The sequence below is a fragment of the Aureimonas sp. OT7 genome (assembly GCF_014844055.1).
Lineage (GTDB): Bacteria > Pseudomonadota > Alphaproteobacteria > Rhizobiales > Rhizobiaceae > Aureimonas > Aureimonas altamirensis_A.
In genome coordinates, this window is record NZ_CP062167.1 from 3,593,003 (window position 1) to 3,810,000 (window position 216,998).

At 64.5% G+C, this 216,998-nt stretch carries 209 protein-coding genes, 1 tRNA gene, 2 rRNA genes and 4 pseudogenes (2 of these 216 running past the window's edge); 94 read left to right on the forward strand and 122 right to left on the reverse strand.

What is annotated here, in order from left to right:
* From IGS74_RS17175 to nikR, 6 genes are all read right to left on the reverse strand, one after another.
* Positions 1–402, reverse strand: the 5' portion of a protein-coding gene (locus tag IGS74_RS17175; RefSeq protein ID WP_192387706.1) for an ABC transporter permease. The gene continues 354 nt to the left of window position 1, outside the view; only the first 402 of its 756 coding nucleotides appear in the window; the start codon lies at positions 400–402; its stop codon lies beyond the left edge, outside the window.
* On the reverse strand, positions 399–1,337 hold the full coding sequence (locus IGS74_RS17180) for an ABC transporter ATP-binding protein (protein WP_192387708.1): 939 nt from the start codon (positions 1,335–1,337) through the stop codon (positions 399–401). The genes IGS74_RS17175 and IGS74_RS17180 overlap by 4 nt, the downstream gene beginning before the upstream one ends.
* Entirely contained in the window at positions 1,334–2,455 is a 1,122-nt protein-coding gene (locus tag IGS74_RS17185; protein WP_192391865.1) for an ABC transporter permease, read from the reverse strand. The genes IGS74_RS17180 and IGS74_RS17185 overlap by 4 nt, the downstream gene beginning before the upstream one ends.
* A 60-nt stretch (positions 2,456–2,515) precedes the next feature.
* Positions 2,516–3,427 (reverse strand): ABC transporter substrate-binding protein, encoded by a 912-nt coding sequence (locus IGS74_RS17190; RefSeq protein WP_192387710.1) that lies wholly within the window; start codon positions 3,425–3,427, stop codon positions 2,516–2,518.
* A gap of 74 nt (positions 3,428–3,501) precedes the next feature.
* A complete protein-coding gene (locus IGS74_RS17195; RefSeq protein ID WP_192387712.1) occupies positions 3,502–3,987 on the reverse strand; it encodes an NUDIX hydrolase in 486 nt (161 codons plus the stop codon).
* Entirely contained in the window at positions 3,980–4,405 is a 426-nt protein-coding gene (nikR, locus tag IGS74_RS17200; RefSeq protein WP_192387714.1) for a nickel-responsive transcriptional regulator NikR, read from the reverse strand. Before nikR ends, IGS74_RS17195 begins: the two co-directional genes overlap by 8 nt.
* Positions 4,406–4,505: 100 nt before the next feature.
* Between nikR and IGS74_RS17205 the strand changes: the two genes are divergently transcribed.
* Genes IGS74_RS17205 through IGS74_RS17225 form a run of 5 tightly spaced genes read left to right on the forward strand, consistent with a single transcriptional unit; the run spans position 4,506 to position 9,219 of the window.
* Complete coding sequence (locus tag IGS74_RS17205; protein ID WP_192387716.1) at positions 4,506–6,074, forward strand: ABC transporter substrate-binding protein; 1,569 nt, start codon at positions 4,506–4,508, stop codon at positions 6,072–6,074.
* The gene (locus IGS74_RS17210; protein ID WP_246722657.1) at positions 6,071–7,057 is read left to right on the forward strand and encodes an ABC transporter permease; all 987 of its coding nucleotides are present in this window, start codon (positions 6,071–6,073) and stop codon (positions 7,055–7,057) included. Before IGS74_RS17205 ends, IGS74_RS17210 begins: the two co-directional genes overlap by 4 nt.
* The gene (locus tag IGS74_RS17215) at positions 7,054–7,860 is read left to right on the forward strand and encodes an ABC transporter permease (protein ID WP_192387720.1); all 807 of its coding nucleotides are present in this window, start codon (positions 7,054–7,056) and stop codon (positions 7,858–7,860) included. Before IGS74_RS17210 ends, IGS74_RS17215 begins: the two co-directional genes overlap by 4 nt.
* Entirely contained in the window at positions 7,857–8,621 is a 765-nt protein-coding gene (locus IGS74_RS17220; protein ID WP_192387722.1) for an ATP-binding cassette domain-containing protein, read from the forward strand. The genes IGS74_RS17215 and IGS74_RS17220 overlap by 4 nt, the downstream gene beginning before the upstream one ends.
* Positions 8,614–9,219: an ATP-binding cassette domain-containing protein gene (locus IGS74_RS17225; RefSeq protein ID WP_192387724.1), complete on the forward strand. Its 606-nt coding sequence runs from the start codon at positions 8,614–8,616 to the stop codon at positions 9,217–9,219. The genes IGS74_RS17220 and IGS74_RS17225 overlap by 8 nt, the downstream gene beginning before the upstream one ends.
* On the opposite strand, the gene IGS74_RS17230 is transcribed toward IGS74_RS17225, so the two are convergent.
* From IGS74_RS17230 to IGS74_RS17240, 3 genes are read right to left on the reverse strand one after another with little or no spacing between them, the layout of a single operon-like run.
* Entirely contained in the window at positions 9,146–9,835 is a 690-nt protein-coding gene (locus IGS74_RS17230; protein ID WP_082016098.1) for a response regulator transcription factor, read from the reverse strand. The genes IGS74_RS17225 and IGS74_RS17230 overlap by 74 nt on opposite strands.
* Complete coding sequence (locus IGS74_RS17235) at positions 9,832–11,280, reverse strand: histidine kinase (protein WP_192387726.1); 1,449 nt, start codon at positions 11,278–11,280, stop codon at positions 9,832–9,834. Before IGS74_RS17235 ends, IGS74_RS17230 begins: the two co-directional genes overlap by 4 nt.
* Positions 11,277–11,765, reverse strand: a complete 489-nt coding sequence (locus tag IGS74_RS17240) for a hypothetical protein (protein WP_192387728.1) — start codon at positions 11,763–11,765, stop codon at positions 11,277–11,279. Before IGS74_RS17240 ends, IGS74_RS17235 begins: the two co-directional genes overlap by 4 nt.
* Positions 11,766–12,122: 357 nt before the next feature.
* Between IGS74_RS17240 and IGS74_RS17245 the strand changes: the two genes are divergently transcribed.
* The 16 genes from IGS74_RS17245 (at position 12,123) to tdh (ending at position 27,322) form a co-directional block, all read left to right on the forward strand.
* On the forward strand, positions 12,123–14,069 hold the full coding sequence (locus IGS74_RS17245; protein ID WP_192387730.1) for a methanol/ethanol family PQQ-dependent dehydrogenase: 1,947 nt from the start codon (positions 12,123–12,125) through the stop codon (positions 14,067–14,069).
* 62 nt (positions 14,070–14,131) lie between these two features.
* Positions 14,132–15,031 (forward strand): methanol oxidation system protein MoxJ, encoded by a 900-nt coding sequence (gene moxJ / locus IGS74_RS17250; protein ID WP_192387732.1) that lies wholly within the window; start codon positions 14,132–14,134, stop codon positions 15,029–15,031.
* Positions 15,032–15,125: 94 nt separating this feature from the next.
* Positions 15,126–15,644, forward strand: a complete 519-nt coding sequence (gene moxG, locus IGS74_RS17255) for a cytochrome c(L), periplasmic (protein ID WP_052194736.1) — start codon at positions 15,126–15,128, stop codon at positions 15,642–15,644.
* A gap of 31 nt (positions 15,645–15,675) precedes the next feature.
* Positions 15,676–16,020, forward strand: a complete 345-nt coding sequence (locus IGS74_RS17260) for a methanol dehydrogenase [cytochrome c] subunit (protein WP_192387734.1) — start codon at positions 15,676–15,678, stop codon at positions 16,018–16,020.
* A 168-nt stretch (positions 16,021–16,188) separates the two neighbouring features.
* On the forward strand, positions 16,189–17,169 hold the full coding sequence (locus IGS74_RS17265; protein WP_246723167.1) for a MoxR family ATPase: 981 nt from the start codon (positions 16,189–16,191) through the stop codon (positions 17,167–17,169).
* The gene (locus IGS74_RS17270) at positions 17,166–18,065 is read left to right on the forward strand and encodes a DUF58 domain-containing protein (protein WP_192387738.1); all 900 of its coding nucleotides are present in this window, start codon (positions 17,166–17,168) and stop codon (positions 18,063–18,065) included. The genes IGS74_RS17265 and IGS74_RS17270 overlap by 4 nt, the downstream gene beginning before the upstream one ends.
* Positions 18,062–18,967, forward strand: a complete 906-nt coding sequence (locus IGS74_RS17275) for a nonribosomal peptide synthetase MxaA (protein ID WP_192387739.1) — start codon at positions 18,062–18,064, stop codon at positions 18,965–18,967. The genes IGS74_RS17270 and IGS74_RS17275 overlap by 4 nt, the downstream gene beginning before the upstream one ends.
* Entirely contained in the window at positions 18,964–19,992 is a 1,029-nt protein-coding gene (locus tag IGS74_RS17280) for a vWA domain-containing protein (protein ID WP_192387741.1), read from the forward strand. The genes IGS74_RS17275 and IGS74_RS17280 overlap by 4 nt, the downstream gene beginning before the upstream one ends.
* Positions 19,989–20,561, forward strand: coding sequence for a hypothetical protein (locus IGS74_RS17285; protein ID WP_192387743.1), 573 nt, complete (start codon positions 19,989–19,991; stop codon positions 20,559–20,561). The genes IGS74_RS17280 and IGS74_RS17285 overlap by 4 nt, the downstream gene beginning before the upstream one ends.
* Complete coding sequence (locus IGS74_RS17290; RefSeq protein ID WP_206688185.1) at positions 20,558–21,478, forward strand: vWA domain-containing protein; 921 nt, start codon at positions 20,558–20,560, stop codon at positions 21,476–21,478. The genes IGS74_RS17285 and IGS74_RS17290 overlap by 4 nt, the downstream gene beginning before the upstream one ends.
* Entirely contained in the window at positions 21,475–22,005 is a 531-nt protein-coding gene (locus IGS74_RS17295) for an SRPBCC family protein (protein WP_192387747.1), read from the forward strand. Before IGS74_RS17290 ends, IGS74_RS17295 begins: the two co-directional genes overlap by 4 nt.
* Positions 22,006–22,069: 64 nt before the next feature.
* Positions 22,070–23,161 (forward strand): siderophore-interacting protein, encoded by a 1,092-nt coding sequence (locus IGS74_RS17300; RefSeq protein WP_192387749.1) that lies wholly within the window; start codon positions 22,070–22,072, stop codon positions 23,159–23,161.
* Positions 23,162–23,228: 67 nt separating this feature from the next.
* Positions 23,229–24,413, forward strand: a complete 1,185-nt coding sequence (locus IGS74_RS17305; protein WP_192387750.1) for a M20 family metallopeptidase — start codon at positions 23,229–23,231, stop codon at positions 24,411–24,413.
* Between the two features lie 13 nt (positions 24,414–24,426).
* Positions 24,427–24,990, forward strand: a complete 564-nt coding sequence (locus IGS74_RS17310) for an XRE family transcriptional regulator (RefSeq protein ID WP_192387751.1) — start codon at positions 24,427–24,429, stop codon at positions 24,988–24,990.
* A gap of 87 nt (positions 24,991–25,077) precedes the next feature.
* Positions 25,078–26,280, forward strand: a complete 1,203-nt coding sequence (locus IGS74_RS17315; protein ID WP_192387752.1) for a glycine C-acetyltransferase — start codon at positions 25,078–25,080, stop codon at positions 26,278–26,280.
* Positions 26,281–26,290: 10 nt separating this feature from the next.
* Complete coding sequence (gene tdh, locus IGS74_RS17320) at positions 26,291–27,322, forward strand: L-threonine 3-dehydrogenase (protein ID WP_192387753.1); 1,032 nt, start codon at positions 26,291–26,293, stop codon at positions 27,320–27,322.
* Positions 27,323–27,432: 110 nt separating this feature from the next.
* Here the strand turns inward: tdh and nadC are convergent, their stop codons facing one another.
* From nadC to IGS74_RS17340, 4 genes are all read right to left on the reverse strand, one after another.
* Positions 27,433–28,281, reverse strand: coding sequence for a carboxylating nicotinate-nucleotide diphosphorylase (gene nadC, locus IGS74_RS17325; protein ID WP_192387755.1), 849 nt, complete (start codon positions 28,279–28,281; stop codon positions 27,433–27,435).
* Between the two features lie 16 nt (positions 28,282–28,297).
* The gene (locus IGS74_RS17330) at positions 28,298–29,797 is read right to left on the reverse strand and encodes an L-aspartate oxidase (protein ID WP_192387757.1); all 1,500 of its coding nucleotides are present in this window, start codon (positions 29,795–29,797) and stop codon (positions 28,298–28,300) included.
* On the reverse strand, positions 29,794–30,771 hold the full coding sequence (nadA, locus tag IGS74_RS17335; RefSeq protein WP_192391866.1) for a quinolinate synthase NadA: 978 nt from the start codon (positions 30,769–30,771) through the stop codon (positions 29,794–29,796). Before nadA ends, IGS74_RS17330 begins: the two co-directional genes overlap by 4 nt.
* Before the next feature lie 63 nt (positions 30,772–30,834).
* Positions 30,835–31,755 (reverse strand): hypothetical protein, encoded by a 921-nt coding sequence (locus tag IGS74_RS17340; protein ID WP_246722660.1) that lies wholly within the window; start codon positions 31,753–31,755, stop codon positions 30,835–30,837.
* A 147-nt stretch (positions 31,756–31,902) separates the two neighbouring features.
* Between IGS74_RS17340 and IGS74_RS17345 the strand changes: the two genes are divergently transcribed.
* The 4 genes from IGS74_RS17345 to IGS74_RS17360 all read left to right on the forward strand — a co-directional run bounded on the left by IGS74_RS17345 (position 31,903) and on the right by IGS74_RS17360 (position 36,689).
* Complete coding sequence (locus IGS74_RS17345) at positions 31,903–32,670, forward strand: SDR family oxidoreductase (protein ID WP_192387761.1); 768 nt, start codon at positions 31,903–31,905, stop codon at positions 32,668–32,670.
* 84 nt (positions 32,671–32,754) lie between these two features.
* Positions 32,755–33,825, forward strand: a complete 1,071-nt coding sequence (locus IGS74_RS17350) for an ABC transporter ATP-binding protein (protein WP_246723169.1) — start codon at positions 32,755–32,757, stop codon at positions 33,823–33,825.
* Positions 33,826–33,908: 83 nt separating this feature from the next.
* The gene (locus tag IGS74_RS17355) at positions 33,909–34,943 is read left to right on the forward strand and encodes a Fe(3+) ABC transporter substrate-binding protein (RefSeq protein ID WP_206688261.1); all 1,035 of its coding nucleotides are present in this window, start codon (positions 33,909–33,911) and stop codon (positions 34,941–34,943) included.
* A 135-nt stretch (positions 34,944–35,078) separates the two neighbouring features.
* A complete protein-coding gene (locus IGS74_RS17360; protein WP_246723170.1) occupies positions 35,079–36,689 on the forward strand; it encodes an iron ABC transporter permease in 1,611 nt (536 codons plus the stop codon).
* On the opposite strand, the gene IGS74_RS17365 is transcribed toward IGS74_RS17360, so the two are convergent.
* Both IGS74_RS17365 and IGS74_RS17370 read right to left on the reverse strand, forming a co-directional pair.
* On the reverse strand, positions 36,686–37,945 hold the full coding sequence (locus tag IGS74_RS17365; RefSeq protein ID WP_192387768.1) for an ATP-binding protein: 1,260 nt from the start codon (positions 37,943–37,945) through the stop codon (positions 36,686–36,688). The genes IGS74_RS17360 and IGS74_RS17365 overlap by 4 nt on opposite strands.
* On the reverse strand, positions 37,945–38,664 hold the full coding sequence (locus IGS74_RS17370) for a response regulator transcription factor (RefSeq protein WP_039191492.1): 720 nt from the start codon (positions 38,662–38,664) through the stop codon (positions 37,945–37,947). Before IGS74_RS17370 ends, IGS74_RS17365 begins: the two co-directional genes overlap by 1 nt.
* A gap of 216 nt (positions 38,665–38,880) precedes the next feature.
* Here IGS74_RS17370 and IGS74_RS17375 point away from each other — a divergent pair, with 216 nt between their 5' ends.
* Positions 38,881–39,558 carry a hypothetical protein gene (locus IGS74_RS17375; protein ID WP_192387770.1) on the forward strand — a complete coding sequence of 226 codons (678 nt, stop codon included), beginning with the start codon at positions 38,881–38,883 and terminating at the stop codon, positions 39,556–39,558.
* Between the two features lie 98 nt (positions 39,559–39,656).
* Entirely contained in the window at positions 39,657–40,397 is a 741-nt protein-coding gene (locus tag IGS74_RS17380) for an HAD family hydrolase (protein WP_192387772.1), read from the forward strand.
* On the opposite strand, the gene IGS74_RS17385 is transcribed toward IGS74_RS17380, so the two are convergent.
* Complete coding sequence (locus IGS74_RS17385; protein ID WP_192387774.1) at positions 40,367–40,771, reverse strand: DoxX family protein; 405 nt, start codon at positions 40,769–40,771, stop codon at positions 40,367–40,369. The genes IGS74_RS17380 and IGS74_RS17385 overlap by 31 nt on opposite strands.
* Before the next feature lie 105 nt (positions 40,772–40,876).
* On the opposite strand from IGS74_RS17385, the gene IGS74_RS17390 reads away from it, so the two are divergent.
* From IGS74_RS17390 to IGS74_RS17400, 3 genes are all read left to right on the forward strand, one after another.
* Positions 40,877–41,800, forward strand: a complete 924-nt coding sequence (locus tag IGS74_RS17390; RefSeq protein ID WP_192387776.1) for a LysR family transcriptional regulator — start codon at positions 40,877–40,879, stop codon at positions 41,798–41,800.
* 101 nt (positions 41,801–41,901) lie between these two features.
* Positions 41,902–42,711 carry a VOC family protein gene (locus IGS74_RS17395; RefSeq protein ID WP_192387778.1) on the forward strand — a complete coding sequence of 270 codons (810 nt, stop codon included), beginning with the start codon at positions 41,902–41,904 and terminating at the stop codon, positions 42,709–42,711.
* A gap of 16 nt (positions 42,712–42,727) precedes the next feature.
* Entirely contained in the window at positions 42,728–43,120 is a 393-nt protein-coding gene (locus tag IGS74_RS17400; RefSeq protein ID WP_192387780.1) for a GFA family protein, read from the forward strand.
* Here the strand turns inward: IGS74_RS17400 and IGS74_RS17405 are convergent, their stop codons facing one another.
* The 7 genes from IGS74_RS17405 to IGS74_RS17435 form a co-directional block, all read right to left on the reverse strand.
* On the reverse strand, positions 43,121–44,143 hold the full coding sequence (locus IGS74_RS17405) for a sulfate/molybdate ABC transporter ATP-binding protein (protein ID WP_192387782.1): 1,023 nt from the start codon (positions 44,141–44,143) through the stop codon (positions 43,121–43,123).
* Positions 44,140–45,024 (reverse strand): sulfate ABC transporter permease subunit CysW, encoded by an 885-nt coding sequence (gene cysW, locus IGS74_RS17410; protein WP_192387784.1) that lies wholly within the window; start codon positions 45,022–45,024, stop codon positions 44,140–44,142. The genes IGS74_RS17405 and cysW overlap by 4 nt, the downstream gene beginning before the upstream one ends.
* A gap of 1 nt (position 45,025) precedes the next feature.
* A complete protein-coding gene (gene cysT, locus IGS74_RS17415; RefSeq protein ID WP_192387785.1) occupies positions 45,026–45,847 on the reverse strand; it encodes a sulfate ABC transporter permease subunit CysT in 822 nt (273 codons plus the stop codon).
* Positions 45,848–45,922: 75 nt separating this feature from the next.
* Entirely contained in the window at positions 45,923–46,924 is a 1,002-nt protein-coding gene (locus IGS74_RS17420) for a sulfate ABC transporter substrate-binding protein (RefSeq protein WP_039191467.1), read from the reverse strand.
* Between the two features lie 149 nt (positions 46,925–47,073).
* Complete coding sequence (locus IGS74_RS17425) at positions 47,074–48,072, reverse strand: metal ABC transporter substrate-binding protein (protein ID WP_192387787.1); 999 nt, start codon at positions 48,070–48,072, stop codon at positions 47,074–47,076.
* A 9-nt stretch (positions 48,073–48,081) separates the two neighbouring features.
* Positions 48,082–48,945 (reverse strand): metal ABC transporter permease, encoded by an 864-nt coding sequence (locus IGS74_RS17430; RefSeq protein ID WP_192387789.1) that lies wholly within the window; start codon positions 48,943–48,945, stop codon positions 48,082–48,084.
* Positions 48,942–49,688, reverse strand: coding sequence for an ABC transporter ATP-binding protein (locus tag IGS74_RS17435; RefSeq protein WP_039191457.1), 747 nt, complete (start codon positions 49,686–49,688; stop codon positions 48,942–48,944). The genes IGS74_RS17430 and IGS74_RS17435 overlap by 4 nt, the downstream gene beginning before the upstream one ends.
* Before the next feature lie 69 nt (positions 49,689–49,757).
* On the opposite strand from IGS74_RS17435, the gene IGS74_RS20110 reads away from it, so the two are divergent.
* Positions 49,758–50,426, forward strand: coding sequence for a hypothetical protein (locus IGS74_RS20110; RefSeq protein ID WP_206688186.1), 669 nt, complete (start codon positions 49,758–49,760; stop codon positions 50,424–50,426).
* Positions 50,427–50,436: 10 nt separating this feature from the next.
* Here the strand turns inward: IGS74_RS20110 and hisD are convergent, their stop codons facing one another.
* Positions 50,437–51,726, reverse strand: a complete 1,290-nt coding sequence (gene hisD, locus IGS74_RS17450) for a histidinol dehydrogenase (RefSeq protein ID WP_192387793.1) — start codon at positions 51,724–51,726, stop codon at positions 50,437–50,439.
* A 181-nt stretch (positions 51,727–51,907) separates the two neighbouring features.
* On the opposite strand from hisD, the gene IGS74_RS17455 reads away from it, so the two are divergent.
* The 6 genes from IGS74_RS17455 (at position 51,908) to IGS74_RS17480 (ending at position 58,149) form a co-directional block, all read left to right on the forward strand.
* The gene (locus IGS74_RS17455; RefSeq protein ID WP_192387795.1) at positions 51,908–52,456 is read left to right on the forward strand and encodes a cupin domain-containing protein; all 549 of its coding nucleotides are present in this window, start codon (positions 51,908–51,910) and stop codon (positions 52,454–52,456) included.
* A 131-nt stretch (positions 52,457–52,587) separates the two neighbouring features.
* On the forward strand, positions 52,588–53,634 hold the full coding sequence (locus IGS74_RS17460; protein WP_192387797.1) for an ABC transporter substrate-binding protein: 1,047 nt from the start codon (positions 52,588–52,590) through the stop codon (positions 53,632–53,634).
* Between the two features lie 12 nt (positions 53,635–53,646).
* Entirely contained in the window at positions 53,647–54,717 is a 1,071-nt protein-coding gene (locus tag IGS74_RS17465; protein WP_192387800.1) for an ABC transporter ATP-binding protein, read from the forward strand.
* Positions 54,714–55,898 carry an ABC transporter permease gene (locus IGS74_RS17470; protein WP_192387802.1) on the forward strand — a complete coding sequence of 395 codons (1,185 nt, stop codon included), beginning with the start codon at positions 54,714–54,716 and terminating at the stop codon, positions 55,896–55,898. Before IGS74_RS17465 ends, IGS74_RS17470 begins: the two co-directional genes overlap by 4 nt.
* Before the next feature lies 1 nt (position 55,899).
* A complete protein-coding gene (locus tag IGS74_RS17475) occupies positions 55,900–56,685 on the forward strand; it encodes an ABC transporter permease (protein WP_039191437.1) in 786 nt (261 codons plus the stop codon).
* A gap of 75 nt (positions 56,686–56,760) precedes the next feature.
* Complete coding sequence (locus IGS74_RS17480) at positions 56,761–58,149, forward strand: aspartate aminotransferase family protein (RefSeq protein WP_192387804.1); 1,389 nt, start codon at positions 56,761–56,763, stop codon at positions 58,147–58,149.
* Between the two features lie 73 nt (positions 58,150–58,222).
* On the opposite strand, the gene IGS74_RS17485 is transcribed toward IGS74_RS17480, so the two are convergent.
* From IGS74_RS17485 to IGS74_RS17540, 12 genes are all read right to left on the reverse strand, one after another.
* A complete protein-coding gene (locus IGS74_RS17485) occupies positions 58,223–60,853 on the reverse strand; it encodes a response regulator (protein ID WP_192387806.1) in 2,631 nt (876 codons plus the stop codon).
* Between the two features lie 51 nt (positions 60,854–60,904).
* On the reverse strand, positions 60,905–61,804 hold the full coding sequence (gene folD, locus IGS74_RS17490) for a bifunctional methylenetetrahydrofolate dehydrogenase/methenyltetrahydrofolate cyclohydrolase FolD (RefSeq protein WP_192387808.1): 900 nt from the start codon (positions 61,802–61,804) through the stop codon (positions 60,905–60,907).
* 10 nt (positions 61,805–61,814) lie between these two features.
* Positions 61,815–62,675 carry a formyltetrahydrofolate deformylase gene (gene purU, locus IGS74_RS17495; protein WP_192387810.1) on the reverse strand — a complete coding sequence of 287 codons (861 nt, stop codon included), beginning with the start codon at positions 62,673–62,675 and terminating at the stop codon, positions 61,815–61,817.
* Positions 62,676–62,748: 73 nt separating this feature from the next.
* Positions 62,749–63,936, reverse strand: a complete 1,188-nt coding sequence (gene mmsB, locus IGS74_RS17500; protein ID WP_039191425.1) for a multiple monosaccharide ABC transporter permease — start codon at positions 63,934–63,936, stop codon at positions 62,749–62,751.
* Positions 63,933–65,465 carry a multiple monosaccharide ABC transporter ATP-binding protein gene (mmsA, locus tag IGS74_RS17505; protein ID WP_192387812.1) on the reverse strand — a complete coding sequence of 511 codons (1,533 nt, stop codon included), beginning with the start codon at positions 65,463–65,465 and terminating at the stop codon, positions 63,933–63,935. Before mmsA ends, mmsB begins: the two co-directional genes overlap by 4 nt.
* A gap of 68 nt (positions 65,466–65,533) precedes the next feature.
* Complete coding sequence (chvE, locus tag IGS74_RS17510; protein ID WP_039191419.1) at positions 65,534–66,595, reverse strand: multiple monosaccharide ABC transporter substrate-binding protein; 1,062 nt, start codon at positions 66,593–66,595, stop codon at positions 65,534–65,536.
* 199 nt (positions 66,596–66,794) lie between these two features.
* Positions 66,795–67,439 carry a 2-dehydro-3-deoxy-6-phosphogalactonate aldolase gene (locus IGS74_RS17515; protein WP_039191416.1) on the reverse strand — a complete coding sequence of 215 codons (645 nt, stop codon included), beginning with the start codon at positions 67,437–67,439 and terminating at the stop codon, positions 66,795–66,797.
* Entirely contained in the window at positions 67,436–68,347 is a 912-nt protein-coding gene (locus IGS74_RS17520; protein ID WP_192387814.1) for a 2-dehydro-3-deoxygalactonokinase, read from the reverse strand. Before IGS74_RS17520 ends, IGS74_RS17515 begins: the two co-directional genes overlap by 4 nt.
* Positions 68,348–68,358: 11 nt before the next feature.
* Positions 68,359–69,237 carry an SMP-30/gluconolactonase/LRE family protein gene (locus IGS74_RS17525; protein WP_192387816.1) on the reverse strand — a complete coding sequence of 293 codons (879 nt, stop codon included), beginning with the start codon at positions 69,235–69,237 and terminating at the stop codon, positions 68,359–68,361.
* Between the two features lie 21 nt (positions 69,238–69,258).
* Entirely contained in the window at positions 69,259–71,067 is a 1,809-nt protein-coding gene (locus IGS74_RS17530) for an IlvD/Edd family dehydratase (RefSeq protein WP_039191410.1), read from the reverse strand.
* A 31-nt stretch (positions 71,068–71,098) separates the two neighbouring features.
* Positions 71,099–72,154 (reverse strand): aldose epimerase family protein, encoded by a 1,056-nt coding sequence (locus tag IGS74_RS17535; RefSeq protein ID WP_192387818.1) that lies wholly within the window; start codon positions 72,152–72,154, stop codon positions 71,099–71,101.
* On the reverse strand, positions 72,151–73,089 hold the full coding sequence (locus IGS74_RS17540; RefSeq protein WP_192387820.1) for a Gfo/Idh/MocA family oxidoreductase: 939 nt from the start codon (positions 73,087–73,089) through the stop codon (positions 72,151–72,153). The genes IGS74_RS17535 and IGS74_RS17540 overlap by 4 nt, the downstream gene beginning before the upstream one ends.
* Positions 73,090–73,251: 162 nt before the next feature.
* Here IGS74_RS17540 and IGS74_RS17545 point away from each other — a divergent pair, with 162 nt between their 5' ends.
* From IGS74_RS17545 to IGS74_RS17575, 7 genes are all read left to right on the forward strand, one after another.
* Positions 73,252–74,010: a FadR/GntR family transcriptional regulator gene (locus tag IGS74_RS17545; protein WP_192387823.1), complete on the forward strand. Its 759-nt coding sequence runs from the start codon at positions 73,252–73,254 to the stop codon at positions 74,008–74,010.
* Positions 74,011–74,123: 113 nt separating this feature from the next.
* Positions 74,124–75,107, forward strand: coding sequence for a tripartite tricarboxylate transporter substrate-binding protein (locus IGS74_RS17550; protein WP_192387825.1), 984 nt, complete (start codon positions 74,124–74,126; stop codon positions 75,105–75,107).
* 58 nt (positions 75,108–75,165) lie between these two features.
* Positions 75,166–75,636 (forward strand): tripartite tricarboxylate transporter TctB family protein, encoded by a 471-nt coding sequence (locus IGS74_RS17555; RefSeq protein ID WP_192387827.1) that lies wholly within the window; start codon positions 75,166–75,168, stop codon positions 75,634–75,636.
* Positions 75,637–75,652: 16 nt separating this feature from the next.
* Positions 75,653–77,158: a tripartite tricarboxylate transporter permease gene (locus IGS74_RS17560; RefSeq protein WP_039191395.1), complete on the forward strand. Its 1,506-nt coding sequence runs from the start codon at positions 75,653–75,655 to the stop codon at positions 77,156–77,158.
* A gap of 56 nt (positions 77,159–77,214) precedes the next feature.
* Positions 77,215–78,033, forward strand: coding sequence for a pseudouridine synthase (locus IGS74_RS17565; protein WP_192387830.1), 819 nt, complete (start codon positions 77,215–77,217; stop codon positions 78,031–78,033).
* Positions 78,034–78,073: 40 nt separating this feature from the next.
* Complete coding sequence (locus IGS74_RS17570; protein WP_192387832.1) at positions 78,074–78,418, forward strand: PepSY domain-containing protein; 345 nt, start codon at positions 78,074–78,076, stop codon at positions 78,416–78,418.
* Between the two features lie 110 nt (positions 78,419–78,528).
* A complete protein-coding gene (locus IGS74_RS17575) occupies positions 78,529–78,708 on the forward strand; it encodes a DUF1059 domain-containing protein (protein ID WP_052194725.1) in 180 nt (59 codons plus the stop codon).
* A gap of 70 nt (positions 78,709–78,778) precedes the next feature.
* Here IGS74_RS17575 and IGS74_RS17580 read toward each other — a convergent pair whose 3' ends face one another.
* The 3 genes from IGS74_RS17580 to IGS74_RS17590 are packed head-to-tail and all read right to left on the reverse strand — an operon-like array spanning position 78,779 to position 81,188.
* Positions 78,779–80,035, reverse strand: a complete 1,257-nt coding sequence (locus IGS74_RS17580; RefSeq protein WP_192387834.1) for a CCA tRNA nucleotidyltransferase — start codon at positions 80,033–80,035, stop codon at positions 78,779–78,781.
* On the reverse strand, positions 80,032–80,643 hold the full coding sequence (locus tag IGS74_RS17585; RefSeq protein WP_246722663.1) for a CoA pyrophosphatase: 612 nt from the start codon (positions 80,641–80,643) through the stop codon (positions 80,032–80,034). The genes IGS74_RS17580 and IGS74_RS17585 overlap by 4 nt, the downstream gene beginning before the upstream one ends.
* Positions 80,644–80,666: 23 nt before the next feature.
* Complete coding sequence (locus tag IGS74_RS17590) at positions 80,667–81,188, reverse strand: DUF1285 domain-containing protein (RefSeq protein WP_192391868.1); 522 nt, start codon at positions 81,186–81,188, stop codon at positions 80,667–80,669.
* A gap of 190 nt (positions 81,189–81,378) precedes the next feature.
* On the opposite strand from IGS74_RS17590, the gene IGS74_RS17595 reads away from it, so the two are divergent.
* Genes IGS74_RS17595 through IGS74_RS17615 form a run of 5 tightly spaced genes read left to right on the forward strand, consistent with a single transcriptional unit; the run spans position 81,379 to position 89,322 of the window.
* Positions 81,379–82,389 (forward strand): MoxR family ATPase, encoded by a 1,011-nt coding sequence (locus IGS74_RS17595; protein ID WP_192387836.1) that lies wholly within the window; start codon positions 81,379–81,381, stop codon positions 82,387–82,389.
* A gap of 34 nt (positions 82,390–82,423) precedes the next feature.
* Positions 82,424–83,335 (forward strand): DUF58 domain-containing protein, encoded by a 912-nt coding sequence (locus tag IGS74_RS17600; RefSeq protein WP_192387838.1) that lies wholly within the window; start codon positions 82,424–82,426, stop codon positions 83,333–83,335.
* Entirely contained in the window at positions 83,336–86,182 is a 2,847-nt protein-coding gene (locus tag IGS74_RS17605) for a DUF4159 domain-containing protein (protein WP_192387840.1), read from the forward strand. It begins immediately after the preceding gene.
* A complete protein-coding gene (locus IGS74_RS17610; protein WP_192387842.1) occupies positions 86,179–88,260 on the forward strand; it encodes a hypothetical protein in 2,082 nt (693 codons plus the stop codon). The genes IGS74_RS17605 and IGS74_RS17610 overlap by 4 nt, the downstream gene beginning before the upstream one ends.
* A gap of 33 nt (positions 88,261–88,293) precedes the next feature.
* Positions 88,294–89,322: a patatin-like phospholipase family protein gene (locus IGS74_RS17615; protein ID WP_192387844.1), complete on the forward strand. Its 1,029-nt coding sequence runs from the start codon at positions 88,294–88,296 to the stop codon at positions 89,320–89,322.
* On the opposite strand, the gene IGS74_RS17620 is transcribed toward IGS74_RS17615, so the two are convergent.
* A complete protein-coding gene (locus tag IGS74_RS17620) occupies positions 89,315–89,830 on the reverse strand; it encodes an N-acetyltransferase (protein ID WP_192387846.1) in 516 nt (171 codons plus the stop codon). The two genes, IGS74_RS17615 and IGS74_RS17620, sit on opposite strands and share 8 nt — an antisense overlap.
* A gap of 220 nt (positions 89,831–90,050) precedes the next feature.
* On the opposite strand from IGS74_RS17620, the gene IGS74_RS17625 reads away from it, so the two are divergent.
* On the forward strand, positions 90,051–91,052 hold the full coding sequence (locus IGS74_RS17625) for a glutathione S-transferase family protein (RefSeq protein ID WP_039191374.1): 1,002 nt from the start codon (positions 90,051–90,053) through the stop codon (positions 91,050–91,052).
* On the opposite strand, the gene IGS74_RS17630 is transcribed toward IGS74_RS17625, so the two are convergent.
* Entirely contained in the window at positions 91,035–91,487 is a 453-nt protein-coding gene (locus IGS74_RS17630; protein WP_246722665.1) for an NUDIX domain-containing protein, read from the reverse strand. The genes IGS74_RS17625 and IGS74_RS17630 overlap by 18 nt on opposite strands.
* A 56-nt stretch (positions 91,488–91,543) precedes the next feature.
* Here IGS74_RS17630 and IGS74_RS17635 point away from each other — a divergent pair, with 56 nt between their 5' ends.
* A complete protein-coding gene (locus IGS74_RS17635; protein ID WP_192387848.1) occupies positions 91,544–92,488 on the forward strand; it encodes a metallophosphoesterase in 945 nt (314 codons plus the stop codon).
* A gap of 84 nt (positions 92,489–92,572) precedes the next feature.
* Positions 92,573–93,769: a benzoate/H(+) symporter BenE family transporter gene (locus tag IGS74_RS17640; RefSeq protein ID WP_192387850.1), complete on the forward strand. Its 1,197-nt coding sequence runs from the start codon at positions 92,573–92,575 to the stop codon at positions 93,767–93,769.
* Here IGS74_RS17640 and IGS74_RS17645 read toward each other — a convergent pair.
* The 5 genes from IGS74_RS17645 to IGS74_RS17665 all read right to left on the reverse strand — a co-directional run bounded on the left by IGS74_RS17645 (position 93,745) and on the right by IGS74_RS17665 (position 101,512).
* Positions 93,745–94,359 carry a hypothetical protein gene (locus IGS74_RS17645; RefSeq protein WP_192387852.1) on the reverse strand — a complete coding sequence of 205 codons (615 nt, stop codon included), beginning with the start codon at positions 94,357–94,359 and terminating at the stop codon, positions 93,745–93,747. The genes IGS74_RS17640 and IGS74_RS17645 overlap by 25 nt on opposite strands.
* Positions 94,360–94,461: 102 nt before the next feature.
* Positions 94,462–96,150, reverse strand: coding sequence for a 2-isopropylmalate synthase (gene leuA, locus IGS74_RS17650; RefSeq protein WP_192387854.1), 1,689 nt, complete (start codon positions 96,148–96,150; stop codon positions 94,462–94,464).
* A gap of 336 nt (positions 96,151–96,486) precedes the next feature.
* The gene (locus IGS74_RS17655; protein WP_052194722.1) at positions 96,487–97,350 is read right to left on the reverse strand and encodes a cation diffusion facilitator family transporter; all 864 of its coding nucleotides are present in this window, start codon (positions 97,348–97,350) and stop codon (positions 96,487–96,489) included.
* 49 nt (positions 97,351–97,399) lie between these two features.
* The gene (locus IGS74_RS17660; protein WP_192387856.1) at positions 97,400–99,589 is read right to left on the reverse strand and encodes an anthranilate synthase; all 2,190 of its coding nucleotides are present in this window, start codon (positions 99,587–99,589) and stop codon (positions 97,400–97,402) included.
* Between the two features lie 243 nt (positions 99,590–99,832).
* Positions 99,833–101,512: a formate--tetrahydrofolate ligase gene (locus tag IGS74_RS17665; protein ID WP_192387858.1), complete on the reverse strand. Its 1,680-nt coding sequence runs from the start codon at positions 101,510–101,512 to the stop codon at positions 99,833–99,835.
* 142 nt (positions 101,513–101,654) lie between these two features.
* Between IGS74_RS17665 and choW the strand changes: the two genes are divergently transcribed.
* Together choW and choV are read left to right on the forward strand one after the other, a co-directional pair.
* Complete coding sequence (choW, locus tag IGS74_RS17670; protein ID WP_192387860.1) at positions 101,655–102,497, forward strand: choline ABC transporter permease subunit; 843 nt, start codon at positions 101,655–101,657, stop codon at positions 102,495–102,497.
* Positions 102,494–103,558 carry a choline ABC transporter ATP-binding protein gene (gene choV, locus IGS74_RS17675; RefSeq protein WP_192387862.1) on the forward strand — a complete coding sequence of 355 codons (1,065 nt, stop codon included), beginning with the start codon at positions 102,494–102,496 and terminating at the stop codon, positions 103,556–103,558. Before choW ends, choV begins: the two co-directional genes overlap by 4 nt.
* Here choV and IGS74_RS17680 read toward each other — a convergent pair.
* The 3 genes from IGS74_RS17680 to IGS74_RS17690 are packed head-to-tail and all read right to left on the reverse strand — an operon-like array spanning position 103,532 to position 106,916.
* Positions 103,532–104,395, reverse strand: coding sequence for an NlpC/P60 family protein (locus tag IGS74_RS17680; RefSeq protein ID WP_192387864.1), 864 nt, complete (start codon positions 104,393–104,395; stop codon positions 103,532–103,534). The genes choV and IGS74_RS17680 overlap by 27 nt on opposite strands.
* A complete protein-coding gene (locus tag IGS74_RS17685) occupies positions 104,392–105,750 on the reverse strand; it encodes a leucyl aminopeptidase family protein (RefSeq protein ID WP_192387866.1) in 1,359 nt (452 codons plus the stop codon). Before IGS74_RS17685 ends, IGS74_RS17680 begins: the two co-directional genes overlap by 4 nt.
* A 17-nt stretch (positions 105,751–105,767) precedes the next feature.
* Complete coding sequence (locus tag IGS74_RS17690; protein ID WP_192387868.1) at positions 105,768–106,916, reverse strand: CtpF protein; 1,149 nt, start codon at positions 106,914–106,916, stop codon at positions 105,768–105,770.
* A gap of 150 nt (positions 106,917–107,066) precedes the next feature.
* Between IGS74_RS17690 and IGS74_RS17695 the strand changes: the two genes are divergently transcribed.
* Together IGS74_RS17695 and upp are read left to right on the forward strand one after the other, a co-directional pair.
* Positions 107,067–108,260: a phosphopentomutase gene (locus tag IGS74_RS17695; protein WP_192387870.1), complete on the forward strand. Its 1,194-nt coding sequence runs from the start codon at positions 107,067–107,069 to the stop codon at positions 108,258–108,260.
* A gap of 95 nt (positions 108,261–108,355) precedes the next feature.
* Positions 108,356–108,985 (forward strand): uracil phosphoribosyltransferase, encoded by a 630-nt coding sequence (upp, locus tag IGS74_RS17700; protein ID WP_192387872.1) that lies wholly within the window; start codon positions 108,356–108,358, stop codon positions 108,983–108,985.
* 6 nt (positions 108,986–108,991) lie between these two features.
* Here the strand turns inward: upp and deoA are convergent, their stop codons facing one another.
* The 4 genes from deoA to IGS74_RS17720 are packed head-to-tail and all read right to left on the reverse strand — an operon-like array spanning position 108,992 to position 112,208.
* Entirely contained in the window at positions 108,992–110,305 is a 1,314-nt protein-coding gene (gene deoA, locus IGS74_RS17705) for a thymidine phosphorylase (protein WP_192387874.1), read from the reverse strand.
* Complete coding sequence (gene deoC, locus IGS74_RS17710; RefSeq protein WP_192387876.1) at positions 110,305–111,036, reverse strand: deoxyribose-phosphate aldolase; 732 nt, start codon at positions 111,034–111,036, stop codon at positions 110,305–110,307. The genes deoA and deoC overlap by 1 nt, the downstream gene beginning before the upstream one ends.
* A 6-nt stretch (positions 111,037–111,042) precedes the next feature.
* Entirely contained in the window at positions 111,043–111,819 is a 777-nt protein-coding gene (locus IGS74_RS17715) for a purine-nucleoside phosphorylase (protein WP_192387878.1), read from the reverse strand.
* Positions 111,816–112,208, reverse strand: coding sequence for a cytidine deaminase (locus IGS74_RS17720; protein ID WP_039191331.1), 393 nt, complete (start codon positions 112,206–112,208; stop codon positions 111,816–111,818). The genes IGS74_RS17715 and IGS74_RS17720 overlap by 4 nt, the downstream gene beginning before the upstream one ends.
* 99 nt (positions 112,209–112,307) lie before the next feature.
* Here IGS74_RS17720 and IGS74_RS17725 point away from each other — a divergent pair, with 99 nt between their 5' ends.
* Both IGS74_RS17725 and IGS74_RS17730 read left to right on the forward strand, forming a co-directional pair.
* Complete coding sequence (locus IGS74_RS17725; RefSeq protein ID WP_039191327.1) at positions 112,308–112,748, forward strand: thioesterase family protein; 441 nt, start codon at positions 112,308–112,310, stop codon at positions 112,746–112,748.
* Complete coding sequence (locus IGS74_RS17730) at positions 112,745–112,945, forward strand: SlyX family protein (RefSeq protein ID WP_039191325.1); 201 nt, start codon at positions 112,745–112,747, stop codon at positions 112,943–112,945. Before IGS74_RS17725 ends, IGS74_RS17730 begins: the two co-directional genes overlap by 4 nt.
* Positions 112,946–112,955: 10 nt before the next feature.
* Here the strand turns inward: IGS74_RS17730 and msrA are convergent, their stop codons facing one another.
* A complete protein-coding gene (gene msrA, locus IGS74_RS17735) occupies positions 112,956–113,627 on the reverse strand; it encodes a peptide-methionine (S)-S-oxide reductase MsrA (RefSeq protein ID WP_192387880.1) in 672 nt (223 codons plus the stop codon).
* Positions 113,628–113,696: 69 nt separating this feature from the next.
* Positions 113,697–114,017, reverse strand: a complete 321-nt coding sequence (locus IGS74_RS17740) for a hypothetical protein (RefSeq protein WP_192387882.1) — start codon at positions 114,015–114,017, stop codon at positions 113,697–113,699.
* Between the two features lie 256 nt (positions 114,018–114,273).
* Here IGS74_RS17740 and IGS74_RS17745 point away from each other — a divergent pair.
* Both IGS74_RS17745 and IGS74_RS20330 read left to right on the forward strand, forming a co-directional pair.
* Positions 114,274–114,363 (forward strand) — tRNA-Ser (locus IGS74_RS17745).
* Positions 114,364–114,408: 45 nt separating this feature from the next.
* Positions 114,409–114,777 carry a hypothetical protein gene (locus IGS74_RS20330; protein WP_246722668.1) on the forward strand — a complete coding sequence of 123 codons (369 nt, stop codon included), beginning with the start codon at positions 114,409–114,411 and terminating at the stop codon, positions 114,775–114,777.
* Positions 114,778–114,939: 162 nt separating this feature from the next.
* On the opposite strand, the pseudogene IGS74_RS20335 reads toward IGS74_RS20330, so the two are convergent.
* The 25 genes and pseudogenes from IGS74_RS20335 to IGS74_RS17870 all read right to left on the reverse strand — a co-directional run.
* Positions 114,940–115,983: pseudogene (locus IGS74_RS20335) on the reverse strand (recombinase family protein); the annotation flags it as partial.
* On the reverse strand, positions 115,980–116,366 hold the full coding sequence (locus IGS74_RS17755; protein ID WP_192387884.1) for a MarR family transcriptional regulator: 387 nt from the start codon (positions 116,364–116,366) through the stop codon (positions 115,980–115,982). The gene IGS74_RS17755 and the pseudogene IGS74_RS20335, both read right to left, overlap by 4 nt.
* Positions 116,367–116,384: 18 nt before the next feature.
* Positions 116,385–116,687, reverse strand: coding sequence for a hypothetical protein (locus IGS74_RS17760; RefSeq protein ID WP_192391906.1), 303 nt, complete (start codon positions 116,685–116,687; stop codon positions 116,385–116,387).
* A gap of 143 nt (positions 116,688–116,830) precedes the next feature.
* Positions 116,831–117,052 carry a DUF2274 domain-containing protein gene (locus IGS74_RS17765; RefSeq protein ID WP_192387886.1) on the reverse strand — a complete coding sequence of 74 codons (222 nt, stop codon included), beginning with the start codon at positions 117,050–117,052 and terminating at the stop codon, positions 116,831–116,833.
* Positions 117,053–117,056: 4 nt separating this feature from the next.
* Positions 117,057–118,196, reverse strand: coding sequence for a TrbI/VirB10 family protein (locus tag IGS74_RS17770; protein WP_192387888.1), 1,140 nt, complete (start codon positions 118,194–118,196; stop codon positions 117,057–117,059).
* Complete coding sequence (gene trbG, locus IGS74_RS17775; protein ID WP_192387891.1) at positions 118,193–119,182, reverse strand: P-type conjugative transfer protein TrbG; 990 nt, start codon at positions 119,180–119,182, stop codon at positions 118,193–118,195. The genes IGS74_RS17770 and trbG overlap by 4 nt, the downstream gene beginning before the upstream one ends.
* Positions 119,179–119,868: a conjugal transfer protein TrbF gene (gene trbF / locus IGS74_RS17780; protein WP_192387894.1), complete on the reverse strand. Its 690-nt coding sequence runs from the start codon at positions 119,866–119,868 to the stop codon at positions 119,179–119,181. Before trbF ends, trbG begins: the two co-directional genes overlap by 4 nt.
* Positions 119,865–121,235: a P-type conjugative transfer protein TrbL gene (trbL, locus tag IGS74_RS17785; protein WP_192387896.1), complete on the reverse strand. Its 1,371-nt coding sequence runs from the start codon at positions 121,233–121,235 to the stop codon at positions 119,865–119,867. Before trbL ends, trbF begins: the two co-directional genes overlap by 4 nt.
* A 2-nt stretch (positions 121,236–121,237) precedes the next feature.
* Positions 121,238–121,525 (reverse strand): putative entry exclusion protein TrbK-alt, encoded by a 288-nt coding sequence (gene trbK-alt, locus IGS74_RS17790; protein WP_192387898.1) that lies wholly within the window; start codon positions 121,523–121,525, stop codon positions 121,238–121,240.
* Between the two features lie 14 nt (positions 121,526–121,539).
* The gene (gene trbJ, locus IGS74_RS17795) at positions 121,540–122,316 is read right to left on the reverse strand and encodes a P-type conjugative transfer protein TrbJ (RefSeq protein ID WP_192387901.1); all 777 of its coding nucleotides are present in this window, start codon (positions 122,314–122,316) and stop codon (positions 121,540–121,542) included.
* Between the two features lie 15 nt (positions 122,317–122,331).
* Positions 122,332–124,824 (reverse strand): conjugal transfer protein TrbE, encoded by a 2,493-nt coding sequence (gene trbE / locus IGS74_RS17800; RefSeq protein ID WP_192387903.1) that lies wholly within the window; start codon positions 124,822–124,824, stop codon positions 122,332–122,334.
* A 10-nt stretch (positions 124,825–124,834) separates the two neighbouring features.
* The gene (locus IGS74_RS17805) at positions 124,835–125,116 is read right to left on the reverse strand and encodes a VirB3 family type IV secretion system protein (RefSeq protein WP_192387904.1); all 282 of its coding nucleotides are present in this window, start codon (positions 125,114–125,116) and stop codon (positions 124,835–124,837) included.
* The gene (locus IGS74_RS17810) at positions 125,116–125,448 is read right to left on the reverse strand and encodes a TrbC/VirB2 family protein (RefSeq protein ID WP_192387905.1); all 333 of its coding nucleotides are present in this window, start codon (positions 125,446–125,448) and stop codon (positions 125,116–125,118) included. Before IGS74_RS17810 ends, IGS74_RS17805 begins: the two co-directional genes overlap by 1 nt.
* Positions 125,445–126,440, reverse strand: coding sequence for a P-type conjugative transfer ATPase TrbB (gene trbB / locus IGS74_RS17815; RefSeq protein WP_192387906.1), 996 nt, complete (start codon positions 126,438–126,440; stop codon positions 125,445–125,447). Before trbB ends, IGS74_RS17810 begins: the two co-directional genes overlap by 4 nt.
* A 293-nt stretch (positions 126,441–126,733) precedes the next feature.
* Positions 126,734–127,207: a CopG family transcriptional regulator gene (locus tag IGS74_RS17820; protein ID WP_192387907.1), complete on the reverse strand. Its 474-nt coding sequence runs from the start codon at positions 127,205–127,207 to the stop codon at positions 126,734–126,736.
* A 10-nt stretch (positions 127,208–127,217) separates the two neighbouring features.
* Positions 127,218–129,206, reverse strand: coding sequence for a conjugal transfer protein TraG (locus tag IGS74_RS17825; protein ID WP_192387908.1), 1,989 nt, complete (start codon positions 129,204–129,206; stop codon positions 127,218–127,220).
* A gap of 145 nt (positions 129,207–129,351) precedes the next feature.
* Positions 129,352–130,317, reverse strand: coding sequence for a LysR family transcriptional regulator (locus IGS74_RS17830; RefSeq protein WP_192387909.1), 966 nt, complete (start codon positions 130,315–130,317; stop codon positions 129,352–129,354).
* Positions 130,318–130,344: 27 nt separating this feature from the next.
* Positions 130,345–130,965, reverse strand: a complete 621-nt coding sequence (locus IGS74_RS17835) for a flavin reductase family protein (RefSeq protein WP_192387910.1) — start codon at positions 130,963–130,965, stop codon at positions 130,345–130,347.
* A gap of 64 nt (positions 130,966–131,029) precedes the next feature.
* Positions 131,030–131,449: a MarR family transcriptional regulator gene (locus tag IGS74_RS17840; RefSeq protein WP_192387924.1), complete on the reverse strand. Its 420-nt coding sequence runs from the start codon at positions 131,447–131,449 to the stop codon at positions 131,030–131,032.
* Between the two features lie 86 nt (positions 131,450–131,535).
* Entirely contained in the window at positions 131,536–132,021 is a 486-nt protein-coding gene (locus IGS74_RS17845) for a nucleoside deaminase (protein WP_206688187.1), read from the reverse strand.
* Between the two features lie 38 nt (positions 132,022–132,059).
* Positions 132,060–132,485, reverse strand: a complete 426-nt coding sequence (locus IGS74_RS17850) for a multidrug efflux SMR transporter (protein WP_246722671.1) — start codon at positions 132,483–132,485, stop codon at positions 132,060–132,062.
* Positions 132,482–132,802, reverse strand: coding sequence for an SMR family transporter (locus IGS74_RS17855; RefSeq protein ID WP_192387926.1), 321 nt, complete (start codon positions 132,800–132,802; stop codon positions 132,482–132,484). Before IGS74_RS17855 ends, IGS74_RS17850 begins: the two co-directional genes overlap by 4 nt.
* Positions 132,803–132,804: 2 nt before the next feature.
* Positions 132,805–133,440: a DsbA family oxidoreductase gene (locus IGS74_RS17860; protein WP_192387928.1), complete on the reverse strand. Its 636-nt coding sequence runs from the start codon at positions 133,438–133,440 to the stop codon at positions 132,805–132,807.
* A gap of 128 nt (positions 133,441–133,568) precedes the next feature.
* Positions 133,569–134,528, reverse strand: coding sequence for a LysR family transcriptional regulator (locus IGS74_RS17865; RefSeq protein ID WP_192387930.1), 960 nt, complete (start codon positions 134,526–134,528; stop codon positions 133,569–133,571).
* A 46-nt stretch (positions 134,529–134,574) separates the two neighbouring features.
* Positions 134,575–136,026 (reverse strand): MFS transporter, encoded by a 1,452-nt coding sequence (locus IGS74_RS17870; protein ID WP_192387932.1) that lies wholly within the window; start codon positions 136,024–136,026, stop codon positions 134,575–134,577.
* A gap of 97 nt (positions 136,027–136,123) precedes the next feature.
* Here IGS74_RS17870 and IGS74_RS17875 point away from each other — a divergent pair, with 97 nt between their 5' ends.
* On the forward strand, positions 136,124–136,915 hold the full coding sequence (locus tag IGS74_RS17875; protein WP_192387934.1) for a helix-turn-helix transcriptional regulator: 792 nt from the start codon (positions 136,124–136,126) through the stop codon (positions 136,913–136,915).
* 104 nt (positions 136,916–137,019) lie between these two features.
* On the opposite strand, the gene IGS74_RS17880 is transcribed toward IGS74_RS17875, so the two are convergent.
* Positions 137,020–138,252: an MFS transporter gene (locus IGS74_RS17880; RefSeq protein ID WP_192387936.1), complete on the reverse strand. Its 1,233-nt coding sequence runs from the start codon at positions 138,250–138,252 to the stop codon at positions 137,020–137,022.
* Positions 138,253–138,436: 184 nt separating this feature from the next.
* Between IGS74_RS17880 and IGS74_RS17885 the strand changes: the two genes are divergently transcribed.
* Complete coding sequence (locus IGS74_RS17885) at positions 138,437–139,306, forward strand: LysR family transcriptional regulator (protein WP_246722680.1); 870 nt, start codon at positions 138,437–138,439, stop codon at positions 139,304–139,306.
* Between the two features lie 6 nt (positions 139,307–139,312).
* Here the strand turns inward: IGS74_RS17885 and IGS74_RS17890 are convergent, their stop codons facing one another.
* From IGS74_RS17890 to IGS74_RS17925, 8 genes are all read right to left on the reverse strand, one after another.
* The gene (locus IGS74_RS17890; protein WP_348641897.1) at positions 139,313–140,818 is read right to left on the reverse strand and encodes a DUF3363 domain-containing protein; all 1,506 of its coding nucleotides are present in this window, start codon (positions 140,816–140,818) and stop codon (positions 139,313–139,315) included.
* A 545-nt stretch (positions 140,819–141,363) separates the two neighbouring features.
* A complete protein-coding gene (locus IGS74_RS17895) occupies positions 141,364–141,684 on the reverse strand; it encodes a hypothetical protein (RefSeq protein WP_192387940.1) in 321 nt (106 codons plus the stop codon).
* Complete coding sequence (locus IGS74_RS17900) at positions 141,681–142,604, reverse strand: lytic transglycosylase domain-containing protein (RefSeq protein ID WP_192387942.1); 924 nt, start codon at positions 142,602–142,604, stop codon at positions 141,681–141,683. Before IGS74_RS17900 ends, IGS74_RS17895 begins: the two co-directional genes overlap by 4 nt.
* Positions 142,605–142,608: 4 nt before the next feature.
* A complete protein-coding gene (locus IGS74_RS17905) occupies positions 142,609–142,956 on the reverse strand; it encodes a DUF736 domain-containing protein (RefSeq protein WP_192391873.1) in 348 nt (115 codons plus the stop codon).
* Between the two features lie 71 nt (positions 142,957–143,027).
* Positions 143,028–143,573, reverse strand: coding sequence for a S26 family signal peptidase (locus IGS74_RS17910; RefSeq protein ID WP_192387944.1), 546 nt, complete (start codon positions 143,571–143,573; stop codon positions 143,028–143,030).
* Positions 143,570–144,088 (reverse strand): DUF2840 domain-containing protein, encoded by a 519-nt coding sequence (locus tag IGS74_RS17915; RefSeq protein WP_192387946.1) that lies wholly within the window; start codon positions 144,086–144,088, stop codon positions 143,570–143,572. Before IGS74_RS17915 ends, IGS74_RS17910 begins: the two co-directional genes overlap by 4 nt.
* Positions 144,085–145,113, reverse strand: coding sequence for a replication initiator protein A (locus tag IGS74_RS17920; protein ID WP_192387948.1), 1,029 nt, complete (start codon positions 145,111–145,113; stop codon positions 144,085–144,087). Before IGS74_RS17920 ends, IGS74_RS17915 begins: the two co-directional genes overlap by 4 nt.
* Before the next feature lies 1 nt (position 145,114).
* A complete protein-coding gene (locus tag IGS74_RS17925; protein WP_192387950.1) occupies positions 145,115–145,384 on the reverse strand; it encodes a helix-turn-helix domain-containing protein in 270 nt (89 codons plus the stop codon).
* A 461-nt stretch (positions 145,385–145,845) separates the two neighbouring features.
* On the opposite strand from IGS74_RS17925, the gene IGS74_RS17930 reads away from it, so the two are divergent.
* Entirely contained in the window at positions 145,846–146,133 is a 288-nt protein-coding gene (locus IGS74_RS17930; protein ID WP_192387952.1) for a DUF2285 domain-containing protein, read from the forward strand.
* Between the two features lie 12 nt (positions 146,134–146,145).
* On the opposite strand, the gene IGS74_RS17935 is transcribed toward IGS74_RS17930, so the two are convergent.
* From IGS74_RS17935 to IGS74_RS17945, 4 genes are all read right to left on the reverse strand, one after another.
* Positions 146,146–146,667 carry a DUF2285 domain-containing protein gene (locus IGS74_RS17935; RefSeq protein WP_246723178.1) on the reverse strand — a complete coding sequence of 174 codons (522 nt, stop codon included), beginning with the start codon at positions 146,665–146,667 and terminating at the stop codon, positions 146,146–146,148.
* 46 nt (positions 146,668–146,713) lie between these two features.
* Positions 146,714–146,929, reverse strand: coding sequence for a DUF6499 domain-containing protein (locus IGS74_RS20340; RefSeq protein WP_246722682.1), 216 nt, complete (start codon positions 146,927–146,929; stop codon positions 146,714–146,716).
* A 307-nt stretch (positions 146,930–147,236) separates the two neighbouring features.
* Complete coding sequence (locus IGS74_RS17940) at positions 147,237–148,082, reverse strand: DUF932 domain-containing protein (RefSeq protein WP_192387955.1); 846 nt, start codon at positions 148,080–148,082, stop codon at positions 147,237–147,239.
* A gap of 341 nt (positions 148,083–148,423) precedes the next feature.
* A complete protein-coding gene (locus tag IGS74_RS17945; RefSeq protein ID WP_192387957.1) occupies positions 148,424–148,741 on the reverse strand; it encodes a DUF736 domain-containing protein in 318 nt (105 codons plus the stop codon).
* Between the two features lie 252 nt (positions 148,742–148,993).
* On the opposite strand from IGS74_RS17945, the gene IGS74_RS17950 reads away from it, so the two are divergent.
* On the forward strand, positions 148,994–149,302 hold the full coding sequence (locus tag IGS74_RS17950) for a hypothetical protein (protein ID WP_192387959.1): 309 nt from the start codon (positions 148,994–148,996) through the stop codon (positions 149,300–149,302).
* A 160-nt stretch (positions 149,303–149,462) separates the two neighbouring features.
* On the opposite strand, the gene IGS74_RS17955 is transcribed toward IGS74_RS17950, so the two are convergent.
* From IGS74_RS17955 to IGS74_RS17970, 4 genes are all read right to left on the reverse strand, one after another.
* Positions 149,463–149,885 (reverse strand): type II toxin-antitoxin system VapC family toxin, encoded by a 423-nt coding sequence (locus tag IGS74_RS17955; protein WP_192387961.1) that lies wholly within the window; start codon positions 149,883–149,885, stop codon positions 149,463–149,465.
* On the reverse strand, positions 149,882–150,136 hold the full coding sequence (locus IGS74_RS17960) for a plasmid stabilization protein (RefSeq protein WP_192387963.1): 255 nt from the start codon (positions 150,134–150,136) through the stop codon (positions 149,882–149,884). Before IGS74_RS17960 ends, IGS74_RS17955 begins: the two co-directional genes overlap by 4 nt.
* Positions 150,137–150,212: 76 nt before the next feature.
* A complete protein-coding gene (locus tag IGS74_RS17965; RefSeq protein ID WP_192387965.1) occupies positions 150,213–150,629 on the reverse strand; it encodes a hypothetical protein in 417 nt (138 codons plus the stop codon).
* A gap of 215 nt (positions 150,630–150,844) precedes the next feature.
* Complete coding sequence (locus IGS74_RS17970; protein WP_192387967.1) at positions 150,845–152,953, reverse strand: ParB/RepB/Spo0J family partition protein; 2,109 nt, start codon at positions 152,951–152,953, stop codon at positions 150,845–150,847.
* Between the two features lie 628 nt (positions 152,954–153,581).
* Between IGS74_RS17970 and IGS74_RS17975 the strand changes: the two genes are divergently transcribed.
* The 4 genes from IGS74_RS17975 to IGS74_RS17990 all read left to right on the forward strand — a co-directional run bounded on the left by IGS74_RS17975 (position 153,582) and on the right by IGS74_RS17990 (position 158,939).
* Complete coding sequence (locus tag IGS74_RS17975; RefSeq protein ID WP_192387970.1) at positions 153,582–155,588, forward strand: ATP-binding protein; 2,007 nt, start codon at positions 153,582–153,584, stop codon at positions 155,586–155,588.
* 31 nt (positions 155,589–155,619) lie between these two features.
* Entirely contained in the window at positions 155,620–156,810 is a 1,191-nt protein-coding gene (locus tag IGS74_RS17980) for a hypothetical protein (protein ID WP_192387972.1), read from the forward strand.
* Positions 156,811–156,890: 80 nt separating this feature from the next.
* Positions 156,891–158,045: a hypothetical protein gene (locus IGS74_RS17985; protein WP_192387974.1), complete on the forward strand. Its 1,155-nt coding sequence runs from the start codon at positions 156,891–156,893 to the stop codon at positions 158,043–158,045.
* 267 nt (positions 158,046–158,312) lie between these two features.
* Positions 158,313–158,939, forward strand: coding sequence for an ATP-binding protein (locus tag IGS74_RS17990; protein WP_192387976.1), 627 nt, complete (start codon positions 158,313–158,315; stop codon positions 158,937–158,939).
* Here IGS74_RS17990 and IGS74_RS17995 read toward each other — a convergent pair.
* Positions 158,909–160,098 (reverse strand): IS3 family transposase gene (locus IGS74_RS17995; protein ID WP_165906610.1). Its coding sequence is split into 2 segments (ribosomal slippage): positions 158,909–159,840 and positions 159,840–160,098, totalling 1,191 coding nucleotides; the frame shifts between segments, so codons are not numbered across the junction. The two genes, IGS74_RS17990 and IGS74_RS17995, sit on opposite strands and share 31 nt — an antisense overlap.
* A 149-nt stretch (positions 160,099–160,247) precedes the next feature.
* Between IGS74_RS17995 and IGS74_RS18000 the strand changes: the two genes are divergently transcribed.
* From IGS74_RS18000 to IGS74_RS18040, 8 genes are all read left to right on the forward strand, one after another.
* Positions 160,248–160,442 (forward strand): hypothetical protein, encoded by a 195-nt coding sequence (locus IGS74_RS18000; protein ID WP_192387978.1) that lies wholly within the window; start codon positions 160,248–160,250, stop codon positions 160,440–160,442.
* 269 nt (positions 160,443–160,711) lie between these two features.
* Complete coding sequence (locus IGS74_RS18005; protein WP_192387980.1) at positions 160,712–161,290, forward strand: hypothetical protein; 579 nt, start codon at positions 160,712–160,714, stop codon at positions 161,288–161,290.
* Entirely contained in the window at positions 161,287–162,597 is a 1,311-nt protein-coding gene (locus IGS74_RS18010) for a hypothetical protein (RefSeq protein ID WP_192387982.1), read from the forward strand. Before IGS74_RS18005 ends, IGS74_RS18010 begins: the two co-directional genes overlap by 4 nt.
* A 603-nt stretch (positions 162,598–163,200) precedes the next feature.
* Positions 163,201–163,920: a hypothetical protein gene (locus IGS74_RS18015; RefSeq protein ID WP_192387984.1), complete on the forward strand. Its 720-nt coding sequence runs from the start codon at positions 163,201–163,203 to the stop codon at positions 163,918–163,920.
* A gap of 284 nt (positions 163,921–164,204) precedes the next feature.
* Positions 164,205–164,705 carry a hypothetical protein gene (locus IGS74_RS18025; protein ID WP_192387987.1) on the forward strand — a complete coding sequence of 167 codons (501 nt, stop codon included), beginning with the start codon at positions 164,205–164,207 and terminating at the stop codon, positions 164,703–164,705.
* 57 nt (positions 164,706–164,762) lie between these two features.
* Positions 164,763–165,038: a hypothetical protein gene (locus tag IGS74_RS18030; protein ID WP_192387988.1), complete on the forward strand. Its 276-nt coding sequence runs from the start codon at positions 164,763–164,765 to the stop codon at positions 165,036–165,038.
* A gap of 490 nt (positions 165,039–165,528) precedes the next feature.
* Positions 165,529–168,006, forward strand: a complete 2,478-nt coding sequence (locus tag IGS74_RS18035; RefSeq protein WP_192387989.1) for a DUF3987 domain-containing protein — start codon at positions 165,529–165,531, stop codon at positions 168,004–168,006.
* A gap of 873 nt (positions 168,007–168,879) precedes the next feature.
* Complete coding sequence (locus IGS74_RS18040; protein ID WP_192387990.1) at positions 168,880–169,170, forward strand: hypothetical protein; 291 nt, start codon at positions 168,880–168,882, stop codon at positions 169,168–169,170.
* Here the strand turns inward: IGS74_RS18040 and IGS74_RS18045 are convergent.
* Positions 169,167–169,739, reverse strand: a complete 573-nt coding sequence (locus IGS74_RS18045) for a recombinase family protein (protein WP_192387991.1) — start codon at positions 169,737–169,739, stop codon at positions 169,167–169,169. The genes IGS74_RS18040 and IGS74_RS18045 overlap by 4 nt on opposite strands.
* Positions 169,740–170,448: 709 nt before the next feature.
* Between IGS74_RS18045 and IGS74_RS18050 the strand changes: the two genes are divergently transcribed.
* The 5 genes from IGS74_RS18050 (at position 170,449) to IGS74_RS18070 (ending at position 173,432) form a co-directional block, all read left to right on the forward strand.
* A complete protein-coding gene (locus IGS74_RS18050; RefSeq protein ID WP_192387992.1) occupies positions 170,449–170,835 on the forward strand; it encodes a hypothetical protein in 387 nt (128 codons plus the stop codon).
* Complete coding sequence (locus IGS74_RS18055; protein WP_192387993.1) at positions 170,832–171,407, forward strand: hypothetical protein; 576 nt, start codon at positions 170,832–170,834, stop codon at positions 171,405–171,407. The genes IGS74_RS18050 and IGS74_RS18055 overlap by 4 nt, the downstream gene beginning before the upstream one ends.
* A 10-nt stretch (positions 171,408–171,417) precedes the next feature.
* Positions 171,418–172,365 (forward strand): hypothetical protein, encoded by a 948-nt coding sequence (locus tag IGS74_RS18060; RefSeq protein WP_192387994.1) that lies wholly within the window; start codon positions 171,418–171,420, stop codon positions 172,363–172,365.
* Positions 172,366–172,433: 68 nt separating this feature from the next.
* Positions 172,434–173,063: a hypothetical protein gene (locus IGS74_RS18065; protein ID WP_192387996.1), complete on the forward strand. Its 630-nt coding sequence runs from the start codon at positions 172,434–172,436 to the stop codon at positions 173,061–173,063.
* Between the two features lie 198 nt (positions 173,064–173,261).
* Entirely contained in the window at positions 173,262–173,432 is a 171-nt protein-coding gene (locus tag IGS74_RS18070; RefSeq protein WP_192387998.1) for a hypothetical protein, read from the forward strand.
* 232 nt (positions 173,433–173,664) lie between these two features.
* Here the strand turns inward: IGS74_RS18070 and IGS74_RS18075 are convergent, their stop codons facing one another.
* Together IGS74_RS18075 and IGS74_RS18085 are read right to left on the reverse strand one after the other, a co-directional pair.
* Positions 173,665–175,020 (reverse strand): hypothetical protein, encoded by a 1,356-nt coding sequence (locus tag IGS74_RS18075; protein WP_192388000.1) that lies wholly within the window; start codon positions 175,018–175,020, stop codon positions 173,665–173,667.
* 1,083 nt (positions 175,021–176,103) lie between these two features.
* The gene (locus IGS74_RS18085; protein WP_192388003.1) at positions 176,104–177,966 is read right to left on the reverse strand and encodes a hypothetical protein; all 1,863 of its coding nucleotides are present in this window, start codon (positions 177,964–177,966) and stop codon (positions 176,104–176,106) included.
* 486 nt (positions 177,967–178,452) lie between these two features.
* On the opposite strand from IGS74_RS18085, the gene IGS74_RS18090 reads away from it, so the two are divergent.
* A complete protein-coding gene (locus IGS74_RS18090) occupies positions 178,453–179,802 on the forward strand; it encodes a hypothetical protein (RefSeq protein WP_192388005.1) in 1,350 nt (449 codons plus the stop codon).
* Position 179,803: 1 nt separating this feature from the next.
* Here IGS74_RS18090 and IGS74_RS20345 read toward each other — a convergent pair whose 3' ends face one another.
* Entirely contained in the window at positions 179,804–180,523 is a 720-nt protein-coding gene (locus IGS74_RS20345; protein ID WP_246723227.1) for a hypothetical protein, read from the reverse strand.
* A gap of 120 nt (positions 180,524–180,643) precedes the next feature.
* Positions 180,644–181,318, reverse strand: a pseudogene (locus IGS74_RS20495) (YARHG domain-containing protein); the annotation flags it as partial.
* Here IGS74_RS20495 and IGS74_RS18100 point away from each other — a divergent pair.
* A complete protein-coding gene (locus IGS74_RS18100; RefSeq protein WP_192388008.1) occupies positions 181,317–181,997 on the forward strand; it encodes an SOS response-associated peptidase in 681 nt (226 codons plus the stop codon). The pseudogene IGS74_RS20495 and the gene IGS74_RS18100 sit on opposite strands and share 2 nt — an antisense overlap.
* Before the next feature lie 155 nt (positions 181,998–182,152).
* Positions 182,153–183,865 (forward strand): hypothetical protein, encoded by a 1,713-nt coding sequence (locus IGS74_RS18105; protein ID WP_192388010.1) that lies wholly within the window; start codon positions 182,153–182,155, stop codon positions 183,863–183,865.
* A 53-nt stretch (positions 183,866–183,918) separates the two neighbouring features.
* On the opposite strand, the gene IGS74_RS18110 is transcribed toward IGS74_RS18105, so the two are convergent.
* Positions 183,919–185,088, reverse strand: a complete 1,170-nt coding sequence (locus IGS74_RS18110) for a site-specific integrase (protein WP_192388012.1) — start codon at positions 185,086–185,088, stop codon at positions 183,919–183,921.
* Positions 185,089–185,612: 524 nt separating this feature from the next.
* Here IGS74_RS18110 and IGS74_RS18115 point away from each other — a divergent pair.
* From IGS74_RS18115 to IGS74_RS18125, 3 genes are read left to right on the forward strand one after another with little or no spacing between them, the layout of a single operon-like run.
* Positions 185,613–186,794: a Fic family protein gene (locus IGS74_RS18115; protein WP_192388014.1), complete on the forward strand. Its 1,182-nt coding sequence runs from the start codon at positions 185,613–185,615 to the stop codon at positions 186,792–186,794.
* A gap of 13 nt (positions 186,795–186,807) precedes the next feature.
* Positions 186,808–188,790: an AAA family ATPase gene (locus tag IGS74_RS18120; protein WP_192388016.1), complete on the forward strand. Its 1,983-nt coding sequence runs from the start codon at positions 186,808–186,810 to the stop codon at positions 188,788–188,790.
* A gap of 2 nt (positions 188,791–188,792) precedes the next feature.
* Positions 188,793–190,697 (forward strand): ATP-dependent helicase, encoded by a 1,905-nt coding sequence (locus tag IGS74_RS18125; RefSeq protein WP_192388018.1) that lies wholly within the window; start codon positions 188,793–188,795, stop codon positions 190,695–190,697.
* A 38-nt stretch (positions 190,698–190,735) separates the two neighbouring features.
* Here the strand turns inward: IGS74_RS18125 and IGS74_RS18130 are convergent, their stop codons facing one another.
* From IGS74_RS18130 to IGS74_RS18170, 9 genes are all read right to left on the reverse strand, one after another.
* Positions 190,736–191,224 carry a hypothetical protein gene (locus IGS74_RS18130; protein ID WP_192388020.1) on the reverse strand — a complete coding sequence of 163 codons (489 nt, stop codon included), beginning with the start codon at positions 191,222–191,224 and terminating at the stop codon, positions 190,736–190,738.
* A 20-nt stretch (positions 191,225–191,244) separates the two neighbouring features.
* Positions 191,245–192,372 (reverse strand): helix-turn-helix domain-containing protein, encoded by a 1,128-nt coding sequence (locus tag IGS74_RS18135; RefSeq protein WP_192388027.1) that lies wholly within the window; start codon positions 192,370–192,372, stop codon positions 191,245–191,247.
* 682 nt (positions 192,373–193,054) lie between these two features.
* Positions 193,055–194,215, reverse strand: a complete 1,161-nt coding sequence (gene solA / locus IGS74_RS18140; protein WP_192388028.1) for an N-methyl-L-tryptophan oxidase — start codon at positions 194,213–194,215, stop codon at positions 193,055–193,057.
* Between the two features lie 24 nt (positions 194,216–194,239).
* A complete protein-coding gene (locus IGS74_RS18145; protein WP_192388029.1) occupies positions 194,240–195,571 on the reverse strand; it encodes an FAD-binding oxidoreductase in 1,332 nt (443 codons plus the stop codon).
* A gap of 28 nt (positions 195,572–195,599) precedes the next feature.
* Entirely contained in the window at positions 195,600–196,349 is a 750-nt protein-coding gene (locus IGS74_RS18150; RefSeq protein ID WP_192388030.1) for an amino acid ABC transporter ATP-binding protein, read from the reverse strand.
* The gene (locus IGS74_RS18155) at positions 196,346–197,155 is read right to left on the reverse strand and encodes an ABC transporter permease subunit (protein ID WP_192388031.1); all 810 of its coding nucleotides are present in this window, start codon (positions 197,153–197,155) and stop codon (positions 196,346–196,348) included. The genes IGS74_RS18150 and IGS74_RS18155 overlap by 4 nt, the downstream gene beginning before the upstream one ends.
* A complete protein-coding gene (locus IGS74_RS18160) occupies positions 197,156–197,872 on the reverse strand; it encodes an amino acid ABC transporter permease (protein ID WP_192388032.1) in 717 nt (238 codons plus the stop codon).
* 21 nt (positions 197,873–197,893) lie between these two features.
* Entirely contained in the window at positions 197,894–198,718 is an 825-nt protein-coding gene (locus IGS74_RS18165; RefSeq protein WP_192388033.1) for a transporter substrate-binding domain-containing protein, read from the reverse strand.
* Entirely contained in the window at positions 198,715–200,835 is a 2,121-nt protein-coding gene (locus tag IGS74_RS18170; RefSeq protein ID WP_192388035.1) for an NADH:flavin oxidoreductase, read from the reverse strand. Before IGS74_RS18170 ends, IGS74_RS18165 begins: the two co-directional genes overlap by 4 nt.
* 127 nt (positions 200,836–200,962) lie before the next feature.
* Here IGS74_RS18170 and IGS74_RS18175 point away from each other — a divergent pair, with 127 nt between their 5' ends.
* Entirely contained in the window at positions 200,963–201,778 is an 816-nt protein-coding gene (locus tag IGS74_RS18175; protein WP_192388037.1) for an IclR family transcriptional regulator, read from the forward strand.
* A gap of 53 nt (positions 201,779–201,831) precedes the next feature.
* The gene (locus IGS74_RS18180; protein WP_192388039.1) at positions 201,832–203,160 is read left to right on the forward strand and encodes an FAD-binding oxidoreductase; all 1,329 of its coding nucleotides are present in this window, start codon (positions 201,832–201,834) and stop codon (positions 203,158–203,160) included.
* A gap of 166 nt (positions 203,161–203,326) precedes the next feature.
* On the opposite strand, the gene IGS74_RS18185 is transcribed toward IGS74_RS18180, so the two are convergent.
* Positions 203,327–204,163 carry a LysR family transcriptional regulator gene (locus IGS74_RS18185; RefSeq protein WP_192388041.1) on the reverse strand — a complete coding sequence of 279 codons (837 nt, stop codon included), beginning with the start codon at positions 204,161–204,163 and terminating at the stop codon, positions 203,327–203,329.
* A 106-nt stretch (positions 204,164–204,269) separates the two neighbouring features.
* Here IGS74_RS18185 and IGS74_RS18190 point away from each other — a divergent pair, with 106 nt between their 5' ends.
* Positions 204,270–205,586 carry an aspartate aminotransferase family protein gene (locus IGS74_RS18190; protein WP_192388043.1) on the forward strand — a complete coding sequence of 439 codons (1,317 nt, stop codon included), beginning with the start codon at positions 204,270–204,272 and terminating at the stop codon, positions 205,584–205,586.
* Positions 205,587–205,611: 25 nt separating this feature from the next.
* Here IGS74_RS18190 and IGS74_RS18195 read toward each other — a convergent pair whose 3' ends face one another.
* Positions 205,612–206,754: a serine hydrolase domain-containing protein gene (locus tag IGS74_RS18195; protein WP_192388045.1), complete on the reverse strand. Its 1,143-nt coding sequence runs from the start codon at positions 206,752–206,754 to the stop codon at positions 205,612–205,614.
* A 54-nt stretch (positions 206,755–206,808) separates the two neighbouring features.
* On the opposite strand from IGS74_RS18195, the gene IGS74_RS18200 reads away from it, so the two are divergent.
* Entirely contained in the window at positions 206,809–207,450 is a 642-nt protein-coding gene (locus IGS74_RS18200) for a TetR/AcrR family transcriptional regulator (RefSeq protein ID WP_192388047.1), read from the forward strand.
* Positions 207,451–207,533: 83 nt separating this feature from the next.
* Here IGS74_RS18200 and IGS74_RS18205 read toward each other — a convergent pair whose 3' ends face one another.
* From IGS74_RS18205 to IGS74_RS18220, 4 genes are all read right to left on the reverse strand, one after another.
* A complete protein-coding gene (locus IGS74_RS18205) occupies positions 207,534–208,679 on the reverse strand; it encodes a glycosyltransferase 61 family protein (RefSeq protein WP_192388049.1) in 1,146 nt (381 codons plus the stop codon).
* A gap of 106 nt (positions 208,680–208,785) precedes the next feature.
* Entirely contained in the window at positions 208,786–209,109 is a 324-nt protein-coding gene (locus tag IGS74_RS18210) for a YnfA family protein (RefSeq protein ID WP_192388051.1), read from the reverse strand.
* Between the two features lie 213 nt (positions 209,110–209,322).
* On the reverse strand, positions 209,323–209,640 hold the full coding sequence (locus IGS74_RS18215) for a hypothetical protein (RefSeq protein WP_192388053.1): 318 nt from the start codon (positions 209,638–209,640) through the stop codon (positions 209,323–209,325).
* Positions 209,641–209,731: 91 nt separating this feature from the next.
* Complete coding sequence (locus IGS74_RS18220; protein ID WP_082016088.1) at positions 209,732–209,908, reverse strand: DUF1508 domain-containing protein; 177 nt, start codon at positions 209,906–209,908, stop codon at positions 209,732–209,734.
* 152 nt (positions 209,909–210,060) lie between these two features.
* Between IGS74_RS18220 and IGS74_RS18225 the strand changes: the two genes are divergently transcribed.
* On the forward strand, positions 210,061–210,747 hold the full coding sequence (locus IGS74_RS18225; protein ID WP_192388055.1) for a FadR/GntR family transcriptional regulator: 687 nt from the start codon (positions 210,061–210,063) through the stop codon (positions 210,745–210,747).
* A gap of 17 nt (positions 210,748–210,764) precedes the next feature.
* On the opposite strand, the gene IGS74_RS18230 is transcribed toward IGS74_RS18225, so the two are convergent.
* Complete coding sequence (locus tag IGS74_RS18230; RefSeq protein WP_206688188.1) at positions 210,765–211,007, reverse strand: hypothetical protein; 243 nt, start codon at positions 211,005–211,007, stop codon at positions 210,765–210,767.
* Positions 211,008–211,201: 194 nt separating this feature from the next.
* Between IGS74_RS18230 and IGS74_RS18235 the strand changes: the two are divergent.
* Positions 211,202–211,803, forward strand: a pseudogene (locus IGS74_RS18235) (FAD-dependent oxidoreductase); the annotation flags it as partial.
* Between the two features lie 273 nt (positions 211,804–212,076).
* Positions 212,077–213,265, forward strand: a pseudogene (locus tag IGS74_RS18240) (IS3 family transposase).
* Positions 213,266–214,070: 805 nt separating this feature from the next.
* Here IGS74_RS18240 and rrf read toward each other — a convergent pair.
* Both rrf and IGS74_RS18250 read right to left on the reverse strand, forming a co-directional pair.
* A 5S ribosomal RNA gene (gene rrf, locus IGS74_RS18245) occupies positions 214,071–214,185 on the reverse strand.
* A 56-nt stretch (positions 214,186–214,241) separates the two neighbouring features.
* Positions 214,242–216,998, reverse strand: a 23S ribosomal RNA gene (locus tag IGS74_RS18250); it runs 62 nt beyond the window's last position.

Consider the following 216,998-nt stretch of genomic DNA (forward strand, 5'->3'; position numbering starts at 1 on the left):
ATTCTCGAAGATGGGCAGGAGCCCGTAGAGAAACAACGCGATCAACGTCGGCGCTTCGCCGAAGCCCACTGCCGGCACTGCCAGCGCCAGCACCGCGACAGGCGGAAAGGTCTGGCCGATATTCACGACGCTGCGCGACAGCGGCAGAAATTCCCGGCCGCCCGGCCGTGTCACCAGGATGGCCAGCGACAGTGCCACCACGGTTGCCGCCAGGGTGGCGAGGGCGACGGTGCGCAGGTGCAGGAACGTGAGCTGCAGGAGGCTGCCTTGCGCATAGATCGCCGGCGCGCCGTTCTGCGTCAGCGGTCGCAGCAGCGGTGCGAACATCTCCGGCCGCAGCAGGAAAGCGAGGAGCAATCCCAGCAGGCAGACACGCCAGAAAAGGAGGGCAAGCCGCCTCATGCCGGACGCGCCGCCTCCGCAATCAGCCGCGCGCGGCGGATGATGCCCAGCGTCGTGCCCCCGCTGTCGGCCACCGGCGCAGTGTCACGCCCCGACCACAGAAGCTCGGCCAGCGCATCCCTGCGGCTGGCGTCGCGGGCGATGGGCGCACCGCTGGCTTCCCCCTGCTCCAAAAGATCGCCGACGCCCCTGAGCGACAGATATCGAAAGGGCCTGTCGCCGGTGCCGATGAGCCTGTCGACGAACATGTTCGCCGGCCTCGACAGGATTTCCTCGGGCGGCGCGTACTGGATCACCTTGCCGCCATCCATCACGGCGATCCGGTCGCCCAGGTGGATCGCCTCTTCCATGTCGTGGGTCACGAAGACGATCGTGGTTCCAAAGCGTTTCTGGATGGCCATCAGGTCGGCCTGGGCCTTGGTGCGGATGATGGGATCGAGCGCCCCGAAGGGCTCGTCCATCAGCAGGATATTGGGTTCCGCGGCCAGCGCCCGTGCCACGCCGACACGCTGCTGCTGTCCGCCGGACAGCTCATGCGGGTAGCGGCCGGCGAACTCCGAAGGATCGAGCTGGAACAGCTCCAGCAGTTCGGCAACGCGCGCCGCGATGCGCTCCTTGTCCCAGCCGATCAGATTGGGCACCGTCGCGATGTTTTCGGCAACCGTGCGATGCGGGAACAGGCCGTGATTCTGGATCACGTAGCCGATGCGACGACGCAGCTCGTGCGGCGGCAGGGAGCGGTTGTCCTCGCCATCGATGAGCACGGCCCCGTCCGTCGGCTCCGTCATGCGGTTGATCATCCGCATCAGGGTCGTCTTGCCGGAACCGGACGTGCCGACGATGGCCGTCACGCTGCGCGGCTGCATTGTAAAGGAAACGTCGTCCACCACGGCGACGTCGCCATAGCGCTTGGTGAGGCTGCGAAGCTCGATCATGCCCGTATTCCCGATCTTCGGTGGCTGGATGCCTCCACGGCGGCATCCAGGAGGATGGCTGCGCTGAAGGCCATGACGACGGTGGGCAGGGCACCCAGCAGGACCAGATCCATGGCGGTCTGGCCGATGCCCTGGAAAACGAAGACGCCGAGCCCGCCGCCGCCGATCAGGGCGGCGATGGTGGCCAGGCCGATATTCTGGACCAGCACGATGCGGATGCCCGTCAGGATGACAGGGAATGCCAATGGCAGTTCCACCCCGAACAGGCGCTGCCTGTCCGTCATTCCCACCCCGCGGGCGGCGTCATCCGCGTCGGCCGGTATGCTGGCAAGGCCCACCACTGTATTGGCGACGACGGGCAGCAGCGAATACAGAAACAGGGCCACGAAGGCCGGCGCCACGCCGATGCCGCGAATGCCGATGGCGTGGGCCAGCGGAACATTGGCCGCCAGCCAGCCGAGCGGCGCGATGAGAAGCCCGAACAGCGCTATGGACGGAATGGTCTGGACGATATTCAGGCCGTTCAGGATCGGCGCGCGGATGGCACCGATGCGATGGCAGAGGACACCGAGCGGAACGCCGACGATGACGGATGCGACCAGCGAGCCCAGCGCCAGCACCAGATGACGCCCGACCTCGCGCCAGAACGAATCGGCGCGGCTTCCATATTCGCGCATGAGGGAGAGCCCGTCCCACCGCCCGGACCACAGCACCAGCGCCAGCACGCCGAGCGCGCCGACAAGGATCATTAGGCGGACCACAGGGGGCGGCTTCAGGCGCGCGAGCGCGTCGGTGGCCAGCAGGGCGTAGGCGAACAGCAGCACCCAGAACCCCGACGCAGGCGACACCCGTGCGAACGTGTTTTCCGGGGGCGTCAGGTGGGCGGGGGCCATGCCGACAGCCAGGACGAGGGCAAGAAGGGCGATCAAGCTACCCGCCAGCCGCGGGACCGGGCCGGTGCGCAGCAGCGCCAATGCGCCGACGCCCACAAGGATGGCCAGCGCCACGGCGGCCGGTGCCGGCGACAGGGCATCGAGCAGCGTGCGGCCCTCGCCGGCAACGATGCGGTTGGCCCGGAAGGTGGCAAAGGGCAACGCGAACAGCGCTGCCGATACCATGCCGGCAATGACGAGACCGAGCTTGTCGAGCCTGTGCACCAAGGGCCCCGCCCCGTCCGTTTACTTCATCAGTCCCTTGGACGTCAGATACTCTTCAGCCACGGCGCGTGCGGGCTCGCCGCCCAGTTGGACGCGCCCGTTCAACTCCTGCAGCGTCGTCAGGTCGAGGCTGGCAAAAATCGGCTGCAGGATTTCGGCGAGGTTCGGATGCTCCTGCAACACCGCCTCGCGGACGATCGGCGCCGGCTGGTAAACCGGCTGCACGGCCTTGTCGTCTTCCATCACCTTCAGGCCGGACGCTGCGATACCGCCATCGGTACCGTAGACCATGGCTGCATTGACGCCGTTGGTGCCCTGCGCGGCGGCGGCGATGGTGGCGGCCGTATCGCCGCCCGAAAGGGTCAGCAGTTGATCGGGCGTCAGGGCGAACCCGTAGGTCGACTGGAAGGCCGGCAGGGCCGCCGCCGAGTTGACGAACTCGGACGATGCCGCAAGCTTGACGTCGCCGCCCCCGGCGACCCACGCGCCGAATTCGGTCAGCGTGTTGAGCGAATTCTCTTCGGCAACCGGGCCCGCCACGGCGATGCCCCATGTGTTGTTGGCCGGCGACGGGGCCAGCCAGACGATCTTGTTGGCGTCGTAGTCGAGCTGCCTGGCGGCCTCATAGGCTTTTGCGGCGTTCTTCCACGTGTCGGCCTCGCCTTCCTTGTTGAAGAAGAAGGCGGCGTTGCCCGTATACTCCGGATAGATGTCGATCTCGCCGGCGATGATCGCCTGCCGCACCACCGGCGTCCCGCCGAGCTGGAGGCGATCCGTCGTCTCGATGCCGGCATTCTGCAACGCCAGAAGGATCATGTTGCCGAGCACGCCGCCTTCGGTGTCGATCTTGGACGATACGACGACGGGCGCGGCAAGGGCCGGGCCGGCCGCCACGCTTGCGGCCAAGGCCGCTGCCATAAGAATTGAACGCATGTTTTCTGACCCTCTTGCGGCTTGCCTTGTCGGGAAACTAGGACCGTGGCCGCGATAGGGAATGGCTTCAGCCTTCAGGCCGGTTCGGGAAAGTTTTCGCGGATCTGCCGCGCAACGACGTCGTCCGCGTCCAGCCGCTGCAGCAAGGTCTGGAGTTCCGGCTCCAACACCATCAGCGCCGCCTGGGACGGCGTCACCCACACCTGCCTGCGCTGTCCCTTTTCCTTCCAGGTCGGACGCCGCCCGGCAACGATGAGCAGGTACACGTCGACGACCGCGAAGGCGAAGGCGCGCTTGCCGCGCTTCCAGTACTGGAAGCTGTCATAGGGCTTCTTGATCGTCTTGCCGACGACGCCCGCCTCTTCGATCGCCTCGATGGCGGCGGCGCGCGCCGGCGTCTTGCCCTTCATCAGATTGCCCTTGGGCAGCACCCAGCGCCGCGTCTCCCGGGACGTGATCAGGAGGACGAGCAGATTGCCGTCTTCGTCCACCCGTACGGGCAGTGCCGCAACCTGCCGCTTATCTCCCTTGCGTGCACCGCGTGATTTTTTGTCACCCATCGCTGCCGTCTTTCCCGGCCTCGACCGGAATGATCATCAACTCGCCATGGCGCACGCTGCGCTCGGCGATGACATGGTCCGCGAAATGGCGCACGGCCCGTGCCTCGCCCCTGAGGACCGACAGTTCCATGCAGGTATCGTGGTCCAGATGCACATGCATGGACGCGACCGACAGCTCGTGATGGTCGTGATAGGCATTGGTGAGCCGGCGTGACAGCTCGCGCGCATTGTGATCGTAGACATACACGAGGGCGCCCATGCACATGCCGGTTTGCGGACCCTCCACCTTGGCATCGCGCAGCCCGGCGCGCACCAGGTCGCGCACCGCCTCGGACCGGTTCTGGTAGTTCCGCTCTTCCATGATGCGGTCCAGCTCGACCATCAGATCGTCGTCGAGGGTCACCGTAACGCGCTGCATCTCCACTCCCTGCGCATCCGCGCGTATGATGTTTTTAAATAGACCTCATACATACTCAATTCTATCATCCCGGCGATTCGGGCAGTTCGGAGCATGGTTCATGCGTTTTGCCGCTTTTGTGGGGTTGGTTGCAATCTGTTGCGGGTTCTTTGCCGCTCCATCGGGCGCCGCGCCCCGCGAGGATCTGGTCCTTGCCATTGGCGGCGAGCCGGAAACCGGCTTCGACCCCGTGCTCGGATGGGGCGCGTACGGACACCCGCTGTTCCAGTCCACATTGCTGCGCCGCGATGCCGGGCTTGCCAGCCAGCCCGACCTGGCGACGCGCTGGTCCTTGTCCGAAGACAGGCTGACCTGGACGGTCACGATCCGGCCGGACGCCCGCTTCTCGGACGATACGCCGCTGACTGCCGAGGACGTCGCCTTCACCTTCAATACGGCACGGGACGCCGCCGGCGCCATCGACCTCTCCATGCTGGAGGCGGCGACGGCGGTGGATGCCGAAACGGTCACCTTCCGCCTGCGCGAGCCGGCCATCTCCTTCACCGAGTTCTTCCACACGCTCGGCATCGTACCGGCCGCATCCTACGGTCCGGGCTATGCGCGGCAACCCGTAGGATCGGGGCCGTACCGGCTCGTCTCGTGGAGCGAGGGCGAGCAGCTCATCGTCGAGCGGAACCCGCTCTATTACGGCCCGGCGCCGGCCTTCCGCCAACTGACCTTCCTGTTCACCGGCGAGGATGGTGCGCTTGCCGCCGCCCGTGCGGGGGCGGTGGACATGGCATCCGTGCCCGGCATGCTCGCCGGTGTCGTGCCGGAAGGCTTCCGTCGGCAGGAAGTCCGTTCGGTGGACAACCGGGGCATCAGCTTGCCGATGCAGGCGCCCGGCAAGACAACGCCGGACGGCCTGCCCATCGGCAATGCGGTGACGGTGGATGACGCCATCCGTCATGCGATCGACATGGGCATCGACAGGCAGGTTCTCGTCGAGGTTGCTTTGGGCGGTTTCGGCAGCCCGGCGACCGGCCCCGCCGACGGCCTGCCCTGGGGTAATGCCGACGAAGCGGTCGCCTACGATGCGCAGGCCGCCGCGCGTCTGCTGGATGAGGCCGGCTGGCTGGCCGGCACGGACGGCATACGGGTCAAGGATGGCCTGCGCGCCAGCATTCCCCTGTATTATCCCGCCGGCGACAGCACCCGGCAGATCCTGTCCGAAACGGTGGCCACCCTGGTCCGGCCACTGGGCATCGAGATGCGTCCGCAGGGCGCGCCCTGGTCGGCGATCCGCCGTGTCATGCACTCGGAGCCGGTGATGTTCGGCTTCGGCAGCCATTCGCCCTTCGAAGTCTACAGCCTGTACCACTCCTCGCTGGCCGGGCGCGGCTACATGAACCCCACCTTCTACGCCAACGCCACCGTCGACGGGCATCTCGATGCGGCCCAGGCCGCCCCCGGCATGGAGGCATCCTACCCGCACTGGCGCGCCGCGGCCTTCGACGGCGACACCGGCTACGGCTCGCGCGGGGATGCCGCCTACGCCTGGCTTGTCAACCTGACCCATGTCTATCTCGTCGGCGCATGCCTCGACATCGGCAAGGCGCAGATCGAGCCGCATGGTCATGGCTGGCCGATCACGGCAGGCATCGCGGGGTGGCGCTGGACGTGCGATTGATCGGACGGTTCGCATCGGCGTTCGCAAGGCTGATCGCGCTTCTGGCCTTTGTGGCCCTCTGCGCCTTCCTGCTGGCCAAGCTGTCGCCGATCGACCCGGTGGACGCCTATCTCGGACCCGCGATCGGCCGCGTCGGCGAGGCGCAGCGGGCCGCCATCGCAGCGGCATGGGGGTTGGACCGCCCCTGGCCCACACAGTTCCTGCTCTGGCTCGGCAATCTCCTGTCGGGCGATGCCGGCTACAGCCTGTCCTACAACGCGCCGGTCGCGGAGGTCATCGCCGCCCGGGCCGGGCCCAGCCTCGCCCTCGCCGGGACGAGCTGGCTGCTTTCCAGCCTCATCGGCTTCATGCTCGGCATCCTGGCGGGTGTCTACGAGGATACGGCGCTGGACCGCATCGTACGCGGCTGGAGTTTCGTCCTCGCCTCCACGCCCACCTTCTGGCTGGCGATCCTGATGCTGACCGTCTTTTCGGTCGGCCTCGGCTGGGCGCCTTTGTGTTGCGCCGGGCCCATCGGCGTGCGTCCGCAGGATGTGTCGCTGTCGCAGGCCCTGGCCCATCTGGCCCTGCCGCTTCTGACGCTCACCCTGTTCGGCGTTGCGCAGATCGCCCTTCATACGCGCGCCAAGGCCATCGTCATCATGCGGTCCGATCATGTCCGCTTCGCCTTCGCGCAGGGCGCGGGGCGGGTCGACATCGCAATACGCCACGTAGCCCGCAACGCGGCCCTGCCCGGGATCGCGCTCATGCTGGCATCCATCGGGGAATTGTTCGGCGGCGCGATGCTGGCCGAGCAGGTCTTCGCCTATCCGGGCCTCGGCCGGGCGGCGGTGGACGCCGGGCTGCAGGGCGACGTTCCGCTGCTGCTGGCGATCACGCTTCTGACCGCATTTGTCGTCGGCTTAGGCGGCATGGCCGCGCGCCTCGTGGCGAAGACGGTGGACCCGCGCCTTCGCAATGCGGATCTGGCAGTCGCCCCATGAACGGATCATGGATAGCCCGCTACTGGCCGCTGGCGGCACTCGTGCTGGCGGTCGCCGCACTTGCGGCGTTCGGCGGCGCCGGCCCGCTACCCGATTTCACGCGGCGCCTGATGCCCCCCTCCGTGGACGCGCCCTTCGGCACCGATGCGCTCGGCCGCGACATGCTGGCCCGCAGCCTGGCCGGGCTGTCCCTCAGCCTGCGCATCGGGCTTGCCGCGTCCCTCGCCTCCACGGCCATCGCCCTCTGCCTGACCATGGTTGCCAGCCTGCACAGGGCGGCGGGCGGGCTGGTCTCCTTCGTCACCGACGCCGTGCTGAGCCTTCCGCACCTCGTGCTGCTGGTGCTGATCGCCTTCGCATTGGGCGGTGGCGCCGACGCCGTCGTCGCCGCCGTGGCCCTGTCCCATTGGCCAAGGCTCACCCGGCTGCTGCGCCTGGAACTGGAGCAACTTCTGGCATCCGACTTCGTCGCCGCATCGAGGGCGTTCGGCCGGTCGCCGCTCCACGTGGCGGCGCGGCACGTTCTGCCGCATCTGTTGCCGCAACTGGCCGTGGGCGCCGTCCTGATGCTGCCGCATGCCATTCTGCACGAGGCCGCCCTCACCTTTCTCGGCTTCGGGCTGGAGCCGACGCGCCCTGCCATCGGCATCCTCCTGTCGGAGGCGATGCGCACCCTGAGCGCCGGCTACTGGTGGCTCGGTCTGTTTCCGGGCCTCGTGCTGGTTGCCACAGTGCTGCTTGTGGAAAGTATCGGAACCCATCTGCGGCGCCGGCTGACACCCTTGCCGGAAGCTGCCCGATGATAGAGGCGCAGGATCTGGCGATCCACATGGACGGGCGCCGCCTCGTATCCGGCGTCTCGTTTACCGTCGACCCGGGTCGGGTCCTGGCGCTGGCGGGAGAGTCCGGCATCGGCAAGTCGCTGGTCGCCGCGGCCCTCGTCGGCATGCTGCCCGGAGGCGCGCAACGCGGCGGGACGCTGTTCCTGGACGGCCAGGCGATGACCGACGCTTGCCTGCGCGCCGTCCGCGGACGGCGCATCGCCCTTGCGCCGCAACCCCTGTCGAGCCTCGACCCCTCCGCCCGGGTCGACGACCAGTTCCGCTGGGCGGCGCGCCGTGCCGGCCTGCCGCGGATGGCCCGCAAGGCGGCCGCTGCCACGTCGCTTGCGCGCCTTGGCCTGGCAGCGGAAACCTGTGATCTCTACCCGCACCATCTGTCCGGCGGCATGGCCCGCCGCGTCCTTGTCGGCATCGCCACTGTCGGCCGGCCGCAAGTCCTGATCGTGGACGAGCCGACCAGTGGCCTCGACGGGGCCTGCATCGCCCTTGTCGCCGGCGACCTCAGGCGTCTGGCATCGGATGGCTGCGCGGTCATCGTCATCACCCACGATCTCGTCTTCGCAAGCCGCGTCGCCGATGCGGTAGCCGTGCTGTCGCCGGGCGGGTTCGCCGCGCCGATGCCGGCCCTGGCCTTTACGGCGGATGGTGCGGATATTCCCGATGCACACGCGCGCCGCCTGTGGCGGGCGACCCCGGCAAACGGGATGACCGTCGATGCTTGAGGCGCACTCCATCACGGCGTCGCGCGGGGGCAGAACGCTTTTCGAGGGTATCGACCTCACTGTGCGGCCCGGCGAGATCGTCGGCCTGGCCGGTCCGTCCGGCTGTGGCAAGTCCACCCTGGGCCGCATTCTTGCCGGATTGCTGCGCCCGGTCGGGGGCGCCGTCCATATCGATGGCCGCCCCTCGCCTGTGCGCGGCCTTCGCCCCATCCAGTATGTGGCCCAGCACGCGCTGGGTGCGGTCAATCCGGCCTGGCCCATCCAGCGCATCCTGACCGAGGCGCATCGGCCATCTCCGCAGATGCTGTGCCGCTTCCGGGTCGATCCGGCCTGGGCCGGCCGGTATCCGCAATCGCTGTCCGGCGGAGAACTGCAGCGGGTGGTGCTGGTGCGCGCCCTGGCCCCCGAAGTCCGTTTTCTGGTGCTGGACGAGGCGACGGCCTCGCTGGACCCCATCACGCAGGCAGACGTGTGGCGCGCTCTGCAATCATTTTGTGCCGAGCGTGGAACCGGCATCCTTGCGATCAGCCATGACGAAGCCCTTCTGGGTCATGTCGCGGCGCGTACGGTGCACCTGCCGCTCCGGCACTTCCGGTGATGCGCACCGCCTTGGCGACCAGGTCGGGAAGCGTCTTGGCGGCAAGCTTGACCTTGAGCGAAGAGCAGGCGTTGGCCACGGTCTTGTAGCTGATGCTCAGCCCCTCCGCGATTTCGGCGTAGGAGCGGCCGGCTGCCAGAAGGCCCAGGATCTCGAGTTCGCGGTCGGTCAACCTGTCGCGGTCGGGACTGTCGGACGGTCGGTTCAGGAAGGCCACGCGCGCCGCTATGTCCGGGGGCAGATAGGGCTTTCCCTGCCGCACCGTATCGAAGGCCTCGCCGATCGTATCCGGGCTGGCGTCTTTCTGCACATAGCCCGTCGCGCCCAGGGCGAGCGCGCGCCGGACGATGACGGGATCGTCATGCATGGAAAAGATCAGGATGGGCGTGCGCCCGTCGCGCGAGCGGAAGCGTTTGATGAAGGCGAACCCGCCGAACATGTTGGGCCCGAAGGAGAGATCGAGCAGGATCACATCCGGGTTCAGCCGTCGATAGGCGCGAAACCCCTCCAGCGGCGACGACGCGCCGAACACTTCGCTGGCGCCGTAATCGGAGATGGTCTGCCGGCACCCCTGGAAAACGACGGGATGATCGTCGATGACGAGTGCCCGCGTCATGGCCGTGCACCCTTGGCGCCGCTGGTGCCGCCCGCGCGCACGGGAATGGCGATCCGGCAGATCGTCCGTCCTCCTGCTACGGCCGGCGCCGTCGCGAAGCCGCCCAGGGCTTCCACCCGTTCCGCAATTCCGATCAATCCGTACCCCTCCCTGTTCGATGCGATGGGCATCGTCCCGTCATTGGCGACGGTCGCTTCCAGCACCGCGTCGCAGGACGCGTCGCCCGGCCGCAATGCGATCGCCACGTCCACCTGCCTGGCCTTGCCGTGCTTGAGCGCGTTGAGAATGCTTTCCTGCACGAAGCGATAGACGGTCAGGTCCACCACCTCGCCAAAGGTGGCGTCTGCCGTTTCCGTCCGGCACACGAATTGCGTAGCGGGCGAGGACCGGCGAAACGAGTCCACCGCGCCCTCCACCGTGTCGCGCAGGGGCACGCCGCCCACCGACATCGGCCGCAGTCCCGCCAGAAGCCGACGTGTGGCCGATTGCAGGGTCGCGACCTCCTCGTCCAGCATGTGCAGCGGCGTCTCCAGCCCATCGCCGCCATCGGCGCGGGCGGCCTTGCGCTTCAGCATGGCAACGGCGGACCGCAGGCTGAAAAGGTGCGGGCCCAGTTCGTCATGGAGATCGTTGGCCAGGGCCCGTCGCTCGGCCTCGTGGGCGTCCAGGAGGCGGCGGGCCAGGTTGCGGTTGAGGCGCTTTTCTTCCGACAGGTGGCTCGCGAGATCGTTGAAGCCCCCCGTGACCTGGCCGAACTCGGCAAAGTCGGCGTCCTCCAGCCGCGTGTCCAGGGCCCCTTCGCGCAAGCGGTCCAGCGCGTGCTCGATGCGCCGCAGCCGCGCAAAGACAAGGTTGACCAGCAGCATCGACAGAAGCGACAGGATGGCGCCATAGAGGATGGTGACGGGCAGGATGAAGCTGAAATCCTGCCAGACCTCCGCTATCTCGTCCGCATCGTTTGCCGCCAGCGTCAAGGTGGCCGTCGATCCATCGTCCAGCGTCAGGGTGAACAAGCTGTCGATCGGCTCGATCTCGATCAGCGCGGCGAACCAGCCCGGCGCCTCTTCTTCATCGTCGCCGGCGGCGGCGGCGGCGTCGTCCGGCCCCGCAAGCGGATGCGACAGCGCGGCGCTGACATGGCGCATCTCGCCCAGTTCGCCCACCAGCCGGCGGTACGCCTCCAGCGTCCCGGCCGGGCCGATGGAGGCGATGCGCGCCTCGGCGAAGCGTTCCGCGATGGCGAAAGAAGCAGAGACCTCGGCGCGTGTCGCAAGCCGCGCGTTGACGACCATGCCGAAGGCGAGCAGCAGCCAGAGCGCGGCGCTCAACCCCACGACGCCCAGCATGATGCGGCTGCGCAACTGCGGCAGCCGCCGCACGGCGGCGTGCGTTGCGGAGGATATCGTGGGCGACAGGCTCAGCCCGCCTCCTTCGCGGACGGTCATTGTGCCACCCCGCCGGGGCCGGTGCGCCGCAGCTTCGCGACGGCCGCGCGATGGCCGAGGCCCTGACGCCTCAGGTTCAGGTAATGATGGAGGATGGTCGCGAAGGACAGGTCTCCGTCCGCGGGCGCCAGTGTCAGGAAATCGCTCAGCAGCTTGTCCATCCCATGCGCCTCGCCCATCTCCTGCAAGGTGTCCTGCGCCTGAACGAGGCGATTGGCAATCATGCGCGGAGATTCGGAGAAGCGGCCTGCCGCATGGGCCAGCAGCGCGTCGTAATCGCGGACGCGTGCGTCCTGCGGGCCGGCCTCGCGGCCGGTTTCCAGCACGGCAAGCCACTCGCCGGCGGGCCGGTCGGCGCCATAGGCCTGCCAATGGGCCTGAGCCTGCCGCTGCACAGGAGCCGTTTCCGCCACCGGTGGCTCGTCACAGGCGGCGAGCCCGCCCGAAATCAGTGCCAGCATGGCGCAGGAGACGCCATGGCTCATCCGCACACTCCAAACCTGGGCGCCCACCCGTCACAACAATTCGCAAGGACAAGCTTAAGCGCTGCATGCAAGGCGGGTAAAGCCTTCCCGCCGGATGGGACCGCCTTCCCGCTGCGATCGGGAATATTTCCCGATGACTTCATCCATCCGTATCGGGAAGTACTTCCCGGCCCGTCTGCGCAAATAGCCTAGAGACGTTCCCGGGTGCCTGTGTAACTCTTCTTTCCAACAGCACGTCCCCCGGAGTATCTAGGCATCCGTCTCGACACTTAAATCCTCCGGAAAGGGCGGCACTTGGGTAAATCCCAAGGAACGACTTGGTGGGCCTTGGCAACACGAAGTTGATGGGGAGGCACAATGAACAGACTCTGGGCTTCGGCGTCAGGCGCCGCGCTTTCATGCGCATTGATACTGGGGGCTCAGGGCGGCGCGCAGGCCAACGACGCGTTGGTCGAGCTTGCGAAGAGCCCTGAAAACTGGGTGATGACCGGGCGCGACTACAACGCGCAGAATTTCTCCCCCAGCACGCAGATCACCAAGGAGAATGTCGGCAAGCTGCGGCCCGCCTGGTCGTTCTCCACCGGCGTGCTGCACGGCCACGAGGGAACGCCGCTCGTGGTGGACGGCAAGATGTTCGTGCACACCCCCTTCCCCAACACGACGTTTGCGCTCGACCTCGACGAGCCGGGCAGGATCCTGTGGCAGAACAAGCCGCGCCAGGACCCTACGGCCCGCGCCGTGGCCTGCTGCGACGTGGTCAACCGCGGCCTCGCCTACTGGCCGGGCGACGATGAGGTGGACCCGCTGATCTTCCGAACCCAGCTCGACGGGCGCATCGTGGCGCTGGACGCGGAAACGGGCCAGACGCGGTGGGAAATGGAAAATTCCGACATTCGCGTCGGCTCAACCCTCACCATCGCGCCCTACGTCATCAAGGATACGGTCCTGGTCGGATCGTCCGGCGCGGAGTTGGGCGTGCGGGGCTATGTCACGAGCTACGACGTGAAGACGGGCGAACAGCTCTGGCGCGCCTATGCCACCGGTCCGGACGAGGAAGTGCTGTTGGCGGCCGACTTCAACGATGCCAATCCGCATTACGGCCAGACGGGCCTCGGCACCCGCACCTGGGAGGGAGACGCCTGGAAGATCGGCGGCGGCACCAACTGGGGTTGGTATGCCTACGATCCGGAGGAGGACCTGTTCTATTACGGCTCCGGCAACCCCGCGCCGTGGAACGAGACGATGCGGCCTGGTGACAACAAGTGGACCATGGCGATCTGGGGCCGCGACGCCGACACCGGCGAGGCGCGCTTCGCCTACCAGAAGACGCCGCATGACGAATGGGACTATGCCGGCGTCAACGTGATGATGCTGTCGGAACAGGAAGACAAGGAAGGCCGGACGCGCAAGCTTCTGACCCACCCGGACCGGAACGGCATCGTCTATACGCTGGACCGCACCAATGGCGACCTGATCTCGGCCGACAAGATCGACGATACGGTCAACTGGGTGACGCAGGTCGACCTGGAGACCGGCATTCCGCAGCGCGACCCCGAGTTCGGCACCCGCATGGACCACCAGGCCCGCGATATCTGCCCCTCGGCGATGGGCTATCACAATCAGGGTCACGATTCCTACGATCCGGAGCGCAAGCTCTTCTACATGGGCATCAACCACATCTGCATGGACTGGGAACCGTTCATGCTGCCCTACAGAGCCGGCCAGTTCTTCGTCGGGGCGACGCTGACCATGTATCCGGGGCCCAAGGGCGACCGCCAGAACGGTCTCGGGCTCGGGCAGGTAAAGGCCTATGACGCCATCACCGGCGACTTCAAATGGGAGGTCATGGAGCGCTTCGCCGCCTGGGGCGGGACGCTGGCGACGGCCGGCGGCGTCATGTTCTACGGCACGCTGGATGGCTTCATCAAGGCGCGCGATTCCGACACGGGCGACCTCCTGTGGAAGTTCAAGATGCCCTCCGGCGCCATTGGCCATCCGATGACCTACGAGCATGACGGCGTCCAGTATGTCGCCATCTACTACGGTGTCGGCGGCTGGCCGGGTGTCGGCCTCGTCTTCGACCTGAACGACCCGACGGCCGGCCTTGGCTCGGTCGGCGCCTTCCGCCAGTTGCAGAACTACACGCAGATGGGCGGCGGCGTGATGGTCTTCTCGCTGGATGGCGAAGGTCCGTACAGCGACCTCGAGAAGGGCGAGTACCAGCCCCGCGTCAACGAGCCGCCCGCCCCCGTGGGCCGGGACGCCTCGCTGCAGGGCGGCGCTTCCGGACAGACGGTCAACTGAACAGGCCTGGCGCGGAATGCCGGCAGGCCGGCATTCCGCCCACCGATGGAAGGATGAGAGCCATGGTCGCAAAACTTCTCCTGACGGCAGCCGCTCTGGCCCTGACCGCCGCAGCCGGCCCGGCCGGCGCCGAGTCCGTCGGCGTCATACCCCAGGTGCACGAGCCGACGGCCGAAGAGAGGGGCCCCAGCCCGACCTCGATGAGCGACAGGCTGATGGTATGCGCCTCCGCCAAGGACGCTCCCTACTCCACCGCGGCGAAGGACGGTTTCGAGAACCGGATCGCCGAGGCGCTGGCGCAGGCCATGGACCGCGATGTCGAGTTCGTCTTTTCGCAGCGCGCGTCGATCTACAATGTCCGCGACCTGCTGGAACCGAAGGCGTGCGACGTGGTCTTCGGCATCGATCCGGGAGATCCGCGGGTCGAGACTTCGGAGCCCTATTTCCGCACGGCCTATGCCTTCGTCAGCCGGGCGGATTCCGGTTTCGACGGCCACCGCTGGCAGGATGCCGGCCGCGACGGGCTGAAGCGCTTCGCGACGCGCATCCACTCTCCGGCCCAGACCATGCTGAAATATGCCGGCAAGTACGAGGACAACCTCGCCTATCTCTACGGGCTGGTGAACTTCAAGTCCAACCGCAACGCCTTCACCGAGGTCGCCGCCGACAGGCTGGCGAGCGAGGTGCGCAACGGCGAGGCCGACCTCGCCATCGCCTTCGCACCCGATGTCGCCCGTTACGTCGCGGCATCGAACGGAGAGCTGAGGCTGACCCTGATCGAGAACAGCCTGGAGCGACAGGACGGCGTGACCATCCCCCTGCAGTACGGCCAGACCGTCGGGGTGCGAAAGGGCGACGATGCGCTCCTGAAAGAGATCAACGAGGGCCTCGCCAAGGCGCAGGACCGGATCCGCACGATCCTCGAGGAGGAAGGCATACCGCTGCTGCCGCTGTCCAGCTAAGGGCGGCCGCTGTCCTTGTGAAGTTGCCGGAGCCGCCCTTGTTGAGGCTCCGGTTCCCGGTGGGCAATTTCGGGTTCACAGGAACGACAGGCTCATGACGCTCAAGACGATCTTTCTTGCCGGCGGGGCCGCACTGGCCTTCACCTTCGCGGCGGCGGCACAGATGCAGTTCAGCCATACGGTCGAGGGTACGCCGCTCGACCTCTCCTTCGCCCCCGAGGACGGGCGCGACACGGAGGCCGTGAAAGCCTTCCTGCAAACCGGTGTCAACCAGTACAACGAGCAACCGGAGGCGCTGAAGGAGGGGGAGGAACTCTACCTGACCGCCTGCTCGGGCTGCCATGGCCATGTGGGGGAAGGCAAGCTCGGGCCGGGCCTCAACGACTCCTACTGGACCTATCCGAAGAACGAGACCGACAAGGGTCTGTTCGAAACCATCTACGGCGGCGCACAGGGGATGATGGGTCCGCAATACGGCCATCTCAACCTCGACGAGATGCTGAAGGTGATGGCCTGGACGCGGCACCTCTTTACCGGGGACCCGAGCGAGGCCGTGTGGCTGACGCGCGAGCAGCGCCAGTCTTTCAAGCCCTACGGAAGCGAAGGCGGTTGAACCGCCGCACTCAGAACGGGAGGATACCGACATGCACGCAAGGACACGCAAGCTGGCCCTGGCCATTGTTGCCGCGATCGGCTTCGGCGCCGCCCCGGCGCTGGCCTATGACGGCACCAACTGCAAGGAGCCCGGCAATTGCTGGGAGCCGAAGCCCGGCTATCCGGAAAAGGTCGAGGGGTCGGAATACGATCCCCAGCACGACCCGGCGGAGCTGAACAAGCAGATGGAATCCATCGCCGCCATGGAAGAGCGCAACGCCAAGCGCCTCCAGCATTTCAAGGATACGGGCGAATTCGTCTTCGACGTGAAGCGGATCGAGGAGGCGTCCGCGGAAGGCGCATCCCCGACGCCGGAGGGCGGCACGGCCAACTGAGCCCCGTCCGGCAGGGCGCCGCGCGGCGAGGTCCGGGGGCAGCACGGCCCGGACCGGCCCCGCGGCGCCCTTGTAGCCAAGCCTTCCAGCCATGCGATTTCGAACGGTCGGGACATGCAGATTGCGATGAGGCCGGATGCGACGCCGCTCGTCATCCGCGACGAGGCCATGGAATTCCAGCGGGCGCTGGCGAGCGTCGTCATCGGGCAGGACGCGGCCATTCGCATGATGACGATCGCCGTACTGGCGCGCGGCCACGTGCTGCTCGAGGGCGATGTCGGCGTCGGCAAGACGACCCTTCTGCGCGCCGTCGCCCGCGCGCTCGGCGGACCGTACCAGCGCATCGAGGGCACGATAGACCTGATGCCCGGCGACATGCTCTACAGCGCCTTCGTGGGCGAGGATGGCCGCCCCCGGATGGAACCCGGCCCTCTGCTGGCGCGGGGGGAAGACCTTGCGGTCTTCTTCTTCAACGAGATCAACCGTGCACGGCCGCAGGTCCACTCGCTGCTGCTGCGCCTGATGGCCGAGCGCAGCACCACCGCCTTCCAACGCGAGTTCGCCTTTCCGCACCTGCAGGTCTTCGCCGATCGCAACAAGGTGGAGCGTGACGAGACGTTCGAACTGCCGGCCGCCGCGCGCGACCGCTTCTTCATGGAGATCCCGGTGGAGGCTCCCGACGATCGTGGATTGCGCCGCGCGCTGGCCTTCGATACCCGCTACCACGACGCCGACACGCTGATCGGAGAAATCCAGCCCGGCATCCTGCCCTATCGCGACCTCAATCGGCGGGCCGAAACGATCCAGGCGCATGTGCGCAGCAGCCGCGCGGTAGAGGACTACGTCGTCTCGCTCTGGGATGCCGTCCGACACCCGGCGCGGCACGGCCTGGCCCTGCCCGGCGTCGACATGGAGCGGCTGGTGGATGGAGGCGTCAGCCCGCGCGGCGTATCGGCGCTGGTGCGGGCCGCACGCGTCCATGCCTTCCTGGAGGGGCGCGACGCGCTCGTGCCGGAGGACGTTCGCGCCGTGTTCCCCTGCGTCATGGGCCACCGTATATTCCTGGCGCCGATGTACGAAATCCGGCGGGATACGATCGTCCCGGCGCTGATCGACGCACTGTTCGGCCAGGTGGCCGCCCCCGCATGAACGGCGCCGGGCCTGCTTCCGACGGCCCCCTGCCCGCGGGGATCGAGCGTTTCGGTGAGCTCGCCTACCGGCTGCGGGTCCTGGCGCGCGGACTTCGCCCAGGCGGTCACCGGGGCCGCCTGCCGGGCGCACAGGGCCTCTTCGATATCCATGTGCCCCTGACGGAGCGGCCCGATCCGCGCCGCATCGATCTTCGCGCCTCGCTTCGCGACCCGTTCGAAACGCTTCTCGTGCGCCGCGATCGCATGCTGGCCGAAACCGATGTCCATGTCATCGTCGACAGCTCCGCCTCCATGGCCGCCATCGGCCGCGTCGACCGATGGCAGATTGCCTGCCATCTGGCCGCCGGCCTGGCCCATATGGCGCGCCGCTCCGGCGACCGCGTTTCGCTGACGGCGGGCAGCGACGGCGCACCGCTGCACCTTGCCTTGAACCGGCGGCGCTCCATTGCCGGGGAAGTGCTGGGCGCGCTGGGCGGGATGACGCCAGGGGGCCATCGGCTGGACGGCCTTCTGGCGGGCATCGCGGCGCTGCCGACACGGCCGGGCATGGTGTTCCTGATCTCCGATTTCGCCTTCCCGCCGGCCGTGACGGACCGGCTGGCCAGTGCGCTCTCACGGCACGACCTGCGGCCCTTCATGCTGGCCGACAGCCTTCTCGATGCACCGCCGCCCCGCTTGGGGCTGGCGCAATTGCGCGATGCCGAAACCGGCCGGCGCTCTACCGTGCTGATGCGCCCCGCGCTGGCCGCGCAATGGCGCCGGGCGGCGGAGGCACATGCACACGGGCTTGGACGGGTGTTCTCCGCGCACGGCGTCTCGCCTGTCGTCATCCGCGACCAGATCGACGTCGAGCAGGTGCTGGAGGCCCTTATTGCCGAAGGGCCTGCGCCATGACGCGGCGTCGGCTTGCGCCCATCCTGGCGATGCTGCTTGCAACGATGCCCTGCGCGGCCGGGGGGCAGGACGCGGCCCCGATGGTCGAGACGCGCCTGCCGCGCGCTTTCGGGTATTTCGTCGGCGACACGCTGGACTATCGGGCCATCATCGTACCGCCGCCGGGTTACGGACTGGACGGCGCCTCGCTGCCGCAGGTCGGCGCGCTCGATTACTGGCTGGACCTCGTTTCGATGAACGTCGCCGAGACGGACGGCGTCGTGACGGTCGATCTTCGATATCAGACCTTCTATGTGCCGCTCGAACCGTCCGAGCGGGCCTTGCCGCCGCAACGGCTGCGCTTCGTTGCCCACGAAGGCGACGGCGCTCCGGTCGAGGCGACGTTGCCTTCCTTCATCTTTGTGATGTCGCCGCTGCGCCCCATCATGCAGCGTTCCCGGCCCGAAGCGATGCAGCCGGACATCCTGTCCAGCGCCATCGATACGCGTCCGCGCCAGTGGCAGGTCGCCGGGGCCTGGGCGCTTGTGGCGGTCGCGCTCCTGGCATTGCTGCGATATCGCGGCATCACCCCCTTTTCAAATCGCCGGCCGCGCCCGCTGCACCTTGCGGCCCACCGACTGCGGGCGCTGCCCCGCAGCCCACAGGCCTATGGCCAGTCGCTCGCGGTCCTGCATCGGGCGCTGGACGCCACCCATGGACGGCGCCTGTTCGCCGACGACCTCCCGGCCTTCGCTGCGCATGCGCCCCGCTACGACGAAGCGCGCGCCGACCTCGAGCGGTTCTTCGAGGCGTCCCGCCTGTTCCACTTTTCCGAGCGGCCCGACGAGGCGGCCCGGCTGATGCCGCCAAAGGAACTGCTGCCCCTGGCCCGTCGCCTTTCGGCGCTGGAGCGGGCGCCATGATCCCCCTGACATTCGACCGCCCCGAGGTGCTGCTGGCGCTGCCGATGATGCTGCTGCCCTTCTTCCTGCCCCTGCTGCATGCCATTGCCGTACCCCAGGCGGCCATGGTGCCGGCCGATACCCTGTCGCGTATCGTCGCGGCGGCGCTGCGCATCCTCGCGGCGCTGGCCATCGCCGCGCTGCTTCTCGGGCTCGCCGGGCTGAAGCGGACGGACATGCAGGAGGAGAGAACAGGCCTCGGAGCGCATCTGGTTCTGCTGCTGGACCGGTCCAGCTCCATGGACAATACCTTCGCCAACCGCCGGCCGGATGGCGCGGAAGAATCCAAGGCGACGGCGGCAAAGCGGCTGTTGAGCGCGTTTGTCGGTGGGCGCGCGCAGGACAAGGTGGGCGTCGTGGCCTTTTCCACTGCGCCGATGCTGGCCGTGCCGCTGACCGACAGGATGGATGTGGTGCACGCCGCAATCGCAACGATGGACGAGCCCGGCCTCACGCAGACCAATGTCGGCCGCGGCTTGGCCATGGCGCTGTCCCTGTTCGAGGAGGAGCCGGCCACGGCATCGCGCGCCGTGGTGCTGGTGTCAGACGGGGCCGGGGTCATCAGCCGCGACGTGCAGGAGGAACTGACGAACATGGTCGCCCGCCAGCCGGTGAACCTGTATTGGCTCTTCCTGCGGACCGAAGGCTCCAAGGGGATATTCGAGCCGCCCGCAAGAGGAGAGATGGATACGCCGCAGGTGCGCCCGGAGCGCCATCTCAATCTGTTCCTGCAGCGGCTGGGCGTGCCCTACCGCGCCTTCGAGGCTGAAAACCCCGATGCCGTCGCGGCGGCCATTGCCGAAATCGATCGGCTGGAAGCCCGCCCGCTGACCTACCTGGCCACCATTCCGCAGAAAGGGCTGGCGCCGTTCGCCTATGGCATTGCCGCGCTATCGCTTGCCCTGCTGGCGCTGGCCAAGGCCATCGAGCGCTCGCCCTTTCCCGGCCGCCCGCTGCCGCCTTTTCCGGCAAAGGAGGTCGGATGACCGCTCTTTCGCATCGTCTCCGCGACCGGATCGCCACTGCAGGCCTCCTTGCCGCGCTTCTCGCCAGCCTGGCCCTTGCCCTCTGGGCCAGCCTGCAACTGATGGCCGAACGGCGCGACAACCGCACCATAGCCGCCCTCGCCTCCGGCATGCAGGTCGAGACCACCAGCCAGCGTGCCGAGGTGCTGTTCGCCCGGTCCCGCCATCTCCTGCGGCGGGGCCGCCCGGACGAGGCGGAAGCCCTGTCGCCGGCCCTCGCCATGGCCGGCGATGCCGGCCTTGCGGCGGCCCACGCCTACAATCTCGGCAATGGTCGGTTGCGGCAGGCCTTCACGATGGTGGAAGACAATCGCATCGACGCGGCCATCCCGGTGGTGCGTGTGGCGCAGGAAGATTATCGCCGCGCCCTGCGCCAGAATCCGGCGGATTTCGACGCCAAGTGGAATCTCGATCTGGCCAGCCGCCTGGTCCGCGCCTTTCCCCGTGCCGCGCCGGATGAAGAGGAAGACGGCGCCCGCCCGCGCAACATATGGACGGACCTGCCCGGCCTGCCGCGTGGCCTGCCATGAAGACCGGCCTGGCACTGCTGGCGCTGGGCGCCGGGCTGGCCGCCCTTGCGGCGGCTACACCGTCGGTGCCGGCGCGGACGTCGGTGCGCAACATCCTCTTCACGGTCGACATCACCGGCAGCATGAACGTTCGGGATTATGGTCCGTCGCAGGCGCCGCATAGCCGGCTCGACGAGGTGCGTCGCAGATTGCCTGCCCTCATTCGGGAGCTGCCTTGCGGCTCCCGCGCCGGGCTTGCCGTGTTTGCCGAGCGGCAGAGCTTCACCTTCTTCCGGCCGGTGGAAGTCTGCGCCAACTACACGCCGCTCGCCGAAGCCATCGGAAGGCTCGACTGGCGGATGGGTTGGGACGGAGACAGCCGGATTTCGTCCGGCGTCAACAGCGCGCTGCGCTTCGCGGCGGCCGACGACACCGACCTCGTATTCCTGACCGATGGTCACGAGGCGCCGCCCCTGCCCCATGGCGGCCGCCGGCCGATGCGGAACGCAGGCGAAGTCAGCGGGCTCATCGTCGGCGTCGGCGCCGACAGGCCATCTCCCATCCCCCGCCATGACGAGCGCGGGCGCGAAATCGGCTTCTATCGCATGGAAGACATGGTGCACGGCGCGCGCATCGGTGCGCCCGCGCCGACGGCCTCGTCCGAACCCGGCTTCCATCCGCGCAACAACCCATATGGCGAAGCGGACCTCAGCGGGTCGGAGCATCTGTCGGCGCTGCGTGCCGGATATCTGGAGGCCATGGCGTCCGAAGCGGGCCTCGGCTTTGCGCGGCTCGACGATCCGTCGCTGTCCACGCGCCTGATGGCCGACACGCGCGCCATTCCGCTGGCCGGCCGCCGCGACCTGTCGCCCTTCTTCGCGATCGCATCGCTGGCCGCCGCCGTTTCAACCCTGCTCGTCAACCGGAGAGCCCGATGATACGCACGATCCTCCTACCCGTCCTTGTCGTCTTCGGCACCATGGCCGCGCCCGCCCTGGCCCACGGGCCGACACCGCAAAAAGTGGACGAGACCGTCGTCATCGACGCCCCGGCCGAGAAGGTCTGGTCGGTCATGGGCGATTTCGGCTCCATCGCGGACTGGAACCCGGCCGTCACCGGCGCAACCGTCTCCAACGGCAACGAGCGGGGCTCGCACCGCACGCTCACCTTGCCGACCGGCACGGTGACGGAAGGGCTGGATGCGCACCGCCCGGACTCGATGCGGTATCGCTATCGCCTGCAGGGGGAAACCGAAGCCCTGCCGGTCAGCTCCTATACCGCCGAGATGAAGCTCGAGCCGGATGGACAGGCGACGAAAGTCACGTGGCTCGGCCGCTTCTACCGTGCCGACACGAACAATGAGCCGGCGGAAGGCAAGACCGACGAGGATGCCGTTCGCGCCATGACCCATTTCATCCGCGCCGGTCTGGATGGCCTGAAGCGGAAAGTCGAGGCCGGCGGCTAAAACTTGACATTGAATCTCTAGTTTAATAGCCCATCGGACCGTTACCCGGTCCGGAGGTCGAACGATGGTACTGCACGCCTGGTCGCGCATCGAGGTGGCCGAAGCCCAGCGGCTTCTGAACGCGTTGTGCGACCATTATTCCGAGCATGGCGCGGTGACGCATGTCGACGGGACGGCGCGCATCGTCGTCAGCTTTGGCGAGGCCCGGCTGAGTGTGGTGGACGGGGCGCTTCACGCCATCACGGAATCGCGCGACCAGACCGGGCTCGCCTACATGAAGATGGGCGTGACCAGCCATGTGCTGGAATTCGCGCCGCAGCCCGCCCCGACCGTGCGTTGGCAGGGCGACGGGGTCAGCGGGGTGCAGCCGCCGTTCTTCCGCGTCATGCAGGTGGTGTCCAGCCGCCGCATCACGCCGCACATGCAGCGCCTGACCCTCTCGGGGCAGGATATCGGTCGGTTCGCGGCCGGCGGCCTTCATATCCGTCTCGTCTTTCCGCCCAAGGGGCGCGCCCCGGTCTGGCCCATCATGGGAGAGGACGGCATGCCGGTCTGGCCGCAGGGCGAAGACCGGCTTGTCCTGCGCGTCTACACCATCCGCTCGATCGACGTTGCGGCCGGCACGCTCGACGTGGACATGGTGCTGCATCCCGGCGCCGATACGCCGGGCGCGAGCTTCGCCGAAACGGCGAGGCCGGGCGATGTCGTCGGCATCACGGGGCCGGGCGGCGGCTTCCTGCCGGACGCGCGGCGTCTCCTGCTCCTGGGCGACGAGACCGCCCTGCCCGCCATGGCCCGTATTCTGGAGAACGCCGCGCCGGACGCCACGGCCACCGCCTTCATCGAGGTCGACGGCCCGGCGGAAGAACAATCGATCGCCGCGTCCTGCAAGGCCGACATCCGCTATCTTCACCGCAGCGGCGCACCCGCGGGCACGACCCGGCTGCTGCAGGATGCGCTGGAAAGCGTCGTGGCCGCCGGCATCGCCGAGGATCTCTTTATCTGGGCGGGCTGCGAGTTTGATGCCTTCAAGGACATTCGCCGCAGCGTCCGGAAGGATCTGAAGGTGGCCAAGGACCGTCATCTGGTAGCTGCCTATTGGCGGCGCGGAGCGGCGGGAGACGAGGCGCGCAGGGGCGCACGCGGCGAAGACTGAGCGCCTGCTGGCTTCCAGCACGGCGGCGTGCGGCCTATAAGGACGGTCCCGAAGGAAGGAGCCGTCCATGAATCGCATGGTCAACGATCTCGGATCGCGCATCGAATCCCTCGTTGCCGAAGACGAGGCGCGGCTGATCGCCATCCGGCGCGATCTGCATGCCCATCCGGAAACGGGTTTCGACACGGTGCGCACGGCATCGATCGTGGCGGACGAACTGCGTGCGCTGGGCCTCAACCCGCAAACGGGCGTCGGCCAGACCGGGGTCGTGGCCGAAATCTCCGGCGGGCGGCCGGGCCCGGTCCTGGTGCTGCGCGCCGACATGGATGCGCTGCCCATCCTTGAGGAAACCGGGCTGCCCTTCGCCAGCTCGGTGCCGGGCAGGATGCATGCCTGCGGGCACGATCTGCACACGGCAACGCTGCTCGGCACCGCCCGCGTCCTGCGCGACATCGCGCCCGGCCTCGCCGGCACGGTCCGGCTGATGTTCCAGCCGGCGGAAGAGACCCCCGTCAGCGGTGCGGCGGCGATGATCCGCGATGGCGTGCTGGACGGAGCGGACATGGCGCTCGGCTTCCACAACTATCCGGAGGTGCCCGTCGGCCGCTTCTGTTACGTCCACGGGGTGGCGAACGGTTCGTCCGACGATTTCGACATCGTTCTGCAGGGTCGGTCCGGCCATGCCGCAAGCCCGCACCAGACCAGCGATCCGATTATCGCGGCGGCAATGCTCGTGCTGCAGATCCAGACCATCGTTTCACGCGAGGTCGATCCGATGCTGCCGGCGGTTGTCACCGTAGGGGCGCTGCAGGCCGGCGATACCCATAACATCATCCCCGAACGCGCGGTTCTACGTGGCACGGCCCGGACACAATCCGCCGCGGCGCGCGCAACCATCGAGGCGGCCCTGCGCCGGCTGTGTACCGGAATCGAGGCTTCCATGCGGGTACATGCGACGCTGGACTGGCAGCCCGGCACGCCCTGCCTCACCAGCGACGCCGGCATCCTGGCGGCAACGGTCGGCGCGGTGGAAGCCCATTACGGCGCGGTCGCCGACGAAAAGCCGGCCGACCTCGGCGCCGAGGACTTCGCCTTCGTTTCGCAGATCGTGCCGACCTTCCAGCTCGGCATCGGCTCCGGCCAGCCCGGCCGCCAGGACAGGCTGCACAATGCCGACTACCAGCCCGACGAGGGCTGCATCCGCCATGGGGTCGTCGCGCTGTCGCTGGCGGCGGCCCGGCTGCTTTCGTGATCGGGCGGTGACCATGGAAACACCCCGCATCGGCCCGATCCTCCAGCGCGAACGCAAGGCGCGCCGCTTGTCGCTGGAGCAGTTGTCGGCACTCTCGGGCGTGTCCCGCTCCATGCTGTCGCAGATCGAACGCGGCAGTGCCAACCCCACCTTCGCCGTCCTCTGGAGCCTGACACGCGCGCTCAAGATCGACTTTTCCGATCTCGTCGGGGGGGCGCGCGCCGCGCCGGTGGAAGAGCCGGCCGTCGAGCTGGTGTCCGCCTTCAACACGCCCGAAATCCGCAGCCCGGACGGTTCATGCCGGCTGCGCATCCTGAGCCCGCCACGCCTGGCCGGCCTGACCGAATGGTACGAGGTGGAGATCGCGCCGCGCGGGCGGCTGGACAGTGCGCCGCACGCACCCGGCGCATTCGAACATCTCACCGCGCTCACCGACGGTCTCAGCGTCACCAGCGGCGGTGTCACCCGCCTGTTGGCGTCGGGCGAAACCGCCCGCTACAAGGCCGACATCCCGCATGCCATCGACAATCTGTCCGATACCCCGGCGCGCGCATTGATGGTGCTGCATTACGGCTAGGGTGCATGTGAATTCAACCGATGCTGCCTTGTGATATTTCCGATATACTGTAATTTCCAATATCGTGGAATTCTAGGAGAAGCGATCATGGCAACCGGCTTCGAAGACCATCTGAAGGCAACGCTCGCCGGAATCGAGGCCGATGGCCTGACCAAGCGCGAGCGCCTGATCGCCGGCCCGCAAGGCGGACGCATCACCATCGAGGGCAAGGATGGCCCCCGCTCGGTCATCAATCTCTGCGCCAACAACTATCTGGGCCTCGCCGACCACCCGGACGTCATCGCCGCCGCCCATGCGGGGCTGGACGCGTTCGGCTTCGGCATGGCCTCGGTCCGGTTCATCTGCGGCGCGCAGGCCCTGCACCGTGAGCTGGAGCGATCCATCGCCCGGTATCTCGGCAAGGACGACGCCATCCTGTTCGCCGCCTGCTTCGATGCCAATGGCGGCGTGTTCGAGCCGCTCCTCGGCGCCGAGGACGCGATCATCTCGGATTCGCTCAATCACGCCTCCATCATCGACGGCGTCCGCCTGTGCAAGGCGGCGCGTTATCGCTTTGCCAACGGCGACATGGACGAGCTCGAAACGCGCCTCAAGGAGGCCGACGCCGCCGGCGCGCGCTTCAAGCTCATCGTCACCGACGGCGTCTTCTCCATGGACGGCTATGTGGCCGACCTGCCGTCGATCTGCGCCCTTGCCCAACGGTACGACGCCCTGGTGATGGTGGATGACTGCCATGCCACCGGCCATCTCGGTGACGAGGGACGCGGCACGCCGACATTGACGGGTGTCGGCGACAAGGTGGACATCATCACCGGCACCCTCGGCAAAAGCCTTGGCGGTGCAATGGGCGGGTTCGTCGCGGCCTCGCAACCGGTGATCGACCTCTTGCGCCAGCGGGCCCGCCCCTATCTGTTTTCCAACAGCCTCGCACCGTCCGTCGCGGCGGGCTCCCTGAAGGCGCTCGAGATCGCGCAACAGGCGGACGACCGGCGGGCGCTGCTGAGCCGGCATACAGAACGGTTCCGCAACGGCCTGGCCGAGGCCGGCTTCGAGCTTCTGCCCGGCTCGACGCCCATCATACCGGTCATGCTGCACGACGCCCGCAAGGCACAGGACATGGCAGTCGCCCTCGACGCGCGCGGCGTCTACGTTGCCGGCTTCTTCTTTCCCGTCGTGCCCAAGGGCAAGGCGCGCATCCGCACCCAGATGTCGGCGGCGCTGACGCCGGACGACGTCTCATTCGCCATCGACGCATTCAAGGATGCCGGCAAGTCGCTCGGCATCATCTGAGGTATCACCCATGAAAGCCCTCGTGAAATCCCGGCCCGAGCCGGGCCTTTGGCTGGAAGAGCAGCCGGTGCCGACCATCGGCGCCGACGAAGTCCTGATCAAGGTCAACAAGACCGGGATCTGCGGCACCGACATCCACATCTACGCATGGGACGACTGGGCCAGCCGCACGGTGCCGGTGCCCATGGTGGTCGGCCACGAATATGCCGGCGAGATCGTCGAGACGGGCGCCTCCGTCCGCAGCCTCAGGGTCGGGCAACGCGTTTCCGGCGAGGGACACGTCATCGGCATGCAAAGCCGGGCGGCCCGTGGCGGCCGGTTCCACCTCGATCCCGAAACACGCGGCATCGGCGTGAACATTCCCGGCGCCTTCGCGCAATATCTCAAGCTGCCGGCCTTCAACGTGGTGCCGCTTCCCGACGATATCGACGACGAGCTGGGCGCGATTCTCGATCCGCTCGGCAACGCGGTGCATACGGCCCTCTCCTTCGACCTCGTCGGCGAGGACGTGCTCATTACCGGCGCCGGCCCGATCGGGATCATGAGCGCGGCGGTGGCCCGCCATGTCGGCGCGCGCCACGTCGTGATCACGGACGTCAATCCGGCGCGGCTGGAACTGGCCGGACGCGTCGCCGACGTGACGCCGGTCAATGTGGCGGAAGAGGACCTGCGCTCGGTCAAGTCGCGGCTGGGCCTCAAGGAGGGGTTCGACGTGGGACTGGAGATGAGCGGCTCGCCCGCCGCCTTCGAGCAGATGGTCGACCAGCTCTTGATGGGCGGCAAGATCGCGATGCTCGGCATTCCGCCCCGCCCCGCCCCGGTGGACTGGACCAAGATCGTCTTCAAGATGCTGACGATCAAAGGCGTTTACGGCCGCGAGATGTTCGAGACGTGGCACAAGATGCTGGCCATGCTGCAAAGCGGCCTCGATGTGCGGGGCGTCATCACCCATCGCATGGATGTCGCCGACTACCGGGCGGCCTTCGACACCATGATGAAGGGCGAAAGCGGCAAGATCGTCCTGGACTGGACCAGGGCCTGACGCTCCGGTCCCGCTGACAGTGCAGCGGCCTCGCCGCTGCAATCACCGGGGGCGTCCGCATGGCCACGCAGGCAAGCGCGGCCGTGCACCCTCCATTGGCGGTCCATCGCTCAATCCAGATGGTCGAAGCCGATGTCCAGGATCGCGGCCGAATGGGTGATCCATCCGCATGAGATCAGGTCCACCCCGCTGGCCGCGATGGCGCCGGCGGTTTCCGGCGTGATCCGCCCCGACGCTTCGCTGATCGCGCGCCCCGCAATAATCTCGACGCCTTCCGCCAGCATCTCCGGGCCCATATTGTCCAGAAGCACCGCGTCGACCCCGATCTCCATGGCCTCGCGGAGCTGATCGAGGCTGTCGACCTCGAGTTCGATCTTCACCATATGGCCGGCATGGTCGTGGGCGCGCTGCAAGGCCGGGCGGATGCCACCCGCGATGGCTACGTGATTGTCCTTGATGAGGATCGCATCATCGAGGCCGAAGCGGTGGTTGCCGCCGCCGCCGGCGCGCACCGCGTATTTCTCCAGCGCGCGCAGGCCGGGCGTCGTCTTGCGGGTGCAGACGATGCTGGCGCGGTATCCCCTGACGGCTTCCACCAGCCCGGCCGTCGCCGTCGCAATCCCGGACAGGCGGCACAGGAGGTTCAGTGCCGTCCGCTCGGCCGTCAGCAGGCCACGCGTCGGCCCGTGCAGCGTCGCGATCGCCTCGCCTGCCCGCACACGCGCGCCATCCGGCCGATGCACCGTCATCTCGATCTCCGGGTCCATGAGCCGGAAGGCGATGCGGGCAAGGTCGAGCCCGGCCACGACGCCGTCCTGCCGCGCGCCCAGGGCAAGGCGCGAACGGTGATCGGGCGGCACGATGGCGTCGGTGGTGATGTCGCCGGCGCGTCCGAGGTCTTCCAGCAGCGTGGCGCGCACCACCGGTTCCAGCATGATGTCGGGCAAGGGTGTCAGCATGGTCTCTACGGCGTTGTCAGGCGGTCAGGAGGAGCGGCCGGGCGACATGCTCCGCCGCTGTGCGGATGGCTGAAATGCCGAGGCACGTATGACGCGCCTCGGCGACGGGTGCCGGATAGTCCGAACGCCAGTGCGCGCCACGGCTTTCGCGGCGGCCGAATGCCGCAACGGCCATGGCGAGGCCGACAAGAGCGGGATCGCTGGTTTCGACGAGCGGCAGCAATTGGGTGACGGCGCGCGTCAGCCCGGCTTCGTCGCGGATGAGGGCAAGGTCGCGCCCCACGATCCGGCGCACCTGTTCCAGCGCGGCGTCTCCGGTGTCCACGGCTGGCGCGGCGTCACCGGCCGGACCGCGGGCCGGCGCGCCGGCAACGCTGTCGGCAACGCGCGGCGCCATGACTGCCGCTTCCAGCAGCGAATTGCTGGCCAGCCGGTTGGCGCCGTGGAGCCCGGTCGAGGCCACCTCGCCCACCGCCCACAGACCCGGAACCGTCGTCCGGCCGGACAGGTCCGTGAGGAGACCGCCCATATGGTAATGCACGGCCGGGCGAACCGGGATCGGATCGCGCGAGGGGTCGATCGCGAAGGTGCTGCAGATCGCGGCGATGGCCGGGAAACGTTCCGCGAAAGACCCGTTGCAGAGCCCGCGCGCATCCAGATACACCTTTCGTCCACATGCGATCTCGGCATGGATGGCGCGCGCCACGACGTCGCGCGGGGCAAGTTCGGCCCCCGGCACATCGGCCATGAAGCGCCGCCCGCCCCCATCCACGAGGATGGCGCCCTCGCCGCGCACGGCTTCCGAAATCAGCGGCAGCGGAAAGCGTCCACAATCGAGCGCGGTCGGATGAAACTGCACGAACTCCGGGTCCTGGATCTGCGCACCGGCCCTAAGGCCGAGGGCAAGCCCGCCACCAGTGCTTGCCGCCGGGTTGGTCGTCGCCAGGAACAGCCCGCCGACGCCCCCCGTCGCCAGCACGATGCGTGCCGTCGGCACGAATGTATCGTCAAGCCAGAGGCCCGCGATCCGCCCGTCTTGTGTCCGCAGCTGCCGCACCCGGCAACCTTCGGCAAGGCGGATATGCGGTGCTTGCCGTACGGCCCCGGCGAGCGCGCGGTGGATTTCCGCGCCCGTGCCGTCACCGAAGGCATGCACGATGCGCCGCCGCGCGTGGGCGGCCTCCAGGCCCAGCGCCGGCGCACCGTCCGCGTCGCGGTCGAAGCGAACGCCGAAGCCTGCAAGACGCTCGATGGCCGCCGCCGCGCCCGCGAGAATTGCTCCGGCGGCATCGACATCCACCAGGCCGTCGCCCGCCGCGAGCGTATCGGCCAGATGCACCGTGGCGTCGTCGCCGGCACCGATGGCCGCGGCGACACCGCCCTGCGCCAGGCCGGTGGACGACTGCGCGGCCTTCAGCGACGGGCATACGAGGATGCAGGGCTCGGCCAGCGACAGCGCCGTCAGCATGCCGGCAAGCCCTGCCCCGACGATCACGACAGGCTGTCGGGCCGTCATATCGCCAGCATCCGCTCGACGGCCAGGCGGGCCCGGTCGGCCACCGCCGGGTCCACCGTCACTTCGTGACGCCCGAACTCCAGCGCCTCCCGGATATTGCCCAGCGTGATCCGCTTCATGTGGGGGCAAAGGTTGCACGGACGGATGAAGTCCACCTTGGGATGGTGCACGGCGATATTGTCGCTCATCGAGCATTCGGTCAGAAGCACCACGCGCGCCGGCTGCCTCTTTTCCACGTAATCCGACAGCATGGCCGTCGAGCCGGAGAAATCCGCCGCTTCGACTACTTCGGGCGGGCATTCCGGATGGGCCAGCACGATCACGCCGGGATGGCTGGCCCGCAATTCGGCGATATCGCCGGGCGTGAACTGCTCGTGCACCTCGCAATGTCCCGCCCAGGTGATCATCTCCACATGGGTCTCGCGCGCGATGTTCCGGGCCAGATATTCGTCGGGCAGCATGATGACCCGTGGCACCCCGAGCGACTCGACCACCTTGCGGGCATTGCCCGAGGTGCAGCAGATGTCGGACTCTGCCTTCACGTCGGCGCTGGTGTTGACATAGGTCACCACCGGCACGCCCGGATAACGCTGCCGCAGCAGGCGGATATCCGCCGCCGTGATGCTGTCGGCCAGCGAGCAGCCCGCGCCCATGTCCGGGATCAGGACCGTCTTGCCTGGGTTCAGCAGTTTCGCGGTTTCCGCCATGAAGTGGACGCCGGCCAGAACGATGATGTCGGCATCCACGTTCATCGCCTCGCGCGCCAGAGCCAGGCTGTCGCCCACGACGTCTGCCACGCAGTGGAAGATTTCCGGCGATTGGTAGTTGTGCGCCAGGATGATGGCGTTCTTCTCGCGCTTCAACCGCAGGATGGCGTCCACGTCGCCGGCCATGGCTGGCCATTCGATCCTTGGGATCACGCGGGACACGCGGTCGTAGAGCGGCGCGGTGCGTTCGAGGACATCTGCGTTCATGGCCATAATAATGCTCATAGTGAGTATATATTGGCCATATGCTTACTATGAGTATAAGCGTTGTCAAGAGCGCGTGAGCGGCAGCTTCGTTCCCACGGCATCGCGTTCGGCAACCACGGCACGGCGAAACCGGAACAGTTTTGCCGGCCGGCCACCCGTATCGCCCGCCATCGCGCCGGTTTCCTCGACCAGTTCCTGCTGCTCGATCAGCCGGCGAAAATTCTGCTTGTGCACCAGCCGTCCCGACAGGGCTTCAACGCTGCGCTGCAACTGCAGAAGCGTGAAGTCCGGCGGCATCAGCTCGAAAACCACCGGGCGGTATTTGATCTTGGCGCGCAGCCGCGCAATGCCCGTCGCCAGGATGCGCCGATGGTCGGCAGCCATGGCGCAGCCGGTCGGCAAGTCCGATGTCCGGTTTTCGCCCCGGTCCCGCCACGCCTCGTCCACGAGGCCCGCTTCATAGAGAAGTTCGTAGCGCTGCAGGGTCAGTTCCTCGTTCCAGGCCTGCCCTTCCATGGCGAAGGCCGTTGCCGCGCGCTGGCGAAAGGCGTCGTTGCCCTGTGTATCTGCCAGGGCATGCCGGATACGGGCAAGGATCGCCGGCACACCGGTTCTATGATCCTCCCACGGAAAGTACCGATACCAGTCCGTCCAGCCGGCGCCGCCGTCCAGCGTCGTGGTGCCCTGTCGCGTGAGGCCCAGATAGCTGATCGATATGACCCGGCCGCCTGCCACGTCGCGATCGCGGTCGGCGAACGTGTAGAGCTGTTCGAGATAGCCCAGCGGATGGTGGGTCTGCTCTTCCACCCAGGCGCGCAGGCCAAGCTGTAGCGAGCGGTGCCCCGATTCGAATGGGCCGGATGGCAGGGACCGGCCGTCATCCGTCGTCAGGACGGCCGGCGCGCCATCGGTGACCGCGGCCAGCACGGCGATCAGATCCGCGGTTACGGCGTTGGACGCGGCCAGGACTGGCGATTCGGGCATGCGCATTCCGTCTGTGAACAGTGCCGCCTGACATAGCGCACAAGCGTTGCCGAATGAACCGGCCATTGCGCTGCGACGGCGACCGGAGCATACAGGAAGAAAAATGGCAGCGCTGCCAAAACAGAATCAGTCCCTGGGAGTTTTCCAATGTCCTTGTCCCTGTTCGACCTTGCGGGCCGCCGTGCCCTGATTACCGGCTCAAGCCAGGGCATAGGCCTGGCATTGGCAGAGGGCCTTGCGGCCGCCGGCGCGGCGATCGTGCTCAACGGGCGCGATGCGGCCCGTGTCGAGGCGGCGGCGCAGGCCATGCGCGGGCGCGGGTTCCGCGCCACGGCGGCCGCCTTCGACGTCACCGACGCAGCCGCGGTGCAAGCCGGCGTCGACCGGATCGAGGCGGAGACCGGCCCCATCGACATCCTCGTCAACAATGCCGGTATCCAGCGCCGCGCGCCGCTGGAGGATTTCGCGGTCGACACCTGGCGCGAGATCGTCAGCGCCAATCTGGACAGCGTCTTCTTCGTAGGGCAGGCGGTGGCCCGCCACATGATCGCGCGCAAACGCGGCAAGATCATCAATATCGCCAGCCTGCAAAGCGAGGCGGCCCGCTATTCGATCGCACCGTACACGGCGACGAAGGGCGCGGTGAAGAACCTGACCAAGGGCATGTGCACGGATTGGGCGCGGCACGGACTTCAGGTCAATGCGATCGGCCCCGGCTATTTCGATACGCCGCTGAACAAGGCCCTGGTGGACGATCCGAAATTCGACGCCTGGCTCCGCGCCCGTACCCCCGCCGGCCGGTGGGGAGACGTGAAGGAGTTGCAGGGCGCGGCCATCTTCCTGGCTTCGTCCGCCTCCGATTTCGTCAACGGGCAGACCATCTATGTGGACGGCGGCGTACTGGCGACGCTGTGACGGGCGCCGCCCCGCCGTGGAGTTGAAGTCGGCACGCCATATTGTGTAGGAGAAGGCTCCAGTTTACGGGGGGCGCTCTTGGCGGTGTTGCAGACGACGACCGAAGCGGCGGCGATACCGGTATCGGTGGCCGGCCTGTCGCGCCGCATCGGCGCGCTGGATATCCTCTCCGATATCGACCTCGACGTCGCAGCGGGGGAAATCCTCTGCCTCGTCGGCCATTCGGGGTGCGGCAAGTCCACGCTCCTGCGTCTGCTGGCGGGAATCGACGCACCCAGCGCCGGGCGGATCGCCTTCGGCGGTGAGGTCGTGGCCGGCCCCGGCCGCTTCGTCGAGCCGGAAAAACGTGGCGTCGGGCTGATGTTCCAGGACTATGCGCTGTTCCCGCATCTGACGGTGCAGCAGAACATCGCTTTCGGCCTGCGTGGCCGGTCCCGGGGCGACATCGCGGCACGCGTGCAATCCACCCTGCAACGACTGGGTATCGCGCATTTCGGCACACGGTACCCGCACATGCTGTCGGGCGGCGAGCAGCAGCGCGTGGCCCTCGCCCGCGCCATCGCACCACGCCCGGGCGTGCTGCTGATGGACGAGCCCTTCTCAAACCTCGACAGCCGCCTGCGCGAGGCTGTGCGCATGGAGACGCTGGCGCTCGTGCGCCAGGTCGGCGCGACGGTCGTGCTGGTGACGCACGATCCGCAGGAAGCCCTGATGGTCAGCGACAGGATTGCCCTGATGCACAATGGGCGCATCATCCAGACGGGCACCGGCCGCGACCTCTATTACAGGCCGCAGACCCCTTTCGTGGCGCGTTTCTTCAGCGATTTCAACGAAGTGCGCGGCACGGTCCGCCATGGCGCCGTCGATACGCCCTTTGGCCGCGTGGGGGCTGGCCATGGCGCCGCCGAGGGAGCCGAGATGCTGGTGCTCGTCCGTCCCGGCGGATTGCGCCCGGGCAGTGGCGACGGCAGCATAGAAGCTCAGGTTGTTCATCGACGTTTCTGCGGTGAAGTCGAAGAACTCGACCTGAAACTGGATGCACACCCGCAACTTGTAACCATTCGAAGAAACATCGGAGACTTTGCTTCCGAAGCGGACCGTATCCGCATCGTGTTGGACCGTAAGGATACCTTTGTATTTCCCGTATCCTCGTGACAATTTCGCGAGCAGCCGATTTAAACTTGACTAGACCAGTCATGTTGGGTTTCTAGCGGGCCATGAAGGTCATCGTAGGAGACATGGTCATGCGCGCGGTCAACTCAACTCTCGGCAGGGCACTCTTGTGCGGCGCCTGCCTTTCGGCGGGCGTCGGCTCGGCACTCGCAGCCGAGGTCAATCTCTACACCACCCGCGAGCCGGGACTGATCCAGCCGTTGATCGCAGCCTTCGAGGCAGAGACGGGCAACACGGTCAACACCATCTTCCTCAAGGACGGGCTTGCGGAACGCGTCGCCAGCGAGGGTGAAAGCTCGCCCGCAGACCTGCTGATGACGGTCGATTTCGGCAACCTTGTCGACCTCGTCGACAAGGGCCTGACACAGCCGGTCGAGTCGGAGACGCTGGAAAGCGCCATCCCGGAAAACCTGCGGGATGCGAACGGCAACTGGTTCGGCCTCTCGGCCAGAGCCCGTGTCCTCTATGCCGCCAAGGATCTCGACATCGACAGCTTCACCTATGAAGAACTGGCCGATCCCGAGTGGCGCGGCAAGGTGTGCATCCGCTCTGGACAGCACCCCTACAACACGGCGTTGTTCGCGGCCTATGATGCCCATCACGGCAGCGAGGCCACGCAAACCTGGCTGGAGGGCGTCAAGGCCAACCTCGCCCGCAAGGCTGGCGGCGGAGACCGGGACGTCGCCCGCGACATCATGGGCGGCATCTGCGACATCGGCATCGCCAATTCCTATTATGTCGGCCTGATGCGCAGCGGCGCCGGAGGGCCCGAACAGGAAGAGTGGGCCAAGGCCATCAAGGTCATCCTGCCCACCTTCGAGGGCGGCGGCACGCAGGTGAACATCTCGGGCGCGGCCATCGCCGCGCATGCGCCGAACAAGGATGTCGCCGTCGACTTCCTGGAATTCCTCGTCTCGGAAGAGGCCCAGGAAATCTACGCCCGCGCCAACTACGAATACCCGGTGCGCGCCGGTGTCGAGGTCGATCCGATCATCGCCGAATTCGGCACGCTTGAAATCGACCCGACGCCGCTGGCCACCATCGCCACGCGCCGCGCCGATGCGACCGGCCTTGCGGAAAAGGTCGGCTTCGACGATTAAGCGGGCTCGAACCTGCACCGCCGCCGGATGGTCCCGGCGGCGGTGCGTATCCGCGCACTGGAAGCGAGCATGACGACGCCGACATCTCCGGCACGGGCCATATCCGGCGCCCGCCCATGGCGTCGTGGCCGCGCCATGTGGATCGCCGCCGCGGGCATCGTCGCCGCGATGGCGACGATGCCGATCTTGGCCCTGACCGTGCTGGCGCTGGGCGGCTCGCTCGACGTCTGGCCGCATCTCCTGTCCAATGTCCTGCCGCGCGCAACGTGGAACACGCTGCTGCTGCTTGGCGGTGTCGGCGCCCTTACCGGCATCGTCGGCTGCGGCACCGCATGGCTGGTGACGGCCTACGACTTCCCGCTGCGGCGCCAGATGGAATGGGCCCTGCTTCTGCCGCTGGCGGTGCCGACCTACATCGTCGCCTATGCCTATCTGGATCTCCTGCATCCCGTCGGGGCCGTCCAATCCACCATCCGGCTGATCCTCGGCTATGACAGCCCGCGGGATTTCCGGCTGCCGGACGTGCGCTCGATGGCAGGCTGCATCCTGATCGTTTCCTCGGTCCTCTACCCTTACGTCTACATCACCACCCGCGCGATGTTCATGACGCAGGCCGCCAACCTGATCGACGTATCGCGGACACTCGGCTGCAGCTACCGCGCCGCCTTTTTCCGGGTGGCGCTGCCGCAGGCGCGGCCCGCCATCGCCGTCGGCATCAGCCTTGCCTTGATGGAAACGCTCAACGACATCGGTGCCTCCGAGTTTCTGGGTATCCGCACGCTGACCGTCTCGATCTATTCGCAATGGGTCAACCGGACGGACCTTGCCGGCGCCGCGCAGATCGCGCTTGCCCTCCTGCTGCTCGTGGTCCTTGTCGTGGCGGCGGAGCGCTGGGCACGCCGGCATCAGGCTTATGCCGCCTCGGCCCAGCGCCCCCGCCGGCTGGAGCCGAAGCGCCTGCCCGGAGCGGCGGGCTTCCTTGCCCTGCTCGCCACGCTCGTCCCGGTGTCCTTCGGCTTCCTGTTTCCGGCGTCCTATCTGGCGGATGCCGCCACCCGGCGCATCGCCTTCAGCGGCGTATCGCCGGCCATCCTGAACGAAGTGATCAATACGGTGTCCATCGCCACGGCCGGGACTCTGGCGGCGCTTGCCTTCGGCCTCGTCATCGCCTTCGCCGCGCGTCTTGCGCCAGGGGGCGTGTCGCGCCTGTTCACGCGCGCCGCCCTGGTGGGCTATGCCATACCGGGCACGGTGCTCGCCATCGGTGTCCTCTATCCCGTCACGCTGGCGGACCGCTGGATGGACGGGCTCTGGCGGAGCTATTTCGGAACCGGTCTCGGCCTCGTCCTTCTGGGCTCCGGCAGCGCGCTGGTGCTGGCCTACACGCTGCGCTTCCTGGCCATATCCACCGGCGGCATAGAAGCCGGCCTGTCACGCATTCCATCGTCGCTGGACGGCGCGGCGCGCACGCTGGGTGCGACACCGCTCAGACTGCTCGCCACCATCCACATCCCCTTGTCGCGCGCCGCCATCGCGGCGGCGGCCATCCTGATCTTCGTCGACTGCATGAAGGAGTTGCCGGCAACGTTGCTGCTGCGGCCGCTGAATTTCGAGACGCTGGCGACGCATCTGTATGGCGAGGCCGCGCGCGGAACCTACGAGGATGCGTCCGTCGCCGCCCTGCTCATCGTCCTGGTTGGCATGGTCCCTGTCGCCGTCCTTTCACGGATCGGTCGCGAGCGTTAGCCGGATCGGGCTGCCGGCAGCGATACCACCTGTTCGAGCCCACCGGACGGCCGGTTGGCGATCGTCAGGGTGCCGCCTTCCTGCTCGATGATCTCCCGCGCTATGGCAAGCCCGAGGCCGGCTCCGGGCGCCGACTTGCGGCGCGCCGGATCGACGCGGAAGAACGGCTCGAAGACCCTGTCGAGTAACTCCGCCGGTATGCCGGGGCCCTCGTCGCCGATGACCACGCGCAGGCGCGGCCCGTCGGCCTGCAACGATACGGTTCCGCCGCCGCCATGGATGCAGGCATTCTCGATCAGGTTGCGCAGGGCGCGCTTGATCGCCAGTGGCCGCGCGTGCACCACCGCCTCCGTCGCAATGCCGCGCCGTGTGACGGTCAGGCCGATCTCGTCCAGTTCGTCCACGATCTCGCCGGTCAACGCGGCAAGGTCGACATGCTCCCGCCCTTCCGGGCCCGCTACCTCCTCGCGAACCAGGCGGATGGCGCTGTCGGCGATCCTGTCGAGCTCCGAAAGGTCGCGCAGCCACACCTCACGGTCCTCGTCGGGCAGGAACTCGGCGCGCAGACGCATGCGCGTCATCGGCGTGCGCAGGTCGTGGCCGGCCGCGGCCACCAGCCGCATCCGGCTCTCCATGGCATTGCGCAGCCGGGTGGACAGGCGGTTCAGGGCGGCGGCGGTTTCACGCACCTCGGCCGGGCCGCGCTCCTCGACATGCGGAAGCAGCCCATCCGGGCCGATCGCGCCGACCGCCTCGTCAAGCATGCGCAGCGGGCGGGTCATCATGGTTGCCGCGATCAGGGCGATGGCCAGCGCGCCCAGGACGACCAGCCCGAGGTAGAATACCAGCGGCGCGCGCGCCGATGGCGGCGGTGCCGGGTAGGTCAGGTAGGCCCACTGCCCCGGCTCGTATTCGAGCGCAAGCCGGCGCGCGCCATCGGCATCCTGCAGAACCAGCACCTGCATCGGGTTGCCCTGGAGGGCCAATATCCTTTGCACGCCATGCGCCTCGCGGGCCAGTTCGCCATCGTTTTCGCCGCCGGGTGGCGGGCCGGTGCGTATGCCATGGCGCGCCGCGGCGGACGGATCCTGCCGCAGCACGCTTGCCACGATCCGCACCTCTTCCGCAAAGGCGGCGGCAAAGCTGTGGCGGTCGGGGCGCTCCAGCACGCGCCAGCTGACCAGTGCCGCAAGCACGACGACGCCGACAATGGAAACCACCAGAAGGAGAGCCAGCCGGGAGCGGATCGAACCCATCAGGACACTCTCTCCACCTGTGTCGAAAACTGGTAGCCGCCATTGCGGACGGTCTTGAACAGGCGGAACACGCCGCCATCCCCGAACTTGCGGCGCAGGCGGCTCATCGTCACGTCGATGGTGCGGTCGAACGGGTCGGTGAAGCTGCGCCCGTGCAGGAGATCCAGAAGCGTATCGCGCGACAGGACACGGCCCGGCCGATCCAGGAAGATGACCAGCAGGTCGAATTCGGCACCCGTCAGGTCGAGGTCCTGGCCGGCCTCGTCCGTTACGCGCCGCGCCGTCTTGTCTGCGGTGAAGCCCGAAAAGCGATAGACGCCGGTTTCCGGCTCCTCGGAACCGCGCTCGGCGCCGCGCCGCATGACCGCGCGTATGCGCGCCGCCAGCTCGCGCGGGTTGAAAGGCTTGCCGAGATAATCGTCGGCCCCGAGTTCCAGCCCGACGATCCGGTCGACATCCTCCTTCAGCGCGGTCAGGAGGATGATGGCCAGATCCGGCCGACGGTCCTTCAATTCCCGGCACAGGTCCAGCCCGGAGCCATCGGGCAGCATCACGTCGAGAACGACGAGATCGATACCCCCGGCCGCCACCTTCTGTTCCGCTTCCGCGCGGTTGGCGGCCAGATCGGTACTGAATCCTTGTCCTTCCAGGTAGCGACTCAAAAGATTGCGGATATCCGCATCGTCGTCGACCACCAGCACGCGGGTTCGACCGTCCATCTCCGCTTCCTTCGCTTGCCGTCCAGTGTCTTCATTTAGGCGGCGTCGCACCGCATTTCCTGCGGAAATTTGTTGCGAAACCTTGCAGCGCACCCCGCTCCCCGGTCCCGACCGAGCCAGGGCGACACTTTGCAACATATCGAAACACGCCGGGCGCGGTCCGGCCGCGAAGCGAGCCTATATGGTCGTTCATCGCAAGCCAAAGGAGCGAAACGGATGAAGACTTCGTCGAAACTACTGGCCGGCCTGTTGGCCACCGGCATCGCGCTTCCGGCACTGGCGCAGACGGCGCAGCCGGCACCCCCGCCTCCGCCGCCGGCGGCTGCAGGACAGGATGCCAAGGGCCCGCCGCACGGCCCCGGCGGACCGGGCGGCCCAGGCCGGATGATGCGGGGCGAAAGGCCGGACCGCCCGTCGATGCTGTGGGATGTCGCCTCGCGGCTGACCGCGGCCGAAACGGCGCTGGGAATAACAGCCGAGCAGCAGGATAGCTGGAACGCCTTCACCCGCGCGGCGATCGGTTTCGTGGAAGCCGGGCGCCCGGCGCGCGGCGGCCCGGATGTGGCCGCGCAGGACGATGAAGACGAGGCCGGCCCGGCATCGGACGACGCCGCCGCGACCGAGACGGACGATGCCGACGAGGCGGCCCCGACGCTACCCGACAGCCGCCCCTTCGCGCGGGTGGACAGAATGCTGGAACGCAGCATTGCCCGTGGGCAGGCGGCCGAAACGCTGCGTACCGCGATGGCGCAGCTGGCCGGCGAGTTGACACCGGAGCAGACCGCGACGGCCGAGCGCCTGCTGCGTGAGCTGCCGCGCCCCGGCCGCCATGGCAAGGGCCCGCATCACCACCGCCCGCACGGGCCGGGTCAGGAGCGCGGCGACCGTCGATAGAACGTAAGAGCCAGCACGAGGCCGGGGCGCGACGCTCCGGCCTTGACGCTGCCCGGCCCGCCTGCAATGCCGGTCCTGCACATCGGAAGGGACCGGGCATGGCGGAACTGCGGGGCATACTCTTCGACAAGGATGGCACGCTGCTGGATTTCGACGCCACATGGGCGCCGGCGACGATGCAGGTCCTGAATGCGCTGGCGGATGGACGCCGGGACATCGCCGACCGCATGGCCATGGCCTGCGGCCTCGACATCGCACGCATGACATTCCGGCCGGGCTCTCCCATCATCGCAGGCGATACGGCGGACTATGCCCCCGTCTGGGCCGAACTTGTCAGCGTGCCCTTCGACAAGGCCTTCGAGACGCGGGTCAACGATCTGTACCGCGCCGCCAGCCTGTCGACCTTGCGCGGCTATGACGACGTCGCCAGGGGCATCGACCATCTCATCGCCCAGGGCTATCGCATCGGCCTGGCCACCAACGACGCCGAAGCCACGGCACGTGCGCATCTGTCCGCGCTCGGCGTCTTGGACCGGTTCGACTATGTCGCCGGGTACGATTCCGGCCATGGGGCCAAGCCCGGTCCCGGCATGGTCGAGGCTTTCGCCAGGGAGACCGGGCTTCACCCGGCAGCCGTCGCCCTGATCGGCGACTCCCCCCACGACATGGACGCCGCCAGGGCCGCCGGCGCGCACCCTGTCGGCATCGCGCGGACGCCGGCGGCGCAGGATGCGCTCGCCAGCCATGCTGAAGTGATCGTGACCGATCTGGCCGGCCTGATCGAATGGCTCGACAGCAAGGCCGCGCCTCAGGCCCGGACGGACGGGCGTAGCGCGTAGGCACCATCGCCAAGCAGCGACAGCGCGACCAGGCCGGCGATCCACAGTCCGAGAAACTCCCAGCCGCCGCCTTCATTGGTGAAGAAGAACCCGGCCGGCCCGTGCACGGTCACGATGGCACCGAGCAGAATGGGGATGAGGGCAACGGCAACGATCCGGGCCTTGAAACCAAGGATCAATGCGACGCCGCCGAGCACCTCCGCCAGGATCACGATATAGGCGAGAAAGCCCGGAAGGCCGAGGCTTGCAAAGAACTGCGCCGTCCCCGCCGGCGTGAAGACGAAGATCTTCAGCCCGGCATGGGCCAGGAACAGGAGCCCCAGGACGAGGCGAAGAAGGAGCACCGCGTAAGGTGCGGTTCTGGTGTCGATCATGATGTTCACTTCCAACGGTTCATGGTTTTCGAAGCGCATATTGCCTCTATCGAAAAATTGGAGAAGACTGTCGTTCAGGATATAAGCTCACACCCGGGGGAATAGATGCCCGATCAACTGCGCTCCATGGAGGTGTTCGCCCGGGTCGTCAGCGCCGGAAGCTTCTCTGCAGCCGGACGGGCGATGGATATGTCGCAGACCATGGTGACCAAGCACGTCGCTGCACTGGAGCGCCGCCTCGGCGTGCAGCTTCTGCGACGCACGACGCAGCGCGTGACGCCGACGGAGGCGGGACGGCGTTTTGCCGAATCCGCGGAGCGTATCCTGGAGGAAATCCGCGAAGCGGAAGCCCTCGCCGCGGCCGAGACGGTCGAGCCGCAGGGCACGTTGCGGATCAGCGCGCCCTTGTCCTTCGGCCTGCGCGAATTCTCACGGGTCGTGCCGGCCTATCTGTCGCGCCACGACAAGGTGCGCCTCGACGTCGACTTCAACGACCGGCTCGTCGATATCCTGTCGGATGGGTTCGACATGGCGATCCGCATCGGACGGCTGAAGGATTCCAGCCTGACGGCCAGGCGCCTGGCCCCCTGCAACGTCCTCGTCTGCGCCGCACCGTCCTATATCGAGCGACACGGTGCCCCCCGGTCGGTCGCGCAACTGGCCGACCACAACTGCCTTGGCTATACGCTTTCCACCCTGACCCGCGCGGGGCTGTGGACCTTCGGCGACGATGGCGACGTGCCGGTCAAGGTAACGGGAAATCTCACCGCCAGCAGTGGCGACGCCCTCGTGCTGGCGGCCGTCGCGGGCCTCGGCATCGTCTACGAGCCAAGTTTCATCGTGGGAGACGCGGTGCGGCAGGGCCAGCTCGTCCCGATCGCCCTTGATCATCCGCCGGTTCGCCTCGGCGGGGTCCATGCCGTATGGCCCGCCACACGGCATCCTTCCGCCAAGATGCGCGCCATGATCGACCATCTGGCCTCGGCCTGGAGCGGGACGCCGCCATGGGACCGCGATTTGCCGGTTTAATGCATGAGGGTGTGAGTGTTGATGCATTCCAAGGCAATTGCTCACACGGCAGGGAATAGACATCTTCACGGTAACGCAATTGCCAACCAAGGATCGCCGACATGGACATCGTAACGCATCCCTCCCTCGCCCCGCTCAGCATCGGTCGCGTCGCGCTGGCCGTCCGCGACCCGGAGACGGTCGGCGCCTTCTATCGCGATGTCGTTGGCCTCGTGCCACTGGGTCGGGGTGCGGAAGGCGCCGTGTACGGCACGCCGGAGACCCCACTTCTCGAACTCGTCCACAGGCCGGATGCCCAGCCGGACGACCCGCGTGAAGCCGGGTTGTTTCATACGGCCTTCCTGCTGCCGGACCGCGAGTCCCTGGCCGAATGGGCCGCTGAAATCGGCGTCCGCCGACAGGTGCCGCTGGAAGGCGCATCCGACCACATCGTCAGCGAGGCGTTCTATCTGTCCGATCCGGAAGGCAACGGCGTGGAGATCTATGCCGACAGGCCGTCCTCGGGCTGGACCTGGCGCGACGGCGCGGTGCAAATGGCGACGAAGCCCCTCGACACCAACAGCCTGTTCGGCGAGATCGACCTCTCGGAGCCAGATTGGGACGGCGCCCCGGAAGGCACCACCGTCGGGCATATCCATCTGAGGGTCGGCGACCTCAAGGAAAGCGACGGCTTCTATCTGGGCGAGGCCGGGTTCGAGCTGGCCACGACCTATCCGGGTGCGCATTTCCTGTCGACCGGGCATTATCACCACCATATCGGCACCAATGTCTGGCGCAGCGCCGGGTCGGGCCGACGGGGCAATCGGACGGGGTTGCTGTGGATCGAGGTGCTGGACCGCCGCGCCAACGCCAAGGCAGGCGTCTTGACGGATCCGTGGGGCACCGAGCTACGATACTCCCCGGTGTCGTGACGAAAGGGAGCCTGCCATGCAGGAGGTCGAAGGCGGATGCCTGTGCGGAGCTGTCCGCCTGAAGGCGGTCGGCATGCCGTATCGCGTCGGCATCTGCCATTGCCTGGATTGCCGCAAGCATCATGGCGCGCTGTTCCATGCGTCGGCGATCTTCCCGCAGGAGGCGGTGGCCGTTTCCGGCGAGACGCAGGACTACGCAGGGCGCAATTTCTGCCCGCGTTGCGGCTCGTCCGTCTTCGGCAGGTCGGGCGACGAGGTGGAAGTCAACCTGGGTACGCTGGACGAAATCGACCGCTTCGTCCCGACCTACGAACTCTGGACGGTGCGCCGGGAGGGCTGGCTTCCGGCCTTCCCCCTGGCACGGCATCACCGGCGCGACCGGCCGGAAGCAAGCCGGACGGAAGGCTGATCAGTCCACGAAGACGCGGCCGTCCCGAATGGCGATCGATCCACGGTCGCCCGAATTGACGGCGACATCGGACCGGACGTCGAACTCCAGCATCTCGCCGCCATCGGTGGCCGCAACCAGACGGCGGCTGTCGGGGCGGTCCAGCACCTGCCGGACCGTCACCGGCAGGCCTTTGCCGGCGGGGACGTAATCCACATCGCGCGGCCGCACGAAGAGGCCGGCCTTGCCGTCGCCCACCCCGGGCGCCGGAATGGCGATGTCACCCAGCCGGGCAACCCCGTCCCGCACATCGACGGACAGCCGGTTCGAATCTCCCAGAAACTGCATCACGAAGGCATTGGCCGGTGCGCGCGTCACCTCGCGCGGGGTGCCCCGCTGCACGATGCGCCCTTCGTTCAGGATCACGACTTCGTCGGCAAGGTCGAGCGCCTCTTCCTGATCATGCGTGACGAACAGCGTCGTGATGCCGAGTTCGCCGTGGATTTCCCGCAGCCAGCGCCTCAGGTCGCGCCGGACGGCAGCGTCGAGCGCGCCGAAGGGCTCGTCCAGCAGTAGGACGCGCGGGTCCACCGCCAGCGCCCGGGCCAGCGCCACCCGCTGGCGCTGCCCGCCGGAGATCTGGTTGGGAAACCGGTCTTCCAGCCCGTCCAGCCGCACCAGGCCGAGAAGCTCGCTGACGCGCGCGCCGATCTCGGCCTTGGTGCGCTTGCGCCCCTTGCCGCCCTGCATGCCGAAGGCGACATTTTCGGCCACCGTCATGTGCGGAAACAGCGCGTAGTGCTGGAACACGAAACCCACCCCGCGATCCTGGATCGGGATGCCCGTCGCATCCTCGTCGCCGAACAGGATACGGCCGGAATCCGGATATTCGAGCCCCGCGACCATGCGCAGGATGGTCGTCTTGCCCGAGCCGGAAGGGCCAAGCAGCGCCACCAGCCGGCCACTTTCGATGTCCAGCGATACGCCGTGCACCGCGCGAAAGGTGCGAAAGGTCTTGACGACCGTGTCGAGGCTGATCTTCATCGCGCAAATCCTCCGGGCGGGGCAATGGGCGTCTGGGCGGTAGCGGGGCGCTTGCGTCGCCCGGCGCCGCGCGCTTCCAGCGCAACCTTCACCGCCAGCGTCACCAGCGCCAGGACTGTCAGGATCGACGCCGCGGCGAAGGCCCCGACCGTGTTGTAGTCGTGGTACAGAAGTTCGATGTGCAGGGGCAGCGTGTTGGTCTGGCCCCTGATATTTCCGGAAACTACCGAGACCGCCCCGAACTCGCCCATCACGCGGGCATTGCACAGGACGATGCCGTACAGCAGCGCCCAGCGGATGTTGGGCAGCGTGACGCGCAGGAACGTGCGCAGACCGCCGGCGCCCAGCGATACGGCCGCTTCCTCAAGGTCGCGGCCCTGCGCCTGCATCAGCGGGATCAGTTCCCGCGCCACGAAGGGCGCAGTCACGAACATGGAGGCCAGCACGATGCCCGGCAGCGCAAACAGAATCTGCAGGTTGGCATCCATCAGATAGCTGCCGAACATTCCCTGCAGGCCGTAGACGAAGAGGTAGGAGATGCCGGCGACGATGGGCGATATCGAAAAGGGAATCTCGATCAGCACGATCAGCGCACGGCGTCCGGGAAAGTCGAACTTCGTGACCGCCCAGGCGGCGGCGACACCGAATGCAGTGTTCAGCGGAACGGCGATCAGGGCGGTCGCCACCGTCAGGCCGATGGCGTGCAGCGTGTCCGCCTGGCGGATCGTTTCGGCGAAGTAGGCGAACCCTTGCGAAAAGGCCGCCGCGAAGATCATGCCCAGCGGCGCGACGATCAGCACCAGTGCAACCACCAGGACGAAGCCGATCAGGCCGAGACGGAACAGGCGGCCCTCGCCTATGCGAGCCTTGTGCATCTCCATGTCAGCCCCTTTCCGTATAGCGCAACGCCCGGGCCTGCAGGACGTTCGTAACTGCAAGCATCACGAAGGCGGCGAACAGCATGACGGAGGCGATGGCCGCGGTGGCCGGGTAGTCGTATTCCTCCAGCCGGATGAAGGCCAGCAGCGCCGTGATCTCGCTGTAGAAGGGTTGATTGCCGGCGATGAAGATGATGGCGCCGAACTCGCCGAGCGAGCGCGCGAACGACAAGGAGGTGCCGGCCAGCAGTGCCGGAGCCAGAAGCGGCAGGATCACCTTGCGGAAGACGCGCCCCTCGCCGGCGCCCAGCGACAGGGCCGCCTCCTCGAGCGCCGGGTCCAGATCCTCCAGCACCGGCTGCACCGTCCGCACCACGAAGGGCACGCTGGTAAAGGTCATGGCGACGATGATCCCGAGCGGCGTGTAGACCACGTTGATGCCAAGATCGGCCAGGGCGCCGCCCAGCCAGCCATTGGCCGCGAAAAGCGTCGTCAGTGCGATGCCCGCCACCGCCGTCGGCAAGGCGAAGGGCAGGTCGACGATGGCATCGAGCAGCCGCCGCCCCGGAAAGCGATAGCGTGTCAGCACCCAGGCAAGCGCCAGACCGAAGACGACGTTGAAAGCCGTCGCCGCCAGCGCCGTCAGGATCGTCACCTGGTAGCTGGCGACAGCGCGCGGCGCCGATATGATCCGCCAATAGGCTTCCGGTCCAAGGCTGGCGGCCTTGAAGACGAGCGCACCGAGCGGCAGGCACACGATGACCGTGATGTAGAACAGGGTGAAGCCGAGGCTCAGCCCGAACCCCGGCAGGACACGACGCGACACGTTTCGGGCGCCCCCTCGACTTTGGCGCAAACAGGAGTAGGCCGGCGCTGCCGCCGGCCTTCGGATGCACCCCTCTTAGCGGCTGCCGTAGAGCTGGTCGAGCGTCCCGCCCGAAGCGAAATGCTCTTCCTGCACCGTGTCCCAGCCACCGAAGACATCGTCCACCGTCAGGAGGCGGACCTGCGGAAACTCGCCGGCGTACTTTTCCGCCACCCCTTCGTCATGCACCCGGTTGCCGTTTTCGGCCAGTATCTCCTGGCCTGCGGGGGTGTAGAGGAAATCGAGATAGGCCTTGGCAAGCTCCACCGTCCCGCGCCGCTCCGCGACGCGGTCGACCACCGCGACCGGAAATTCGGCCAGGAGGCTTACCGAAGGAACCACCGTATCGAATTTGTCGGTGCCGAATTCGCGTTCGATCCCGCGCGTTTCCGCTTCGAAGGTGATGAGCACGTCGCCGATCTGGCGCTCGACGAATGTGGTTGTGGCGGCACGCCCCCCGGTATCGAATACGGGCACGTTGTCGAACAGCTTGGATATGAAGGCGCTTACCTTCTCCTGATCGCCGCCGAAGGCTTCGAGCGCATAGGCCGTCGCCGCCAGATAGGTGTAGCGGGCATTGCCGGAGGTCTTCGGGTTGGGGAAGATCACCTGGACGTCGTCACGGACGAGATCGCCCCAATCCTTGATGTTCTTCGGGTTGCCCTCGCGGACAAGGAAGGCCGGCAGGGAATAGTAGGGTGACGCCTGGTTGGGGAATTCCTGCTGCCAGTCGGCGCTGACGAAGCCATTGCCGGCCAGGATATCCACGTCCGTCACCTGGTTGAAGGTGACGACATCGGCTTCCAACCCCTCAAGGATGGAACGGGCCTGCCGCGACGATCCGCCATGCGACTGATCGATGGTCACGTCTCGACCGGTCTTTTCCTTGTAATCGGCGATGAAGGCCGGGTTGATCGCAGCGAACAATTCCCGGGAGATATCGTAGGACGCGTTCAGAAGCTTGCTCGCCTCCTGCGCCTGAGCGCCTCCGGCTGTGGAAAGCGCAATCGCAAGGCTGAGCAGAAGGGTTTTCTTCATCGGGCGTCTCTCGGCATTTTGAGTCTGGAACGAAGACCCTTTATCCCCCGTCGCGCGCCGCGCGACGAGGTCGAAGCCGGTTGCATCGGGCGGTCGGGCGGAACCAATCTTCCGCCCCTGTGCCCATCCGTGGAAAATTCTTCGGCCGCTCAGCCGAGCTTCAACGCATCCAGGATCTTGCGCGTGTTGTTGCGGAACATGTCGAGATAGGTCGGCGCCGGCCCGGACGCATCCGAAAGCGCATCGGAATACAGCGTTCCACCGACATGGGCGTCCGTCTCGCGCGCGATCTGCTCGATCAGCCGGCTGTTGGTGATGCTTTCGACGAAGACACCCGTGATATTCTCGGCCTTGATCTGCGATATGATCGCGGCGACATCGGCGGCCGAAGCCTCGGACTCGGTGGAGACGCCCTCCGGCGCAATGAACTCCACCCCATAGGCACGCGCGAAATAGCCGAATGCGTCATGCGACGTGACCACCTTCCGGCGTTCCTGCGGGATCGTTGCAAGCTCCGCCTTCACTTCGGCGTCCAGTGCCTGCATCTGCGCGATGTAGGCAGCCGCCCGCTGGCGATAACCATCGGCATTGGCCGGATCGGCCTCAGCCAGGCTATCGGCGATGTTGCGCGCATAGACCACACCATTCGACAGATCCTGCCAGGCATGCGGATCTATCGGCCCGTGGTCGTGCCCTTCGTGGCCATGCTCATGCTCGTGCTCATGCCCGTGCTCGTGCGCGGCCTCGTGGTCATGGTCGTGCCCGGCTTCATGGTCGTGCGCTTCGTGCTCCTCGTGCTCCGGGCTCTTCAGCTCCGTCACGCCCGTCGATGCCACGACCGTCCTGCCTTTATAGCCGGACGCCTCGACGAGGCGCGGCATCCAGCCCTCGAAGCCGAGGCCGTTCATGACGACCAGGTCGGCATCGGCGATCTTGCGCGTATCGGCCGGCGACGGCTGGAACACATGCGCGTCGCCATCCGGGCCGACGAGCGGCTGAACCTCGACGGTGTCGCCACCGATCTCACGCGTCATGTCGGCCAGGATGGAGAAGCTGGCAACGACCTTGACGGGCTCGGCCGCCGCCATGCCGGGCGCCGAAAGAAGCGCGATCGTCGAGACGACGCCGATGGAAAGAGACTTCAACATGCGAACCCCTCAATGGTGGATATGGCGGAACTGGATGGACCGGGCCAGCACGCTGTCGAAGCGCCCGGCAAGGACGGAGACCGCGTAGACGGCCGAGGCCGACAGGATGATCGCCGGAGATGCCGGCGCGCCGTAGTGGTAGGAAACCAGCAGGCCACACACCGAAGACGCGAATCCGACGAGAATGGAGACAAGCATCTGGCCGGGCACGGTTTCCGCCCAGAAACGGCTTGCGGCAGCCGGAAGCATCATGATGCCGACGACCATCAAGGTGCCGAGCGCCTGGAAGCCGCCGACGAGATTCAGCACGACGAGGCTCATGAACAGCATATGTGCCAACCCTCCCGCTCCGCCGACGGAGCGCAGGAAGCCGGGGTCGAGGCACTCGGCCACGATGGCGCGATAGAAGACGGCCAGGAGCACGAGCGTCAGCGTCGCGATGCAGGCAGTCAGCAGGATCGCCGCGTCGTCCAGCCCGAGCACCGTGCCGAACAGCACGTTGAGCAGGTCGATATTGGAGCCGTAGAGCGAGACGATCAGAACGCCGAGGCCCAGCGATGCCAGGTAGAATGCGGCAAAGCTGGCGTCTTCGCGCAGGGCCGTGAACCGCGAGACGACGCCCGCCAGAAGCGCCACGGCAAGGCCCGAGACGAGGCCCCCGACCGTCATGGCGACCAGTGAAAAGCCCGCAACCATGAAACCGATGGCGGCGCCGGGCAGGATCGCGTGGCTCATCGCATCCCCGACGAGGCTCATGCGGCGAAGCACCAGAAGAACGCCAAGCGGGCAAGCCCCCAGCGACAGGGCGAGACAGCCGGTCAGCGCCCGCAGCATGAAGGCATAGTCGACGAATGGAGACAGCAGCGCGCTCATGCCGCCGACCTCGAATAGGGATCCTCGATCCAGTTTTCGCTCAAGGTCCGCGCCTCGCGGAGCTTTTCCGGCGTCAGCACCCGCGCCGTCGCACCCCAGTCCACGACCTCGCGGGCGATCAGCAACGTATCCGGGAAGTGCTCGCGCACCAGTTCCAGGTCGTGCAGGACCGCGATTATGGTTCTTCCCTCCCCGTGCCAGCGCCGCACGACTGCCAGCAGGTCGAGGGTGGTGCGCATGTCGATGGCAGTGAACGGCTCGTCCAGCAGCAGAACGCGCGCGTCCTGCACCAGCATCCGCGCAAACAGCGCGCGCTGCAGTTGCCCGCCGGACAGGGTATGGATGGCGCGGCGTTCGAAGCCGCGCAGGCCGACGGCGGCGATCGCCTCGTCCACCCGGCCGAGATCGGCCGGTGCGACGGCGCGGAACCAGCCGGATTTGCGCGCGGCGCCCAGGGAGACGAGATCCGCGACATCCATGGGGAAACTGCGGTCCAGGTCACCGGCCTGCGGCAGGTAGGCGACGTCGTGACGCTTCAGGCCGTTCAGGCGGATGCTGCCCGTGGACGGGTCTATCAAACCCATGATGCCCTTGAGCAAGGTGGACTTGCCGGCACCGTTGGGCCCGATGATCGCTGTCAGCGATCCCTCCGTGAAGGCCCCCGTCGCATGATGCACGGCCGGCTGCCGACGATAGGCGAGCGTCAGATCCTCGAGCGCGATGACGGGCGCACCGGCACTCATCGCACCATCACCAGAAGGACGGCTGCCCACAGCAGCAGAAGCGGCGCCGCAACGATGCCGAGGCGTTGAATGGCCGACATCTGCATGACGGAGCGCGGTCTGCGGACCGTATCGGTCGATTGGGTCTTGCTGTTCGTGAGCATCGGGCCGCCGGGGTGTTCCAGTTGGCGGCTTGTTATAACATTACAGGAAACCCGGCAAGGGCTGGGCGCGAAGGACAGTGTTAACCATTCCGGCAGATTTGCGGCAAAAATCGACTTTCGGCTGACGCAGCCCGCAACCCAACGTCAATTGAATCGTTTAAACGTGCTTCCAGGGGTCAAGGTGGTGCACGACGTCATGAGCATATTGCGAAACAGATACGGCCAGATCGGCCTTCTCGCGGCAGTCGGAATCGCGGTGACGCAACTTCCTGTCGACGAGGTCCAGGCCTGGGCAATGCCACACAGCCAGACATTCGTCTTCGACGCCATCGCCAAAGAGGCGCAGGGCCTCCAGCGCGAGGTCCTGCCCGGCGTGCGTCTGACGGATATCAGGCAGGAAGGCGACACGGTCGTCTACGCCTTCGCCGCGGACGGGCCGGTGGACGCACGCGCAGAGAAGTCGGCAATGGCCGGGCAACGCTGCGCCACCTGGAAGCCCGCCCTGCTGCGCGGAGACCTGGCGGCCGTCGAACATCGCTACGAGGGCGACGGCCAGGTCCAGACCTTCTATATCCGCCGGGCCGACTGCCGATAGCCCCAGGGGCTCAGTCGAGCCCCAGCCTCAGCGCGGCGGCACGCCGATGGCCTTCGAGACCTTCGCGGGCGCTCTGGCGCACGGCATGCGGCGCAACGGCCGCGACGCCTGCGTCTTCGAGCCACTGATGCGTCGCGACCTTGAGATAGGACCCGACCCACAGGCCGCCGGTATAGCGCCCCGCCCCCATGGTCGGCAGCGTATGGTTGGTCCCGCAGCATTTATCCGAATAGACGACGCTCGCCTTCGTGCCGATGAAGAGGGAGCCATAGTTGGACAGGCGCTTGGCGAATGCTGCCGCGTCGCGCGTGTGGACCTGCAGATGCTCCGCGGCGATCCGATCGGAATAGGCCACCATCGCATCCTCGTCGGGTACGACGGCGATCTCACCATAGGTCCGCCACGCCGCGCCGGCCACCGCCGCCGTCGACAGGCTTGCCAGTTGCGCCTCGACTTCGGCCGACACCGCGCGGCCGAGGGCTTCCGACGTGGTGATCAGGCCGACGCGCGTCCGGATGTCGTGCTCGGCCTGGGCCAGGAGGTCCGTGGCGATCATCGCGGCATCGCCGGTCTCGTCAGCCAGGATATAGATTTCGCTCGGACCGGCCAACTGGTCGATGCCGACCCGACCGAACACCTGCCGCTTCGCTTCGTTGACATAGGCGTTGCCGGGTCCGACGATCTTGTCGACAGCCGGTACGCTGTCGGTGCCGTAGGCCATGGCCGCGATGGCCTGTGCGCCGCCGATCCGGAAGATGCGCGTCGCGCCCGAGAGATGGCAGCCGGCGATCATGGCAGGATGGGCATTGGGCGGCAGGCACGCGACGATCTCGGAACAGCCGGCGACGACCGCTGGAACGATCGTCATCACCGGGGCGGACAACAGCGGATAGCGCCCTCCGGGCACATAGGCGCCGACGCGGCGGATCGGGATGATCCGATGGCCGAGATGCAGCCCCGGCAGCGTCTCGATCTCCAGCGGCAGCATGGTCTGCCGCTGCGCCTCGGCGAAATGGCGCACCTGCTCGATGGCGAACTGCATGTCCTCGAGCGCTTCCGGCTCCAGGGCGGTGACCGCCTCCTGCTTCTGCGCGTCGGAAACCTCGAATCGCTCCGGCGCCGTCCCGTCGAAAGTCTGGCTGTAGTGGCGCACAGCGTCGTCACCGTCGCGGGCCACGCGGCCCAGGATGTCGCGGACCGTGGATTCGATCTCCGTCCCGTCGATTTCGGCGCTGGCCGAGGGAGCCTTGACATGGAACAGGCCGGGCGCGGCAGTCTGGGACGGCGTCGAAAGGGTCATCGGGCATTCCTGCGGATGTGAGTGAGGAGATCTTTGCGCCGAAAGCTCTCATTCGGCGCGGCCCCTGCCAATCCGCCCATTCAAGGGTGTTGAAAATACCAACCACTCGTAGGATGGTGGTGACCGGAAATTGTGCGGTGCGTTGATAGCCCGCCCGGACGGGATCACACGGGAGCATCGGATGCCTGCGATCGGACAGGGCCTGAGGGAGTTGCGCAGGCGGCGGCAACTATCGACCCGGCAGTTGGCCGTCCGTTCGGGAATCTCCCACTCCACCATTTCGCTCATCGAACGCGACAGGCTGAGCCCTTCGGTGGACACGCTGGGCGCCATACTGGAGGCCATGGGCTCCACCATGAGCGGCTTCTTTTCGCAGCTCGCATCCAGCGCACCCTACTCTCCCTTCTACCGCGCCGAAGACCTGCCGGAAGCCGGCCGGCCATCCAGCATCTCCTATCGCATCGTCGGAATCGACCACCCCAATCGAACGCTTCTGATGCTCCACGAAACCTACGCGGCGGGGGCCGACACGGGGGAAGCGATATCGCACGCGGCGCAGGAGGCCGGCATCGTGGTGGAAGGTGCCGTCGAGGTGACCGTCGGCGCGGAAGCGCGCGTGCTGGAAGCCGGCGACGCCTATTATTTCGACAGCCAGATCCCGCACCGCTTCCGCAACCTTTCAGCGCAGTCGGCGCGCATCGTCAGTGCCATCACGCCGCCCACTTACTGAGCCTTCGACGACCGTTCCAGTGCAGCCGCGAAGGCCCTGGCGGACAGAATATTCAACAGCCGCTTTTCCCTGCTGCGGACCATGGCGTGTTGTGTTTGACTTTCGCCGGACTTCCAGAGGAGACGATTTCAATGAAGAAACTCATTTCGACGACGGTGGGCCTGGTGGCGTTGGGCTTCGCCCTGTCCGCCGGCACCGCCTCGGCCCGCGATCTGACGGTGGTGTCCTGGGGCGGGAACTACCAGGACGCGCAGCGTGAAATCTACTTCAAGCCTTTCGCCGAAAAGACGGGCAAGCCCGTGCTGGAAGAGTCCTGGGATGGCGGTTACGGCGTCATCGCCGCCAAGATGGAAACCGTTCCCGCCAACTGGGACGTGGTCCAGGTGGAAGCCGAGGAACTCGCCCTCGGCTGTGCCGACGGCCTCTACGAACAGGTGGACTGGTCGGCCCTGGGCGGCGAGGACAAGTTCATCCCCTCCGCGGTCAACGAATGCGGCGTCGGCGCCATCGTCTGGACGACCGGCCTCAGCTATGACGGCGACAAGCTGAAGGAAGCGCCCCAGAGCTGGGCCGACTTCTGGGACACGGAAAAGTTTCCGGGCAAGCGCGGCTTCCGCCGCGGCCCGAAATACGCGCTGGAATTCGCACTCATGGCCGACGGCGTGAAGCCGGAGGAAGTCTATGAGGTTCTCGGCACCGACGAGGGCATCGACAGGGCCTTCGCCAAGCTCGATGCCCTGAAGTCCGATATCGTCTGGTGGGAAGCCGGCGCCCAGCCGATCCAGCTCCTGGCCTCGGGCGAGGTCGTCATGACGACCGCCTACAACGGCCGCCTGTCGGGGATCAACAAGACCGAGAACCGGAACCTGAAGATCGTCTGGCCCGGCAGCATCTATGCCGTGGACAGCTGGGTCGTGCTCAAGGATTCGCCCAACAAGGATGCCGCCTTCGAGTTCATCGCCTTTGCAAGCGAGCCGGAGAACCAGGCCAAGCTGCCGAACTACATCGCCTATGGCTTGCCCAACATCGAGGCCGGCAAGCTGGTGCCGGCGGCGGAAGCCGCGCAGCTCCCCACCTTTCCGGAAAACATGGAGGGCGCCATCTCGCTCGATACCGATTTCTGGATCGACCATATCGAGGAACTGAGCGCGCGCTTCAACGCATGGCTTGCCCAGTAAGGCTGTATACGCATGAATGAACGCGCCTTCATCCACCTCCACGACGTGTCCAAAAGCTATGGGCCGATGCGCGTCGTGGAGGGCCTGAACCTCGAAGTGGCGAAAGGCGAGTTCCTGAGCCTGCTGGGGCCATCCGGATCCGGCAAGACAACCATCCTGATGATGCTGGCGGGCTTCGAGCGCGCCAGCGCCGGGACCATCTGGCTCGATGGGCAGAAGCTCAACGATCTGCCGCCGCACAAGCGGGGCATGGGTGTCGTGTTCCAGAACTATGCGCTGTTCCCGCATATGACCGTTGCGGAAAACGTCGCCTTCCCGCTCGATATGCGGGGAGTCGGCAAGGCGCAATCGCGCAAGGCCGTGGCGGCTGCCCTCGACAGGGTGCGCCTCGGCCATCTCGCCGACCGCAAGCCTTCCCAGCTTTCCGGTGGCCAGCAGCAGCGCGTGGCGCTGACGCGGGCGCTGGTGTTCGAGCCGAAGGTCATCCTGATGGACGAGCCGCTCGGCGCTCTCGACAAGCAGCTCCGCGAGGAAATGCAGCTCGAGATCCGTGCCCTGCATCGCCGCCTGGGCCTGACCATCGTCTTCGTGACGCACGACCAGTCCGAGGCGCTCACGATGTCGGACAGGATCGCCATCTTCGACAAGGGCCGCATCGCGCAGATCGGCTCTCCGGACGCGGTCTACGACCGGCCGGAAAACCGCTTCGTCGCGCAGTTCATCGGCGAGACGAACCTTATCGAGTGCGCGCTCGCCGGCCGCCAGGGTGCCTTCGTCGCGGTGGACCTTCCGGGCGGGCATCGCATCATGGCCACCGCCCCGCAGGATGCCGCGGCGTCCGGGGCCGCGACGCTGTCGATCCGGCCGGAGCGGCTGGCGCTCGACCGCACCCCGCCTTTGGCCAACAGTTTCGCCGTCACGGTGGATGACGCCGTCTACCAGGGCGACCATATCCGCCTGCACCTCAACGCAGGCGAGCTGGCGTTCGTGGCGCGGCTGGAACGCAGCGCACGCACCTTCAGCCCGGGCGAGCGGGTCAACATGTCCTTCGATCCAGCGGATTGCTCGGTGTTTCCGGCATGAGCGACGTGACCATGCCCACCCGCCTGCGCGCCGGGCTGCTCGTCCTGCCGCTGGCGTTATTTCTGGCCGTCTTCTTCATCTGGCCACTCTGGACCATGATCTCCGTGGCGGTACGCGACGACGCCATGGCCGGTGCGCTGCCCGAGACGGCCGCCGTCATCGGCGGATGGGATGGCGAGGCGCCACCCTCCCTGGATATCCAGCAGGCCTTCATGAAGGACCTGCGCGAGGTGGACAATGCGACGCTGGGGCCCGCCGTCCGCCGCCTCAACAGCGCCGTTTCAGGCTTCCGCACGCTGGTGGGGAAAACCCAGCGCGCCGCCCGCGACATGGCCGACGGCGACCCGGTCGACATGGTGGCCATCGACGACCGCTGGGGCGAACCTGCCTTCTGGGCCGCCATCCAGAACGCAGCCAGCCCCTATACGGACCGAAATCTTCTGGCCGCGGTGGACCTGGAGCGCAACGATGCCGGCGACATCGAGGCACGCCCGGCCGGCAGCTCGGCCAACCGGCTCATCATCTGGCGCACCTTTTCCATCGCCGCCGTCATAACGCTCTTCTGCATCGCCATCGGCCTGCCCTACGCCATGCTGGCGGCGTCGGTCACCGGCTGGAAGCGCAATGTCCTGCTGCTCGCGGTGCTGCTGCCGTTGTGGACATCGCTGCTGGTCCGCACGGCCGCATGGTTCATCCTCCTGCAGGACCAGGGGCTCATCAACCGCACGCTGATGGATCTGGGCCTGATATCGGGGCCGCTGCCGCTGATCTTCAACCGGGCCGGCGTCATCGTCGCCATGACGCATGTGCTGCTGCCCTTCATGGTGTTGCCGATCTACTCGGTCATCACCGCCATCCCGAAGAACCTGATGCCGGCCGCGGCCTCCATGGGCGCATCGCCGCTCCGCGCCTTCTGGCGGGTGCTGCTGCCGCTCAGCCTGCCCGGCGTCCTGTCCGGCTCCCTGCTCGTCTTCATGGTCGCGATCGGCTATTACATCACGCCTGCGCTGGTGGGTGGCCCCAACGACCAGATGATCTCGTCGATCATCGCCTTCTATGCGCTGCAGACGGCCAATTGGGGCATGGCCGGCGCGCTCGGCATCATCCTGCTCGTCGTCACCACCCTGCTCTACGTCGTCTACAACAGGCTGTCGCGCAACGGCGCGCCGCTGGGGGCCTGACATGCGCGCGCTCAAGATCATCTTCGGTATCGCGGCGGTGGCGTTCCTGCTGCTGCCCATCGTCGCCATCCTGCCGCTGGCCTTCACGGATTCGGTATTCCTGAACTACCCGATCCCCGGCTTCTCGCTGCGCTGGTTCGACCAGTTGGCCAGCGGGGCATGGCAGCGCTCCATCATCAACAGCCTCATCATCGGCGGCGGCGCAACGGTGGTCTCCGTCGTCCTTGGAACGCTCGCGGCACTGGGGCTGGCGGGCAGCGCACTGCCATTCGCCGGCCTGTTCCGCACGGTCTTCCTGCTGCCGATGGTCGTGCCGGCGGTGGTTCTCGGCGTCGGACTGCAGATCTCGCTGGCGCGGATCGGCCTGTCATCCACCTATGTCGGCGTCATCGTCTCGCACTCGGTGCTGTGTATCCCCTTCGTCATCGTCAGCGTGTCCACCGCACTGGCCGGCATCGACCGCACATCCCTCCGGGCAGCGGCCAGCCTCGGCGCCAATCCATTCACCGTCTTCCGCCGCGTCACCATGCCGCTGGCGGCGCCCGGCATCGTCACCGGCGCCGTCTTCGCCTTCGCCACGTCGCTGGACGAGGTGGTGCTGACGCTGTTCGTGGCCGGCCCGAACCAGCGTACGCTGGCCCGCCAGATGTTCTCCTCTATCCGCGAGAATATCAGCCCGGCCGTGGCGGCCGCCGCGTTCCTGCTCATCCTCGGAACGCTGCTCCTGGCCGGGCTCGCCGCCCTGCTTCGGTGGCGGCAGGAAAGATCGCTGGCGGCCAAGGTCTGAAGCGCCGTATGACGCAAAGCTTATCCGTCATGCAACCTTATGGTTTGACGGCTCACTGGGAAAGGAACTGCCATCATGTCCGCGGCACTGCCGAATTCCGTCTATGCGAGGGATGTGGAATATATCCTCCATCCCGTCACCAATGCCCGCAGGCATGAGGAGACCGGCCCCATCGTGATCGACCGGGGCGAAGGCATCTATGTCTTCGACGATCAGGGCAAGCAGTATATCGAGGCCATGGCCGGCCTGTGGAGCGTGGCCGTCGGCTTCGGCGAAAAGCGCATCGCGGATGCCGCCTACGCCCAGCTTCAGAAGCTGCCCTACTACCACACCTTCAGCCACAAGACGAACGAGCCGTCGGTGGACCTGGCCGAGACGCTGGTCAAGATGACGCCGGCCAGCGTCAACCGCGTCTTCTTCACCAATTCCGGCTCGGAAGCCAACGACACCGTCGTCAAGCTGATCTGGTATTACAATAATGCGCGCGGCCGCCCGGAAAAGAAGAAGTTCCTGTCGCGCCAGAATGCCTATCACGGCATTACCATGGTGTCCGGGTCGCTGACGGGGCTGCCCGTCAACCACCGCGATTTCGACCTGCCGATCATTCCGGTGCGGCACCTCACCTGCCCGCATTACTGGCGCTTCGGCCAGCCGGGAGAAACGGAATCCCAGTTCACCGAGCGGCTCGCGCAGGAGCTGGAAGACACGATCGCGGCCGAAGGTGCGGACACCATCGCCGCCTTCATCGGTGAACCGCTGATGGGCGCCGGCGGCGTCCTGCCTCCGCCGGAAGGCTATTGGGCGCGTGTGCAGGAGATCTGCCGCAAGCACGATATACTGATCGTCGCGGACGAGGTCATCAACGGCTTCGGGCGTCTCGGAACCACCTTCGCCTGCGAATATTACGGCATCGAGCCCGACGTGCTGGTGACGTCCAAGCAGATCGCCTCATCCTACGCGCCCTTGGCGGCGGTGCTGATCTCCGATGCGATCTACCAGGGCATCGCCGACAACACCGCCAAGATCGGCACGCTCGGCCACGGCTTCACCACGACGGGGCATCCCGTATCCTGCGCCATCGCCAACGAAAACCTCGCCATCATCCGCGAGCGTAATCTTGTCGAGAATGCCGCGCGCTCCGGTGCTGTCCTGCAGGAAGAACTGAAGCGCTTCCGCGACCATCCCCTCGTCGGCGACGTCCGTGGCGTAGGCCTGATCGCAGCAGTGGAACTGGTGGCGGACAAGGCCACGAAGGCGCGCTTCGATCCCGTGGGCAGGGCCGGCGGCACGCTCTTCGTGAAGGGGCACGAGCATGGTGTGATCATCCGCGCCATCGGCGACCAGATCGCCTTCTGCCCGCCGCTCATCATCACCGAAAGCGAGGTCCGGGAGATGGTCGACCGCTTCGGCAAGGCGCTCGACGATACCTACGCCACCCTCAAGGCGGACGGCGTTATCGCCTGATCCTCGATCTTCATCGACGACCTTGAAGGGCCGGAGCATACGCTTCGGCCCTTTTTTCCGCCCCGTCTCAGGATCAGTTGTCGGCTTTGTCCAGCGGCGCCAGTCTCGCCTGGGCGGCCAGCCCTCCGAACACGCTGGAGATCGCATTTTCCAGGCCGCGCATGTCATAGGGCTTGGTCAGGATCGTGGTGCGCGCCGGGTCGAAAGCCTCGATGCCGTCCACATGCCGGTCGCCCGTCGCGAAGACGATGCCGAGGTCCGGACGAAGCTCCAGCGCGCGGCGCGCAAGCTCCGGCCCGGAAATGCCGGGCAGGTTCACGTCCGTCACCAGCACCGCCACCGGCATGGTCTGGAGCGCCGTCGTTGCCTCTTCCGCACTGCCGGCCTCGACCACGAGATGCCCCATCTCTTTCAGGAGTTCGGCCGTATTCATGCGGATCAGCACGTCGTCTTCGACCAGCATGACCGAGATGCCGACCACATTGGCCTTCTTGCCGTCGCTGTCCGCCGCCGAGGCATCGGCCATGGGCAGCGGCGCCGCACCCGAATTGGCCTGCGCCTGGTTCGCCAGCACATGGCGCACCTTTCGCGCCAGCGCTTCGCGCGTGTACGGCTTGGACAAAAGGTTGACGCCGGCATCCAGGCGGCCACCGTGCACGATGGAATTTTCGGTGTAGCCCGAGGTGAACAGAACCGCGACGCCCGGCAGGCGCTCCCGCGTCTTGCGGGCCAGCTCCGGGCTTTTCAGGGCGCCGGGCATGACGACGTCGGTAAACAGCAGATCGATCGGGATGCCGCTTTCCACAACACTCAGCGCGGATGTCGCATCCACCGCCTTCAGCACGCGATAGCCGAGCTCGCCCAGCATCTCGACGACGGTGGCGCGCACCTCGTCGTCATCCTCCACCACAAGCACGGTTTCCGTGCCTCCGGACACCGGGCCGTTGTCGACGTCGACTTCCATGTCCTCGGCCTCCACCGCGCGGGGCAGATAAAGCCGGATCGTGGTTCCGTGCCCGGGTTCGGAATAAATCTTGACGTGTCCCCCCGACTGCTTGACGAAGCCGTAGACCATCGACAGGCCAAGGCCCGAGCCCTTGCCTTCGCTTTTGGTCGAGAAGAAGGGCTCGAAGACGCGCTCCATCACCTCCGGCGCCATTCCGCAGCCGGTATCCGACACCGCCAGCATCACATACTGGCCGGGCGTCACCTCTTCGTGCAGGCGCGCATACGCGTCGTCCAGGCTCGCATTGCCGAGTTCGATCGTCAGCCGCCCCTGCCCGTCCATCGCGTCGCGGGCGTTGATTGCCAGGTTCAACAGGGCGTTCTCGATCTGCGTCGGGTCGATGAAGGTGTTCCACAGGCCGCCGCCGACCACGGTCTCGACCTCGATCCCCTCGCCGATGGCGCGGCGCAGCATATCATCCATGCCGCGCACGAAACGCGTCACATTCACGACCTTGGGTTCCAGCGCCTGCCGGCGCCCGAACGCCAGCAGTTGCGCCGCCAGCTTCGACCCGCGGGATACGCCGGCCATGGCATTGGCCACGCGGCGCTCTGCCCGTTCATTGCCGGCGATGTCGCCGGCCAGCAATTGCAGATTGCCGGATACCACCTGCAACAGATTGTTGAAATCGTGCGCGACGCCGCCGGTCAACTTGCCGATGCTCTCCATCTTCTGCGCCTGCGCCAGGGCGATCTCGGCCTGGCGCCTTTCGGCGATGGCTTCGACAATGCGGGTCTCGAGCGTCTCGTTCAGATGGCGGAGCTGGTCTTCGGCACGCTGGCGATGACGGATCTGGCGTTCGAGTTGCTCGGCATGCTCGCGCAGGGCGATCTCCTGCCGATGCTTGTCCGTGACATCTGTGTGGACGCCGACCCATTCGCGGATGCCGCCATCGTCGCTGAAGCTCGGAACGGCGCGGATGGAGAACCAGCGCCATTCGCCATCCTTGCGGCGCACGCGATGCTGGAACAAAAAGGTCTTCCGCCCGGCCACCGCCTCGTTCCAGGCGGCGACGCTCGCCGCGCGGTCATCCGGGTGGACGGCCTCGGACCAGCCGAAGCCCGCGCATTCCTCCTGCGTCTGGCCGGTCAGCGCCTGCCAGCCGGGCTGCGGGCCCGACATGCGCCCCTCGGGATCGTTGGTCCAGACGATCCCGTCCACGGCCGCCACGGCCGCCTCGAAGCGCCTGGTGCTGTGCATCAGCTCGCGGCGCATACGGACCCGGTCGGTATTCTCCACCACGGTGCACAGCACGCCGCCGACGGTGTCCTCGTCGATATAGATCGGCGTGTAGAAGAGGTCGAAATACACCTCCTCCATCACGCCGCTGCGGTTCAACACCATCAGCTGGTCGTGAAAGGCCTGCACCTCGCCGCGCATGCCGGTTTCCAGCACCTGGCGATTAAAGTCCCAGATCTCGGGCCATACCGCGTCTACGCGTCCACCGAAGGCGTGCGGATGGTGGCGCCCGGCAATGGCGATATAGCCGTCATTGTAGATCATCCGGTGCTGCGGGCCCCACATGAGGACCTTCGGCACCGGGGAGTCGATCATCACATCCACGGTCACTCGCAGATTCGGGCTCCAGCTCTCCAGCGGGCCCAATTCCGTCGAGTGCCAGTCATAGGCGCGCAGGCGCGCGCCCGTATCACCGCCGCGCGGAGGTTTGGACCCGAGGGATATGGCCTGATCGGTCATCTTGGTTCTCGATGGTGGAACGCAGCCTGTATGTCTGTTTCCGCCTGAAAATCAAAACGGATTCTGCGGGTATTGTGTGACAATTGACCGCCGCTCGGCCGCGGTCAACGTATTCTGCAGGAGAAAGGCGATCGTCATCGGCCCGACACCGCCCGGAACCGGCGTGATGGCGCCCGCCACCGCAACCGCTTCGTCGAAGGCGACGTCGCCCACGAGGCGGCCCTTTGCCTGGCCTTCTGCCGGCGGCAGGCGGTTGATGCCCACATCGATGACGGTCGCGCCCGGCTTGATCCAGTTGCCCCTCACCATTTCCGGCCGGCCGACGGCGGCAACGAGGATATCCGCGGTGCGGCACAGCCCGGCAAGGTCCTGTGTCCGCGAATGGGCCATCGTCACCGTGGCATTGGCATCGAGCAGCAGTTGCGCCACGGGCTTGCCGACAAGATTGGAGCGTCCGATGACGACCGCGTTGAGGCCGTCCATGCGGGCGCGCACGGTGCGCGCCAGGTGCATCGCCCCCATCGGCGTGCACGGCACGAGGCCGGGCAGTCCGGCGACGAGCCGGCCGGCATTTTCCGGGTGGAGCCCATCCACGTCCTTGGCCGGGTCGATCGCCAGGATAACCGGCCCCGCATCAAGCGGCGCGGGCAATGGCAGCTGCACGAGGATACCATCAACGCCATCATCCGCGTTCAGAGCGCGCACCAGTGCCAGGAGATCGTCCTGCGCCGTATCGGCGGGCAGGCGATGCTCGAAGCTCTCCATGCCGGCCTCACACGTCAGCCGCACCTTGGACGCGACATAGACTTCGCTGGCGGGGTCGTTGCCCACCAGCACAACCGCCAGGCCCGGCTTGCGGCCGTGACGCTCGGTGAAGGCCGCGGCCCGGGCCGCCACCGCCGCGCGGACGTTCGCGGCCTCGGCCTTGCCATCGATCAGTTTCGCCTGCATGGGAAATTCCTCAATCCCGGAATACGACGGTCTTGGCACCGTTCGGTATGACGCGGCCCTCCAGATGCCAGGCGATCGCGCGCGCCAGGACGCGGCGTTCGATATCGCGCCCCTTGCGGACGAGGTCGTCCGGCGTGTCGTGGTGGGCGATGCGCTCCACGTCCTGCTCGATGATCGGCCCCTCGTCGAGGTCGGCCGTCACGTAGTGCGCCGTCGCGCCGATCAGCTTGACCCCGCGATGGTGCGCCTGGTGGTAGGGCCGTGCTCCCTTGAACCCCGGCAGGAAGGAGTGGTGGATGTTGATGCAGCGGCCGGCCAGCTTCGCGGCGAGCCCGTCGGACAGGATCTGCATGTAGCGCGCCAGCACGACGAGGTCGGCACCGGTCTGCTGGACGACGCGCCAGACGTCCGCCTCCTGCTCCAGCTTGGTCTGCCTGGTTACCGGCAGATAATGGAACGGGATATCCGCAAGGTCGAGGTGGGCATAGGTCTCGCGCGGGTAGTTGGCGACGATGCCGACGATATCCATGGCCAGCTCGCCGATGCGCCAGCGATACAGGAGATCGGCGAGGCAATGATCGAAGCGCGACACCAGGATCAGCACCTTCTGGCGCCGGGCCGCGCAATTGAGGCTCCAGTCCATGTCGTGGCGCTGCGCCACCGCGTCGAATTCGGCGCGCAGCGCCTCGCTGTCGCCGCCGGCCTCGACGAAATTAAAGCGCACCCGCATGAAGAAGCGGCCGGTTTCCTCGTCGTCGAACTGGTGCGCCTCGCGGATGTCGGCGCCATGCTCGTAAAGATGGCGCGACACCGAGGCCACGATGCCTGGCTTGTTCGGGCACGACAGCGATAGGACGTACTGGTCGGGCATGGCGGCGACTCCATGGAAGGAATGTTGCACCGCCTATAAATCATCCCGGCCCTTGCGCAAACCGCGTTACGCTTCAACGGCGCTGGTTGTAGACGTCGATGCAGACCGCCCCCAGAAGCACGATGCCCTTGATGACCTGCTGGTAATCGATACCGATGCCCAGGATCGACATGCCGTTGTTCATGACGCCCATGATGAACGCGCCGATCACCGCGCCGACAACCTTGCCGACGCCGCCATAGGCCGACGCACCGCCGATGAAGCAGGCGGCGATGACGTCCAGCTCGAAGCCCAGGCCGGCCTTCGGGGTCGCCGTGTTCAACCGCGCGGCGAAGATGAGCCCGGCCAGCGCCGCCAGGACACCCATGTTGACGAATGTCAGGAAGGTCAGGCGCTCGGTCATGACGCCCGAAAGCTTGGCCGCCTTCTCGTTGCCGCCGACCGCATAGATCTGCCGGCCGATGGTGGTCCGGTTGGCGATGAAGGCATAGAGCGCGATCAGCGCCACCATGATGATGAGCACGTTGGGAAGCCCGCGCAGCGATGCGAGCAGGTAGGTGAAGTAGGTGACGACGGAGAAGAGCACGATATTCTTCAGGACGAAGAAGCCATAGGGCTCCGTTTCGGTCTGGTGACGCTGCTGGCGGGCCCTGTTGCGGAAGTTGAGGTAAACGAGCCCGAGCGCCAGCACCGTGCCGAGGATCAGCGATGTCAGTTTCAGCCCCGGCGTCGCGAAGGCGTCCGGGATGAAGCCGGACGACAGGCGCTGGAAAGTGGTGGGAAACGGCCCGACGGAGGCGCCGCCGAGAACGGCGAGGCTGAGCCCCTTGAACACCAGCATGCCTGCCAGCGTGACGATGAAGGAGGGGATGCGCAGATAGGCGACGAACCAGCCCTGCGCCGCACCGATGGCGGCGCCGATGGCGAGGCAGATGGCGACGGCGGCGATGGCCGGCACGCCGAGCTTGACCATCAGCACGGCTGCGACCGCGCCGACGAAGCCCGCGACGGAGCCGACCGACAGGTCGATGTGGCCCGATACGATCACCAGAAGCATGCCGAGCGCCATGATGACGATATAGCTGTTCTGCAGGATCAGGTTGGTCAGGTTCAGCGGCCGCATCAGCGTGCCGTCGGTCATGACCTGGAAGAAGATCATGATCGCCAGCAGCGACAGCAGCATTCCGTATTCGCGCAGGTTGTTCTTCAGGAAGCCGCTATAGCTGCGCGTTTCCCCGATGGTTGCCGGATTGTCGCTCATTTCAGGGTCTCCTTGCGCATGATGGCGCGCATGATCTTTTCCTGGCTCGCCTCTTCGCGGGTGAAGGCGCCGACGAAACTACCCTCGTTCATCACGAGGATGCGGTCGCAGATACCCAGCAGTTCCGGCATCTCGGACGAGATCACGATCACTCCCTTGCCGCTGTCGGCAAGGCTGTTGATGATGGAATAGATTTCATACTTTGCCCCGACGTCGATGCCGCGCGTCGGCTCGTCGAGGATGAGGACCTCCGGCTCCGAAAAGAGCCATTTCGACAGGACGACCTTCTGCTGGTTGCCGCCCGACAGCTTGCCGGTTTCCTGGTATACGCTGGAAGACCGGATACGCATCTTCTGGCGATAGGTATTGGCGACCTGCAGCTCCTGGATGTCGTCCAGCACGCCGCGGCGCGACACGCCGGCAAGATGGGCAAGTGAAATGTTCTTGCGGATATCCTCGTCCAGAAGCAGGCCAAGCTGCTTGCGGTCTTCCGTCACATAGGCAAGCCCTGCCCGGATGGCCGCAGGCACGGTGGACAGGTCCACCGGCTTGCCGTGCATGGTGACGGTGCCCCGGATGTTGCGCCCCCACGAGCGGCCGAAGACGCTCATGGCGAATTCCGTGCGCCCTGCCCCCATCAGACCCGCAATGCCGAGGATTTCGCCGGCGCGCAGGTCGAGGCTGAGGCTCTTCACGGCCTGCCGCCCCGGGTGGAGCGGGTCCTCCACCGACCAGTCGCGGATGGAGAGGATGGTCTCGCCGATCTTCGGTTCGCGCTTGGGAAAGCGGCTTTCCAGGTCGCGATCCACCATCTTGCGGATGATCTCGTCTTCCTCGACGGGGCCGGCATGGCAATCCATGGTGGCAACGGTCCTGCCGTCCCGCAGCACGGTGATGCGGTCGGCCACCTTGGATATCTCGTTCAGCTTGTGCGAGATCAGGATGGACGATATCCCCTGCCGCCGGAACTCCGTCAGAAGCGCAAGCAGCGCATCGGAATCGGCTTCGTTGAGGCTGGCCGTCGGCTCGTCGAGGATGAGCAGCTTCACTTCCTTCGACAGCGCCTTGGCGATCTCGACCAGTTGCTGCTTGCCGACTCCGAGATCGGCGATCTTCGTGTCGGGATTTTCCTTCAGGCCGACCTTGCGCAGCAGTTCGCGGGAACGCTCGAAGACGGCCGACCGGTCGATCACGCCCATCCGCGTCGGCGCATTGCCGAGGAATATGTTTTCGGCAATCGACATCAGGGGAATGAGGGCAAGCTCCTGGTGGATGATGATGATGCCGAGCGCCTCGGAATCGTTCACCGTGCGGAAGCTGCGTTCCTCGCCCTCGAAGAGGATCTGTCCATCGTAGCTGCCATGCGGATAGACGCCGGACAGCACTTTCATCAAGGTGGACTTGCCGGCGCCGTTCTCGCCGACGACGGCATGAATTTCGGCAGGCTGCACCGCAAGGTTCACCTCCGAGAGGGCCTTGACCCCGGTGAAGGACTTGGAGATGCCCCGCATTTCCAGAATGGCGTTCATGTGCGCCTCCAACGGCCGTGTCGATACCGTGGACGAAGGGGGCGCCGTCGCCGTCGCCCCCTTTGTTCCTACTTCAGCTGGTCTTCTGTGTAGTAGCCGCTGTCGACCAGTATTTCCTTCCAGTTGTCCTTGGTCACGACGACCGGCTTCAACAGGTAGGACGGAACGACCTTGACGCCGTTGTTGTAGGTCTCGGTATCGTTGACCTGCGGCTCGGTGCCGTTGCTGACCGCGTCGACCATGTCGGCCGTCACGCGGGCCAGTTCGCGCGTGTCCTTGAAGATGGTCGAGGTCTGTTCGCCCGCCAGGATCGACTTGATCGACTGCACCTCGGCGTCCTGCCCGGTCACGATCGGCATCTTCATGTCGGCCGATCCGTAGCCGACGCCCTTCAGCGAAGACAGGATGCCGATCGACAGGCCGTCATAGGGCGACAGCACGGCATCGACGCGCTTGTCCGTGTAGAAGGCGGACAGGATGTTATCCATGCGGGCCTGTGCCACGGCCGGGTCCCAGCGCAGCGTGGAAACCTTGTCCATGCCCATCTGGCCCGAGGCGACGACGAGTTTGCCGCTGTCGATATAGGGCTGCAGCACGCTCATCGCGCCGTCGTAGAAGAAGTAGGCGTTGTTATCGTCGGGCGAGCCGCCGAACAGCTCGATGTTGAACGGTCCCGCCTGGTTGGCGAGGTCCAGGCTGTCGACGATGGACGTGGCCTGCAGGACGCCGACCTGGAAATTGTCGAACGTGGCATAGTAGTCGACATTCGGCGTATCGCGGATCAGCCGGTCGTAGGCGATCGTCTTGACGTCCATGTCGGCGGCCTGCTGCAGCACGTCGGAAAGCGTGGTGCCGTCGATCGAGGCGATCACCAGCACCTTGGCGCCCTTCACCACCATGTTCTCGACCTGCGAGAGCTGGTTGGGGATATCGTCCTCGGCGTACTGCATGTCGGTCTCGTAACCGCGCTCCTGCAGTATCTTCGACATGTTGTTGCCGTCGTCGATCCACCGTGCCGACGACTTCGTCGGCATGGCAATGCCGACGAGGCCCTTGTCTTGCGCGCTGGCCGGCAGCACCATCGCCGCCCCGAGGGCAAGCGCGGCGGCCCATTTCATGAAAGTCCTCATTGCCAATCCTCCCCAGGCGGCCGCACCATGCGGACCGCAAGTCGTTCGGCACGGCTCCCTGCCATGCTGATCATTCGGCATGGCTCCCCGCCATGCTAAGTCGTTCGGCATGGCTCCCCGCCATGCAAAGTCTTTCAGCGTGGCCTCCCCGCCACGCCAGACCATTCGACATGGCTCCCCGCCATGCCAGGACACCCGCCTAGCCGGTGCCGAATACCGCGTCGTAGGCGGCGATGGCCGCCCTGGCCCGAGCCGCGACCTCGGCGGTCGACAGGCCGGGCTTGTAAAGGCTGGAGCCGAGGCCGAACGCCTTGATGCCGTAGCCGGCATAAGCCGCAAAATCGCCGTCCGAGACACCCCCGACCGCCCCCAGCACCGCCTCCTTCGGCAACACGGCCGAAATCGCCGCGATACCGGAGGGGCCAAGCACGCTGGCCGGAAAGAACTTCAGCGCCACGGCCCCTGCATGCCAGGCTGCCAGCGCCTCGGTCGGTGTGAAGACACCGGGCATCGTCACCATGCCCTGCTCTGCCGCCCGTGCGATGACGGCCGGATCCACATTGGGACTGACCATCAGCCGCCCGCCCACATGCGCCAGCCGGTCGACATCCTCGACGCTGAGGACGGTGCCGGCGCCCACATAGTGGGTCTGCGGGGCAAGACGCACCGCCGCCTCGATGGAGCGGAAGGGAGCGGGCGAATTCAATGGGATCTCGATGGCCTCGAAGCCGGCTTCCACGAGCGCGCCGACGACCGGCTCCACCTCGTCTATCGTGATGCCGCGCAGGATCGCCACCAGCGAACGGCGGAAGGAAGGCCAGGCGACACGCTCGGAACCATTCATGAAGGAAACTCCTGCAATAGGATATCGGCCGCCCGCGACAACCCGGCGCGCACGCAGCCATCGGCGTCGACCGGCGGTGCATGGGCGATGTCCAGCGCGGCGAGCGCATCCAGATAAGCCTGCGCGCCGGGCCCGGCGCCCAGCGGAACGACCCCGTCGAGGTCTGCGTACAGCGTGCGCGCACCGGCGATCTCGGCCCCGATCAGCAGCCCCGACAGACGTGCAAGTCCATCCGCGGCCGAGGTGCCGTCGATAAGCCAGCCGGCGCGCACGCCGAAGGCGGCGTTGGCCAGACGCTCGGGCGCCTCGAAACCCGCCCGCACGGCATCGGCGAAGACCGGGCCGGATGTCTCAGCAAGCGGCGCGTCGCCCACCGCCTGCCGCAGCACCGATGTCGGTGCGCCGCGTAAGTGTGCGAATATCTCGCCCGTCATGAAGGTGGAAAAGACGGACAGGAACCCGCCCTCCAGCCGCGCCCATTTGGTGTGCGTGCCGGGCATCAGCACCAGCCCGTCATCGCGCCCGAGGCCGAGAAGTTTTGTTTCCTCGCCGCGCATGACGTCCGGGGCGGGAGCCCGTTGTGAAACACCGGGCAGGATGAACACGGCGCGGCTGGCGGCCTTGACGCGGGTTGCCAGCCCCGCGACGTCGCTCAACTGAACCGGCGCATCGAGATAGGGCGCTTCCAGCCAGCCGGTGCGTGCGCCGACCATGCCGCACAGGATGGCCGGCACGTCGATGCCGACGCCCAGCGCCGCCGCATGGGATTCCAGCACGGCATCGAAATCGCCGGTGCTGGTCAGGCCCTCGCCGCTGCGCCGCTCGGCCAGGATGGCGCCATCGGCATCGACCGCCCACAGGCGGAAGCTCGTCGTACCCCAATCCACGAGAAGCGTTCGGGCCCGCATCGCCTGCACCCTCACGCGAAGGGCCTGGCGGCCGGCCAGGGCAGGCCGCGCACGCCGGGATCGAACAGGAACGTGTTGCCATGGGCAGGCTCGGCGGCCTTCCGCGCATCGCCCATGCCCTGCCAGGCACTCGTTGCCACCATCCTGTCGAGCCTGTCGCCGACGAAGCCCGGGCAGGAGATATTGGTGGCCGGCAGTGACACCCGTTTGACGATGTCGCCGGCCGGGCTGTAGGCCTCCACGCAGGCACCGCCCCAATGGGCAACCCAGATCGCCCCGTCGGTATCGACCACCGCCCCGTCGAGCGCCCCCTGCCCCCCGTGACGCCGCAGGACGGCGGGTGCGCCCACCGGCAGGCCGGTGTCCGGGTTGACGGCCACGCGCATCAGTTCGCCGACATCGCTGTCGACGAAATAGGCGGTGCCGCCATCCGGCGAGAAACAGATGGCGTTGGGTATGGTGATGTCTGCGAAGAGCCGTACCGCGCGTCCGCCGGCATACCAGTAGACGGCGCCGGCGCCCTTCTCGGCGTTGCGGCCCATCGTGCCGATCCACAACGCGCCGCTCTGGTGCACGCGACCGTCATTGGAGCGGTTGGCGGGCTTGTCCGCTTCGAGCGGCAGAAGCCGCTCGAAGGCGCCGTCCGCCGAACTGCGGACGAACAGCCCTTCATCGGCGGCGACCAACTGACGCTCGCCGTCAATCTCGGCGATCACCGAGGCCATGAAGGGCAGGCTGTGCCGGACCGTTCGTCCATCGTCCAGCCGATGCTCGAAAAGCGCCTTCTCGACGATGTCGAACCAGCAGACGCGCTGCGCCTGCGGCAGCCACGCCACCCCTTCACCGAGATGGCAATGGACATCCGACAGGATGGTGACGCTGGACTCCATGGACGGCCTTTCCGGTATGGGTCAGTGGTTGTCGCGGGGCAGCCCCTGGGTCTGCGCGATACGCTGGTAGCGTACGGCAGGCTCCAGCACCGCACCGCTTTCCATCTGGCCGACGATACCGCGCTGGATCTCCTGCCACGGCGTCTGATGGCCGGGGAAGTGGAAGCCGCCATCCGCTGCCAGCGCCTTGAACCGCTCGGCCAGCTCGGCATCGTCGATCAGGATGTCGGCCGTGCCCTTGTCGAGATCGATGCGCACGCGGTCGCCCGTCTTCAGCACCGCCAGGCCGCCCCCGGCCGCCGCCTCGGGAGACGCGTTGAGGATCGAAGGCGAGCCGGACGTGCCCGACTGGCGTCCATCGCCGACGCAGGCGAGAGAGGTGATGCCCTTTTTGATCAGGTAGTCCGGGGCACGCATGTTCACCACCTCGGCCGCGCCGGGATAGCCGATCGGACCCGCCCCGCGCATGAACAGCACGGTGTGCTCGTCGATGCCGAGGGACGGATCGTCGATGCGGTGGTGGTAATCCTCCGGTCCGTCGAATACGACCGCACGCCCCTCGAAGGCGTTGGGATCTTCTGGGTCCGAAAGATAACGGTCGCGGAACTCGGGCGAGATGACGCTCGTCTTCATGATGGCCGAGGAGAACAGGTTGCCCTTCAGCACGATGAAGCCGGCCTCCTGCTTCAGCGGCTGGCCGTAGGGGCGGATCACCTTCTCGTCCTCGATGATGGCGCCGCGGCAATTGTCGCCGATGGTGCGCCCGTTGACCGTCATCGCATCCTCGTGGATCAGCCCCTGCTCCATCAGCTGGTTGACGACGGCCGGCACGCCGCCGGCATGGTAATAATCTTCGCCGAGGTACTCGCCGGCCGGCTGCAGGTTCACCAGCAGCGGAATCTCGTGGCCGTATGTCTGCCAGTCATCGATGGTCAGTTCCACGCCCATGTGCCGCGCCAGGGCGTTCAGGTGGATCGGCGCGTTGGTCGAGCCGCCGATGGCCGAGTTGACCCGGATGGCGTTGATGAAGGCCTCACGCGTCAGGATGTCGGACGGCTTCATGTCCTCGCGCACCATGTCCACGATGCGCAGGCCGGTGCGGTAGGAAACTTCCTGCCGATCGCGGTAGGGCGCCGGGATGGCCGCCGAGCCGGGCAACTGCATCCCCAGCGCCTCGGCCAGCGAGTTCATGGTGGAGGCGGTGCCCATCGTGTTGCAATAGCCCGTCGACGGCGCAGACGAGGCCACCAGCTTGACGAAGCCCTGGTAGTCGATCTCGCCCTTCGCCATAAGCTCGCGGGCACGCCAGACGATGGTGCCGGAGCCGGTGCGCTCGCCACGGAACCAGCCATTCAGCATCGGACCGACCGAAAGGGCGATGGCGGGGATGTTCACCGTCGCCGCCGCCATCAGGCAGGCCGGCGTGGTCTTGTCGCAACCGATGGTCAGCACCACGCCGTCGAGCGGATAGCCATAGAGGATTTCGACGAGGCCGAGATAGGCCAGGTTGCGGTCCAGCCCGGCCGTCGGACGCTTGCCGGTTTCCTGGATGGGATGCACCGGAAATTCGATGGCGATGCCGCCCGCCTCGCGGATGCCCTCGCGCACCCGCTGGGCCAGCTCGATATGGTGGCGGTTGCAGGGCGACAGGTCCGAGCCCGTCTGCGCGATCCCGATGATTGGCTTGCCGGACTGCAGCTCTTCCTGGCTGAGGCCGAAATTCATGTAGCGCTCCAGATAGAGCGCCGTCATGTCGGCATTCATCGGGTTGTCGAACCAGGCACGCGAGCGCAGCTTGTTCGGGGCGGAGGGCGTCAGTTCCTTGCTCATCTCGTGTCCAGCTTTTCGTTCTTCTGTTCTGTCATTGTACGCCGAAGGCGTAGCGGATCGTATGTCGGTATGTGGCGCGGGCGGGCAGCATGACCCCCGGGAAGCCGGCATGGTTGGGGCTGTCGGGCCAGGATTGCGGCTCCAGGCAAAGTCCGGCATGACGGCCGTATCGGACCCCGCCCTTGCCGTGTGCGCTGCCGTCCAGGAACTGCCCGGTATAGAATTGGAGGCCGGGCGCGTCGGAATAGATCGACAGCGTCCGCCCGCTGGACGGCGCATGAAGCTGCGCCAGCAGCCGCGACTCGCCCGTGTCGGAAAAGCAGAAATTATGGTCGTAGCCGCCCGTCAGGGCGATCTGCGGATCGGCAGGGTCCATCGTCTCGCCGATGACGCCGCCACCCCGGAAATCGAAGACGGTCCCGGCGACATCCACGGGCGCACCCAGGGGTATCGACCCCTCATCGATGGGAAGCACCGCTTCGGCGCCGACGCGCAGGACATGACCGAGGATCGTCTCCGGGCTCCCCGCGCCGTCGAGATTGAAGTAGCTGTGCCCGCTGAGGTTGACGGGCGATGGCTCCGACACCGTCGCGGACAGGTCCAGCACCAGTTCGCCGGCAGCCGGTATCGAATAGCGGGCCCGTGCGGAAACGGCGCCCGGAAAGCCGTCGAGACCATCGCCGAGGTCGAGCGACAGTTCGACGAAGGGGCCACCATCCTCGCCGAACTCGGCGAGCGACCAGACATGCGTATCGAACCCGGCCGGCCCGCCATGCAGGCAGTTCTGCCCGTCATTGAGGGGCAGCGCCACGAAGGCTCCGGAGGCATCGACATAGCCCTTGCGAATGCGGTTGGCGTAGCGCCCCACGACGGCGCCGAAGAAGCGGCGCTCGTCCAGATAGGCGTCGATCGTGTCGCCACCCAGCACCACGTCGTCCAGCGCGCCGTCGCGCCCCGGCGCGAACAGGGATTGCAGCGATGCACCGTAGGAAATGACCGCAGCCGACAGGCCATTCCCATCCAGCAGGAAGCGGTCCACCGCACGCCCGTCGGGCATGTGCCCGAAGTCTTCGCGGCGCACGCTCACGCCGCGTCCTCGAAGGGCTCGACCTGCATTCGCCGGCCCAGCATGAAGGCATCCGCCACATGGACCAGGGGCGACAGGTCGACATCGCTTTCGCCCGCTTCGATCAACTGGGCGAAACGTTCGTAGATGCCGGCATATTCTGCATCCTCGTCGGCAACGAGCGGCCGCCCGTCCAGCGACAGCGTCTTGCCCCCCTCGCCCATCAAGAGCCGGCCTTCGTCGGTGTCGACGTCGATATCCCAGCTTTGCGGACCCGTCTGCCGCCAGTCGAGGTCGAACCGGACAGGAGCGCCCGCGTCATCGGAAAATTCCAGTTCCGCCGCGATCGGGGCAGCCCGGTTGGCCGGGAAGGACAAGGTTGCCTGCGTCAGGAATATAGGCTTCGGAAGAATACGCGTCACGATGGACAAGGCATTGATGCCCGGATCGAACACGCCGAGTCCGCCCGGCTCCCAAATCCATTGCTGGCCGGGATGCCAGTGGCGCACATCCTCTTTCCACGTCACCTGGACCGAGCGTATCCGCGCGCCGGCAAGAAAGGCCCGGGCCGGCTCCACCGCCGCCGCAAAACGCGAATGCCAGGTGGCGAACAGCGTAACGCCGTTCTGCCGGGCAAGATCGATGAGCGGCCCCATCTCGGCCACGGTGGCGCCGGGCGGCTTCTCCAGCAGGACGTGCTGTCCTGCCTCAAGCGCGGCCCGCGCCTGCGCCTGCCGCCCCTGCGGGGGCGTGCACAGCGACACGGCGGCGATATCGGGCGCGTTGCGAAGCATCTCGCCGATATCGTTGAAATGACGTATGGATGGCAGTGACGCGTTCCGGCTGGCCACCCCGGCCAGCTCGAATGCCGGATTGCCGTTGATGGCGGGAACATGCTGATCGCGCGCGATCTTGCCGAGGCCGACAATGGCGACGCTGATAGGGTGCGCGGGCATTTTTGACCGTTTCCAATCCTTATTACGTGTGACTAATACTCTTGGAGATTCCAGCGTCAAGCCCCTTAGAAGGCGATACCGGCGCCTGTCTTGCCTCTATTAATAATACAAATCAATGTTATTGTGCCATCAGGTGGCGCCTTGGGTTGGAGAGACCACGAAATGAGTTTGTTGCAATCGACCATCGCGGGCCGGTCTCTGCGCACGAGCCATGCCCAGGTCGTCATGGTTCTCGGCCGCGAGATCGTCACCGGCGCCAGGCCGGAGGGCTCCATCCTGCCGGGCGACGCCGAACTGAGCGCCCGTTTCGGCGTATCGCGCACCGTCCTGCGTGAAGCGATGAAGACCCTGGCCGCCAAGCGGCTCGTGGAGCCGAAGGCCAAGGTGGGGACGCGGGTGCTCAACCGGTCGCAATGGAACTTCTTCGATGCGGACGTTCTGGGATGGCGCTTCGAATCCGGCGTCGACGACACGCTGATCGCCGACCTGGCCGAGATGCGGCTGGCGCTCGAGCCGGCCGCCGCAGCCATGGCCGCACGGCGCGCCAGCACCGAGGAGATCGTGGAACTCTACGAGATCGCGGGCCGGCTGGATAATCCGGCCCACACGCGCGAGAGCATCGCCAAGGTGGACCTGGAATTTCACCTTGCGGTGGCCCGCGTCTCGCGCAACCCGTTCATGCGCTCGATCAGCGCCCTGATCGAGGCTGCGCTGGCAGCCTCCTTCCAGCTGTCCTCGCCGGCGTCGAGCACCGAGAAGATTGCCGAATGCGCGGCAAACCACCTGCGCATCGTGCGTGCGATCGCCGCCCGCGACGAGCCTGCCGCCCGGCTTGCCATGGAAAACGTCATCCATGTCGGGGTCGATCGCACGATGACCGCCTTGCGCGCGGATGCGCCCTTGGCGAACGTTCAGGCATAACAATTCCCTATCCCGCCCATAGACCTGGCTGCTGGACAATGTGCCGTGATTCGTGATGGATGAACGGATCGTGGCCTTATCGGCCCTGCCGTTCACGCATTCGGGAGGATTGCATGAAATTCAGCCTTGCGACGCTAGCCGTATCCGCCGCGCTCGCCTTCACGGCGCCGGTGGCCGCCATGGCGCAGACCGACTACCCCACCCAGCCGGTCACGATCATCGTGCCTTTCTCGGCCGGCGGACCAACGGATACCGTCGCCCGGCTCGTCGCCCAGGTCATGACGAAGGAACTGGGGCAGCAGGTACTGATCCAGAATGTCGGCGGGGCCGGCGGCACGCTCGGCGCCGGACAGGTCGCCAATGCCTCCAATGACGGCTACACGCTGTTGCTGCACCATATCGGCATGTCCACCGCGCCGACCCTCTACCGCAATCTCGGCTTCGATCCCCTCACCGACTTCACGCCCGTCGGGCTCATCACGTCGGTCCCCATGACGATCGTCGCCCGCAAGGATTTCGAACCGGCCGACATGGCGGGCCTCGTCTCCTACCTCAAGGAGAACGGGCAGGACGTCACCTACGCCAATGCCGGCATCGGCTCGGCATCGCATCTGTGCGGTATGCTGTTGATGGACTCCCTGGAAGTCCAGATGATCACCGTGCCCTACCAGGGTGCCGGCCCTGCGATGACGGACATCGTCGGCGGACAGGTCGACATGATCTGCGACCAGACCACCAACACCACCAACCAGATCAAGGCCGGCGAAGTGAAGGCCTATGCCGTCACCTCGCCCGCGCGCGTCGACTCCCTCCCGGACCTGCCGACGACGGCCGAATCCAACCTGCCACGCCTGCAGATCGGCGTCTGGCACGGGCTCTACGGCCCGAAGGGCATGGACCCCGCCATCGTCGAGAAGCTTGAAACCGCGCTGCAGGCGGCGCTCAAGGACGAGACCGTCATCCAGCGCTTCGCCGAACTCGGCACCGCACCCGTATCGCAGGACCAGGCGACGCCGGCAGCCCTGACCCAGGAACTCACTTCGCAGATCGCCCAGTGGAAGCCGATCATCGAGGAAGCCGGCGTCTACGCCGACTGATGTGCGTTCGAAAGCCGGCTGCGGGGTACGCGGCCGGCTTTTCCGTTACGGGGGAAACATGACGGACATTACACGCTCTAGAGCCTGGCGCGACGTTTTCGCAGGTCTCATCTTCATCGCCATCGCCGCCGGTTTCGCGATCGAGGCGATGAACTACCAAATGGGGACGGCGCTGCGCATGGGGCCCGGCTTCATGCCCCTGTTTCTGTCCGCTCTTCTGGCCGGGTTCGGCCTTCTGATCGCGGTGCAGGGCTTCGGCCGGCACCAGGAGGTCCAGGCCGAGCCCATCGCCTGGCGGGGCATCTTCCTGGTCTGCCTGTCGCTGGCGATCTTCGGCTATGCCGCGCGCTCGCTCGGCCTGGTGCCCATCGTGGTGCTCTGCACCTTCCTGGCCGCGATGGCTTCGCGGAACAACAGCATCGTATCGGCGCTCATCATGGCCGCCTGCATGTCGGCGCTCTGCTACCTGATCTTCAAGGTCGGACTCGGCATCACCCTGCCCACCTTCGGGCCGGCCCTCTCGTTCTGACGCGCGGAGACGATTCATGGACCTTATCGCGAATCTTGCGCTCGGCTTCGAAACGGCGCTCACTCCCATCAACATCTTCTGGTGCTTCATCGGCGTGCTCCTCGGCACCCTGGTCGGCGTACTGCCCGGCATCGGGCCCACGGCAACGATCGCCATGCTGCTGCCGATCACCTTCACCTTCTCACCGGTCACCGCGCTCATCATGCTGTCGGGCATCTATTACGGTGCGCAGTACGGCGGCTCCACCACGGCCATCCTGATCAACCTGCCGGGCGAGAGTTCGTCGGCGGTAACGGCCATCGACGGCTACCAGATGGCCCGGAAAGGCAGGGCGGGCGCCGCGCTCGCCACGGCGGCACTCGGCTCCTTCTTCGCCGGTTCCGTGGCGACCCTGCTTCTGGCCATCGCCGCGCCGCCGCTGGCGCGCATCGCGCTCAATTTCGGCGCGCCCGAATATTTCGCGCTCATCGTACTCGGCCTTCTGGTGTCCATCTCGCTTGCGCACGGTTCGGTTACCAAGGCGCTCGGGATGATCATCCTGGGCCTGCTCCTGGGCACGGTGGGGCAGGACATCTACACCGGCACGCCGCGCTTTACCTTCGGCTTCCTCGAACTCTATCAGGGCCTCAACTTCGTCTCGGTGGCGGTCGGCGTCTTCGGCGTGGCGGAAATCTTCCGCAACCTCGAAAATGAGCGCAACCGCGAGGTCATGGTCAAGAAGGTCAGCAACCTCTGGCTGACGAAGGACGAGTTCAAGCGCATCATTGCGCCCGTCATTCGCGGCACGGTGCTCGGATCGCTTCTGGGCGTCCTGCCGGGCGGCGGCCACGTTCTGTCTTCCTTTGCCTCCTATTCGGCCGAGAAGAACCTGTCGAAGCACAAGGAGGAGTTCGGCCACGGCGCCATCGAGGGTGTCGCCGGCCCCGAAAGCGCCAACAACGCAGCCGCGCAGACCTCCTTCATACCGCTGCTGACGCTCGGCATCCCGGCGCATCCGGTGATGGCGCTCATCGTCGGCGCGTTCATCCTGCAGGGTATCACCCCCGGCCCGAACGTCATCAACTCGCAGCCGGCGTTGTTCTGGGGCATCATCGCCTCGATGTGGATCGGCAACATCCTCCTCGTCATCCTCAACCTGCCGCTCATCGGCCTGTGGGTGAAGATGCTGACGATTCCCTACCGGGTTCTGTTTCCCGCCATCGTCCTGTTTGCATCCATCGGGTGCTACTCGATCAACAACAACCCGTTCGACGTCTACGCCATCATCCTCTTCGGCGTCCTCGGTTACGTGCTGATACGGCTGGGCTGCGAGCCGGCGCCGCTGCTGCTGGGCTTCGTGCTAGGCCCGCTTCTGGAAGAGCATCTGCGCCGGGCCATGATCATCTCGCGCGGCGATCCGATGATCTTCCTGCAGCGTCCCATATCCGCAACGCTGCTGGCGGTCGGCCTCGCCTGCGTGATCTTCGCGGTGCTGCCCTCGATCCGCAACAAGCGGAAGGAAGTCTTCGTCGAGGACGATTGATAGACGGGCGCGGGGCCGCTATCACGGCCCCGCGTCCTAGTTTCAAGGCCACCGCGATGCGCAAAACGGTCAAACCGGCAGGATCCGGCGCTTCGGCGCACCGTCCGCCCAAGCCCGGCGGTGTCAGCCTGAACCGCGTGTTCTCCAAGCTCGGCATCGCCTCGCGCGGGGCGGCGGACGATCTCATCCGGGCCGGGCGTGTCCGCGTCGACGGCAGGATCGTGCAACAGCCGGACCTGCGCATCGACATGGACAGGGCGCAGATCCTTCTCGACGGCCACCCCGTCGCCGCCCAGGCGCCGATCTATCTCATGGTCAACAAGCCGCGCGGACTGGTCACGACCCTGTCGGACCCGGAAGGCCGCGACACGATCTATCGTTGCCTCGATGGCCTTGGCCTGCCGCACGTCTCGCCTGTCGGCCGGCTCGACAAGGCCAGCGAAGGTCTGATCCTCATGACCAACGACACGCGGTTTTCGCAATGGCTGCTCGATCCCGAGACAGGTCCGGAGAAAACCTATCACGTGCAGGTCGACCGGCTGCCGGCCCCCGACCTGTTCGAGCGCCTGGCCCAGGGCATCGTCGACAAGGGCGAGGTGCTGCGCACCACCGGTGCACGGCTTCTGCGGAGCGGCACCCGCAACGCCTGGCTCGAGATCGTGCTGGACGAAGGCCGCAACCGGCATATCCGCCGGCTCCTGGCCGCATTCGACATGGGTGTGCTGCGGCTGGTGCGTGTGGCAATCGGCCCGCTGGCCCTGGGCGATCTTCCCAAGGGCACGGCACGCCGGCTGACGCCGCTGGAGCTGTCGTCGTTGACGGGCGGCAATTCGTCCCACCTGTCGCAGGAACCAGCCAAACCTGCTTCCGGTTAACACTCCGATCAAAACCATGGCATCGATCGGAGGATTTGAGATGCTCAAGACACTTCTAGCAGCCGCGCTCGTCGCCGGCGTCGTCGGCGGAGCCGCGCTCCCTGCTCAGGCGCAGGGTATCATGATCGGTCCCGATGGCGTTCGGGTCGTCAATCCAAACGAAAACGAAGGCCGACAGCGTGACGGCGATATGCGCCGCGACATGCCCCGCGGCGAGATCAGCGAGCGCGAAGCGGTCCGTATCGCCCGTGGCGAAGGCCTCCGCGAGGTCGACGACGTCAGCCGCACGCGGTCGGCCTACCGGGTGGAAGGCATCGACCGACGCGGCGACGATATCCGCGTGGATGTCGACCGCCGAGATGGATCCGTTATCGGCGTTCGCTGACACCCGCCGAAACCACCTCTGTAAAGATTAATTTCTGGTAAAGGTCTTCAACTTTCGATTGACATTCACGAAATATAACAAACATTAATATCAGTCGAAGGGAGGCGCAAATGTACGAACTCAACTGTTCAGGTGTCATACCCGGGTGCAATCGCGTCATTCGAGCCGAGAGCCAGGCGGAGGTGATCCGCCGGGCGGTCGTGCAGGCCAAGCGGCTTGGCGTCGATACGATCACGCCGAAGATGATGGACGCATTTCGCACGAACGTGCACGAGATGCCGCTTCACTGATCGGCTCAGGCCCTGAGGTGGGGCCATAGCCTACACGAAAGTCGAAACGGGCCCTCGCGGCCCGTTTTTGTTATTCGGTTTGTGTCCCGTGCGATCCGTCCTGCTTCAAACTCTGCAGGAGGGTCTCGCGGTCGGCCGTCAGGCCGCTGTCCAGCCATGTCCGACGCAGACGCGCCAAGGCCTGCCCCACGGCTTTGCCGGCCGGCACGCCGGCCGCCTGCACGTCGTCGCCATCGACCGGAAAGTCCGCGGGCTCGAAGGTTTCCAGGGCATGCAGCAGTCGCAGCCGTGCGGCGGCAACGTCACCGGAGGGCTCGCGGCTCGCTACCGCGATATCCAGGCGCAGTCGGTCGGCCAGCGCCTGCCGGTCGCCGTCCTGCAGCGTCGCCCTCCAGATACCGTCCGCGATGTCGGGGGCGACCGTCGAGGTCATTGCAAAGGCCTGGAGGCGCTTGCGCTCCGCATTGGACAGGCGTAGGCGCCGCGCCATGTCCGTCACGCGGGCGCCATCCGGCGGTATCATGGCCATCAAGCGCACCATCGGGTCCGCATCCCAGACGTTGTCGCGCTCGGCCTGCACCAGCGGATGGATCGTGTCGATGCCCCATTTCTCCGTTTCCGGCAGAACCGCCGTCAGCACCCCGGCCTGCCGCATCCAGAGCAGAGCGCGGGACGGATCGGGAGCAGACAGGAGCTTCTTCATCTCGCCCCAGACGCGCTCCGCCGACAGGCTCTTGAGGCCGTCGCGCAGCCGCGCGGTGGCCCGCAGGGCCTCGGCATCCGGCCGCCCCTTTCCGTACCAGGCAAAGAACCGGAAGAAACGCAGGCTGCGCAGATAGTCCTCCCGGATCCTCAGTTCCGCGTCGCCGATGAAGCGCAGCGATTGGGCTTCCAGGTCGGCAAGGCCGCCGACGTAATCGTAGACCTTTCCTTCCGCATCCGCGTAGAGCGCATTGATGGTGAAGTCGCGGCGCTCGGCATCGACCTTCCAGTCGCGTCCGAAGGCAACCTTGGCGTGGCGGCCATCGCTTTCGGTATCATGGCGCAGCGTCGTCACCTCCAGGGCGCGCCCGTCGCGGACCAGCGTCACGGTGCCATGGTCGACGCCTGTCGGCACGGGCTTGAAGCCGGCTTGCGCGCCAAGGCGCATCGTCTCGCGCGGGAGGGTCGTCGTGGCGATGTCGACGTCCGTGATCGGATATCCAAGATAGTGATTCCGGATCGCGCCCCCGACGACGCGGGCCTCCTCATCTCCTTGCGAAAGCGTGTGCAGCAGCGTCTGGACGGCGGGGTCCCGCAGCCAGGCGGCGTCGGTCATGCTCGTCATGCGTAGTACCTTTCATAGAGCGACCGGAGGATGCCCGCCGTAACGCCCCAAATGTATCGATCCCCGAAGGGCATGGTGTAGAAGGTGCGGGCCGCCCCACGCCACTCTCGGCTTTCCAGCCGATGATTGGCGGCATCCATCAGGAATGCCAGGGGCACTTCGAAAGCGTCGTCGACCTCGTCCGGATTGAGCTTCAGGCCGAAACCCGGACTGACGATGGAAAGCACCGGTACGATGCGGTAACCGGTACTGGACAGATAGGATGGCAGCCGGCCGAGCGTTTCGACAAAATTCGGCGTCAGCCCGATCTCCTCCTCGGCTTCGCGCAGCGCCGCGGCTTCGGGCGATCCATCGCCCGGATCCACCGCGCCGCCCGGAAAGGCGATCTGCCCCGAATGCTTCCGCAAGGCGGCCGAACGCGTCGTCAGCAGGATGCTCGCCTCTTCCGCCCGCGCGACGATCGGCACGAGGACGGCGGCTTCGCGCATGGCGGCCGCGCCCACCATCGCCTCGGTTCCGGGGTTCAGCACATGATCACCCGCAAGGGATGGCGCATCGCCGTTCGCACCACGGCTGGCGACACGCCGGCGAAAATCATCGGCGGTCAAAGGATGGCATTGCACCGCGCCTCTCACGATGCGGCCGGTGCGGGTTGGAAACGCACGCCGCCCGACATCAGATAGGGCCCCGTCTCGTCCTCGTGCAGCAACCCCGCCAGTTCGAACGCCACCGGCCGCGTCAGCCGCGCTTCCAGCCGGCCGCGCACGGTGACATAGGGCACGAAGCCGTCCGGCCCAGCGCCGAAGCGGATCGGATGCTCGGCTCCGGCGCGGACGACGTCGCCCATATTGGTGCGGAAGGTCAGCACCGGGCGACCATCGCCGTCTTCGACGGCCATTTCCACGGCCAGGAACGGGGCGTCCTCGACGGTTATGCGCAACCGTTCGGCAGGGGTGACCAGATAGGTCTCGCCGTCCTCGTCCTTGCGCAGAACGGTCGAGAACAGGCGCACAAGTTCGGGCCGGCCGATGACCGCCCCTTCATGGACCCAGCTTCCGTCGGCGCGGATCACGATGTCGATATCGCCGCAATGCGCCGGATGCCACCGCTCGACAGGCGCCGGGGATGCATCCGCCCGCTCGGCGCGGGCCATCAGCGCCGCAAGTCCCGCCACCGTTCCTGAACCGTCCTCGCCCACTCAGCCTCCTCGATCATGCCAGTTCGGCCCGGTCTTATTTTGGCCGGGCTTGCCCGTCACCACATAGTTCCGAAGCGCCGGGCTTGCCAGATGGCGCGCAGCCCGTTTTCATGGGCTGGTCGATCCCCGCAACGGAGACTGTCCGATGACCCTTCTGGAGCCGCAGAACCCCGTTGCCGACATGAAGGCGGTCGAGGCCATGGCCGAATCGGCGCTCGCTGACATTGCCGGCGTCCGCGCTTCGGTCGGGCGGGCGATCTTCGGCCAGGAGCAGGTCGTGGAGCAGACTTTGGTGGCGATCCTGGCTGGAGGCCACGCGCTTCTGGTCGGTGTTCCAGGCCTGGCCAAGACCAAGCTGGTCGAAACCCTGGGCGTCGCGCTGGGCCTCGACGGCAAGCGTATCCAGTTCACACCCGATTTGATGCCCTCCGACATCGTCGGCTCCGAAGTGCTGGATCAGGACGAAACGGGGCGCCGCAGCTTCCGCTTCATCCACGGACCGGTGTTCGCGCAGCTGTTGATGGCCGACGAAATCAACCGCGCCAGCCCCCGGACGCAGTCGGCGTTGCTGCAGGCCATGCAGGAGTATCACGTCACCGTTGCGGGCGAGCGGCACGACCTGCCCGCTCCCTTCCACGTTCTGGCCACCCAGAACCCGCTGGAGCAGGAAGGCACTTATCCGCTGCCGGAAGCCCAGTTGGACCGGTTCCTGATGCAGGTGGACGTGCACTATCCCGATCTCGCCGCCGAACGGCGGATCCTGCTGGCCACCACGGGCGTCAGCGAGGACAAGGCCGAGCCGGTGATCGCCGCCGAGCGTCTGCGCGAAATCCAGAGGCTGGTGCGCCAGATGCCGGTGCCGGAAAGCGTCGTCGAGGCCATCCTGTCGCTGGTCCGTTCCGCGCGCCCCGGCCACGGGAGCTCCGAGGCGGATTCGCATATCGCGTGGGGCCCCGGCCCGCGCGCCAGCCAGGCACTGATGACCTGCGTGCGGGCCCGTGCGCTGTACGAAGGCCGCTTCGCACCCTCGGTCGACGATGTGCGCGCACTGGCCGAGCCTATCCTGCAACATCGCATGGCGCTGAACTTCGCCGCCCGCGCCGAAGGGATGGGCGTCAAGGACGTGATCGTCGCCCTCAAGCGCAGCATCGCCTGACCGGGCGTCCCGCAACCGTTTCGAAAGGCAGCGCATGGCGGCCATCGGCAAAGCGCACCCCCTGACGGACAGCCAGTCCGCGCTGCTGCGCGCTCGCCAGCGTGCCGCCCTCATGCCGGATCTCCTGGTGGAGGCCCGCCGCATCGTCGCCACCGTCACCGCCGGCTGGCACGGGCGTCGGCGGCGCGGTGCGGGCGAAAACTTCTGGCAGTTCCGTCCCTTCGTGGAGGGCGAGCCGGTGTCGCGCATCGATTGGCGCCGTTCTGCCCGTGACGATCATGTCTATCTGCGGGACCGGGAATGGGAGGCGGCGCACACCGTCTGGCTCTGGGCCGATCCATCCCCATCGATGATGTACCAATCCCGCGCTGCCGCCGTCTCCAAGGAATCGCGCGCGCTCGTGCTCGTGCTCGCGGTGGCCGAGCTTCTGGCCCGCGCCGGCGAGCGGATCGGCTATCCGGGCGTCCTGCAGCCCGTATCGGCACGCAACGCCGCGGAGCGGATCGCGGCTGCATTGATGACGCATCGCCCGCAAGACAGCTTTCCGGACGCGCATTTCCGCCGCTTCAGCGAGGTCGTCATGGCAAGCGACTTCCTGGACCCGCTCCCGGATCTCCTGGATCGGATCGACCTGCTGGCGCGGCGGGGCGTGCGGGGACATCTGATCGAAATCTACGATCCGGCGGAAGAGGATTTCCCTTACGCCGGCCGTACCGAGTTCCGCGATCCCGAAAGCGGCCAGCGCCTGACGGCGGGACGTGCGGAGGTGCTGAAGGAAGAGTACGGGCGGCTGTACGCGGCCCGCCGCAGCACCCTGACCGACCATTGCCGGCGCCTGGGCTGGAGTTACGTTTCGCACCGCACCGACCGGCTTGCCTCGGAGGCGCTGGTGGCCATTCATGGCCGTCTCGGCGGTCTGCCGCAGACTCAACGATCGGCAGTCTAGATGGGCGGCCTCGCACTCTCATTCGGCGCCCCTCTCGTGCTGTTCGGGCTGGTCGCGCTGCCGATCATCTGGTGGCTGCTGCGGCTGACGCCGCCGCAGCCGGAAACAGAGGCTTTTCCGCCGTTCCGCATTCTGCAGCGCGTTCTCAAAACGGAAGAGACGCCGGCGCGCAGTCCGTGGTGGCTGACCCTTCTGCGGCTGCTGCTGGCGGGCCTCGTCATCCTTGCGCTTGCCGCTCCGGTACTGAACCCCCGCGAAGCGCTGCTGCGTGGCGAAGGGCCGCTTGGCGTGATGCTGGACAATGGCTGGGCGAGCGCCACCCGCTTCGATGCCATGCGCGATAATGCCGCCGCGCTGGTGCGGGAGGCCGGAGAGGCTGGCCGCCCCGTCTCGCTGGTCCTGACCGCCGAGGATGCCTCCGACGACGCCGCCCCGATGGAGGCGGCCACTGCCCTGGAACGCCTGGGCGCCGCCGAAGCCCGCCCCGTTCCGGTGCAGCGGCTGGCCCCGGCCCAACGCCTGGCCACCGCGTTGCAGGGACAGACGGGCGTGACGCTGGCGCTTCTGACCGACGGGCTCGAAAGCACGGATCGGGCCGATGCGATGGCGGCGCTGTCCGGTATCGGAGCGGCACAGGTGCTGGCGTTCCAGGCCGAAACGAGTGGCCTCGTCGGGCTTACGGCGGCCGACAACGCCACCGATGCGCTGACCGTCGCGGCCGTCCGCCCGACGGGCGACGCCGTGCCGGCGCGTACGCTTAGGGCGCTGGACCGCCAATCGCGGGAGATCGGGCGCGCGCCGCTTGCCTTCGATGCCGGCGCTACCGCTACCGTTGCCCGCTTCGACATACCGGTGGAGCTTCGCAACGACGTGGCCCGTATCGAACTGGCCGGCACGGTCGATGCCGGCTCGGTCCGGCTGGTGGACGACAGCTTCCAGCGGCGGCGCGTGGGCCTGATATCCGGCGAGCCGCTCGACCTCGCCCAGCCGCTTCTGTCCCCGCTTTACTACATCACCCGCGCACTCGAGCCGTTTGCGGATCTGGTACAGGCCGAGAGCGCCGACCTGGCAACCTCGGTGCCCGCCATGGTGCGCAGCAACCCTTCGGCCATCGTACTGGCCGACATCGGGGTTCTGCCCGCCGCCGCCGAAACGGCGCTGACCTCCTATGTCGAGGCCGGCGGAACGCTGCTGCGCTTTGCTGGCCCACGCCTTGCAGCCTCCACCGCGGACGACCAGCTCGTTCCGGTACGCCTGCGCAGCGGCGAGCGCCAGCTTGGCGGAGCGCTGTCCTGGTCCGAGCCGCAGGCGCTCGCTCCCATGGCGGGAGACAGCCCCTTCGCCGACATCGCCATTCCGAGCGATGTCACCGTGACGCGGCAGATCCTGGCGGAACCCTCGGTGGAACTGGCCGACCGTACCTGGGCCAGCCTCGCGGACGGGACTCCCATCGTCACGGCCGCCACGCGCGGAGCGGGTCGCATCATCCTGTTCCACACGACGGCCGAAGCCACCTGGTCGAACCTGCCCATATCGGGGGCTTTCGTCGATATGCTCCGCCGCATCGTCATGCTGTCCCGCGCCGGGACAACGGCAGCCGCTTCCGATGCCCGCGAGGCCACCTATCCTCCCTATCTCATGCTCGACGCGGACGGCCTTCTGGTCCAGCCGGACAATACCGCCCGCCCGCTGACCGTGTCCGCCGAGGGGCTGCCTGCCGTCACGCGGGAGCATCCGCCCGGGCTCTATGGCTCCGAAGAAGGCTACGTGGCGTTGAACCTGCTACCGCGCGAGGCGACGCTGTCGCCCATCGGCGACCTTGCCGCCGCCGGCCCGGTCGAGGCGCGCGCCTATGGCGGCGCCGAAAGCACCAGCCTGACGCCCTGGCTGTTCGCCGCGGCGCTGCTGCTGTTCGCGCTCGACGCGCTGGCACTGATCTGGCTCCAGGGGGGCTTGCGCCGCCTGTTCGCGCCCGGGCGCTGGCGCCGCCAGGCGACGCTGCCGCTGATCCTTGCCGGGGCGATCCTGCTGCTGCCCGCCCTCGGCCACGCACAAGAGGCCGACGATCCGGCGCGTGCCGGGCTCGATGGCTACGACGCCGAGGCCGCCATCGCCGCCACGGCAACGACCCACCTTGCCTATGTGCGTACCGGCGACGCGGCGCAGGACGAGATATCGCGACAAGGCCTGTTCGGCCTGTCGCAGTTCATCGGCGCCAAGACGGCGCTGGAGCCGGGCGAACCGGTCGAGGTGGATATCGCGACCGACGAGCTTTCCTTCTATCCCATCCTGTACTGGCCCGTTTCCGCCTCGGCGCCGATGCCGGCGGAGGAAGCGATCAGCCGGGTCGACGCCTATATGAAGCAGGGCGGCACCGTGCTGTTCGACGTCGAGGACAGCGGCATGACCGGCCTTTCGGGCACTGCCGTTTCCGATGGGCAGCGCCGCCTGCGCGCCATCCTGGCAGACCTCGACATACCGCCGCTTGAGCCCGTCCCGGCCGACCATGTGCTGACCAAATCCTTCTACATCATGGACAGCTTCCCCGGCCGCTACACCGCGTCCGACCTGTGGGTGGAGGCGCTGGCCCGCTCTGCCGACGCCGAGACGCGCCCCGCCACGGCCGGCGACGGCGTCTCGTCCATCATGATCACGTCCAACGATTTCGCCAGCGCCTGGGCGGTGGATGATACCGGCCTGTTCGTCTATCCGACCGACACGCCCGATCCGGCGCAACGCGACTATGCCTACAGGGCCGGCGTCAACATCGTCATGTATGTGCTGACCGGCAACTACAAGGCCGACCAGGTCCATGTGCCGGCGCTTCTGGAAAGGCTCGGACAATGACCTGGTCGCTGAGCTTCTCGCCCTTCTTCTCCTGGACCGTGCTGGCCCTGATCGCGGCGCCGGCCGTGCTGATCGCCCTTCTGCTCATCGCCGGGCGGCTGCGCGGTGCGCTTCTGCGTGTTGCCGCCATCGCGGCGCTGCTGCTGGCGCTCGCCAACCCGGTGCTGCTGCGCGAGGAGCGGGAGCCCCTGCAGAGCGTCGTATCGCTGGTAGTGGATCGCAGCCAGAGCCAATCGATCGGCACGCGCATGCGCGAAACCGACGATGCCGTCGCGCAACTGCGCGCTCGATTGGCAGAGTATCCCGAATTCGATGTGCGCGTCGTAGAGGCCAGCCGCACGGCGGAAAGCAACCAGGATGCCACCACGGCGCTGTTTTCGGCGCTGTCGTCCGGCCTTGCCGACGTTTCGCCGGGGCGGGTCGCCGGCGCGATCCTGGTGACCGACGGGCAGGTCCACGACATTCCGGCCAATGCCGGTCAGCTTGGCTTCGACGCGCCGGTGCACGGCCTCGTCACCGGCCGGCCGGACGAGTTCGACCGCCGCATAGAGATCGTCTCGGCGCCGCGCTTCGGCATCGTCGAGCAGCAGCAGACGCTGACCTATCGCGTCGTCGAGGAGGGCGAGAACGCGCCGAGCGCGCCGGTCGACGTACGAGCCTATCTGAACGGCGATCTGGTCGCCCGGCAGAACGCGGTGCCTGGCCAGGAGACGCAGTTGCCATTCCAGCTTCCACGCGCCGGGCACAACATCGTGGAGCTCGTCGCGGCGGAGCGGCCGGGCGAGATAACCTCCATCAACAACAAGGCCATCGCCGTTGTGGACGGCATCCGGGAAAACCTGCGGGTGCTTCTGGTCTCGGGCGAGCCGCATGCCGGCGAGCGCACCTGGCGCAATCTCCTGAAATCCGATGCGGCGGTCGACCTCGTCCATTTCACCATCCTGCGGCCTCCGGAAAAGCAGGACGGGACGCCGATCGACGAGTTGTCGCTGATCGCCTTCCCGACGCGCGAGCTTTTCGTGGAGCGGATCGACGATTTCGACCTCATCATCTTCGACCGCTACCAGCGGCGCGGTGTCCTGCCGACGCTCTACTACGATTACATCGCGCAGTATGTGCGCAACGGCGGCGCCATGCTGATCGCCTCCGGCCCGGAATATGCCGGGCTCGATTCCATCGCCAACTCGCCCCTGGCCAGCGTCCTGCCCGCGCTTCCGGAGGGCTCGGTCGAGACCGAGGCGTTCCGCCCCGTCCTGTCCGAGCTCGGCCGCAAACACCCCGTCACACGGGATCTGCCCGGCGCCTCGCAGACGCCCCCGGCCTGGAGCCCCTGGTTCCGCATCGTCGATGTGGGCGAGGTCTCGGGGGAGACGGTCATGAACGGTCCGGAGGGCAAGCCGCTGCTGGTGCTCGACCGCGTGGGCGAAGGGCGCGTCGCGCTGCTTCTCTCCGACCAGGGTTGGCTATGGTCGCGCGGGTTCGAGGGCGGTGGCCCGCATGTGCCCCTGTTCCGGCGGCTCGCGCATTGGCTGATGAAGGAGCCGGAGCTGGAAGAGGAGTCTCTCGACGCCGTCGCCGAAGGCAGCACGCTGACCATCACCCGCAATACGATCGGCGACGATCCGGGCCCGGCAACGCTGATAACGCCGTCCGGCGAAGCGCGGACGCTGACGCTTGCGCAGACGGGCGACGGCATATGGACGGCCGCTGTACCGGTGGACGAACTCGGCCTGTACCAGGTGGCGAACGGCGACTTGCGCGCGCTCGTCAATGTCGGCCCCGCCAATCCGCGCGAGTTCCGCGAGGCCATTTCCACCACGGCCAAGCTGCAACCCGTGGCCGAAGCGTCGCGCGGCGGCGTGCGGCGCATAGCCGACGCGGATGGCAACGTCGCGGTGCCGCGCATCGTGCCGATCACCGGGCGGGCCGACGGCGACGGCCGGGACTGGATCGGCCTGAAGACCACCGACGAAACGGTGCTGCGCGGCGTGGAGCGGACGCCGCTTTTCGCCGGGTTCCTGGGCCTCGCCGTCCTGCTTATGGTCTTGTCCGCCACATGGTATCGTGAGGGACGCTAGCCGGTCCGCCCCTGCCACGGGAGAACGCCACTAATGGTCGACGCTTCCTCTCTCCCCATATCGCTGGCGCTTCAGGGCGGCGGCGCGCATGGCGCCTTTACCTGGGGGGTGCTGGACCATCTTCTGAAAGACGGGCGCTTTCGCTTCACCGCCGTCAGCGGCACCAGCGCCGGGGCGTTGAACGCGGCCAGCCTTGTCACCGGCCTCGCCACAGGCGGCGCGCAAGCGGCGCGCGAAAACCTCGAACGGCTCTGGCGGAGCGTCTCCGGCTCATCGCCGCTGGGCGCGGTGGAGCGCTCGATGCCCTTCCTGCCACTGCCCACAACCGTGGTGCACGGCATGCTGGAACGGGTCAAGGTACTGGGGCAGATGGTTTCGCCCTACGATCCGACCATGCCGAGCGGCAATCCGCTTCGCCCGGTGCTGGAACGCACCATCGATTTTCCCCTGCTCCAGGGCCCCGACGTCATCCCCACCTTCGTTTCCGCGACGCGCGTGGACACCGGGTCGGCCCGTGTCTTCACCGGGGCGGAACTGACGGCCGACGCCCTGCTCGCCTCGGCCTGCCTGCCCAACCTGTTCCGCGCGGTCGAGATCGACGGGATTTCCTATTGGGATGGCGGCTACATGGGAAACCCGACGCTGACACCGTTGTTCTCGGAAGCGTTCGCGGCCGACATCCTGATCGTGCAGGTTACCCCGTTCCAGCGGCAGGAGGTTCCGCAGGGGGTGGCCGATATCCTGTCGCGGGTGACGGAGATCACCTTCAACTCCAGCCTGCTGCGGGACCTGCGGACGCTGACCGAAATCCAGAAGCTGTTGCGCGGCGCGGACGAGGCCAATCCGGCCCTGCGTCGCATCGCACGCCTGCGGCTGCACATGATCGCCGCCAGCCAGGACGTGGCAGAGCGCTCCACCGCCGCCAAGCTGGACACGCGCTGGTCCGAACTGTCGGGCCTTGCCGAGGCCGGCAGGCGGGCGGCCCGCGCCTGGCTCATCGCCCATGGCGACGACATCGGACACCGGTCCACCGTGGGCCCGATGCTGGAGCCCTTCATCTGAAGCGGGCCGTCACCTTACCGTCGAGCCTGTCCACGCCGCCGCCATCGAGCGGCAGGGCCAGTACCCGCAAAGGATCGACAGGCCCAGGCATGACGATGCTGCCGGGCCTGGTCGGCTCGTAGCCGAGCGGCATGTAATATCCCCTGTCACCCACCAGGAATATGAACGCCTCGCCCGCATCGCGGGCGGCATCCGCCGCCATCTGCATCAGGGATTTGCCGACGCCCATGCCCTTGTAGGCCGGGCGGACGGCGAGCGGGCCCAGCATGAGCGCCTGTGTCGCGCCAACCAGCACCGGGGTCTGACGGACCGATCCGATGACCTGCCCATGCAGGCAGGCGACGAAGGAAAGGCTCGGGGTGTGGGACGCCATCTCCCGCACGCGCGCTGCGGCGCGGGCAAAGCGCCCGGGCCCGAAGGCCTCGGCCGAAATGTCCTCTATGCAGGCGGCATGCAGGGGAAGCTCGTTGCCGAACGTCAGCCCGGCGGCAGAAAGACGGGAAAGCATGGTGATCCAAAACATCTGGCGTGGCCGTACACGCCAGAAGCCAGGGCAGGCCTTCCGGCGCGGTCAGTGTGCGGTCTTGGCCGCTTCCAGGCTTCGTCGTCGCAGCAAACGGACCACCAATTGTCGGTCATTCGGTTGACGGTGCTTATCATGGTGCCGGGACTGGCGTCTACCGCAATCCGGCTCATATCCCTTGTGCTGAACACGGGAGCGCACGAGCATGGGCATGCTGGTTGACGGCGTCTGGCAGGACGTCTGGTACGACACCAAGAAAACGGGTGGAAGCTTCAAGCGGGAGGCAAGCGTCTTTCGAGACTGGATCACGCCCGATGGCGGGCCGGGGCCGCAAGGCCAGCGCGGCTACCCGGCGGAAGCGGGGCGATACCATCTTTATGTATCGCTCGCCTGCCCGTGGGCGCACCGGACATTGATCTTCCGCAAGCTCAAGAAGCTCGAGGACGTCATATCCCTCTCCGTCGTCGATTGGCTGATGGCGGAGAACGGTTGGGAGTTTTCGCAAAGACCGGGCGCCATACCGGATGACGTCAATGGCGCCGACAAGCTCTATCAGGTCTATCTCAAAGCCGACCCGGAGTTTACCGGCCGCGTCACCGTGCCCGTCCTGTGGGACAAGCAGACCGGAACGATCGTCAGCAACGAATCGTCCGAGATCATCCGCATGTTCAACGACAGCTTCGACGCCTTCGGCGATGCCGGGCTGGATTTCTATCCGCCGGCCCTGCGGGCCGAAATCGATGCCACCAACGATCTCGTCTACGAATCCGTCAATAACGGCGTCTACAAATGCGGCTTCGCCACGACGCAGGAAGCTTATGAGGCTCCCTTCCAGAAGCTGTTCGAGGTGCTGGACGCGTTGGAAGACCGCCTTGGACGACAGCGCTATCTTGTTGGCGATCGGCCGACGGAAGCGGACTGGCGGCTCTTCACCACGCTGATCCGCTTCGATCCCGTCTATGTCGGGCACTTCAAGTGCAATCGCCGGCGCATCGCCGACTATCCCAATCTCTACAATTACATGCTTGAGCTCTATCAATGGCCCGGCGTCGCCGAGACGGTCGATTTCAGGCACATCAAGGGCCACTATTACGAGAGCCACAAGACCATCAACCCGACCGGGATCGTGCCCCTCGGGCCCGAGCAGCACCTCGATACCCCGCACGATCGGGGCCGCCTTCCGGGCGTTTCACCAGTGCGGGGCTGAAGGCACGGATCCGGCAAGCTCCGACAGGCGCGCCCGGGTCGCGGGCGTGACCCCATCGGGCAAGTCCGCCAGGGCAAAGAAGCCGCATTCGGCGATCTCGCGGTCGGCGCTGCGTTGCGCTGTCTGCCGCACGCCGTCCGCGCGGTAGAAGGCGACATGGTCCCTGCGCGAGGCCCGGCGGTTGAAGTGCAGCGACACGAGACGCAAGCCGTGCGGACAATCGAGGTTGCCTTCCTCGGCAAGTTCGCGGCGCGCCGCGGCTTCGCAGGTTTCGCCCGGGTCCACGCCCCCGCCGGGAAGGTGCCAGCCGGCGATATAGGTGTGCCGCACGAGGAAAACGCGCCCGTCCGCATCGAAGGCCGCAACCCGCGTGCCCAGGGTCATCGGCCGCCGCAGCAGGAAAAACAGATGGAAGAGCCGATCGCGAAGTCTCAAGCGCCCGTTACCCCACGGCTCTTTCCAAAATCGGCCGCCGGTTTACATTGCCGCTGATGTTCCGACTCGCCCATCTTTCCGACATTCATCTCGGCCCCCTGCCCGAAGTCTCGTACCGCGAGCTCGTGTCCAAGCGCATTACCGGTTACATCAACTGGCAGCGCAACCGAAAGCGCGCCATGTTCGGCGATACGCTGCTGAACCTCGTTGCCGACATGCGCCAGCAGAAGCCCGATCATGTGGCCGTGACCGGCGATCTCGTCAATCTTGCGACCAAGACCGAAGTGGATGGCGCCCGCCTCTGGCTGGAGGATCTCGGCAAGCCCGACTGGGTTTCCGTGGTGCCGGGCAATCACGATGCCTACGTGCCGGGCGCGCTCAACCGCGCCTGCCGCGAATGGGACGGCTACATGACCGGCGACGACGGCCTGTCCTTCGACGATCGCCGCTTTCCCTATATGCGCGTGCGCGGCCCCGTCGCAGTCATCGGTACATCGAGCGCCGAGGCGACCGCCCCCTTCTTTGCCACCGGCAGCTTCAAACGCCGGCAGGCCCTGCAAACCGCGCGCTTGCTGACGCAGGCCCACGGCCTGGGGTTGTTCCGCGTCGTGCTGATTCATCATCCGCCGGTGCCGGGCGCGGCCGCATGGTCGAAACGATTGATCGGCAAACAGTTCTTCTCCCGCGTGATCCATGATGCCGGGGCAGAGCTCGTTCTGCACGGGCACACGCATCTCGATACGCTTTACTGGCTCACCGGTCCGGGCGGGGAAAGGGTTCCGGTATGCGGCGTTCCCTCGGCAAGCCAAAGCGCCGGCCACGACAAGCCCGCCGCCCGCTACAGCCTCTTCGAGATCGATGGCGGCCCGGGCGAATGGTCGCTCACGCAGCGGGAACGCGGCTACACACCGCATGGCGATGCCATCGACTGGGTGCGGCAGCGCCGCCTGCTCGCAGATGGCACGACGGCCGATGCGGAGGCTGCCTCCGTCCGAGCGTAACCGTGGGGACGGTTTTGTGTTGCGGCGTCCGATAATGCCGTTCTATGAAGGTTACAGCATCAATCCTCGAGGCCGGCGCCGGGCATGTCCACCCCATCCGCAAACAAGATCCTGCCGCTGGCCGCGGGGCTGCTGACGGCCGTCATCGCCTTCTCGTCCAGCTTTTCGGTCATTGTCCAGGGGCTTCGCGGCGTCGGCGCGACACCGGCGCAGGCAGCCTCCGGACTGCTTGCGCTGTCGGTCGCCATGGGGCTGTGCAGCATCGTCTATTCCTGGCGCACGCGCATGCCGGTCTCCATTGCCTGGTCGACACCCGGCGCGGCCTTCCTGGCCATCGCCGGAGTGCCCGAGGGCGGTTTCGCGGCGGCCGTCGGCGCTTTCCTGATCACCGGCGCGCTCATCATCCTCACCGGGCTCATACGCCCTCTCGGCCGCTGGATCACCGCCATCCCCCGTTCGCTGGCCAGCGCCATGCTGGCGGGCATCCTGTTCGACCTGTGCGTCGCCCCCGTTCGGGCCCTGGCCGGGATGCCGCTCCAGGCCGGCCTCATCATCGCGACATTCGTCCTGGTCGGCCTGTGGCGCAGGATCGCGGCCGTCCCCATCGCGGCGCTGGTCACGATCCTTCTGGTCGTTCTCGGGCCGGGAGCGGCAAGCCTGCCGGGCGCCGCGGACATCGCCGGGGCGGTCTTCACCATGCCGCAGTTCCATCTTTCGGCGATCATCGGCATCGCCCTGCCGCTCTATGTCATCACCATGGCATCGCAGAACGTGCCGGGCCTGGCGATCATAAAGCTCAACGGCTACGACCCCGCACCCGGCCCGATCTTCGTCACCACCGGTGCCGCAACCATGATGACGGCGCCGTTCGGCGGCTGCGCCATCAACCTGGCGGCGATCACCGCTGCGCTGTGCGCCGGGCCCGAGGCAGGGCCCAACAAGGCTTTGCGCTATCTGTCCGGCATTTCCTCCGGTGTCGCCTATATCGTCTTCGGCCTCGCGGCAGGCTGGATCGTCGCCTTTGCCGAGCATGCGCCTCTGCTGATCGGCGCGATTGCCGGGCTGGCCCTCCTGGGCGCTTTCGCGGCCTCCGTGCAGGGTGCGATGGAGGATGCCGGCGAGCGGGAGGCCGCCGCCATCTGCTTTGTCGTCGCAGCGTCCGGCAACGCCTTCTTCGGCGTCAGCGCCGCCTTCTGGGGCCTTGTCGCCGGGGCGGCGATCCTGTTGCTGAAGCGTGCCGTCTCCGGCCGGCCGCGTTACAGCACCGGCGCGGACAGATAGGTCGATAGTCCGACGAGCGCACCTGCGCCCAGCACGGAACCGATCAACAGCCAGGCCGCTGCCATCATGAGGCCGGTGCGGTCCTTGGGGGCGGGCGTCGCCGCTTCATCCTGGAAATCGGATGCGGCGATGACGAGCTTTCCGCCCTCGCCGCGCGCGGCGACCCTGTCGGACAGCGCCATGGCGCGATCCCGCTCGACCATGCGCTCGGCCACATATTCGGTGACCGCATCCACCATGCGCTGCACATCGGTGGATTCGGCCAGTGTCACCCGGCCAAGCCGCGTTTCCCGCATGAAGCGATAGGTTGTGCGGTCTCGCGCCATGGAGATATGCGCGGTGCCGTCCACCCAGTAGCGGGGCTGCGGCCCTTCCGACAGGGTGAAGTCGAAGAGATCGTCCGTCGGTGGCACCGCGTCGGCCACTTCGCGCATCTCGTCGGCCAGGCTGCCGAGCCGCGCCTTTTCGGCCTCGCGGATATCGACGACGATGTCGGACCGCTGCGCCGCGGCGATCTTGGCCGCCCGTACGGCGTCCGCAAGTCTGCGCGAGCCCTTGGCAACCGCGATATCGTGTTTCAGCTCGGCCATGTCGCAACTCCGATGCATTCCGCATTTCGGAGGGCATTAGACACCGACGCTCGTTAAAAAAGTGCGACGGCGCACCTGTCGGGCGCGCCGTCGCCATGCGGATCAGGCTGCCTTCGCTGCCTCCAGCGCGACGATGGCGCGGTTTGCGGCGGCCACGATGGCCTTCAGGGATGCGGCAACGATGTTATGGTCGATGCCCGCGCCGAAGACGCGTCCGCCGGGATACTCGATCTCCATGTAGGAGATTGCCGTCGCGTTGGAGCCACGCTGCAACGAGTGTTCCGAATAGTCGGCGACGGACATGTCGATGCCCGTATGGCGCGACAGGGCATCGATGAAGCCGTCGATCGGCCCGGTGCCGCGCCCTTCGATGCGGACTTCCTTGTTGCCGTCGCGGATCACCGCCTCGACCAGCCGGTCGGTTCGCGAGCCGCCATCGGACCGGGTCATGTGCTCGACGAAGGACAGGGGTGCGCCCGGCTGGTCGACATAGGTCTCGAGGAACTGTTCGTAGATGCGGCGCACGGGCAGTTCCTTGCCCTCCATGTCCGTGATGCGCTGGATCTCCTCGCGGAACTCGATCTGCAGGTTGCGCGGCAGGTTGAGGCCGTAATCCGCCTGCAGGACATAGGCGATGCCGCCCTTGCCCGACTGGCTGTTGATCCGGATGATGGCCTCGTAGCTGCGGCCGACATCCTTGGGATCGATCGGCAGATAGGGCACTTCCCACAGCGGCGTGTTGGCCGCCTTCGCCGCCTTCATTCCCTTGTTGATGGCGTCCTGGTGCGAGCCGGAGAAGGCCGTGTAGACCAGTTCGCCGACATAGGGATGCCGCTCGGGAATGCGAAGCTGGTTGCAGTATTCGTAGACATCCTTGATGCGGTTGATGTCCGATACGTCCAGTTCCGGGTCGACGCCCTGCGTGAACATGTTCAGCGCCAGCGTGACGATGTCCACATTGCCCGTGCGCTCGCCATTGCCGAACAGGGTTCCCTCGACGCGGTCGGCGCCGGCCATCAGGCCCAGCTCGGTGGCGGCGATGGCGGTGCCGCGGTCGTTGTGCGGATGCAGCGACAGGATGATCGCCTCGCGATTGTCGAGGTTCCGGCTCATCCATTCGATCTGGTCGGCATGAATATTGGGCGTCGACATTTCGACCGTTGCCGGCAGGTTGAGGATCAACCGGTTCTCGGGCGTCGGCTGCAGGATCTCGGTGACGGCGTTGCAGATCTCCAGCGCGAATTCCAGCTCCGTCCCGGTAAAGCTTTCCGGCGAGTACTGGAAGCGGAAGCCGCCGCCGGCCTTGTCCGCCATCTCGCCGATCATCCTGGCGGCATCGACGGCGATCTGCTTGATGCCGGCCCTGTCCTTCTGGAACACGACGCGGCGCTGCAACTCGCTGGTGGAGTTGTAGAAGTGGACGATGGGATGACGCGCGCCCTCGAGCGCCTCGAAGGTGCGGGCGATCAGTTCGGGCCGGCATTGCACCAGCACCTGCAGCGATACGTCGTCGCCCACGCCGCCCTCTTCCACCGCCCAGCGGGTAAAGTCGAAATCGGTCTGCGACGCGGACGGGAAACCGATCTCGATTTCCTTGAAGTTCATGTCCTTGAGCAGCGCGAACATGCGCGCCTTGCGGTCGTGGCCCATGGGGTCGACGAGCGCCTGGTTGCCGTCGCGCAGGTCCACCGAGCACCAGATGGGTGCGGTCTCTATGCGCCGCGACGGCCACTGCCGATCGCGCAGGTCGACAGGCGGATAGGGCTGATATTTCTCGGCGGCACGGGTCATGACTGGCCGGCTCGTGCGGGCGGTATGTGACATGTTTCTTGCCTCTTCAATGGCTGCCGGGCCGGCGATCCTCCGTGCCGGCGGGAGCCTGTCGGATTGATGTTCCAGATTTTCCGAGGGGGACGTCTACGTCCATCGAACGCCGGCTCCGACCGCCGGGCGTCCCTCTCAACGGGCCCGACGACCGCTGCTAAGGAGAAGAAGAAGGCCAAGACGGGCAGACGCGAAAATGCCGGCGTTGCCGCCAGAGCTTTCCATTCCGTGTGCCGCGTGAATCGTCATGGCTGCAAATTGCTTCGCCTCCGGCGCAAAAGCAAGCCCCTTGTGGTTATGCTTTCACAGGACGGGCACGCCGGTCTGCTTCGCCTCTTCCTCGGGCTCGACATGGATCAGCACGCGCGCCGCCGGGAAGCCTTCCTGCAGTGCATCCTCGATCCGGTCGCAGATCGCATGGGACACGCCCACCGTCATCGTGCTGGGCACCACCATGTGGAATTCGATGAAGAAGGCAGGCCCTGCGTGGCGCGTCTTGAGGTCGTGGACCTCCAGGGCGCCGTCGGCCTGCTGCGAGATGATATCGCGAACCAGGTCCAGTTCCTGCGGGTCCATGGCCTGGTCCATCAGGCCCGACAGGGACGAGGTGACGACCTTTACGCCTTCGCGCAGGATGTTCAACGCCACCAGCGCGGCCATCAGCGGGTCGAGGACGTGCCAGCCCGTCGTCACCGCCAGGAGAAGGCCCCCGAGCACGCCCACCGAGGTGAACACGTCGGCCATGATGTGCCGCCCGTCGGCCAGAAGCGCGGGTGACCGGCGCGCCTTGCCCTGCCGCAGCAGGAAAAGGGCCCAGAAGCCGTTGATCGCCGTCGCGACCGCGTTGATGGCCATGCCCTTGAACGGCGTATCCAGCGTCCGCGGCTCCAGATAGGCGCCCCATGCCTCGCGCAGGATCAGCAGCGCGGCGACGGTGATGAGAACACCTTCGAGGACCGCCGAGAAATATTCAGCCTTGTGGTGTCCGAAGGGATGGTCGGCGTCGGCCGGGCGCGCGGAGACGTTGATGGCCCACAGCGCCGCCAGGCTGGCCACCACGTTGACGACCGATTCCAGCGCGTCCGAATACAGCGCGACGGAGCCGGTCACCAGAAAGGCGATATATTTCAACCCCAACACCACCACGGCGACGACGATCGTCGCCATCGCGATGTGGTTGGCGGTTCTCAGTTGCACCACGCCGACGCCCTCCCGCTTACGCAGCCTTGACCCTGACCTTGCGCGGCAGGTTGGCGACGATATTCTCGATCATGCGCATCCCGGCTTCGCCGCCGAGGCTCATGATGCTTTCGGGATGGAACTGCACCGCCGCCACCGGCTCGCTGCGATGCTCGAACGCCATGACGACGCCGTCGTCCGTTTCTGCCGTCACGTCGAAATCGCGCGGCAGGCGCACCGGGTCCGCGAAGATCGAGTGATAGCGCCCCACCGTCACTTCCGAAGGCAGCCCCTCGAAAATCACGCCCGGCCGGTTGACGCGAATGCGCGAGGGCTTGCCATGGACGGGAACGTGAAGGGTGCGCAGCGTACCGCCATAGGCTTCCGCAAGGGCCTGCAGCCCGAGGCAGACTCCGAAGATCGGCAGGCCGCGCCGGCGCGACGCGTCGATGGTGGCGCGGCAATCGAAATCGGCCGGGTTGCCCGGCCCGGGCGAAAGCACCACGAGGTCGGGTTGCACCCGGTCGAAGATCTCGGCGGGCACGGGCGTGCGCACGGTCGTCACCTCCGCGCCCGTCTGCCTGATGTAGTTTGCCAGCGTGTGGACGAAGCTGTCCTCGTGGTCCACCAGAAGGACGCGGACGCCCTTGCCCACCGGTTCGCGTACCGCCTCTTCGGGGTGCACCGCGTCGGCCCCGGCCTCGCGGATCGCCGCCAGGAAGGCGGATGCCTTCAACTCGGTCTCGGCCTCTTCCTCTTCCGGGTTGGAATCGTAGAGAAGGGTGGCTCCGGCGCGCACCTCGGCAATGCCGTTGCGCAGGCGGATGGTGCGCAGCGTCAGTCCGGTGTTCATGTCGCCATTGAAGTGCATCATGCCCACCGCGCCGCCATACCAGGCGCGCGGGCTCTTCTCGTGGCTTTCGATGAAGCGCATGGCCCACAGCTTGGGGGCGCCCGTCACCGTCACGGCCCAGGCGTGCGACAGGAAAGCGTCCATCGCGTCCATGCCGTCGCGCAGGCGCCCTTCGATGTGGTCAACCGTATGGATCAGCCGCGAATACATCTCGATCTGCCGCCGCCCGATGACGCGGACCGAACCCGGCTCGCAGACGCGGCTCTTGTCGTTGCGGTCGACATCGGAACACATGGTGAGTTCCGACTCGTCCTTGCGCGAATTGAGCAGTTTGAGGATCTGCTCGGAATCGGAGATCGCATCCTCGCCGCGGCGGATCGTGCCCGAGATCGGGCACGTCTCCACCCTGCGCCCGCTGACGCGCACGAACATTTCCGGGCTGGCGCCGATCAGGAACTCGTTGTCGCCGAGATTGATGAAGAACGAGTAGGGCGACGGGTTGATCGCCTTCAGCCGGCGCGACACGGCGGATGGCGCCGTCCTGCACTCTTCGTAGAAGGTCTGGCCCGGCACGACCTCGAAGAGGTCGCCGCGCATGAACTTCTCCTTGGCGCGGCGCACCAGCCGCGCATACTCGCCGGGCTCGTGGTCGCCGCGCGCGGGCGCCGCTTCGGCGGCGCGGTAGGGCGCCTCGGGGCCGCCGCCGGGCAGGCCTTCCGTGGTCAGGCCGTCCCTGGAGAACTCGAAACTGTCGATATAGGCCGTCGCGGAGTAATGGTCCGCCGTGTGCACCTCGTCCGGCAGGAACAGCACAAGGTCGCGCTGGTCGTCCGGCCGGGCCAGATGCTGCGTCACCGGGTCGAACTGGAAGGCGAGATCGTAGCCGAAGGCCCCGTAGAGCCCGAGGTCGCCGTTCTCGTGCGACTTGAAAAGCTGCACGATCAGCCGCAGCACCGAAAAGACGGTCGGCATGCGCGAACGCTCTTCCTCGGTGAAGGCGCGGTCGGGTTCCTTGACCGTCAGGCTCACGCGTCCGCCGTCACGCGTCATGGCGGCGATATCGGCATTGCCGTCGATCGCCTGGTGGATCAGGCTCACCAGCACCTCGCCGCGCGGGTTCAGCGCCTCGATCAGCATCCGGCGGCCGCTGGCCGTGATGACGACCGGCGGATCCACGATCGCCGTGTCCCAGCGCGTATAGCGGCCGGGATACTCATAGTTGGACGAGAAGACGGCGCCGCGCCGTGTATCCAGCCGGTCGATCACCGGGTCGATCGCGCCGGCATACTCGATCGGCCGGCGCCTGCGGGTGATGGTGACGCCGCCTTCCGTCACGTAGCTCTCAGTACCGTCGGACTGACTATCCAGGCTCATCCTCGCCTTCCCTTCGCAATAAGCCTCGGCGGCGGCACAAACGAAAAAGGCCGCCGGTTTCCCGAGGCGGCCCATCTGATCGAACACACGAATGGTCGTCGGCCGCCGTTAGCGAGCCTGCCACCAAAGCCTGTCGTTCGTGCACATCATGGTCATGGGCAAAGCGTTAGCGCCTGCCGGCCCGGCGCGCAAACGAAAAACGATGCGCGCCCGAACTTGCCTTTGCTTTGCAACTCCAGGTCTTCAGGAGAGGCCTTCTATAAGGCCGTCCAGGCCCAGCGAGATATGTTCCGCGGCCGGGATGCGCGGCAGCCCCGGCATGGTCAGTATATCGCCGCATATGACGACCACGAACCCCGCGCCGGCCGACAGCCGCACCTCGCGGATATGGACGATATGCCCCTCCGGCGCCCCGATCAGCGCTGGATCGGTCGAGAAGGAGTAAGGCGTCTTGGCAAGGCAGACCGGCAGATGGCCGAAGCCGGCCGCCTCGATCCGCTCCAGTTCCTTCATGACCTGCGGCTCGGCCGTCACCGCCTTGCCGCGATAGATGCGGCGCACCACGGTCTCGACCTTGTCGATCAGGCTGAGCTCGTCGGCATAGATCGGCGCGAAGTCGGCGGTGCCGCCATCGGCCAGCGCCGCCACCTTTTCAGCCAGCTCCAGGATGCCGGAAGACCCCTCGGCCCAATGCCGGCAGACGACGGCCTCCACCCCCATCCGCGCCACATACGCCTTGAGGGCCTCCAGCTCGGCCGCGGTATCGGTTCCGAAATGGTTGATCGCCACGATGACCGGCACGCCGAAGCCGCGCACATTCTCGATGTGCCGGCCCAGATTGGCGGCGCCCTTGCGCAGCGCCTCGATATTCTCGCTCGCCAGGGCCGACCTGGCGACGCCGCCATTCATCTTCAGGGCGCGCACGGTTGCCACGATCACCGTCGCGTCGGGGCGCAAGCCCGCCATGCGGCACTTGATGTCGAAGAATTTCTCCGCGCCGAGATCGGCACCGAAGCCGGCCTCGGTGACGACGTAGTCGGCCAGCTTCAGCGCCGCCTTGGTGGCCACCACGGAGTTGCAGCCATGGGCGATATTGGCAAAGGGGCCGCCATGCACGAAGGCGGGGTTGTTCTCCAGCGTCTGGACGAGGTTGGGTAGCATCGCATCGCGCAGCAGCGCCGCCATCGCCCCCCTCGCCTTCAGGTCGGCGGCCGTGACGGCACTTCGGTCGGGGCGGTAGCCCACCACGATGCGGCCAAGCCGCGCCTCCAGATCGGCGATGTCGGAGGCCAGGCACACGATGGCCATGATTTCCGATGCGACGGTGATGTCGAAGCCGGTTTCGCGCGGCATGCCGTTGGACGGCCCGCCGAGGGATACGACAATGTCGCGCAGCGCACGGTCGTTCATGTCCACCACGCGGCGCCAGACGACCCGGCGCGGATCGAGCCCCAGCGCATTGCCCCAGTGGATGTGATTGTCCACCATGGCCGCCAGAAGATTGTGCGCCGAGGTGATGGCGTGGAAATCGCCGGTGAAATGCAGATTGATGTCTTCCATCGGCACCACCTGCGCCCGTCCGCCGCCCGCCGCGCCGCCCTTCTGGCCGAAGCAGGGGCCAAGCGAGGGCTCGCGCAGGCAGATGGCGGCCCTGCGGCCGATGGCATTGAGCCCGTCGCCGAGGCCCACCGTCGTCGTTGTCTTGCCCTCTCCGGCCGGTGTGGGGTTGATCGCCGTCACCAGTATGAGCCGGCCGTCGGGACGGTCCGACAGGCCATCCAGAAACGCGCGCTCCACCTTGGCCTTGTCGCGCCCGTAGGGCACCAGCGCCGCGTCCGGTATGTCCAGGCGCGCCGCCACCTCGGCGATCGGCAGCTTTGAGGCCGCCCGCGATATGTCGATATCGGATGGAAATGCGGTCACGTCGAATCCCCTCGAAGGTCGGGCCCTGTCGCTTTGCGGCGCACCATAATGGCCGGGCGCCGCCGCGCCAACCGCTGGACAAAAAACCTGCCTGCCGTAGGTTTGTCACATTCCGGAATGGGACAGAGAGGTCAAAGACCCCGTGGAATGGATCACCAGTCACAAGATCCCCATCGGCCGCTACGGTGAAGACGGGTTCGATTGGCTCATCGGCAACTTCCTGCCCTTCTTCGACGCGCTCAGCGCCGGCCTTTCGGCGATCATCGGCTGGATCACCTACGCCCTCGAGACGCCGCCACCCATCGCCGTCGTCGCCGCCTTCGCCCTGTTCGCCTTCGCGATGCGGCGCACCGTCGCCGCACCCGTGCTGACGGCGCTGGGCCTGCTTCTGATCATCAATCTCGGCTATTGGCGCGAGACGACACAGACATTGGCGCTGGTTCTGTCCGCGACGGCCGTCTGCATGGTCATCGGCGTGCCGCTGGGCATCCTGGCGGCGCGCCGGCAGTGGATCTACAACGTCATGCGGCCGGTGCTGGACCTGATGCAGACCATACCGACCTTCGTCTACCTCATTCCCGCGTTGATCCTGTTCGGCCTCGGCACGGTGCCGGGCCTCGTCGCCACCGTCATCTTCGCCCTGCCCGCCTCCATCCGCCTGACGCGGCTGGGCATCGTATCGACCCCGTCGCAATTGCTCGAAGCCGGGGACGCCTTCGGCGCCACGCGGCTGCAGCGCCTGTTCACCATCGAAATCCCCAACGCCCTCCCGCAGATCATGGCGGGGCTGACGCAGACGATCATGCTGTCCTTGTCCATGGTGGTCATCGCCGCGCTGGTCGGCGCACCGGGCCTCGGCGTGCCGGTGCTGCGCGCGCTCAACACGGTGGATATCGCCCGCGGGCTGGAAGCGGGCCTGGCCATCGTCATCCTGGCGATCATCCTCGACCGGTTCTTCCGCATCGACGAAGGAGGCAGCCGATGAAGCCCATCGTCTCGTTCCAGAACGTGTGCATCGTCTTCGGCGACGGGGAGAAACGCGCCCTCGACATGGTGGACCAGAACAAGTCCCGCGCCGAGATCCGCGAGGCGACCGGTGCGACGCTCGGCGTCGCCAACGCCACGCTGGACATCCATGAGGGCGAGATCGCCGTGCTGATGGGCCTGTCGGGGTCGGGCAAGTCCACGCTGATCCGCGCCGTCAACGGCCTTGCGCCCGTCTCGCGCGGTCGCGTGGTGGTGGATACCGGCAAGGGCGCCGTCGATATCCAGTCCGCAGGGTCGCGCAGGCTGCGCGACTTGCGTCGCCACGAAGTGGCGATGGTGTTCCAGCAGTTCGCGCTGCTGCCATGGCGCAGCGTGGTGGACAACGTCGCGCTGGGGCTGCAGTTCGCCGGCGTTTCCAAGGCGGAGCGCCGCCGCCACGCGATGGAGAAGCTGGAGATCGTCGGCCTGCAGGATTGGGCGCACAGCCGTGTCGGCGAGTTGTCGGGCGGTATGCAGCAGCGCGTCGGACTGGCCCGGGCCTTTGCCACCGACGCGCCCGTCTTGTTGATGGACGAGCCCTTTTCGGCGCTCGACCCGCTGATCCGCGCCAAGCTGCAGGACGAGCTTCTCGAAAGCCAGGCGCGCTTCAAGAAGACGATCATCTTCGTCAGCCACGATCTGGACGAGGCGTTCAAGCTTGGAAACCGCATCGCCATCATGGAAGGCGGGCATATCGTGCAGGTAGGCACCGCCAGCCAGATCGTGCGCAATCCGGCCGGCCCCTACGTGGCGGACTTCGTCGCCCATGTGAACCCGATGAACGTTCTGACGGCCGAGGACGCGATGGTGTCGATCATGGGCGCCTCTCTGGAGACGCCCCTTGCCTCGGCGGTCAGCCGCGACACGCCGCTACGCCGCGTCATGGAGACGCTGCAACGGCGCGGCGGGGAAGTTCTGGTGTCCGAGAAGGGCCATGTCGTCGGCCGCGTCGGCCCCGCCGAGGTCGTCGCCGCGCTGGTGCGCGAGCGCGCCTCAACCAATGGCCAGACGACGGCGTGAGGTAACGGGCGATCCCTTCGCCGCCGCCCGTGCCTCGGCCTCAGCCAAAGGCTCCGACGCCACCATCATGTGGTGCGCGTTGGCATGCAGCAGCGTCCCGGCATCCCGCATGATGCCGACATGCCCTTTCCAGAAGATCAGGTCGCCGCGCTGCAACGCTGCGCCCGGGGCAAGCGGCGCGCCCGCTTCCGCCTCCTGCATGTCCGTGTCGCGCGGAAGGGCAAGGCCGGCCATGCCGACCGCAAGTTGCACGAGGCCCGAGCAGTCGATGCCGAGTGCGGACTTGCCGCCCCAGAGATAGGGCACGTTCGTCAGCGCCTCGGCAACGACGACGAAGTCCGCGGCAGCGGCGTCGGCTGCCGGTCGGCAATGGTGGGAGACGACGGCGCCGAAGGGCTCGACGAGCACATACGTCGCGTTGGCGTCCTCTGCCGTGCCGGCAGCCACGATGCCCGCACCCATCGTCAGGCCGTAGAGGGGCGGCCGCTTGATGTCGGGCCCCGGAAAGACCAGGGTGCGCGGCACGTGGACGATATGTGTCGGTGCGGCGGCGCCGAAGGCGACGGCTTCCGACGGCATCCATCCGACATAGCCGTCGGATGCCAGTTGCACCCACATCCAGCCCTCGCCTGCGTCCTCAAAAACGGTCAGCGCCTCGCTGCAAAGGGCCTCTGTCTCTAGCGGCGCATCCGATGCCGGACGCCGCCGCAGCGGCGCCAGGGGCGCTGCGACGCGGGCCGGGCGGCCGTCGACGAACCGCTCCGCCTGGACCTGCCCTTTCAGGCGCGCATCGGCGAGGTCGGGGCGGATGGCGTTGCGGCGGCGGTCCAGGGTCATTGCCCGTACCGCTCCAGGATGATGGACGACAAGGCGCGGATGCACTGCGCCTCGCCGCCGACGCCGCCCCATGCGACGGCCTTCGGTCGCCAGCCGAACACGTCGAAATGCACCCAGGACCGTGCCCGCTCGACGAACCCCTGGAGGAACAGCGCCGCCGTTACTGAACCCGCGAACCCATCGCTGGTGACGTTGTTGATGTCGGCCACCCGCGACGACAGATTGGCGGCATAGGGCGCCCAAAGGGGCATGCGCCACATCGGATCGGCAAGCACGGCCGCGGCTTTGGCAAGCTCGGCCGCCAGCTCCTCGTCCTCGGTATAGAAAGGCGGCAGGTCGGGCCCCAGCGCCACGCGCGCCGCACCCGTCAGCGTCGCCATGTCGACCAACAGTTCCGGCGCCTCCTCATCGGCCAGGGTCAGCGCGTCGGCCAGCACCAGACGCCCTTCTGCGTCGGTGTTGCCGATTTCCACGGTGCGGCCCTTGCGGCTGGCAAGCACGTCGCCGGGGCGGAAGGCATCGCCGGAGATCGAGTTCTCCACCGCCGGGATCAGGACACGCAGGGCGATGTCGGCGCGCCCCGCCATCAGCATGCGCGCCAGCCCCAGCACATTGGCCGCCCCGCCCATATCCTTCTTCATCAGGAGCATGCCGGAAGCCGGCTTGATGTCGAGGCCGCCCGTATCGAAGGCCACGCCCTTGCCGACCAGCGTGATACGCGGCGCATCGTGCCGGCCGAAGCGCATGTCGATCAGCCGCGGCGCCCGCTGGCTGGCTCGCCCCACGGCGTGGATCATCGGCAGGTTTGCGGCCAGCAACGCATCGCCGGTCGTCACCTCCACGGCCGCCCCGAACTCGGCGGCAAGATCGCGCGTGGCGCGTTCGATGGCATCGGGGCCCATGTCGTTGGCGGGCGTATTGATGAGGTCGCGCACCAGCGCGATGCCCTCGTAGAGCCGGACCTCGTGACCGCCCGATCCCACGACGTCGAGTTGCAAGCCGTCGGTCGCCACCTGACCGTTCCGGCGGTAGCGATCGAAGCGATATCCGCCCAGCCGGAAGCCCAGCGCGGCAAGATCGGGGTCGAGCTCGCAGTCCAGCCGCCAGGGTCCCGCCGGCAGGGCCGTTGCCAGCGCGCCGGTGAGCAGCGACGTGGAGGGGGACGCGTCCTTGCGCGCGCCGAGGCCCAGCACCGCCGCCGACAGGCCGCCATCCGCCCCCGGCACCAGCAACACTTCACCGGGCTTGGCCGCAAATCCCGTAGCGCGCGCCCAGCCGAGAGCGGGCTCGGGCAGCCCGTCCCTGTCTTCGGCGTGAACGGCGTGGACGGGGCGAATCGCATTCTGATCGGACATGATGGCTTCCAGACGTGTCAGTTCGGTGCGGGCACCCGGCCCGTGATCACATGGGTCATCCGTGTAAGGCTTCGCGTCAAGGGGTGGTCCGGCGCGGCCTCGGCCAGCATCCTGCCGCGCGCGGATGCGCCCGCAAACAGCGACGGCGCGTAGGGCAACGCCGCCAGAAGGTTCAGCCGCCCCGGCTCGGCGAAATCGGCTATGGGGATTTCGTGCGCCCTGGCCGCCCCGACCTGGTTGATCACCAGCCAGGGGCGCGGCAATGCCGGCTCCAGCGTTTCCAGTGCGTCGACGAGCCCGGCGACGTTGCGCAGGCCGGCAAGGTCCGGCGTCGTCGTCACCACGACGGCATCGGCAGCCTTCAGGTAATTGCGTATGGTGGCGTTCCAGCCATGCGGCACGTCCATCATGACGATGCCGGCGGCACGGCGCGCGGCATCCAGAGACTGTGAAAGCGCGCGTCCGGACGGATCGGCCCGCCAGTCGTGCGGCAGGGCCAGCAGCGACAGGCGCTCGCTGCAGGCAATCAACCCGGCGTCCTGCGGCGACAGGTCGAAGTTCAGCGCCGCGGTGCCGAAGGCAGGGTCCAGATCGGCCAGCACGACCTTGTCCTTGAACAGGCGTGCCGACAGGAAGGCAAGATTCTGCGCCAGCATCGACGAGCCCGCCCCGCCCCGCGCGCCAATGAAGGCGATGCTGCGCGGGTGGCCGGCCGCCGGCTCTGCCGGTTCTATGCGGGCCAGGGCCCCGACGATGTCGGCAACGTCCACCGGCTGCGACAGGTAGCCCGACACGCCCCTGCGCATCAGTTCGCGGTAAAGGTCAACGCTGGAGGCATTGCCGATCACCAGCACCCGCGTCTCCGGGTCGCAGACTTCGGCCAGATGGTCCAGCCGGTGCAGCAGGTCCTCGGGCGCATCGTCCGACTGCAGAACCATGAGATGCGGCGTCGGACGCCCGGCGTAAAAGCGTTCGGCCGCCTCGATGCCGCCCATGCGCACGCGTACCGTCAACTGCGACAGCACCGGCGCCTCCGCCGCGCGGCGCAGGCACGCAGCCACCCGCTCGTCCGCGCAGAAGGCGTGAAGCAGCAATGGCGGAAGCCTGGGCACGACCCCGCCACTCGCGGCGGTGTACGCCTCTTCCGATGGGCCGGCGGAGTGCATGTGCGGCAGAGCGTCCCCGTGCTACGCGATACGATACGGGCGGTTGCAGCCGCCGGGCGCCATCCTGCCGCCCAACCGATAAAGGGTGGATTAACGCGGCAGGCCCATCTCGCTATGAAGGGCCGAAAAGAGCTTACGGAGTATACCCGCATGGGGCGCGCGCTTCTCATCGTCATGGATTCGTTCGGCATCGGCCAGGCGCCGGATGCCGGTGCCTATGGCGATCTCGGCGCGGATACCTACGGACATATCCTGCAGGCTGCCGCCCAAGGCGCCGCCGACAGGCCGGGCCTTCGGAAAGGCCCCCTGCGGCTGCCCAACCTTGGCGCGCTCGGGCTGGATGCCGCCGCAGGCCGCGGCGCTCCGGCATCGCTGCAAGGCCGCTACGGATCGGCTTCCGAGGTTTCGCGCGGCAAGGATACGCCCTCCGGCCACTGGGAAATCGCCGGTGTGCCCGTATCGTTCGACTGGGGCTATTTCCCGCGCAGCGTTCCGGCGCTGCCGGCCGCGCTGACGGCCGCCCTCGTGCGGGAGGCCGGACTTCCCGGCATTCTCGGCGACAGGCACGCGTCCGGAACCGAAATCGTCGCCGAGCTTGGGGCCGACAGCGTGGCCAGCGGCAAGCCCATCGTCTACACATCCGCCGACAGCGTTCTGCAGATCGCGGCGCATGAGGAGCATTTCGGGCTGGACCGGCTCTACGGCCTCTGCGCCATCGCGCGCCGGCAGGTCGACGCGCTCAGGATCGGGCGCGTCATCGCCCGCCCCTTCGCCGGAACGCCCTCCGGCGGTTTCACCCGCACGGCGAACCGCCGCGATTATTCCGTTCCACCGCCCGAACCCACCCTGGCCGACAGGGCAACGGCGGCAGGCAGGAAGGTTATCGGCATCGGCAAGATCGGCGACATCTTCGCCGGGCGCGGCATAAGCGAAGTGCGCAAGGGCGCGGGCAACATGGCCTTGTTCGATGCGATGCTGGAGGCGATGGACGATGCCGGCAATGGCGACCTGATCGTCGCCAATTTCGTGGATTTCGACTCCCTCTTCGGGCATCGGCGCGATGTCGCCGGCTATGCCGCCGCGCTGGAGGCGTTCGATGCCCGCCTGCCCGAGCTGTTCGCACGCCTGCGCCCCGGCGATCTTGCCGTCATCACGGCGGATCACGGCTGCGACCCGACCTTTGCCGGCACCGACCATACGCGTGAGAACGTGCCGATCCTGATGTTCGGGCCCGGTATCCCACCCGGTGCCATCGGCCACCGCGACAGTTTCGCCGATATCGGCGAAAGCGTCGCGGCGCATCTTGGCCTTGCGCCGGGCCGCCACGGACGCAGCTTCCTGTGAACCGCGCACAGGCGCCGGCTTGGCGTGGAGGCCGACAGGCTTTAGAGCGTGGTACAGATCAGGACAGACAGACCGAACCACCCGCGCGAGGTTTTATGACAGGCGTCACCGTAGTCGACCATCCGCTCGTCCAGCACAAGCTGACATTGATGCGAAAGAAGGAAACCTCGACGGCCAGCTTCCGCCGCCTGCTGCGGGAGATCTCCACGCTGCTCTGCTACGAGGTGACGCGCAATCTCGATCTGACGACGACGCGCATCCAGACGCCCATGACGGAGATGGAATCGCCCATTCTGGAAGGCAAGAAGCTTGTCTTCGCCTCCATCCTGCGCGCCGGAAACGGCCTTCTGGAAGGCATGCTCGATCTGGTGCCCGCCGCGCGCGTGGCGCATGTGGGCCTCTACCGCGACCACGATACGCTGGAAGCGGTGGAATACTACTTCAAGGCGCCGGAAGATCTCGGCAGCCGGCTCGTGATCGTGGTGGACCCGATGCTGGCCACGGCCAACTCCGCCATCATGGCCATCGACAAGCTGAAGGAGCGCGGGGCGCGCAACATCCGCTTCCTGTGCCTGCTGGCCGCCCCCGAAGGTATCGAGCGGTTTCGCGCCGCGCATCCCGATGTCAGCGTCTTCACCGCCTCCATCGACGATGGCCTGAACGAAAAGGGCTACATCATGCCCGGCCTAGGCGACGCCGGCGACCGGATGTACGGCACCAAATAGGCGACGTCAGGTCATGCGCGCCAGCACGGGCGCGCTTGCGGTTCCCTCTTCGGCCAGCCGATAAGCCGCCCGCACCCGTATGGCGGCATCGGCCGCCGCGGCCTCGCTGCGCGCATGCACGACGGCAAGCGGCTGGCCGCGCTCCAGCCTGTCGCCAAGGCCGGCAAGCTCCGCCAGGCCCACGGCATGGTCGACGGCATCCTGCGGGCGTGTGCGCCCGCCCCCCAGCGCCACGACGGCAAGGCCGACCGCCCGCGTGTCGATGGCGGCCACCGTACCCGGCCCATCCGCCGTCACCGCCAGCCGAACCGGCGCGGACGGCAGATGGCTTTCCATACGCTCCAGGAAATCGATGGGCCCGCTCAATGCGGCGACCATCCGGGCGAAGCGGTCGGCGGCCATGCCGCCCTCCAGCGCCGCGCGGGCCTTGGCCACGCCATCCGCCGGACCTTCGGCCAACCCAGCCAGGTCCAGCATCTCGCCGGCCAGCGCCAGCGTGACCGCCTCCAGCCGGGCATCGCGCCGCGCGCCGGTCAGGAAGTGCACCGCGTTGCGCACCTCGAGCGCATTGCCGGCATCGCGCGCCAGGGGCTCGTCCATGCCCGTCAGCAAGGCGCGCGTCGGCATGCCGGCGCCGTTGGCGACGTCCACCAGGCTGTGCGCCAGCAATTCGGCCTCGTTCCTTGCCGTCATGAAGGCGCCCGAGCCGCATTTGACGTCGAGAACAAGCCCCTGCAGGCCGGCCGCGAGCTTCTTCGACAGGATGGAGGCGGTGATCAGCGGCACCGATTCCACCGTCGCCGTCACGTCGCGGATGGCGTAGAGCCGCTTGTCGGCCGGGGCCAGGCGCCCGGTCTGGCCGATGATGGCGCAGCCCTGTTCGGCCACGATGCGACGGAACGTCGAATTGTCCGGCGCGACATCGTAGCCCGGTATCGATTCCATCTTGTCCAGCGTGCCGCCGGTATGCCCCAGCCCGCGCCCGGAGATCATGGGCACGGCCGCCCCGCAGGCCGCGACGATGGGCGCAAGCATCAGCGAAACATTGTCGCCGACGCCGCCCGTCGAATGCTTGTCGACGATGGGCCGGTCGCTGCCGCTCCAGTCGAGTACGTCACCGGAATCGCGCATGCTGGTCGTCAAGGCCACGGTCTCGTCACGGTCGAGGCCGTTGAAAAAGACCGCCATCGCGAATGCGGCGGCCTGCCCCTCGGTAACGCGTTCATCAGCGAAACCCGCGATGAAATCCCGGATGTCGCCGGCACCGAGCACGCCACCATCGCGCTTGCGGCGGATGGTTTCCTGCGGCAGTCCCGCCATCAATACCCCTCCTGGCTCTCGGCGGAGGGCTGTCCCTCGGCCACCGCAAGAAGATCAATCAGCAGGCTCGACGCGCCCAGGCGGAAGGTCGCAGGGCCGACCCAGCCCGTGCCCATCGCGGCCTCCGCCATATCGAAATAGCGCCGCGCCTCCGAAAAGCCGCGTATGCCCCCCGACGGTTTGATGCCGGCCGCACGGCCGGACCGGCGCAGCGCATCCAGCATCACGGCCACCGCCTCAGGCGTTGCGCCCATCCGCGTCTTGCCGGTGGATGTCTTGATGAAATCCGCGCCGCCCTCAAGGGCTGCCTGCGCCGCACGGGCAATGGCGCTCGCGTCTTCACGCTCGCCCGTTTCCAGTATGACTTTCAGGGTCCGTCCCTCGCAGGCGTCGCGCATGGCGGATACCTCCGCCACGGTCGCCTCCCGGCTCAGGACGTAATCGATCTCGTCGGCGCCATCGGCAATGGCCTGCGCCGCCTCTTCCACCGATGCACCGACATCCGCGGTCCCGGACGGAAAGTTCACCACGGTTGCGATGCGCATCCGTTCTCCGGCGAGCCTGCGCGCAAAAGCCACGAAGCGCGGCCAGATGCAGATCGCCGCAACCGGCCCGACCTGCGTCTGCGCCCGGGCGATCAGGGACGCGATATCGCCTTGCGCGCAGGTGTCGCTCAGGTCCGTCAGGTCGAGACAGCTCACGAGCAGGCGGGCGAGATCCTGATCTTGCATGGGGGCTTACATCTCCGGCACGGCTTTTTGCAGGATCGCAGCCAGTTTCGCCCCGCCGATCGGGGCGGCTTGCTGCGTATGGGCGTGGGACAACGGCGTATCCGCCAGTCCGGCGCCGAGATTGGTGATCACCGAGGCGGCAACCACCTTCAGCCCCAGATAGCGGCACAGGATGGTTTCCGGCACGGTCGACATGCCGACGGCATCGGCCCCCAGGCGCCGCGCCATGCGGATTTCAGCCGGGGTTTCGAAGGAGGGGCCTGCAAACCAGGCATAGACGCCGGCATGGAGGGCGATGCCCAGAGCCTCGGCGGCATCCAGCAGCCGCGCGCCAAGGGCCGGATCGTAGGCGTTCGTCATATCCACGAAGCGGCGATCGCCCGGTATGCCCGTCAGCGGGTTGGCGCCGGCAAGGTTGATATGATCCTCGATCAGCATGACGTCGCCCGGCTCCATCGCCGGGTTCACGGCGCCGGCGGCGTTGGTCTGGATCACGGTGTCGATTCCGGCGTCGCGAAGGGCTTCCAGCGCGGGCCGCATGGCGGCCGCATCGCCCGTCTCGTAGAAATGTGTCCGGCCGGACAGAAGGCACACGGGTATGTCAGCGAGCGTTCCGGAGATGACTTCGCCTGCGTGGCCGGACACGCCGGCGGCTGGAAACCCGTCCAGGTCGGCATAGGCGATCCTGGTTTCCACGGTGACCAGGCTTTCCAGCGCAGCCAGTCCGGAGCCGAGAATCAGCGCGATGCGCGGACGGTTGGCAAGGCGGGCGCGAAGCGTCACAGGGCGTCCGCCGAAAAGCCGCGCGGAAACAGGTCTTCGAGGAGAAGCGTCTCGACCACACCCTCCACCGGATCGCAAAGATAGACGCGCGTATCCGGCGCGCCGAATTCGGCGATCCGCTGCCGGCAACCGCCGCAGGGCGTGCAGGCCCGAAGCCGTTCGGCCACGATGGCAATCTCGTCGATCCGGCCACCGCCATCCATCACCATATGCGCGATGGCGCTGGTTTCGGCGCACCAGCCCTCGGGGAAGCTGACCACCTCGACATTGCAGCCGGAAAAGATGCGCCCGTCGGTCGTGCGCAGGGCCGCGCCCACGGGAAAGCGCGAATAGGGTGCATGCGCCTTGCGCATTGCAGACCGGGCCAGGCCGAAGAGATCCGCGCTCATGCCATCCTTTCGCTGTTGGGGCGCCGGGCGCCGTCGCCACGAAGACTTACAGCATCGCCGCGGCATGCTCTATACAGGCATGCGAACAGGGAGCTCACGATGTCGCAGCCACAGGTGCCCGGCCGCTCGCGCCGGAACGACTATGCCCATTTCATCGAGGTGCCGACCCGCTGGTCGGACAATGACAGCTACGGCCACCTCAACAACGCCGTCTACTATTCCTATTTCGACACTGCGGTCACGCGGTTCCTGATGGAGATCGCGCCCCGCGTCGACGGCCCCATCCCCATGTTCTTCGTGGTGGAAACTGGATGCCGCTATCTTGCCGAGGCGGCCTATCCGGACATCCTCACGCTGGGCATCCGCATCGGCAAGCTCGGAACCTCGTCGGTGCGCTACGAACTCGGCGTATTCAGGGAGAATGGCGAGGAGGCCGTGGCGGAAGGGCTCTTCGTCCATGTGCACATCGATCCGCAGGCGCGGCGACCGGCTCCGCTGAGCCCGGAGCTTCGCACACTACTGGAGACATATGTTCGATGACGGACAGGATCGCCGAACTGGAGATGGCCCTCGCCCATCAGTCCCGCATGGTGGAGGAGCTGTCGGGAGAGCTGGCGCGGGCCTTCACGCAGATCGAACGCCATGAGAAGGCGTTGAAGGAGTTGGCCGAGCGGTTTCTGGCGCTGGAAGACGTGGCGACGCCGCGGCCGGAAATCACCCGGCCGCCGCATTATTGATCGCAGGCGGTCACGCGGCCGCAACCGCTCCGGCGCCGATCGGGCATGAGACGCCCGTGCCGCCCAGGCCGCAATATCCGTTCGGATTCTTCGCCAGATATTGCTGGTGGTACGCCTCGGCGTAGTAGAACTCCGGCGCGTCGACGATCTCGGTGGTGATCTTCGCCGTCACGCCGGCGTCGTTCAGCGCGCTCTGGTAGGCGGCAAGGGCGCTTTCGGCGGCCTGCCGCTGTTCCGGCCCGTCCACATAGATGCCGGAGCGGTATTGCGTGCCCACGTCATTGCCCTGTCGCATCCCTTGCGTGGGGTTGTGGCTCTCAAAAAATAGCTTCAGCAATTGCGCGTAGCTGATCCTGGCTGGATCGTAGGTTACGAGGACGACTTCGTTGTGGCCGGTACGGCCACTGCACACTTCCTCATAGGTCGGGTTGGGCGTGTATCCGCCGGCATAGCCGACGGCTGTGCCGAGAACGCCGTCCGCCTGCCAGAAGCGGCGCTCCGCGCCCCAGAAACATCCAAGGCCGAACAGCGCGGTACGCGCCCCCTGCGGCCAGGGCCCCTTGAGGCTCCCGCCGGTGACGTAGTGCGTCTCCGCGGTGGCGATCGGCGTGTCGCGACCTGGCAAAGCGGCGGCCTTTTCCGGCATTTCGGACTTGCGCAGGAGACGGTCGAGAATGGACATGCGACCCTCGTTTCTGATCGTTTGGTGAGGGCCTCAATGTGGGATGCGGCGGGCCGCCCGGCAAGCCCGTCAGTGCCGCAGGGCGGTTCGGCGGCGGATGGCGGCCGGACGGGCAGTCGCTCCGAACAGGAACAGTGCCAGCACGACCAGCGTCGGCGCGGCCGGCAGATGCGCCATGTGCGCCCAGGACCAGGCAAGGATGTCGGCGCCGGTTCCGCTTGGGGTCGGCAGGCCGTCCGGCATATGCGGCGCGGCCAACGTGGCCGCTTCGGCGATGTCCATCAACCGCCAGTCCGATGCCGCAAGGGATCGCGCGGCATCGCCGACGCCCAGCACACAGGCTGCTGCCAGAACGAAGAAGGCGACGAATCGAAGTACGAAGCGGATCATGAATAAAGGCCTGTTCCCGCCTGTTTTCGAACCTGCCGACCGATATTGCGGCCGGGATCAACCTATCGTGGCGATGGTTACGGCAAGATTACCCGTTCGCGACGGTCACGCCAAAAGAAAGTTCGCGTGGCGCTTCGCAGAGACTTGAACGCGAAGCGGTTCTGGCTATAGTTCGCGCCGACCGGTTCGAATGCATCTTCCCTTTACAGGCTGGATGGCTCGCCCGCCCCTTGGGGCGGTGCCGACGCGGACCGACGGAGGGGTGGCCGAGTGGTTGAAGGCGCACGCCTGGAAAGTGTGTATACGGGAAACCGTATCGGGGGTTCGAATCCCCCTCCCTCCGCCATTTCAGACCGCCTCTGGGCACGCCAATCGCCGCCGATTGCCGCCCTTGGCCGGCAATAAGCGTCCTCAGCAGCTCCGTCTTCGATCCCATGAGGCGGATCGCGTCGTCCCCGACCTCCACCCGCTGCGCCAGCGAGCGCAGGTGATCCCGCCGATAGCCGCCTTCCGTGCCCCGGATTCGCTCGCGCGCGTGTCGGGCAAATCCTTGGATCATCGCCGGGCTGATAGCATTGTGGCCGGGGCTGTCGAGAAGGGCTTGCGCACGGTCGGCATCGGCCTTCGCCTGATCGCGGATCACCTTGAGACCGGCGATGCGCTCCTTAAGCGCCGGGTCGTCCAGATCGGCGACGCCCGCCTCGATGGCGTCGTAGAGCCGCTTGAGGCGCATTTCCGATTCGGTCGCCCGGCGCTGTAGCTCGGCTATGTGCTCGCGACGGCGCTCGGCCTGATCCGAGCGGCGGCCGAGGACGCTGCCAAGCAAATCCTCCAGCCGGTCGGGATCGAGCAAGCGGTCCTCGATATGGCTGACGATCATCTTGTCGAGCCTGTCCATGGGGATCGCCCGGCCCTTGCAGCCGGTCTCGCCCTGCCGGGCCTTGATCGAGCACGCATAGTAGCGGTAGCGGCCACCCTTGCCGGTGCGGATGGTCATGGCCCCACCGCAATTGCCGCAATAGCAGATGCCGGTCAGCAGGGTCGGCCCGATCACGACGCGCGCCGGAAGCTCGGTCTTCGGGTTGCGGGCCTGCAAGCGCTGCTGGATCGTGTCGAAGGTCTCGCGGTCGATGATCGGCGGCACCGCGACGATAACGGTGCCCTCGGAGGATTGCGCGTCATTGTGCTTGCTGCGCTTCCCCCATTCGTGCTCGCCGATATAGGTGCGGCGGGTCAGGATGCGGTGGACCTGACCGATGCCCCAGCGCCCGCCGTCGCGGGTGAAGATGCCCTTGGCATTGAGATATTTGACGATGGCCTTGACGCCCATCTGGCCGCTGTCGCACTCGCCCTCCAGGGCAAGGCGATAGATCAGCCGGATCGTGTCGGCGTGCAGCGGGTCGATTTCGAGCTTCTTCTTGGTCTTCGTTCCGCGCTGCTCAGCCGCAACGACGCGGTATCCGATGGGCGGCAGCGCGCCGTTCCAGAAGCCCTGCCGGGCGTTCTCCTTCAAAGCGCGCGTGACGTGCTTGCCGTTCTCCTTCGACTGGTATTCGTCGAAGAGCGCCATGATCCGGCGCATCATGTCGTGGATCGGATCGTCGCCCAACTCCTGTGTGATGGAGACCACGCGCACGCCGTTCTTGGCGAGCCGCCGATAGTAGAACTCCATGTCGAAGGCGTCGCGGAAGAAGCGAGAGAAGCTGTGGACTAGCACGATGTCGAAGGGCGCGGGCTTGGACGTGCCTTCCTCGATCATGCGCTGGAACTCGGGGCGGCGGTCGTTGGTCGCGGTGTTGCCCGGCTCCACGAATACATCGACGAGTTGGTAGCCGCGCGCCGCGCAATAGGCTTCGCCCTGCTTGCGCTGGTCGGGGATCGACACGTCATGCTCGGCTTGCCGGGCGGTCGAGACACGCAGGTAAAGGGCGGCGCGCAGGGCGACGGTGGGAGACTGGACGTTCATTTGCGGGCTCCTTTCTTGCGGCGCTCGAACAGGGGCAACGCCAGTTCCACGCGGTCGAAATTGACCTTGGGCTCCAGCTTGAGGCCCTTGCCCTTCTCCATGCGGATCAGGCCGTAGCTCTCCATTTTCTTGAGGGTGCGCGAGACATTGGGCGTCGCGCGGCCGGTGATCTGCGCCAGTTCCTCCAGCGAGCCGGGCTCCTGCTCGTGGATGATGCGCAACAGCTCGCGATTGCCTGCCGATAACAACCGGGCGAACGATTCCGTCGAAGGGAACCAGACGGTCGGATCGCCGGGCGCGGGCTTTTCCTCGCCCTTGCCGATCCGCATGGTTCTGGCTTTCATTTCTTCGGGATCGGCGATCCCTACCTTGAGTGTCGCCATGACAAAGCTCGCTCTATCTCATGGCTTCTCATTATCATCACGAGATAAGACTTGCAAGTCTTTTGGCATATCGACCGAGCCGAACATCTCGTCGAAAACATCGGAGAACCAGCGCTCGAACACCTGAATTTCGGCCTCGGTGATCGGCACCTTCTCCGGCCAATCGTCGATGACGGGCAGCTTCTCGACGTCGAAGACATGCGGCGGTGGGTTGCGACGCGGCTCCGGCTCGTCGGCATAGTCGTAGAGATCGTCGGGACGCGTGTTCGGGTCGGGCTGTGTGAAGCGCCCCTTGCGGGCGCAGCGGCGTTTCGGGCGCATGGAATCCTCCGTGTTCGCCAGTGGATTCCGGGGCGCTGAAAGCCCCGGATCAGGCGAAGCATGGAGGGGGACCGGCGGCCTGTAGCGTGCCGCATTTGAAGGGGTGCGCTGGCGGCACCCCCCGTAAGGATGCCGCCGGCTAGTCAGCCGGGCGTACGCCGTGCCTTTGCGAAACCGCGATCCGTGGCGATGAACCGCTCCAGCATGGGCACGATCAGCCTGACGGGATCGGCGGCGGGCCGACCGCTCTCACGGGCCAGCACCTCGGCATAAGCCACCAGATCACGGTGAAGCGGCGCGGGCAGTTCCACCGTGATCTTGACGGGTTTGTCATCGGGCAGCGGCCCGAGCTTCAGTTTCGCCATGGTGTCAACCTCCTGCGTTCTCGAATACGAGGTCACGGGTCACGATGACCCTGACCGGGAAGCCCGGCCGGATGGTCAGCGTCGGCGCAACCTGTAACTGGCGCTGCACGATCTGCTGCCCGGCCTGATTGACGGTATCCTGCGCCCCGTCGCGGACGGCGCGGATCAGCCGGTCCTCGTCGCTGGTCGCCAGCTCGGTCCCGACCGCGAGCAGCGTGGACAGCCCGGCGGCCTTCATCAGATCCCACCAATGGTAATCAATCCCGTCTTCCAGCCCGGCATAGCCGCTGGCGTCCGCGCCCGGCAGGCGTTCAAGGACGATGGAACGGCCGCCCGGCAGAATCAGGCGGTTCCACACCAAGAGCACCCTGCGCTGGCCGAAGGTCACGCCGTCATCGTATTGGCCGATGATGCGCGTGCCCTGCGGGATCAGGAGCAGCGAGCCGGTGGGGCTGTCATAGACGTTCTCGGTGACTTGCGCGGTGATCTGGCCCGGAAGATCGGAACGGATGCCGGTAATCAACGCAGCGGGGATCACGGCCCCGGCCTGAAGGATGTATGGCGATGCCGGCGGCGTGACGCGATCCGGCGCGACCGTCTGCCGGTCCACGGGTCCGTTGAGGAAAGCCGTATGCCGGTCCTGTGTCGCAGGCTGCCCGCCGAGGCCAAGACCGGCAAGGCCGGGCGTGGCCGTTCCTGCCAGCACTCCCGTGCGCGGGCCGGACTGGAAAAAGACGTTGCTCAAGCGCGCGGCTTCTTCCTCGGCGCGGCGGCGCTCTTCCTCGGGATCGACGGCGGGCGTCACTATCGCGGGCGGCGCAACCGGCTGCCCTCGGTTCTGGGCGTCGAGGATCGGGCGGCCGAGGTCTCCCGGCAATGCCGGCCCCAGGACCGGGCCGGTATAGTCGCGTGGCAGGCCGGACAGGCCGTCCGCCGTGGGCCGGTTCTCGGTCGAATAGAGTTCTTCGCCGCCCGGTCCCGCATCGCGGGTCTGGAGTGCGTAGATCAGCGCGCCCCCGATGCCGAAAAGCGCAACCGCGCCGACGCCTGCCAGCATCTTGCGGGACAGGCGGGTGACGCGGGGCGGCTCGGCGCGCAGCCGCATGGGCTCGGCGGTGTCCGTGGTGGTGGTGGTGTCTGTCATGACGGGGAGTCTCCGGTCGCGCTGGCGGGCTGCGCGGCGGCGGCCTGCGTCGGGTTGATGCGGACGATCCTGACGACCTGCTGGCGGGTGCCGCTGCCAAGGCGCAGCTCGGCCGCCCCGAACAGGCGATCCACGATCAGGACGTTCTGGTAAACCCGGCTGTTGACGATCTGCGGCTCGCCATCGGAGCCGAGCACGAAGATCGGCGGCATCTCGCCCTGCACGATCCCGGCCGGGAAGACGACATAGACGCGGCGTCCATCGTCGAAGACGGAAACCGGCCGCCATGGCGGGCTGTCGCCTGTCAGGCCGTAGCGGTAGTTTCGCGCGGCCTCGGCCGGGATGACGGGCGCGGCCGGAACGGTCTGGCGCTGGCCGGCAGGCGGTGCGGGATAGGCCCAGGCCACGGCGGGCATGTAGAGCGAGTCCTGAGCGTGCAGCTCGATCATGTAGATGCGCCGGTCGGTGGTGACGACAAGGTTGGTGGAGATGTCCGGCCGTGTCGGCTTCGCGAGGATATGGACGCGACGGTTCGCGCCCGAACCGGATTCCGTGTCGCCGATGATCCAGCGCGCGGTGTCGCCGGCCGCGATCGGCCCCGCGCCGGTCAGGCTTTCGCCCGGCTCCAGCGCGATGGTGGTGATCTGACCGACCGCCGCATAGACCTGATAGAGCGCGCCTTCCGACCACGGGTAGATCTGGATGGCGTTGTGATAGCCCTCGCGGCGCGGCTCCACGCGGGCGGCAGCGTTGGCGTTGCCGACCTGCCCCGTGGGTGTCGAAGCATTCGCGCCGCCGCGCGTGACGGTCCATGCGGGCGGGACGTGCAACGGCCGGGGCGTGTCGCTTGTGACGGCCGCCTGCACGGTGGGCAGCGGCGGCACCTCTGCGTCATAGCTGAACTGCGGCGTTCTATTGGTGGCGCAGCCGGCCAGCATGGTTGCGCAGAGAAAGGCGGCGGCAGAGGTTTTGACTGGCGGTGTCATTGGCTCATCTCCCGCGACCACGAGATTGCATTGACGTAGATGCCGAGCGGATTGGCGCGCAGGCGTTCGGCGTCGCGGGGCGTCTGGATCACGATGGTCAGGATGGCCGTCCACCGTTCGGTCGTGGCGAGCTGCCCGTTTTCGTAGTGACGCTCCGTCCATGCGATCCTGAACGAGTCCGGGGATGCCCGGATGACGCTCGAGACCTCGACGGCGACCTGCTGACGGCCGACGCGCGCGAACGGGTCGTTGGCACGGGCGTAGTCATTGAGCGCCGCCGCGCCCCGGTCGGTGGTGAACTCGTAGGCACGAAGCCAGTTCTGGCGGACAATGATCGCGTCGGCCGGGATCGCGCGGACCTGCTCGATGAAGCGGCCGAGATGCCATGCGATCTGCGGGTCAGTCGGGCGATAGTCGGCCACGGCCGGGGCGACGGTCTGCGCCTGCCCGAGATTATCGACCTGCACCACCCACGGCACCACGGTCCCGCGTGCGGACTGCCACACCAGCGCCGAGGCGAAGCCGGCTGACAGGACCAGCGAACCGAAGGCCATGAGCCGCCAGTTCCTCGCCTGCACACGGGCCGAGCCGATGCGCTCGTCCCATGCCTGTGCGGCCTTCTGGTAAGGTGTCTCTGGCTCCGGCGATTTGCCGTAATGGGTGGCTGGTCGTTTGAAGATGCTCATGAGCGGTCACTTTCGGAAAGGTTGACGGAGGAACCGGAGCCGTGGCTGTCGCCGGAGCGGACGGCATGGGCTGTCATGGTCGTGCCGTGGTTCATGGCCTGCGAGCGCTGCATCCGCTGCGCCCAAGAGGGAGGGCTGCCGGCTGGGCCGGATGCGGCGGCGGGGTCGGCACTTGCGCCGCCGACCGTGCCCATGGAAGACGTGCCACCGCCGGCGGCAAAGCCTGCGCGCGCGCCATCGGTGAAACTGGATTTGACGGATTCGGAAGCGCGACCGGCAGAGCGTTTGAGCGGAGAGAGGGCGGCCGAGCCTGCGGCGCGCGCGACACCGCCGAGGCCGGAGGCAACGCCTGCCGCCCCGGTCTGGCCGAGCGAGCCGACGCTATAGGCGGCGGTCGCCGCGCCCGCGGTGGCCGCGCCGCCCCGGACGGCCGCGGCTCCACCGGACAAAGCAGCGGCACCGCCCTTCGCTGCAAGCATGGCACCGCCACCGGCCGCCGCACCACCGGCAAGCACCATGCCGCCGGCAGCGAGGCCGGTTCCCACGGCCGCGCCCGCGCCGAGCTGCGGGCCGCCCGACACGATGCCGTTGGCGATGCCCGGCCCGAATATCCCCAATCCTAAGAGCGACAGCGCTGCGAGGACGATGGCCATGGCCTCGTCGATGGTCGGGGTCGCCCCGCCGAAGCCGGCCGTGAATTGCGAAAACAGCGTCGAGCCGATGCCGATGATGACGGCAAGAACGAGAACCTTGATGCCGGACGACACCACGTTGCCCAAGACCTTCTCGGCCATGAACGCGCTCTTGCCCCAAAGCCCGAACGGGATCAGCACGAAGCCGGCGAGCGTCACCAGCTTGAACTCGATCAGGGTGACGAAAAGCTGGATGGCGAGGATGAAGAAGGCCAGCACCACCAGCGCCCATGCGAACAGCAGGCAAGCGATCTGGATGAAGTTCTCGAAGAAGGCGATCCAGCCCATCAAGTCGCTGATCGACTCCAGAAGCGGGCGGCCTGCGTCGAGGCCGGTTTGCGCGACGCGGCCCGGCCGCATCAGATCGGTGACGGAAAAGCTGGTGCCGGACGCCATGAGGCCGAGGCCGGCGAAGCTCTCGAAGACGATCCTCGCCAAATTGTTCCAGTTGCCGATGATGTAGGCGAAGACGCCGACGAACAGGGTCTTTTTCACGAGCCGGGCGATTATGTCGTCATCCGCGCCCCAGGCCCAAAACAGCGCGGCCAAGGTCACGTCGATGACAATAAGCGTCGTGGCGATGAACGCGACTTCGCCGGACAACAGGCCGAATCCGCTGTCGATGTATGAGGTGAAAACCCCAAGGAAATTGTCGATGACGCCAGTGTTGCCCATGGTCAGTGCCTTTCGCTGGATTGCGGCGCGGCGGGCGCTGGCGGACGGCCGAGGAAGCGGTCGCGGGATTGCGCCCAGGCGGCGAGGCAGTCGGCATCGCTGGCAGCTGCCTCGCCGAGCTGCTGGCAGCGGCGTAGGGTTTCGCGCAGGGGATCGGCCGGTGGCTGGAAGGCCGAGGCCAGGGGCGGCGCGGAAGGTTCGTCCTTCCGCGCCATGTCGATTGCGGTCGCCGTGACGGCGATGGCGACGAACACCACGGCCCCGAGCCGGGCCAGCATCTTGCCGTCCATGGCGAGCCTCCCGGTCAGTTGTTGCCGTTAAACATTTGCGCGTTCCCCGGCTGGTAGCCGGTGCCGGGCGTCAGGAACTGCTCGCGCTGGATGCGGCCCTGTTCGGCGGCGGTCGCGCGCTCTGCCTCGGTCAGCGCGTCGGCGCGGCCGTTCGCCGAGATAACCGCGATCAGGTCGGAAAGCTGCTGCGACTGGAGGGCTAGAAGCTGGTTGCCGGCCTGCGTGGCTTGCAGCGCCCCGGTCGCGCCCTGGCTCTGGCCGACAAGCGCAGCCATCTCGGCGCGGTTGCTGTCGATGTTGCCGACCGCCCCCGCCTGCACACGCATGGCGTCCTGCAAGCCGCCGACCGTGTTCTCCCAACGCGACCGCGCATCGGCGACAAGCTGGGCGTCGGTCGCCGAAAGCGAGACATTGCCGTATTGCTGCTGGAACGCCTGGTCGATCTGGCCGACCTCGAAAGCGATGTTCTGCGCCTGACCCAAAAGCTGCTGCGTCCGTTGGACGTTCTGCTGAAGGGCCTGAAGGGAGGAATGCGGCAGGCTCGCCAGATTGCGGGCCTGATTGATGAGCATCTGCGCCTCGTTCTGGAGGCTCTGAATCTGGTTGTTGATCTGCTCCAGCGTGCGCGCGGCCGTGAGGACGTTCTGCGCGTAGTTGGACGGGTCATAGACGATCCGGCCGAATCCAAAGAGCTGGGCATGGGCAGGTGCCGCCGCCATCGGCGAGAGTGCAACGGGAACGGCGAGGACTGCCGCCGCGATCAGCGCGGCACGGGAAGTCGTAATAGTCATAGCGAAGTCTCCTTCTCAGGCTGGGGGGGTGATGTTGGTGAGGTTGGGGATCAGCTCGGCCGCCCAATCGACACCGCGATGGCGCAGCCAGCCGGCAAGGAAGCCGTCGCGGCCATGCTCGGCATGGATGCGCGCGATTTCGGTCTGGTCGGATTTGGCGGATGCGGCGCAGAGCGCGAGGCCGACTTCGGACAGCCCCAGCTCGAACAGCCGGTTGCCGCGCCGCGACTGGCAGTAATAGTCGCGCTTGGGCGTGGCCCGTGCCAGAATCTCGATCTGGCGGTCATTGAGGCCGAAGCGGCGATAGATGGCCGTGATCTGCGGCTCGATGGCCCGCTCGTTCGGCAGCAAGAGCCGCGTCGGGCAGCTCTCGATGATCGCGGGCGCGATGTTGCTGCCGTCGATGTCGCTGAGGCTTTGCGTGGCGAAGATGACGCTGGCGTTTTTCTTGCGCAGCGTCTTCAGCCATTCGCGGAGCTGGCCGGCGAACCCCTCGTCGTCCAGCGCAAGCCAGCCCTCGTCGATGATGAGCAGCGTCGGGCGGCCGTCGAGCCGGTCGCCGATGCGATGGAACAGGTAGGACAGGACGGCCGGAGCCGCCCCGGTCCCGACCAGCCCCTCGATCTCGAAGGCTTGCACATCGGCCGAGCCGAGATGTTCCACCTCGGCGTCGAGCAACCGGCCATAGGCACCGCCGACGCAGAACGGGCGTAGCGCCTGTTTCAGATCGTTGGATTGCAGCAGGACCGCCAGTCCGGTGATGGTGCGTTCCCCGACCGGCGCGGACGCAAGCGAAGTCAGCGCCGTCCAGATGTGTTCCTTCACCTCCGGCGTGATGGCGATGCCTTCGCGCATGAGGATGGCGGCGATCCAGTCGCCGGCCCATGCGCGTTCATGGGTGTCGTGGACACGGGCGAGCGGTTGCAGCGCGACGCCATCGTAGAGTGGATCGAGCGCGGCCAGCGCCCGGTCTATTGCGTCGGTCTCGTCCACGGGCGGCACGGCGACGCTGTTGCCGCCAAGATCGTGCCAGTCGCCGCCCATGGCGAGGGCGGCGGCGCGGATACTGCCGCCGAAATCGAAGGCAAAGACCTGGCTGCGTTGGTAGCGACGAAACTGGAGCGCCATGAGCGCGAGCAGCACGGATTTGCCCGCGCCGGTCGGGCCGACGACGAGGGTGTGCCCCACGTCACCGACATGCAAAGACAACCGGAACGGGGTAGAGCCTTCGGTCCTGGCGCAAAGCAATGGAGCGTCGCCGAAATGCTCGTCCCGTTCCGGCCCCGCCCACACCGCTGAAAGCGGGATCATGTGGGCGAGATTCAAAGTGCTGATGGGCGGCTGGCGGACATTGGCGTAGGCGTGTCCGGGCAGGCTGCCGAGCCATGCGTCAACTGCGTTGACGGTCTCCGCCATGGCGGTGAAGTCGCGGCCCTGAACGATCTTCTCGACCAGGCGCAGCTTCTCGTCGGCTAGGCGCGGGTCGGCATCCCATACGGTGACGGTGGCCGTGACGTAGGCCATGCCCGCCACGTCCGCGCCGAGTTCCTGCAACGCCATGTCGGCGTCGAGCGCCTTGTTCGCGGCATCGGTATCAACGAGCGCAGATTGCTCGTTGGTCATCACCTCTTTCAGAATCGCGGCGATGGACTTGCGCTTGGCGAACCACTGGCGGCGGATGCGGGTCAGCAGCCGGGTCGCATCGGTCTTGTCGAGCAGGATCGCGCGGGTGCTCCACCTGTAGGGGAACGGCAGCCGGTTCATTTCGTCGAGCAGGCCCGGCGTCGTCGCGGTCGGAAATCCCACGATGGTCAGCACGCGCAGATGCGCGCCGCCAAGGCGCGGCTCCAGCCCGCCGGTCAAAGGCTGGTCGGCGAGCAGCGCGTCGAGGTGCATCGGCACTTCGGGCACGCGCACGCGATGCCGGTTGGTCGAGATGGTGGAATGGAGATAGGTCAGCGTCGCGCCGTCATCGAGCCAACGGCATTCGGGCATGAATCCTTCGAGCAAGGCCAGCACGCGGTCGGTGCGATCCGCAAAGGCGCGCAGGGCTTCCCAAGGATCGACGCCCGCTTTCTCGCGGCCCTCATAGAGCCATGCCTCAGTGCGTGCGGCTTCCTCAGCCGGGGGCAGCCAGAGGAAGGTCAGGAAATAGCCGGACACGAAATGCGTCCCGGCTTCCTCGAAACCGGCTTTGCGCTCGGCATCGACCAGCGCCGACGCGGGATCGGGAAAGGTGCTGTCGGGATAGGTCGCGGCCTCGCTGCGCTGCGCCTCGACGAAGATGCTCCAGCCGGAGCCGAGGCGGCGCACGGCGTTGTTGATGCGGCCGGCGACGGCGACCAGCTCGGCGGCGACGGCGGAATCCAGATCGGGACCGCGAAACTTCGCGGTGCGCTGGAACGAGCCATCCTTGTTCAAGACGACGCCGGAGCCGACCAATGCGGCCCATGGGAGATAGTCGGCGAGACGGGCGGCGGTGCGGCGATATTCAGCAAGGTTCATCATGGCCGCGCCCTCACACCGCCAGAAAAGCCGGGATGCGGATATGCCGCCGCCCGACCTCGACAAAGAGAGGGTCGCGCTTCGCCGCCCACACGGCTGCGAAGTGGCCGATGGCCCAGATGGCGAGGCCGACCAGCCAGAGGCGCAGGCCGAGGCCCACGGCCCCGGCCAGCGTTCCGTTCAGAATCGCGATGGAGCGCGGGGCGCCGCCGAGCAGAATATGCTCGGTCAGCGCCCGGTGGACCGGGATCGTGAAGCCCGGCACCGCGTCGAGCTGTTCGAGGCCCCCCGCCATCAAACGAGCGCCCCGCCGCCGAACGAGAAGAACGAAAGAAAGAAGCTCGATGCCGCGAACGCGATGGACAGGCCGAACACGATCTGGATCAGCTTGCGGAAGCCGCCGCCCGTATCGCCGAACGCGAGGGTAAGGCCGGTCACGATGATGATGATGACGGCGATGATCTTGGCGACCGGCCCCTCGATGGACTGTAGGATTTGCTGCAAGGGCTGCTCCCACGGCATCGACGAACCGGACGCATGGGCGGCCGGGGCGAGCATGAGGCTGATGGCAAGGGTGGATGCGGCGGTCGCGGCGAAGCGATAGCCGCGCGTGAGCGTGCGGATCATGAAGATTCTCCTGTGCTGGTGGGGATTGCCAATGGGCTGGGATGCGTGATGCGGTAGTCGCCGTCCGGCCCCAGCCCCTCGACGCGGGCAAGCTCGGCGAGCCGGCGTGCGGAACCGCGCCCGGAAAGGACGGCAACAAGGTCGATGGTCTCGGCGATCAGGGCGCGCGGGACCGTGACGACAGCCTCTTGAATGAGCTGTTCAAGGCGGCGCAGCGCCCCGATGCCGGTTCCGGCATGGATGGTGCCGATGCCGCCGGGGTGCCCCGTGCCCCACGCTTTGAGAAGGTCGAGAGCTTCGGCACCGCGCACCTCACCGATGGGGATGCGATCCGGGCGCAGGCGCAGCGAGGACCGGACCAGATCGGAAAGCGTCGCCACGCCATCTTTCGTCCGCATGGCGACAAGGTTGGGCGCGGCGCATTGCAGCTCGCGCGTATCCTCGATGATGACGACGCGATCCTGCGTCTTCGCCACCTCGGCGAGCAGCGCGTTGGTCAGCGTGGTCTTGCCGGTGCTGGTGCCGCCCGCCACCAGGATGTTGGCGCGTGCAGCGACGGCCTCGCGCAGCGTGTCCGCTTGGTCGGCGGACATGATGCCGGCGGCCACGTAATCATCGAGCGTGAAGACCGCGACGGCCGGCTTGCGGATGGCGAAGGTCGGGGCGGCGACCACGGGCGGCAACAGGCCCTCGAACCGCTCCCCGCTCTCCGGCAGTTCGGCCGAGACGCGGGGGCTGCGGGCATGAACCTCCGCGCCGATATGGTGCGCGACCAGCCGAACGATGCGTTCGCCATCGGCGGCGGACAGCCGCTCGCCCGTATCGGACAGCCCTTCGGAGAGGCGGTCGATCCACAATCGTCCGTCCGGGTTCAACATCACCTCGACCACGGCCGGGTCTTCGAGCAGCCGGGCGATGGCCGGGCCGAGCGCGGTGCGCAACATGCGTGCGCCGCGTGCTATGGCGTCCGGTCTTTGGTGGTTGGTGGTCATGTCGGCCCCGGCTTCTGGTGGGGACGCGACAGACGATCCCCGGATCGGGGTCGATTAAGAGAGCCTGAAATCCGGCCGGTTCAACAAGTATTTACGCGCGTGCGGCGACCGGCGGTCATCGGCGGTAAATAGGACGGGTAGTGTCGTCGTAGTTTTGAGTATGCCCGCGTAGAATTGGCGGCGATCGGCGCGCTAGCGATTCGCCGCCTTGCGCGGACGGCCGCCGTTGGCGACGATGGCGCGGCGGGCCTTCGTACCCAAGATCGCACGCCATCAGGCCCGGCCGGGACAGGTCAACGTCCGGTTCCGTCCAATGCAGCAGCGTCCACCTTCTCGCCCGAGCCATCCTGCATGGAGATCGCGGGCATGTCGCGCGACAGTTCCTTGAGGAACCTATCTCCCGTGGAGAGGCGCTTGCCGAGGGTCTGCATGAAGCCCTCGAAGCGCTCGACGCCCTTGGCGCGCGCTGAGGCTTGCGCGGTGTCCGACAGCGGCGGGGCGATGGTCAGCCAGAAATGGATGAACAGCGCGACCGTCTCGCCGAGCACCGCGAGATCCACATCAAGAGCGTCGATCTGGCGGCCGAGCCTGTCCAGGCGGCGCGACAGTGCCGCCTCCAATGCATCCGCCGCGTCGCCGGACAGGAAGGATGCAACGGCAGCTTCGATGATGGCGGATTTCGAGACGTTGCGGCGCAAGGCCAGCATCTCGACCTGTGCGAGCAATTCCGGGTCGAAATAGACATTCATGCGTGTTCGGGTGGTCATGGGCGTGTCCTCATAGTTCGATACCGTCATCGGGATTCATCGCCACCTGCCGCGCCACCATTCTCATGCGCTGGCGCATGGCGCTGGCCTTGGCCGCGTCAACATCCGGCTCGTCGTCCAGAAACTCGAACTCCTGTTCGGGCGACGGCGGCGGGGCGACGATTTCCTCATGTTCGGGCAATTCCGGCTCGCGGCGGATGCCGGCATTGGCCGGGTCGCCATCGGCCCCGTCTGCGGCGGTCGTCGCGGAACGGCTATCCACCGCGACCAGGCGGCTCGACCAATCGTCGGTCGACGGGCTGGGCGCGATTGGGATGGCGGCCAGATTGGGCGGCGGCAGGATGCGTTCCTGAAACCGCGCGTCCTCGTAGTAGCGGGCCTTGGTGGCGCGGATCGGCGGGGTGCCCGCCACCATGACGATTTCGTCGGTCGGCGGAAGCTGCATGATCTCGCCCGGCGTGAGCAGCGGCCGGGCCGTCTCCTGCCGCGACACCATGAGATGCCCCAACCATGGCGCGAGACGATGGCCGGCATAGTTGGTGGAGTCGCGCAGCTCGGTCGCGGTGCCGAGCGCGTCGCTCACCCGTTTGGCCGTGCGTTCGTCGTTCGTGGCGAAGCTGACGCGGACGTGGCAGTTGTCGAGAATCGCGTTGTTCGGGCCATAGGCGCGCTCGATCTGGTTGAGGCTCTGCGCGATCAGGAAGCCTTTGAGGCCGTAGCCCGCCATGAAGGCCAAGGCGGACTCGAAAAAATCCAGACGGCCGAGCGCCGGAAACTCGTCCAGCATTAGCAGCAGTCGATGGCGCTTGCCGGAGCTGGTCAATTCCTCGGTCAACCGCCTGCCGATCTGGTTGAGGATCAGGCGGATGAGCGGCTTGGTGCGGTTTATGTCGGATGGCGGCACGACCAGATAGAGCGTGACGGGCTGGCGGCTGCCGACCAGATCGGCAATACGCCAGTCGCATCGTGCGGTGACGCGCGCCACCACGGGATCGCGGTAGAGGCCGAGAAACGACATGGCGGTGGAGAGCACGCCCGACCGTTCGTTCTCGGATTTGTTCAACAGCTCGCGGGCCGACGACGCGATGACGGGATGAACGCCTGCTTCGCCGAGATGCGGCGTGTCCATCATGGCGCGCAAGGTCGCCTCGACCGGGCGGCGCGGATCGGACAGGAAATTAGCGACGCCCGCCAAGGTCTTGTCCTTCTCCGCATAGAGAACATGCAGGATCGCACCGACCAGCAGGCTATGGCTGGTCTTTTCCCAATGGTTGCGCTTGTCGAGACTGCCTTCGGGATCGACCAGAATATCCGCGATGTTCTGCACGTCGCGGACTTCCCATTCGCCCTGCCGCACCTCCAGCAACGGGTTGTAGGCCGAGGACTTCGCGTTGGTGGGATCGAACAGCAGGACGCGGCCGTGCTTCGCGCGAAAGCCGGCGGTCAACGTCCAGTTCTCCCCTTTGATGTCATGGACGATGCAGCTTCCCGGCCATGTCAGCAGCGTCGGAACCACTAGCCCGACGCCCTTGCCGCTGCGGGTCGGGGCGAAGCATAGGACATGCTCGGGACCGTCATGGCGTAGATAGTCCCGTTCGTATCGGCCGAGCACGACGCCATCGGGGCCGAGCAAGCCGGCGCTGCGGATTTCCTTGTCCTCGGCCCATCGCGCTGATCCGTATGTGGCGACGTTGCGCGCCTCCCGTGCCCGGATGATCGACATGAAGATGGCGGCGGCGATGGCGAGGAAGCCGCCCGATACGGCGATGATGCCGCCCTCGACGAAGATGGTGGGGGCGTAGGCGTCGAACGAAAACCACCACCAGAAGAAGACCGGGGGATAATAGATCGGCAGGCCCGCCAGCTCGAACCATGGTGCTCCAAGCTGCGGCTGGAAGCCGAGGCGGAAGGCGACCCATTGCGTTGCCGCCCACGTCATCACCAGAACGATGGTGAAGACGACAGCGATCTGACCCCAAAGGATTCGGCCACCGCGCAATGCAAGCTCCAGTCGGCAAAAGAGACGGAGCCGATCAGAGAGTAGGCAAAATCGGGACTGGCAACAGGAAAGAGGATGCCGGAGGGCTGCCGGATACTATCGGCGGCAAATAGGATGGGTCACGCCAGTTCAGACGGCCGTGCCTTTACTCGTGGCAGGCATCCTCAAGGTTTCTGCGGTGACGGTGATTCGTGATCTTGCGTGCGAGGCCGAGCAGGTTGTTCAGCGCGGCGTTTTGGCTGGATGGGGACCAGACGGCGGAGAACGGGATTGGCTCGGGCTCGTCGGCGACGGGCAGGAAGACGAGGCCCGACGTGGGCAGGAGCGACGTGGCCGCGCCGACGATGGTGATGCCGAAGCCCTTCCCGATCATCGATAGCAGCGTGCCACGCCCAACGTCGAAGCGCAGGATCGACAGCGCGGGCCAGCGTCCTATGAGGCGCAGCACGATATGGTCGTGAACCTGCGGGCCGGTGCCGCCATGGCGGACAAGGAAGGTCTCGCCCGCCAGATCGGCCCAGGTGACGGCTGACCGCCCGGCGAGCGGATGGCGCTCCGGCAGCGCGGCCAGCAGCGGTTCGGTCCAGATGCATCGGCTATGACAGTCGGGCAGATCGGGCCTGCCCGCGACGAACGCCACGTCCAGCCGGTCGGCGCGAAGCTGCATCACGGCATCGCGGGCCGTGCCTTCGGCAATCTCGACCTCGATGCCGGGATGGTCCTCGCGATATTGGCCGATCAGTTCGGCCAGATAGCTGCCGGGGATCATCGCATGGATGCCGATGCGCAGCCGGCCGCACTCTCCCGACGCCGCCATGCCAGCGGTCTTCACGGCATGGTCGAGCTGATCGACGCCGGCCGATACCCGTTCAACGAAAAGGCGTCCGGCCTCGGTGAGCCGGACGCCTCTGGTGTTGCGCTCGAACAGGCGGATGCCAAGGTCTTGCTCCAGCGCCTTGATCCTCGTGCTGACGCTGGACTGGGTGGTGCCGAGCGCCTGAGCCGCCCGGTAGAAGCTCAGATACTCGGCGACCGCCAGCGTCTGGATCAACGACGCAAGGGGAATGCGTGAGCCTAGCGAGGTCGGCACTCCCCATTGACGGTCATTCATCGGTGCCGAGCGCCGCCGACGCATCGCTCAGCGAGCTATAGATGGCCGGAGCATCTCGAACGTCTCGGTCACGGCAACATAATCGCCGCGATAGCCAGCGCGCGCGATCGTGCCTGCCTTCATGACATCGAATTGTCCTTCGGTGAGAACATCCTGACGAATATGGATGCGCACCGCCTGGCCGATGACGATTTCAGCATCCACGTCGCGGCCGTCGATGTCCGTGAGCCGCCTTATATCGAGGAGCTTGCATTCCATCGCTGCCGGCGATCCCGCAACGCGCGGCGCGGCGACCGCTTCCGAAACCAGCTTGCCAAGGCCAGATTTCTCAAACTCATCGGCATCGAACGGCCAATCCGCCGAGGTGACATTCATCGCCTCGGCAAGCTTGCGCGTTGCGAGGTTGAAAACGAACTCCCCCGTCGCCTCGATGTTGCGCACCGTATCTTTGCGACCCTCGCTGCTGAACAGGAGGATCGGCGGCTTTTCCGAGACGATGTTGAAGAAGCTGTAAGGGGCGAGATTGGCTATACCATCCGGCCCGATCGTTGAAATCCAGCCGATCGGGCGCGGTGCGATGATCGCCTTGATCGGGCTATAAGGAAGGCGATGGCCTTCGCGGGGATCATAGCTGTGATAGGTCGTCATGAGCATTTTCCCGCACGGATGGGACCTGAACAAATGAACGGTCCCGCCAGTCGGGAAGCCAGCTCTAGGCTGGCTCGGCCGCCTTGCTGAACCGCGTCGCCAGCAGGTCTTCGCCGCCATGCTCTTTCAGCGCCGCGTCGAGCGCTTTGTCGTAGTCCGGCAGCGCGCTTTCGAGACGCGCGCGGCCCTTGTCGGTCAAGACCGTATAGACGCCGCGCTTGTCGTCCGGGCAGAGATCGCGAACTGTCAGCCCGCCACGCTCCAGACGCTCGACCATTCGAGAGACCGAGCTTTGGTTGAGCCGCAGATGGGCAGCCAGTTCCTGCATGCGAAGCTCGGAATCGGGGGAGCGCGCCAGCACCTCCAGCGCACGATATTCCGAAAGGCCGAGTCCGTGTCCGGCTTGCAGAACCTTGCCAAGTTCCGCTTCGACATTGGCGACGACGTGAATCAGCTTGAGCCATGACGCACTTTTCTTCGACATGATCGGCGGTTCCTCTTGGGCAATGGTCGAGACGACAACTAATATGTATGCCCATGCAAGGTTTATCGCAAGAAGCCGCACACATTTCAGGACTTAGACCGGGCTGCGTGGAACTCGGTGAACGGATGCAGACCCTCGGGCACGGCGAGCTTTTTCACGACAGGCGACCGCCAGTTCAGCGGATCGCCGGCGAACAGGGCGTAGCCTCCGCGATAGTCGAACCCGTGCGCCGCCGCTTCGTCGCGATCGACGGCGTAGAATACATGCGAGATTCCCGCATAAAGCGCGCTCATGTAGCACATCGCGCAGGGTTCGCCCGACGCCAGCAGCGTCGTTCCGTGCAGATGGGGCGTACCGTGGACGCGACACGCATCGCGGATCGCCTCGACTTCCGCATGGGCGGTCGGGTCGTGATGTTCCCGGACGCGGTTGACGCCGCGCCCGAGTATCTTTCCGGTCGTATCCACGACGAACGCCGTGAACGGTATGCCTCCGGCATGAACATGCTCTGTGGAGAAGGAAACCGCCTCTGACATGAGTTGCGTAAGGCGGGAGGTCTGATCCGTGGTCATCGGGGTTCACCTGACAGTTTTCGTCATTGGGTGGAAAGTCAGCTCAACGTCGCTTGAACCTTCGGGCTGTCGGCGAGCTTGAGCCAGACGACGCCGCCGATGATGACGGCCAGCCAGAACGCCTGGATCACTGTCAGCGGCTGGTTGAGCAGAATGCCGCCGAAGACGGCTGCACCGACCGCGCCGATGCCGGCCCACACGGCGTAGCCGATGCCCACATCGATGCTGCGCAGGGCGACGCTGAGGAAATAGAGCGTAAGCAGGAAGAACACGAGGGCGGAGATCGACCAGCTCAGGACGGTGAAAGCCTGGCTGCCGCCGACGCTGAGCGCGTAGCCAATCTCGAAGGCGCTGGCGATCAGCAGCGCGGCCCATGCGCGGCCGTTGCCTTTGGTCTCATGTAAGGTGGTCATGGTGTTCGAGTCTTTCGGTTGAGAGGGTGATGGGATGAAGCGATCGCTCATGCCGCGCCGCTGAGGCGCAGGCCGATGACGCCGCCGATCACGAGGACGATGCCGAGCAGCTTTTTCCAGTCGAGCCGCTGGCCGAAGAAAAGCACGCCGAGGATGACGATGCCGACGCCCGCGATGGAGGTCCACATCGCGTAACCGACCCCGACGTCGAAGGTGAGCAAAGCGAGGCTGAGAAAGAAGGTGGCAATCGCGCCGCTGATAAGGGTGGCGGTGGTCCAGCCCGGACGGGTGAAACCCTTGGCATTGCCCGCCGAGATCGCGACCGCGACCTCGAAGACCACGGCAACGCCGAGATACAACCAGTGCATGATTATTCTCCAGTGTTGTTCGGATGGGGACGGCTATCTGCGGCGGCCTCGCTTGTGAGCCGGTCGATTGCCGCTTTGAGTTCGTCTATCGGAGGGGTTCCGCGAAACACTCGCTCGCCGACCACGATGGTTGGAACCGACGTGATCGCCATATCCTCGCGAGCGTGGCGCAAGGCCTCTTTGTGACGTTCGGCATAGGTGCCGTGTTCGAGCGCCTGCCGAGCCTCGACTGGATCGAGCCCGGCATCGGCGGCAAGCTCCACAAGGATTTCAGGATCGCCGATGTCTCGATCCTCCTGAAAGAACGCCCGCAGGACGCGCATGGAATAGGGATGGTCGAGCCCCTTGTCCTGCGCCAGCGCCAGCAACTCGAACGCCTTGGCAGTTCGCGGCTGGGGCGAAAGTGAGGGCAGTTTGACGGGCACACCCAGCCTTTCGGCGAGCGGATAGACGGACTTACTCCAGATCGCCGGAAGGTAGGGGTCTTCGGGCTTCAGCGTTGGCACCGGGTCGGGCCGCAGCTCAAACGCTTGCCAGCGGATAGGAATATCCCGTTCGCCGATGGCATCGGAGACAACCCGCCCGGCGAGCAGGCAGAACGGGCACACGTAGTCGGAATAGACGGTAATCTGGGTCATCAGCCCTTCTCATTTGTTTGTGTGTGCATGCATATAGCCAACCGACACTGGAAGTCAATATGCTTGCATGCACATGCAGATTAAGGGCTGGCCGATGAAGCTGATCGCAATGCGATTAGGCCGTCAGGCTAGGGAGCCAGATTCGATACTCGCATTTCGCTGGCGAGGCCGAGCAGGTTGTTCAGCGCTGCGTTTTGGCTGGATGGGGACCAGACGGCGGAGAACGGGATCGGCTCGGGCTCGTCGGCGACGGGCAGGAAGACGAGGCCCGACGTGGGCAGGAGCGACGTGGCCGCTCCGACGATGGTGATGCCGAAGCCCTTCCCGATCATGGACAGGAGCGTGCCGCGTCCCACGTCGAAGCGCAGGATAGACGGTGCCGGCCAGCGTCCTATGAGGCGTAGCACGATATGATCGTGAACCTGCGGGCCGGTGCCGGCGTGTCGGACAAGGAAGGTCTCGCCCGCCAAATCGGCCCAGGTGACGGCCGACCGCCCGGCGAGCGGATGGCGCTCCGGCAGCGCGGCCAGCAGCGGTTCGGTCCAGATGCATCGACTATGGCAGTCGGGCAGATCGGGCCTGCCCGTGACGAACGCCACGTCTAGTCGGTCGGCGCGAAGCTGCATGATCGTCTTGCGCGCCGTGCCTTCGATGATCTCCACGTCAATGCCGGGATGGTCCTCGCGATATTGCCCGATCAGTTCGGCGAGGTAGCTGCCGGGGATCATCGCGTGGATGCCGATGCGCAGCCGGCCGCATTCTCCCGACGCCGCCATGCCAGCGGTCTTGACCGCATGGTCGAGCTGATCGACGCCGGCGGACACGCGCTCAACAAAGATGCGTCCGGCCTCGGTGAGCCGGACGCCTCGCGTGTTGCGCTCGAACAGGCGGATGCCAAGGTCTTGCTCCAGCGCCTTGATCCGCGTGCTGACGCTGGACTGGGTGGTGCTGAGCGCCTGCGCAGCCCGGTAGAAGCTCAGATACTCGGCAACGGCCAGCGTCTGGATCAGCGAAGCAAGGGGGATGCGTGACCCTAGCAGCGGAGGCGGTTGGCCGTTACAGAGATTCTTGATTGCCCGTCGCCGCATTATTACTCCGCGTTCTTTACGGGTTGAGCGACGCCGGCGTGCTGACTCAACGGCTTTGCTTGGCGATAGATACGAGCAAGGCGGCGGTGATCGTGGCGGCGGCGACGTTGTAGCTCATGCCCGAGACGAAGGCAGAAGCGTAAAGCGCGGTCTGTCCCTCCAGGCCAGCCCCGAGCGCCGCGCCGAAGAGGATGCCGACCGCCGCCACGCCGAGCGCCGCGCCGACCTGCTGGAGCGTGGAAATCACGCCCGAGCCCATGCCGGCCTGTCGTTCCTCCACAAAGCCGAGCACGAGGTTGAGCAGCGGCGTCATGATCATCGCCTGCGCCCCGCCGATGACGATCAGTGCCGGGATGAGATGGGCGACGACGAGATCGGCTCCCGCGATCCAAACCTGTGCGATCAGCACGCCGAGCCCGATCGCGTAGACCAGCGCCCCCATGGCGATGGCCGGCGTCCCGAAGCGGGCGACCAAGCGCGGCGCGCTCAAGGAGAGGATCACGAAGGCGATCGAGCACGGCACGAAGATGCTGCCGGCCTCGAAGGGGCTGAGGCCGAAACCCGTCTGCGCCAGCAGCGCGAAGCAGAGGAAGAAGGAGGAAGACGTCGAATAGATCAGGAGAACCAGCAACCCGCCTTGCGCAAAGCGCGGCTGGCGCATCAACGCCATGTCCACTAGCGGCTGGTGGCCGGCTTTGCGGCGGCCTTCCTGATGGCGGTAGAAGGCGACGAGCAGGATGGCGGCTCCGGCGAGCGCGAGAAAGCTCCAGAGCGACCAGCCATAGGTCGGGGCTTCGATCAGCGGCACGAGCAGGAGCGTCAGCCCGAGGCTGACCAGCGCAACGCCTGGCCAGTCGAGCGCCGGGCGCTCGGGCGAAAGCGTCTCTGGAATGAACCGCGCCATGGCAATCGCGAAAATGCCGATGGGCACGTTGATGAGGAAGATCGTGCGCCCGCCGAGATCGAACAGGTTCGCCTCCACCAGAAATCCGCCGAGGATCTGTCCCGCGATTGCCGCAAGGCCGAGCGTCATGCCGAGGAAGCCGAAGGCGCGGCGGCTGTCGTCGCCGGAAAAGTTCACCCGGATCGAGGCGTAGACCTGTGGGGAGAGCAGCGCCGCCGCCAGCCCCTGCGCCACGCGCGCCCCGATCAGCACCTCGACGGTCGGAGCGATGCCGCAGAGGAGCGAAGCGAGCGTGAAGCCCGCCATGCCGAGGACGAACAGTCGCCGCCGCCCGTAGAGATCGCCCAGCCGTCCGCCGGTGACGAGGAGCACGCCGAAGGCCAACTCGTATCCGGCGACGATGAAGCCGATCTGAGACAGGCTCGCCCCCAATTCGGCCTGCATGGAGGGGATGGCGACATTGACCACGAACAGGTCGAAGATCGTCACGAACCCCGCGAGCAGCAGGATCGAGAGACCCAGCCAAGGCCGACGACGGGCAGTCTCGGTCGGTATAGGGGAAAGCGGTTCGGCGGTGCAGGCGTCGGAATTCATCTTGCGTCCTCTGGTCGTGACGCAGTAGGGATTCCATTGTCTTCATCCAGTTACAATTTAACCTCTTATGCTGTTGCTTTGGGTAATAGGCTGAACCATGCGCACCCTTGAACGCACCCGCTCTGAACTGGCCGAGTTCCTGCGCACTCGTCGCGAGCGGCTGTCGCCGGAGGATGTCGGCCTGCCCAATGGACGGCGCAGACGCACACCGGGCCTGCGGCGCGAGGAGGTTGCGGCGCTCGCAGGCGTCGGGCTCACCTGGTACACATGGCTGGAACAGGGACGTGAGATCGGCGTCTCGGCCGATTTCCTCGACAATCTCGCGCGCGTCCTCAAGCTCGACGCGGCCGAGCGGCGTCATCTGTTCCTGCTCGCCCATGAGCGGCCGCCTGCCGAGCCGGGCAAGACCTTCTGCACCGTGCCGTCGCTGGCGGGCCGGCTGGTCGAGGACCTTGCGCCTCATGCCGCCTACATCATCAATTTGCGCTGGGACGTGCTGGCCTTCAACCCGCCAGCGGACAGCCTGTTCGGCTTTGCCAGACATGATTCCGGCCGCCGAAACCTGCTGCGGCTTCTCTTCACCGATCCCACGCTGCGCGATGCGATCGTCGATTGGAAGAGCCAAGCCCCCGCCATGCTCGCCAGCTTCCGCCGCGACTTCGCTGCCGCGCGAGAGGATGCGGACGCCAAGGGAGTGGTCGCGGAGCTGGAAGCCGTTTCGCCCGAGTTCAAGCACTGGTGGCGCAGCCAGAATGTTCATGCCCCTTGCACCGGCACGCGCATGATCCGCGTGGAGGGACAGCCTGTCGCCTTCGAGCACACCTCCCTCACCGTTGATGGCGGGCAGCATCTGCGCCTCGTCGTCTATGCGCGCGCCCGACCGCATTAACGGTCGTTCCTCATCTCGCGTTGGCCGAGCCAGATGCTGCCGATGACAAGCACAACGCCGACGATTTGAAGCGGGGTCCCCGACGCATCGTCGCTCACCAATAGTCATCGCTGGACACGAACAGGAAACCCATGCTGTCGCGCCGAGGCGACAACGACGAATGCGAAGACGAGCAGCGCAATCAGCGTCCATGGGAATGCACTGACTCCTGCGCTCTCCAGAAGCACTCCACCGACGATCCCACCGCCCGCCATCGCAAGATTCCAGACGGTGACGATCATGGATTGCGCTACATCGGCAGCCTCGCCGGCGGCCTTGGCCGAGGCGGTTTGGAAGAGCGTAGCCGCGCCGCCCCATGCTAGGCCCCATATCACGACGCCCATGATGACGGCCGTGGCGTTGGTGCCTTGAAGCCCCAGGATCAAGGCTGCAGCTATGAACAGCAGCGTGCTACCCAGAACGAGTTCGCGCAGCCAGCGGTCGATCAGGACACCGATGACCCAGATGCTTGCCAACGCGACGACGCCGAAAACCAGCAGGATCAGATCGACGCGTTCATGAAGCCCAGAGACTGTAAGAAACGGCGCGATATAGGTGTAGAGGATGTTGTGCGCGAGCACGAAGGCGAAGGTGGCGAACAGCACCGAACGAATGCCCGGAATCCTCACAACGCTCGCCAGCGACAAGCGGCGTTCTCCGGTCTGACCGGGAAAATCCGGTAGACGCAGGAAAACCCAAAAGAGCAGAACCACCGCCAGCAGGCTCATCAAGCCGAACACCACCCGCCAACCCGTCAGCGAGGCGAGGAAGGTGAATGCCGGTATGCCGATCGAGAGCGCAAGCGGAACGCCGAGCATCGCGATCGTCATCGAGCGCCCCTTGAGGTGCTCGGGCACCATGCGGACCGCATAACCGGCCGCCAGCGCCCACAGCAGCCCCGCGAACATCCCGGCCACGAAGCGCGCACCCAAGGTCAGGGCATAGCTGGTGGAGAACGCGGTGACGAGATTGACGACTGCAAAACCGCCGATGGCGATCACCAGCAGGGGGCGGCGGCGAAAGCCCTGCGTCGCCGCCGTCAGCGGAATGGCGGTGAGAAGGGTCCCGATGGCATAGACGGTGACGAGTTGCCCGGCCAACGCTTCGGAGATGGCCAGATCACTGCTTATCAGCGGCAAGATACCGGCCGGCAGCGCCTCGGTCAGCACCGTGATAAAGGTTGCGACCGCCAGCGCCAGCAGGTTCGCAAGCGGGAGCCGATCCGGCGGCACGGCATGTTGGGTTGAAGGTGTCGGCTGGTCTCCAGCCGCTTCGCATGTCTGGCTTGTCGAACTCATAGAACGCCTTTGAAATATGGAATGACTCGGTTCGGAGGGCGGCGGCGCGCAGCGTCCGGCGCTCGTCGCACCCCGTTGCCTTCGACATATTCCGGCTGCACTCCCTGGAGAATTGCGCTACAATTCCGAACATAACGGAACAATATTCCGGATTGGTGAGGCGCCATTGGATACGTTCGGAACCTTGAAAATCTTCGTCCACGCGGCTGATGCGCGCAATTTCACCACGGCGGGTCAGCAGCTTGGCCTGTCGTCCTCTGCGATCGGAAAGGCGATAGCGCGCCTGGAGGAGCATCTTGGCGTGCGCCTCCTGCATCGCTCCACGCGCACCGTCACGCTGACGCCGGAAGGCGCGTGCTTTCTCGAACGCAGCCGGCGCATCCTCGGCGAGTTCGAAGCGGCCGAACTGGAAGTCACCAGCACGCGCGAGACGCCGAGAGGCACTTTACGGGTCAGCCTGCCTCTTGCGGGCATGTTGATGATGCCCGCGCTGACCGCCTTCATGCAGGCATATCCAGCCATCGAACTCGATCTCGACTTCACCGACCGGCTGGTGGACGTGATCGACGAGGGGTTCGATGCCGTGATCCGCGCGGGCGATGTCCGCGACTCACGGCTGATGACGCGCACGCTCGGCCCGTTCCGGCTGATGCTGGTCTGCTCGCCCGGCTACATCGAACGGCGCGGCGAACCCCGCTCGCCCGATGATCTGCGACATCACTCGTGCCTGCACCACCGATACGCGACCAGTGGGAAGTTGGAACGCTGGCCGCTCCTCAACGACGGCGAGCCTGTCGATGTCGATCTCCCGCGAACAGCGGTGGCAAATACCATCGAGCCATTAATCGACATGGCGGCGGCGGACCTCGGCATCGCGTGTCTTCCCGACTTCGCGATCCGGGAGCAATTGCGAAGTGGCCGATTGCAGGCTGTGCTTGCAGGGCACACATGGCATGAAGGGACGTTCCGGCTCCTGTGGCCGTCGAGCCGGCATATGTCGTCCAAGCTCCGCGTCTTCGTGGATTTTATGGGCGAGACGCTTCTCTCCGAGTGATGACTGTCACAGCCCCAACCCCCTCTGCCGTCCCAACTGCCACGACACCGAACCGCCCTGCACGATGCCCGTGACCTCGCGGCCGAACTGGCGGTCGATCACCGGCCGCCACGGGACAAGGGTGAACTCGTGGCTCTTTTCGACCAGGGCGAACTTGCCGCTCGTTAGCTGGACAGTGCCGGTGAACTTGCCGCTGACGCTCTCGCCATCCTTGGCGGCACGGAAGGGCAATCCCTTGCTCTCCGCCATCTCCGCGCCGACGCGGGCAACCTCCCGTTCGCGCAACGTGGCGAGAAGGCTGCGCCGGTAGAAGATGCGGCCATCCCGCGTTCGGTTCGCGTCGCCCTGTTCGACGTGATGTTCACGGCGGCGGTCGATGGCCTCGCGCACCTCCTGACCGAACCCGGCCGGGGCAAGGTCGGTGGTCTCGCTATGGATCATCCGGCGGTCGAGCCAGGTCACGCCATCCGCGCCTATCTGCTTCTCCAGGTCGAAGGCCGACAGGACGCGAACGCTTGCCTGCCGTGTGCGGCCGGCGTCATAGCTCGCGGCGCGGCTCTCGAAATCCTCGGGGATGCGCCATTGGTCGGCGTCGATCCGCTCCGCGATTCCGGCGCGGCGTAGCGCCTCCAGCCGGCGCACATGGGCATCGACATAGCCCTCGTAATCGCCGCCTGGAACTCGGCCCTCGAATTTCGCCTGCTCCAGATGGCGGCTCGGACGATAGATGCCGTCCTCGGCGACGGCGGCAATGCTGCGGTCGGACGGCCGGGCCGTCGCCTCGGCACGGCCGATCTCGATGACGCCGCCGATCCGGGCATCCTCCAACTGCATGGGGTCGATGTTGGCGATGTGATGCGTCCGCCCGTCGATCCCGTCCACGACGATGGTGAGATTGTCGCCCAGCTCATTGGCGAGATACTTGTCGAGAACGCGGCCAGTGACGGGCGCAGCGGGTGCGCCCTCATGGATGCGGAAGGTCATCGGATCGCGTTCCAGCCCGTCGGCGGCGAGCGACTTTTGCATGGTGCGGATAATGTCGCCGCGTTCGCCAAGCTCGCGCAGGGTCGGTTCCAGTCGCTCGTTCAATTCCCAGACGCCAGGCCCGTGTTCGGTGGCGAGGCCCATCCTCCCCAGCTTGGAAAGCCGGCGAAGGCGAAGGCTCCGCTCGAATTGCCGCTTCGGTTCTCCCGGCTCTTGGCGCAAGTCGAGGAAACGCGCATCGGCTTCCTCGGCCATGGCACGGTCGAGGCGCGTGAAACGATCCTGATCTATTTCGATGGTGAGCTTGTGGGCCTGCTCGATCTCGGTCACTTGGCCGAGTTCCAGCGTCGCCAGCTCACTGGCGCGCTCGCGGATGCCATGAACGATATAGTCGCCGTTGATGACCAGATCCTGCCCCAGATCATCTTTGCCCCGGACGATGACATGCACGTGGGGATGGCCGGTATTGTAGTGGTTGACCGCGATCCAATCGAGCTTGGTGCCGAGGTCGCCTTCCACCCGGCTCATGAGGTCGCGGGTATAGGCCGTTAGGTCGGATAGCTCCGCCCCGTCTTCCGGTGAGACGATGAACTGGAATTGATGGCGATCGTCCTTGCCGCGATCAAGGAAGGCGTCGCCATCGGCGCGATCCTCATGCGACGAATAGAGCTGTCCTCGCTCGCCATCGCGCGAGGTGCCGTCGCGCTGGATATAGCGCAGATGGGCTTGCGCCTTGCGGGTCTTTCCAGGGTGAAGAATGTAACGCTGCTGAACGATGACGCGCCGCACGCCCGGCTGACGATGATTCCAGCCGCCGCCGAGATTGCGGGTTCGGACGAAGACCGCGCCGCGTCCTCTCTTCACGCCCTTGCCGCTCGACAGCACGGCATGGCGACCGGCAGGCGCTGACGGCGTGAACGCGGCCGTTCCAAAACCGACGCGCGGCGAGGTTCTACGCTGCTGCCGGGCGATCTTCTTGGCCTGAGTGAGAAAGCTCTTGGTCTTGCCCGCGCGCGGCGTGTCCGAGCGGATGCGACCGGACTTCGGCCGGAAGCGGTTTTCGTCGTCGGCGCTCAAGGCTGCGCCTCTGAGCGAAATCGCGGAAAATCGGGCAATCGGCGGCTATGGTGCCGGTCAAAATCCAGCGACGCCAAGGCGTTGCACGAAATCGCGGCACTCTGCCGCTCAAAACCATGGTGCCGGAATCGGTCGCCCAACCAGTGTGCAGACAACAACAATTTCGGAAACCGGCCCGATATGGTGCCGGTTTCTTCAATCTTGCCCTCCGCTTTTTCTGCCCTTTCCGCTCTTCCTGCCGGGAATCCAGCCAGACGCAAATCTGCCTGACTGGACACCGGAATGCCCGCCGCGAAGCGCGGGAACCCCATCTTCATGGCGTTCCTCCGTCCCTCGCGCGGGCCACGAACATGCCGTCGCCCTGCGGCTCTGCATCGGCAGGGTCGCGCACCGGAACGGTCGCATGAGCGTCGCCGGACTGCGCCTCGGGGGGCAACGCGACGGCAGCCGGAGCGTCGGCCGAGCGCATGGCGAACAGCGGTGCCTCGCGCCAATCCGGCGGCGGCGGCGGTGCGGGTAACGGCATATCGGGCGCGGCCGCGCCGCCGAGAACGGGCGCGAGCGCGGCGACATAGGCACGGGTCTCAGCGGGCAATGTGCGGCCAGTCGAAAGATATTCGTCATAGCGGCCGGGACCGGCATTGTAGGCGGCGAGCATCGCCGCGACATTGCCGTAGCGGTCGAACATTTCGCGCAGATAGGCGGTGCCGGCGAGGATGTTGTCACGCGGTTCGTAGGGATCGCGGCCGAGACCGTATCGGCCGCGCAGTTCTGTCCATGTCGCCGGCATCACCTGCATCAATCCCATTGCGCCGGCCGACGAAACGGCCCGCACATCGCCTGCGCTCTCGGCACGCAGCACGGCCCGAATCCACGCTTCGGGAATACCGAAGCGCTGCGACGCCTCGGCGATATGATCGGCCTGAAGATCGACGGCGGCGGGACGAACAACGGGCGTCGATTGCGCGACCGCCGCCGCCGAACCGCCGCCAAGCCAGAGCCCGCCGAGCGCTGCGAGAACGATCCAACGCCATGCCGCCCTGTCTCCGCCACGACGCCAGCCTGCCAGCGTGCTCGCTGCGGTCAAGGGCAAGGCGCAAGCGCCGGCCGATGGCCGCCCTTGACCTTCGTTGCGCGCGCCGGCCGTCCTGCGCCCGAGCGGGACGACGGGATGAGCCGGCTTTTTCGCGAACAACGGGATGGGGCTTTTGAGCGTGGGCATGACGCTGGATCGCATGGCCTCAGTCCCGCTCGTCGCGCGGTTTCGGACGGCTCCAGTGCAGCGACCACGATGCGCCCGTATCGTCGTCGCGGAACAGGTTGGCGCGGATCGGCTGCGCCAAGGCCGGGTCGTCGATCAGCACGGAAAGGTATTCGCCGGCCTTCTCGCCGGTGCGTTTCCATGCCGCGCCGATCTCCGGGCCGGTTTCGTTGCTCATGCCGTCGAAGAGGTGAACGCGATAATCTGGTGCGTTCTCCGCGTCGGAGGGTTCTGCCGCGACGATGATGATGTCCGGATGCAGGAAGAGCGTCCCGAGGTGTCCGATGAAGCCGGTCTCGTCGCGCGTGAATTCGCCAATCTGTGGCATGACAGTCTCCTTGGCGGTGAGGTTGAAAAGAACCATCGGCGGGCACCGCTCCCGCTGATCGGAAAGCGGGATCAATGCGTCGGCGCGCGCCATTCGTAGCGGCCGTCGCCTTCGGGATCGGTCCAGAGCGGGACCGCTCGGCCGATGACGGAATCTGCGGGGATGGGTCCGAAGTAGCGGCCGTCGAGGCTGTCTCGAACGTCCCAATTCATGAAGAAGAGTTCGCCGTCGCCGATGACGCGGCAGCCCTGCCAGACGGGCAGATCGCGGCCGAGACTGTCGCGCTCCAGCGCGTCGCCCATCTCCACGTCGTCCACCGTGATGGTGGATCGCACGCGGCACACGCGCTGTCCCGGCAGGCCGAGGACGCGCTTGAGCAGCGGCACGCCGCGCGCGACATAGCCGCGTTCAACCATGAAGAGGGCGAGCGGTTCGGGCGGCATGACGGCGACCAGCTCCGGTACCTCGATCCGGTCGGCCGGCGCGACGGTGTAGAAGCCGACCGGCGCGCTCGCCGTCGTGTTCCAGATCAGTTTCGCGGGCCAATCGACCGCGCTTCCGGCAGCGATACCGATCACGGCGAACAACGACACTGTGAGGATGCGGCGGCGCGTCATGGGTCGATCCTGCAGCGATGAAGCCAGGCGGCGTGTCGCTCGGGGGTGTAGGCGTGCGGCTCCAGACCGGCCGTCAGGCGGTTGTGGACGTGCCGCCAGTGATCCGGCGAGGCGTCGGCCGGATCGAGGCCGAGCGCGTCAACGGCGTCGATGGCGGCAAGCGCGCGCTGCACCTTGGGCCAGCCGTCGAGGCGCAACAGGATTTCGCCGCCGGGACGCACGAAAGGCAGCGTCTGGAACGGCTCGCCGCGACGAACCGCGCGCACGATGTCGATGCGCGAGATGATCGTGCCATGGTCGCCTCTCGCCCAGCGGACGAAGGCGAAGACGCTCTCCGGCGCGAAGCCGACGACGCTGCGGCGGCGGTCGAGTATCTGTTCGTAGCTCTTGCGGCCGAACCTGATCCAGTGCTCGATCTTCTGCTTCTGGAACGTCAGTTCGACCAGCGTGGTGAAGGCGGGCGGCTCGTTGTTCAGCAGACGGCCGTGCATCCGGCGTGGTGGATGCCCGGTCATGGCGAACCCCGCCGGGTGGCACCGGCACCACGGATCGCGTGCGCGCGCGTCAAAGAAGAAGAGTTAGATTCTCTGTTAGATTCTTCTATAGAGTCCGTCGCGCGATTTGCGCCTAATGTCCCGATACTGCGTGCGCCTAATGTCCCGATAGGATTCACAGGGGTTTCCACAGGCACTGTGGATGGATTTCCGGGCCGGAAACGCAGCAGTTCTCGCCCGTCCTCCCATTCGATCTGGAGGCCGTATCCGGGCAGCGGCTGGCGGGCCGCGATGCGGCGCAGGTCGAGCGCGAAGTCGGACGGTCGCGCGAGGCTGCCGGACTTCTGATGGAGATGGGAAACCTCGAACGTCCAACCCTCGGGCTGGCGTCCGGCGTGCTTGCGGGCGACGCGATAGAGCCAACGTTCGATGCCGCCGGTCAGCCGGAAATATGCTGGGTCGATGGTCAGCACCAGCGAGCGGTCGATGACGCTGGTGTAGAGCCATTCGGGCAGGACGAACTCCATGCCCTCGACACGCCCGGCGCGCGTCGTCATCTCCTCCCATTCGTTGATCCACGAGAACTGCCGCCGCCGCCAATGCTTCCCGTTGCGGATCGTGGTGGCGATGACGGTGGATTGCAGGCGGGCGAGCGCGGACTTGAGCAGCATGTAGTCGCGATTGCCTGTGGCTCGCCCGATCGCGCGCAGGAGCTGATAGGGCATGAAGCGGAAGAACCGCGACGTGGCGAAGCCGCTGTTCTCGGCCGCGACGATCTGCGAGGCGGCCCAGATCAGCACGTCCGCGTCCCATATCGTCGCCATGCCGTGCTCGGGCATGGCGAAGACCTGCACCTGCACGTCGGCGGTCCTGTAGCGAATCGGTTTCAGGCGCGGACGTTTGCCGAGCGAGAAGAAGGGCCGTTCCATCAGATCGCGCTGGTCGCGCGGCGGCGCATCGCCCGTCGCGACAACAAAGGGATCGAGCTGGCTGCGTTCGCTGGTTTCGGCCGGCTGCGCGGGCCGGGCATCGTCGTCGCGCAGCATTTTACAGTTCGTCCCGCTCTTTGGGCGTCAGCGGACGCGCGGGAAAGACCGTGCCGGCGTTCTTGTCGCTGGTGGATTTGCGGGTTCCGACAGCGGACCACGATTCGAGATCGCGGACGGCGTAGAGGACGCGGCCACCGATCTTGCGGTAGACAGGGCCGGTCCCGTAAGTCCGGTGTTTCTCAAGGGTGCGGATGGATATACCGAGAAAGCGCGCGGCCTCCTTGGTGCGCAGCAGGCGCGGCGGCAGGTCTGCGTTGCGTCTCGCCATATGGAATACCTCCGGTTCGTCAGACAGGCGGCTGTCGGGAGCGACAGCGGGCTGTGGCGAACGATGGCGAGGGATCGGCGGCCTGTAGCGTGCCGTATTCGCGCCTATGCGCTGGCGGCACCCCCCTGCGAGGCAAAAAACGAAGGGATTTCAGCGGCGGCTCATTGCTTGCCGCGCCGAATTGGCGAAGACATTGCCGCGTGCTTGGGATAAGAACGCAGATAGAGCAGACGCGCTGCTTCGGGGCTTAGTAACCCCTGTTGGCGGTTGGTGCCGGCCGTGACGGCACCAAACTCCTCGAACCTTATGGTCGGGGAGCCCATGGCGTATGTCCAGGGCTTCTCGCCTAAAGGTCATGGGGCCGTCCAACACGGTTACTAACTCCCCGATCACCAGGTCAGAGGGGCCATTTGCGGGGGCGCACCGCAAGCAAGGCTCTTCCGGGAAGAAGGGGAAGGACGATGAGAACTCCCATCGAACTCGATCCCGATGTGGACGACATAGCGCCTGCGGGAAACACCATCACGCCTTATGACGAACAGCACCACGTCACCTATCTGCGCCTTTTGGACGCAAAAGCGGATGGTGCCGACTGGAAGGAAGCGGCGCGCATCGTGCTGCACCGTGATCCTGTTGACGATGAAGCGCGGACGCGGCGTTGCTGGGAAAGCCATCTAGCGCGCGCCGAATGGTTTTCGCGCGAGGGCTATAAGCGGCTTCTGGACCAGTCGGCGGCGGACGAACGGTGAGCGCGAGGACGGTCAAGTCCTGCCGCGTTTGATCGGATAGTGCAGCAGCAGCCGATAGCCGCCGTGCATCATCTGAAAGCCGTGGGCGACGAGACGGCGGGCCTTGTTCTTGCGCGGATCGCTCTCGAAATCCTCTTTGGTGCCGCGAAAGCCGAGGAGGACTTCAGCGATGGTTCGGTAGCTCTCGCCGCGCAGTTTCGCGTCGAGCGCGCGCAGGGACAGGATATGCCATTGCCGAAGCTGGTTGGGCAGGTTTCCGAAGGGCGGTCCCGGCGGACGCCCTTCGACCGAACGCCAGAAGCGACGGGCAGCATGCGAGCGGAGGTCCATGAAGGCATCGAGGGGCACTCTGGCGACATAGAGGGTCGTGGCGTCCGGTGTGGCGTTCGGCAGCCAGAATTGATGAGTGACGCCATCGGCCTGCCAGATGCCATGCCAGCCATCGGCAGCGCGGCGCAGGTCAAGGCCATCAAGACGGGCGAGCGTGATGACGGGTTCGGTCTCGTCGGTTTCGTTCACGACGGGCGAGAGGATGACCGCCTGCGGCTGAAGCCGTGGAGACCAGAACAAGGATTGGCTGTCAGAGAGCGTATCGGGATCGTGCGGGAAATCGCAATCCCCAGCGTTGCGCAAATGTTTCCAACCGCTCGGCATCCGGTCGCCCGATCCGGGTGATCGACAGGAAATCATCACGGTATCCGTCGTGGCGACGGAGATATTCCCAAGCGAGACCGGAAGTCGCGATTTTCTTTGCGTGCCCGTAAGCCCCCGGAACCCGCCAATCGATACTCAACATGGCGTCACCTCCCTATGCCGGGCAGCGCAGGGCCGCGCCCGGATAAAGAGATTTCAGGATGGCCGAAAGGTGCTGTAGTCGTTCAGTCGCGATAACTGAAACGCGCAACTGAATAAATCACTTGGTTATCTTTCACTTAACAGTGCTGGCATGTTTCTGCGAGCCGGGCCATGCCCGGCGAGCGGCGGCCGTGTTTTTCGCACGGCCGCGCCGCCGATCCGCACTGCCGGATCGACGGAAAAATCGCGCAATCGGAGGACTTGCAACGGAAAGCCGTAGAGCCGAAACCGGCTCTACGGCGTGATGATCATCGCGTCTTCAAGCGCTGCATCCCCTCGGCCAGCGTCCAGAGCGCGCGATTGAGAGTCACGTTCTGGTCGATGCCGTTGATGGGCCGGGTCTGGCTGCGCCGAATGCGGCCTTCGGCATTGCGCTTCTGGCCGTGCAAGCCGCCGCGCACCATGTTCTCCTGAATGGTGTTGTAGGTCATCCAGAGGCTTCGCCCGGCATCCTCGCGGCGGCGCGGCTGGATGATCTGGTCCGGGCGGATCGGGCTTTCGTCTTCGCCATAGCGGGCGACAAGGCTGGCCTCGGCCAGAACCCGGCGCTCATCTTCACCAAGCTGGATTTCCTTCATGGTCTCGCTGGCGTCGATCAGCCGGGGGAAGTCCTCCGCGACGGTATAGACACCTTCGATGATGTCATGCTGGATGTTGCCCTTGTGGGGAACGCGCACGTCCTCGAACCGCTCGCCCGCCACAAGGCTGTTGGTGCAGACGAAACGCAGCATCCCGGCGAACATCTGGTAGCTGCTGGTCCCGTCATGGGAATTGATGATGATGACTTCCGCTGCCTCCGGTTTGCCGATGCCGTCATCCCGGCGCAGGCGCAGCATATGCTTGGCGTGGCCGTGGCGGCTGCCGTCGCGCGGAACCGACTGCACGGCGAAGAACGGGAACCATCCTTCCCGACGCAACCCTTCCACAATGTCGATGGTGGGAACATAGACATACCGCTCCGACCGGCTGTCATGCGCCTCGCGGGCGAAGATGGACGGGACGTGTCGGAAAAGCGCCTCGTTGTCGAGAGCTTCGCGCCCGCTGATCTGGTGAGCATTGCGGCCGAACCGGGTGGCGAGATGATGATAGGTCATGGTCTCTTTCCTTTGGCTTGGGTTGGAGCGCAGCGCTGCGCTGCAACCCTGGCCGTCGCCGAGACCGGGTGTGCAAACGGAGGGAGGCTTCGCGGGGAACCGGCTGCACGGAGCGCGGCACGCGCGGAGGAAGCTGGGCGGGAGCCTCTCGAAGTGCGCCGAGGGCGGAGCCCTAAGCACTCCACCCGGCCAGAGCGGAGCGGAGGCCGGGGAGAAGATCTGATCGGGATACTCCCAGACACGAGGGCCGTGTCTCCCGATCTCCTTGTTCCTTGAGAGGCGGCGGCCATGAGCAAGAAGAAGCCCCGCTCGGCTGAGCGGGGCAATTCGGGGAGCTGGTCTTAGTCGCCGTTGCGGCGGGACCAGATGAGGTTGTGTCCGCTGCCGTCCTCGGCTTCGACCAGGCTGGCGTAGATCGGTGCCGGGAAGCTCGGATCGTCCAGCTTGACGGAGAGATATTCGCGCTGCGTCTCGCGGGCGATCTTCTTCCAGGCTGCGCCGAACTCGGTGGCTCCGGCGAAGATACGGAAGTCGGGGCCGCGCTCGCTGTCGCCCTCGGTGGCGGTAAACTTGGCCTTGACGTTGAGGGTCAGGGTCTTGACCGCGCCGGTGAAGCCCACGCCGTTCTCGTTCTTGGTGAAGGTGCCGATGGTCGCCATTGTCGTATTCCTTTTCCTGTCGGGCCGCACCATTGCGACCTCGATGCGGGTCGGCCGACCGGGGACGATCGGCCCGCAACATCCGGCGAGGACTTTTTCGTTGGCGATGCAAAGCCGGCCTCGGCCGGCGGCGGGCAAAAGCCGCAGGCGGCGTGTTGCGGGGTGGAGATCGAGGCGGCGCTTGCGTCGCCAGTCTTCGGTCAGACCCATGCGAATCGAGGACGCGGATGGGCGTCCGAAACAGGAAATCGAGTGAAATACGGCATTGGCCACCGTCTGCGCTTCGCCGGGATCGGGGACGGTGCTTCAAGGGTTGCGCCGGTGTGGTCTTCCCTGACCGACCGGCAAGGCAAGTTCACCTATTGCCGGCGCGTGCTTGCGGGTGTGGTCTCGTCTGACCTTCGCCGGTGCTGGCGCGTCCGGTGTGGCTGGCAGACTGTTTGCGAAGCGCTGCGCCATGCCTCGGCCAAGCGGATGGTCTGGGCTTTCCCGGCGCTGAGCCGCCTGCCGGATGAAGCGGACGGAAAGCCCTACCTCGTCATGATCCTGCGTGGGGGCTAGGCTAGGCTCCCCGAATTGCCTTACTCAATCGGGTGGGGCTTGCCGCGAAATGGCCACTGACGGCCCTTCGCGTTATGGGATTGAAGCCGAATGGCGGAAACGCGCCAACGGCGTGGTTCCGGCGCAGCCGAAAGCCCGGCCCGAAGGGCAACGCCCTTGTTCAGTGCCGTGCCGTCCAAGGATCAATAACCGGAACGCCTGCCGCATTGAAGGCGCTGGCATCGCGGGTGGCGACCGAAAAGCCGTGAGCGGTGGCGATGGCAGCGATATAGCCGTCCGGTGTGGGAAAGCCCTTACCCGCATTTCGTGCCGCAACGGCAAGGTCGGCATAGTGGCGGGCGGCGTCCGTATCGAAAGGGAGGATTCGACCGTCGAACAGGGCAAGATGTTCGTCCAGCGTGGCGGCGAGCTTCTGTTTGCGCCGTCCGTCCGGCAGCGCCCCGATGCCGAACAACAGCTCCGCGACGGTGACGCTGGACAGATAGAGGGTTTCGGCGGCCTGCTCGTCCAGCCAGTCGCGCACGGCGGAGTCCGGCTCCGGCTTCATCGCTTCGGAGACGACATTGGTATCCAGAACGATCATTCAAAGCTCATCGGCTTGGCGGGCGTCCTGTCACGGGCCTGTTCCACGGACTCGAAATCGGCATTGGTCAGCCCGGCTTTTCGGCTCAGCGCCGACAGGGCGGACCCGATGCGCAGGCGGTCGGCTGGTCGAACCGCCGCTTCCAGAATATTGCGCATTTCGGCCTCGGCGCTGCGACCATGATGAGCCGCGCGCACCTTGAGGGCGCGGTGCGCCTCTTCGGACAGGTTGCGAATGGTGACGGCGGGCATCTGATGGCGTCTCCGGTCTGGTGATGGCGATGCTATCAATATAGATAATATGCTATCGCCCTGCAAGACGATGCGATTATCGAGCGGGCTGGCCGACGCCTGCCGCCAATCGCATCCATGCCGCTATGCCGACGCATCCGCCCCCGACGATGCAGAAGATTTGCCGCCAGACTTCGGACGGCACGGCTTCCTTGGTGACGCCATAGACCATCGCATAGCCCGCGACGGCGGCGGGAACGGCGAACACTAGCGCCACGATCAGGCGGATGACGGGGGTGCGGATCGTCTCGAACAGCACCGCCAGGATGCCGAAGGCGACGCCAGCGGAAAACAGGCCGACCAAGCCCGCGCCTATCAGGCCGGAGCCGGTCTGATAGGCGAACTGCGCGGCGGTCAGCCCAAGCATGAAGGGGAGCGGATAGATAGCGAGCGTGTAGGCGAGAACGCAGAGAAGCGCGATCAGCGCAACGCTCATGAACATCACCGCGACCATGATCCTTCACCTTCTACTTGTCGCACCGCCTTTGTGCCGTCGCGATTCTGACGGCTGGATCGTCGGCAAGGTGCCAATGCTTGCCTGTCCTGTCGATCGTGCGAGACCGGACTATTGTTGAACTGTCGAGGTTATCCGGCCGCGCGGGGAAGTCGCGCGGCCGGGAATCTTTCGAATGGAAGGCCGGGACCGCTGGCGCGGCCCCGGCTCGCCGCTCATTCCGCCGCAACGGGGAAAGGCTCGTTCTCCAAGGTCCCGGCGCTGTCAGCCTCCGGCATGTCCTCGGCCATGGCGGGGGCCTCCGGCTGCTCGTCGTCCAGCCACGCGGGCCGCTCGGTTCGCAGCAGGGGCGGCAGCCATCCGGTTCCGGCAAGAAGCTGCTCGGCGGCTTCGGCCATCTCCTGCTTCTTCTTGCCCGCGATCCGTTCGGCGGCTTCGTCGCCGAGGGCTTCGCGCACGGCGACGAGGATTTGGGCCTTGGTGACGCGCCCAAGATAGGCCCGCACGGTGGGCGTCCAGTGCGCCGTCATGTCGAGCGCAACCGCCGTCGCCAGTCTTCCCGCCGTCTCGTGGGCGTGACGCTTGTTCTGTTCCCACGGCAGTTTGAGGGCATTGACGGTCTGCGCGACGCAATGGGCGAACAGCGCCATGACGCTGGCATGGTCCAGCCCGGCGATGAAGCCCCAAAGCTCCGAAACGTCGCGCGGCATATCCGAAGCCCACCCAGCATGGCGATCCGCCAGCGCCTTCGCCGCCGCCGTGTCCTCAATGCCGTCCGCATGCCCGCCGAGGCTGGCGCTGATCGGGCGGATTTCGAGGCAATGCGCTTCCCCGTTGCCGCGATAGAAGGTCTGCGCGGCGAGCGCATGGGTGACGGCGACCAACGCCATGCCCGGCTGCTCGCCAAGGGCGAGACGCAGGCCAAGCGTCCGATGCGCGGTCAGGTCGCGGATGAGCGAGTCCGACAGCGGCTTGCCGTCTTCCTCCGCTTCCTCGTCCTCGGCGTCGAGTGCGGAAACAGGGTTCCCGTGTTCGCCATATTCGCCGTCCTCCCCGATGATTTCGCCATCGCCGTTCACGCGCACCCCGTCGATGACGGTTTCGCCATCTGCTTCTTCTTCCTCCGGCTCCGGTGCCTCGTCCTCGGGTCGGATGAAACCGCGCTCGATGCGGGCCTGCCCGTCATGGTTCAGAACCACGAAAACGCCGCCGCGCGTGATCTCGTCGGGATCGTAGGCATGACGCAGCCCGTCGATGCGCTCGATTTCCGCTTCAAGCTCGTCGTAACGCTCGGTCACTCTGGGCGGCATGTCTTCGTCGGCCGTGCCGTTCCAGTCTGCTGACAGTTCCTCAAGTTCCGCCTGTGCGGCGTCGTAGGCGGCTTCCTGTTCCTCGGAAAGCTCAACCGGGTGCTGATAGGTCCGGCGCATGCCGTGGGCATGAGGAAAGTCGATATAAGCCGAAACCCATTTCCACCCCTCGGCCTCCTGAACTTGCGCCGCGATCCTTTCCAGCTTGTCGAGAACAAGCCGGTCCAGAAGGGCCGCATCCTCAAAGTAGCCGCCGCGATCCTCGGTAAAGAGGTCGCGGATGATGTAGCCACCTGCCTCGGTATAGGCTTCCGGGCCGATGAAGACCGCCCGCCGATCCGAAGCCGCCACGTTGTTCGCGGTCAGGTCGCGGCGAATGATCCACGGTTCCTTGTTATAGGACAGGTTCTCGTAAACCTGTTCCTGCCGTGCGTGGTCGTCGGTGATGGCGAACGCCTGCAACTGGTCCATGGTCAGCCCGCCGTCGCGGTAAACCTGAATGAGCTTGGGGCTGACAGCGCCGAGGCGAAGACGCTGCATCACGACATGCGCGGACTTGCCGAACCGGGCCGCGATTTCCTCCGCACCCCATCCGCGATCTTCCGAAAGCTCGCGGAACTTCTCGAACTCGTCGGCAGGGTGAAGGTCCGCACGGTTGACGTTCTCGTCGAGGCTGATTTCGGCGGGGTCGTTCGCCGTGTCGATGACGCAGCGGATCGGTTCGATCTTCTTGATCTGCTTGCGCTTGGCGCGCAGAAGCTGCGCCAGCCTGCGGCCTTCTCCGACGCTGACCAGATAGAAGCCTGTCGGCTCGCCTTCCGCGTCAAGCTCGGGTTCCACTACCAGATTTTGCAGCATCCCCTTGGCGGCGATGCTCGCGGCCTTACCCTCGATAGACGCCTCGCTGTGCGGGGTCTTCCGGGCGTTCCTCGGATGCTTCTTGAGCTTGTTGAGCGGGATGAAAACCGTTTCGCCATTTTCGGGAACGGTGATGGTGTTCGCATTCGTGGTCATGATCTTGATCCTATTGGCTTGGGTTGGAGCGCTGCGCTGCAACCCTGGCCGTCGCCGAGACCGGGGGGTGCAAGGCGCAAGGGCGGACGGGCGGAGGGGGATCACCCGGCCTGCACAAGCGGATCGAAGTCATGACGAGAGTGCGCAGCACATATCCGCGCGGAAGGCTGGGGATACCGCCCGGCCGCCCTTGTGCCGCGCCAGGGGGCAGCGCCCCCAAGCAGCCCGCCCCGCCAGAGCGAAGCGGAGGACGGAGAGATAGATTGGATCAGGATATGAGCGCGCGGGAGGCTGGAGAACTTTGTTCCTGATCGCCGCTTTTACGGAACGATCTCTCTTGGCTGAAGTGTATCCATTGGCTACACTTCAGCCATGACCAAAAAAGATGTCGGGTTGCGCATCAGGTTGGACCGGGATCTTCGGGACGAATTCGTCGCGGCGTGCCAGGTCCGTGATCGTCCAGCGGCACAGGTGCTCAGGGAGTTCATGCGCGAGTACGTCCGCGAAAGCGTTGCGTCCTCCTCCATCAGAACTCCCCAACGGGAATCGAGAGGAAACGAAGAATGACATCGGCGAACCCGTCCAGAGATAAGGTAGACAACGGCCCGATCGACGGGAAAGAGCTGGCATGAGCAATGTCAACGTCAGGCGGCTGGTCGAGAACATCCGATCCGGCACTAACGTCTATACGCCGTTGGTGGAGCTAGTGGTAAACGCCATTCAGGCCATCGACCAAAAGGGCGTCCAGAATGGCCTGATCCAGATCGAAATCCTGCGAAACGGACAGGCGGACATCATTGACCGCCTTGAAGATATCGACGGTTTCATCGTCAAAGACAACGGGATTGGCTTCACGAAAAGCAACCGTGATTCTTTCGATACCCTTTATACTGAACAGAAGATCGCTGATGGCGGTAAAGGTTTCGGCCGGTTCACTTGCCTCAAATATTTCAACCATGTGCAGGTGGCGAGCACCTTCGCTAATGGCGATGTGCTCCATGATCGATTCTTCAGGATGGGCTTGGATAAAGACATCATCGTTGATGAAAAAACTGCTGCGTCGGATAAGCAGGAGACAGGCACGGCCGTCGAGATTTCGGGCATCAAGTCCGTCAAATTCCCAGATAAGCGCCTCGATACCGTCAGCCGCGTTATCGTCGAACGACTGCTGCCGTATTTCGTGGACAAGGAGCGGGCATGTCCAAGAATTTTGATCCGGGAGGCGAACGAGCCATCCGGCGGCGTTTCTCTCAACGATTATCTGGGCAAGGAAAACAGCCAGATCATCGAGATGCAAGTTGAACAGGAAAACTTCACGCTCTTGGCCAACGAAGAGGCCAAAGACTTTCAAGTCCGCGTCTTCAAATTCTATGCACCTAGGTCAACTAAGAGCAAAGTAAGCCTTGTCGCGCACCGGCGCGAAGTGACCGACAATCCACTTCAAGCCTATATACCCGAATTCGCCGAGGAGTTTTATGAGGCCGGTCCCGACCAGGACCTGTCCAAGGGACGCAATTTCGTCGTCAAATCCTATGTTTTCGGCGACTATCTTAATGACAACGTATCGCTGGAAAGAGGCGAGTTCCGCTTCCAGACCGACAACGATCTGCTGAGCGGCATTTCCCAAAGCGATATTGAGCAGAAGGCCGCCGAGATCGCGCAATCGGCGTTGGGCTCGGAAATTACCGAGCGGAAGAGGCGTAAGCAGGCGCGCATCGCAGACTATGTGTCGGTCGATGCGCCCTGGCACCGGACGCTAGCGAACGAAGTCGATTTCGACGCCCTGCCCATGCGACCGTCCAACCAAGATATCGAGCTTCATCTTCAAAAGAAGAAGTACGAGAAGGAAATCCAGACGCGCTCACAGGTGGCAGCGCTGCTGAGATCAGAAAACCCCGATGAGTTGGGCGAGAAAATCATTCAGCTGATGGATAGCATTTCCGACACCAGTAAGAACGATCTCATCCACTACGTTTCCATGAGGAAGTGCGTTCTCGACCTATTTTCAAAATCTCTGGAAATCGACGCCGATGGAAAGCACAAATCGGAAGGCGACGTGCATGATATCATCATGCGGCGCAAGAAAGATTCTGAAGACCTCGACTACGATGCGCATAATCTCTGGATGCTGGATGAGCGGCTGAACTTTTCCTCCTACGTGTCTTCCGATAAGCCGCTGAACAAACCCAATGGCGACAGAACAGATATCACCATCTACAACCGGCGTGTCGCCTTTCGTGGAGAGAACGAGGCCAGTAATCCCATCACGATTTTCGAGTTCAAGAAGCCGCAGCGCGACAATTTCGCTGACCCCTCATCGAAGGAAGACCCGATTCAGCAGATCGTTCGCTATGTGAACCAGATTAGAGAGGGGAAGTTCAAGACCCCCACCGGACGGGACATTATCGTCAACGGTACAACACCCTTTTACGGATACGTGGTTTGCGACCTAACTGCCAAGGTCAGGAAATGGCTTGAATTCGAGAAAGATTTTACACCTATGCCTGATGGACTTGGCTGGTTTCGCTGGTTCGGTAACAACAGCCTATATATGGAGGTCTTGAGCTGGACCAAACTCCTTCGGGACGCAGAAATGCGAAACAAGATATTCTTCAATAAACTTGGAATAGACTGAAATATCCGAGAAAGCTACCACGGGGGATTGCATGGGAACGGCGAGCGACAAGGAAATCAAGGGAGCGTGGGTAATCCACCACGGTCGCAAGCTCGTTCTGGACGTGAACGGGCCAGCAGAGTTTCCCGCCATCAATGAGGCGGCGAAGGCCGCGACCCTCCTTACGAAGCTCGGCCAAACTAACCAAGCAACCGTCACCAAGGTTGAAGCGCGCGCTATCGCTGTGGCCTCGGGTCTCGATCCCCGGTTGGAGCTGAATGGGCTTCTCCAGGTGCTTGAGCGCAAGCGCCTTATCGACCAGTCCACGGATGATATCTCTATTCTGGGCGTTACGACGCGCGGCTCACTTGGGCATGCCACCGACATCTACAACGAGGCGGAGCCGAGCACCTACGAAGAAGCGTCAATCACGCTGGCGGAAGTCGCTTCGGAAGCGCCCATCCGGCGCGCCGATGTTTCGCAACGGATCGGCGATACGCATAAGCTCACCAATGCCCAGGTCGGCGATTTTCTCGATCGTGCCGAAGGCATCGGATTTGTCGATAAGGAGGGTGATGGAAACGATCGGCTGCTGTTCAACGGCAACCTTTTCCGCCGGTCGTCGGTCGTCAAAACCCAGAAGGTACTAACTTCCCTCAACGATGCCGAACAGCGTTTGATCAGCGAGATCTCCGAACAACTGTCCAAGAGCGGATGCTTGAGCGTCCAGCACGTCGAGCGGGTTCTGTCGAAGCCGCTCTTTGAGAAGCTGGTTGCGGCAGCCGTCTATGATCTCAACGAGGTCACGAACGAGCAGGGTAGCCATGTCTACGTCACTGCACCCGCCGCCTTTCATAAGTTTGTCGATCCGATGGTGGATGATTGCTTCGACATGGCGAAGTCGCTTGTGGCGGCGCTCACCTACGGCATGGTTTCTCGGTCATCCTCTCAAGGCCGGATCACGCAGCTTCCTGCACTTGTGAGCAAACTAATCTCGGGCCGTGAGGTTGGGCCAACAACTTCCATTGGACAGGACTATCGGGTTCTTGAGGTCAACGGCGTCGTCAAGCTCCGGCGTGACGCGAATTATGCTAATCGTTACTATCTGCGGCTGCTTAAGAGGGAGGTAGGAGAGCTTGCGTTGCAGGTACTCACGCAAGGTAACGCCTATGCCCAATCTCTAGCCGATCTGCCCAGTGCGCCCATGGCAGGATACGTCGGCCCCGAAGAGAGCCGAACTTAAATTCGTAAGAACCAATCCCCGTTGAGCAAGCGAGCGACGCGGGACGTGCTTGAGGCCGTTCGCGGCGGGCGGGTGCTGTGATGAACGACAAGGTGCAAACACCCAAAGGAGCCGTTTTGGAGGAGGTCCTGCGTGCCTACTTCCTGCGTGCTGGGTTCTTCGTCATTCGCGGGGTGCCGTTTCGGTTTGCCGATGAAGACCTCACCGACGTTGATCTTTGGTTATATGAGCGTCCAACCGGCACTTCTCGGCGGGTGCAAATTTGTGACATCAAATACAAACAACGCCCAAAGGCAGTTGAGCGCATCTTTTGGACAAGTGGACTGGCCGATGCACTCGACGTAGACGGCGCATATGTTGCAACGACCGATAAGCGTAAAAGTCTACGGTCGGTGGCAGAGAAGCTGGACCTGCAACTGATCGACGGCACAGACATTCAACGCATTCAGAACAGCCAGGTCGTTCTCTATGCGGAGCGAATGGGCGATGAGCAGTTGATTGCCGAGTTGCAGGCAGTGGATAAAGGCTTTCGAAACAAGAACCTCCAAGACGCACGAGTTGACATACTGTCGGCTCTCTCGGAAGGGTTTGGCGCTCCGTCCGCAGTCAGAGCGTTGGAAGGCTTCTCCCGGTTGGCCACGGCCGCCATTGCATACCATCCGGACTCACAGGCCGCTCGCTCGGCTGGCCGTTTGGCCTACCTTGCTGGGGCCATCGCTTGTCAAAGCCTCGATTACGTAAGCGTCGGAGCGGCTTTTCGAACAATAGACGAGCGGCGGGACTTAATCCTGCGGGCTGTGCGGCTAGGCGCATTAGGCAATGACGATGGGCAGCAGACGCTTCGCTTGGCTATGGCGTTGGTCGAAAAATACGCACCCGGTGGCAGGGGAACCGCTATGGCAGTAGAAGCCGGCTTAAAGCGAGATTTGGATCAAATCCCCGCTGAAATCGTCGCCGATCAAGCGGTACGACTCCTAAAATCGGACCAGCTTTTCGTGACCGGGCGCGAGCTTGAAATGGCAAGCTACCACATCGCGCTGCCGACGTTTGATGGTCTCAGCGTCCAAACCAAATCGATGCTCGGAGCACTTCTCGACTATGCCAATGTCGATCGTCAACGATTCGCGAATGCATGGAAATCAAACTCCGGCGCAACTATCGCATCTGCCCAGGCGATGACTGAACAGGTCGAAAAGGACGCTTCATCGCAAGCCTCTCTTTTCGGAGAGGAATAGATATTGTCACGGTGATCAACTTGAGCCTGCGCATCAAGAGCCTAAAATGGAAGATATCTCTATGCGATGTCGCGCCGGCAGAACAGCTCAATCGGATACGATACGCTGGTAGAGAATGCGAAGAAACGGAATCAGGCGTTCTTCTGCTTCCTACTTGGCGAGTAGCGGCATTAAGTTGCGACGCCATAGGTGCTTACAGCCTGTCGGCGATATGTGATAGCTTTTCTTATAGGGGGCAGGCAAGGCTCCAGAAGCTGCGGAGCGCGCATGGCGGGGGTCGATCGTAAGACAGAACTAGAGTCGATTAACGGGACGCCTGAGAAGCGTCTCTTTCTATCAATCATCAGCGATTACGACCTGCAAACAGGACTTTGCGAGCTCGTCGACAACGCTCTCGATTTTTGGATCAACAATAACAAGAAGCCAGCTGCGCTGAAGATCGACATCACCCTTGATGCCGTTCGTCAACTCATCAAGGTGCGGGACAACGCAGGCGGTGTCGGTCGGGATCAACTTCGCTTGCTCGTGGCGCCCGGCGCATCCGGCAATAGCGAAGGTAGGGGTGTCATCGGCATCTTTGGAGTTGGCGGCAAACGGGCGGGTGTAGCCCTTGGAGAGCGCGTCGAGATTCGGACGCGCGCGAAGGGGGACAAGAGCCTTCAGTTAGACATCACAAATGACTGGCTGGCCCACGAAGATTGGGAGCTCATTGCATATGAAATTCCCGACATTGCAGTAGGTACGACCACTGTCGATATCTCGCAGCTTCGCCAACCTTTCACGGAGGGAGACGTCGAAGTCATCCGCTCCCGACTCGGTGAAATATACGAGTGGTTTATCGGTGATGACGTGACCCCCGTTTCTCATCCAGCCATAACGAGAGTCCTAGGTTGATCTGAGCTGTGATCGGCTGGGTTGGCAAGAGGCCGGTCTGCGCAGCCATCAACCAGCGCAGCAGGCCGGCCGATGTGTCCGGTGAGCGCTTCTGCATAAGCCTGCGGCGTCAGCCACCCGAGCTTCGAGTGCGGACGCTGCTCGTTGTAATCGCGTCGCCACGCCTCCAGCACGGCGCGAGCGTGCGGCAGCGAGCGGAACAGCGTCTCGTTCAGCAGCTCGTCACGCAGCCGCCCGTTGAAGCTTTCGTTGAAGCCGTTCTGCTGGGGCTTGCCCGGCGCGATGTAGTGCCAGCCGACGCCGGTGTCGTCGGCCCAGGCCAGGACCGCGTTCGAGGTGTACTCCGTGCCGTTGTCGCTGACGATGGTGTCGGGCCGCCCTCGCTGCCGGATGACGGCGTCCAACTCCCGCACGACCCGCGCGCCCGACAGCGAGGTGTCGGCCACCAGCGCCAGGCACTCGCGCGTACAGTTATCGATCACCGTCAGGATGCGGAAGCGCCGCCCGTCCGTCAGCTGGTCTGCGACGAAGTCCAGCGACCAGCGCTGGTTGGGCGCCAGCGGCAGGTCCAGCGGTCGCCGCGTGCCCATCGCTCGCTTCCGGCCGCCGCGCCGGCGCACCGTCAGTTGCTCGTCGCGATAGATCCGCTGGACCCGTTTCCTGTTGACCGCATGGCCCTCGCGCCGCAGCAGCACGTGCAGGCGACGATAGCCGAACCGTCGACGTTCCTGGGCCAGGGCCTTCAGCCGGTCGCGCAGAGCGCCGTCGTCCGGGCGCGTCGCCTGATAGCGCACGCTCGTCCGATCGACGCCCAGAACACGGCACGCCCGCCTTTCGCTCATCTCGTAGGCGGCCTGCAGATGGCCAGCCGCCTCGCGATAGCCGGCGGGCGTCACCACTTTTTTCCCAGCAGGTCCTTCAGGGCCACGTTGTCCAGCATCGCGTCCGCCAGCATCCGCTTCAGCCGGGCGTTCTCATCCTCGAGCGCCTTGAGCCGCCGAGCCTCCGACACGTCGAGCCCGCCAAACTTGGCCTTCCATTTGTAAAAGGTCGCCGAGCTGACCCCGTGGCGTCGGCACACCTCCGCCGTCGCTACACCGGCCTCCTGCTCCCGCAGGATCCCGATGATCTGCTCTTCCGTGAACCTCGATCGCTTCATTCTGTCCGTCCTTCGTTGGGCGGACTCTAGCTATTCCTGGAGGAGTTTCAGGGGGTCACGTCAAGTTCATCGTAAACCGGCGAGACCTGTTCCCGCCTCACATCTATAACGACACGAAGATCCTTACGATCTTCAAGGCTCGGCACACCGTGATCAATGAGGTGACCGCTCATATCACGTTGTCTCAGACGCTCCTCGACAAGGTGAGCCACTACTACAATCTGAGGAACAAGCTGGTGCACGAGCGAGCCACAGTTGGCATCACGGATGCGCAAGTGGCTGATTACACCAAGACGGTCGAGCAGGTTTTGAAGAAGCTGTTTGGTCTGAAATTTCCGGCATGAGGAGGGTTACGCTATCTATGAATGTTGAGCTGTCTTAGTAGCATTCGCTATGTCCGCTCTTATTACATGGTTCGAGCAGCACTCTTGCGGGCTGGGCACAATCTCTAGAGGCCGCGCTGGCTCTCTTTTTTCACCTACATCACTGCATTCGCTCCCGGCTGGAGACGCAAGCGTCAGCTTTGCCCGCGCGTGGGAGACCAGCTTCATCGCCCCCCTGCGCGCCGCGACTGGCCATGGGATCGGCGACCCGACGGGAGAGGCTTGATTCGATGACCAGCTTCACGAACTTTCACACGCTCGACCCCGAAGCCTATCGGGTGACGATGGAACTCCACGATCGTGCTGAGCGCGAGCAGAGCTTCATGAGCTTCGTCTTCCGCTGGATGGCGTTCAACGGGTGGATGGCCGCAGTCACCGGCGAGGAGCGGGATTTCGAAATGATCGGCGCTCTGGCTGCCGAGCCACGCATGATTGCGGCTTACGACGCGCTGATGAACAGCGATGTCGAGTTTCGGCAACGGGTGGAAGAATTCACCTTGCACTGGCCGGTCCTAAGCGTGAGCAGCGTTCGCGCGAAACTTGGTTTCGGCGCATTCCGCCGGCTCGATCGCGCGGCCTTGATTGCTGCATGCGCGGCGGCGAATGTCCGAATTCAGCCTGCAGGATGGGCGGCCGGCATTCCGACGTGGGAACAGTTACTGCGGGTGATATACCAAATTCGCTGCAATCTTTTTCATGGCGAAAAATCAGAGCGAAGCGTGCGCGATCGTACGCTGATCGAGAGCGCCAACACGATACTGGCCATGCTGGTCGCGCGTTCGGGCTGTTATGGATGGCACGATCAATGAGCGGGGTCACGCTCTGGACATCGGGGAAGACCGTCGCGCTGACCGGCGAACGGCGCCACCTGCACAAGGGGACTCTTCCCGCGCCGGGCTTTACACCGCCGCCGCTGGCGCCTCTGATCCATTTCGAACCGACCGCGCTTGCGGCTGCCATCGCGCGAACCGCCACGTTGCGAGCCGCACCGCCTGAGTTGTTGGCGGGCTTCAAAGACAGCGCCTTGAGTGAGGCCCAGCTCCTTGTGGCAGATGGTCCCGGCTTCGCGCTTTCGCCCCACTTAGCAATGCTGGCCGATACAGAGCGCACCCATTTCGCTGCCCGCGTCGGTGCCGGGATCACCGACATATACATGAACACACTGGGCTACACGTGGCGTGACAATGCAGCGAGCTTGGCGTTGTCGCTCCAACCCCATGCCGATTTCCTCTATGATGGTGGTTCTGCAACCGGTCACGGTGTTGTGTTGGCCGAAGCGCGGGGCTCATTCGCGGCGACCGTGACTGATAAGGCCGTGGCAGCGGCCGCAGAGCGCAAATATCTTCGTCAGGTACGGCCCTATGTCGGCGCAACCTCGCCCCACGGCGACGTGATCCACGGCTACGCGCTCGCTTTTGGATGCCAGCCCACAGCCGCGAATGCGTTTCTGCGCTTGTCACAGACCCGCCGACCGAAAGCGCCAAGCGGGGGCAAGCCCCCCGGTCCTTCGAGCGTCTCCCAGCCCCCGGCCGGTGCGCCTGTGGGATCCTACGCAGTGCCGACCGGTATGGCGCTTGCTGCTCACCGCTCGAACTTCATCCTCATGGATGCTCTGCCGATCGCGGATTGGATCGATTGGCTCTCAGGGGCGCAAGGCTTCCCGGACGATGACGAACCCGTGCTCTTCCTGCGCATTCCCTATGCGGGCCGCACCTTCCTTGCCTGCGCTGACATGCTTGCGCCCTACCGGCTGCCGCTGTGGGTGTATGATCTGCTCGACCATCCCCTCGTCTGGCGTCGTTGGGAGCGTCGCTCGGTTGCTGTCCCCGCACCACTGCGCTGGTTCGTCATGGAAGAGAAGGCCGCTACTACATTCCTCAATGCCCTCGCCGCCATGGTGCGATTCGGCCCAGGCGAGCGCCCGGCACGACTTGAACTCCCGACAGGCGACACGGTCGGCCTTTCTTCCGAAAGGGCCGATCACGGAGCGCGCCTAGGGCGGGAGGGTTACGAATATTCGCTTTTCCGGGATGGACTTGCGTTGCTTGGGGGGATGCCACCGAAAAGGATCGACGGTTTCCTTCGATGGCATCCGAAAGAAGGGCTGTTGGGTTAATCGCGCGGTAAACGCCAATCAGGAGATTTCGGGGCCGATGCGCGCTCGCTCGGATCGCCAGATGACGCTTACCTGAGCGTTCGGTCGCTTTCTGCAATCCGACGAGAGATTCCGGACAGTCGTCAACGTCCACAAAAATCGCCGTGACCCTCTGGTCCCAAACGAGCTGCGCCACACGACGACCAAATGGCGGATTCGCCGCGTCGCCTCGGGTGTGTAAGGCCCGAAGGTATGCCAGGCGCGCCTGACGCGATGGTTCATTGAGGCTGAGCGCATCCATCGGATTGTCACGCCGGCGCTCTCCCGCAGCAGCCGTTGAGCATCGCCCGCGTTGCGCTATCCATGCTTGGATCGCGTCGCGAAGGATGAAGGGCGCGTACTCAAGACACTATCGGGAGGGCTATAGAGTAGATGTCGTGCCCATCGCTATCCCGCATGGCCCGCCAGATATCCCAGCTAACATGCTGTTATTGTTATGAAAATCGCCCTTGCATCGGCTATCAACCCCAACGTTCACCCTAACTAACAGCTGGCATTTGGCGATCCCGTGTGGCGCGATATGGCGCTTTATGGCATAATTCCGTCAGTTAGACGGGATGCACCATGACCAACCCTCAAGCTCTGGATATTGATTTCTCGCGCCGTGATATCGAGCGCGTTGTAAGAGCAGCGGGTGAACAGTTTGGCATTCTGGGCGGTAGCCTGTGGAAAGAGGTTCAAAAGGGAAATCATGCATCCCGAATGATACTCGCGCTTCTCGGCCTGCCCCAAGAGCTACCAGTCGAGCCCGCTGGCGCTCCTCGGATCAATGACGATGTTCTGATCAGCTTGAATTCGGCAATGGGTTTAGCCGCCCTCCCTCTCACCGATAGCGATCTGCCGGTCAAAACGCGGGAAGATCTCTACCAATCAGCGAAATCCTTGGCAGCGAAGCATCTAGAAGATCAGCACAGCAGACATATCCAGCCGGAAGTTCTGGCAGCTCGGAATGCTGCAAAGGCGACCCGCGATCAGGCGACTGCCGATGAAGGCGACCGCCAACTGAGCCGATCGAGAGCTGTCAACGAAGCTGCGGCACGAGCCCAGCTCGAAGCCGATTACCCCCGCCGCCTTGACGATGTCCGCGCCAACCTGACGGCCGCCTATGACGTCGCGCTTGTCTCCCGCAAGCAGGATATCTCGGCCGAGCAGCTGCAGACGGTGCGTGACTGGAATTATGGCGCTTACAGAAAGCTCGTCGGACGAGACCCGCAGCGGATCAACCGCGCATTGGTAGATCGCTATTTCGAACGAGCTGCACCTGGCGAAAAGGCTGGGACATAACTCCTGAAACTTGAGCGTCGAATGTCCTAGGCGCTGCTGGCACTTCTTGGATCACAACGATCCAAGGAGGCACAATTGAGCACTTCAAGCACCCGTACCACTCCGATCCCTGCCGGTCCGGTTCTCAGCATGTCTGAGACGGCGACCTATCTGCGCTCCTCACGCACGTCACTTTACCGGATGATCCGCCGCGGCGATGTGAAGCCAATCAAGCTCGGAGGCCGGACACTTTTCCGTCGCACTGATCTCGATGCTCTGATCGAGCAGTGTGCCGAGGCCTGACCATGAACGGCAACGACCTGTTCCTGCGTGCTGTCGCCAACCTGGAGGTCGCCGTCGAGACTGCACGTGGTGCACCTGAAGATCGTACAGGCCGGCCATACGTATATTGGCGTGGTGAGCAGCGATATCGCGAACTCACTGACAAGCCTTCGCGAAGCAGCGGGCGCCCGCCGTTTGGCATTGCCGAGTTGGCCGTTGTCACAGCGGCCTTTAGAGCCAAGAACGCGGACCCCGTTGCGGGAGGAAATGCACCAGCTAAGGCGGCTGCCATGCTGGGGCTAAGCCGAACCTTGCCAAGCCGTGCAGCTGGAATGCTGCGAGAGCGCCTTCGCAAACTCCACCCCGATGTTACGCCGGATGGGCTAGAGGCGATCGAGAACCGCCTTGTCGATGCAGCGCATGACGAGCTCACAGCAATGGTCTCATTCAGTGCTGCATTGGATCGCGCGGCGGGGATTTCCCGTCGACATGCCCGGCACGTCAGAAACCCCACCTGTTTCTGATCGCACTGAAACGACAGACTGAATTCCCCGAGAAGACCCGAGAGAACGAGAGATCCCATGTCCAATGCCCAACATTACATCCCGTGGCGCGAGCGCGCCGTCATCAGCAAGCGAGAGACGGCGGCCATTTTCGGCCGTTCAATCCCATGGGTCGATGACGCCATTCGTTGCGGCGACCTTGTTGAACGCCAGGCTCGGCCAAGAGCACCGCGTGTGGTCTGCGTCGACAGCATCATTTGCTTGATTGGCGAGATGAACGCGACAACAGCGGCCCCCAAGCCTTCAACGGTCCTGCACGCGCCGCGGTTGGTGTGGGTTAACCCCAACCTTTGAAAGCAGACGGCGCCGGCGGGAGCGAACCGCCAGCGCCGAAGATAGGATGCCAATGGAAAATATAGCGCAATACGAGCCGAAAGTGAACGGAGAGCCAGCCGCGTTGTTCGGCGACTTCGTCGACGGGAGACGTCGGTCGCCTACCGAGCATCCGGTCAGCTTCACCATCTTGCAGGCTGGCGCATCCCGAGCGGCGCCGTCCAAGACGTTCGGAATAGGCGCGGATGGAGCCCCCGTGGTTATATCGCAGGGCATCCAACCTGCAGCGGGGTCAGTGAGACGGGTGGATCTGCACGGATCTGCGGGAAAGGTACTCTGTGATCTTGGCAGGATAATCGACCATCTATCCGAGCGAGAGGCTTTGATCTGCGCCCCGCCACCGACGGGAAAGGCGGAGTGGGATTTCGTTGTTGCGTCAGAAGCGAAGGATCGATCCGACGTAATCTCGCGGACTGCGCGCCATTTCCCCGCACCGTCGGGACCCGCACTGATGGGGCTCGACTTCGATATTCGGACTTGGCCTCAAACGCTGCGCAAGCGTGTCGAGGCATATCCTGAGCAGATTTCCGGGGCGCTGTCCTCGGTGTCCGTTGCCATTTCTACCGCTGCAGCTTTGATCCGTCCTTCATCGTCGGCCGGTGTATGCAATCGGGAGACGGGGCAGAAGACGGATAGTAATGCGGGGCAGCATCGCTTTTTGATCGCGTCGGAAGGCCACGAGATTGCTCGTGCTGTCACCGCTCTTCACGAGCGGCTTGTGCTCGCAGGATGGGGCTGGCCGTTTGTTACGCAATCCGGGACAGTTGAAATCAGATCATTGATAGATCGCTCGGCATCGGTAGCAGCAGAACGCTTGTGGTTCGAGGGCCGCGTACAACTTTCAGACCCCCGTCTCGAATTCGTTCCGAAAGGTCGAACTTCGACGGTTCGGAACCCCGACGGTGGCGTAGTCGATCTGTGCACGATAGTGGATCTAAGCACCGATGAGCGAGAGCGTCTGCAAGAAGTTGAGCAAGCTCTGCGGGAGGCGGCGTCCGCGGAGGCTCGAGAGAAGCGCCATGCTTGGAAGGCAGTTCGCAGGAAAGAACTGATCGCGCGCGGCGTTGATCCCGCAAAGGCGGACAAGACACTCGGTCTAGCTGTCGAGCAACATATTCTCGAAGACGATTTTGAGATCTTATTCGATGACGGGACTGGGGCGCTCGTCTCAGAAATCTTGGCCGATCCGATGTCATTTCATCGCAAAACCGGTCCGGACCCATTAGAGCCGGATTACGGGGGTGGTCGGAATAAGGCGATCCTTTACGGCGACGCTGTCCCGGTGAGGATTGAAAGCCAAGCGCATGGCGGCGTTCGCTATCTCCTGCGTCAGGTCAAAGCTTACTTCGAAGAGCCTGCCGATGTCGAAGAGAGCAAGCCGGCAGAGCTTACCTTAAGTATGACCGCTGTCCCCTTGGATATATTTTCCGACGCAGACCCCAAAGGCGTCGGCGAATTGCCGCCCGGCTCGCTGCCTCCGTTCGTAGAGCGCTGGGCGCGATCTGAAGGCCGTCGGAAAGGTGTCCAGACGTCCTTTCCCGCAGCGTCAGCGGTTGCTGCGCTAGCTGCTGCAGTTGGTTCATCACTTCGCATCAAGGTACGGCAGCACGACGATTGGTCGGAGCCTGCGTCGCTGTGGGTTGCACTCATTGCGCCGCCCGGGAGCGCAAAGACGCCCGTCATCAGCGCAGCCGCTAGCCCCTTGCGTCAGTTGGACGGAGAATGGATACGGGCGGACGTCCCAATACACGCCGAGTGGCTGAGGGCGAGTAAGAAGCAGCGTAAAGACGCCGCTCCGCTCGGGCCGGAGCCACGAATTAGAAGAGCCGTGGTTGACGATGTGACCTCTGAACGACTGATCGGTATTTTCGCAGACAATCCGCATGGACTTCTGCGTGACACGGACGAGCTGGCTGGCTTGTTCGGCTCACTTGGCGCCTACAAGAAGGCATCAGATGGCGACCGCAGTCAGCTGCTTCGGCTCTTCGAGGGCGGATCGATAAGCCGAGACCGCCAGACGGCCGGATCGAGTTACGCGGCGACAGCGCTCATGGGCGTCTTGGCTGGATCACAGCCAGAGAGAATAAAGGGGCTGGTTAGAGATTTAGGTGAAGACGGATTGCTGCAACGCTTCCTCTTTGTCCTCCACGACGGCGTCGAACGAACAGGGATAGATGAGACACCAGACCGGGAAGCCGCAAGAGCATATGCCCGCACTGTTCGTGGCTTAAGATCGGCCACATACCGCTTCCCCGAGCCGATCCGCCTGACGCCTGACGCTGCAGACGCAATGAAGAAGGCGATCTCCCGTCTGGACAAGCTTCGGCATCTACCGGGAGCGGCCGCGGCGTTCCAAGATCATGTGGCAAAATGGGGCAAGATCGTCCCGCGGTTGGTGCTGACGTTTCATGCGGCGATAGCTTTTGAACGCGATGGACGGGTGAACCCGGAAGCGGACATAGAGGCTGAAACCGTGCAAATGGCCGAACGCTTCGCTCAGTTCCTAATGCTGAACTCGATCCGCTTTTACGAGACTTTCTTTGGTGCTTCCGAGGTGGTGTCGGACGCTCGCTGGGTAGCAGGGCACTTGCTAACGAAGCCAGAGTTGGTGGAGCTCACTCGCCGCGACATCTACGATGCACGGAAGACGCTGCGGGGGCCGGACTTCCGTCCGCTTGTCTCCGCTATGGCTGAACTCGAAGCCGCAGGCTGGTTGGAGGTGACCAGACGCGAAGCAGATGGCCCCGTCCGATGGAAGGTGAACGGCACCATTCACACGCGCTTTGCGGATCGAGCTGTCCGTGAACGGCAACTTCGAGCAGACCGTCACGAGAAAATTGCAGCGGCGAGCTCAGAACGTCGCCGTTTGGCATCAGGAAATCTAGCGAACGAGGAAGCCGCTCCGGCCCTTGCTTCCGTCTTCGACTAAGGGATTTGCGGACAATGCGGTCGAATAAGAGCAATTTCGGTAGAAGAGTTGAAGGGGAGTGCGGACATTGCGGCTTGCGTGCGCGGTACAAAAAAAGCCGTTTGATCTCTCTCTCTTCTATTTCTCTGTTTTTTTCTTCAATGCGCGCGCAAGCCGCAATGTCCGCAACTTCTAGCGGGCTTTCTGGGAGACAGAGCGGCCGCTTAGCCGGACAGATTGTCTCGACAGATTGTCTGAATTGGGCGGTGCAGCTTTATCTGGACGGAATAGCTCAACAGCGCATTGTTTCATCGGCGCCGCGGGGAGCGTTCCGATGAAACGTCGTTGGACACCTGCTCTCGCTGCCTGGTGGAACAGCCCTCGGTTTCGCGCGATGGGCCGCAAAAATTTTGAGAAGATTAACGCGGAACGGAAAGATGGACCGCGTTGCGGGGCGAGAAAAAAATCGACCGGGGAGCCATGCGGAAACTGGCCGATGGAGAACGGTCGATGCCGCTTGCACGGCGGCCGATCGCCAAAAGGCAAAGAATGGCATCGCTTGCAGCCGTCAAGCTCCAACGATGTGGGCCGAGCGAGTGCGAAAATTCAAACGGTAACGAGGCGCCTTCGTCGGCGGCAGAAAAAACAGGCGGCTATGACGCCAGACGAGCTAGCCGCGCACCAGCGGTGGCATGCAGCTCATCAGCCAGGCGATCCGGCGGCACGAGAAGCGCGCCGGCGGCGGATCGCTCATGCACAGGCAGCCCGGGCGAGTATCGAGGCCGGATTGTCCAAAGCCAAGGTAGCAAACAGCAGGATCGCTGCGCTCGACGCTGAACTGGCTGAGTTGCAGCGGCAGCTCGATGCACGCCAATTTTACGAAGGAGTATTCGCATGACCAATCGCCACAAAGCCCGCGAGGCCCGTTCCGCGATTTCTGACCGCCTGCGGACCGAGGGCCTCGAAGCCGCCTATTCGCGGGCCATTAAGCTGCTTCAGGATGACGAAGTGTCGGCAACGGCGCACGCAGCCCTTGTTCGAGTGGTCTTTTCGGCCGGCGGTTTGCTAGCAACGGCCGAGGATGACCTTCCAGAGAAAGAGCTGCACGAAATGAGTGGGGTCGAGCTCGACGCAGCGCTGGCCAAACTGCAAGGCCGCATAGACGGTGGAAGTGTGATGGACTAGCGGCCGGCGCTATCAGACAGGATCCGGTGCACGGACCCCTTGCCGATGCCGACCTTGATGGCGATGCCTCCCATGCTCATACCGTCGGCCGCCAGTGCTCGCACCTCGTCCGCCTTCGCGCGGGCGGTAGGTTTCCGTCCCTTATAGAGCCCCGCAAGCTTTGCCTTGGCGATGCCTTCCCGTTGCCGCTCCAGCATCATCTCACGCTCGAACTGAGCGACGGATGCAAGCACGTTGAGCATTAGCTTGCCGGTGGACGTAGCCGTGTCGAGACCACCTTCTCCGACACCGAGGGACACGATGCGGAGCGCAACGCCTTTGGCTTCGAGGCGGGCAACAAGCTCGCCCATATGCGTGACGGAGCGGGCGAGGCGGTCCAGTTTCGTGACAACCAGTGTGTCGCCCTCCCGCACGTACTCGATGGCGGCATCAAGTTCCGGCCGCTGGCCAACCGATGAGACCTGCTCAGAGAAGACCTTCTTGCATCCAAGGGCGGTGAGGTCGCGGACTTGGGCTTCAAGGCCGGCTTCCTGTTCAAGCGTCGAGGTGCGAGCGTAGCCAATTAGCATTGAGGTGGTCTCCAACTCAGCAGCGAGTGTGCATCGTTCCAATAGGGTTTAAGACATATCGCTCTTATCGTTCCATAAATCAACTGGTATTTCAATGGAACGGCTATGCCGATGGTTCGGAACGTTCCGCTAGAGCAAGCCCTGTGGAACGAACTAGCCGATTATGCAGGCAGATGCGGAAGCAGTCGGTCGACAAAACATACATTTGACATACAATATATTTTTGTGAGCAGATGTTCGTATCGAAACGGAGATACGATCATGTCGCGTAATCACAGACCCGTAGCCGCCCAAGTGCAGGTCACTCTTGCCGTCGTAGCTTCTCTCCGGAGTGCGCTCGAAGCCGGAGACAACAGAACGGCTGAACTGGACCTCGCCGAACTTGGCAGCATCGCCGGCTTCGAGGTCGGCGGGATACGAGACCGAGCACTCGATAACATCTGGCAGACGGCAGCAAAGCACCCTCACCTTCGCGTCGCAGCGTTAGACGCTTTACGGCATGCGGCCTGAGCAGGGACTGGGTGCTCGCCTTTGGCTGGCACCCCCACCCACCCCCTGGGGGCACTCCGAACGCGATCCGGGAGCGGCCGCCAGACCCCGCTAGAAATTTGCGGTCCGAAAAAAACTTTGGGATCAAAAACCCCCTATATTTCTGCGGCGGCCACCCCTGTATTTTTACCGTATGACGAACCGCGATCACCAAATTTGGATGCTGGAAAAATTCCTTTCCGCCGCGGCGGATGGGGACGACCCGGCCCGCAACATCAGCGAAGCACTCGCCTACGGCTGGGCCTTCCCAGCTTCAGCGATCGACAACCCGACACGTAGTCGGATCATTTTCGCAGCCGTTCGAGCCGCCATCGTCGCTTGCGAAACGTTCCCGAATTGGGTGCCGCGGGATCATATTCGAAAGGGCTTTCGAAGCTTTCTCGAATGGTTGGACCCCGAGCCAGTAGCTTACGGCTTGCAGGACCGAAAGCGATGGGTCCGCATCCTTCGCAATGCCGCTCACAGCAGCGCTCTCCTAGACGAATTGGCCGATGATGCGTTTGAGCGGCGTTCACAAACGATCCAAGCGTTGGCGAGGCCGGCATGAGCATGGATTGCCAAGATCATGCCTCGGAGAATGAATATTCCGAAATTGGATCCAGATACCTCGTTGCCCGTACGGTTGGCTTCATTTGTACGCAGCCAGACGTCACGACAGTCGTAGCCGCTTTCGATGGTGTTTGCGATGAACGTTTGAACGAAGCATCCCGGTGGGCGTCAGCTGTTCTCGGCCTTCGGGGGCTTTTGGCTCTTATCGCAAGCTGCCCGGTTGCAGACGTGATGACAGTTGTGGGAAGCGACCTTCGCAAGGCAATCGAAAGCGCGCACGCAAGCTTCCCAAGACCTGATGGCGTCTCAATCGAGGCAACATACGAGGGATTTGGGTGCGCCTTGGGACTGCTGGTTCAAGCGGTGTTGATCGAGCGCGGCGATGACCTCGACCTTATCGAACCCCTGTCCATGATCGAAGATCGAGTAGATCGAGTGGCACATTTTGCCAGCCAAATCGATCTGTCCGTTCGCATGCGGCGCCTTAGGGAACGCGGCGACCTGCTCGGCAGAAAAGTCCGGGCCGGGGCCGCTTGGGACAAAGCTGTGCCGTCATTGGCAAAACACTAAGGAGGCTAGCATGGGCGGCGGAAAAGGGGCAGCGAAGCAAGCCAGTCGGGAAGCGGACCAGGCACGGGCCGACGAACAGGCTCGTCAGGCACGCGTCCGTCAGGGCACGGATCGTATCAACTCTATTTTCAACGGGTCGCTGCAGGGCGCAGGCCAGGTCGGCGCCGGATCGGCCTTTGACCCCAACGCTACCTACTACACGGCCGACGGGCAGGTCTGGAAACCGCAGGCGCAGACCACGACGGGTACGACCGCTGGGGGCGTTCCGACGGCCAAGCCGGGCACACCGTTCAACTTCGGCGATGCAATGGCTCGCATCGCCTACGACAACAACGACACGTCGGCCCGTCGGTTAGCGCCGGCCTCCGCGGGTCGAGTGACATCCGGTCCGTCCGCGGCGGATCAGTTCGCCCAAGCTTCTGCTGGCGGGAAGTTGTTTTCCGGTACGCAGATGTCCGGCGGCTTCAACGATGATTTCTTTAACCGGCAGCGCCAGAACTACATCGATTATGCGACGCCGCAGCTCGACCAGCAGTACGGCGACGCGAACAAGCAGCTCACGTTTTCCCTTACGAGATCTGGGCTGTTTGACAGCTCGGTTCGCGGCGAGAAGGCAAGCGACCTTCAACGGGCCTACGACCTCAACAAGCAGAAAATCGCTGACGATGCACTGTCTCACAGCACTCAGTCTCGCAACGCTGTCGAGGACGCGCGGGCGAACTTGATATCGATGCTGAACGCCACCGGTGACGCAGAAGGCGCGGCGAATGCTGCCCTTGCTCGCTCGCAGGCACTATCGCAGGCTCCGTCGTTCAGCCCGCTTACTTCGTTGTTTGCAGACTTTACCAATGGCCTTGGAGTGCAAGCGGCGGCCGAACGCTCATACGCAGCAGGCGGAATGAAGCCCACGATTTCCACCGGCTTATTCGCTCCCCGCAACTCCGTAACGTACGGGTGACAACCATGTGTTCCCCTCTCGCTTTGACCGGTATTGCCCTCTCTGCTGGCTCCTCCGTCGCTAATTCGATGGCCGCCGGTCAGGCCGCTAAGGCTCGTAGCAGCGCGCTCGCGGCCGAGCGAACCCGCCAGCGGCAGTTCGATCAAGAGAGCGATGCGCTTAACCTAACAGCACAGAACCGCTACCAGAACTTCGAAGGTCAGCAGGAAGAGACCGGTCAGAAGTTGACCGACTATTTCCAGGCGCAAGCCCTGCCGCTGGACGAAGCCAACGCCGCCGCTGAACTTCCGCGATCGGCCTCGACCATCACGGTCAACGACGAGAACCAACAAAGGGCCAACGCGCGGGATTTTACCAACCGTCAAGGCGCCGCGCTTGGAAACCTGCGCTCCTTCGGCGATCTGCTCGGTGGTATTGGGCGCGACCAAGCGCGTGACGCGATGTCGATCGGTCAGATCGGCGCGTTCAAACGCGGGTCCTCCTCAACCCTTCCGTACGAGCTGGAAGCAGCCAATTCGAAAGGGGCCGGAGCAAGGTTGTTCGGAGATATTCTCGGCGGCTTCGGGAGTATTGGCACTACGGCCGGCATTAGCGGAGGATCCCTGTTTGGTTGGGGAGGGCCAAAAGACAAGGCGGGAGCGATCCCGATCCCGACACCAGCGCCACGGCTCGGAAGCACATACGGAAAGGCGCGCTGATGCCTGTCGTACAGAACTGTCAGCACACCTATCGAAGTCCGCTTTAGCAAAGCCATCAACACAGTGTTTGGGGTGCCCCAGAGACGCCGACCGCGCAGGTGGCGGTTCCCGGCGATGGCGGCCGGTTCGTGAGAATGCCAAACGAAGCTGACGGCACGGCCGGCAGCGTGATGGGATCGCGCCGGCCGGACCGAGCAAATGCGCACCGAGTTCGGAGACGCCGTGTCCCGACAGGGCACCGAGCGCGACGAGCTGCTTGACGCTATTTTCGGCTATGGCCGTGCCCAGGAGGCGCCGCCGACGCTGGACGTGCAGGAGTTGATCCGGGCAATTTTGACCGGCGGGGTGTTGGGGTATTCTCAACCTTAAAGGCGCTATGCGCGGAAACGCTAAGTACGGTTAGTCTTGGCGCTCGCGGTTTCGTGGGGCATAGGACTTGAGCCTAATGCCTCGACTTGAACTGCCATCCACCGGGCTGTTATGTCCCCACGCAGCCTTTAATTCTGCCGTAGAACGGTCAATTGCTTCTTTCATATCTAAGGAAAGGCCCGAACCGTCCCGATCAGCAATCTGAAGGCGGTCTTTCGTGCGAGTACGGAGATTAGGCATCGCTTTGGCCACCATTTAGTATCTCCCTATACCGCCGTTCTCCAGCGTCCCTAACCCTAGCTGCATGCCGAGGGTTCAATTCTGCCTTGAAATAATGCTTCCGCTTGACCCAGACGAACCCCTCTGATTGGGATATTACAGCTACATCGATAGGGCCAGCCACGGTTTCCATACCGTGCGAGATGCGTCGCTTAAGCGACGTGACCTCTATCAGCGCTTCTGCCATTCGCGCAAGTTCGGGCTTTGGCATGAACTCCACCAGCTCTTCCATTGAGCTTTGCGTTTGCAGTCTGACAGTCTCGAAAGCCTGATCACGCAGAGACCGAAGGAATTGATCCTGTGTGCCAGCCCAAGCTTGGTCAAAGCTTTGCTCTTCCGCCTCATTCACGAAATCTAGCATGGTTCGAACAGAGGTACGAAATTGGTCCAAATTCTTGCTGCAAAAGCTAGCGATTGCCTTTTGCACATGGTCATCAAATCCGAAGATAAATCGATCAACCATCTCTCGTTGCGCAAATGGGAGAACAGCAGCTCTGCGGCCATCACGGTCAATGTCCACCATCTCATCACGGACAATCTTCAGTGAACCGAATACCATTCCTTCCACACGGATTGATATTAGCGTAGGAAATAAGTCTTGGTCGCCAAAGCCAGCGATAACAATTCCCGTGTGCAAGCCAAGAGAAATATCTCCGATAAGAATGGGATATAAAACCTCGCAAACGATCCGAGAGCAGTATTGTTCAGGCACGCCAAATCCAAGTAATCTTTCAGAAAGCCTGTTGGCAATATCAGGCGAAAGAAGCGGCACTTCGCCCAAGCCAACGAATTCAGCATTTTTCTGGCCTGAAACTCGTCGGGAAAGAACCGATATCTGCTGAGACCAAACCTCGGCTTGATACTGATCGATGTCATGATCAATCATACTCACATCGGCCTTTGAGTTCATCCACTGAGCGAAGCCTTGTTGAAACTGATCTTTTGTACGCTCAATCAGGATGTCTGCAACATTCTTCGAGACCGAGATCTCATAACGCTCCAGCTGACTAGATGGTGCAGATCTCCCATCATCGTTTAAAAATGCTAGGAACTCTTCGGCAGCCTGCGCCACTCGATCGTACTTCGGGCAGCTGGTGCGAAATCGCCTGACAACGCTCGGCAATGGGACACCCACGAAATCCATCGAATTATTAATCATAATTCCGATAGGATTTAGATCGCAGAGTTCAAATAGTTTGTCGCCTGTATCGAACATCTTGAAGCTCTCTGTGCCCGCCGAAATGGTCACAGCACTATCTGTCGCCAGCGCTACCGCCGACTTATTCAAGATCGCAATTTCTGCCGTCATAAGAGAGCTCCCGACTGACTTGGGAGATTAGAAAGCGCCCGCGTGCGAGCGGTAGCCCTCACCCAAACCTGATACTTCTTATCCCCACATTTTTGCTTCGCTAGAATTATCTGTGATTAGAAATAGCACGCGGGAGAACGGCCGCCTGGCTTGCTGTACGCGCTCGTTCTTCCGCACAGCCTGCCATTTCGCATACGGTCATACGGACAATCGCAGGTGCCAACGTAAGGCTCGCGTCGAGGCTGCCCGGCACGGTCTGATCCCAGAAGTGCTGACGGCGCTACAGGCGGTTGGCGTGTCTGTGCCGGCCGAGGCGCCACCAGCTGAGTAGGAGCCGTTTCCGATAAGTAATCGCCGTGCGCCCAGCCCTGGAGACGACCGGTATGGATCCGGCGCCAAGCGCCACGTGCGTCAACGATCTCCACTTGCTGGCCAGGGCTGAGCGTCGCCAGAACCGTGTCGGCTGTAGTTGGTCCAGATCGCACCCGGACGCGCCCTGTCGCATAAGCGACAGTTCGAGCTGCAGGCCGTATGCCTTCAACAGGTTGCGCCGGCGCTGTACGCCCTACCTCCGGTAGCGGTGCGCTACCGGATGGAGCTTCGAGAGCGACAGGACGAAGGCGCGGGGCGCTTGATCCCGGCTCTTTCTCTCCAGACCCAAGCCAGAGCAGGCCAAACACGCCGGCGGCAATCCAGCCGATCGAACTCTTCGCCTTCCCCATCCGATCCTCCCAGATCGGAAATCGTTTCACGGAAAATCGTCGATCGACAATCAGCGAAGCTTACGGCCGACGGACACATTCGCGTGTTTGAGCAGGCATCTGGAGCACCACGGCGGTGCAGTCTTCTCGTCCTATCTTCTTACGATGCTGTCGACGAGCTGTTGTGCAACCTGGGCGTATTGGCTCTTTGGCAACGCCCGGAGCTTGGCACCTTCCGCGTACCGGGACAGCGCTTCGGATATCTCTGAAGGCGTCCAACCGGCCTCCAGAGCCTGCCGTTCGATCTCTGCTACTGCTTCCGAAATCACTCGGCTACACTCGCCAACGCGATCTCGGCGGAACGGAGTTGGGCCTGCGATCCTCATTTCCCACGCCTCTTATGACCAGATGTTTCATTAGACCATATAGCATTCAGTATGTCAGATGCTTTTTTCGCCTTTTCGCCTGGTAGGAACCGCCCGTAGTGCCTCTCGATCGTCTCAGCAGTGTCGTGGACGGCGTAGCTGGCCAACTCGTATGAGCCTGTGGCCTTCAGTACGTGAGTAGCACGAACGTCGCGGACGTTGTGAGGTCCATGTGGCATCAGCCCTTCGACGGCGCCGCGGCCTGTATATGGATTATAAATGCCGTATTTCCGTGTGATGCGATACCAGTGATGAGTGATCGAGGCGACGGACATCGAGACATCATCCTCAATCCGCCGGCCCTTGGTGACAAACATCGTACCGGGGTCAGGCGCGGGTCCGATAAGCCTAGCTCGGTGTCGCCGTACCCATAGGCTCATTCGCTCATCAAAGCGTTCCACGCCGCCAAGATCAATCAGCATGGGCTGGCCGCTGAAAAATCGCGAGCCCGCGTTCTTGAACGCCGAGAGCGGCATATACAGCTCCCACCGGCTTGCCTTCTCGTTCCAGCGCATCTCGCCCCGGCCCAGGCTCTCCAATCGCGCCTTCGAAGTCGGAGCGCTGTCTGGGGCCGCTAGCAGCATCTCACGCAAGTTGCGCTGCCGCAGACCCGATCTTAGCGCTACGTGGAACAGCAGGAAGTCACGGGTTGCTTCGGCGGCTCCCATTGGGTCAGAGCGTTCCGACGGCTTCCATCTGATGATCTGATCCTCGATACGTCGATACATCTCAGCCGGATCTTCCGCGTTCAGTATCGGCAAAATCGGCTCGGCTGGATCCCGGTGTGATTTCATGACCCGCTTGATATCGTTCGTTCGCGACCGCAGATGAGCGAGCATTCGATCGCATGCCGCGTTCCAGTCGGACCGCATCCTGTGGATATCCGATTGCGTCAGGAAGCCATCAACCGGTTGTAGGCGGTCAGCAAGGCTCGGCGACTGGCGTATCCACCCAGTTCTGGGCTGAAGCATTCCGTTGAAAGCAATCAGCAACCCAAATTCATTGGTGCTGTAGAAACCGCGTCGACGTTCGCGCCAGGTCAGATACCAGTCGCAGAACGATGGTACCGCGATCATGGCGAAGGTCAGCATTTCGAGTGGCACGCCGGCTCCTTTGGAAGTCGAGGCCGGGTCGCAGCTGAGTGCGCCGAAAAACCTTCCCATATTGCCAACATGGTGCGCTGCGGTCGCAGGCTTCCATTTGCCAAGACGCGCGAACCCAGCCGGGACGAGATCGTTCAAACGGAAGGCCAGCAACTCCGACATCTCTTTTTGGAGTGCGGGCGGCGCGTCCCGAACAAGCGGCGACCGTCTACCTTCCGCGGCGCCCCGTCGCCGATAGTGGATCGGGGCATCGGGGAAGCGGAGAGAGAAATGTTGCCGCCGAACAGTTCCGAGATAACGGCGATAGTCCGTCTGTCCGTGGCCGGTATGTGCCGAGATCCATGCCAGGATTTCCTCTTTCTTCGCTTTCGTGAGTTGGTGGAAATTGTCCGGTAGATACCACGCCAGAGCGTGAACCTCCTGGTAGGAGAACTGGCGGCGGTTGCGAGCGTATAGCTTTGCATCGCGATGAAGCCGGTCGGTCAGTTCGAATGGTGGCAGATCGAGGAACTTCTCGACCCTCATGGCGAAGTCCACGGACTTGCCAGAGCGTGGCACGGATCGACCCCCAAGCCATCGGTATAGGGTATCCGTCTTCGGCCCGGGATGCCCAGCGGCCGCCATCTGTTGCGCCAGGATCGGCGCTCGCAGGGCGCGAGCCTGCATGATCTCCCGGAAGGCGATGGAGAACGCATTGTCGAAACCGGATTTTGTCACGGAAGGCTCCCAACGTCAGACAAAGGAATGAAGCCCTCTTCCGCGACAGGCACATGACGGTATCACGTGTTCCGATATGTTCACTACTTGTTCTCTTTGTCCCGTGGCTTCATAACGGGCGCATGCGCCGACGATACCGATCCATCCCCGATCTTGCTGAGCGCCTTGAGATCGTCGCGCAAGCGCGACGCAATGCCATCCTTTCGCCGGAGACGACAGCAGTGGTCGTGGCTGCCCTCCGCGCGTTTTCGGTTCACCCAGACCGTGAGCAGGTGATGAAAGCCCTCTGCCGGGATCGCGGCCGGTGCGAGACCGGCTGCTTTTCCTGCATGGGCGTAGCGAACGCGATCATGGCGATGTATCGGGGAGAGGAACCGATGGGGCGGATCGACTTTCCGCGGAGGCGTTGATCTACGGGGCGAAGTTGACAGCTTAGCCAGACCCGGGTGCAATTAAGAAAGCAAAGTTTAGTTTGGAGTGGGTCATTTGCGCACGCGGATCCTGATCGCATTCATTACGCTCCTATTGCCTGTAGCGACGACCATTCCTGGAATAGCAGCTGAAGTCAGTGCGGCGAAAAGCGAAGCCTGCGTGATCTCAATTGGAGGCGAACTCGTCGCCGGAGATTACGATCGGTTTCGCGCCCTGGCGGCAGTCCTCTTTCCTGAAGAGGTTGGCGAAGCGTCATCGGAAAACACTGTTTGCCTCGATAGCCCAGGCGGGCATCTGGCGGAGGGCGTCAAGTTTGCTCGACATTTCTACAAGGAGGGTGTGGGGACCGTGATCGAGAGCGGAGCTGAATGTCATTCGGCCTGTGCAATCATGTTCATGATGGGGACCGCGCAGGGCGCAGAGGTGGCTTATGCTAACCGACGACTGCACGTCGACGGGGTCTTAGGTTTCCACCGTCCGTATCTTAATCTCCCACAAGGCGAGCAGGTCGACATTTCAATGTTGGCAGTAGCCGCTGACGCAGCCTACCAGTCGACGCTTGACTTGATTTCAGTTGCAAACTCAAAGGTCCCTTGGACGAGTGAGCCGATGATGAAATCGGACCTCATGCAAGCAATGCTGCAGCATGTCGGCAACGACATGTTTCTTATTGATACCGTTGATAAGGCCGCTCGGTTTGGTATCGAAATCGTTGGGGCGGGTCCGCCACCTGCCTTGACTGAAGCAAGCGCTTATTATGCCTGTCTTAACACCCTGCAGTGGCAGCATGGACTTACCGACGCGCCCATCACCTATACGCCGAAAATGTCTGAGCCAACTGCAGAGTATCTGCAGGCGGTCCGGCTGCTTCCAACCGGCACGGTTGATAAGGCATACCGCATAAATGGGCCAAAGGACGGCTACGCAAGGCACGGCTGTGTCGTCGCCGAAATCGAAGGAAGGGTCCAGATCTGCGGCGCCGATGAGTATACAAACGTTGTTGCGGGAGGCGGTTCGTGTGAAGACACGGACTATGCTGGCAAGCTTGAGATGGTTCAGGCTCTTACTCTCTATGACCCTATGACCCCTCTTCGTTCGTTAGGGGCTCGAAAGGTCGCGATGGCGCCAAGCAATGAGGCGGTCCGTATTTTCCGATGCGTTGTTCGCAACAAGGTCGCAATCGAAGACGACGAGCTTTGCAAGTTCGTCGGAGGCCGTTCGTCCGAGGGCTGGGACACAGCAAACTTCATCTGGCCATCCGGAAGCAAAACGGTGCTGGTTATGAACCCCGCCGGAATGGAGATCAATGGCGTCCACACTGTTGCTGTTGACCGAGATGGCCTTGGCCTCTGCTATCCCAACAGTCGAACAGGTCGAGAGTTTTGTGTTTCAGCTGCGGAATAGCTTACTCGAACAGCGCGTCCAGGTCTGACTGGCTCGCGGTGGCGCCCTTAAACTCGGCGGAGCTATCCGTCAGTACCCGCTCCAGGTAATCGGCCAGGACGACAGCGCTTTCAGACGAGAAGCCAAACGTCCGCTGAAAAGCACCTTGCTGACGCCGAACGATCGACGCCGTCGAGCCATCCTCGGCAATTCGGAATACGAGAGACGTTCGCGCCCCTGCCGCCTCTTCAGCCTCGCAGAGGTCGGCCGGGAAGCAATACGCGAGCTTTTCGTACGCCCGTCGCACCTTGTTTTCCTGTGCAGTCACGGACCAACTTACAATTTTGCGCAGCGCGTTGGCGGTCTCATCAACCTGCGTCGGTGTCATAGGGATTGCGACGGCAATCTTCTGATACTCCGCGCCTGGGTCCACGAAATTCCAATTAAACGCAAGTTGCCCCTGATCGTTGACGACCGGCTCGATCCAAACCTCTCCGATCGTGGATGTGCCGGGTATGAAATAGGGGACTTTCTGAAACTGCTCGGAGGCCTGCCGTGCGTTCGCTTCGACGTTCGCATCAGCCGGCCGAACTGGGGTCTGATACTGCGCGACCGCCCGTTCTGCTTCCTGCTTGCGCTCGACCAGCTCCGCATAACGCTCTTCGGCCGCCGGATCTTCGCCGCGCGCCGAACCACGCATATCCTGCATATGCTCGGTCAGTTCAGACAGCTGCTGCGTCATCGCGCCGATGTCACGGCGCAGGATTTGAACTTCTCGAGTGGCCGCGCTCTCACTTCTATCAGCCGATGCCACTCGTACGGCTGCGGAAGGCGCTGACCGTGCAACCCTAATCCAATTATTGTGTGACCAGCCTTCACCGCCCCAGAAGCGAACTTTCCGCCATACTCCGGAGCTGTCCAAAATTACGACCTGGTCCCCTTCGAGCAGCTTTCCGATCTGCCTGAATTGCGAGCCGGGTCCGTTTCTAACCGCAAGGAAACCGTCACCGTTTGGATCCAAGCCCGAAACGACAGTTTGGGTCGTTGACGGCACTGCCGCGGTTGGCGAGCCGCTCGCTCGTCCTTCGAAGCTTTTGATCAGATTTACGTTGTACTTTTCAATCTCGGACAGGCGTACATTCTTCGTCCTAGGTTGGTAGTACGGCTTCGCGGAAAAGTATTGGACCGCACGCGGCGTATCGAAGACGTATCCATGCCGTGCCATTATCTCGTTGCGCGCTTCCCACAAGGTCCGGTCCGACACCCCTGCCAACCACGCTGGGCTTATCCGTTCTTGTGAAGAGCTCGGAAAATGAAAGTCGCATCGTGGATTTTGCACGCATGAGGTGTCAGCGAAAGCGCCTCCGCAAAGCGCCGATAGCAAGAAGACACTCAACCCTGATGCAACCCGACGCATTGTCCGCCCCGCAAGTCTGTTTGCACAAGCAATTGCATGCCGCACATCCTGGAGCAATCCGGACGTCGATCGTTCCTTTGAATAAGTCCCCTGCCACCTTCGAACCCAGGCTAGACGCATGTGCAATCTTTATTCCCTGACGAAGGGCCAAGCGGCTATCATTGCTCTGACACGGGCGCTGCACGATCGTACAGGCAACCTTCCGCCGATGCCCGGCATCTTCCCGGACTATCCGGCGCCAGTCGTCCGTAACGGCGCCGACGGCGAGCGCGAACTGACCCTGATGCGCTGGGGCATGCCGTCACCCCAGTTCTTGCTGAAAGGCCGCAAGGTCGACGGCGGCGTCACGAACATCCGGAACACGACAAGCCCGCACTGGCGGCGCTGGCTCGGGCCGGCAAGCCGCTGCCTGGTGCCTCTAACCAGCTTCAGCGAGTACGACACGATCGAAGGCAAAAAGGTGCCGGTTTGGTTCGCCCTATCCGAAGACCGGCCGCTCTGTGTTTTCGCCGGTATTTGGACGAACTGGACCAGCACGCGGAAGGTGAAGGAGGGAGAGGTGAACGCCGACATTTGCGGTTTCCTGACCTGCGAGCCGAACGCCGTTGTCGGCCCGATACATCCCAAAGCCATGCCGGTCATTCTAACGACGGCTGAGGAAATGGATGTGTGGATGCGCGCACCGTGGGACGAGGCGAAGGCGATGCAGCGGCCTTTGCCAGACAATGCGCTGGTGATCGTGGCGCAAGGGGAGCGCCAGGACCAGCTCGCAACCGAGCAAAACGATCTAATGAAGTAACGGAAACATAAAATCAGCTTCTCTGTTAGTTCAATTTACAACTGTTATCTACTAAAAAATCCGCGATACTTACAGAGTATAAGGCCAAAAATTTTGGTGCATACTTTGGTGATTTAAGTCAACCTAGCCAAGGGCGCCTTTGGAGGAGCAAGTCGATGGCCTCGTATTTATTCCGCCTTCTCGCGTTTTGCGTTATTGTATGCAATCCTTACCTTGTTTTTGCAAATGACCAATATCAAAATAGACATAAGTATTGGGATTACAGCAGAACCGCACCATTTTCGAAAGCGGGCAACTGCAAGGAAACGCTGGCTAATTTTGCTAACTTAAATCCCCAGTACATGCACCCAAAATTGATGGCATTAGGCGACAGTCTATATAACGGTGTGCAATCTTTACGGATTAACTGGTGGTTATCTGAATGGTCAGCTCCAAACCTGGTCGCAATCAGGCTGGGACTTATCGAAGAATTTCGCGCGGATCGGACCGGTCGGAGAGAGTTTTTTAGCCCCCAATACCCCGATCATGGGAACATAGCCGAGAATACAAGAAATTTTGGTTTCAGTTTAGAAGATGTAAAGGCCCAGGGTCATTTAACCGGACTAATTCGCTTAAGACAATTAATCCAAGAACAAACTAAAAACATTGATGACCTAAGATTGTACATTCCACCGAACGGTCGGCTTTCTGCTGAAAACCTTTCATTTTCCGGCGCCACTACATCGGACCTTCTATACTACGAAGCCCGTGAATTCGAGGAAATGGCGAGGGCAGAGCGGCCGAAAATTAGGCCGTCATCCTTACTACCGAACGCATCCGCATTTGGATCCTATTTCACGTATGCGAACGCGTCATTCGTCCTCAATCCAACTGACGATCCATGTTGGGGTTCGCTGACGCCGATCGAACAGGTCGAAATTCGACGTCCCGAACGACTGTTAATCAATATTGGATCGAATAATGGGCTGTATGCTGTAGGGTTTATGGGAAAGAGCCTAGAGGAAAAATTATGCTATCGTTCCAAGGAGAAGATAACGACTTGCAAAATGACAATAGCAGAACTCTCTAAAGACGTTTTTCTGAAAGATATTACTCTTATTGTTGATCGTTTATCCAGACTAAAAGATATGAAATTTGTTTATATAAACAACCTAGCCTATCCGTCTCAGGTCGCAAACATTACTTTTTCGCAGTCGGGCAGAGGATTAAGAGCAGGGTTAGCAATTGCAGGCAACAGAAAAATTAGCGCCGAAAATATTGCCAGAGCCGACGAGCATATAAAACTCGTAAACTCGAAACTCCGCCAGATGCTTGAGGATGCCAACCAAACCTCCAAGGGTCCCAAATTCGTTTACGTGGACGTGAATTCCAAGTTAGCTGAGTTTGATTTCAAGCGGTGCAGTTGGAGCCCGTCGGATTGCGGCCAACGGCTCGAGATTGCCCCTTATCGTTTAAACCTCGCCAAAGGTCAGATCCTTGACAATCGACCGCTACGCGCAGCCGGTCAAAGTGGTGCTTTAAGTGGTGAAGCTTTCGCAGCAAAAATTACTGAAGGCGGATTATTTAGTTTTGACAACATGCATCTTTCGTCGATTGGTTACGAGTTGATGGCATATCGCGTCAGAGAAGACATGGCGGGCGTACGCGATCCCGCAATCACGTTATTCAAACCACGCGGATGCGCCGACGATCGAGATCCACGTTACCATATGCTACAAGTCGGAGATTGCGCGCTTGAGTTAACGCTACCTGGATACGCCTTCGCAGACGCAGGGAGGCGCGATTTCGTATTCCAGCGGACCGTGGGCGACGAAGACATACGATCCCAAGCAATTTTAGGCGCAATGTTCAAGTTCGTGTTGCGTTGATCTATCTTGATCCAGTTAACTGCAATCGAGTGCTCAGCCAGCAGTTGAGATATTTAGATACTGAGACAGAAATCAGCCCACGCGTCCATCATGGCACGTCGCTTCTCCAAGGCATCGCCTCGGCGATAGGCGCGCTCGGTCGCATCACCAACGACATGCGCTAAAGCGGCTTCTGCAACTTCTCGAGGGTACGATGTGGCCTCTCCACACCAATCCCGGAATGAGGAGCGGAAGCCGTGGACGGTTACGTCGATCTTCATGCGCCGAAGGATCATTTCCATGGCCATCGCAGAGAGCGGTTCGTCCCGTTTGGCGCCGGGAAACACAAATCCCGTGTCGGACTGCTTTGCCTTCTGCATTTCCTTTAGTATAGCAACGGCCTGGTCGCTCAGCGGGACGCGATGCTCCCTGCCCGCTTTCATTCGAGCTGCGGGGATCGTCCAGACGGCCGAGCGGAGATTGATCTCTGGCCAAATTGCGCCGTAGGTCTCGCCGGATCGTGCGGCGGTTAGAATGGTGAACTCCAAGGCCCTGGCGGACACCGCCTCTCGCTGTCGAAGCAACGCTACGAAGGCAGGCACTTCTCGGTAATCCATCGCGGCATGATGGCCGCGGGACAGCTTGTTACGCTTCGGCAGGAGGTTTGCCAGATGACCTCGCCAGAGCGCTGGGTTTTCGCCGGTTCTAAGTCCCCTCGCCTTCGCTGCATCTAAGACGCGCTCGATCCGCCCGCGTACTCGCGATGCGGTCTCAGGTTTCGTCGACCATATTGGTCGCAGAACCTCCAGCACATCGTCGGTTGTGATGCCGTCAATCGGCTTATCGCGAAGAGACGCCGCATAGTGGGTCAAGGTCATTTTCCACTGGGCGAGATGCTTGGCATTTCGGAAGCCCGGGCCGATTGCCTCGATGAGTTCGTCTGAGGCCTGCCCGAAGGTCAGTGACGTCTGAACAATCGCTCGTCTGGCATTGATGGGATCTCCGCCCTCGGCAATGATCGATCGAGCCTCGCCCGCAAGTTCGCGCGCCCGAGCCAGAGAGACGGAGTTCAAGCCGCCCAGGCCCATCTCCTTCAGCTTCTTCTCGCGTCGGTAGAGGAACGCCCAACGCTTCGCACCCGACTTGTCCACGACCAGATAGAGGCCACCGCCATCGGCGTGCCGGCCGGCATTCTTTATGGTCGCCACACCGCGAGCACTAAGCCTATTGATCTCGCGAGCCAATCGCTTACCCCAACTTCCACCCTAACAGTTTGTTGGGGTAGAGTGGCACGCCATGAACGTCGATGGAACAGGGACCACGATGAAACCCAGCATTTGCAGGTGTTTTTGGACATCATGAGTTGCCGTGGCACAATAGTTTAGCGGACCCTCCCTCCGCCACACCGCCGATTGCCCTCTATAGCGCGATATTGCCACCGATTACCGCCGATGGCCGCAACGTCACCAAGTAGCATACGCACCGCCGATCACCGCCGTTTCTACGATAAATCCTGACATCTCAGCGTCGGCCGAAATGAATGATCTTTCGGATGACTCGCTATCGTCAGTGTTGTCGAGGATGGACTATTTAGAGGACGCAATTGGCGGCGCTACCGCCACTAAAAGCGGAAAAGACTGCCAAGAATCTTTTGCATATGCCTACCGATGATGGTGTCGCCCGTTATTTAAGAGCGCTTATCTTAGCCTACCCACTATTTAAGCCAAAAGCAGATTGCTTAAATAAAGCCGCGTTCGCATAATGTGGTATGTCCGAATCAGCATCCAACCTCCGGCTAGGCCGCTTTGTCGAGACCCCTGTTGCGGGCGAAATCGTGCGTGCCTTCGTACCGCCCCCACTGCCGCCGGAACCGCCGATCGACGTGCTGACCCTTCTAGAGCGGCTAAGTTTGGCGGAGCGTGCCTTGGGGCGCCTGGACGGGATCACGATGTTGCTCCCGCGTCAGGAGCTGTTCCTCTACATGTATGTAAGGAAGGAAGCAGTCCTCTCGTCCCAGATCGAAGGAACGCAGTCGACCCTTTCAGACCTGCTCCGCTTCGAAACCGAGGCGCAGGCCGGCCAGCCGATCGACGATATCCGTGAAGTATCGAACTATGTCGATGCGATGATGTATGGGCTGGAGCGTCTGGAAGACTTGCCGCTGTCACTGCGTCTGATCCGCGAGATGCATGAGCGACTGCTGCAAAGCGGGCGGGGCGGCACGAAAAATCCCGGCGAGTTTCGGCGGTCTCAGAATTGGATCGGTGGTTCACGTCCAGGCAACGCACTGTTCGTGCCGCCACCGCCCACCGAGATGGACGCTTGTCTCGATGCGCTTGAGCGCTTCATGCACGAGGACGGCTCGCGTCTGCCCGCCCTGATCAAGGCTGGGCTGCTGCATGTCCAATTCGAGACCATCCATCCGTTCCTGGATGGAAACGGCAGGATCGGTCGCTTGTTGGTGACGCTGTACCTGTGCGTCAACGGTGTGCTGCGCAAGCCGCTGCTCTATCTGAGCCTCTACCTTAAAACGCATCGCGTCGATTATTACCGCCTGCTTCAGGAGGTGCGCGAGCACGGGGCATGGGAAGCCTGGCTCGATTTCTTTCTTGCCGGTGTTGCGGATACGGCCAATCAGGCATTCGAAGCAGCAACCCGGATTGTCGATCTGTTCAAGGAAGACCGCGAGCGGATCACGACAGAGAGCGACCGGGCCGGCTCGGCGCTGCGTATTCATGACCTGTTTCAGCAGAATCCGTTCCTGACCGCCAACCAGCTCGTTCACAAGACAGGCCTCTCGGCGCCCACAGTCAATGCGTCGCTCGCCGATCTTGAGCGGTTCGGTATCGTCGAGGAAATCACCGGGCGCAAACGGGGCCGCGTGTTCAGCTACCAGCGGTATCTTGCCATTTTGAGCGAGGGAACCGACCCGCTCCCCACTACGGCCTGATGGGAGGAAGTCTGTGCGTATAGAATCTGTAACCCTGTCCGGCTTCCGCTGCTTCGGTCCAGATCCGATTACGGTACCGATCTCATCGGAGATCACGGCTGTCGTCGGCCCGAACGCGGCAGGCAAGACGGCTTTGCTTCATGCCTTATCGAAACTGTTCGGTGTGTCACGTGCGCAGCGCACCGTTCTGCGATCCGATTTTCATCTTGGCGCAGATGACGATCCCGAGGATCGTGAACCAAAGGATATGTTCATCGACGTGCTGATCGGTTTGCCTGAACTGGCCGACGGTACTGCGACGCCGGAGACCATCGCGCCGTCGTTCCGGCACATGCAGATTGCGAGAGCCGGTGATGATCCGGTTTGTCGGCTGCGTCTCGAAGCGCGATGGGAGGATGACGGGACCATCGAGGGCGAAGTTTCCCAAGATCTATTTTGGGTCGATACCCTCGACGACGATCCGGTCGAAGACAAGTGCCACCCGGTCTCGGCAGCGGATCGGGGCCTGATCCAGCTTTATTATACGCCCGCCAGCAGGGATGCGGCTGCCCAGATCAAGGCTACGACAGGCGCGCTCGCCGCTCGTCTGCTCCGGGCTATCGAATGGTCATCCGAAACCGAGGAGGCGGTGGAGAAGGCTTCCGAGAATCTGGCGACTGCGTTCGAGGAGGAATCGGCTATCGCCGCGATCGGCAAAGCCCTGCAAACGCGCTGGTCGGGCCTTCACGACGAAGTTGTCGATACCAAGCCGCGCCTCAGCCTGGTCAGTCGCCGGTTTGAAGAGGTGATCAACAAGATCGCCGTGATCTTCGAGCAGGGACCGGACGGCCAGGAGCGCGGCCTCGATGCCCTGAGCGATGGGCAACAATCGCTGTTTTATTTTGCGTTGGCCGCAGCCGTTTTCGACCTGGAGCGCCAGGTCGTCGCCGGAACGGTCGAGGGCTTCCGTGATGACACCCTACGGATTCCCGCGCTCACGCTCTTCGCGTTGGAAGAGCCAGAAAATCATCTTTCGCCTTACTTCCTCGCACGTATCATTCGCCAAGTCCGCTCCTTGACCGATGCCGGTGGTGCGCAGGCCATCGTTACCAGTCATTCGCCGGCGGTGTTAAGCCGCGTCGATCCGCGTGAAGTCCGTTATTGCCGCTGTGATCCGAAGACGCGCGTTTCGACGGTCAAAAAGATCAAGATGCCGACAGGCTCTGATGAGACGGCCAAGTTCGTCCGCGGCGCGATGCTGGCCTATCCTGAACTCTATTTCGCCCGGTTCGTGCTGCTGGTGGAAGGCGATTCCGAACGGATCGTCCTGCCTCGACTGGCCGAAGCGCTCGATCTCCTCATTGACCCCGCATTCGCCGCCATCGTGCCGTTGGGCGGACGGCATGTGCAGCATTTCTGGCGGCTGCTGAAGCATCTGGGTATTCCGCACGCTACGCTTCTAGATCTCGATCTGGGTCGCGAAGGCGGCGGCTTTGGGCGGGTCAAGACCGCGATCGAGAACCTCATCGAATTCGGCGCACCAAAAGCCGCTCTCCTGAAGATCGATGGCGGCATGTTGTCCGACGAAAGTTTCGAGAAGATGCACACCTGGCAAGACGAGGAAGATCGCAAGATTCTGAACGGATGGGTCAATTGCCTAAAGCCGCACGGTGTCTATTTCTCGGCGCCGCTCGACCTCGACCTCGCCATGCTCGAAGCGTTCCCTGATGCATATAAGGCGATCGTTCCCAAAGGCGGAGGACCGAAGATGGCGGCCGATAAGGCGGCAGAGGTCGTGCTCGGGACGACGGGGCCAGGGACCACGATCTATACCGGCCCGTTCAAAGATTACCCGACGCTGCTTCCCGCCTATCGCTATCATTTCCTCACCAACAGCAAACCTGCGACGCACCTCGCTGCCTTGACGCACATCAAGAAAAAGGACTTGGCCGCGAAAATGCCGTCGGTTCTGGCCGAGCTTCTGAAGCACATCTCCAAATCGTTGCGGCGGGATTAGCCATGGCGGTGCTCTCGCGGCGGGTTCGACCGGATGATTGGAAGCCCGTGGGGGTGGACGCACTCGAAGCGAATGCGCTGAAGGTTGTGCGTTCGACAGACAACCGATCCGTTATCGCTGGCCCTGGCGCGGGCAAAACGGAGCTGTTGGCACAACGCGCCGCCTATCTTCTGCAAACAGGTAGCGCATCTCCACCCAGGCGCGTTCTGGCCATTAGCTTCAAGCGAGACGCTGCCACGAACCTCGCCGCCCGTGTCCGGCAGCGCTGCCATCGCAATCATGCGGGGCGCTTTGACTCCATGACGTTCGACGCCTTTGCCAAGGGGTTGATCGACCGTCTAGGACAGGCGCTTCCCGATCGCTGGCGACCACGTCCCGATTACGAAATTATATTTCCCAACGATCGGGACTATCGCGACTTCCTGTATCAGCAAGCTGGCACGCCTCCAGCGTCAGTAGGCAGCTATGCCGACCTTCAGGCGATCGCGGTGAAAACGTTCGAGCGCCGTTATCTGGTTGGATCGCCATTACCCTTGGACGGCTGGGCGAATCCATCCCCCGGCCAATGGGCCGCTGAGCGATTTTGGCAAATGTCGCTCCATGAGGGAAAGAAGAGTATTCTATCCTTCCCCATGATCGGCCGGCTCGCCGAACTCCTGTTGCGGGTCAATCCAATGGCCCGCGATGCGCTCCGTCTTACCTATTCGCATCTGTTCATGGATGAGTTTCAGGATACGACACAGATTCAATACGATCTTGTCCGCACGATCTTTCACGGAACGAATACGATTATAACGGCCGTCGGCGACAATAAGCAGCAGATCATGCGCTGGGCTATGGCGATGGACGATCCATTCACCGCCTTTGATGCCGACTTCGCTGGCAAGCGAACACCGCTCTATAACAATTATCGCTCTTCGCCAGAACTGGTGCGCATCCAGCATGTCCTTGCACAGGCTCTGGACGCTCGCGCTGTAGCGCCAATCTCAAAGACCGCAGGCACAATCTCGGGCGATAGTTGCGCGATCTGGGATTTCTCGACACCGGAGATCGAGGCGGAGCGCATGGCTGCGTTCGTTACCGCCGAGATGAAAACGCACAACCTCGGTCCGCGTGATTTCGTTTTGCTGGTTCGGCAGAAGGCTCCCGAGTATGCGGCCGTCCTTGAGCCGGCCTTTGATGCCGCTGGCATCCCCCTGCGCAACGAGGCCGGAACCGTTGGGGCGGTCATGCTGCAAGAACTCCTGGCGGAAGAAGCCTCTGAAATGGCGATCGCCATTTTGCGCCTCGCCATGACCAAGCGCGCCGGTCGGTATTGGACGGAATGCCAAGAGGCGCTTGCGGCCCTGCAAAGCATCACACCTGATGACGCGGCTGCGCAGTCCAGACTTGTCCGGGAGTTGGACGCCTACACAATCAATCTTTCCAAGGCGCATTCTGCTCCGCCAAAGTCGAAGGCGGCGGCGCGCACGATCATTGACGACGTTTTGGCATTCGTCGGTCGAGATCGGTTGATTGCAGTTCATCCCGCTTATGGTCAGGGAGGCTGGCTGGAAAAGGTGCTGGATGCCGCCGCCGTCCATCTATCCAGATCGTCAGCCAGCAGCGGCGACTGGTCAACGGCGCTCGACGCCTATGAGGGTGTCCACGCAATACCGCTCATGACGATCCATAAGAGCAAAGGGCTGGAATACCACAGCGTCATTTTCATCGGTCTTGACGATGGCGCGTGGTGGAGTTTTGCCAACGATCAGATCGAGGCCACGGCTGGCTTCTTCGTCGCTTTCACTCGCGCGAAGCAACGGGTTGTCTTTACCTACTGCGCTCGCAGAGGCGCACGAAGCAAGATTGCGACGCTGTACGGCTTGCTGGAAAAGGCAGGAGTTCGAACATTCTCGATGACTTGAGTTGAATCGCCAACTCTCCGACTATGGAGAGCGGGCAATCAAGCGGCTTCGTCATCATCTCTGTCGTGACGTGCGGCAGCTTCCATTTCGGCAACGTCGTCAGTGAAATCGAGCACTATCTGAATAGGCAATTCAGTGGGGTTCTCATCGTTGAAGTGATCGACATCCTGCTTAACCTGGAAGCAGTCGTCCGCGATGGCCTTACGACGCTGACTAAAAGATTTTTCCATGAACGAGCGAGGTGCGTTGTCGATGTCTGCCCATAGGCTCAATTGAACACCACCGATATTGGTTCGGACAGAGTGTTTGGCTCTGTACTTCCTGCCCTGGGCGTCGATCCGCTTCTCCTGCCGTAGGCTTTCGGCCAGGGCCTCACGGCAAAGCTTTACCACGTCGCGCGGTTGCGGGCGGTAAAGCCCCTGTTCGATTGCCCAAGCAGCGACGTTGTCGAGCGATACCGGAGAGAAATCTACCTCTTCGGTATAGCGATCGAAAATCGCCTGCATTTGCTCAGAAAACTTTGCCATTCATCACCATCATTGAAAATCTAGAGATGCGCTTCGGCAACATGGCCCCAGCCATCGGTTACAGCAGAATTCACTACATAACGCCTCACCGGCACCTGATATTTACGGAGGTAATCATACCTCTTCATCCGCTTCTGAAGCTGTCCGACCACAATCCCTGGGTGGACGCCCATCAGCGACGCAAATCCGATCACATCCCGTTCCGAGAAATACGGATGCTTGCGAGCATAGAAGGAATCCATCTTCTGATTCGGAACGCAGAAATCAGCAGCAGCCATATTTGCGACGCGCTCTTCATCACTGTCATTCTTCTCATCAGACGAATTATCTCCCGAGAGATGATCGACCATGCCAATTGAGCGTTTTCCGTGTCCCTCAAGGACATGTTCAATTTCGTGCCGCAAAACAAACCAGAAATTATCAAGGCGATCATACAGAGTTGACATCCCGATCACTGGAGATTGGTCGTCAAGCCAAGTACACACACCGTCGATCTTCGCGTTGGGCAGAGCCTCCACAACGACAAACCTTACGCCGCATTCCGCAAGCAAAGCCGGCACAGTTCCGACGGCTTCAGGATCAACCATTAAAGCCCGCAGCTTTGGGAGCGCGTCACGAAGTTTGTCGGGCGAAAACGCGCGCACCGAAATATTGTTCGCAAGCTGCCGAACCCGAAATACCCAAGCCAACTGATGCGGCGGAGTTTCGTCGTAATGCGTCCTTTTGGCAGCAAAGGCGATCGCATTCGGCCCCTGATCGTTGGCGACTTCGAAAAATCTGTCCATCTGAAGCTGAAGCAATGAAGATTCACCATCCTGAATCCAACCTCGGCGGATCATGTCGCGTACAGGATACAGGGTTTGGAGTTCTGCCCTAGTTTTTACGGCCGGATCGGGTTCCTTCGCATTCTGTAAATCATACTGACCTTGGAGGTTCAGAAAGAACTGAGGAGATGCATCGAAGGCGTCGCCAAGCAGCCGCGCCATATCAGGGGTGATAGCCCGCTTTCCTGACAGCAACGGATTCAACTGCTGTTCGGTCTGCCCAAGAATGAAAGCAAGATCGCGCTGCGACCAGCCACGAACCTCCAGCTCAAGCTTGATAAATACGCCGGGGGGATCGATTGCGACGGTATTGGTGCCGGCCATTATGCGGCACCCCTTGTTTGCTCTTCCATCGCCCTAACGATCACTGTCATAGCACTATTCTTTTCCTCAATCCGTAAGACCATCGCCCACTGAGGCGCTAAAGCCACCAAAAGCTCTGCAGACCCCGCCACTCGCGCTCTTAGGCCAAGACTCCTCCAGTTCTGCATGGTGCGAACATCAGGGGCGGCTCGAATTATGCTCAACCGTTGACGCGCAGATTGAATGACGGCGACCGGCAGCTTTGTGTCTGCCGCACGCTCCGTTTCAATTAGGGCCAACCGCTGGTCTGCGAACTCGATCTCCATTAGGCGAACCATAACTGAGTCGTGCAAGGCCGTCAACGCAACTTAACGCAAGGCGTTAAGTTGCAAAGTAGAGTTCGCCTATATGTGCCACCGAATGCGCGATATCGCCGCCGATAGGCCTCGAAAGGGCACCTATCACCGCCGATGGCCGAACCCTCTGAAAATTCTCCAAGAATGTCAGATGGCTACGATGATTTCATAGTTCTCATCTTCATCGGGCGCGGCCCGCCAGTTCACTTCACGATCGTTTGGTTGCCGAGATCGACTGATCTCAGCAAGGTGTGACGACGGGCCGTATCGGCGTCCTCGACTGTGACCACGCCGGGGGAGCGGTTATCGCACATTGCGCCGGAGCCGTGTCGCTTCCGTCCGTCCACTCAGCGCCCGAAGCGTGATACGGAAAACGGCCGAAGCTCAGTTTCGCCTCCATGGGTGACTTCCCGTGCGACGGTTTCGCCAATACCGGCCGAGTGCTTGAACCCATGTCCGGAGCAGGCCGAGACCACGAAGACATCCTTCATTCGCGGATGCCAATCCAGGATGAAGCCGCGATCGGGCGTCATCGTGTAAAGGCAAGCGGCCGCCTTCACCACCCGTGGGCCGACACCCGCAACCCGCTGGGCGATATGCGTTCGGAAGAATTCCGCCGATTCTGCCGGCAACACCTGACGATCGATCGCGTCGGCGGTGGTCGTCTCGCGATAGGTCTCGGTCGCGAATTTCTGCGCGCCCTCTCCCGGCAGCGGTGGGAAGCCGTAGAAGTAATCGCTGTCGCCGTCACCGTGCATCCAGATGATGACAGGTTCGCTTGCGTCTTCGCGACGTTCGAGCTCGAACCAGTGGAGCACCTGCCGGTTGACCGAAAGAAGAGCGTCGAACGGTGCACCAAGCAGCTCCGCACTCCAGGCGCCGGCGCAGACGACCACGCGCCGCGCGCGGATCGTGCAGCCATCCGTTTCTATCCGCACGCCGCCGTCGATCGCCTCGATCGCCAGGACGGTCGTGTCGGTCTTCAGATGGGCGCCATGCCTGCGCGCCTCTACAAGCTGCGTTTCGATGCACAGTTCCGGACGCACGAAGCCGCCGCCCGGCTCGAAGTAGGCGACGGCGTCGTCGGTGATCCCCGAAAGATGGGGGAAGCGTGCTCGGATCTGGCTTGCCTCCAGCCGCTCATGCGGGATTGCGAAGCGCTCGGCCGCCACAAAGGTCCGTGCCAGGAAGTCGGGCTTGCCGTGGTGCGAACTCTTGAGATCGCCCGGCGCAACGATGAGCGCCCCGCACTCGGTCAGGAGCGGCTTGCCGGTGGCCGCCTCCAGCTCTTTCCAGATCGCGTGCGAGCGCAACACGAAGGGGACGTAATCCTCTCCCTCGCCGACCGCCATCCGTGTGATGCGCGTGTCGCCGTGGCTCGATCCCTGCGCGTGCGGCGGCGCGAAGCGGTCGATGCCGACGACATCGACCCCGGCCTTCGAGAGTTGGTACAGGACGGCGCTTCCCATTGCGCCCAGTCCGATGACGGCGACGTCATGATTGTCCATTCGTCTGGATCTCCGGCCAGTCTGTTATTGGCTTGGGTTGTCGAAGCGGCGATCGACCGCATCCAGCGCCCGATACCAGCCGGCGACGACCGGGAGAAAATAGGGCCGGCCGTCATAGGCCGGGATCGCGTCGAGCGGCAGCCCGTCGAAGGCCGCCGGCCGGTTCTGGCGGCGCAGCAGCTTGAGTGCGGTCTGATGCCCGAGATAGGTCATCAGTGCAACGCCGTTGCCGTTGCAGCCGGCGGCGAACACACCATTGTCGATAGTGCCCATGCGGGCGACCTTGTCGCGCGTCATCGCCACGAATCCGCTCCATGCATGGGTAATCCTGCGGCCTTCGAGCTGCGGCCAGATCTCGACCATCCGTTTGTAGAGACCCAATGCGGCCTCGCGGTCGGGCCTGTCCAGAATGCCCGGCCGCGAGCCGAAGAGCAGGCGCGTGCCGTCTGGGGATGGGCGCGTATAGATGATGTCGCGCCGCGTGTCAGACACCATGCGCGCGCCGGGGATCAACTCGGCAAGCAGTTCCGGCGGCAGGGGTTCGGTCGCGATCTGATAGGACTTGACCGGCACGAGCCGCCTTGCAAGCTCCGGCGTCGCCTTGCGGTCGGTGTAGCCATTGGTGGTGATGACGACCTCGCCCGCCTTGATGTCTCCCCGGGCGGTCCGCACCGTCTTGCCCGCTCCGCTATCGTCGATACCGAGGACGCGCGCATGAGAACGCAGGATCGCACCGCGCCGGCGTGCCAGATCGCGGAGCGCCCGGTTGTACTTGCCGGGATGAAGGCCTCCGTAATCGTCGATGACGATGCCGCCATGGTAATAATCCGAGCCGATCGCGCTGTGCTGATCCTGGCGGGCGACGGAGTGCACGGTCGCTCCGGTCATCGTCCGCAGCGCATGGCCCATATCGTCCAGGCGCTTCTTCGCCCTCGTCCCGTGCGCGCCGAAGAAGCGGCCGGTGATCTTGAGGTCGGCATCCAGCCCTTCCCCGTCGACCAGGGCCTTCAGATGCTCGAACGAGCCGATCGAGTCTTCGATCAGCCGTGCGAACAACGCCTGATCGACGCCCTTCATCGCGCCGCCGACGACCAGCTTCTGGCCGCTCGACACCATGCCGCCCGAGCGCGTGCTGGCGCCGGCCCCAAGCGCGTCGGCATCCAGCACCACCACCGAGCGCCCCGCGCGGGCAAGTTCGGCGGCAGCGGATAACCCTGCATAGCCAGAGCCGACGATGGCGACATCCACGGCGGCCGGAAGGGAGTTGAGGTCCTCTTCGGGCGGCGCGGCGTCCCACCAGTAGGGACGCTCGACAAAGTCGGTCGCGAAGATGTCAGGGGGCGTGGATGCGCTCATAGCTGCGGCGTTCCTGGGGATTTGGCGGTCATAGGATCTGCGCGAGAAACTCGCGCGTCCGTTCTTCTTTCGGGCTGTCGAACAGCTCCGCCGGCGGTGCGCTCTCGACGATCAGCCCCCTGTCGGTGAAGCAGACCCTGTCGGCGACCTCGCGGGCAAAGCGCATTTCGTGGGTGACGAGAATGCAGGTCAGGCCGTCTTCGACCAGATCCCGGATCGCGGTCAGGACGTCCTTGACCGTTTCAGGGTCGAGGGCCGCAGTCACCTCGTCGAAGAGGATGATTTCAGGCTGCATGGCCAGCGCCCGCGCGATTGCGACGCGCTGCTGCTGCCCGCCCGACAACTCGCCCGGATAGTGGTCCTCCTTACCCGAGAGGCGCACCTTGGCAAGGTTGGCAAGCGCCCGGGCACGGACTTCCTCGCGGTCGTGGCCAAGCACCTGGATCGGCGCCATCATGACGTTCTCGAGCGCTGTCTTGTGCGGGAAGAGGTTGTACTGCTGGAACACCATGGCAACCTGCCGCCGAAGAGGCCGCATCGCGCGTTCGCTGTGCAACCGCTCGACGTGATGGTCGCCGACGCGGATCTCGCCGCTGTCGATCGTCGTCAGCCCGTTTATGCAACGCAGGATCGTCGACTTGCCCGAGCCGGACGGCCCGATGATGCAGACCGCCTCCCCCTTCGTCACGTCGAGCGAGATACCTTTGAGAACCTCGATCCTGCCGAACGACTTGTGAATATCGCGGATCTGGATGAGGGGCGCCGACTGCAGGCTCATAGCGCGTCTCCCTTCATGGACGTCTCGAACCGCCGTGCGAGCCAGGCGATCGGATAGCAATAGGCAAGGAACATCAGGAGCACCGTGACGTAGAAGTAGACAAGGGTGGTCGGGCTTTCCATCGAGAGCGTGGTGCGAAGCAGCGTGACCACCTCCTGCGTGCCGGTCACCGTGGCGAGCGCGGTTGCGATCATCAGCATGGCGTAAAGGTTCATCCAGCCGGGGATCATCCGGCGCAGGGCCTGCGGAAAGATCACGCGCCAGTAGATCTGCCCGGTCGAGTAACCGAGCGAGCGTGCCGATTCCCACTGGCCGGCGTGGATCGACTGCACCGCTCCGCGCACGATCTCGGCGAAGTTGGCGGCAACAGGCAGGCTGAGGCCGATGATCGCCTTGGCCGCGGCCGGAAACTCTATTTGTATGCCGAAAAGGCTCATCCGGAACGGCAGCAGATAAAGCATCGCGAACAGAAGGACGATCCAGGGCGAGTTGCGCAGGAAGTTCATGACGAAGAATGCGGGCAGGCCCAGTTTGGCCGTCCGGGCGAGCATCCCGAGGGCCAGGATCGTGCCGAGGATCGAGGCGACGAGCATGGCGACGATGCTGATGAAGACGTTCAGCAGGAAGCCGCCTGTCACGGGCCATCCGCTGCTTTGCCCGGTCAGGAGAAGCGGGAGCCGCGCGAAGACGCGTTGCCAGCTTTGCGATCCGCCTGTCATCGCGTCCTGGATGACGAAGCCGATCAGGAGGACGAAGAGGATCGCCTGCGTCAGCCGCTTCTTCTCGTTGTAGGTCAGGCTCATCATCTACGAACCCTTTCCGTAACCGGGAAAGGCCATCGCCCGCTCCAAGAGGTTCATCGCGCCCGCCAGAATGCTGACGAGGACGACGTAGACCACCAGCACAAAGGTCATCACCTCCAGTGTGCGGAAGGTGTCGTTGTAGATCTGGCCGGCGTAGTACATCAGCTCGGGAACGGCGATCACCGATGCCTGCGACGTGGTCTTGAACAGGTTGGTCAGGACGTTGGCGAGCGAGGGAAGCGCGATGCGAGTGGCGATCGGCAGCTCGACGTTCGCAAACAGTTTCCAGCGTCCGTAGCCGAGCGAGCGGGCCGCCTCGCGCGTCGCCTTGGGAACAGCTTCCAGGCCGGCGCGGAAGACCTCGATGCAAAGCGCCGCGCCGAACAGGCTCAGCGAGATGGCAGCGCAGGCGAAGGCGCTGAACAAGGGCACCGTCAACCCGGTCACTGGGTCTTCGACCCGGAAACCGAGTTGCGTCAGCGTGAAGTAGAAGAACAGCATCTGCAGCAGCGGCGGCGTGTTGCGAAAGAGCTCGACGAAGGGCTCCAGCAGGGCATCGATCCACCAGATGCGCAGTGAAAGAACGAGGGCTCCCAGGAAACCTGCGATGACCGCGACGGCCGACGACAGGGCGGCAAGCTCAAGGGTCGTCACGATGCCGCGAAGCAGCCATCGCTGGTAGACAGGATCCAGAAGCCAGGAATAATCGAGTCCGAACAACGTTGGCCGCTCCGCTTTCTATCAGTTGGCTGCGGCGCGAGCGGCCTCGGCGCGCTCGACCAGGTAGTCGGATTGCGGCATGTCGAATTCGGCCTCCCACTCGATCAGCTTGCCCTCGCCCTCGGCCTTGACGATCGCCGCGTTGACGGCTTCGGAGAATGCCGCGTCGTTCTTGCGCAGGCCGCCGGCAATCGGCAGGTACTCATAGGTCTCGACGGCGATCTTGTAGTCGGCCCATTCGCTTTGCTTGAGCGCCTGGCGCAGCGTCATGTCGTCGAAGACGAAGCCGACGCAGCGATTGTCCATCAGGGCGCGGTATGCTTCGGGCTGCGAGGTGAAGTTGACGAGCTGGATACCGTACGCGTCGGTCAGGTGACGGTTGAAGTAAGAGCCCTGGATTCCACACAGGCTCTGGCCGCGCAATTGTTCCCACTCGGTAAACTTGGCCTCCTTGCGGGCAAACACCGAAGGTCCGGGCGAGTTCACATATTCGACCGTATAGTCGATGACCTTCCTGCGCTCGTCGGTGACACCGAGTGTGGCGAAGATCACGTCGATGCGGCCGGAATTCAGAAACTCGATGCGGTTCGAGGCGACAACCGGCACCAGTTCGATCTTGTCCGGAGATCCGAGCAACTCGTTGGCGACATACTTGGCCAGTTCCACCTCGAAGCCGACGATCTCGCCATTCTCGTCGAGGAAGCCGTAGGGCGGATAGTCGTTCTTGATACCCACCGACAGGGTGCCGCGCGATTTGATGTCGGCCAGCGTGTCCGCGAGCGACGTTGTCGTCAGCAAAGCCATGGAGATGGCGGTCGCCGACAGAAGTCCGATGCACGTCCTCATTGCGTATGCTCCTTCGTTGCTTGCGGGGAAGATTTCGATCCGATGGGAAGGGTGAGCCGCATCGCGTCGTACATCGATGCGTGGACGTCGCGGCTGGCGACCGCATCGCCGATGCGGAACAGGCTGAACCCTTCGGCAGGCCTGGGCTGGGGGCGCAGGGCAACATAGGCGTCCCAGTCGAGCGCGCCGCCATTGCCCGACACGGCGCGCAGGGCCTCGAACAGATCGTCATTCGGCAACGTGCCCGTTTCGACGACGACCTGATCGAAGACCAGCGTCTCCTGATCATGGGTCATCTCGTTGCGAAGCGTCGCTGCGAGCCTGTTGGAAGCGGCATGCCGTTCAAGGCGGACAAGACGCGTGTCCGGACGGATGGTTCCGCCCTTGCCGTAGATGTTGCGCAGGTGGATGGCGTAGTTCGAGGCCGTCATTTCGGCGCCGAGCGCACGTTCCGGCGTGGCGATGAGAAGCCGGGCTCCCGAGCCGAGGATCGTTTCGGCGGCGGACAACCCCTGATTGTACCCGTTATCGTCGAACAACAGCACCTCCTGTGCCGGTTCGACATGGCCGGCAAGGATGTCCGAGGCCGTCACGGCAAGCTCGGCGCCTTCGAAGTCGCCCGGGTTGGCATACCCGCCCGTCGCCACGATGACGACGTCGGGCGCCAGCGCCAGTATGGCATTCGCGTCGGCCTTCACGCCCAGCCGCACATCCACCCCAAGGGCCTTCACGCGCGCCGCAAGCCAGTCTGCGATCACGCCCATCTGCGCGCGCCACGGTGCCCGTTCGGCGATCCGCAACTGGCCACCCAAGCGGTCACCGGCCTCCAGCAGAACGACGTGGTGTCCGCGCTCGGCGCTGACGCGCGCCGCCTCCAGCCCGGCGGGCCCGCCGCCGGCGATGACCACACGCAGGGGTGTTTCGGCGGGTGCGGTTATGGCCTGCGGGATCATCTGCTCGCGGCCCGTCGCAACATTGTGGATGCAAAGCGACATGCCACCCAGGTGCAGGCGCTCGACGCAGTAATTGGCGCCGACGCAGGGGCGGATCTCCGCGTGGCGCCCGTCCAGCGCCTTGCGCACCAGATGCGGGTCGGCGATATGCGCGCGCGTCATCCCGACCATGTCGAGATGCCCGGCCGAAACCGCTGCCTCCGCCTGATCGAGATCGAGAACGCGTCCGGCATGGAACACCGGAAGCCCGGTCTCGCGCTTCACATCGCCGGCCAGGGCGACATAAGGATGCGGCGTCTGCCACATGCCGGGGATAGATCGCGCCAGCCCGAGCGAAGAGGCGTTCGTCGCGGTGGAGACGGTCAAAAAATCAACCACCCCGCTGGCCGCGAAAGCGGCTGCGATCTCGAGACACTGCTGATGGTTCAGCGCTTCGGGCGACATCTCGTCGGAGGAAAGGCGCAAGCCAACGGCAAAATCGTCGCCGACTGCGCGGCGGACCGCCTCGAGCACTTCGATGCCGAAGCGCACGCGGTTCCGGACCGATCCGCCATAGCCATCGGTGCGCCGGTTGGTGTGCGGCGAAAAGAACTGGCCGATGAGATGCGCGCCCGACGCGATGAGCTCCACCCCGTCGAGACCGCCATCGCGGCAGCGCCGCACAGCCTCGGCGAAGTCCGCCTGCACGCGGGCGATATCGTCCCTGTCCATCTGCCGGGGGAACGACCGGTGCGCCGGCTCTCGGACCGGCGACGGCGCAATCGGCGCCAGCCAGTTCTCCGCATCGTAGCGCGAGCGATGACCGAGATGGCTGACCTGGCACATCAGCGCCGTGTCGTGGCGATGGATGCGTTCGGCGAACGCCTGGAAGACCGGAATGATACTATCGTCGGCAAGCGAAATCTGCCGCCATTGCGCGGCGGGCGAGTCGATCGAGACGGACGAGGAGCCGCCGAAGCTCGTCAGCGCCAGGCCGCCCTTGGCCTTCTCCTCGTGATAGGCGATGTACTGTTCCAGCGGCTTGCCTGCCACCGCGTAGCCCGGCGCATGGCTGGTGCTCATGACGCGGTTCTTCAGCCGCAGGCTCTTGACCTGAAATGGGGTAAACAACGCCGGCCAGCGGGGGGCCGGTGCTGCCTCCACGGCGGAATTGGCAAGACCCATCAAAGACATCCCGATGAAGAGCACAAATTAGGCATGCCCATAGACTGGACAGCCGGCTCCCGAGGTGTCAATTCTGTTTTCACGATAAGAGAATGAAACTCATTAATTATCACATTATGGAAAATTCATGAGCGATAGACTGGGAACACAGTTGCTCGACCGGGCGGTGTCGCTTCTGGATGTCGTTGCCGACGGTGGCAGCGATGGACTGTCGCTCAAGGAGATCGCCGAGCGTTCGGGCCTCAACACGGCGACCGCACATCGCATCCTGACCAGTCTGGTTGGGCACCGGCTTCTGTCGCGTCCCGCCGGCGGACGACGCTATCGGCTTGGCACGAAGCTCATGGTCTTCGGCGCAAAGGCGGCAGTGGGGCCTGGCCTGCGAAGCCAGTGCCAGCCGGCGCTTCAGCGCCTGCGTCGCCGGACCGGCGAGATGGTGGCCGTCATGGCGCGGCACAACCATGATTCCGTCTGCATCGACCGCCGCGACGGCGACACGGTCGTCCAGACGCTGACCGGCGCCATCGGCGGGTCGGTTCCGCTTGGCGTTGCCTCGGGCAGCATGGCGATGCTGGCCTTCATGCCGGAGGATGAGCGCGAGTTTATTCTGAAAGCCAATGGCGAGCGATATGGGGCGTATTCGGGCCTGACGGTGGAGCGGGTCCGCGAAACGATCGCCGAAGTCCGCGACAAGGGCTATGCCCTCGATCCGGGCGAATTCCTGGTCGGTATCGCCGGCATCGCCGTCCCCATCGTCGCGATGGAGACAGGCCCGGTCGCCTCCCTCGGGCTGACGTTCCTGACAGCCAAGCTGACGCCGGAGCTCGTCGCGGCCTACGCCGCGCTGCTGCGGGAAGAGGTCGAGCTGATCGAACCCCTGCTGAACCCGCTCGATACACGGCTTCGTTCGCCCGACCGCATCATGGCGGACGGATCGCGCTGATGCGCAGCACCGTCCCGCAAACTGCCCTCCCCAACCACGACTGAGGATTCACGATGGGACCGACCGTCGAGCCCGTACCCTCTTCTCCCGACATCCCGAAAGAGGTCGACATTGCCGTGATCGGCGGCGGCATCATCGGGGTCATGACCGCGCTGACGCTTGCCGAGCGCGGGCACCGTGTCGCGCTTTTCGAGAAGGGCACGATTGCGGCCGAGCAATCGAGCCGGAACTGGGGCTGGTGCCGCAGAACGGGGCGCGACCTGCGCGAACTGCCGCTGATCGTCGACAGCATGGCGCAATGGGAAGACATGAACCGCCGGACCGGGCGGGAGACGGGCTTCCGAAAGGCCGGCATCATTTACGCATCGCGCACGGAGCGCGACGTCGAACGCCATCGGAGCTGGGCCGATCACGCCCGCGGACACGGCATCGATAGCCGCATCCTGGCACCTGCGGAATTTACCTCCCATCTGCCGGGCTATGCCGTCCCGGTCGCCGGTGCTCTGTCGACGCCGGAAGACGGTCGGGCCGAACCGCAATTGGCGACCCCGGCGATGGCGATGGCCGCGCTCGCCGCCGGCGCGACGATCCATCAGGGCGTGGCGGTGCGCACCATCGAGCGTGCTGCGGGCCGGGTCGTTGCGGTCGTCACGGAAAAGGGTCGCGTTCGCTGCTCCACCGTGGTCGTCGCCGGCGGGGCATGGTCCCGCCTTCTCCTCAAGGGGCTCGGGGTCGAACTTCCGCAGCTTAAGGTCCGCTCCAACGTTCTGCGCACCGGGCCGACGAACTACCCGCTGACGTCATCCATCAGCGTCGCGCGCTTTGCCTTGCGCAAGCGCCTCGATGGTGGGCTGACCATCGCCACCTCGGCGTCCAGCCAGGTGGACCTGACACCGGACTCCCTTCGTTTCTCGCGGCTGTTCCTGCCGGCGTTCCGGGTGGAACACAAGAACCTTCAGCTTAAACTGAACCGGCGCTTCCTGGAAGAAGCGTTCCAGTGGCGACCGGGCGAGGCCGACCGGCCATCCGTATTCGAAGCCGTGCGCATCCTGGACCCGAAGCCGGACGGGGCAACGATCCGCCGGATCATCGCAGATGTCAGGGCATCGATCCCCGGGCTGGAAGGGATCGAGGTCGCGCAAAGCTGGGCGGGCATGATCGACACGATGCCGGATGCGATCCCGGTCATTTCGCCGGTCGACGCGATACCGGGCCTCTTCATCGGCACCGGCTTCTCCGGCCATGGCTTCGGCATCGGGCCGGGCGCCGGGCGGCTTTTGGCCGATCTTGCTACCGGCTCCAGCCCGGCAGTCGATCCCCGGCCCTTCCACATCGAACGGTTCGCAAAACCCGGCGAGGTTCGCGCTCAACATTGGCTTTAGGAATGCAGGACCGGCAGAGCGACGCTCGCTCTTCAGTATCTCGGTTTTCCGTCAGCCTGCCTGGAAGCGCAGCCACGCGATCGCGCACACTGGCGTGCAGCACAGCGACGGCTGTGCCCTCCGCTAGACATTCGAGAAAGCTATCGTCGACCGGCGGGAAGCCGGCTTACAGCATTCTGGCGATATGGGCGCCCAGGGCCTTCGCCGCCGTGGAGGGCCTGTCCTCGGAATAGGCGACCGTGATGCCGATGGCCGGCAGCGGTGGCAGGCCTTCGGCTACGATGGACAATTCGGGCGGAACCGCCATGCGGGTCAGCACACTGATCGCATGGCCGGACCGGGCAAAAGCGATGAGGCCCGCCAGGCTGTTGCTGGCAAAGGCCACGCGGTAACGCCGCCCAGTGGCTTCCATGGCGTCGCAGGCGGCCCGGTAATCCGCGGTCGACGGTGCGGACAATGCCAATGGCAGAAATTCCTGCTCCAGGATCGCGGGCCGCTCCTCGCTGGCAACCCATACGAAATCTTCGCGCCGGATTGCCTCTTCGCTGCCGGGCGGCACCGAGACGAGCGCAACATCCACCTGCCGCCGATGCAGCATAGGCCGCAATTCGATGGTGGGGGCGCAGACGAGCCGCAACGCCACATCGGGGTGCATGGTGCAGAAGTCGCGCAGCAGATCCGGCACCAGCGCAATGGAATAGTCTTCGGGGCATCCCAGCGTCACCATCCCCTTGAGCGAGGATCCGCCAAGGTCGGCCATCACCTCGTCATGATGCGCGAGCAGCGATTGCGCATGCGCAAGCAGCGTCTCGCCGGCAGCGGTCAGGCGCACGCCGGACCCGCCACGATGCAGCAGCCGCTGCCCGATCGCCTCCTCCAGCCGATGCATCTGCATGCTCAGCGCCGATTGCGTACGGCCCACCTCCAGCGCGGCCTGACTGATCGAACCGGCGCGGGCGACGACCGTAAGGTTGTAGAGGGATGTCAGATCCAGGTGGCGCATGGTCGGCCTATCGATTTTTTCGATATCCGGAATGGATACTATCAATTTGCTTGAGATTGCAACCGGCCCTATCCCTTGCTGCAACGCAAAAGGAAAGGCGCCCGCCATGTCCCTGAACTCCGATCCCGCCTTCTGGGCCAGCGCCGACAAACATCTGACGCGCTATGGGCCGAGCTTCGAAAGCCTCATCGTGGAGAGCGCCGAGGGCAGTTTCGTCCACGACGCCGACGGGCGCCGGATCCTGGATTTTACATCCGGTCAGATGAGTGCGGTTCTGGGCCATACGCACCCGGACATCGTGGCGACCGTCGACCGGCAGATGCGCACCGTCGCGCATCTGTTCAGCGGGATGCTGTCACGCCCCGTCGTCGCGCTCGCCGAGCGGCTTGCCGAGCTTGCACCGGGGCTGGAGCGCGTGCAGCTTCTGACGACGGGTGCGGAATCCAACGAGGCCGCGATCCGCATGGCGAAACTGGTGACGGGCGGGCACGAGATCGTCGCCTTCGCGCAGAGCTGGCACGGCATGACCGGCGCCGCGGCGTCGGCGACCTACAGTGCGGGGCGCAAGGGCTACGGGCCGGCATCCGCCGGCTCGTTCGTCATCCCCGCCCCCAACAGCTACCGCCCACGCTTCGCCCATGCCGACGGAAGCGTCGACTGGCAAACCGAGCTGGATGACGCCTTCGAACTGGTCGACCGGCAGTCCACGGGCAATCTTGCGGCGTTCATCGCCGAGCCGATCCTGTCCAGCGGCGGCATTCTGGAGCTTCCGGCTGGATATCTGGCCGCGCTGAAGCGCAAATGCGAGGAGCGCGGCATGCTGCTGATCCTCGACGAAGCGCAAACCGGCGTCGGGCGCACGGGCGATATGTTCGCCTACCAGCGCGACGGCGTGACGCCCGACATCATGACGCTGTCCAAGACACTGGGAGCCGGCCTGCCGCTGGCGGCCGTTTTGACGAGACCCGAGATCGAGCAGGCAGCCTTCGAACGTGGTTTCCTGTTCTACACGACCCACGTCTCCGACCCGCTGCCCGCCGCCGTCGGTGTAACGGTGCTGGACGTCGTCGCGCGTGACGGGCTGGTGGAGCAGGCACGCAGGCGCGGCGCGCAACTGGAAGCCGGCCTTCGGTCGTTGCAGCAACGCTTCGAATGTGTCGGCGACGTGCGCGGACGCGGCCTGCTGCTGGGCCTGGAGATCGTCACCGACCGGCACAGCCGGGCACCCGGTTTCGAGCTTGGCGCGGCAATCATGGATGAGGCGATGCGGCGCGGCCTCAGCATGAATATCGTCAAGCTGCCGGGCATGGGCGGCGTCTTCCGGATCGCACCGCCATTGACCGTTTCGGAAGAAGAGATCGACCTCGGCATCGAGATCATGTCGAATGCCATCGGTGCCGTCGTCGGCAATGCCGGCGCATGACGGTCAAGCAGCCTGGGCGCTGCCCTCATCCATAGACCGCGTTCCTGATCTCGGCCGGAAACGCCCCTGACATGCCCTCGAAGGCGGTGTTGGTCAGTGCGACGACGGTCAGGTCGTTTGCGCGGTCGACAAACCAGCTATGGCCATAGGCTCCTCCCCACTGCAGCGTGCCTTGCGCCTGCGGCGTGCCGGTCGGCGCGGGGTCGACCAGCACGGCCCATCCGTAGCCGAAGCCCCACCCCGGCCCCTGCGTCCCGGCCCCCATGCCGACATGGTCGGTGGCCATCATCTCGACCGTTCCGGCGTCGAGGATCGGTGCGCCGCCGGCGCGGATCGCTTCCAGGAAACGCAGGACATCCCCCGCCGTGCCCGCCATGCCGGCGCCGCCCGAGGGATAAGACCGAGGATTCAGGATCCGGGACGGCGCAAAGCACGCAGCCGTGTCGAGAAGCGGCACCTGCATTCCGTCCGTCATCGGCACCGGCTCGGGATTGCCATCGGCGTAGGCTTCGGCCAGCCGGGTAGTATCGCGCACGGAAAAATCGGTATCCGCCAGATCGAGCGGGGTCGCCACCGCGTCGCGAACGATGTCCCCGAGGCTTCGATCTTCCAACCGCTCCAGGATGCCGCCGAGCACGTCGATGCCAAGGGAATATCGCCAGCCGGCACCGGGGGCGAAGGCCAGCGGCGCCGCGCCGAGGCGCGCCAGGTTTTCCGGCAGCGACAAGCCCGGCTGGTCGAGGCCATCCGAAACGTTCAGCCTGTGATACGGTCCATCGGACGGTTCCAGAAAGCCATAGCCGATGCCGGATGTGTGGGTCAGCAGATGGTGGATGGCGATCTGCGGCCTCGTGCCGTCCGGCAGGGCCGGACGAAACTCCGGCAGCCATGTCGTGACGGGCGCATGAAGGTCCAGCCGACCTTGTTCCACCATGCGCATGGCCGCCGCCGTCACGATGGGTTTGGTAATCGAGGCGAGCCGGAATATCGCATCCTCGCGCATCGGGGTCAGCGTTTCGCGATTGGCATAGCCGGCAGCGCGACGATGGATGATCCGGCCCTGATGGGCGGCGAGAACGACAGCCCCGACGATGCGCCTTTCGGCCAGCGCTTTGTCGATGGCGGCGTCCATGCGGGCGGGCGCATGAAAAAATTTCGGGAGACTCATCCGGTGTCGGCCCCTATAATCACAATGATCATTCCTGAATAATCCGTTTGCGAGATGATATCCATAGTGATCGATGTGAAAAATACGGAAGGCGCGCCACGCCGCCGTGGCCGTCCGCCCGCCTTCGACCGCAACGCAGTGCTGGAAATGGCCGCGGACACATTCTGGCGGCTCGGATACGAGGGCGCGTCCATCACCGATCTCACCACGGCGATGGGGATCACGCCGCAGAGCCTTTATGCGGCGTTCACGTCGAAGGCCGATCTCTATCGCGAGGCGCTGGCGTGGTACCGGGCCCATATCGGGGCCTCGACGGCGCGCGCGCTTGAGGACGAGAACGTGGTGACTGCCTTGGCCCGTGTGCTGCGGGACTCCGCGCACGAGTTCACCCGCCCCGGCCGACCTCATGGTTGCATGGTCTCGACGGCCGTGCTGGCCTGCGCGGTAGAGCACGAGACGGTGGCGCGCCATGTTTCGGGAATGCGCAACGAAACGCTGGATGCGACCAGATCTCGCATCGAGCGCGGCATCGCCGAGGGACAGTTGCAGGAGGCCACCGACGCGCCGGCCCTGGCCCGCTTCGTCGGCGCGATCATCCAGGGCATGTCGGTGCAGGCGCGCGACGGCGCGTCCAGGCCCGAACTTTCGGCCATGGCGGACCTGGCGGTGGGGGAGATCGAGCGCCATCGCGCTTGAGGCCCACCTGCCACCCCCCGATCGCCGAGGACGATGTCCGTCAACGTGCCGCTGACGGTCGGCCCACCTCTTCGGTGTCGTTGTCAGCCGGTCAAGGCGGCGCGGCTGACGGGTTCGGGCTCGCTCAGCGAAGGGGGCGCCGCCGCGACCAGTATGTCCAGCGTCTTCAGAAGGTCGGTCTCGTCGATGCGGTAGCCGCCGGACACCCGCGGTGCGACCAGCAATCCGAAGCGCATGCCGGCGGCCCGGGCGTATCCGACATTCGTGGCGGTGAACCTGTCCGCCGGAATGAACGAAAGGATGGCGGTACCGGGATTGGAGGCCGTGTAGATATGGTTGAGGTGGCTGCCGTCCATGCTGACGACGATGGACGCATCGCGCAACCGGCCATGCAGGGACGCAGCGCTCGTGCCATCCAGGTCGACGACCTCGAATCCACGACGGGCCAATGCCTCGCTGACGGCCTGGTCGTTTTCGATCACGCGCGCCGTGCCGGTGGCGCCACGCCGCAGATAGACCGCCGATGGGCCCTGGCCGGACGCAGGCAGGGCATCGCGCAACATCGTCCGCATGCGCCGGTAGCGCTCTCGCTTCGATGAGCCCTGCCCGTGGTCCTGGTAGACAGTCAGTTCCCCCACCCGCAGGCTGGGCGCCCCGGCTGGCTGCAGCCCGAATGCCGCAAGGTACTCGCCCGCATGGGGCCAGTCCGGGCGTTCGTCCAGTGCGAGCGCGTCCTCGCCGCGGCTCAAAAGGGCCGTTGCACACGCATCCTGCAGCCAGTGGCCGAAATAGCGTCGGGACACCGCGCTCATGCAATAGAGCACCCTGTCGTAGTGCGCGGCGCCTTTCGTGCGGATCAGCGGCAGCTTTCCGGACGTGGCGCGGAAGGCATGTCCCGGCACATCATAACCGTCCGCATGGACGATCGCATCGCGCAGCGTGTAACGGACAATCGCCGCATGGGTGACAAGACCGGGCAGGCAGGCGGCAAGCTCCCCGGCGAGGCTGCCATGCCCCTCTACCCCCGCCGCCGCGCGCTCGAGCTGGCCGGGCAGGTACACGGCGGGGCAGGCGCTCCATTCCGATTCGACCGGCTGGACGATCTCGGTCCGCGCGGCCGTGGCCTCCAGCGTGCGGCCTCCGGCCAGCCGTCTGCGTACATAATTGGCGATCGGGCGCTTATAGTACACAGCCACCTCCAGCAGGGGCTCGGGTGTCTTCGACTGCAAGGACGTTACCCCTGGCGCGTCCCACCGGCAATGCACCGATTGGGTTCGATCATCGACCATCCGGATAGGCATGCTGCAATGCATCATCCTAAAGGGGCCCGGTTCCCTATCCGCGTGGCGCAAAATAGATGAGGGCCGCTCCGGCAAGCGCCATTGTGCCGCCCATGAGATCGAACCGGTCGGGGCGAAGACCTTCGGCAAACCAGAGCCACGCCAGCGAGGCGGCGATGTAGACGCCGCCATAGGCGGCATAGGCACGGCCCGCAGCCTCGGTTTCAGCCAGCGTCAGCAACCAGGCGAAAGCCGCCAGACAGACAAGGCCCACCGGAACCCAGAGGATGCTCTTGCCCAGCCGTAGCCATGCCCAGAAGGCAAAACACCCGCCGATCTCGGCCAGCGCCGCACCGATATAGATGGGCAGGATGGTCACCGGACATCCCCTGCTGCAAGGCTCGATCGCGTGGCGCAACGACGCACAGGCCGAATGGCGTTGACATCGATGGCGACAAGGCGGCCAAATCCGGACAGGCGCATGCACAAGGGGGATGTCATGGCCATACAGCAGACACTATTCACCAGCTTTGTCCTTGCCGCTGCATTGCTGGGCTTCGGCATGATTTGAGGAACGGCGATCCGGTTGCGGTCAGCTTGGTCGCCCCAGCGCCGCCGGATTGCCTTTCGATAGATATGCGATGACGTTTTCCGCCAGTTCCACGGAATAACGAAGCACGTCGAGCGGCTCCACGCTCAGGCGGCCCCGCTCGACGGCCAGGATCAGCGCCTGAAGCAGGTCCGACTGCCAGGCCAGAAGCGTCTCGGCGTCGCCGTCGGTTTCCACACGCGCAGCCAGCAGGGCATCGAAGATGCCTCCGAGTTCGTCGGTTTCCGCAGACGTCAGGTTCTTCAGATCCCGGCTCTCCACGAACTCGTTCAGAAGCCCGGCGACCTTCTCGGCTCTCATAGACGCTGCTCCAGAAACGCGCTCACTCGAGCCGCCTGATACAGCAGCTTCCGCACGCTCTCAACTTCAAGCTGCGGACATCAACCGGCATTCACTCCTTGTCCTCGACGGCAGCGTCGGGGACATGCTTCTTGATGGATTCGACCGCCCGGTGCGCGCCGGCTTTCGACGAGTACCCCTCGGTCGAGAAAATGACCTCGGAATTGTACTTGAACCGGACGCGGAACTCGCCCTTGCTGTCCTTGTACACCTCGAACTTGTGCGCCATTCCCACCCCCGCGTTACAACCAACGGGTGATTTTTGACCGGCGATCCCCCATTGTCAACGCGCCCGTAGCCTGGGCCCCATCGTGGATTCATTGGACAAGCGCACCACCGATCCGTCATGTCTGCTCAGACCGATTCCATTGCGAGGGCCACATGTCGACATCCACTGCCCCGGTCGAACAACGCCGCCTGTACCAGCACGTCGCGGATCAGATCCGGAGCCTGATCGCGGAAAAGGGCATTCGAGAAGGTGGCCGGCTGCCTCCGGAGCGGGATCTGGCCCAACAGCTCGGCGTATCGCGCCCCTCCTTGCGCGAGGCGCTGATCGCGCTTGAGATCGAAGGGACGGTCGAAATCCGCATGGGCTCGGGAATCTATTATCTCGGCGCACCCGAAACGCCTACAAAGCAGCATGGCGACAGCCCGAACGACCTGATGGAAGCACGCATCGCCATCGAAACGGCCGCCGTTTCCATGGCATGTGCACGTGCGCAGCCGCAGCACTTCGCGCGGCTCCGCAACCTCCTTCATGCAATGAAGGTCGATATCGACGCCCATCGCCATCCACTGGACAACGACCGCATCTTCCATATCGAGATTGCCAACCTGTCCGGCAACAGCGTTCTGAGCCGGCTTGTCGGCGACATGTTCGACGCGCGCTTCAGCCCGATCTTTACGCAGTACCGAGAACATTTCGACAATCGGCAGAGCTGGCTCGCCGCCTATGAAGAGCATGTGGTGATCGTGGACGCGATGGAAGCACGCGATAGCCTGCGTGCGTCCGGACACATGGCCGCGCACCTCTTGGCTTCGCTGCGGCGGTGGGAACGGGAAACCTGACCGGCGGGCCGTCGGGCTCAGGCCAGCGGAATGCTGGCCAACGCGGCCAGCAAGGCTTCGCGCTCCGCCCGAAACAGCCGCTCGACGGCGTCGGTGAGCGCCATGGTGGAACCGGAGTTGGACAGGAGTTCGCCCACCCCCCGCTCGATCGCATCGGCGGCGACACTGGCCCCGGGCAGACAGGCGAGATCGGCATAATCCGGAACCCAGTTCAAAAATGCGCGGCCATCGAAAAGCCGGCCCGAGAGAGAGTGCACCATATAAACCTGCACGTTAGATGAATTTTCAATTTTCAACTGACATACTTCATACGATGACAACTGTAGAATGTGGCATCTCGCCTCATATCCTGAATCGGTAGGCGCTGACTGATCTCGAGCGGATCGCCATCCCTCGTCTGCCTGCGATCCTTTCAGGGGATCCTCCGACGCCACCAATCCGGGGCACATCAGCCGCGAGCACTAGCGCCGCATCCTGGCGCCTGATCCATGGCGGCATCAAGTATCTGGAGACGGGCGAGTTCGGGCTCGTGCGCCAATCCACGCTGGAGCGCAACCTCCTGCTCCGCAACGCCCCACACGCCGAGCATCTGCTGCCGCCGATCATTCCGATCTTTTCATGGACCAAGGGCGCGTGGCGGCCTTGCGAACCCTGTTCGGCTCCACGACCGCGCCGCGCAGCCGGGGCGCCGCCATCGTCAAGATCGGCATGGCCATGTACGACATCTACGGTGCGAAGCACCGCGTGATGCCGCGGCACACGCTGTACGGCAAAGGCAGGGCCCTCAGGGAAATACCGGCGCTGACGCCGCGCATCGTCGCGGCCGGGCGCTACTACGACGCCTGGATCGCCCGTCCGGAACGCCTCGTCTACGAACTCGTCGCCGATGGGCTTGCGGCGATGCCCCGCTCGATGGCGTTGAACGATACGACGCTGAAGGGTGTCGACGGGGACGTCCTGCACCTTGAAGGTCATGACGGCGCCGCATATGCCGTGCGGCCACGCATCGTCGTCAATGTCTCCGGGCCGTGGATCGATACGGCCGATGCGGCTCTATGAAGCGCGGCGGCGCAGTGGCAGCCGCGAGCCCAGTTTGTCGGCGTTGTGACCGCAGGCGATTCGTTGTTGGCTGGTATGGGGAGAGGTACGCCGGGGCGACGACCTCCTGGAGCATCGCGCCTCCTTTGCCTGTCTGCTGCGCCTGTTTATGGAGATCGGGGCTGATCCGGGTCGCTCTGGCGTGAACCGCGTCTTCGGAACAGCCCTGACGATGCCCCCGCGTTCTAATCCGGATTGAAGTTCGTTCTGGCCGATTGAGAGGACCAGGACATGAAGCGCAGCCGCTTCTCTGAAGAGCAGATCATCGGAATTCTGAAGGAACACGAGGCGGGAGTTTCAGTGGCCGAGCGGTGCCGCAGGCACGGGGTCGGTGACGCCTCGATCTACGATTGGTAAGCCCGCTTCGGCGGGATGGACGTCTCGGAGGCGCGGCGGCTGAAGGCGCTGGAGGACGATAACACCCGGCTGAAGCGTCTGCTGGCCGACGCCATGCTGGACAACGCGGCGCTGAAGGATCTCGTGGGAAAGAAATGGTGACGCCCGCGGCCAAGCGGAGAGCTGTCGCTCGCCTGAAGGATGCCTTCGGGATGAGCGAACGGCGGGCGTGTAAAGCCATCGGCTGCTGCCGCATGACGGTTCGCTACGAGACCAGCCGTACCGGGCGACGGCGAAGTCCGCGAGCGCATGAGGGCGATCGCGCAGGAACGGCGCCGGTTTGGCTGCGGCGTTTTCTCGTGATGCTGAGGCGGGAAGGCCTTGTCGGGAACCACAAGAAGCTGTTCCGGCTCTATCGGGAGGAGAAGCTCGCCGTTCGTCGCCGTGGCGGGTGCAAGCGAGCGATCGGGACCAGAGCACCGTTGCTGGTACCGCTGCGCGCCGACGAGCGTTGGTTGCTGGACTTCGTCTCCGGCACGCTCACCGACGGCCGTCGCTCCGCATCCTTACGATCGTCGACGACTGCACGCGCGAATGCCCAGCACCGATCGTCGACAACTCGAGCCCGGGCGAACGCGTCGCCCGCGAACTCAACATCATCGCCGAGTATCGCGGCTACTCCTGCATGATCGTGTCGGACAACGGCACCGAGTTGACCTCGAACGCCATCCTGGCCTGGGCCAACCAGAGCCGCGTCGAGTGGCACTACGTCGCGCCGGGCAAGCCGATGCAGAACGCCTTCATCGAAAGCTTCAACGGTCGGCTGCGGAACGAACTGCTTGACGAGACCCTGTTCACCTCGCTCGCTCGGGCATGCGTGGAAACTGCCCTCTGGCGTGCCGACTACAACACGGACCGCGCGCATTCCCAGATCGCCTGGCAGACACGGGACGAGTTCGCCAGCACTTTCACCCCGCGACGGCCGCTCGCGCTGTGCTACCCCAACAGCTCCGCGCCAGCGCCCGCCGCTTCACCCGCCCAGCAGGGCAAAACCACCGCCGGAGACAAATTGAGAACTGGATAGAAACTGGAGGCGACGTCACATGGGCTTCCGCCCTGCTTACTGGCATGAGCCTTGGGTGAGGCTTTGCCGCCGTTGGCTTGTATGGGGAGAGGTACGCCGGGGCGACGTTCTGGAGCGTTGCCGCCCCTTTGCCTGCCTGCTGTGTCTGTTCATGGAGATCGGGGGCTGATCGGCGTGACCCGGCTCGCTCCGGCGTGACGCGTCTTCGGAACAGCCCCTTTCCCGCCTGTGGTTGGACGGCACCGAAGCTTGTGCCTGTGGCGTGCCTTTGCGGCTTTGGGCGGATCATAACGTCCCGCATTTCGCTTTGTGTGGCTCAGCCGCCCCTTTGCCTGCCTGCTGTGTCTGTTCATGGAGATCGGGGGCTGACCCGGGTCGCTCTGGCGTGACGCGTCTTCGGAACAGCCCCTTTCCCGCTTGTGGCAGGCATCTCCCGGAACTCGTGCCTGTGGCCGTGCCTTTGGCGCTTTGGGCGGATCATACCGTCCAACATTTCGCTTTGTGTGGCTCAGCCGCCCCTCTGCCTGCCTGCTGCGCCTGTTCATGGAGATCGGGGGGCTGATCGGGGTCGCTCTGGCGTGACCGCGTTCCGTTGTTGCCACGGGGGGATCATTGCCGCGGTGCGATGGCGGGAGGGACTTGAGGGATTTTGAACGCGGACGGCCGGGCTATTTGCGTATTGGCTTGGGTTGCAGCGCGAACGCGGACGGCCCCGCTTTGGGGCGGGGCGTTTTGTGATGTGTGTTTGTATGTGTTGGGAAGCTGGTTTGTTTTGATGATGTGAAGAGAGAGATGCACTTAGCAGACCTGGCAGCGACCGACTTTCCCGCGTCTTGAGACGAAGTATCATTGGCGCGGAGGGATTTCACGGCCGAGTTCGGCATGGGATCGGGTGCAGGGCCCTCGCAATGACCACCAGGTCGGCTAAGTGCATTGGAAGCTGTGTCTTTTTGGGAATGGGCATTGGCGAATGAGAACGATCAAGCCGATCGAGCTATTAGTACCGGTAAGCTTCACGAGTTACCTCGCTTCCACACCCGGCCTATCGACGTGGTGGTCTTCCACGGCTCTGATAGGGAACACTCGTTTTCAGGTGGGTTTCCCGCTTAGATGCCTTCAGCGGTTATCCCGACCGTATATAGCTACCCTGCTATGCGGCTGGCGCCACAACAGGTCCACCAGAGATACGTCCATCCCGGTCCTCTCGTACTAGGGACAGATCCTGTCAATATTCCTACACCCACGGCAGATAGGGACCGAACTGTCTCACGACGTTCTGAACCCAGCTCACGTACCGCTTTAATTGGCGAACAGCCAAACCCTTGGGACCTGCTCCAGCCCCAGGATGCGATGAGCCGACATCGAGGTGCCAAACAACCCCGTCGATATGGACTCTTGGGGGTCATCAGCCTGTTATCCCCGGCGTACCTTTTATCCGTTGAGCGATGGCCCTTCCACGCGGGACCACCGGATCACTATGACCGACTTTCGTCTCTGCTCGACTTGTCTGTCTCGCAGTCAGGCGGGCTTATGCCATTGCACTCGACGAACGATTTCCGACCGTTCTGAGCCCACCATCGCGCGCCTCCGTTACTCTTTGGGAGGCGACCGCCCCAGTCAAACTACCCACCATACACTGTCCCGGACCCGGATGACGGGCCGCGGTTAGACATCCATGACGATAAGGGTGGTATTTCAAGGATGGCTCCACGAGAGCTGGCGCCCTCGCTTCAAAGCCTACCACCTATCCTACACATGCCGACACGAATGCCAGTGTAAAGCTATAGTAAAGGTGCACGGGGTCTTTCCGTCTGACCGCAGGAACCCCGCATCTTCACGGGGAATTCAATTTCACTGAGTCTGCGTTGGAGACAGCGGGGAAGTCGTTACGCCATTCGTGCAGGTCGGAACTTACCCGACAAGGAATTTCGCTACCTTAGGACCGTTATAGTTACGGCCGCCGTTTACTGGGGCTTCGATTCAGAGCTTGCACCCCTCCTCTTAACCTTCCAGCACCGGGCAGGCGTCAGACCCTATACGTCGTCTTGCGACTTCGCAGAGCCCTGTGTTTTTGATAAACAGTCGCTACCCCCTGGTCTGTGCCACCCCATACCGGTTGCCCGATAAAGGGTCACGCTTCTTCCGAAGTTACGCGTGCAATTTGCCGAGTTCCTTCAACGCAGTTCTCTCAAGCGCCTTGGTATACTCTACCAGTCCACCTGTGTCGGTTTCGGGTACGGTCTATTCGGTGGGGCTATTTCCTGGGACCCCTTCGCCGCCGAGACAATCCGTTAAGCCTCGACAACACACAGGATCCGTCACTCACCACCAGGCCCACGATTATTAACGTGGTTCCCATCGACTACGCCTTTCGGCCTCGCCTTAGGGGCCGGCTAACCCTGCTCAGATTAACTTTAAGCAGGAACCCTTGGACTTTCGGCGAGGGAGTCTCTCACTCCCTTTATCGTTACTCATGTCAGCATTCGCACTTCCGATACCTCCAGCGCCCCTCACGGGTACGCCTTCACAGGCCTACGGAACGCTCCGCTACCGCTCACTCCTAAAAGTGAACCCACAGCTTCGGTGTATGGCTTGAGCCCCGGTACATTTTCGGCGCAAGAACCCTTAATTCTAGACCAGTGAGCTGTTACGCTTTCTTTAAATGATGGCTGCTTCTAAGCCAACATCCTGGTTGTTTTGGGATTCTCACATCCTTTCCCACTTAGCCATAACTTGGGGACCTTAGCTGGTGGTCAGGGTTGTTTCCCTCTCCACGACGGACGTTAGCACCCGCCGTGTGTCTGCCGGACAGTACTTCCAGGTATTCGGAGTTTGGTTAGGTTTGGTAAGACGGTGAGTCCCCCTAGCCCATCCAGTGCTCTACCCCCTGGAGTATTCATCCGACGCTCTACCTAAATAGATTTCGCGGAGAACCAGCTATTTCCGAGTTTGATTGGCCTTTCACCCCTAGCCACAAGTCATCCCAATCTATTGCAACAGATGCGGGTTCGGTCCTTCAGTGCGTGTTACCGCACCTTCAACCTGCTCATGGCTAGATCACTCGGTTTCGGGTCTAATCCGACGAACTGAACGCCCTGTTCAGACTCGCTTTCGCTACGCCTACACCTACCGGCTTAAGCTTGCTCGCCAGACTAAGTCGCTGACCCATTATACAAAAGGTACGCCGTCACCCTCGCGGGCTCCGACTGTTTGTAGGCATCCGGTTTCAGGTTCTCTTTCACTCCCCTTGTCGGGGTGCTTTTCACCTTTCCCTCACGGTACTGGTTCACTATCGGTCATGCACGAGTACTTAGGCTTCGAGGGTGGTCCCCCGAATTTCAGACAGGATTTCACGTGTCCCGCCTTACTCATGGACCATACAGGACATTACGCGTACGGGGCTGTCACCCATCTTGCCAAGCTTTCCAGCTTGTTCCGCTTCTTCCTTATATGGCCACTGGCCTGGTCCGCGTTCGCTCGCCACTACTAACGGAGTCTCGGTTGATGTCCTTTCCTTCGGGTACTTAGATGTTTCAGTTCCCCGAGTTCGCTTCTAACCCCTATGTATTCGAAAGTTAGATACCTTCTAAACGATACCTGGAAACCGCTTCGGCCCTGCCCACTCGCGCAGACAAAGCCAAACCGGTTTTCCAGGCATCAAAGGTGGGTTGCCCCATTCGGAAATCCACGGATCAAAGCTTATTCGCAGCTCCCCATGGCTTATCGCAGCGTA

Bases quoted from the DNA above. Each gene is read 5' to 3' on its own strand.
- IGS74_RS17180 (WP_192387708.1), bottom strand. From the start codon at position 1,337: ATGATCGAGCTTCGCAGCCTCACCAAGCGCTATGGCGACGTCGCCGTG.
- IGS74_RS17185 (WP_192391865.1), bottom strand. From the start codon at position 2,455: ATGGTATCGGCAGCGCTGTTCGCGTTGCCCTTTGCCACCTTCCGGGCC.
- IGS74_RS17190 (WP_192387710.1), bottom strand. From the start codon at position 3,427: ATGCGTTCAATTCTTATGGCAGCGGCCTTGGCCGCAAGCGTGGCGGCC.
- IGS74_RS17195 (WP_192387712.1), bottom strand. From the start codon at position 3,987: ATGGGTGACAAAAAATCACGCGGTGCACGCAAGGGAGATAAGCGGCAG.
- nikR (WP_192387714.1), bottom strand. From the start codon at position 4,405: ATGCAGCGCGTTACGGTGACCCTCGACGACGATCTGATGGTCGAGCTG.
- IGS74_RS17205 (WP_192387716.1), top strand. From the start codon at position 4,506: ATGCGTTTTGCCGCTTTTGTGGGGTTGGTTGCAATCTGTTGCGGGTTC.
- IGS74_RS17215 (WP_192387720.1), top strand. From the start codon at position 7,054: ATGAACGGATCATGGATAGCCCGCTACTGGCCGCTGGCGGCACTCGTG.
- IGS74_RS17220 (WP_192387722.1), top strand. From the start codon at position 7,857: ATGATAGAGGCGCAGGATCTGGCGATCCACATGGACGGGCGCCGCCTC.
- IGS74_RS17225 (WP_192387724.1), top strand. From the start codon at position 8,614: ATGCTTGAGGCGCACTCCATCACGGCGTCGCGCGGGGGCAGAACGCTT.
- IGS74_RS17230 (WP_082016098.1), bottom strand. From the start codon at position 9,835: ATGACGCGGGCACTCGTCATCGACGATCATCCCGTCGTTTTCCAGGGG.
- IGS74_RS17235 (WP_192387726.1), bottom strand. From the start codon at position 11,280: ATGACCGTCCGCGAAGGAGGCGGGCTGAGCCTGTCGCCCACGATATCC.
- IGS74_RS17240 (WP_192387728.1), bottom strand. From the start codon at position 11,765: ATGAGCCATGGCGTCTCCTGCGCCATGCTGGCACTGATTTCGGGCGGG.
- IGS74_RS17245 (WP_192387730.1), top strand. From the start codon at position 12,123: ATGAACAGACTCTGGGCTTCGGCGTCAGGCGCCGCGCTTTCATGCGCA.
- moxJ (WP_192387732.1), top strand. From the start codon at position 14,132: ATGGTCGCAAAACTTCTCCTGACGGCAGCCGCTCTGGCCCTGACCGCC.
- moxG (WP_052194736.1), top strand. From the start codon at position 15,126: ATGACGCTCAAGACGATCTTTCTTGCCGGCGGGGCCGCACTGGCCTTC.
- IGS74_RS17260 (WP_192387734.1), top strand. From the start codon at position 15,676: ATGCACGCAAGGACACGCAAGCTGGCCCTGGCCATTGTTGCCGCGATC.
- IGS74_RS17265 (WP_246723167.1), top strand. From the start codon at position 16,189: ATGGAATTCCAGCGGGCGCTGGCGAGCGTCGTCATCGGGCAGGACGCG.
- IGS74_RS17270 (WP_192387738.1), top strand. From the start codon at position 17,166: ATGAACGGCGCCGGGCCTGCTTCCGACGGCCCCCTGCCCGCGGGGATC.
- IGS74_RS17275 (WP_192387739.1), top strand. From the start codon at position 18,062: ATGACGCGGCGTCGGCTTGCGCCCATCCTGGCGATGCTGCTTGCAACG.
- IGS74_RS17280 (WP_192387741.1), top strand. From the start codon at position 18,964: ATGATCCCCCTGACATTCGACCGCCCCGAGGTGCTGCTGGCGCTGCCG.
- IGS74_RS17285 (WP_192387743.1), top strand. From the start codon at position 19,989: ATGACCGCTCTTTCGCATCGTCTCCGCGACCGGATCGCCACTGCAGGC.
- IGS74_RS17290 (WP_206688185.1), top strand. From the start codon at position 20,558: ATGAAGACCGGCCTGGCACTGCTGGCGCTGGGCGCCGGGCTGGCCGCC.
- IGS74_RS17295 (WP_192387747.1), top strand. From the start codon at position 21,475: ATGATACGCACGATCCTCCTACCCGTCCTTGTCGTCTTCGGCACCATG.
- IGS74_RS17300 (WP_192387749.1), top strand. From the start codon at position 22,070: ATGGTACTGCACGCCTGGTCGCGCATCGAGGTGGCCGAAGCCCAGCGG.
- IGS74_RS17305 (WP_192387750.1), top strand. From the start codon at position 23,229: ATGAATCGCATGGTCAACGATCTCGGATCGCGCATCGAATCCCTCGTT.
- IGS74_RS17310 (WP_192387751.1), top strand. From the start codon at position 24,427: ATGGAAACACCCCGCATCGGCCCGATCCTCCAGCGCGAACGCAAGGCG.
- IGS74_RS17315 (WP_192387752.1), top strand. From the start codon at position 25,078: ATGGCAACCGGCTTCGAAGACCATCTGAAGGCAACGCTCGCCGGAATC.
- tdh (WP_192387753.1), top strand. From the start codon at position 26,291: ATGAAAGCCCTCGTGAAATCCCGGCCCGAGCCGGGCCTTTGGCTGGAA.
- nadC (WP_192387755.1), bottom strand. From the start codon at position 28,281: ATGCTGACACCCTTGCCCGACATCATGCTGGAACCGGTGGTGCGCGCC.
- IGS74_RS17330 (WP_192387757.1), bottom strand. From the start codon at position 29,797: ATGACGGCCCGACAGCCTGTCGTGATCGTCGGGGCAGGGCTTGCCGGC.
- nadA (WP_192391866.1), bottom strand. From the start codon at position 30,771: ATGAACGCAGATGTCCTCGAACGCACCGCGCCGCTCTACGACCGCGTG.
- IGS74_RS17340 (WP_246722660.1), bottom strand. From the start codon at position 31,755: ATGCCCGAATCGCCAGTCCTGGCCGCGTCCAACGCCGTAACCGCGGAT.
- IGS74_RS17345 (WP_192387761.1), top strand. From the start codon at position 31,903: ATGTCCTTGTCCCTGTTCGACCTTGCGGGCCGCCGTGCCCTGATTACC.
- IGS74_RS17355 (WP_206688261.1), top strand. From the start codon at position 33,909: ATGGTCATGCGCGCGGTCAACTCAACTCTCGGCAGGGCACTCTTGTGC.
- IGS74_RS17360 (WP_246723170.1), top strand. From the start codon at position 35,079: ATGTGGATCGCCGCCGCGGGCATCGTCGCCGCGATGGCGACGATGCCG.
- IGS74_RS17365 (WP_192387768.1), bottom strand. From the start codon at position 37,945: ATGGGTTCGATCCGCTCCCGGCTGGCTCTCCTTCTGGTGGTTTCCATT.
- IGS74_RS17370 (WP_039191492.1), bottom strand. From the start codon at position 38,664: ATGGACGGTCGAACCCGCGTGCTGGTGGTCGACGACGATGCGGATATC.
- IGS74_RS17375 (WP_192387770.1), top strand. From the start codon at position 38,881: ATGAAGACTTCGTCGAAACTACTGGCCGGCCTGTTGGCCACCGGCATC.
- IGS74_RS17380 (WP_192387772.1), top strand. From the start codon at position 39,657: ATGGCGGAACTGCGGGGCATACTCTTCGACAAGGATGGCACGCTGCTG.
- IGS74_RS17385 (WP_192387774.1), bottom strand. From the start codon at position 40,771: ATGATCGACACCAGAACCGCACCTTACGCGGTGCTCCTTCTTCGCCTC.
- IGS74_RS17390 (WP_192387776.1), top strand. From the start codon at position 40,877: ATGCCCGATCAACTGCGCTCCATGGAGGTGTTCGCCCGGGTCGTCAGC.
- IGS74_RS17395 (WP_192387778.1), top strand. From the start codon at position 41,902: ATGGACATCGTAACGCATCCCTCCCTCGCCCCGCTCAGCATCGGTCGC.
- IGS74_RS17400 (WP_192387780.1), top strand. From the start codon at position 42,728: ATGCAGGAGGTCGAAGGCGGATGCCTGTGCGGAGCTGTCCGCCTGAAG.
- IGS74_RS17405 (WP_192387782.1), bottom strand. From the start codon at position 44,143: ATGAAGATCAGCCTCGACACGGTCGTCAAGACCTTTCGCACCTTTCGC.
- cysW (WP_192387784.1), bottom strand. From the start codon at position 45,024: ATGGAGATGCACAAGGCTCGCATAGGCGAGGGCCGCCTGTTCCGTCTC.
- IGS74_RS17420 (WP_039191467.1), bottom strand. From the start codon at position 46,924: ATGAAGAAAACCCTTCTGCTCAGCCTTGCGATTGCGCTTTCCACAGCC.
- IGS74_RS17425 (WP_192387787.1), bottom strand. From the start codon at position 48,072: ATGTTGAAGTCTCTTTCCATCGGCGTCGTCTCGACGATCGCGCTTCTT.
- IGS74_RS17430 (WP_192387789.1), bottom strand. From the start codon at position 48,945: ATGAGCGCGCTGCTGTCTCCATTCGTCGACTATGCCTTCATGCTGCGG.
- IGS74_RS17435 (WP_039191457.1), bottom strand. From the start codon at position 49,688: ATGAGTGCCGGTGCGCCCGTCATCGCGCTCGAGGATCTGACGCTCGCC.
- IGS74_RS20110 (WP_206688186.1), top strand. From the start codon at position 49,758: ATGGCCGACATCTGCATGACGGAGCGCGGTCTGCGGACCGTATCGGTC.
- hisD (WP_192387793.1), bottom strand. From the start codon at position 51,726: ATGACCCTTTCGACGCCGTCCCAGACTGCCGCGCCCGGCCTGTTCCAT.
- IGS74_RS17455 (WP_192387795.1), top strand. From the start codon at position 51,908: ATGCCTGCGATCGGACAGGGCCTGAGGGAGTTGCGCAGGCGGCGGCAA.
- IGS74_RS17460 (WP_192387797.1), top strand. From the start codon at position 52,588: ATGAAGAAACTCATTTCGACGACGGTGGGCCTGGTGGCGTTGGGCTTC.
- IGS74_RS17465 (WP_192387800.1), top strand. From the start codon at position 53,647: ATGAATGAACGCGCCTTCATCCACCTCCACGACGTGTCCAAAAGCTAT.
- IGS74_RS17470 (WP_192387802.1), top strand. From the start codon at position 54,714: ATGAGCGACGTGACCATGCCCACCCGCCTGCGCGCCGGGCTGCTCGTC.
- IGS74_RS17475 (WP_039191437.1), top strand. From the start codon at position 55,900: ATGCGCGCGCTCAAGATCATCTTCGGTATCGCGGCGGTGGCGTTCCTG.
- IGS74_RS17480 (WP_192387804.1), top strand. From the start codon at position 56,761: ATGTCCGCGGCACTGCCGAATTCCGTCTATGCGAGGGATGTGGAATAT.
- IGS74_RS17485 (WP_192387806.1), bottom strand. From the start codon at position 60,853: ATGACCGATCAGGCCATATCCCTCGGGTCCAAACCTCCGCGCGGCGGT.
- folD (WP_192387808.1), bottom strand. From the start codon at position 61,804: ATGCAGGCGAAACTGATCGATGGCAAGGCCGAGGCCGCGAACGTCCGC.
- purU (WP_192387810.1), bottom strand. From the start codon at position 62,675: ATGCCCGACCAGTACGTCCTATCGCTGTCGTGCCCGAACAAGCCAGGC.
- mmsB (WP_039191425.1), bottom strand. From the start codon at position 63,936: ATGAGCGACAATCCGGCAACCATCGGGGAAACGCGCAGCTATAGCGGC.
- mmsA (WP_192387812.1), bottom strand. From the start codon at position 65,465: ATGAACGCCATTCTGGAAATGCGGGGCATCTCCAAGTCCTTCACCGGG.
- chvE (WP_039191419.1), bottom strand. From the start codon at position 66,595: ATGAGGACTTTCATGAAATGGGCCGCCGCGCTTGCCCTCGGGGCGGCG.
- IGS74_RS17515 (WP_039191416.1), bottom strand. From the start codon at position 67,439: ATGAATGGTTCCGAGCGTGTCGCCTGGCCTTCCTTCCGCCGTTCGCTG.
- IGS74_RS17520 (WP_192387814.1), bottom strand. From the start codon at position 68,347: ATGCGGGCCCGAACGCTTCTCGTGGATTGGGGTACGACGAGCTTCCGC.
- IGS74_RS17525 (WP_192387816.1), bottom strand. From the start codon at position 69,237: ATGGAGTCCAGCGTCACCATCCTGTCGGATGTCCATTGCCATCTCGGT.
- IGS74_RS17530 (WP_039191410.1), bottom strand. From the start codon at position 71,067: ATGAGCAAGGAACTGACGCCCTCCGCCCCGAACAAGCTGCGCTCGCGT.
- IGS74_RS17540 (WP_192387820.1), bottom strand. From the start codon at position 73,089: ATGCCCGCGCACCCTATCAGCGTCGCCATTGTCGGCCTCGGCAAGATC.
- IGS74_RS17545 (WP_192387823.1), top strand. From the start codon at position 73,252: ATGAGTTTGTTGCAATCGACCATCGCGGGCCGGTCTCTGCGCACGAGC.
- IGS74_RS17550 (WP_192387825.1), top strand. From the start codon at position 74,124: ATGAAATTCAGCCTTGCGACGCTAGCCGTATCCGCCGCGCTCGCCTTC.
- IGS74_RS17555 (WP_192387827.1), top strand. From the start codon at position 75,166: ATGACGGACATTACACGCTCTAGAGCCTGGCGCGACGTTTTCGCAGGT.
- IGS74_RS17560 (WP_039191395.1), top strand. From the start codon at position 75,653: ATGGACCTTATCGCGAATCTTGCGCTCGGCTTCGAAACGGCGCTCACT.
- IGS74_RS17565 (WP_192387830.1), top strand. From the start codon at position 77,215: ATGCGCAAAACGGTCAAACCGGCAGGATCCGGCGCTTCGGCGCACCGT.
- IGS74_RS17570 (WP_192387832.1), top strand. From the start codon at position 78,074: ATGCTCAAGACACTTCTAGCAGCCGCGCTCGTCGCCGGCGTCGTCGGC.
- IGS74_RS17575 (WP_052194725.1), top strand. From the start codon at position 78,529: ATGTACGAACTCAACTGTTCAGGTGTCATACCCGGGTGCAATCGCGTC.
- IGS74_RS17580 (WP_192387834.1), bottom strand. From the start codon at position 80,035: ATGACGAGCATGACCGACGCCGCCTGGCTGCGGGACCCCGCCGTCCAG.
- IGS74_RS17590 (WP_192391868.1), bottom strand. From the start codon at position 81,188: ATGGCCCGCGCCGAGCGGGCGGATGCATCCCCGGCGCCTGTCGAGCGG.
- IGS74_RS17595 (WP_192387836.1), top strand. From the start codon at position 81,379: ATGACCCTTCTGGAGCCGCAGAACCCCGTTGCCGACATGAAGGCGGTC.
- IGS74_RS17600 (WP_192387838.1), top strand. From the start codon at position 82,424: ATGGCGGCCATCGGCAAAGCGCACCCCCTGACGGACAGCCAGTCCGCG.
- IGS74_RS17605 (WP_192387840.1), top strand. From the start codon at position 83,336: ATGGGCGGCCTCGCACTCTCATTCGGCGCCCCTCTCGTGCTGTTCGGG.
- IGS74_RS17610 (WP_192387842.1), top strand. From the start codon at position 86,179: ATGACCTGGTCGCTGAGCTTCTCGCCCTTCTTCTCCTGGACCGTGCTG.
- IGS74_RS17615 (WP_192387844.1), top strand. From the start codon at position 88,294: ATGGTCGACGCTTCCTCTCTCCCCATATCGCTGGCGCTTCAGGGCGGC.
- IGS74_RS17620 (WP_192387846.1), bottom strand. From the start codon at position 89,830: ATGCTTTCCCGTCTTTCTGCCGCCGGGCTGACGTTCGGCAACGAGCTT.
- IGS74_RS17625 (WP_039191374.1), top strand. From the start codon at position 90,051: ATGGGCATGCTGGTTGACGGCGTCTGGCAGGACGTCTGGTACGACACC.
- IGS74_RS17635 (WP_192387848.1), top strand. From the start codon at position 91,544: ATGTTCCGACTCGCCCATCTTTCCGACATTCATCTCGGCCCCCTGCCC.
- IGS74_RS17640 (WP_192387850.1), top strand. From the start codon at position 92,573: ATGTCCACCCCATCCGCAAACAAGATCCTGCCGCTGGCCGCGGGGCTG.
- IGS74_RS17645 (WP_192387852.1), bottom strand. From the start codon at position 94,359: ATGGCCGAGCTGAAACACGATATCGCGGTTGCCAAGGGCTCGCGCAGA.
- leuA (WP_192387854.1), bottom strand. From the start codon at position 96,150: ATGACCCGTGCCGCCGAGAAATATCAGCCCTATCCGCCTGTCGACCTG.
- IGS74_RS17655 (WP_052194722.1), bottom strand. From the start codon at position 97,350: ATGGCGACGATCGTCGTCGCCGTGGTGGTGTTGGGGTTGAAATATATC.
- IGS74_RS17660 (WP_192387856.1), bottom strand. From the start codon at position 99,589: ATGAGCCTGGATAGTCAGTCCGACGGTACTGAGAGCTACGTGACGGAA.
- choV (WP_192387862.1), top strand. From the start codon at position 102,494: ATGAAGCCCATCGTCTCGTTCCAGAACGTGTGCATCGTCTTCGGCGAC.
- IGS74_RS17680 (WP_192387864.1), bottom strand. From the start codon at position 104,395: ATGACCCTGGACCGCCGCCGCAACGCCATCCGCCCCGACCTCGCCGAT.
- IGS74_RS17685 (WP_192387866.1), bottom strand. From the start codon at position 105,750: ATGTCCGATCAGAATGCGATTCGCCCCGTCCACGCCGTTCACGCCGAA.
- IGS74_RS17690 (WP_192387868.1), bottom strand. From the start codon at position 106,916: ATGCACTCCGCCGGCCCATCGGAAGAGGCGTACACCGCCGCGAGTGGC.
- IGS74_RS17695 (WP_192387870.1), top strand. From the start codon at position 107,067: ATGGGGCGCGCGCTTCTCATCGTCATGGATTCGTTCGGCATCGGCCAG.
- upp (WP_192387872.1), top strand. From the start codon at position 108,356: ATGACAGGCGTCACCGTAGTCGACCATCCGCTCGTCCAGCACAAGCTG.
- deoA (WP_192387874.1), bottom strand. From the start codon at position 110,305: ATGGCGGGACTGCCGCAGGAAACCATCCGCCGCAAGCGCGATGGTGGC.
- deoC (WP_192387876.1), bottom strand. From the start codon at position 111,036: ATGCAAGATCAGGATCTCGCCCGCCTGCTCGTGAGCTGTCTCGACCTG.
- IGS74_RS17720 (WP_039191331.1), bottom strand. From the start codon at position 112,208: ATGAGCGCGGATCTCTTCGGCCTGGCCCGGTCTGCAATGCGCAAGGCG.
- IGS74_RS17725 (WP_039191327.1), top strand. From the start codon at position 112,308: ATGTCGCAGCCACAGGTGCCCGGCCGCTCGCGCCGGAACGACTATGCC.
- IGS74_RS17730 (WP_039191325.1), top strand. From the start codon at position 112,745: ATGACGGACAGGATCGCCGAACTGGAGATGGCCCTCGCCCATCAGTCC.
- msrA (WP_192387880.1), bottom strand. From the start codon at position 113,627: ATGTCCATTCTCGACCGTCTCCTGCGCAAGTCCGAAATGCCGGAAAAG.
- IGS74_RS17740 (WP_192387882.1), bottom strand. From the start codon at position 114,017: ATGATCCGCTTCGTACTTCGATTCGTCGCCTTCTTCGTTCTGGCAGCA.
- IGS74_RS17755 (WP_192387884.1), bottom strand. From the start codon at position 116,366: ATGGCGACACTCAAGGTAGGGATCGCCGATCCCGAAGAAATGAAAGCC.
- IGS74_RS17760 (WP_192391906.1), bottom strand. From the start codon at position 116,687: ATGCGCCCGAAACGCCGCTGCGCCCGCAAGGGGCGCTTCACACAGCCC.
- IGS74_RS17765 (WP_192387886.1), bottom strand. From the start codon at position 117,052: ATGGCGAAACTGAAGCTCGGGCCGCTGCCCGATGACAAACCCGTCAAG.
- IGS74_RS17770 (WP_192387888.1), bottom strand. From the start codon at position 118,196: ATGACAGACACCACCACCACCACGGACACCGCCGAGCCCATGCGGCTG.
- trbG (WP_192387891.1), bottom strand. From the start codon at position 119,182: ATGACACCGCCAGTCAAAACCTCTGCCGCCGCCTTTCTCTGCGCAACC.
- trbF (WP_192387894.1), bottom strand. From the start codon at position 119,868: ATGAGCATCTTCAAACGACCAGCCACCCATTACGGCAAATCGCCGGAG.
- trbL (WP_192387896.1), bottom strand. From the start codon at position 121,235: ATGGGCAACACTGGCGTCATCGACAATTTCCTTGGGGTTTTCACCTCA.
- trbK-alt (WP_192387898.1), bottom strand. From the start codon at position 121,525: ATGGACGGCAAGATGCTGGCCCGGCTCGGGGCCGTGGTGTTCGTCGCC.
- trbJ (WP_192387901.1), bottom strand. From the start codon at position 122,316: ATGACTATTACGACTTCCCGTGCCGCGCTGATCGCGGCGGCAGTCCTC.
- trbE (WP_192387903.1), bottom strand. From the start codon at position 124,824: ATGATGAACCTTGCTGAATATCGCCGCACCGCCGCCCGTCTCGCCGAC.
- IGS74_RS17805 (WP_192387904.1), bottom strand. From the start codon at position 125,116: ATGGCGGGGGGCCTCGAACAGCTCGACGCGGTGCCGGGCTTCACGATC.
- IGS74_RS17810 (WP_192387905.1), bottom strand. From the start codon at position 125,448: ATGATCCGCACGCTCACGCGCGGCTATCGCTTCGCCGCGACCGCCGCA.
- trbB (WP_192387906.1), bottom strand. From the start codon at position 126,440: ATGACCACCAACCACCAAAGACCGGACGCCATAGCACGCGGCGCACGC.
- IGS74_RS17820 (WP_192387907.1), bottom strand. From the start codon at position 127,207: ATGACCACCCGAACACGCATGAATGTCTATTTCGACCCGGAATTGCTC.
- IGS74_RS17830 (WP_192387909.1), bottom strand. From the start codon at position 130,317: ATGAATGACCGTCAATGGGGAGTGCCGACCTCGCTAGGCTCACGCATT.
- IGS74_RS17835 (WP_192387910.1), bottom strand. From the start codon at position 130,965: ATGACGACCTATCACAGCTATGATCCCCGCGAAGGCCATCGCCTTCCT.
- IGS74_RS17840 (WP_192387924.1), bottom strand. From the start codon at position 131,449: ATGTCGAAGAAAAGTGCGTCATGGCTCAAGCTGATTCACGTCGTCGCC.
- IGS74_RS17845 (WP_206688187.1), bottom strand. From the start codon at position 132,021: ATGACCACGGATCAGACCTCCCGCCTTACGCAACTCATGTCAGAGGCG.
- IGS74_RS17850 (WP_246722671.1), bottom strand. From the start codon at position 132,485: ATGAGCGATCGCTTCATCCCATCACCCTCTCAACCGAAAGACTCGAAC.
- IGS74_RS17855 (WP_192387926.1), bottom strand. From the start codon at position 132,802: ATGCACTGGTTGTATCTCGGCGTTGCCGTGGTCTTCGAGGTCGCGGTC.
- IGS74_RS17860 (WP_192387928.1), bottom strand. From the start codon at position 133,440: ATGACCCAGATTACCGTCTATTCCGACTACGTGTGCCCGTTCTGCCTG.
- IGS74_RS17865 (WP_192387930.1), bottom strand. From the start codon at position 134,528: ATGCGGCGACGGGCAATCAAGAATCTCTGTAACGGCCAACCGCCTCCG.
- IGS74_RS17870 (WP_192387932.1), bottom strand. From the start codon at position 136,026: ATGAATTCCGACGCCTGCACCGCCGAACCGCTTTCCCCTATACCGACC.
- IGS74_RS17875 (WP_192387934.1), top strand. From the start codon at position 136,124: ATGCGCACCCTTGAACGCACCCGCTCTGAACTGGCCGAGTTCCTGCGC.
- IGS74_RS17880 (WP_192387936.1), bottom strand. From the start codon at position 138,252: ATGAGTTCGACAAGCCAGACATGCGAAGCGGCTGGAGACCAGCCGACA.
- IGS74_RS17890 (WP_348641897.1), bottom strand. From the start codon at position 140,818: ATGAGCCGGGTGGAAGGCGACCTCGGCACCAAGCTCGATTGGATCGCG.
- IGS74_RS17895 (WP_192387940.1), bottom strand. From the start codon at position 141,684: ATGAAGATGGGGTTCCCGCGCTTCGCGGCGGGCATTCCGGTGTCCAGT.
- IGS74_RS17900 (WP_192387942.1), bottom strand. From the start codon at position 142,604: ATGCGATCCAGCGTCATGCCCACGCTCAAAAGCCCCATCCCGTTGTTC.
- IGS74_RS17905 (WP_192391873.1), bottom strand. From the start codon at position 142,956: ATGCCACAGATTGGCGAATTCACGCGCGACGAGACCGGCTTCATCGGA.
- IGS74_RS17910 (WP_192387944.1), bottom strand. From the start codon at position 143,573: ATGACGCGCCGCCGCATCCTCACAGTGTCGTTGTTCGCCGTGATCGGT.
- IGS74_RS17915 (WP_192387946.1), bottom strand. From the start codon at position 144,088: ATGACCGGGCATCCACCACGCCGGATGCACGGCCGTCTGCTGAACAAC.
- IGS74_RS17920 (WP_192387948.1), bottom strand. From the start codon at position 145,113: ATGCTGCGCGACGACGATGCCCGGCCCGCGCAGCCGGCCGAAACCAGC.
- IGS74_RS17925 (WP_192387950.1), bottom strand. From the start codon at position 145,384: ATGGCGAGACGCAACGCAGACCTGCCGCCGCGCCTGCTGCGCACCAAG.
- IGS74_RS17930 (WP_192387952.1), top strand. From the start codon at position 145,846: ATGAGAACTCCCATCGAACTCGATCCCGATGTGGACGACATAGCGCCT.
- IGS74_RS20340 (WP_246722682.1), bottom strand. From the start codon at position 146,929: ATGTTGAGTATCGATTGGCGGGTTCCGGGGGCTTACGGGCACGCAAAG.
- IGS74_RS17940 (WP_192387955.1), bottom strand. From the start codon at position 148,082: ATGACCTATCATCATCTCGCCACCCGGTTCGGCCGCAATGCTCACCAG.
- IGS74_RS17945 (WP_192387957.1), bottom strand. From the start codon at position 148,741: ATGGCGACCATCGGCACCTTCACCAAGAACGAGAACGGCGTGGGCTTC.
- IGS74_RS17955 (WP_192387961.1), bottom strand. From the start codon at position 149,885: ATGATCGTTCTGGATACCAATGTCGTCTCCGAAGCGATGAAGCCGGAG.
- IGS74_RS17960 (WP_192387963.1), bottom strand. From the start codon at position 150,136: ATGCCCGCCGTCACCATTCGCAACCTGTCCGAAGAGGCGCACCGCGCC.
- IGS74_RS17965 (WP_192387965.1), bottom strand. From the start codon at position 150,629: ATGGTCGCGGTGATGTTCATGAGCGTTGCGCTGATCGCGCTTCTCTGC.
- IGS74_RS17970 (WP_192387967.1), bottom strand. From the start codon at position 152,953: ATGACCACGAATGCGAACACCATCACCGTTCCCGAAAATGGCGAAACG.
- IGS74_RS17975 (WP_192387970.1), top strand. From the start codon at position 153,582: ATGAGCAATGTCAACGTCAGGCGGCTGGTCGAGAACATCCGATCCGGC.
- IGS74_RS17980 (WP_192387972.1), top strand. From the start codon at position 155,620: ATGGGAACGGCGAGCGACAAGGAAATCAAGGGAGCGTGGGTAATCCAC.
- IGS74_RS17985 (WP_192387974.1), top strand. From the start codon at position 156,891: ATGAACGACAAGGTGCAAACACCCAAAGGAGCCGTTTTGGAGGAGGTC.
- IGS74_RS17990 (WP_192387976.1), top strand. From the start codon at position 158,313: ATGGCGGGGGTCGATCGTAAGACAGAACTAGAGTCGATTAACGGGACG.
- IGS74_RS18005 (WP_192387980.1), top strand. From the start codon at position 160,712: ATGACCAGCTTCACGAACTTTCACACGCTCGACCCCGAAGCCTATCGG.
- IGS74_RS18010 (WP_192387982.1), top strand. From the start codon at position 161,287: ATGAGCGGGGTCACGCTCTGGACATCGGGGAAGACCGTCGCGCTGACC.
- IGS74_RS18015 (WP_192387984.1), top strand. From the start codon at position 163,201: ATGACCAACCCTCAAGCTCTGGATATTGATTTCTCGCGCCGTGATATC.
- IGS74_RS18025 (WP_192387987.1), top strand. From the start codon at position 164,205: ATGAACGGCAACGACCTGTTCCTGCGTGCTGTCGCCAACCTGGAGGTC.
- IGS74_RS18030 (WP_192387988.1), top strand. From the start codon at position 164,763: ATGTCCAATGCCCAACATTACATCCCGTGGCGCGAGCGCGCCGTCATC.
- IGS74_RS18035 (WP_192387989.1), top strand. From the start codon at position 165,529: ATGGGGCTCGACTTCGATATTCGGACTTGGCCTCAAACGCTGCGCAAG.
- IGS74_RS18040 (WP_192387990.1), top strand. From the start codon at position 168,880: ATGACCAATCGCCACAAAGCCCGCGAGGCCCGTTCCGCGATTTCTGAC.
- IGS74_RS18045 (WP_192387991.1), bottom strand. From the start codon at position 169,739: ATGCTAATTGGCTACGCTCGCACCTCGACGCTTGAACAGGAAGCCGGC.
- IGS74_RS18050 (WP_192387992.1), top strand. From the start codon at position 170,449: ATGCTGGAAAAATTCCTTTCCGCCGCGGCGGATGGGGACGACCCGGCC.
- IGS74_RS18055 (WP_192387993.1), top strand. From the start codon at position 170,832: ATGAGCATGGATTGCCAAGATCATGCCTCGGAGAATGAATATTCCGAA.
- IGS74_RS18060 (WP_192387994.1), top strand. From the start codon at position 171,418: ATGGGCGGCGGAAAAGGGGCAGCGAAGCAAGCCAGTCGGGAAGCGGAC.
- IGS74_RS18065 (WP_192387996.1), top strand. From the start codon at position 172,434: ATGGCCGCCGGTCAGGCCGCTAAGGCTCGTAGCAGCGCGCTCGCGGCC.
- IGS74_RS18070 (WP_192387998.1), top strand. From the start codon at position 173,262: ATGCGCACCGAGTTCGGAGACGCCGTGTCCCGACAGGGCACCGAGCGC.
- IGS74_RS18075 (WP_192388000.1), bottom strand. From the start codon at position 175,020: ATGACGGCAGAAATTGCGATCTTGAATAAGTCGGCGGTAGCGCTGGCG.
- IGS74_RS20345 (WP_246723227.1), bottom strand. From the start codon at position 180,523: ATGACGCAGCAGCTGTCTGAACTGACCGAGCATATGCAGGATATGCGT.
- IGS74_RS18100 (WP_192388008.1), top strand. From the start codon at position 181,317: ATGTGCAATCTTTATTCCCTGACGAAGGGCCAAGCGGCTATCATTGCT.
- IGS74_RS18105 (WP_192388010.1), top strand. From the start codon at position 182,153: ATGGCCTCGTATTTATTCCGCCTTCTCGCGTTTTGCGTTATTGTATGC.
- IGS74_RS18115 (WP_192388014.1), top strand. From the start codon at position 185,613: ATGTCCGAATCAGCATCCAACCTCCGGCTAGGCCGCTTTGTCGAGACC.
- IGS74_RS18125 (WP_192388018.1), top strand. From the start codon at position 188,793: ATGGCGGTGCTCTCGCGGCGGGTTCGACCGGATGATTGGAAGCCCGTG.
- IGS74_RS18130 (WP_192388020.1), bottom strand. From the start codon at position 191,224: ATGGCAAAGTTTTCTGAGCAAATGCAGGCGATTTTCGATCGCTATACC.
- IGS74_RS18135 (WP_192388027.1), bottom strand. From the start codon at position 192,372: ATGGCCGGCACCAATACCGTCGCAATCGATCCCCCCGGCGTATTTATC.
- solA (WP_192388028.1), bottom strand. From the start codon at position 194,215: ATGGACAATCATGACGTCGCCGTCATCGGACTGGGCGCAATGGGAAGC.
- IGS74_RS18145 (WP_192388029.1), bottom strand. From the start codon at position 195,571: ATGAGCGCATCCACGCCCCCTGACATCTTCGCGACCGACTTTGTCGAG.
- IGS74_RS18150 (WP_192388030.1), bottom strand. From the start codon at position 196,349: ATGAGCCTGCAGTCGGCGCCCCTCATCCAGATCCGCGATATTCACAAG.
- IGS74_RS18155 (WP_192388031.1), bottom strand. From the start codon at position 197,155: ATGATGAGCCTGACCTACAACGAGAAGAAGCGGCTGACGCAGGCGATC.
- IGS74_RS18165 (WP_192388033.1), bottom strand. From the start codon at position 198,718: ATGAGGACGTGCATCGGACTTCTGTCGGCGACCGCCATCTCCATGGCT.
- IGS74_RS18170 (WP_192388035.1), bottom strand. From the start codon at position 200,835: ATGGGTCTTGCCAATTCCGCCGTGGAGGCAGCACCGGCCCCCCGCTGG.
- IGS74_RS18175 (WP_192388037.1), top strand. From the start codon at position 200,963: ATGAGCGATAGACTGGGAACACAGTTGCTCGACCGGGCGGTGTCGCTT.
- IGS74_RS18180 (WP_192388039.1), top strand. From the start codon at position 201,832: ATGGGACCGACCGTCGAGCCCGTACCCTCTTCTCCCGACATCCCGAAA.
- IGS74_RS18185 (WP_192388041.1), bottom strand. From the start codon at position 204,163: ATGCGCCACCTGGATCTGACATCCCTCTACAACCTTACGGTCGTCGCC.
- IGS74_RS18190 (WP_192388043.1), top strand. From the start codon at position 204,270: ATGTCCCTGAACTCCGATCCCGCCTTCTGGGCCAGCGCCGACAAACAT.
- IGS74_RS18195 (WP_192388045.1), bottom strand. From the start codon at position 206,754: ATGAGTCTCCCGAAATTTTTTCATGCGCCCGCCCGCATGGACGCCGCC.
- IGS74_RS18200 (WP_192388047.1), top strand. From the start codon at position 206,809: ATGATATCCATAGTGATCGATGTGAAAAATACGGAAGGCGCGCCACGC.
- IGS74_RS18215 (WP_192388053.1), bottom strand. From the start codon at position 209,640: ATGAGAGCCGAGAAGGTCGCCGGGCTTCTGAACGAGTTCGTGGAGAGC.
- IGS74_RS18220 (WP_082016088.1), bottom strand. From the start codon at position 209,908: ATGGCGCACAAGTTCGAGGTGTACAAGGACAGCAAGGGCGAGTTCCGC.
- IGS74_RS18225 (WP_192388055.1), top strand. From the start codon at position 210,061: ATGTCGACATCCACTGCCCCGGTCGAACAACGCCGCCTGTACCAGCAC.
- IGS74_RS18230 (WP_206688188.1), bottom strand. From the start codon at position 211,007: ATGGTGCACTCTCTCTCGGGCCGGCTTTTCGATGGCCGCGCATTTTTG.